Origin of the sequence: Commensalibacter sp. M0355 (assembly GCF_016101365.1) — a bacterium.
Taxonomy (GTDB): Bacteria; Pseudomonadota; Alphaproteobacteria; order Acetobacterales; family Acetobacteraceae; genus Commensalibacter; species Commensalibacter melissae.
Genome location: NZ_JACFQQ010000001.1, coordinates 576,714 through 807,399 on the forward strand (window position 1 = coordinate 576,714; position 230,686 = coordinate 807,399).

Here is a 230,686-nt window from a genome sequence, read left to right on the forward strand (position 1 = left end):
CCTCGGCAGGTGTTGGCGCATTATTGGCGCTTGATCTGTTCGGGGAAGAATTTACTATTATAACCATGATTGGCATTATCCTACTTATTGGGATTGTCAAAAAGAATGCCATTCTTTTGGTTGATTTCGCTATCAAGGCAGAAGAGTCAGAAAACATGGATACAAAATCAGCAATTTTACTAGCATGTAAATTACGTTTTCGTCCCATTCTCATGACTACCGTTGCAGCCGCATTTGGTGCAGTTCCTCTTATTCTTTCCAATGGATATGGTTGCGAGATCAGACGTCCACTTGGAATCGCGATTGTAGGGGGTTTAGTGGTCAGTCAGGCTCTGACCTTGTATACAACCCCAGTAATTTATATCTATATGGATCGATTACGACATAACCGTCTGTTAAAGAGACTATTTTTTCATGGGGGACAACAACGTGCATAATAGGGGCATCAACCTGTTCTCCTTACGATATGTGGGGATCACTTTCTTTTTTTTGCTAAGCGGCTGTATGGTTGGACCAAATTATCATCGCCCCGCTCCAGTCATTTCACAACGGTTCAAGGAATTGAAACCAGTTAACGGATGGCAGACAGCCAATCCCAGTGCCGCCGCCTTTCCTAAAGGTGAATGGTGGACTATCTATAATGATCCTGTTCTTAATCAGCTGGAAGAACAGGTTGATATTTCCAACCAGAATTTAAAACAGGCAGAAGCAAATTATCGTTATGCGCGTGCCTTGATTGACCAAACTAAGGCAGCTTTATACCCAACATTAAATCTTGGCACGAATTTTGACCGTCAAGGTAACGGAGGTGGTGCAAGAAGCATCGGTAATGGGGGCGGAAATATTAATTATTCATCCGGAATGACAAGAAATACTTATGCATTACAAACCTCTGCAAGCTGGGATCTCGATCTTTGGGGAAAAATACGACGTAACACGGAAAGCCAGGTAGCAGCTGCACAAGCCAGTGCCGCAGATCTTGCCAATGCAAGACTATCTTATCAAAGCCAGTTGGCCCAGACCTATTTTAACTTGCGATATCAAGATTCATTAATCGATTTATTGCAAAAAACCGTTAAAGCCTATGAGCAATCCTTAAAAGTAACCCAGGATCAACATAATGCCGGTGTTATTGAACCCACGGCGTTATTACAGGCACAAACACAGCTTGAGCAAACCAGGGCACAATTGACTGCTGCAGGTATTTCTCGATCCCAATACGAACATGCTATTGCCACTCTAATTGGAAAGCCCCCGGCAAATTTATCAATTCCTCACGGTATTTTAAATGACAACATACCTCAAATTCCAGTAGGTGTTCCATCCATTTTATTACAAAGAAGGCCTGATATAGCTTCAGCTGAACGCCATATGCAAGAAAAAAATGCCCAGATAGGAGCTGCTATTGCAGCATTTTTCCCCGATGTAACCTTATCAGCCAATTTATCTTATAGTGGTAATCCGGTGGGCAGCCTTGTTCAAGTTGCCAACCGCATCTGGTCTTTAGGGGCATCCGCTTCAGAAAACTTGTTTGATGGCGGGGTAAGAAGTTCAATGGTCAAACAGGCAGAGGCACAATATGATGCTTCTGTGGCTCAATATAGGCAAACCATTCTTGCAGCCTTGCAATCCGTTGAGGATCAAATATCTAACCTTAATATCCTGGCCGATCAAAAAATCCAGCAACAAGCAGCGGTTGAATACGCTGACAAAGCCCTTAAAGTAGCCCTGGCACAATATATGAGCGGCACTCACGATTATACCACTGTTGTAACTCAACAAGTCGCTTTATTAAATAACCAGCAAACAACTCTTGGAATACGGCAACAGCAAATGGTGGATACCGTCTTGTTGATCGAAAACCTTGGAGGTGGCTGGAAGGATGATCGATTGCCAAGCAAATCCTCTTTAACCTCCAATATACCTTTTATACCTCCTGTATTACAGCAAAACAAAAACTAGCTCTATTATACAAAAAATGAAATTATTTTAATAAATAATAATTTGTTAGTGATTTCATTTTTTCAGAAACAAGGTTTTTTAATTTTGAACAATATCCAAAATCTTAAAATATTTGATTTAAAATCAAACATGTAAAATATATTAAACTATCATAAAAAAAATTCACAAAATAAAATTGGTTTCTTATAAAAAGCCAATATTTAATACATTTTTAAATCAATGATATTTTAAGCTTAATACTGCGAACTCATTCCCTGTCTTTGTTTCATGTCCCTAAAAAATTACAAACAAATCAATTATTTTAACATATCACTAAAAATAATTTACAACTCAACATCTCAAGAAATTAATTATTAAGTAATTTTCTTCCAACCAAAAACGCAAGAATAAAAAATAAAAAAGCGAATAACAGTGCAATAAAAAATATAATCTTAGCAATACCTGCTGCTATAATTGCCACACTTGTAAAACCAAGAAGCCAAGCCAATAAAGCAATTAAAAGACAAATAAATGCAATTTTAAGCATATCCCGGCTCTCCTTTTCAATCTATCCCAAGATTCTTCCAAAAGCCTAACGCGTTAACATATATTTTTTTTACAACTTAATTATAATCCCAATTTTGTTCATTACAAACAAAAAAAGAGATAGAAACCTATCTCTTTTTAAAAATCAAAAGGGTATTTTAATATTATGCAGCTAACTCGTCTGAATCTTCATCAGTGGGCTTTGGTCCACTGTCAAGCCCTTTTGCATTTACATCACGTTCAATAAATTCGATAACTGCCATATCAGCAGCATCACCATAACGGACACCCGCTTTCAACACACGCAAATATCCACCTTGACGCGATTTGTAACGATCAGCGATAACAGAAAATAACTTAACAACAATAGTCTCGTCACGCAACATGGCATAAGCCTGTCTACGTGCATGCAAATCACCACGTTTTCCCAATGTCACAAGTTTCTCGACAACTGGACGTAATTCCTTAGCTTTTGGCAAAGTCGTTGTAATCTGTTCATGCTTAATTAATGCAACGGCCATATTTCTGAACATTGCAAGGCGATGCGATGAAGTCACACCCAATTTACGGCCGGATATACCGTGACGCATAATTTCAATCCTCTTCTATCATACTATGCTTAAAACAGCTCATCCAGCCGTTTAGCTAACTCTTCAATATTTTCTGGTGGCCAAGCAGGCACATTCATTCCCAATGACAATCCCATTGAAGAAAGAACTTCCTTGATTTCATTCAATGACTTGCGACCAAAATTAGGAGTGCGTAACATTTCTTGCTCTGTCCGCTGCACCAGATCGCCAATATACACAATGTTATCATTCTTGAGACAGTTGGCGCTACGAACTGACAATTCAAGCTCATCAACTTTGCGCAATAAATTACGATTGAATGGAAGCTCTTCCTTAGGCTCTTCCGTCACGACTGGTTTAGGCTCATCAAAATTGATAAAAAGCTGGAACTGATCTTGCAAAATACGCGCAGCCAAAGCTACGGCATTTTCAGGCGTTACAGAACCATCTGTTTCTAAAGTCAATAACAGCTTGTCATAATCTGTTACCTGACCAACACGGGTTGGCTCAACTTTATAGGAAACACGACGAACAGGTGAATATATCGCGTCAATTGGAATCATCCCAATCGGAGCATCCTCCTGACGGTTAGTAGAGGCAGGCACATAACCTTTACCCATTTCAACGGTAAATTCCATACCCAACTTTATTCCATCATCAAGTGTGCAAATCACAAGATCAGGATTCATGATTTCAATATCATGATCTGTCTGAATCTGTCCAGCTGTAACTTGGCCTGGACCTACCGCGGACAAAATCATCCGTTTTGGACCATCACTATGCATACGTATGGCCAGTTGCTTAACATTCAGGACAATATCCGTGACATCTTCCCGCACACCATTGACTGATGAGAATTCGTGAAGAACGCCATCAATACGAACAGCTGTAACAGCAGCCCCTTGAAGAGAAGATAAAAGTACTCGCCGAAGCGCATTACCGAGCGTCATGCCGAAGCCACGTTCAAGCGGCTCCGCCACCACGGTCGCCACATTTTGTGACGCCGAGCCCGGTTCGACTTCCAGCTTCTCCGGCTTAATAAGAGATTGCCAGTTTTTCTGGAGGACCAAGGTGGTGGCCTTTCAATTCAAATTATTACCAAAAAAGTAACAAAATCTTAACCTCGAAGTCAGCTTTTGTTACTTGAATATTATTTCCATTCATTATTGATTGAAAATAATATACGAACGATTAAACGCGACGACGTTTACGTGGACGACATCCGTTATGTGGCACTGGTGTGGTATCCCGGATTGAAGTAACCGTAAAACCTACCGCCTGCAAAGCACGCAATGCGCTTTCACGTCCAGATCCCGGTCCAGACACTTCAATTTCAAGAGTTTCCATACCATGTTCACGAGCTTTACGTCCTGCATCCTCAGCAGCAACCTGTGCTGCATAAGGTGTAGATTTGCGTGAACCTTTAAATCCCTGAGCACCCGCTGAAGACCATGAAATTGCATTTCCTTGAACATCAGAGATAGTGATCATCGTATTATTAAACGTAGACAAAACATGCGCTACGCCAGAAGTAATGTTTTTGCGTTCTTTTTTTCTGAGACGCGGTGTGGCGGGTTTCGCCATGGCTTTTATTATCCTGTCCGTTTAGTTATAAAAAATTAAAACAAACCAAGGGTTAACGTGTTACTTTTTTCTTACCAGCAATAGCAACCGCCTTACCCTTACGTGTACGAGCATTTGTGTGAGTTCTCTGACCTCTTACAGGCAAACCACGACGATGACGCAATCCACGGTAACATCCCAAGTCCATCAAACGCTTGATATTCATCGAAACTTCACGACGAAGATCACCCTCAACCTGATACTCGCTATCAATTAACTCACGGATTTTCAGAACCTCATCGTCTGAAAGTTCGTTCACCCTACGTTCGTCAGGAATTGACAATTTATTACAAATTTCCTGCGCTTTTGTCGGCCCAATGCCGTATATATAACGCAGACCAATGGTTACCCGCTTATTCGTCGGGATGTTTACGCCGGCAATACGCGCCACGCCCAATACTCCTTAATTAGCCTTAATAATTTAGGTCTATTCTTAACAGCTAGCCACTAAAAAAGCAACAGTTACGAGATCAATAACTGTTTCATTAATAACTAACGTGTTTGAAATACTTTTAAAAGCATCAATATAACTTTCATACTAACAGAGTCAATATAGTATGATAATTTTTTCACAAAAATATAAACTTACATTTTATTTTTTTTTAAAATTAAATCAATATCTTTTGTCACCTCATCCACATTTTTCATACCATCAATGGGATACAAGCATTTTTTTTCTTCATAATATGGCAATAAGGGAGCGGTCTGTTCACGATAGACCCTTAAACGTTCCAGAACGGTATCTTTATTATCATCAGCTCTTGAGACAAATTCCGTTGAACCGCAGGCATCACAGACTCCGTCTTTTTTTGGTTTTTTAAAAAGTTTATTATAACTGGCACCACATTTTGCACAACTAAACCGGTTGGAAATTCGCTCTGCAAGTATTTCCTCATCCACTTTTAATAATAATACAGCATCAAGTTTCAGATGTTCAGAGACAAACATTTTATCCAACGCTTTTGCTTGATCCACATTGCGAGGGAAACCATCAAGAATGAAACCGTTTTTACAATCATCCTTTTTAATTCTTTTTGCAATCATTTCAACCATCAGATCATCAGGAAACAATAACCCCTTATCCATAATATCCTTGGCTTTTTTCCCGATTTCTGACCCTGACCTCACCTCAGCCCTCAGCATATCTCCTGTGGAGATTTGCGCGATATGATATTTTTCTGACAAACGTTGAGCCTGCGTCCCTTTACCCGCCCCTGGTGGGCCCAAAAATATTAGCTTCACCGTTTTTTTCCTTTTCCAAACCTGGATTTGCGTAATAGACCCTGATATTGGTGCGCAACCAAATGGGATTGAACCTGCGTTACCGTATCTATTGTCACGGAAACTATGATTATCAAACTGGTTCCACCAAAATAGAAGGGAACATTGTAATGATTGATTAAAAATTGTGGCAATAAACAGACAACAACAAGATATAGCGCTCCAATTGTTGTTAACCGTGTCAGGATATTATCAAAATAGGTTGCTGTATTTGCACCTGGACGAATACCGGGAATAAATCCACCCTGTTTTCGTAAATTATCTGCCGTTTCTTTGGGATTAAAGGATACAGCCGCATAAAAATATGAGAAGAAAATAATCATGGCAGCATAAAAGACCATATATAAAATATGACCCTGACCGAATTCCTGTCCTAGATATGCCAACCATCCAGGTGTCGATTCATTTGATAGAAATCCAGCTATTGTAACAGGTATCAATAAAACTGAAGACGCAAAAATAGGCGGTATGACCCCAGCGGTATTAACTTTTAATGGCATATGTGTTGAATCACCACCATACATGCGTTGCCCAACCTGCCGTTTTGGATATTGTATGACAACTCTTCTTTGCGCCTGTTCCATAAAAACGATAAAGGCGATTGTAACCGCTGCCAATACAAGAAATGCAACAACAAAAAATGGAGACAAAGCGCCAGTGTAACCCAATTGAAATAAGCTTGCCAAAGCCGTTGGTAAATTGGCGACAATACCGGCAAAAATAATCAATGATATTCCATTACCTACCCCGCGTGCCGTGATTTGTTCCCCCAACCACATCAAAAACATTGTTCCCCCAACCAGCGTGATGACGCAGGTTAACAGAAAAAGCATCCCCGGATTGGTAACGGCAGAACCTGCGGGACTTTTCATACTTTCCAACCCAATGGCAATTCCATAAGCTTGGAATAAAGCAATGAAAACCGTCAGGTAACGTGTATATTGATTAAGCTTTTTACGCCCTTGCTCCCCTTCCTTTTTCAAGGCTTCAAGAGATGGCATCGCAGAGGACATCAACTGAATGATAATAGATGCACTAATATAGGGCATGATGTTCAGGGCAAAAATGGTCATACGACCCAAGGCGCCACCACTGAACATGTCAAACATACCAAGAATACCACCCTGGTGTTTAGCCAGCAATTGTGCCATTACCGTAGCATCCACTCCCGGAACCGGGATATAGGTACCTAAACGGTAAATAATTAACGCACCCAATGTAAACCAAATACGCTTTTTTAATTCAGTTGCTTTAGAAAACGCACTGACATTAATATTCGCCGCTAGTTGTTCGGCCATAGAGGCCATAATTTTTATCCTTTCAAAAAAAACAGCGTCACCGTAACAAAACGGGACGCTGTAATTTTACCTTAAAATTAGAATGTAACATAATGTTTTGATCTAAAAATTGATCAAACTTAAATTATATTACCTCTTCATTTCCTAGGCATCTGCAGAAACATCCCCAGATGACGATAAAAGTTTTAGAGAACCACCAGCTTTTTTAACCGCTTCAACAGCTGCCGCTGATGCTCTTGACACTTCCAAGTTGATGGCCTGATTTAGATTTCCATTAGCAAGCAAACAGACGCCAGAGTATTTTTTTCCCTTAAATAAACCGGCTTCACGCAATGCTTTTTCATCGATTAAAGATGATGCATTCAATTTGCCTTGCTCAATAGCGGATGAAAGGGTCCGAAGATTAATTTCCACATAATTTTTGCGAAAAATATTCTTGAACCCTCTTTTTGGCATACGACGGTAAAGTGGAAGCTGTCCACCTTCAAAGCCATTGATTGCCACACCTGAACGTGCCAACTGACCTTTCACGCCTTTACCTGATGTTTTGCCTTTACCAGAACCAATACCTCGTCCAAGACGTTTTTTACGGTATCTCGCTCCGGCATTATCACGAAGTTCATTTAAATTCATTTATCCCTCCACCTTAACGAGGTGGCGAATCTTATTGATCATTCCCTGGACAGCTGGTGTATTTTCCAACTCACGGGTTGCACCAACACGATTCAAGCCAAGACCAGTCAATGTTTGCTTTTGATCTTTCTTACGACCAATTGCAGATGCTATCTGAGTTACTTTTACCGTATTACTAGCCATTTACAGCCTCCGCATTTTGAGACGCATGACCAGAATCACGGCGACCAAGAATTTCAGACACCTTCTTTCCACGTCTTGCTGCAACAACTCTTGGACTTGCACATCTACGCAATGCATCAAAAGTTGCTTTTACCATATTATGTGGATTACGTGAACCTGTTGATTTCGCAACAACATCATTAATTCCAAGGCTTTCAAAAACCGCACGCATTGGACCGCCAGCAATAATACCAGTTCCCGAATCGGCAGATCTTAACACGACCTTACCGGCGCCATAAAAACCTTGCACATCATGATGCAATGTTCTGCCTTCTTTCATGGGAACACGTATCATTGATTTTTTAGCCTGCTCAGTTGCCTTGCGGATTGCTTCAGGCACCTCTCTGGCTTTACCGGCACCATATCCTACACGTCCACGCTGATCACCAACGACGACCAATGCAGCAAAGGCAAAGCGTCGACCACCTTTTACAACTTTAGCAACACGATTAATCGATACCAATTTGTCGATCAAATCTTCATTTTCACGTTCACGTCCACCGCGACCGCCTTCTTTCACTTCACGTGCCATTCGCGACTCCTCTTAGAACGAGAGCCCGCCCTCACGGGCAGCCTCAGCAAGCGCTTTTACACGCCCATGATAAATATAGGAGCCACGATCAAATACGACCTGTTCCAATCCTGCTGCTTTTGCACGCTCAGCAATCAACTTGCCTACGACACGAGCAGCATTAATATCAGCTCCAGTTTTAATTTGTCCTTTAGCCGCTGCATCCAAAGTTGAAGCAGCAACTAAAGTCTTACCAGCCATATCGTCAATAACTTGAGCATAAATATTTTTGCTTGAACGGAAAACCGAAAGACGTGGACGCCCGTTTCCTTTCTGACGAAGCTGATAACGCAACCGTCTGCGACGGCGCGTTTGTAATTCACGTTGCATACCCATTATTTTTTCTTGCCTTCTTTGCGACGTATAATCTCATCTTCATAACGAACACCTTTACCTTTATAAGGTTCAGGTTTTCTAAAATTACGTATATCCAGTGCGATTTGACCAACACGTTGTTTATCATTACCCTCAACAACAATTGCCGTTGGACGTGGCGTTGTAATTTTAATATCAGATGGAATTGGATAAACAACATCGTGTGAATAACCAAGATTCATAACAAGATTTGAACCTTGAACAGCGGCACGAAACCCAGTTCCCGTGATTTCCAGGGCCTTGGTATAACCTTCGGAAACACCCTTGACCATATTCGCAATTAATGCTCTGGTAGTGCCCCACATTGTTCTTGCGGCAACACCATCATCTTTTGGCTTAACAGTAACCTGATTATCTTCAATAACAGTTTCAATATGTTCAGATACAGGCAGAGACAATTCGCCTCTTTTACCTTTGACAACAATTTTACCGTCTTTCAGAGAAACTTGTACCCCTTGCGGAATCTGCACGGGATTTTTGCCTACACGTGACATTGATCCCTCCTCTTAGAATACACGACAGAGCACTTCACCACCAACATTGGCGGCACGTGCTTCAATATCAGATAAAACACCCTGAGGTGTTGACAAAATGGATACTCCAAGGCCGCCATAAACACGTGGCAATTCTTTAATTTTAGAATAAACGCGACGACCTGGTTTAGATACTCTCTGAATTTCTTTAATAACAGGAGCACCTTCAGAATACTTCAATTCAATGCGAAGCTGACTTATTCCCTTGCGAAGCTCTTCTTTTTTATATCCGCGAATATAACCTTCACGCTTTAATGCTTCCAAAACATTAACTCTCAAATTAGAAGCGGGAACCACACAAAATGAATGACGAGCTGATTGTGCATTACGTATACGGGTGAGCATATCACCCAATGGATCAGATAATGACATCTATATATCCCTTACCAGCTTGATTTAACCATACCAGGGATTTGCCCGGTAGATGCCAATTCACGCAATGCGATACGGCAAAGTTCAAATTTACGGTAATTCCCACGAGAGCGACCAGTTAGTTTACAACGCAAACGCACTCTTACTCGTGAACCATTACGAGGAAGTTTAGCCAATTTTAAAGATGCATCAAAACGATCTTCAACTGGTAAACTTCTATCCATTACAATATTTTTTAACGCAATGCGTTTTGCTTTATCACGTGCGGACATACGTGCACGCTTCGCATTACGATAAATGGCTGAAGTTTTTGCCATGTTTAATTTTACCCTCCGGAACCTGTCGACTATATCGACCGTTTTCCAAAAAAAACAAATTTGCAAGGTAATGTATCACCTTGCAGCGAAAGAACAATTTCCTATCCAATAAATGGAAGGGAAAATGCTTTTAACAAAGCCTTGGCTTCGTTATTGGTCTTGGCTGTTGTTACAAACACAATATCCATACCACGTACTTCGTCTACTTTATCGTAAACGATTTCAGGAAATACAATCTGTTCTTTCAAACCCATTGCAAAATTTCCACGACCATCAAATCCTTTGTTTGCTGGCAACCCTCTAAAATCACGAACACGTGGCAAAGCGATTGTAACCAAACGATCCAGAAATTCATACATACGGTTTTTACGTAATGTAACTTTACATCCAATGGGTAAACCAGCACGAATTTTAAATCCAGCAATCGCTTTCTTAGTAAGTGTTTTAACGGCTTTTTGACCGGCAATCAAGGTCATTTCTTCCGTGGCAGCATCCAGTTTCTTTTGATCGCCTGCCGCTTCTCCAACACCCATGTTTAAAACAATTTTTTCAAGACGCGGAATCTGCATTTCGTTTTTGTAATTGAATTGTTCACGTAACTTTTGACGCAATTCATTTTTGTAAAGCGTGTAAAGGCGTGCTTCAGAGCGAACTTGACTATTTTCTGACATATCCACCTCTCTTAACCTTCGATCACTTCACCGGTGGCTTTGGCAACACGAACCTTACGACCGTCTTCCAAAACTCTAAATCCAACACGAGTAGGTTTCCCTGATTTTGGATCTACCAATTTAAGATTTGACAAGTGAATAGCCTTTTCACGCTCAACAATGCCACCAGCATCACCCATACGGGTTGGTTTCTTATGATGTTTGGCAACCGCCACACCACGAACCACTGCCTTATTTTCAACAGGAGAAATTGACAGGACTTCACCATGCACACCTTTCTGAGGCCCTGTAATAACGATTACTTGATCGCCTTTTTTAATACGTGCAGCCATTATAAAACCTCCGGAGCTAAGGAGATAATTTTCATGAATTGACGTGCACGCAACTCCCTTACTACCGGGCCGAAAATACGTGTGCCAATTGGCTCGTTTTGTTTATTTATCAATACAGCAGCATTTTTATCAAAACGTATTGAGGTTCCATCAGGACGACGAACAGGATAGCTTGTTCTGACAATCACAGCTTGATGGACATCACCTTTTTTTACTTTGCCACGAGGAATAGCCTCTTTGACAGAAACGACGATCACGTCGCCGACCGAAGCGGTTTTCCGCTTTGAACCGCCCAGTACCTTAATGCACTGCACCTCTCTTGCACCTGAATTATCAGCCACAGTTAGGTTGGTCTCGGGATGGATCATAGTTAAGCCTCCCTTAAGCTTCTATGCTGGATACTTGCTCAGCCGCACCAAGAGGTGCACCGTTGCGAGAAATCACAGTCCATGTTTTCCTTTTTGAAATCGGAGGAGATTCAATGATACGAACCATATCTCCAATTTGACACTCATTTAATTCATCATGCGCCGCATATTTTTTCGAACGACGAATGAATTTTTTATAAAGCGGGTGCATAACGCGACGAACAACCAAAACAGAAACTGTTTTGTCCATTTTATCGCTTGTCACCCGACCGGTTAGAACGCGCCTTGGCATCGCCCATTAACTCCTCAGGACTTGCCGGCAGATGCGGCAGCACCTGCGGCGTTTTTGTTAACTTCAGTCATAATGGTCTTAATCCGTGCAATATCTCGACGGATTACCCCAATTCGACCCACACCCTCATTTTGACCAGTCGCACGTTGGAAACGTAAATTAAACTGTTCACGTCGCAAATCAATTAACAACGTCTTTAATTCGTCCACCGTTTTAGCGCGCAGATCAGCTGGCTTATTTGCCTTTGCCATTCTAGGCCTCTCCTATACGGGTTACAAATTTCGTTTTAATTGGCAGCTTCGCAGCACCGAGCGTTAACGCCTCTTTTGCAATTTCGGGACTTACACCTTCAATCTCAAATAGGATACGACCTGGTTTGATACGAGCAACCCAATATTCAGGAGACCCTTTTCCAGATCCCATACGAACTTCTGCTGGTTTACTAGAGACAGGAAGGTCTGGAAAAACTCTAATCCACACACGTCCCATACGTTTCATCGCACGTGTAATCGCACGACGAGACGCTTCAATTTGACGGGCTGTAATACGTTCTGGCTGCAGTGCTTTCAAACCATAGGTTCCAAAATTAAGCTCTGTCCCACCTTTAGCCATTCCGTGAATACGGCCTTTATGAGCTTTGCGGAATTTAGTCCGCCGCGGAGATAGCATTATTTAAAATCCTCATGCGTTGTAATAGCTTTATTAATAACTATTATGCTCCAATTAATCAATTACCTTTGTGGTGCCTGATCAGCAGCACGGCGATCCTGGGCCAATGGATCATGGGCCATGATTTCGCCCTTAAAGATCCAAACCTTTACACCACATTTCCCATAGGTTGTATGAGCTGCGGCAACACCATAATCAATATCTGCTCTTAAAGTATGCAAGGGAACACGTCCTTCACGATACCATTCGACGCGTGCAATTTCAGCACCGCCAAGACGACCACTGCAATTGATACGAATTCCCTGTGCACCTAAACGCATTGCTGACTGCACTGCTCTTTTCATCGCACGACGAAACGCCACACGTCTTTCCAGCTGCTGGGCAATATTTTCAGCAACAAGTGTCGCATCAATTTCTGGTTTACGTATTTCAACAATATTCAATGCAACCTCTGCACCAGCCATTGATGTTAATTCTTTACGCAAGCTATCAATATCCTGACCTTTTTTACCAATAACGATTCCGGGGCGCGCCGCATAAATCGTTACACGAGGCTTTTTAGCTGGTCGTTCAATAACAACCCTGGAAACACCCGCACCTGCAAGCTTCTTGCGCAAATGGTCACGAAGTTTGAAATCTTCAAATAATAATTTGGTATAATCATTATCTGCATACCAACGACTATCCCAAGTACGATTGATACCCAAACGCAACCCAATTGGATTAACTTTTTGACCCATATTATGCTGCCTTTCCTTCAGAAGAATCGTTTTCGTCACGCTCAGCAACGACAATCTTCAAATGACTAAAGAATTTCTGAATTTGCGCTGAACGTCCACGACCCCTAGCATGAAAACGACGCATAACCATCGCTTTACCTACCTCTGCCTTGCATACAATCAAACGGTCTACATCAAGTTGATGATTGTTTTCCGCATTTGCAATCGCGCTTTCCAGAATTGTTTTAACTTCTTTAGCAATTCTTCTTTTAGAAAAGGTTAATTTTGCCAAAGCAGTGGATGCAGGTTGATTACGAATCAATCCAGCAACAAGATTTAGTTTTCGTGGACTTACACGAATATTACGTCCAATTGCCTGAGCTTCGGTTTCAGCGAGTGCACGATCATGTTTTGGTTTACTCATATCCTAGCCCCGCTTTACTTTTTTGTCTGCTGCATGACCATTGAATGTACGGGTTGGAGAAAATTCACCGAATTTATGACCTACCATATTTTCACTGACCTGCACTGGTAAAAATTTATGGCCGTTGTAAACACCAAAAACCAAACCAACAAACTGCGGCAAAATGGTGGAACGGCGTGACCAAATTTTGATCACATCGTTACGACCTGAAGCGCGTGCGGTTTCAGCTTTCTTAAGTAAATACCCGTCTACAAACGGGCCTTTCCAGACGGATCTTGCCATCTCTATTTGCCCCTTTTATTTGCCTGTCTTACGGCGACGGATAATCAAGCTGTCCGTACGCTTATTGACTCTTGTTTTATAACCTTTAGTTGGTTTACCCCATGGTGTCACAGGATGACGACCACCAGAAGTACGACCTTCACCACCACCATGAGGATGGTCAACCGGGTTCATGACAACACCACGGTTGTGTGGACGACGGCCTAACCAACGGCTACGTCCCGCCTTACCAAAATGCTGGTTCATGTTATCTGGATTAGATACGGCACCAACTGTTGCCATACATTCACCACGTACCAAACGCAATTCATTCGACTGCAGTTTGATTTGTGCATATCCAGCATCCTTACCAACCAACTGAGCGTAAGTTCCAGCTGAACGAACCAGTTTTCCGCCGGCTCCTTCTTTTAATTCAATATTGTGAATAATGGTTCCTACAGGGATAGCTGCTAAAGGCATTGCATTTCCAGGTTTAACATCTACACGCTGACCTGCGATTACAACATCTCCAGCTTTTAATCTTTGAGGTGCCAGAATATAAGATAACTCACCGTCTTCATATTTGATCAACGCGATAAAAGCAGTTCGATTGGGATCATATTCTAACCGTTCAACAGTTGCAGGCATATCATATTTACGTCTTTTAAAATCGACATAACGGTATGACTGTTTATGCCCACCCCCAATAAAACGAGAGGTAATTCGACCATTATTATTACGTCCACCCGTCTTGTTCTTACCTTCGGTAAGCGTCTTGACAGGTTTACCTTTCCAAAGCTCTTTACGGTCAATTAGAACCGTGCCACGGAGACTTGGAGTAACTGGTTTAAAGTGCTTAAGTGCCATTAATTCCTACCTCACACTTATGACAACTTGGTTGTCAAATCAATTGACTGACCTTCAGCAAGTTGAACAAAAGCTTTTTTAACATCAGAACGACGCCCTAACCGACCTCGAAATCTTTTTGTCTTACCTTTTAAAATCAGCGTATTAACACCCAACACTTTCACACCGAACAAAGTTTCAATCGCAACTTTGATCTGAGGCTTAGTAGCGTTTGATGCAACTTTAAACGCAATTTGATTTTTTTCAGATAAAAAGGTTGCCTTTTCAGTAATCAAGGGTGCCCGAATAATGTTAAACATCGCTTCACGAGACATTTTTTCCGCCTTTTGGCGAATTGAAAGAATATTCGTCATACCAGGCGCTCCTTTAATCCATCAACTGCTGCGCGCGTAATAGCCAAAATGTCATGATTCAAAATGTCATAAACATTTGCACCAATTGTTGGAAGAATATCTACTGAAGCGATATTTCTTACTGCACGTCCAAAATTCTCATCAATATTTGCGTCAATAATTAAAGTTGAATTCCAGCCCAATACTTTTAATTTTGCAGCTAATTCAGATGTTTTTGCAGTATTATTGGCTTCGTCAATAACGACCAACTTACCTTCTGCCAATTTCTGTGATAAAGCAGAAATAAGACCAAGACGCCTTACTTTCTTTGGCAAATCATACCCATGATCACGCAATACTGGACCATGAACAATGCCACCGGTACGAAACTGCGGTCCACGTAACGAACCTTGACGCGCATTACCTGTACCTTTTTGCCGATAAGGTTTTTTTGTTGTTCCAGAAACTTCACCACGCCCCTTAATCTTATGATTGCCAGAACGACGTTTGGCAAGCTGCCAATGCACAACTCTTGCCATAATATCTTGACGGGGTTCAATTCCGAAAATTTCATCTGGAAGCGTAATATTGCCAACACTTCCATTATCGAAGGTTTTGATTTCTACATCCATAGTGTTCAACCTTCCTCAGCAACCATTGCCAATGCTGCCGGAAATGGTACATCAGCATGACGAGGCTTTTTGATCGCATCACGCAAGAGAACAAACCCGTTTTTCGCACCAGGCACTGCACCTTTAATCATGATCAAATTTTTCTCTACATCTACAGCAGCAACCTCAAGATTCTGCGTCGTTACACGCTCACTACCTAAATGGCCTGCCATCTTCTTATTTTTAAATGTTTTACCAGGGTCTTGCCTATTCCCTGTGGAACCATGCGAACGATGACTAATTGAAACACCATGAGTTGCTTCCAACCCCTTGAAATTCCAACGTTTCATTCCACCTGCAAATCCCTTACCTTTACTGGTCCCAGTTACGTCCACCTTTTGTCCTACAACAAAATGAGCGGCAGTCAATCTTGCCCCCGCCTCAACAACAGCGTCTTCCGTAACACGAAATTCTACAAGTTTTTGTTTTGGTTCAACTTTTACCCGTGCAAAATGACCACGATTAGGCTTGCTAACATTTTTTACCTTAGCTTTACCATACCCCAATTGAAGGGCTGTGTATCCATCACGTTCATTTGTACGAGCATCAACTACTTGTACTTCATCCAAGTACAATACAGTGACTGGCACATGAGTGCCGTCCTCTTTAAATAGTCGGGTCATTCCCAACTTTTTTGCGATCAATCCTGTACGCATCGTCTGGACCTTATAGCTTAATCTCGACATCAACGCCAGCGGCGAGGTCAAGTTTCATGAGAGCGTCCACGGTCTGCGGGTTGGGCTCAACAATATCTAACAAACGCCGGTGCGTTCTGATTTCGAACTGCTCACGACTCTTCTTATCAATATGGGGTGAGCGGTTAACTGTAAACCGCTCAATGTGCGTTGGCAACGGGATTGGTCCCCTTACCTGTGCCCCCGTACGCTTCGCTGTATTTACGATTTCACGAGTGCTATTATCCAACACACGATAATCGTAAGCTTTAAGGCGAATACGGATGTTTTGGCTTTCCATTTATTTCTGCCTACAAAAACGAATCCTTTTCGGATCCAAGAACAACAAGATTCCCAGCTGCAAAAACAGCTGGGAATCCAAACTAATTAGCCGAGACTATTCGGTAATTTTGGAAACTACACCAGCCCCAACAGTACGTCCACCTTCGCGAATAGCGAATCGCAGACCTTCATCCATGGCAATAGGAGCAATCAATTCAACATCCATCGCCGCATTATCACCAGGCATCACCATTTCCACACCTTCTGGAAGATGTACAACACCAGTTACGTCAGTTGTACGGAAATAGAATTGTGGACGGTAATTGGTGAAGAATGGAGTATGACGCCCACCTTCTTCTTTTGTAAGAATATAAGCTTCCGCCTTAAATTTGTTATGTGGCTTAATGGTTCCTGGTTTAGCCAGAACTTGACCACGTTCAACATCTTCACGTTTTGTTCCACGAAGAAGCGCACCGATATTGTCACCCGCTTCACCACGATCAAGCAACTTGCGGAACATTTCAACACCGGTAACTGTTGTTTTGGTTGTTGGATGAATACCAACAATTTCAACTTCTTCACCAACAGTGATTTCACCACGTTCCACACGTCCGGTGACAACCGTACCACGTCCAGAAATAGAGAAAACATCCTCTATTGGCATTAAGAATGGACGATCAATTGGACGTTCTGGCTGCGGGATATATTCATCAACAGCATTCATCAGGTCAAGAATACGGTTTTTACCCAATTCTGGATCACCATCTTCAAGAGCAACCAAAGCCGATCCTTTGATAATGGGAATATCATCTCCAGGAAATTCATACGAAGAAAGTAATTCACGAATTTCCATTTCAACAAGCTCAAGAAGTTCAGGGTCATCAACTTGATCACATTTATTCATGAATACAACCAATGCTGGAACACCAACCTGACGAGCCAAAAGAATATGTTCACGAGTCTGTGGCATAGGACCGTCAGCAGCTGAAACAACCAGGATAGCACCATCCATCTGTGCCGCACCTGTGATCATGTTTTTAACATAGTCAGCGTGACCAGGACAGTCAACATGAGCATAGTGACGTTTATCTGTTTCATACTCAACGTGTGCTGTTGAAATGGTAATACCACGGGCACGTTCTTCAGGCGCCTTATCGATCATGTCATAGGCAGTAAAATCCGCACCACCTTTTTCTGCCAAAACTTTTGTTATAGCAGCTGTTAATGTTGTTTTACCATGATCAACGTGACCAATAGTTCCAATGTTACAGTGCGGTTTATTCCGCTCAAATTTAGCCTTTGCCATTGTCTCTCTCCGTTAACTCGGTTTTTACCAAGAAATTCGGTTAAAATAAATTAAGTTCAAACTTATACTTACCAGCGATAATGACTGAATGCTTTATTTGCTTCAGCCATACGATGAGTATCCTCGCGCTTTTTAACAGCCGCTCCACGATTATTGATAGCGTCATGCAATTCGTTTGACAATCTTTCTTGCATAGTATTTTCGCCACGTTTGCGGGAAGCGTCAATTAACCAGCGAATTGCTAATGCCTGACGACGGTCAGCACGAACTTCTACAGGCACCTGGTACGTTGCACCACCTACACGGCGTGAACGAACTTCAACGGCTGGCTTAACATTATCCAAAGCTTCGTGAAACAGGTTTACAGGGTCCGCTGATTCACCGCCACGGGCACGTAGAGATTCCAATGCACCATAAACGATTTTTTCAGCAATAGATTTTTTACCATCATACATCAACGCATTCATGAAACGCGTGATGACCACATCACCAAACTTAGGATCGGGAAGTATCTCACGCTTTACTGCGCGGTGTCGGCGACTCATGCCTTTTAATTCCTCTTATTTTGGACGTTTAGCACCATACAAAGAACGACGTTGACGTCGCTTTGCAATTCCTTGTGTATCCAGAACACCACGTAAAATATGATAACGCACGCCTGGCAAATCCTTAACACGTCCACCACGTATTAAGACCACACTATGTTCTTGCAAGTTATGACCTTCACCAGGAATATAACTCACCACCTCATAACCGTTTGTCAGACGTACCTTTGCAACTTTACGCAATGCTGAGTTTGGCTTTTTAGGTGTTGTTGTATAAACACGAGTACATACCCCTCGTTTTTGCGGGCATCCCTGCAAAGCAGGAACCTTATTGCGCTTGGCAGCAGGTTCGCGGCCTTTAGCGATTAATTGGTTAATGGTCGGCATTCGCCTTTCCCGATCCTTACTATTTCTAGGTCAAGCAACGCAATATTGTTACTCGACGGTCATTACAACAATTAACATTTAATCAAATAAATGCCACTAAAGTTGGCATAAAAATAAAACCATATACCTTATAAACGATGTTTTATCTAATGTGCCATAAATTTATTCAACAGATAACGATGCTTTTTAACAAGACCCTTGTTAAATTGCAAGCTATTTTTAAAACAGCTTAAAATTGAACTAGGTATCCTTGTAAAAAAACATTTTATTTTTGCCAAAAGACAAAAATGACCCGTATTTTAACTTATCAAATGGGCATTTCTACCCATTTGATAAAACTGAAAACGAATAAAGTTATATACTTATACCTTATTCAGTGACCTGAGTCACGTCCTTTATTTTATTATTTTCTGATGTAACAGAAGAAAGTTCAACTTCCGCTTCATCATTCATCTTATTTACATCCAGAATTCGTTGTCTATCTCTTGAATAGGCCATGGCACGGAATCTGTTCATGACACTACCCGTTCCTGCAGGAACAAGACGTCCGACGATTACATTCTCCTTTAATCCCATCAAGGTATCAACCTTTCCCGCAGATGCTGCCTCTGTCAATACACGAGTTGTTTCCTGGAAGGAAGCCGCTGAAATAAAGGATTTGGTTTGTAACGCAGCTTTGGTGATACCCTGTAAAACTGGTGAACCCATTGCAGGACGCTCATTGGCGTTCATCCGTTTGATATTTTCTTGTTCAAATTCCAAGCGATCTACAGTTTCACCAATTAAATAAGTCGTATCACCTGGATCCGTCACCTCAATCTTCTGCAGCATTTGACGAACGATCACTTCAATATGTTTATCATTGATCTTCACGCCCTGAAGACGATAAACACTTTGAATTTCATCAATCAGATAATCTGATAAGGCTTCAATTCCAAGAACCTTTAAAATATCATGAGGAACACGAGGCCCATCAACAAGAGGATCGCCCTTACGGACAAAGTCACCTTCCTGTACAGAAATATGTTTTCCCTTAGGAATCAAATATTCTGTTTCTTCACCAGTATCCTCATTACGTACAACGATCCGACGTTTTGCCTTATAGTCTTTTCCGAATTCAACCACACCATCATTTTCAGCAATAATCGCATGATCTTTCGGACGACGTGCCTCGAAAAGTTCAGCCACCCGTGGAAGACCCCCGGTAATATCACGCGTCTTGGAACCTTCTCTTGGAATACGAGCCAAGACATCACCGGCATTAACCTGCGCCCCATTTTCCACAGAAAGCAGGGAATCTGGAGACAAGAAGTAACGTGCGTCGTTACCGTTCCCCAACTTCATGACTTCCCCATTTGAATCCTTTAACTGCAAGCGTGGTCTCAAATCACGAGATTTACTTGTTTGCTTATAGTCAACAACAACTTTTGAAGAAAGCCCCGTGACTTCATCCATCCGTTCAACCAGTGTAATACCTTCAATCAGATCCTGATACTCAATTGTACCTGATTTTTCAGTAATAATAGGTAGGGTATATGGATCCCATTCTGCCATTTTCTGATGACGCTTGACATTCGATCCATTTTTAGCAAGCAAACGTGCACCATAGGGAATACGATAATGAGCGCGTTCAATTCCATTATCATCCAACAGGATAATTTCACAGTTTCTGGACATGACAATGTCAAATCCCTGACTGTTTTGAACAACATTCAGATTTATAATCTTGACCTTGCCATCGCGGGAGGATTCAACCATAGATTGTTCTGCACCTTTTTGTGCTGCACCGCCAATATGAAATGTACGCATTGTCAACTGAGTCCCGGGCTCACCAATTGACTGAGCAGCAATAACACCGACAGCCTCTCCTATATTAACAGGAGTTCCGCGAGCAAGATCACGACCATAACAATGAGCGCATACGCCAACCTGACTGTCACAGGTTAGAACAGAACGAATCATCACACTTTCAACATTAGCCTTTTCGATCGCCTCAACCTCGGCCTCCTCCAGAAGCGTGTTACGAGGATAAAGAATTTTACCAGTTGCTGGATCCGTTACATCTGCTGCCAATGTACGTCCAAGAATACGTTCTGCTAGTGAAGAAATAACCTCACCACCATCCATTACCGCACGAACAACCAATCCGCGTTCTGTTCCACAATCTGGCTCAACAATAATGCAATCCTGAGCAACGTCAACCAGACGACGAGTAAGATATCCAGAGTTTGCGGTTTTCAGGGCCGTATCAGCCAATCCTTTACGTGCACCATGAGTCGATGTAAAATAATCAAGAACAGAAAGACCTTCCTTGAAATTGGCAATAATAGGTTGTTCAATAATTTCACCTGACGGTTTCGCCATCAGACCACGCATACCGGCCAACTGCTTCATCTGGGCTGGGGACCCACGAGCTCCAGAATGGCTCATCATCCAGACAGAATTGATGGGTTGGCCAGGCTCTACATGTGAAATCTTTTTCATCATCGCTGCCTGAACCTCATCCGTACAACGTGACCAGGCATCAACAACCTTGTTATAACGCTCTCCTGCTGTAATCAAACCGTCCTGATATTGCTGCTCAAACTCCTTAACCTCTTCGGTTGTCTTGGCGACCAGTTCCTTTTTCGCATCAGGAATGATCATATCATCCTTACCAAAGGAAATACCAGCTTTAGCAGCGTAAGAGAATCCTAGTCCCATCATACGATCCGCAAAAATCACACATTCCTTCTGACCACAATGACGATAGACAATATCGATAATATCTGAAATTGTCTTTTTCGTTAATTGTTGATTGATCAATGAAAAATTGATTGCTGGGTGTTTTGGAAGAATCTGTGAAATCAGCATTCTACCTGCGGTTGTCACTACCTTTTGATAAACTAGCTCACCATCCGCATTCTTTGTTTGAAAACGACAACGAATTTTATCGTGAAGCTTCAAGGTTCTGGATGACAATGCATGTTCAATCTCACCGATATTCGCAAAAAGAGGTGCACCCTTTTTAATAAGATGACCTTCAGAATCATATTCGGATTGATCTGGAGTTAATTTAAATTCAGGAATTTCCAGACTTAGATAATACAGCCCCAATACAATATCCTGAGATGGAACAATAATAGGCTTACCACTAGCAGGACTAAGAATATTATTTGTGGACATCATCAAAACACGTGCTTCGAGCTGCGCTTCCAAACTCAATGGCACATGAACCGCCATCTGATCACCGTCAAAATCTGCATTGAAGGCAGTACATACCAATGGATGCAACTGAATCGCTTTACCCTCAATCAAAACAGGCTCGAAAGCTTGAATACCCAAGCGGTGTAAAGTTGGTGCACGGTTAAGCATGACAGGATGTTCACGAATAACCTCTTCAATAATATCCCAAACTTCTGGACGTTCTTTCTCAACCATACGCTTAGCTGCCTTAATGGTCGTCGCATGCCCATATTTTTCAAGCTTGGAATATATAAATGGCTTGAACAATTCCAATGCCATTTTTTTAGGCAAACCGCATTGATGCAATTTCAATTCAGGACCAACCACAATCACTGAACGTCCAGAATAATCCACACGTTTACCAAGCAGGTTTTGACGGAAACGTCCCTGTTTTCCTTTAAGCATATCTGCCAAGGATTTTAATGGTCGTTTATTCGCCCCTGTAATTGCCCGTCCTCTACGTCCATTATCAAACAACGCATCAACAGATTCCTGCAACATACGTTTTTCATTACGAATGATAATATCCGGTGCACGCAATTCCATTAACCGTTTCAACCGATTATTACGGTTGATGACACGACGGTACAAATCATTGAGATCTGATGTGGCAAAACGGCCTCCGTCCAATGGGACAAGCGGTCTTAATTCAGGTGGAATAACTGGTACAACACTCATGATCATCCATTCAGGACGACAACCACTTTCTGCAAAAGCTTCCACAAGTTTTAAACGTTTTACAAGTTTCTTACGTTTGACTTCAGAGGTCGTTTCTTTTAATTCGGCGCGTAATTCGACTTTTTCAACATCACAATCGATATTGACCAGAATTTTCTTAATCGCTTCCGCACCAATCCCTATTTCAATACCTTCATGCCCATATTCTTCCATGGCATCAAGATATTGATCCTCAGTCAGCAGGCTAAATTGTTTTAATGGCGATGTCCCAGGTTCTAAAACAACATAATTTTCAAAATACAAAACCCTCTCAAGATCTTTCAAAGTCATATCGATCATTAATCCGATACGACTTGGGAGAGATTTCAAAAACCAAATATGTGCAACCGGGCTTGCAAGCTCAATATGCCCCATACGTTCACGACGCACTTTGGCAAGCGTAACTTCAACACCGCATTTTTCACATACTATGCCACGGAATTTCATCCGTTTATATTTACCACAAAGACATTCATAATCCTTGATCGGACCGAAAATGCGCGCACAAAACAATCCATCCCGTTCTGGTTTAAAAGTACGATAATTGATTGTCTCTGGCTTTTTCACTTCACCATAAGACCAAGACCGTATCTGTTCAGACGAGGCCAATTGAATTTTAATCTGATCAAACGTCATTGCTTGGCCAGTCTGACCAAGAATTTTCATAAGTTCATTCATTCGCCAAAAACCTTTTGGGGGGTTGAGGTATTCATAAACTGAATACCTCATTGATAATATTTAAAAAACCTAACAATCTACTTTATTCAGCACTTTGTTCAAGTTCAACATTTAAGCCAAGGGATTTTAATTCCTTCACTAGCACATTAAAGCTTTCAGGTATACCAGCCTCAAAATCGTCCTGATCTTTAACGATCGCTTCATAAACCTTAGTACGGCCTGAAACGTCATCTGATTTAACCGTAAGCATTTCCTGCAAGGTATAGGCAGCCCCATAAGCCTCCAAGGCCCATACCTCCATTTCCCCGAAACGCTGGCCACCAAATTGGGCTTTACCACCCAATGGTTGTTGCGTCACCAATGAGTAAGGACCAATAGAACGCGCATGGATTTTATCATCAACCAGGTGATGCAACTTAAGCATGTAAATATAACCAACCGTCACTTGGCGCTCAAAAGGATCTCCCGTACGTCCATCAATCAATGTACTTTGCGCCGAAGGATTAAGCCCCGCCTCTTTCAACATGTTTTCGATATCAGGAATGCTTGCTCCATCAAACACTGGAGTCATAATCGAGACACCCTTACGAAGATCATTACAGAAATTAAGCAGTTCAACCTCTGAAAGATTGGCTATTTTTTCATTAAACGTTTTTTCGCCATAAATCAATCTAAGGCGATCCAAAAGTTCCTGTTTCTTTTCACCAGTCTTCATATACTGATCAACAACTTGGCTGACTTGTCTACCCAGATTTGAACAGGCCCATCCCAAATGGGTTTCAAGGATCTGACCGACATTCATACGGGAAGGCACACCCAACGGATTCAACACGATATCAACAGAGGTTCCATCCTCAAGAAATGGCATGTCCTCAACTGGCACAACACGGGAAACAACACCCTTATTTCCATGACGACCGGCCATTTTATCCCCAGGCTGTAATTTTCTTTTAACGGCAATGAAAACCTTAACCATTTTCATAACACCAGGAGGAAGCTCGTCACCACGCTGGATCTTATCAACCTTGTTGTTGAAACGCGCCTGAATATTGGAAACCTCACGATCAAAGTCACGTTTAATCTGTTCAATATTAGCCATTACATCATCATCGGCAACAATGATATGACGCCATGTTCCACGGGGATGTTCGGCCAACACTTCTTCCGTTAAATCCGTTCCTGATCTAATTCCTTTGAATCCTGCCCCAGCTTTCTGATTGAGAAGATTCTCTTTCAACCTGTTATAGAACGCACGTTCTTGAATGGCTAACTCATCATCACGATCCTTGCTTAACCGTTCAATTTCAGCACGTTCAATAGCCATTGCACGTTCATCTTTATCAATACCACGACGAGAGAAAACACGAACGTCAACAACGGTCCCACTTGTTCCAGGCGGTAATTTCAATGATGTATCACGAACATCAGAAGCCTTTTCACCAAAAATAGAACGTAAAAGCTTTTCTTCAGGTGTCATCGGGCTTTCGCCCTTGGGGGTGATTTTACCCACCAAGATATCACCGGGATTTACTTCAGCACCAATATACACAATACCAGCTTCATCCAGATTACGCAGCGCTTCCTCCCCGACATTGGGGATATCCCGAGTTATTTCTTCTTGACCCAATTTTGTGTCACGTGCCATCACCTCAAATTCTTCAATATGAATAGAAGTAAACACATCATCCCGCGCAATACGTTCTGAAATCAGTATTGAATCTTCGAAATTGTAACCGTTCCATGGCATGAAGGCAACAAGAACGTTACGACCAAGCGCCAATTCACCAAGCTCTGTTGAAGGGCCATCAGCGATAATATCGCCAGCCTTAATATGATCACCAACATAAACCAATGGACGCTGATTGATACAAGTTGACTGGTTAGAACGCGTGTATTTCCGTAAACGGTAAATATCAACACCTTGCGTTGCACCATTTTCATCTGTTGCACGGACAACAATACGAGCTCCATCAATCTGATCGATAATACCACCACGACGAGCCACAATCGTTGCTCCAGAATCTCTTGCAACTGCAGCTTCCATTCCTGTTCCAACTAATGGCGCATCTGACCGAATTAATGGAACGGCTTGACGCTGCATGTTTGATCCCATCAAGGCACGGTTTGCATCATCGTTTTCAAGGAACGGAATCAGGGCGGCGGCAACAGAAACCAATTGCTTTGGTGAAACATCACAAGCAGTAACCTCTTCTGGTTTTACCAGTTGGAAATCGCCATTTTGTCTTACAGAAACAAGATCTCCTGTCAAATGTCCATGACTGTCCTGTTTGGCATCTGCCTGTGCGACGATAAGCTTTTCCTCTTCCATGGCGGAAAGATATTTCCACCCATCTTGCAACTGACCATCCTTGACCAAACGATAAGGTGTCTCAATAAACCCGTATTTGTTTACTTTTGCATACGTTGCCAAAGAATTGATCAAACCAATATTTGGACCTTCGGGCGTTTCAATCGGACAAATACGTCCATAATGTGTCGGATGAACGTCACGAACTTCAAATCCGGCACGTTCACGGGTCAGCCCGCCCGGTCCCAAAGCGGATAAACGACGTTTATGTGTAACTTCTGACAATGGGTTTGTTTGATCCATAAATTGCGATAACTGTGATGAACCAAAAAATTCACGAACGGCGGCAACAGCCGGTTTTGCATTAATAAGGTCATGCGGCATGACTGTATCAATATCAACAGAGCTCATTCTTTCACGAATGGCACGTTCCATTCTTAACAAACCAAGACGATATTGATTTTCCATCAATTCACCCACAGAACGTACACGACGATTTCCAAGATTATCGATATCATCGACACTTCCTTGTCCATCTTTTAATTCGCACATGATTTTGATCGTCCGCAAAATATCAATTTTACGAAGTGTACGAATAGTGTCATCCCCTTCCACACCAAGACGCATATTCATTTTTACACGTCCAACAGCAGAAAGATCATAACGATCAGCATCAAAGAATAACCCGTGGAACAACGCCTCTGCTGTTTCAGCCGTTGGAGGTTCACCAGGACGCATGACACGATAAATATCAACCAGCGCATCATCTCTGGACGTATTTTTATCAACAATCAATGTATTTCTAATCCAGGGACCGACATTATTGTCAATCGCCAGCGTCGGTATTTCTTTTAAACCAAGCTCTTCCAGCGTATCCAGTATAGCTTCGGTAATCTCTACACCAGCCTCGGCATAAATTTCACCGGTTTCTTCATTGACCAGATCATGAGCAAAATAACGTCCAAGCAAATCTTCCCGTTTAACAAGCACGTTTTTCGTTTTTTCAGCAATCTTGCGAATAAGCCTTGCAGTCAACTTGACATTTTCTTCAGCTACAATCTCACCAGTATCCGCATCAACCAAAGGGGACAGTAATTTTAAATTGCGAAAAGCATCCTGCTCAAAGGTGCGAGACCAACCATCAGCAACTTTTTTGAAAACTACTGTATTATAAAAATATGAAAGGATTTCATCATCATCCATTCCATGAACAAGAATGGAATCCACATCCCCACCCTCTTTAATTTTCGCCTCTCGCAAAGCAATCGAATTTTCACCCTCAAGAGCATACAAAAAGGTTGTGACAGGAATTTTTCTCTTTCGATCTATTCGGACGTAAATTAAATCTTTACTATCAAATTCAAAATCTAGCCAGGAACCACGATAAGGAATTATTCTTGCCGTAAACAAAAATTTGCCTGATGAATGGGTTTTCCCACCATCATGGTCAAAAAACACCCCTGGACTGCGATGCATTTGAGATACGATTACACGTTCAGTACCGTTAATAATAAAGGTACCATTTTCTGTCATCAAAGGCATATCGCCCATATAGACAGGTTGTTCCTTAATATCACGAATAGAACGAGACCCCGTATCTTCGTCAATATCCCAAACGATCAAACGAAGAACGACTTTTAATGGTGCCGCGTAAGTCAATCCCCGCTGAAGACATTCCTCAACATCATATTTAGGTTCTTCAAATTCATAATTTACAAATTCAAGACGACCATTACCTGCAAAATCGCTGATTGGAAAAATAGATCGAAAAACCTCTTCCAAACCAGTTAATGAACGATTTTCCGGCTTTACATCTCGTTGTAGAAAAGCCTCATAACTTGCCCGTTGCACATCAATTAAATTTGGCATCGGAGCAATTTCAGGAATCCGTCCAAAATTTTTACGAATGCGCTTGCGCCCAGTGAACGATTTGCTTACCGCGTTCATCGTGTATTGTGCCCTATCGCCTGCTTCCGGATAAATTTGTCACACAAACCATCTGGATAATTATAAACTCATGATCCCAATAAGGGATCACACTCTCATTAATCCCTAATATATAAAGGGAATACTATTTTACAATCGTTAAATATATTTCCTTTTAACGACCAAGCAGGCGGAAACCCCTACTCACGAGCTCCGCCTTACCTTATTTTAAAGTCTAACAGCAGAAAGAAAATTTTCTACCGTTTGCTTCATAGCCTTATTTAATTTCGACTGAAGCGCCTTGTTCTTCAAGGGTCTTTTTAATTTTTTCAGCTTCATCCTTACTTACGCCTTCTTTAAGCGTTTTAGGAGCCCCCTCAACCAAATCCTTAGCTTCTTTCAAACCCAGACCTGTGATGGTGCGCACTTCTTTAATAACATTGATCTTCTTATCACCAGATTTAGCAAGAATTACATCGAATTCAGTTTTTTCTTCAGCTGGAGCAGCACCACCAGCAGCTGGAGCAGCAGCAACAGCAACAGGAGCAGCAGCAGAAACACCCCATTTTTCTTCCAACATTTTAGAAAGCTCAGCAGCTTCTAATACGGTTAAAGCAGATAATTCATCAACAAGTTTAGCTAGATCAGCCATTTACATTCTTCCTATTCATATACTAATAAGTGATTTGAGATAAGTCCACTAATTATTCAGTAACTTTTTAAAGACTTAAATTTTATTAAGCTGCTTGCACATCACCTTTGTCCGCATAAGCACCAAAAACCCGTGCCAATTGACCAGCAGGAGCTTGTAATACACCAGCAATACGTGTGGCAGGTGTAGAAATAAGCCCAACCAGTTGTGCACGAAGCGCATCCAAGGATGGAAGCTCTGCAAGGGCCTTGACCTGATTCAAATCAAGTAATTGGCCACTTAACGCTCCACCAAGCACAACAAGTTTTTCATTGGTTTTGGCGAACTCGACGGCTACTTTCGCAACAGCAACTGGATCCTCTGCCCAAGCAAGAGCTGTAGGCCCAGTTAGCATTGGCGTAATGCCTTCGAATGGGGTACCTTTTGCGGCGAGGGTGACCAAGCGGTTTTTCCCAACTTTATAAGTTGCCCCAGCAGCACGCATACGACGACGCAAATCCGTAACATCAGCAACCGTTAATCCCGCATTGCGCGTAACAACGACCATTGAAGTGTTTGCGAAAACAGATGCCATGGAAGCAACAAAAGCTTGTTTTTCCGTGCGGTCCAAATCCCGTCTCCATTTTGATCAGTTAAATTTATAACTGTTCAGGTTACCATTTAGATCAATAAAATGAATTTTATTGATCCGGTTCGCCTGTCCTTAACGGAATCACTAGCATATAAATAATTTTTCAATCTATAATACCAGCCCCGTCTTCCATGCGCGGTTCTAAACCTTTAAAATTTTAAATTACGTACGGTCTTGGACAGGTTTGAGACATTTTAAAATGTCTCGACAATACTATCCCCTTATCAAAAAGGGATAATAAAACTTTTTTATTAACCAGCGTTAACGCTAGCAATATCCACTTCAATGCCAGGACCCATTGTTGAAGAAAGATAAATCTTTTTCATATAGGTACCTTTAACCCCTGTTGGGCGTGCTTTTTGCACAGTATCAACAAAAGTTCGAATATTTTCAAGAAGATTTTCAGCACTAAATGATGCCTTACCCACACCAGCATGAATGACACCGCCCTTTTCGGCACGGTATTCAACCTGACCTGATTTTGCAGCTGTTACAGCAGACTTAACATCCATTGTAACCGTTCCCAATTTGGGATTAGGCATCAAACCACGTGGACCAAGAATTTTGCCAAGACGCCCAACCAGCGCCATCATGTCAGGGGTTGCGATACAACGGTCAAAATCAACCTGACCCGCCTGCACTTTTTCCGCAAGATCTTCATCACCAACAATATCTGCGCCAGCCGCTTTAGCCTCTTCGGCTCTTTCACCCCGTGCAAAAACAGCAACACGCAAAGTTTTTCCTGTTCCATGTGGCAGTGACATTAAGCCTCGAACCATCTGATCCGCATAACGAGGATCAACACCTAGATTAATGGCAATTTCAACTGTTTCGTCAAATTTAGCCTTCGCATTATCACGAATCAATGCAACAGCATCTTTCAATGCGTAAAGCTTATTTCTTTCAATTGAAGCATAAGCTGCAGCAATACGTTTATTCTTTGCCATCTCTTAAGCCTCCTCAACCTTCAAGCCCATGGAACGTGCAGATCCTATCAACATACGAACGGCACCATCAACGTCATTCGCATTCATATCTTTCATCTTTTGCTCAGCGATTTCACGCAATTGGCTGATTTTTACTGTACCAACAGTTGCACCCTTACCAATAACGGAGGCACCTTTGGAAATTTTTGCAGCTTTCAACAAAAAATAAGTATTAGGGGGTGTTTTAGTGATGAAGCTAAATGTACGATCTGCATAAGCTGTGATCACGACAGGAATAGGCATTCCTGGTTCCAGGCTTTGTGTTGCAGCATTAAACTCTTTACAAAATTGCATAATATTTAAGCCGCGCTGACCTAGGGCAGGCCCAACAGGTGGGGATGGATTCGCCTTTCCAGCTGGAATTTGCAATTTAATGTAGCCAACAATCTTTTTGGCCATATCCGGGTCTCCTTAACATTAATCTACCCAGACCGCGGTTCACACGAAAACCTAAAGAAAAATTCTTTTTTCCTTGTTGCTAAAGTAATCTCCCGCGTTCCGATAAGAGTTGATATTTTTCTTATAGTTTACAAAATTTGTCAAGATTTTATTTAAAATCCAATAAAATATTATTCTTAAAGATTGAAAAAAAAAATTATTCTTTTAAAAATTACAATTAATCAATAATTAATATAATCTAAAGGTAATCAATTAATGAAACATCTCATGATTTTACGTTGCGGTACAAAATCCATTCACAAATCATGGATACACCTTATACAAAAAATAATGGACATCGCTTTTGTATATTATGATAATGCTGATTTTTCACAAGACAACCCTACTTACACATATAAAGTTGAAGGAACAAAATTAAGTGGGGTTCATGACTTCATCATTAATAACCCAGATATTATTAATCAATATGATTTCTTTTGGCTATTTGAAGACGATTTATATATTTCCTATCAATCAGCAAGAAAAATCGTTAATTTTATTAATAAATATCAACCTGTCTTATCTGCCCCATCTTTAACGTTAGAAAGTTTTTTTACTCACCCTATTACACTGCAACAACAAACATTACTCTTACGAGGAACAGATTTTATTGAATGCATGGCTCCCATAATGAGCAGAAAATTTTTGAAAAACACTTTAGCTCAACTAAAAGAATTCCCACTATGGGGTATTGAAAGATATTGGCAGCATCTATTATGGGAAATGCAAGAGATTGCTTTTATCTACGATCAATGGCCTATAATACATACCAGAGCCCTTGGAACAGGAAGTTTATATCAAACAGCAGAAAAATTGCACATTGATTTTTTGGCGGATGATTCTAAAGCACGCGACCTATATGGGGGAAAATTCAACCACTCCTTACCTACTATACTTTTTGGATTAACCAATCAAAGTGATCCTGAGTTTTTAATTGCTTCTCAATTAAAAAAACATATTAACTTCAATTACTATATATTCGAAGAAATCTTCGAAAACGTAGCGAATCCCATTCATAATGAGCTTCTCCATCAATCAAATCATCGTAATACTTTATTCTCACAATTTCTATCTTTTTCCACGGTTCAAAAGCTTTTATCTATTAGAAATTTTTCACCTGATGAAAGTAATATTATTGTTCGTGAGTGGGCTTATGGCAGTCAAACAGACAATGTTTGTTGGTGTAATAATATGCAATTTGACATGAAAGGCCGTGTTCATAATTATTATCATGAAAACGAATATTATTGGAAAATCATTAATGGAAATTTAAATTTAATTTCCAAAGACCAGAAAATATCCACTATATTTGATCATAAAGAAATAACTCCTGATAATAAGATAAAATTAATAGGAAAATTCAATGGCAATGAACATCAATTACATTATTTAGAAGAAAGACATTAATTTCTTATCTGATGAAATTAATATTGAATCTTTTTATTTTTTGTAGGTAGGTTTTTATCAAATCCTAGATGATTATACTGCAAAACTTTAAAAGATTCTAAATTTTTAATAGGCAAATTCTGTCTACCCCATCCTCCTCCCAATGCAATAATTAGTTTTACAGATGCCTGCATCAATTTTGTCTTGCTTCGGACTTCAGCCAATTGGGCGGCTAATGCGGCGTTCTGGGCTGTAACAACGTCTAGATAAGTGGTTAATCCTCCTGTATATAATGACATTGCCATTCCCTGTGTCCGTAAGGCCGCTTCAGAGGCCTCCTTATTTTGTTCTAATTCCAGCCGCATCTTTTGCGTTAAGGTAAGATTATCCTCAACCTCGCGAAACGCATTCAAAATAGTGGAGCGATATTGATCCCGTGTTTGTCGGTAGACTGACCAGCCCTTTTGTAAACTTGCCCGACGTAATCCCCCCTGAAACAAGGGTAAAGCCCCCTGAATTGCCGCAGACCACATGCTGTTGGCCATATTTGCCAAGCCAAATCCCTTGTCCTGAAAACCACTTGCCGCGTTAATCGTGATATCAGGATAAAATGCAGCTTTTGATATGCCTATATGGCGATTGGCAGCGGCCATCTGTCGCTCAGCACTGGCTATATCAGGTCGACGTTGTAATAGAGTTGAGGGAAATTCCACCGGTATATTCGGTATATAATCATTTAGATTTGTTTTTACCGATTTTATATGAAAATCTTCGGGAAATTGATTAACCAAAACAGCGATCGCATGTTCGGTCAAATCCCGTCTGGCCTGTATCTCTGTTTGTTGTGCCTTTGTAATTGCCAATTGATTTTCGGCACGTGAAACGTCTATCCCAGCCGAAATGGCACCTGCCTGACGCATACGCGTGATATCAACCGCAGCTTCATAATATTGTATGGATTGACTTAAAACCTCATTCTGAGCATCATACCCACGTAAAAGCATATAACTGCCTGCCAGATCCCCTTCCAGAGATAGTTTTGCAGATTCATAATCAGCAGCTTTCGCTTGAACCAGGTTTCTTTGCATCCTTATTTCATTTCTAATTTTACCCCATAAGTCTGCTTCCCATAAAACAGAAGCCTGATATTGAATATTTGTTTCTTCAATTGGAGCATGACTGGTTTTACTTCGGAATAACCGGTGATGGGATTGTTTATATCTTCCACCACCAGCTTCAAGATTTAATTGTGGGTACAAATTCGATCTAACCTCTCCAAGAACAGCGCGACTTTGCATATAGGTTTCTGCAGCCGCTTGCAAATCAGGATTATTTTTTTCCAGATCGCTTTCCAGTTGATTTAACACAGGATCATGGAATATCTCCCACCATGCACCTTTAGGAATCTGATCCTCAGGTTGTGCAATATGAAAAGGGGCTGTTCCATGCCAATTTTCAGGCAGAACATAATGAACAGGTTTGTAATGCGGGGCTAAATCACATCCATTCAGAAAAACAAGACATGCCATTAACAAATAACCATATGGTATATTGGCTTTATCTGCCTTCTTATTCCACATTGGATTCAGCCGCATTTTTCTTGAACGAATCATTATCATATTTTTTTGTTACAGATTCGCTATTTTGAAAATTATCGTTATATCCTGGTGTGCTATCTACAATTTTAACCTGTTGCCCATTTAATAACCCAGCTGATGGATTATTCACAATCCAATCCGTTTTTTTTATCCCTGCCAATACCTGAATTGATTTACCAAGATTATTTCCTAGTTTTACCTTCTGCATCCGAACCCGATGATCATTCCCGACAACGGCAACTTGCATACCCTCACTACGAAAAATTAAAGCCTGTTCTGGAATGATCAAAATATCTGGATCTGCTGGGGTTATAAAATGAACCTGTACAAAAGTTCCGGGCCATAATATATGGGAGGCGTTTTCAACGGTCAATTCAGTTGTCACTGTACGGCTGGCCATATTAAACGCCCTTGCAGATGTCAAAAAATCCGCCTGAAAGGTTTTTCCTGGATATTGAATTGTTGTCAATTCAGCCTTTAACCCTTTTTTCAGGATTGATGCATAATCCTGCGGCACATCTACAAAAATACGGAGTTTATGAATATCAGAAACCGTAAACAACTCGGTTGCCTTACCTTGACGGCTTAAATCTCCATTATTATTCACAAAATCCCCTACATCCGTTAATCGCGACGTAACAACGCCACTAAAGGGGGACCTGATTTTTTTGAATGCCTGTAAAGCCTCATACCGGGCCACTTCATGGCCCGCTGCATCCACTTCAGCCTTTTGAACTTTAGCATTGGCGACCTGAACATCAACTTCCTGCTGGGATACCGCTCTGGTTCCTGACAAGGCCCGCCAACGTTTTGCCGTAACTGCCGCCAATTGATAGCGTGTCTGGGCAACTTTCAAATTTGCTTTTGCAGCCTCATACTGCGCGTCCAGACCAGGAGTGTCAATTGTTGCCAGTAATTCACCCGCTTTTACAGTCGCGCCATAATCCTTGTACCAATGTTGGACATATCCTGATACCTGTGCATAGATTGGCGCCTGATACCACGCCGATACATCTCCAGGCAAAGTGAGACTTCTTATCGCTGGACCTTTTTGTGGCTGGATACATTGAACAATGGGAAATGAATCTTTCCTGGCCTGTTCTGTCAGTTTGACAACATCGTGCTGTCGCTCAACAATTCCAAAAATTGCGTAAATACAAGCGCAAATTCCAATCATTAAAAAAATAGCCTTGGTTTTTTTTGAAAAGTTGGACATCCACTATTCCTTTATCCGGCCATGACGGTTATAAACCAATGCAAACACACATGGAACAAACAACAAGGTTGCAAATGTAGCCAGAGTTAGCCCCCCCATAACGGCTTTGCCTAAAGGGGCATTTTGTGTGTTACTGAATGACATCGGTATCATGCCAATTATCATTGCCGAAGCCGTCATTAAAACAGGCCTGATACGACCATATCCGGCCTCAACTGCGGCTTTTACCGCATCTCCATGCTCAGCAAGCCGTTCCCGAGCGAAAGAAACAACAAGAATGGAATTAGCAGTGGCCGTTCCCATGCACATAATTGCCCCTGTCAACGCGGGAACAGACAATGCGTTATGACTGATAAACAAACTCCAAGAAATCCCTGCCAGGGCACCCGGCAATGCAGTGATGATAATAAATGGATCTAGCCAGGATTGAAAATTGACAACGATAATCAGATAGACAAACAATATAGATAATGCCAATCCCCCCAGTAATTGCATATAAGCATTATACATTGTTGTAGCCTGCCCCCGAATGGCTATTGTAGAGCCACGGGGTATTGTCGCCTTTTCCCTTTTGATAACTTTTTTGATATCCCTGCTGACAGCCCCCAGATCTCGCCCTTCATTACTGGCATAAATCTCAAATACGGGCATGATATTGTAATGGGATATTTCACCACCTGATCCTGTATGATCAATACGGCTCAAGGATCCCAAAATCTGCGACTTGATTTTCTTTTCCCCTCTTTCGGAACCATTGACAGGAATGGTTTCCAGATCATTCATATTCTGTAAATCAGATTGTGGGGTTTGAATATTCACCAAATGAGACACCCCTGTCTTGATATCCAGCCAATAAGTGGGTGCGACCTGTCCGCTTCCCGATAAGGTTGCAAGAGCATTATTTGCAATATCCGCCTCAGTTAATCCTGTACTAAGAGCAAAATCACGACGGGTATTAATCATCAGGGTTGGTGTAGAAACCGTTTGTTGAACCCTTACATCCGCAATACCAGGAATACGCTTTAATTTTGCGGCAATATGTTTTGCATACTCATAGTTACCTGCCAAGTTTCGCCCCACGATCTGCACATTGATCGGGGCAGGTAAACCAAAATTTAAAATTTTGGCGGTGATATCACCCGGCGTGAAGGCAAAGTCTGTTCCTGGAAATTTTTTTCTTAATCCATGTCTGAGAATCTGGCGATATGCTGCAACAGGAGATTCAGAATTCCTTAATGAGATTGTCATGTCACAATCCTGTGACCCTATTGTCGGAGTTGCAACATAAGCCTGGTTGATACTGCTAAAGGGCAAACCACAATTATTGACAATTTCATAAACTTGCCCAGGTAACAAATCACTGATTTCTGAATTGACTAGATAAGAAATTTTACCTGTTTCCTCAATTCTTGAACCCAGAGGAGCACGCATGTGTAAATCTAGTTCACCAGATTTAATTTCTGGAAAGAAATCCTGTCCGACAAAAAATAATAAACCTACAGACAAAAAAGAAAAACTTAAAAAAATTAGGATAAATTTTTTCTTAACAAAAAGAATTTTATGCAAAAAAATTCGATAGTATCTTCTGAATTTCTCAAATCCCTGATCAAAATCATGCTGGAATCGTGCGAAAAAAGTTTCTTTTTTTTTATTGACGCCATGATTTTCCACTTGTCCACGCAACAGATAATAAGCCATGGTGGGAACAAAAGTTCTGGATAAAATAAAGGATGCTATCATTGCAAAAATGATCGCTTCAGCCATGGGCATGAATAACCATCCTCCCACCCCGGTCAGTTGGAACAACGGAAACCAGACGACACAAATACAGAGCGTTGAAACAAAAGTTGGAATCACAATTTGATTGGCCGCATCCACAATTGCATCATACAAGGGTTTACCCATTTCAAGATGCGTGTCAATATTCTCAATCATGACGGTGGCATCATCCACCAAAATCCCGACAGCCAGGGCCAGACCTCCCAATGTCATGACATTGATTGTCTGATGCATTGCCTCTAGACCAATCAGGGCGGATAAAATCGCCAAGGGGATGGAGGTTGCTATAATCAGGGTTGATCGCCATGAACCCAGAAATAGAATTACCACAATACTGGTCAGAAATGCAGCCGTGACCATTTCCCTTACAACATCATGAACGGAATCCTTAACAAAAACTGAGGCATCTGATAGAATGCTAACATCAACCCCTGGTGGCAGTGTCTTTTGCACTTGTGGCAATAACCTTTTGATACCAGCCACTACCTGAAGGGTGGAAATATCCCCTGTTTTCATAACGACCATCAAAATTGCCTTGTGCCCCTTCACCAAGACAAGATTGGTTTGCGGCGGTCCACCTCGATGTACCCAGGCAACATCCCTTAAAAAAACCGTTGCATTGCCGACTTTTTTAATTGGAATATTGTTAAATTCGTCAACAGCTCTGGGACTGGCATTGGTTTGAACCATAAAATCAATGGAACCGACTTTCTGGTCACCAGCTGGCAAGACAATATTTTGCTTGCCAAGGGCATTACCTACATCCGTTGCCGTTAACCCGTAAGCCAGTAAGCGAGCCTGATTCAAATCAACTTGAACATAATTGGAAACACCTCCATAAGGTGAGGGTAATGCCGCCCCCGCAACAGAAATCAAGGCCGGTCGTATCAGATTAGATGCCATATCATAAAGCTGGGACCCGGTAATAGTTTTGGATGAGACCTTTAACATCATGACAGGGATGGATGAAGCACTGTATTTAATGACCAGGGGGGGCGTCGTACCTTTGGGCATCTGTTTTAAAACGGTTTGGGAAACCGAGGTAATTTGTGTCTGGGCCTCTGCAATATCAGTACCGGGTTGAAAAAAAATCTTCACAATTCCACGCCCATAGTAAGAATTGCTTTCAATATGCTCAATATTATCAACCGTGGATGTCAAGGCCCGTTCATAATAGTAAACAATCCGCCCCGACATATCCTCTGGCATCAAACCTGTATAATTCCAGACAACAGCTACCACTGGAATTTTAATATCAGGAAATATATCCGTTGGTGTCCGGAATATAGCCAACACCCCAAAAACAAGAATTAAAATAGCCAGAACAACAAATGTATATGGACGCTTTAATGCCGTAATTACAATTGCATTCACCTTATTAAGATCCCATCCGTCTTTCTTCAATTAACCATATGATTTGCTCGTTCCTTGATAAAATGCTGTTAAACTATTTTAAAACATACCCATCTCTCGTTAAAATAATCTTATCCATTCTGGTTATTCAGTTTCCTTTTCCCCAATTTTTTCCAGCGATTGAATAAGTTTTTGGGTTTTACGACGGGCATCAGTGACGGAAGTGGCCGTATTTTCTATATAACGGGTCAATTTTTCAAAAATCATGTCAATTTTTATCATTTCTTGTCTGGTCTTGCCCAATAAACTTGAAACAAATTCCGTTTTCTCACTCAATGCCAATGAAACATAACCGAGATGAATAGTCCGTAATAAAGGCGGCATTAAGGCGGGGGACATAATTAAAATATGATAAACTCTGCCGATTTCGTCGATAAGACCGGGAATTCGAGCGATTTCCGTATAAAGTCCATCAGTTGGAACATATAAAACAGCGAATTCAACCGTTTTTGGCGGTACAATATATTTTGAAGCGATCTTTTTCGCCTCCTGCTTGACACAACTTTCCAGAGCTTTACGGGCAGCCTGTTCCGCGCCACTATTTCCTTCTTCAATAGCTTGTATTAATCGTTCATAAGCTTCCGTTGGGAATTTAGAATCAATGGCCATTAAAGGTTTATGGGAACCTTGTGCAGGCATATGAACGGCGAATTCGACAATTTCCATGCTGTTATCCTTTAAACGCACATTCCGTTCATAAGTTCCAGTTGGTAAAATATCATCTAATATTGATTGTAGCTGCGCCTCACCCCAGCCGCCACGCGTCTTAACATTTGTAAACAATCGCTTTAAATCGCTCATCTGCGCTGTTACAGAGTTAACCTCACCCATCAATTTTTGAATCTCGGAAAACTGTTCAACCACACGCTGAAAAGATGACTGCATTTGAGTTTCAACAGCCTTGTTCAGTCTTTCCGTTACAGATTGGCGCAACTCTGTTAAATTCTGTGAACTTTGCTCTGTTAAAAGCTGCATCGCCCTTGCCTGATCCAACCGTAACGTGGATTGTTCCTTCATCAAACTTTCGTTCATGACATGCAATCGCTCAGCCAGTTGGTTTTGACCATTCTGTAAACGGTCGAACAATTCCTTCTCAATTTTATCAAGATGCTGCTGCTGACGGTCTTGATCCTGTATTCGTGCGGAAGATTCCTTCTCGATTAAAAATGTTATTCTTTTTAAAATATCCTCCTGCCGATCATTTTTTTTTATTGATTGTTTCAATAAAAAAACAGCAGCCAAACCAAAGCCAATCAATACAATAATGAAAATAAAAAAATATTCCGTATAATTACTTATCATTGATCTATCGTCTCAACTTCAATTGTCTATACAATTATTAAAATAGATTTCGTAAAAAGCCTGGAGTTAGCAACATTGAAGGATATGCCTCCATATGAGGGTCTTTGAATTTTCCGTTAATGACAAAGGGAACGGCAATAAACCCCCCCCCTTTTTCTGGAACAAATAATTTTCCCACCCCCGGGACATGACTGAATAGTTTATTCACCGCATAAATCGGCACTATTGTTCCCTGCAAATCCAAAACCGCTTTATCAAGATTGATATCGCCCTTCAAAGTCGCTCCAAGTTCATCATTGAAAACACGACCATTTTTTATTTTCAGAATCCCCTTATTCAAAAAGATATTTCCTTTGAGAGCATCAATATTCAACGCATCCGCCTTTTGCCTTTTGAACCAACCATAAACAGAAAGATTACTGATCCGTTTTAAGGCGGTGGGAACATGATCAACAACAAAAGGCTCGATTTGTATCTTGCCGGTAAACGGGGCCTCAGGATCATTGTCATCAAAATTACCACTCAGAACACAATGCCCTCCTGAAATTCTATTTGATATTCCAACAATATTCAATAAATTGCCAAGATTCTGAGCATCCAGATAAAATTGTCGATTTGAATCCTTGGGAAATAATGACGCAGTTACCAAAGTTGGTTGGCGCATTCCATAAGAAAGACGCATCAACCGTAATCCATTATATTCAATATAGGCTGTTACTTCGCCCAGATTCTTATTCTTATCATAAAAGATTTTCTTGGCCTGAAGGTTAAAGATCCAACGTCTTCCCTTAAGTCCTTTGTACTTTCCTGTAGCTGCAACAGGAATATTATAATTCTGTGATTTCTTGGAAACGGCATGTTTTTTCCTGGATGTTCCAAGATAATCCTGAATAAATGGGGAAAGATCCAATGTATCTGCCTTGACAGAAATACGTACATCACCTTTTAAAGGGTTATGAAACGCTTCATCCGTCATTGGAAAATTAATGGTCGCTTTTCCTTCTGACCGTCCAGTTTTAAAATATTGAATATTTAATTGGGTTGGAATTCTGTTTTCGATATTCATATTGGCATGCACCAACAAGTCACTTCCCTGAGCATGCAAGTCTTGAATACCGACCAGTTTGTTGTCATTCAATATTATCGTTCCCGAAGCCTTCGCGGGTTTTGCAATTAGCTTGTGCCAAATCGGGAGTTTCAATTCAGTTCTTGATAGATCCAAATTTAAATTGATTATCGCTTTTTTGTCGTAAAATTTTGAATAATTTAAATCTAGAAAGGCTTGGCCCCCTATATCCTTAGCCATATCAAAACCTGTTTGTTTCAAGGTCTCTGACGTAATGGTCAAGCCAACTTTTGCTTTTTCAACAAGCGACCCAAGATGTTGATGCGTAAAATTTTGTCTATACTCAATACGCACAGGAAAATAAGATAAAAGACCATACCCATGTAAATCAAGTTGACGGGCATTCACGTCCACCACTAAATTCCCCTGTCTCAAATCCTGTCCTAACGCTATATCTTTTAGATAGACATTTTTAATCTCATTATGTCCCTGAATATCAATCTGTTCGATTTTCACCTTTTTCTTGAGGGGGATTTCCAAATGTAAATGCGTAGACAAATCCCCGGAAGGATTTTTAAAAGGGACAGGATGACGAGATAGCAAATGCAATCGTTGTTCAGATAATAAAGTTAATAAATCTTGCAACTTACCTTTTATCAAAAGCGTTATAATACCCAAATCCCGATGATTGCTTAATCCTGTAATCCACATATTTCCAGAAGGTATATTCAACTTGCGTAATTTCGAGGTGGTTCCATTTCCTGACCTGACAATTTGATAACCTCCTCGATATTTAATCAATATCCGATCAGGATCTACAAATAACATTTGTGCATTCATTTTCTGTAAAGGTGGGATGGGCCTTAACCAGTGAACCTCCAAATCTGTTGCCTGAGCAATTCCACCCTCCAAGTGAACCAGTCTCAAATGATGCCATCCCTCATGCCCCATAAGCCTTGCATGAATTGAAAAATCTCGCGCTTGCCCTCTTGTAATATTGCCCGTAACCCATTCATTGGCTCCTTTGGCTATGTGACGAGGCCAATATTCTTTTAATGTTGAAAAGTCTAGCAACGGACTACCCGCGGAAAAATCTGCATCAACCACTTTTGGATTTAACAGTGAGGATAATTTCAACCAACCCTTGAAATGAAAAAAAGGCCCGCTTTTCGCATTTTCCAAATTTGACGGAGATCTCAATTGCAGACAAATGTCGGAAAAATCAATCTTTGCAGGATATTTGGCATCTTCACCAAAAAAAGCGCTTATACGAGCATTGAAAAAAGATGGGAAATATTCCATATTTCCAACCCTTACATTCCCCTGAGCAGAATTTATTTTAATATCTGCCATATAAGGTTGCATGAAAGCTTTATTCTGGATAGAAAAACCTATATTCGCCTCAGCTGAAATAGGCATATTAACAGATTGCAAATAACGCAATTCCGGTATCATTTCTGCAATATTGGCGGGATTGACCTGATCGATCTCCATATGCCATTGGAGCTTTCCCGTTTTTTGCAAATTAACAATATCTGATGAAGTTATGGACTGAACAGAGCTTTGACCTTTAATTTGAACCTTATGACCATTAATATCAAAATTGAAATAGACTTTTCCAATAATGGTCAATGTTTTGTCAGCATAAAAAGGATGCACATCAACATCAATCTGTCTTGATTGAATCAAATTATGATCAATGTCATCTTTAAAAGATAAAACGGTTTTCTCAATTTTGACATGATACAAACGATGAAAGTCGATATCCAGCCTGGATTGTCTCGACAAACCCAATCCTGACAAATCCAGATTAACATGATTGTCTTTATATCTTCTTAAATGTAATTGTGCACCTGACAACTTGATATACAAAGGAACAATTTTTTTATGTCGTAATGATGATGTATCCAGCGTTAATTTTGCAAAGTCCAAATGATCCCTTACCTGGTTATAGACATCCAGTAACTTTAATCCCTCCAGTTCGAAAGTGACTGGTGTATTAAAGCCTTTCTTTAGAACAGGCCATTTCATAACCAACTTGTCAAACGTCAGTCTTCCAGCAGGTTTATCCTTCTCCATACCTTCTATAACCGTTAAAGGAAGCCAATATCGGGCGATAAAGGTAAGGTTGGCAGGTGCGCTTAATATGAATAATATAAAAGCTGACACCATCACGACCAGCAATACAATTACCGAACAGCCTGCCAGTAAAAATTTACGCAACCAGTTTCGTCTGTGTTTTATTTTTGAATCTTTATGAAATTCTTGCTCTTTCTTTATGGGCATTTTCATCTTAATATTTGTAAACTGAAAAAAACCAAACAACAGAAATCATGTATCATGTCTCACAAAAACCTGTCTTCTATCCCTTGGTTTGATCAGAATTGGCCAAAAGCGGCGGATCAACGTTCAGCAGACCTTTTTTCAAATGCAGTTAAAGAAGCATGGGTTAAAAATAACAAGGATCCAGTATTAATTCAGCAACCCGGTATTGTCCGCCTTATCCATGCCATTGGTGGGAACAGCCCCTTTCTTGCTGATTTGATTATAAAAAACATTCATTTCTTTGAATACCTTATATTAAATGGACCTGATAAGGCCTGCAATAAAGCCTTTACTTGCCTACAAAATTCATCAATACAAGAATCCAGATCCAGTATCGCCAAAATATTACGGATTACCAAACAAAAAATTGCCATTGCCTGTGCAATTGCAGATATTGGAAATGTATGGACTTTAAAAAAAATAACCCATACGCTCAGTTATCTTGCAGAAATCACCCTTCATTTTGCAATCAATTATCTTTTATTACAAGCACATCAAAATAAAAAAATTACACTTTCCCACCCAGAAAATCCTCAGGAAAACTCAGGATTTATTGTTTTGGGAATGGGCAAACTTGGTGGTAGGGAACTTAATTACTCTTCTGATATTGACCTTATTATTCTTTATGATCCAGACAAATATCCGAATCATCCCGATCTTGCCACACTTTTTATCCGGATCACACGACAACTCGTATCCCTCATGGAGGATCGAGATGAAAATGGATATGTTTTTCGTGTTGATCTGAGATTACGGCCTGATCCCTCTTCTTCCCCACTCGCCGTTTCGTTACCCGCCGCCATTTCATATTATGAAAGCTTGGGACAAACCTGGGAACGAAGTGCCATGAGTAAGGCACGACCTGTCGCGGGAGATCTTGCAGGAGGACATTCTTTCCTGGAGGCTGTTCAACCCTTTATATGGCGCAGGCATCTGGATTTTGCTGTTGTCGAGGACATTTATGCCATGAAAAACAGGATTGATTGTCATAAAAATTCAGGCAAACCCAACCCGCCAATACTCTCTGAAAAAAAATTTGGACAAGATGCCCTGCACTGGTTAATCGGTCAAAATGTGAAGTTAGGCTATGGTGGTATTCGTGAAATCGAATTTTTACCCCAAACCTTGCAATTGATCTGGGGAGGACGTTTTCCAAAACTGCGTACACCCCAAACAATCAAAGCCATACAGCAATTGACCAGAAAAGAGTTAATTTCCGATGAATCCGCAACGATCCTAATTAAAACCTACTATTTCCTTCGTAAAATAGAACACCGCCTGCAAATGCAATCCGATCATCAGACCCATTCCCTTCCCAATACACAACAGGCATTTGATGCATTTTGCATTTTCATGGGATATGAATCAACAGACAAATTTGTTGAAGATTTATTCCCGCTTATGCAAAAGGTCCGACATATATTCGAGGGATTTTTTACGTCTCCGGATAATGAAGAAAATTTTATTCTTGATTTACCTAAAAATGAATTAATCAATTATCTGAATGAAAAAGGTTTCCCCGATGAAGCCGCATCTATTTTACAATCATGGAGCAATAGCGGCCCCCGTACTTTAAGAACCGCACGGGCCAGAATGATTCTAAAAAATATTTTACCTAATATTTTACAGGCTTTTGCAGAACAGAAAAACCCTCTTTTGATCCTACAGCGTTTTGACAGTTTGCTGGCACGACATCATGCGGGGATACAGCTTTTGTCCCTTTTCGAACGCAATCCCATTTTAATCGAAAAATTGGCGTCAATATTGGGTTCCTCACAATTCATGGCTGATTATATTACCAATAATCCTGCAGCACTTGATGCGTTAATTCATGTCGATATATTAAAAACAAAAACAAATCTGCTGCAAAAAACGATCCATGAGCATCTAAACAGCACCCAGTCTCTGGAAGAAATTCTGCCTATTCTTCATAACATTATTCAAAGCGAGGAATTCAGGCTTTCCGTTTCCTATATGGAAAACCGCCTTTCTCTAAATAAAAGTCAAATCCAGCGTACACGAATGGCAGATATCATTTTAAACGAACTTCTGGCAAGAGTAATCAAAGATCATGAACAAAAATATGGGATTATTCCGGATGGAGGCATATGCATCATTATCTTGGGGAAAGCCGGATCATGGGAAATGACGGTGGGTTCCGATCTTGATATGATGCTGGTCTATGACCATCCACCTGGAATTACTGCCAGTGTCGCAGAAACAGGATTGGCCAATAAAGCATTCCGTTCGTTAGCCATCAATCCTTATTATATACGATTAACACAAAGTTTTATCACTGCCTTGACCAATACAAGCTATACAGGTCCATTATATGAAATTGACATGCGTTTACGTCCATCTGGCAGCAAAGGGCCCGTTGCCGTATCCCTGAACTCATTCCAGCGATATCATGAAAAAGAAGCCTGGACATGGGAACGGATGGCTTTAACGCGGGCTAGGGTTATAGGTGGACCTAAAATCTTGCAGGACCGGATCAATAATGCCATTAACAAGGCCTTGGATTTTTCCCCCTCTGGCGTGACCAATAAAATCATTTTACAAGACGCCGTTCACATGCGCAAAAGGCTGGAAAATGATATGCCCCCCACCACACAATGGGATGTCAAATATCTTAAAGGTGGACTTATAGAAGTGGAATTTATTGCTCAAACTCTGCAATTAATCTCGCATAATAATAAAGCAAGACATCCTTGCACAAGAATAGCGTTCAGAAAATTGGCTCAAAATGGCTATCTTTCTATTGAAGAGGCAAGATATTTGATTCAAGCTGATTATTTCTGGCGAAATTTGCAAAGTCTTTTAAGATTATTCTTCGGTAAATATCCTCCCGAACATTTGGAAATGGATGCAACTCCAATCATTATTGAAATCATGACCGAAAAACTTCTGGGAAAGATTTTTCACACAAAAGATTCCTTTTCTCTGATTATGGAGAAAATACATCAAACCAGTGAACAGGTTCGTGATCTCTTTATAAAACTTCTTGGCCCTGTCACCTAATCACTATATTATTAACATGAAAAAAATATTCAATTTTCATTATATCCATCTAGAAAAGTAAGTTACATGACCCAACTAAACGAAGGTTCCCTGGCACCCAATTTTGATCTCCCCACCCAACTTGAAAGTTCAATTTCCCTGACTGCATTAAAAGGAAAAAAATTTGTTCTTTATTTTTATCCAAAAGCCAATACATCTGGATGCACGAAAGAGGCCTGTGCTTTTGAAGAAAACCTGACCGCATTCAAAAAGCTCGATATCCCTGTTATTGGTGTATCCCGTGATCCAGTTAAAAAACTGAAGGATTTTGCCCAAAAACACAACCTCACCTTTCCATTGGCATCCGACGAAAAAGGTGAAATGACAGAAGCCTATGGCGTTTGGGTAGAAAAATCAATGTATGGCCGAAAATACATGGGTATTGAACGATCGACCTTTTTAATAGATGAAAAGGGTAGAATCCTTAAAATCTGGCATAAAGTCAAAGTTACCAACCATGTAAACGAAATTTTGAAAACTCTCAATGCATCTGATCGATAATCTTCTGTGAACCTTACGGATGTGCCGGTGCCAACATCTTCAGATCAGAAGGTATTTTATACAAACCGGCATCTTGATGTGCGTAAACAACTTTTAAGGCCAAAACTAATGGAATGTTATTACGTACAACGCGTAACATAACTCCATCATTTGTATAACATACATCATTAATATTGCCCTCTGTATCTGCCACCTCCCATTCATTACAAAATTGTCCAGCAACCGTGGCCTCACCAACCTTGACATAATCTCCCTCCGCCCTTTTTCCCGCGCCCTGAATAGATGCACCCGGCGCGACAAGTTCGGTTTTTTTCTTTAACTGGGGGTTTAAAACGGTTAATCGCTGCGTGCGATAATCAGTTATCATGTATGTATCAATCCCCTGGGAATCAATTCTTTGTTTCCATTGTTCCACGGACCAGCGCATTCTCTGATGAAATGGAGGTAAACCAGGCATGGGACCAGCGATTGCATAAACCACATCAACATCCCTTTGAGGAGTAATAAAAGGATTTTGGCTGGCATCCACCTTATTCCCATTTTCCGATTTTTTAGCCTGGATAGGTGAAAGAGGCTGAGCGTTGGCATTGGGTGAAACCAAAGTGGGACTTTCCCCCTTTTGCTGGGGAAGTCTAACCTGCTGATATCCTACCGGAACTTGAAATGTGGAGGGAGACAAAGCATCAAATTGCACTGAAAGGGCTTCTGTTTTACCATCAATACCATCAATATCCATTCCTTCCTGCCGTAATAATATGCCTTCATCAGTTACACAAACATCAGAATGTCCTTTTGTTCCTTGAACTGACCAATGATGACACAAAATACCCAATATACGATCTGTTCCCTTTTTTCTGAAATGTAGACTTTCATCCAAAAAAAGACCACCCTTGCCCGATTTACTTGGAATCACCGTATAAACTCGCGACTTATTGGAAACAACCGTTGCCGTTTGCTTAGCTGAATCAATAAGGGTGAACCCAATATTGTTGGGACCATCAATTCGAAATAGAGTTCCATTTCCAGAAAAATATATCTTGCGTTTTTGGGCCAATGATGAATTTTCCGGCTGCACGGCATAAACAACCGTTACATCTCGTTTCGGCATAAATAAAGGATGCTTTTCTTGGGCATAAGCCGATAGGGCGACAAAAAAAGTGGTACCAATAAGAATTGATCCCGTATAACTCTTTTTTTTATAAAAAGAAGAGCATAGCGCCCTAAAATTATACAACATCACTTTATCCTTAATATATTGACTTTGCAAATACCGAATTATAAACGGAATCAATTCCGTTTCAATCCCCCTAAAACTAAACTTAATTGATATCTCGTTAACTAAAAATCTATAATGCCTTAATCTTGAATAAACTTTGCACGTCCAATTCTATTGTAATGACTAAATCATGATAACATGAACATGATCTGATCATGTCATTAAAAAAAATTATCGGAATTTATATGATTTTTACAAATATACTCAATTGTTTCCCGAGCTAACATTCCATGTTCACGTTCCAATCGACGTATAACAAAATGTAGTCTTGCCAAAGAACGATAATGATTTAAAAAGGCCATATTTAATGAGGCACCACATAATGCGCTAACAACAGGCATCATCTGCATACTCAGTTTTTGGGAAAGACTCAATCCATATTGGTAAGAAACGTCAGCCATGAGCAAAATCATCGGACGGCCACGCAACATTAATCTGGCTGAAAAAAAACCCAGCTGATTATCTTTATCTATACCCAAATTAGCAAAAGACCGTAATGCAAATACCTCTAGACAGGCGCGTTTAGTATCTTCATTTTGAAGGTTTTCCCCTTCCTCTTGCGCAACATGAGCAATTTCACGCATAAGGGCAAGGGTAGTCAGACTGATATCAGGCAACATACCACCCAATCCAGTGAACCCTCCAACTGCACCTGACGTAACAACCATGGCTTTCATTATTCGATCACGCCAGACAGCTTTTGATAAATCTGAATCCGTTTTCTCTGTTTTTCTGTTCAATCCTAAAATGGCAATTTCAAAAGCGCGCTGAATGGAAACATTGGTGAATTTCTCTATTTTTTTCTGTATCCTTGGTGAAAGACTCAGTCCTCTTTCACCTAATTTTATGGCTTGTCCTACAGCTCCTCCCATAATATCAGCCAATCGCAATAACACGCCGCGTCCTGCTTCCAGCTGTTCCAGCGCAACTGTAAGATCCTGAACCTCTTGGTCATTTAAAGAATAAGGAACAATCGTCTGATTATTTTCTGTATTCATTTGTCAATACCTATTCCAATGATGATAAATTGGTTATAATTTGATATCATTAACCATAATTCCTTTTAAGGGAAATAATATGACAAAAAAGTCATCTTTTTTAGAAAAGAAAAAGTTGCCAATTGATTACTTTTAAAAATAGATTATTTTTATATATGTAAGTAAGATTTAAAAATAATGGCATATAACAAAATGAAATCTGTTTCTCATTTTCGAACCGGTCTGATTTTAACCATTTGTTTATTGACAGGCATCATTCCTATGGTTGTTCAGGCTCAAATTTCTGGTGCAGTTTCAAATAATACGAAAAACCAGGATCCAAATCCATTACCTCCGCCCCCTTCAAGACCTGGCATGTCAGAATATAAACCTGTCAGCTATGATAATTCAATGACAACCACACAGTCAGATTCAATAACTTCTCAAAAAGGTGAGGGATTGCCAGGGTCCACTCCAAGCCAATCGCCTGTCAGACCCTATAACGGTCCTTCAGTCAATATTCCCGGGACAGGAATTCGGGCGTATTTTAACGCACCTGTACAACCTCCCTATAATGCAAGTGCATCCTATGATACATTTGCCGGGCAACCAGGAGGCAATCGCAGTGCAATTTTACAACAAAACAAAGTGCGCTAGCTAGTTAACCTGTTTCTGTTATTTTTTTTCTGGCTGACGTGGCCAACTGATCAACCCGTTCATTTTCAGGACATCCATTATGTCCTTTTACCCAATGCCATTGAATTTGATGCCTGGCAGCAGCACTTTCCAATCGCTGCCATAAATCAGTATTCGCAACCGGTTTTTTTCCCGCTGTTTTCCAACCGTTTTTTTTCCAGCCTTCAAACCATTCAGTAATTCCACGGCGGACATATTGACTATCCGTATACAAATCCACATGGCAAGAACGGGTCAATGTCTCCAAAGCCACAGCCGCGGCAGTCAGTTCCATACGATTATTTGTCGTTTCCATTTCCCCACCACTTAACTCACGTTCAATTCCCTTGAAGCGTAATAACACTCCCCATCCGCCAGGACCTGGATTGGGACTGCACCCTCCATCTGTCCAGATTTCAACAAAACCTTTTTGAAAATTGCTTCGATCAAAATTCATATGTTTCAACTTTGTTAAGTTGATGATATCTTAGCCTGTATAAATAAGGCTGCGGATCTTTAGGAGTAACCAAAGCTGTTGAAGGGGTATAAACCAGATCATGTAGGCGCGTCAGTAAAAAGCGCAATGCCGCCCCCATTTTAAAAATGGGTAACAACAATCTTTCTTTCTCAGTCAGAATACGAACAGACTGATAACCTGCGACCAAAGCCCTTGCCCGTTTGACAAGATACTCACCCGTTTCTTTAAAACACCATGCATTTAAAGCAATTGCAAGATCATAAGCAAGAAAATCAGTACAAGCAAAATAAAAATCTATAAATCCACTTAGATAATTATCTTGAAAAAAAACATTATCAGGAAATAAATCTGCATGTATCTGACCCACTGGCAAACCCTCTTGTCGAGTAGGCCAGGATTGAATGATTTTTCTTAGGACAGGATCGATTTCCCTTATTAAATCATCATGCCCGTGATTAACCGATTTTTCAAGTAACGCATTCCAGCTGTCCGGCCCCACATGATTTTTTTTATTCTGCTTGAATTCCAGACCAACCAGATGCATCCGAGCCATCGAGACGCCCAAGGCAAAACAGTGTTCCGGCAAAATTTCCGAAACTTCTTTTCCATCCAAAAAAGTAAAAATTGCTGCCGGACGTTCATTCAGCTCAATCAGGCATTCACCCTCTTTTGTTCTGACAGGTAAGGGGCAACGAATATGATGTTGCGCAAAAAACTGCATCAAATCCATATACCATGGAAGTTCTTCTCTTTTTATACGTTTTTCATAAAGGGTAAGAATATATTTCCCCTGGGTGGTATCAAGAAGAAAATTGCTATTCTCGACCCCCTGGGCAATACCCTTTAACCGAACAAGTTGACCGATAGGATAATTTTGAAGACAAGATGATACTTGTTGTTCAGAAACATTTGTATAAACAGCCATGTATTAACTCTATGTTTCTCTATTTTATCCTAGGGGAGCTGGCAGACTGAATGTAACATGTTCCTCTTTGACAATCCGTTCTTCGATATCGAGCGTAAAATGTTTGGACAAGGCTTCAAGTATTTCTTGCACAAGGGATTCAGGTGCAGAGGCTCCTGCCGTGATCCCCAATACATTCACGCCTTCCAGATCTTTCCAATCCATGTTTTCCAGTTTCGGTATCAAAATTGCCCGTGGCGCTCCCGAACGTTCAGCAACCTCACGCAACCGTTGTGAATTGGAAGAGTTTGGGGAACCGATCACGAACATCAAATCACACTCTGCCGCAATTCTTTTTACGGCTTCCTGTCTATTTGTAGTTGCATAACATATATCCTCACGCTTTGGCCCCTCGATCTTGGGAAATCGTTGCCTTAAAATGGCAACAATTTCTGCGGTATCATCCACAGAAAGCGTAGTTTGTGTTATAAATGCCAAACGATCTGGATTTTCAGGTTGTACAGTACGGGCTTCCTCTGCATCCTTAATAAGGGTTACCGCACCTGGTGGCAATTGCCCCATCGTTCCAACAACTTCGGGATGACCTGCATGACCAATCATCAAGATATGACGGCTTTCTTCACCGCCATTGGCAAAATGCCGTTCCGCCTCTCTGTGAACCTTGGAAACCAAGGGACATGTAGCATCAAGATATAACAGGTTACGTCTTTGGGCTTCTAGGGGCACAGTTTTAGGAACACCATGCGCTGAAAAAACCACATGTGCATCTGCTGGAACCTCATCCAGTTCCTCCACAAAAATAGCCCCCTTTTTTTCTAAATTTTCAACAACTGTCCGATTATGAACGATTTCGTGACGAACGTATACCGGTGCCCCGTACCGTCGCAAAGCTTCTTCTACAACACGAATAGCTCGATCAACCCCGGCACAAAACCCACGAGGGCCAGCCAATAATACTTTTAACGCACGAGTTTGATTTTCTGAATTCTTTAAATGTTGGTCAGACATAATTTTTCCAAGTTATTAAAAATCTATAAACTTTATATTTGGATTTTATCAGGTAAACAAGCTGTTATTAAACATCAGAACTTAAAATTAATTATAAAGAATATATTTCACATTAAAACAATTTGTTTTATGGTATATATTTTATTATTTATTAACAACCTCTTCTCTAATAAATGGCAGGAAAGCGATGATCCTTTCAAGTGTTTTGACAAAAAAGACGATAAAAACACCCCTCGCCTTTTTACCCTTCACATTTTTTCTGTGGGGATGTGCAGAAAAAGTAACATATGATTTTCCTCCTGCCTGTCCCAAAGTTAGTATTCTTCCTGCAGCATCAGATTATTTTGTTTTTGAAAATAATCAGGATAGTCTCCCTCATCTTATAACTAAAGCCAGCATCATAGAAATATCAGGCAATTGTACTGATGATCCAAAAAACGAAAAAAATAAAGAACGAAGAAAGAGAAATTTAAGCTATCAAGACTACATTGATACACAACTGAGTGTGACCCTTCAGATTCAGCGAGGACCAGCAGCCCAAACTCATTCTTTCAAAATCCCATATTTCATTGCAACCATTCATAATGGAAAAGTCGTTGATAAACAGGAAATGATTGCGGAAGTTAGTTTCCCCAATAATATTGATCAAGTAAAGCTTGAATCCAAAAAATTGATGTTCAAAGTTCCCGCCACAACTGCCCGTACCCCTGATGGATATGAACTTACTGTTGGCTTTCAACTATCTCCAAACCAGCTTGAATATAATCGTCACCATTTTGGATCTGTTCAATATAATTCCTATTAAACTATCCATTATAATTTGCTTAAAAAATCTAATTTAAGCAAATTAACAATTGTATGAAAAATCAGGGGATCATTGTACCTGTATCGATGTACCGTTCATGCCATGACAGGGCTTCCTTAAGCAAAATAGGAGTATGAGCCATATTATTTTTTAGGGCCATTTGATAATATTCCCTCAATAGAGGTCTAAAAGTGGGATGCGTACAATTTTCAATAACAAGTTTTGCTCTTTGACGCGGTGACAGTCCCCGTAAATCTGCCAATCCCTGCTCGGTTACAATAACCTGAACATCCTGATAAATATGATCCACATGAGACACCATCGGAACAATTGAGGAAATCTTTCCTCCTTTGGCCAAGGATGGAGTCATGAAAATCGATACATAGGCGTTTCTTGCATAATCCCCAGAACCACCAATTCCATTCATCATTCTTGAACCCATAATATGGGTGGAATTGACATTGCCGAAAATATCCGCTTCGATGGCGCCGTTCATGGAAATGCATCCTAACCGGCGAATAACACCAACATGATTACTGATTTCAGAAGGCCTTAAAATGATTTTGTCACGGAAAAAATCAGTGTTATCGTTAAAATACTCCGCTTTTTCAGGACTTAGAGAAAAGGATGTCGCCGAAGCAACCTTCATTTTCCCAGTTTCAAGCATATTCAACATACCGTCCTGAATCACCTCCGTAAATGCGGTCAGATTGTCAAAATCCCCTTCGCCCAAAGCCTCCATAACCGCATTGGCAACATTGCCAACCCCGGATTGTAACGGAAAAAGTTGAGGCGGCACTTTACCTCTTTTCACTTCATATCTGAAAAATTCCATTAAATGTCCAGCAATCAATTTTGCGTTTTCATCACTGGGACTAAAAGGGGCATTTCGATCTGGAGCGTTCGTTTCCACAACAGCCACCACTTTATTCAGATCAACAGTCATATATGGTTGACCTATACGATCACAAGGGGAGGACAATGGAATAATTTGATGTGGAAAAGAGGTTGAAACCTCCCATGCATCATGCATACCCTCCAGACCTGCACTTTGCCATTGATTGACTTCAAGGATAATTTTTTTTGCACTATTCAACCAAAGCTGATTGTTGGCCAGAGCCGAAGAGGCAACCAACCGACCATCTTCGCAAATACGTACGACCTCGATAATGGCGACATCCATTTCACCCAAAACACCTGTACGATATAAGGGGGCAACCTGTCCCAAATGCATATCAAGATAATCAGTATCCCCACTATTGATCCGTTTACGCATAATTGGATCAGTATTAAACGCGGAACGGTAAGAAACTCCGTTAACCTCCGCCAATGCACCGTCAAGTTCTGGTCCTGTTGACGCTCCAGTTATCAATTTGACTTTAAATTCCTTACCTAACGCATGAGCTTCCTTAATTCTATTAGCCAAAGCCTGAGGAACTGCCTTCGGATATCCTGACCCCGTAAATCCACTTGTACCTATCAAATCACCCGCATGAATAAATTGCGCGGCCTCTTCAGCCGAGCAGACTTTTCGTTTTAATCCCTGATGTTGAATACGATTATTTTGAGACATGACTAATCCTTTAAAATCTTAACTTAAATAAAACTATATATTTTTTTTTCTTTTAATTAAGATCATAAAGTTCAATTCTCCCAACAAAAAAAAGTGAGATATTCAATAAAAAAAACATTTTTGCAATATATAGATGCAAAATAAAAAACTTTATGGTTTATACTATAGCGATGTTTGCCACATTATCCACTCGTTTCAAAAATTTCAGAATTATCGGGGATGTCCATGGTGATATTAACGGTTTTCGACATGCTGTTGAAACAGATCACTTCATCATTCAACTGGGGGACTTGGTCGATTACGGACCGGATAGTGGTGCTGTAATGGCGTTAATGTTACAGGTTCAGGATGAAAAAAGAGGAATTTTCTTGATTGGCAATCATGACCGAAAACTGGGATTGTTTCTCAAGGGATTCAGGGTAAGAAAAGATAATATCCTGACCAGAACCCTTGATCAAATCAACCAACATCCTGATAAAAAACTAACCGATAAAATCTTGCAAGCTTTGGAAAAAGCTCCTGCCTGGTTAATTTTTAAGAATTTTATTTTTGTTCATGGCGGATTTCATACCAGAATGCTGGTTGAACCCCCGCCAGCCAATCCATTGACACCGATAAATGCCTTGTTATCCCGCACATTGTATGGGGAAACAACCAATAAAACCCTTGCAAATGGTTATCCGGTCCGCAGACTAAACTGGGTTAATCATATTCCATCAGGTTATACCCTATATTGCGGACATGATTGCAGATCCACGGACGGACGTCCCTGGATCCGCAAAGGATATGCCGGAGGGACAGCCGTTTTTATGGATACTGGAGCGGGTAAAGGCGGTCATTTATCGTGGATCGATATTCCAATTTAATTCAAATTAAAAATTATTATCCAAAATTTATGTAAAAAGGTAGATTGTATGATTAAACAACCACCACTTTCCCCAGAAAAAGCTAAACAAGAATTATTAAAGTTGCGCCAAAGCATTGATAATATTGATAATGCGTTAATTCATATTCTGGCTGAACGATTTTGTTTGACCCAAAAAGTGGGTGAATTGAAAGCAACTTATCAGTTACCCCCTTCTGATCCTCAAAGAGAATCTGAACAAATTGCACGATTGAGAGAAATGGCCAAATCCGCCCATCTGGATCCCAATTTCGCAGAAAAATTTCTTCATTTCATCATTACGGAAGTTATTCAACATCATAAAGCAATTGCCAAACAAAAAATTGATAAGAAAAATTAAATCATCTCTTATTTTTTATTTTTGGTTGTGCATGCAATTCTTTATATTAAGACTCAGCAAAACAATTTTAAATATAATTTATTTAAATGCCAAGCTCTCAGAGACGTGAAAAAACTTCTCTGTGTATTCTGGTATGGTGAAGATAGAGCATTTTTATGCATTAAATTTAAAGACATTGTTAAATCACAATAAGGTTGAATATAGTATGAAACAGTCAGACACGGAAGCTATGTCTTTCTCACCTCCTCAAGATGACGGAACCGTTACCATTACTTTTCAGGGGAAAACAGCTACATTACCAGTTCTATCAGGGGCAAGTGGAAATAGTGTCGTTGATATTCGCAGTTTGACCAAAGAATTGGGCTTATTTACCTTTGATCCTGGATTGGGCAGTACTGCCGCTTGTGAAAGCAAGATCACATTCATTGATGGTGAAAAAGGTATCCTTTTATATCGCGGGTATCCAATCGAACAGCTTGCTGCAAAATCAAGTTTCGCAGAGGTGGCATATCTTCTTTTGTACGGAGAACTTCCATCCAAAGAAGAGCACGAGGATTTTAAAGAACGGTTACTTAATCATTCTCTTCTTCATGAGCAAATTCGAAATTTCTTTAACGGCTATCGTCGCGATGCACATCCAATGGCCATGTTATGTGGAACAGTTGGTGGATTATCAGCTTTCTATCCCGAAGGCATTGACATATCTAACGAAGAAAGTCGTGATCTTTCCGCTGTTCGTCTGATTGCAAAAATGCCCACTCTTGCGGCATGGGCCTACAAATATTCCCGAGGGGAACCTTTTGTCTATCCAAGAGCGGATTATTCATATTCAGAAAATTTTATTAACATGCTGTTTGCCCGTGCGGATAGACCCTATAAGGTCAATCCAATCCTCAGCAATGCATTGGACCGTATTTTGATTTTACATGCTGATCATGAACAAAATGCCTCAACATCCACAGTACGATTGACAGGATCAACAGGATCACATCCGTTTGCCTGTGTTGCCGCAGGTATTGCCGCTCTTTGGGGACCCGCGCATGGTGGTGCAAATGAAGCGGTTTTACAAATGCTTGGAAAAATAGGCTCAAAAGAAAATATCCCTGATTTTATTGCAAAGGTGAAGGATAAAAATAGTAATGTCAGGTTAATGGGATTTGGGCATCGCGTTTACAAAAATTTCGATCCACGGGCAAAAATCATGCAACAGACCTGTTATGAAGTCCTTGAGGAATTGGGTATTAAACACGATCCATTACTGGAACTCGCTATTGAACTAGAAAAATATGCACTGAATGACGATTATTTCGTTCAACGTAAACTTTATCCAAATGTAGATTTCTACTCTGGAATCATTTTCAAGGCAATGGGAATACCCAAATCAATGTTTACCGCGTTTTTTGCTGTTGCACGCACCGTAGGATGGGTAAGTCAATGGAAAGAGGCCTTTAATGATCCATTACGAAGAATTTATCGTCCTCGTCAGCTATATACAGGTCATCAGCGTAGAGACTTAAATAAATAAACTAATTTAGATAAGAAAACTTTTCAGGTAAGGAAATTCAAATAACAATTTCCTTACTTGTTTTTTCCTCTAATTGCAATCGCATCCAGTGGTTTTGCCATTCTGTTTTTTATCATAAATATGATAGTCAATCCATTCAGACACGAGAAGACGAGCCTCATTTACTGAAGATTCCGGATGATAAATTTGATATAAAAGAACGCAGCTCTGAAAAATTTGCATTTCCCCTACACCAACAGCTTTTAACTCTTGATAGGCAGTAATAACCGATTTTTCACACCGACGATGAATGTGGTCTAATTGAATAGCCATACTTTTTCTACTTAATACCAACGATTTACTTTGATTTTGGTAGTATATCCCAAAATCAGTATCTATTGATAGAAATATATTATTAATTTAGTTTTTATCAATTTTTTTATAAAAAAATTTAATTACTGCACTTTTTTTCTAAAAAGTATATAAGAAAACCTTATTTACCTGCTTTCTCTACTTTACGAATAAGGCAATCACTCTATGTCACAAACTCATACTTCACTTTTTAATAAAAAACAACCACGTTCACCTCGTGTAACTGAATGGGATCGTGACGCCGCTCTTATTACCGCTCGGCTTCTTTTGGAAATCCAGGCTGTAAATTTTCGTCCTGATGATCCGTATCTACTTACCGCCGGTTGGAAATCCCCTGTTTATATTGATTGTCGTAAAATTATTTTTTATCCTCGTGCCCGGGCAAAGATTATTGAATTAGGGGTTGAAAAAATTTATCGTCACGTTGGATATGAATCTTTTGATGCCGTCGTGGGTGGTGAAACAGCTGGAATTCCATTTGCTGCATGGTTCGCAGACCGAATGATGACTCCAATGGCCTATGTCCGCAAAAAACCTAAAGGATTTGGTAAAAATGCACAGATCGAAGGGGATGTACCTGAAAATATGCGTACTCTTTTGGTGGAAGACTTAACTACAGATGGTATTTCCAAGGTTGGGTTTGCCAAAGCTTTACGCAAGGCTGGTGCAATTGTTGATCATGCTTTTGTTGTTTTCTTTTATGGAGTTTTTTCAAGCGCTTATCAGACACTAAACGATATTGGCATCAGTCTGCATTCCCTTTGCACTTGGTGGGATATTTTAGAAGTCAGTTCAGAATACCCAGCCTTTTCAAATGGAGATACCTCAGAAATCAGACGTTTCCTTGAAGATCCTTGCGCATGGTCTGCCAAGCATGGCGGAGTCAGCAATGAACAGGAGGCTCTAGCTTATAAACAATCCCGTTTATAATCTTTTATACCCTATGCCTTATCGTGTTTTAGCATTCGATTCTGGTATTGGAGGTTTAGGCATCGTTCAAAACCTCCAAACACAATTGAAAACAACTGATTTACAGGTTTCAATTGACTATCTTGCCGACAACCTTGTTTTCCCTTATGGTGAGCAAGAAGATAATTTTCTGGTTGAACGAATTATCAATCTTATCGGACAGGCGATTCAGTCAATTAAACCAAACCTTGTTATCATTGCCTGTAATACCGCCAGTACTATTGCACTCGACAGGCTGAGGAAAATATATCCTTTCATTCCATTTGTTGGCTGTGTTCCACCTGTTCGATGGGCCGCCCGCGTGAGTCAAAGCAAAATAATTGGATTATTGGCAACACGTGCAACCATTGCACGACCCTATTTATGTCATTTAAAAGAACAATTTGCCTCGGATTGCAAACTTATCGCTTATGGTTCTCCTGTACTTGCAAAACTGGCAGAGAATTATTTCCGGACAAAGTCTTGCGATATACATCTAATCCAGCAAGAACTTGATAATATGTTTAATCATCCATATTCTGATCAAATGGATGCAATATGTATAGGATGTACCCATTACAGCTTTATTCTTGATCTTTTACGTCAGAACACATCCCCATCCATTCAATGGCTGGATCCTGCAGCTGCTGTAGCCAAGCACACTATTGACATTTTACGGCAAGAGAAATTTTCACATACTGATAATAACGTAAATAACTGTTTTTATTCTACTGCACCATTAACTAAGGACAAACCTCTTTTAAGTCGGCTTGCCCTGATGAAATTTACACAAATCAAAACATTTATATTCCAATAAACCAATTTTAAAAATGTCTATGCACGGTGTAATTAGCAATATTTTTTAAGATAGTATGTAATTCACTCTCTGGAAAAACATCGAGCGCTGAACTGGCTTTATTTGCAAAAACCATAGCTTCTTTAAGGGTTTCTTCAATTACATTGTACTTTCGAATAAGGACTAGGGCCTGTTTTAAATCGCCTTTTTCCTGCTTGCCATCCTGTATTACCCGTTGCCAAAATTCCTTTTCCACTGAAGTGGACTTTTCATAGGCAATCAAAATTGGATAGGTTATTTTACCCTCACGAAAATCATCGCCAATCGTTTTACCCAATTCTTCCTGTTTCGCTGAATAATCCAATGCATCATCAACCAGCTGAAAAGCCATTCCCAAATTTGTACCAAAAGATTCCAACGCCAATTCATGCTGTCTTGATTGATTGGCTACAATAGCCCCAACTCGACAAGAAGCCGCAAATAATGCCGCAGTCTTTCCATGAATAACTTCAAAATAGCGTGATATTGAAGTTGACAAATCATTCTGTACGGTCATTTGCAAAATTTCACCTTCAGCAATGGTTGCCGAAGCCTTTGAAATGATTCGCATAACTTCTAAGGAACCATCTTCTGTCATGATCTGAAATGCACGGGAAAAAAGAAAATCTCCCACCAATACAGACGCTGAATTACCAAAAACAGCATTTGCACTTTCCGTCCCCCGTCGCAACATACTTTCATCAACCACATCATCATGCAACAGGGTCGCGGTATGAAGGAATTCAATACAGGCAGCCAACCGGACATGACGTGTAATGTGATCTGCAGAATCTTTTTCGTATCCACATAATCGTGCTGAGGCCAAGGTTAGTAAAGGTCTTAAACGCTTTCCTCCTGCCACAATTAGATGTGCTGCCAATTGTGAAACTAACGGTACGGAGCTTTGCATCCGATCCATAATGACATGATTACAAGCTTGCATGTCAACAGCTAAATAATCCACTAATGCTTGTAAAGGTTCTTCTTTCCCCATCAGAACAGGCATTTTACTTTCTACCTTCTGTCTCATTGGCATATGTTGATCCAACCGACCCTATATAAAACTTATAAAAATTTATTCAAGTTGTAAAAATAAAAACAGAATTGATCATTATCATTAACATTTCATTATCGGTTACGCTAGAATACATTTTATTTGTCTAACATATTTATTTGGTTAATGATTTATGCAGTCGCTTTCTTTTACGTCACCTTATATACACCATAAATCAAAAAATACATCCAATGGAACGTTATTAGAAGGAAAGATATTTTATAAACAATTCCAAAAAGGATACAGGACAGCCCTCGAGCCCATATTGATGGCAGCCAGTATTCCAGCCAAAAAAAAACAGATAATTATTGAGGGTGGATGTGGAGCAGGTGCAGGATTGATGTGTCTTGCCTATCGTATTCCCTTGATTACTGGAATAGGTTTTGAACAACATCCAGAGATGGTTGAACTGGCAAATGAAAATTTTCAACTTAATGCGATGTCCAATCTAAAGGCAATGCAGGTCACATTGCCGAAACTTCCAAAACGTCCTTTTACATTTTTACCTAATGGTCAGGAACATGTTGATCATGTCTTCGCCAACCCCCCCTGGCATCAACATAATAGCTGTCCTTCGCCAGACCCAGAAAAAAATCTGGCAAAAAAACTTCCCCGAGGCTTGCTTGCTGAATGGATTTATGCTTTAAGCCGTCCATTACGACAAGGAGGAACATTAACTCTGGCCCTTTCAGCCAGCCTGTATAGTGAAGCAAGTGCCCTTATGTATCAATATAAACTGGGATCGGTTATTCTATTTCCTTTATGGCCAAAACTAAACCGGCCACCCCGAATTATACTTTTACAAGGACGAATGGGATCGACCGGAGGGAGTCAGATTGCACCAGGCCTTATACTACATAATGACAATGGAGAATTTACCAATGAAACAAATCGAATCTTGCGCCAGGGGAAAAAACTAACCTTGTTATCTTGATATAAGCGTTTATATGGGATGAATCTAAGTCAAGAAGTTTATTTTCTATAAAACACTATATATCGATATTAAATTTATTTATATGACTATATATTGATAAAAGAGCATAATTAAATCATAAATCACCCAGGGAGTTAGAACTGTGGAAAAGCAAGATTCAAAACCAACACAAACACATAATCTGATGACGTATAACCCAGTTTACAAACCCTTTCATTATCCTTGGGCCTATGATGTATGGCTGACCCAACAGAGACTACATTGGTTACCTGAAGAGGTTCCATTGGCAGAAGATGTCAAGGACTGGCATAAAAAATTGACCGAACCCGAACGGAATTTGATCACCCAAATCTTTCGATTCTTTACGCAATCAGATGTCGAGGTAAATAATGCCTATATGAAATATTACAGCCAGGTATTCAAACCTATTGAGGTTCTTATGATGCTGTCAGCATTCTCAAATATCGAGACGATTCATATCGCGGCATATAGTTATCTTCTTGATACTATTGGTATGCCGGAAGTCGAATATTCTGCTTTCCTCAAATATAAGGAAATGAAAGATAAATACGACTACATGCAGAATTTTTCAATTGATAATCCACTCGAAATTGCCAAAACAATGGCGGTTTTCGGAGCATTCACTGAAGGATTACAATTATTCTCATCCTTTGCCATCCTTATGAACTTTCCACGTTTTAATAAACTAAAAGGAATGGGGCAGATTATTTCGTGGTCGGTAAGAGATGAAACATTACATTGCCTATCCATTATCAAGCTTTTCCGTACGTTCATTCAAGAAAATCCCCATTTGTGGACGGAAAAATTTCAACAAGAGCTGATCCATATATGTAAAACTATCGTTGAACATGAATTTGCCTTTATTGACCTAGCTTTCGAAATGGGTTCTGTCGAAGGACTAACCGCACAGGATGTCAAAAATTATATTTGTTTCATTGCCAATCGTCGCTTAACACAGTTAGGCCTGGATACAATTTACGATATTGATAAAAATCCGTTACCCTGGATGGATGAAATGCTCAATGCTGTTGAACATACCAATTTCTTTGAAAATCGTGCCACCGAATATAGCCGAGCCGCCACAGAAGGAACCTGGGAAGAAGCTTTTGAAAGCATGACAGTTTAGGAATTCCCTGTTATTCCTCAGGGTCAAATAGATATTAATCCTGAGGGAATAATATTAAGAATTAAAATTCTTCATATTTTGAGGGATCCTGTCCTTTTAAACGACCATCTGGTTTTGATAATGCATCAATTTTTTGCATATCTTCTGTCGTAATATCAAAATCAAATATGTCACGATTTTCCTTTTGCCTTTGATCTGATTTTGCTTTTGGAATGGGAACAACACCAAGCTGGACATGCCAGCGCAAAATTAGTTGTCCTACCGACTTATGATAATTTTTGGCAATTTCTTTCAGGATCGGGTGTGTCAACAGATCATTGGCACGGCCCAGTGGACTCCAAGCCTCTGTAACAATTCCCAATTTTTTATCATAGGCACGCTGTTTTGCCTGGGAGAAATATGGATGCAATTCCACTTGGTTAATACTTGGTGTCACCCCTGTTTCCTTAATAATACGATCAAGATGCTCAGGCAGGAAATTTGAAACACCTATGGATTTAATCATCCCTCTTTTTTTCGCCTCGACCAGAGCTTCCCAGGCTTCAAGATATTTTCCTGTTATCGGGTTGGGCCAATGAATCAAATATATATCATAATAATCAAGCTGTGCACGATATAAAGATTCCTCAATCGTTAACAATGCCTGATCATATTGATGACGACGTCCTGGTAATTTGGAAGTGATTCGCAACTGATCACGGGAAATTCCACATTGTCGGACCGCTTCACCAACAGCACCTTCATTTTCATAATTAAAAGCTGAATCCAACAAACGGTAACCATTATGAATGGCACTGATGATAGATTTTACCCCTTCCCTACCGTTAAGTTTGTAAGTGCCAAATCCAACAGCAGGAATATTCGTCCCATCATTTAATTTAATTTGAGGAATAGATGACATTCAATATGTGTCCTTTTTACAAAAAATATTAAAGACAAAATCAATATTTCGATTGATATCATAAATAGATGTCTGTTTAAAAAGCAATATCATCTTGTTTATAAATGAATATCACCTATATCGGCCAAAAATCTTCCTAAATCTTAAAATATTAAGGATATAGAAAGAATAAAATCCGTTTAGATCAGACTTTTGTTTGCCCAGTTAACAAAAAAGACCTTTTCTTCTAAAAAGGCCTTCAAACCAATATTATTGACAAGATAGACATTCTTCATAACTTGTCGAGGTATCAGCCTGTATCTGATCACCTCTATTTAAAATATCCTCTTTAACTGCCAAATTACTAACAGTATCTGCACGCTGGATAGAAAGAGAACGGCAATAATACAGAGATTTCATTCCTTTTTTCCATGCCTGATAATGCATCATATGTAAATCACGCTTGTGAACATTGGCTGGAACAAATAAATTAACTGATTGAGACTGACAGATAAAAGGTGAACGGTCAGCAGCATGTTCAATGATCCAACGTTGATCCAATTCAAATGCTGTTTTGTAAATATCCTTTTCATCCTGAGTCAGAAAATCAAGATGTTGAACACTCCCTTTGTTTAAAGTGATAGAAGACCAGACCGCATCAGTATCCTGGCCTTTTTCCTGCAATACCTTACGTAAATGCCTATTTCTTACGGTAAAGGAGCCTGATAAGGTTTTCTGCAAAAATACATTGGCCGTAATTGGTTCAATACCGGGACTTGCATTTCCCGCAATAATCGAAATGGAAGCCGTTGGCGCAATCGCAATCTTGTTTGAAAAGCGCTCATTAATGCCATAATCGGCGGCATCCGGACAAGGTCCACGCAAATTCGCCAGGGTAACGGATGCCTTGTCCGCTTCCTGACGTATATGCTGAAACATTTTCTTGTTCCATACTTTTGCCATAACGCTTTCAAACGGAATTTTATGAGCTTGAAGAAAAGAATGAAAACCCATTACACCCATACCAACGGAACGTTCACGTGCAGCAGCATATCTTGCACGTTCCATTTCGTCAGGAGCATGATCAATGAAATCCTGCAAAACATTATCAAGAAACAACATGACATCCTGGATAAATTGTGGGTTTCTTGACCATTGATCCCAATATTCAAGATTTAAAGAGGAAAGGCAACAAACAGCCGTCCGTTCCTTTCCTTTATGATCTATTCCTGTAGGTAACGTAATTTCAGCACAAAGATTAGAGGTTTTTACTTCCAGTCCAGCCAGTTTATGATGTTCAGGACGGGCATTATTCACCGTATCGGAAAAGACAATATAAGGCTCACCCTGTTCAATTCGTGTCGTCAGCAGCCTGATCCACAAAGAACGGGCAGAAATTTTCCTAATGACTGACTGATCTTTTGGGGAGACAAGCGCCCATTCCTCATTATTTTCAACTGCACGCATAAAAGCGTCAGAAATTAGAACACCATGATGTAGATTCAAGGCTTTACGATTGGGATCTCCACCCGTTGGTCTGCGTAATTCAATAAATTCCTCAATTTCAGGATGCCAGATAGGCAAATAAACAGCTGCTGAACCCCGTCTCAAAGATCCCTGACTAATTGCCAGGGTCAGGCTGTCCATCACCCTTATGAATGGAATGACACCTGAAGTTTTGCCATTCCGACTAACATTTTCACCAATAGAACGCAAATTTCCCCAATAGGATCCAATTCCCCCGCCACGAGAGGCAAGCCAAACATTTTCATTCCACAGTTCAACAATTCCCTTCAGGCTGTCTTCCGCTTCATTCAAAAAACAGGAAATAGGCAACCCTCTGGCCGTCCCACCATTTGACAGTACTGGAGTGGCCGGCATAAACCAATGCTGAGACATATAGTCATATAAACGCTGGGCATGTTCCGCATCATCCCCGTAATAGGAAGCCACCCTTGCAAACAGCTCCTGGTAGCTTTCACCCTCAATAAGATAACGGTCATCAAGCGTCGCTTTACCAAAATCTGTCAATAAAGCATCACGAGAATGATCTAATTTAACCTGATAACGCCCATACAACTGTATTTTTCCTGCCAAGGCATCTGTAAAAAGAGAAGCATTATCTGTTTTACCTTTTCCAGCATTGGCAACAGGCTTTTTTTCAAGCAGATCAACTGGGGTCACAACCATATCCTCGCAAAACAACAAACCTTTAAGGATTTTACATCCTTACTATACCATTATAAAATTTTAAATGTAATGATAAATTTCTATATATAGTATATTAAAAAAACATACATACCTATATGATGATATAAAATCAACATAACATTAAGCTTGACATGCAAGATTTTGATAAAAACAAAAACTTTAATTTTACAATCGAAAAAGATCAGAAATGATAACAATATGGTATAATATAGGTCAGACTTTATTGGTTTAACAATATATTTAATTTTAAAATTTTTTTTAAATATATTAGCCAGATACCTCTGTATATTTATCGAGTTTAAAAAATAGAATGGCTATACAATTATATTGTCACAAATTCCTTATATAAAAAAACAAGTCTGTAACTTGTCAATGCGTAACCTAAACAATAGATAGCACCCCAATCAAACCTATGAAATAATTGAGGTGACACTTTCTCAAGATATTGATTATCTTGCAATCTTATTCCCATTCAATTGTTCCGGGTGGTTTTGATGTAATATCATAAGTTACACGATTAATGCCTTTGACTTCATTAACAATCCGCCCCGCCACTCTGGTAAGGAATTCCATATCAAAAGAATAAACATCGGCAGTCATACCATCCACACTTGTAACAGCCCGCAATGCACAAGCCTGATCATATGTTCGGCCATCCCCCATAACGCCAACCGTACGAATAGGCAACAAAACAGCAAACGCTTGCCAAATTTTGTCATATAACCCAGCCTTGCGAATTTCATCCAAATACACGGCATCAACACGACGCAACAAATCAAGCCGTTCACGCGTTATGTCCCCTAAAATTCGTATGGCAAGACCTGGTCCTGGAAATGGATGACGACCAACAATATTTTCTGGAATACCCAATTCCCGACCCAAATCCCTGACTTCATCCTTGAAAAGTTCACGTAAAGGTTCGACAAGCTTCATATTCATCCGTTCAGGCAATCCGCCCACATTATGATGAGACTTAATAGTTACTGATTTTCCCGTGACACTGACGCTTTCAATAACATCCGGATAAAGGGTACCCTGAGCCAGAAAATCAGCCCCACCCAGTTTTTGCGCTTCCTGTTCAAATATCTCGATAAACAAACGGCCAATGGTTTTACGTTTAACCTCTGGATCGGTTACTCCAACCAATTCTTTCAGAAACAAGTCAGACGCATCTTTAGCAATCAAATGAATATTAAATTTCTCTTTGAATGTTTTAACAACCTCATCCGCTTCATTTTGACGCAGCATGCCGTGATCGACAAAAATACAGGTTAGCTGATCTCCAATAGCTTCATGAATCAATACAGCTGCCACTGCGGAATCAACCCCACCTGATAAACCGCAGATGACTTTTTTGTCACCAACCTTTTGACGAATACGTTCAATTTCCAAATTACGAAAACCGGCCATGGTCCAATTACCCTGACACCCGGCAATAGTATGCGTGAAATTCTTTAATAATGCGGCACCGTGAGGTGTATGAACAACTTCAGGATGAAACTGAACACCATAATAGTGACGATCCTCATCAGCAATCATGGCATAGGGTGCACCCTCACTAACCCCTACCACCTTGAATCCGGGTGGGATTTTTGTAACTCGATCACCATGACTCATCCATACTTGTTCACGGTTCCCCTTTGACCATACACCCTGACATAAGGCACTATCCTCAAGAATTTTAACATACGCACGGCCAAATTCACGGTGGTCACCAGATTCCACCTGTCCACCCAATTGATGACACATTGCCTGTTCACCATAACAAATTCCCAATACAGGAACCTTCAATGTAAAAACTTCATTCGGAATCCTTGGTGCATCCATTTGAGTGACACTGGAAGGGCCGCCAGATAAAATAATCCCTTTTGGTGCGAATGAACGAATCTTTTCATCATCACTCGTATAAGGCCATATTTCGCAATAAACGCCACTTTCTCTTATTCTGCGTGCAATCAACTGGGTTACCTGACTGCCAAAATCAAGAATAAGAATCTTTTCTTGATGTAAAGATTGTTCCAATTCGCTTACCTGAGTCATTTTTATCAATCACTTCCTCTTTCAGTAAAATACGTTTTCATATCACAAATAGATAAAAAAAATGTAAATTAAACAATTTATCTGAAAAAAAACTATTTCTCCTTTATATAGAAATAAATTCCTTTTCATATTTTTTCACTCTGGAGCATTCCGTGAACAAGTATCGCCTGAAATTAGTCCATCACAAAATACGGATTATCCCTATTTTTATATTAGTGTTGACTTCTGCCTGCAGTCATTTAGCCGAAGACCACCCCACAGGAATATGGTTAGGCAAAATGGAAACACAACAGGGAATTTGTCCACATGATCGTATGGCCGCCCTGAGAATCGATAAAAAGAAAATATTGTTTTCACCTGATAATGGAGCATTGGTCTTGACAGGTATCTATCACAAAAAGGAACATCCAAGGCATCTTGTCGCTATCCTCCACCGTACGGATATGGATCATAAACCCTACGATCTCATTTTTGAAGGGAAAGCCAAGGATAAAAATATAATTGGAACCTATGGAACTCCTGACTGCCGGGCGACAATTACCTTTTATCGTCCACATCATTACGGATTATCAAACGCTATTGCGCATTAAAATCACAAAAAGTTAAAAAAACACTTGCAGAGGGGAAAAAGATCGGTTAAAAGCCTAGGGCAAGACGCACCCGTAGCTCAACTGGATAGAGCACCAGACTACGAATCTGGGGGTTATGGGTTCGATTCCTGTCGGGTGCGCCACTTAAATTAGAGGTCAATTTCATACCTAGATTGAAAACCTGATTAAAAAGTTAAAATAAGCTTTATTAATATTATTTAACTACTCCTTTATACATATTAAATTATACTTTATTTATACGTTTTTTTTTGGTATAAAGATAAAAAAGTAATTTTTTTGATAGATTTCTAAATGCTTTCTAATACGTCTCTTCTTATTATAGAAGATCAGCCTGAGATATGCGATCTTATTAAGTTAAGCTTTGCCAATCGAATTCCAACAATTCAACTGGCACATTCTCTCGCTGAAGCTGCTGAACTAATCAAAGAAACTTCATTTACCCTCATGATTGTCGATGTTTATTTACCTGACGGAGATCCATATCCGCTGATTCTTAAAATGTTGCAAAAAAAATGCAGGGTACTTTTGATGAGTGGAAATTTTCAAATCAACCAGCGTATTAATGATTTACCATTTCCACGTATTGAAAAACCATTCAGGATAAAGAATTTAATTAAAAAAGTGGAAGAAACCGTTTCCAACCCTTTATCAGATGAATTGATAGAACTCGCTTCCTAATTGAAATTTTCATTAGGGCAGATAAACGATTTCATGCTCGTTAGCATTTGAATAATTTAACTCTACTTTATAGATATTATAGGTTTCCGCAATTCTCTGTTTGATTTTTCTTACGACAATTCCCTGTTTTTCTGAATTTAAAAAATAAACTGAAGGTGGCATATCTTTGCGACGCTGTGTACGAATTAAATAGCCATTTTTCCCATGGTAATCAGCTAAAGCAAAATATTTCCAGCGTCTATCAACCAGAATAATTGGATGATGCACCTCATAAAATGCCAATTCTGCAGCTATGCCATATTCATCGACAATTATTGGAACTGAATCAGGAATTTGACATGAAACCACTTTAGCTAATTCAGCCCACCCCCCCAATCGTTTTAACATGAGATCATATTTTGCCGGAATTGGAAAATATGCAAAAACCGATTGAATGTAAATCAAACCAACCATTATATTCCCGAGGATACAGGCTGACTTGATAAAACGATGAAAATAAATTGCCGTTATGACAGACAGGACCGGATATAATATTCCCATCCAGTTGGCCTGTACACGATCCCCAAAGGCATGCTGAACAAATACACAAACTGGAATAATAACCCATAACCACAATAAAAAATCATTCTCCGCTTTATTCTGCCAAACAATTTTTGTCAGTTTAATCATGGCCCAACAAAAACAAATAAAAAGGATGGGTGTGGCCAATCCGATCTGGCCGATCATTAATTCAGACAAAAACTGAACCGCACGACTGGGATGCCAATCCGCTGTTCTTCCACCCTGTTTTAAAAAACTGATCCATTGATGTCTTGAATTCCAAATAATCACGGGTAAGAAAATAAGTATCGTTAAAAACAGCCCTCCCCATAATTTCCAGGATTTTAAAGAAAATCGACCCAAAACTGTCAGAATGCACCAAACTCCTAATCCCGCAATCATTAACAACGCAGTATACTTGCTGAGCAATGCACATCCTGCAGCTATACCAATAACCAGCCACCATCCCAATTTTTGAGTGGCAATTAAACGTCCACATCCCCATATAAAAATACAAATAAAAAAAAGTAATGGAGTATCGGGGGTTATTGTTACACTACCGACGCTAATAGCGAGGGTTGTATTTAATATCACAACCGCAGTAATCGCATTTTTTTCTTTATCATGACTGGTATGACAAAAATCCAAAACACTAAAATATATAAAAACACTTCCTATCAAACCGGCAAAAGGGGCAAGAAAACGGACACCCAGAGCGGTTTTATTACCGATCCAGCATCCCAATTTTATCCACAACGCCACCATTGGTGGATGATCATAAAAACTGTAATCTAAATGATTTGACCATAACCAATAATATGCCTCATCTGGCGAAAGCGGGCTGGCGGCAGCAACCCATAAACGAATGAGTGTCACGATAGATAAACCAAACCAAAACCATAATAAACAAGGTTTTACCGTTAACTTTTTTACCCATTCAAAATCAGCTTTTACAGAAAACATACCAATAACCAAAATTCATAAGATCATCTGTTTTACATATTTTAAATTATAATTCGTTATCAAGAATGATTGGATGACACAGTATATAAATATTTTAATTTTCGTCAGTTTTTTTGATAAATTCCTCAAAGCAGCAAAATGGATTTATCAGATTGTCATCGTTAAATTTGAATTATCTAGGATATCTTTTTAATTTTTTTTGAAGCAGCATTACAATAAATTGCATCATTATTTTTAAACCAAGTTTACTTTGTCCTGAAAAACGTTTTCGAAACTGAAAGGGAATTTCGATAACACGTATTGTAGAAGGACAGGATAATATCAAATCAAGTAATATTTTAAAACCGGTTCCTGTTAATGTCGGCATAAGATTTAAAAACAGCTTTCTTTTCAATACAAAAAAACCGCTCATTGGATCCTTTAATGGAACAGGTAAAATTTTTTGTGATAATGCAATGCCACGATCCGATAAAAATCTCCTCCAGTAATTTGCCAATCCCTGATTACTGCCACCCGATACATGACGGCTGCCAACTGCAAAATCAAAATTTCTATGAATTACAGCCTCAAGCATATCTGGCAATCGTGTCTCATCATGCTGCATATCTCCATCAATTACCGCTATATAATCAGCAGAAGAGGATAAGACACCATCAATCACTGCAGACGACAAGCCTCTTTTGTTAACTCTAAGTATTCCACGTGCCCTTATATCTTGTCTGGCAAGTTTTCTAATCTCTTCAATTGTACCATCCGGAGAATTATCATCGACATAAATAGCCTCCCATCGCCACCCTACCAAAGCCGTTTCTAAAGCTCTAAAAAGAGGAAGGACATTATTTTTTTCATTATAACACGGAACAATAATACTAACTTCCGCGCCTATCGCTTTTTCTGAAGCGGATAAATATTTCATTTTTCAATAAAAGTTTACATTTGATCATCAAGCATTTATTTAGATATATCTGGATGATCGTATTCCAATGGAACGCCATGTCGATTAAAGCTGGTATGAATAACTTGTAATGTCTGAACCCTGGCAATGTGAGGATGCGTTATCAATTCATGCGTTATTCTATTTTCATCTTCAGTATTTCGCGCAATAAAACGAATTAAGAAATCAACGCCACCACGCACCATATGACATTCCCTTACCTCGGGAATATCCGCCATTTCCTTTTCAAATTCTTTTAATATTGCCTCTTTCTGGCTATCAAGACCAACCAGCACAAATACTGATAGGCACCATCCTACAGATTTCATATCGATATCCGCATGATAACTTTGAATAACCCCCATCGTTTCCAGACGTCTTACCCGCCTTAAGCAAGGGGGAGCAGAAATACCAACTCTTTGTGCCAATTCAATATTTGTTATTCGCCCATCTTTTTGAAGCTCATCTAAAATGAGCCAGTCAATTTTATCAAGATCCGCTGCCTGATTCATAAATCGATTATCCTACCAAAACTTTCACTTTGTATAATTTAACAATTTATTCTTTAAACAATAGTTTCTTATTATACTATAGATGACTTATATATAAAAAATCTTTGTAATAATAGGACGAATAATATGGGTGAGACATTTCTTACGGATTTATTAATTATTGGGGCAGGCCCAGCGGGATACACAGCGGCAATCTATGGAGCCAGAGCAAATCTAAGCCCAACTCTCCTAACTGGATTACAGCCCGGTGGTCAGTTGACCATTACCAATGAAATCGAGAATTTCCCTGGTTTTGCTGATCCCATACAAGGCCCCTGGTTGATGGAACAGATGGCTCAACAAGCCATAAATGTTGGCGCCAAGATTATCAATGACAGCGTAACAAGGTGCTCCCTTCAACAGAAACAAAAAGAAGATAATTATTTCATATTGCAAACCGATATGGGAAATACCTACAAAGCAAAAACCGTCATCATTGCTACAGGTGCCCAAGCCCGTTGGCTAGGTCTTGAGGCTGAAGAAAAACTACAGGGATTTGGTGTTTCCGCCTGTGCAACCTGTGATGGATTTTTTTATCGTGGTAAACAGGTTGCGGTAATTGGTGGAGGAAATACCGCTGTTGAAGAAGCTCTTTATTTAACCCATCATGCAGCTCATGTTTTCCTCATTCATCGTCGCAACAGTTTACGGGCGGAAAAAATCCAACAAACACGCCTCATGAAAAATCCAAAAGTTACGATTATCTGGAATAGCGTTGTAGAGGATATTTTGGCGGAAAGTAATCCTCCTTCTGTTACAGGACTTACATTAAAAAATACACTTACAAAAGAAATAAGCCAATTGCCTGTTGATGGTGTTTTTATAGCAATTGGCCACACACCAAATACAGAACTTTTCAAAAATCAAATTGATCTTGATGAGGAAGGCTATATACAAACAACACCGGGAACGACAAAAACATCTGTTCCTGGCATATTTGCCGCTGGAGATGTTCAAGACAAAATCTACCGTCAAGCGATCACCGCAGCGGGTTCAGGGTGCATGGCTGCACTTGAAGCTGAACGTTTCCTTTCCGCCTCAGAAGGATAAATATAGAAAAATAAAGGTCAAATATCTGGATTTTCTGAATAGTCGTATCGTATTCATACAATACGATGATACTGATCATCCAGTCTTACAATATCACTTTCATCAAGATAAGAACCAGATTGTACTTCAATGACAATTAGAGGTATGTCACCCGCATTTTTCAATCGGTGCACCATTCCCAGAGGAATGTAAACACTTTCGTTTTCATGCAGAAATATAACTTCATCTCCACGGGTTACCTCAGCAATACCGGAAACAATAACCCAATGTTCTGAACGATGATGATGTTTTTGCAGAGAAAGCTGCGCTCCAGTTTTTACAATAAGCTGTTTGACAAGAAACCGTTCTCCATGTGCCAACGTTTCATAATGCCCCCAGGGTCGATAACATTGGTTATGCCGAACAGCCTCCTGTTGTTTTACAGCATTCAATTTTTGAACAATTTTCTTAACATTTTGCGATTTGTTTCGATCAGAAATCAAAACGGCATCTTTTGTCACAATCACAACAACATTATCTATATCATTAACAGCCGCTACCATTTCTTCAGAACGAATATAGCTATTATGCGTGTTTTCTAAGAATACATTTCCTATAACCACATTCCCTGACCGATCCTTCTGGCTTACATTCCATAATCCATTCCAGCTTCCGATGTCTGACCAGACAAGATCGGCAGACACTACGACCATGGCTTTTGTTTTTTCGGCAATGGCATAATCAATTGAAAGATCAGGGACCTTTATGAAATCATCATATAATATACGCTCGAAATATAAATCTGACTGTCTATTGTCAACAGCCTTTTTAACCAAGGATAATAATGTTGGGGTATAATGTTTCATTTCCTGCAACATCGTTTGTGCAGAAAACATGAACATGCCCGAATTCCACAAATATCCTCCCGACTCAACCATTAGCTGAGCCTGTCGAATATCAGGTTTTTCAGTAAAATCCTTTACGGCATAAATATTCTTGATCTTATCAATAACTGAACCTTTCTCAATATATCCATATCCTGTTTCTAAACGTGTAGGTTGAATGCCGAAAGTTACAATTTTCCCGTTTTGTGCAAAAGCGGCTGCCTCTTCTACCAATTTCACCAGTTTTGGAACATCTTGAATATATGCGTCTGCCGCCATTACCCATAAAATTGTCTGAGCATCCAGTTCATTCGCCAATAAACTTGCAGTTGCTATGGCTGGTGCTGAATTTCGTCCAACTGGTTCCAAAACAATACGGGCATTTTCAACGCCAATTTCTCTCAATTGCTCTGCAATCAAGAAACGATGATCCTGATTGCAAATAACGATTGGCTCTAAAAAAATATCCCCTTTACCGCGTAAAACCGTGTCTTGAAACATGGATTTTTCAGTAATAAGGGGCCATAACTGTTTAGGGAAACTGGCACGAGACAGGGGCCATAACCGACTACCTGTGCCACCTGACAAAATAACAGGAACAATTTTCATTATGGATGTATCCTGCATTGCTGTTTCCTTATTATAATGTTTTAAAATTTTATTGCCGATTTATCCTTTCCCTTAATTCCTTCCCCGTTTTAAAAAAGGGAACATATTTTTCCTCCACAGTTACAGTTTCCCCTGTCCGAGGATTTCTTCCCGTACGGGCTTTACGATTTTTTACAAAAAAGGCACCAAAACCACGAAGCTCAACCCGATCACCCCTCGCCAGCGTTGTCTCTATTTCATCAAAAACTATTGAAACAATTTCCTCAATATATTTCAACATTAAATTAGGATGTTCAGATGCAATTTCTAATATTAGTTCAGATTTAGTCATTAACTCACTCAAATGTTATTATAGCTTATAATGATTCTTTTATGGGTGCCAAATCGCTAAAATACCACCAAAATTTTCATTTTTCTTATAAAAAATTTGATTGGCAATTGTTTTTAACGAAAAATTCATGATTGATTTGCCGTCAAGCCCAAACCAGTTTTTACTTTTATCTTTTTTTAATGTAACAACTTCAATGTCTGTTGGAAGATGATATGTTTTGATCATCCATTGTTTCGCATCCTCTTCATTACCAATCTGATCGACCAGTCCCAGTCTAACGGCTTGCTGACCACTATAAGGTCGCCCATCCCCCAATTCCTTGACACGGGCAATATCCATATGTCGCCCTTCAGCAACCATATTCGTAAACTGATCATAAAAATTGCCAATCAATCCCTGCAGCATTTTTTGACCGGCTGGAGACAAGGGTTTGACCATTGACGGCTGACCCTTTAAAGGACCTGAAACAAGCTGATCAAATGAAATACCGACCTTCTCTAACAGCCCAGAAAAATCAGGAGATTCCATAATGACGCCAATTGATCCGGTTAAAGTAGAATTAAATGCAAAAATACGTTTTGCAGGTACTGAAATCATATAGCCTGCTGAAGCTGCCACACCTCCCATTGAAACAACAACAGGTTTGGTTTTTGAGAATTTTACCAGCGCATCATGTAACTGTTCCCCGCCGGTAACCGCCCCACCAGGACTGTTTACATAAAGGATCATTCCCTTAACAGATTTATCCTTTAAAGCAGTATTGATCAGGGTTACCTGTTTGGAAACATCATTTCCAATAACACCCTCAATTTTCAATTTCACCAAATGCGCGTCATGATTACCAAGCCTCTTCGTTATTAATTTGGCAGAACCTGCCATTATCGATAAAACAAACAGACAGACAGCAAATAAACGCCATAAAACCAATTTGCGTTTCATCTTTTGCCGTTCCATTAATAAATCATTATCCACGTAAATTCATTCTCCACTTTTTAATAAAAGCATCAAATCTATCAATCTAAAATTTATAACGATCACAAAGCAAACAGTCAAAACATTATATAAAAATTACTTAATAGGGTTCTATTTTGTCTTAAGAGGCCTCTCTTCTCCCTCTCCTTACACTGCGAATATCACTGATGGTATTTTTACGACCAAGACCGATTTCTCGAGCCAGACTGGAACGACGTTCAGCATAGTTGGGGGCAACCATTGGATAATCAGGAGGCAAATTCCAACGTTCACGGTATTGTTCAGGAGTTAAACCATAGGCACTCTGAATATGCCGTTTCAACATTTTCAATTTTTTACCATCTTCGAGACAAATGATGTAATCCGGAAATACAGACCGTTTTACAGGAACAACAGGCTGTAATTTTTCTGCCTCATGACCATTTTTTTCAATTGAGGAAAGCGTTTGATATACCTGACGAATAAGTTCAGGCAATTGTTCGGCCTCCACTGAATTATTGGATATGTGTGATGACACAATCTTGGATGTCAATTGTAATAATGATATTTTCTTGTCTTCTAATTCCATTTTATTCACCAATAATTTTTTAAATTCTAAAATAAATAAAGTATATCAAATACTTCATGTTAAAATAATTTAATGTCGAATAATACTTAGCATTATTTTTTGAAAATTAAAGAAGATAATTAATAAAATAATGTATAAATGTTAATAGTAACTTACTTATGATCAATAATTATGATATTGCTGTACAATATATTGAATAACACTATTTGCAAAAACAATGAGTAACTTTGGAATTAAAAGAATTTTAATTTTATCTTTGATAACAATATTGTTATGCACAACAAATTGTAAAAATAATACACCTCATAATTCTACTGGTCCCTATATAGGAATCAATAATGGGGTTCAACCATAATAATAAAATCTATAATATTACGAATTATAAATATTTAACCACGATAGCAGGAAAATATCATTTTTGATATTCATTTATTTATTCAAACATGGCGGAGAAAGTGGGATTCGAACCCACGGTACAATAGAATTGCACAACGGTTTTCGAGACCGCCCCATTCGACCGCTCTGGCATCTCTCCACAAACAGAAACAACCATGATTTTTTATAAAACCAACGAATATATAATCTATTCCTTCAAAGAAAACCAGATAAAATATTCAAACTTAACGGAATTATGAAAAGAAATTTATTAAACAATTTGTATTTATTTAAATAGCTTATTGACTTTTTACTTTAAAAATCAATATAAACAAGACTTCACAATAAATATATTCCTGTTTTATGGGATATTGATAAAAAGAAACTAAGTTAGATTTTCTAACAAGAGTTTGAAAAATTAAAGGGTTTATTATGTTCGCAATCATCCGCACAGGTGGAAAACAATATCGCGTTACACCTAATATGGTTCTAAAAGTTGAAAAACTGGATACCGAGGCAGGTAATACAGTCACATTCACCGAAGTTTTAAGTGTCGGTAATGAAGGAAACTGCACAATCGGAACACCTGTTGTTGAAGGTGCCAGCGTTAAGGCAACAGTTGTTGCGCAAGATCGTCTTAAAAAAGTCATTATTTTCAAAAAACGTCGCCGTCAAAACAGCCGTCGTAAAAACGGACACCGTCAACCTGTAACAGTTTTACGAATCACTGAAATCAACGCTGCTTAGTTCTAGCCTAAACAGACCATATTGATATTTTTAGAATAGGAGAAAAAAATGGCCCATAAAAAAGCCGGAGGTTCATCCAGAAACGGACGCGATACCATTGGACGTCGTCTTGGCGTTAAGAAATTTGGTGGACAGCATGTTGTTGCTGGAAACATTATCGTTAGACAACGCGGTACAAAAATCAAACCAGGTCAAAATGTCGGTTTAGGTCGTGATCATACCATTTTTGCCCTTATTGATGGAAATGTACGATTTGAAAGCCGTTCAAAAGGTAATGTACATGTTTCTGTGGATGCAATCAGCAACGCTGCAGAATAGATCAAAATATACTTAAACAATTTTAAGTATTGACTATTATACGAAGGGTCGATTCAATAAGAATCGGCCCTTTTATTTTAAAGGTTTTAGAACATGAAATTTCTGGATCAAGCTAAGATCTATGTTAAATCAGGAAATGGAGGCGATGGTGCGGTCGCCTTTAGAAGAGAGAAATATATTGAATTTGGTGGTCCGGACGGAGGCGATGGCGGACGTGGTGGTGATATCATTTTTGAGGCAGTTGACAATTTAAATACTTTGATAGATTTTCGCTATACTCAACATTTCCGTGCCAAAAAAGGTCAAAATGGATCCGGAGCCAATAAAACTGGTGCAAATGCAGAAAATATCTGTATTAAAGTTCCCATAGGCACACAAATATTTGCCGAAGATAAGGAAACCTTGCTTGCAGACCTAAATCAAAAAGGGAAAAAGATAGTTCTTTGTCGGGGGGGAGATGGAGGATTTGGCAATACACGTTTTAAATCCAGCACAAACCGGGCACCCCGTCATGCTGATAAAGGTTGGCCTGGAGAAGAACGTTGGGTCTGGTTGCGATTAAAGCTTATTGCCGATGTAGGATTAGTCGGCTTACCCAACGCAGGAAAATCAACCTTTCTTTCTGTTGCATCTGCTGCCCGGCCAAAAATTGCCGATTATCCGTTTACAACCCTACATCCACAACTGGGAATGGTAAGATTGTCACCAACTGAGGAATTTGTCCTAACAGATATACCCGGTCTCATTGAGGGGGCCCATGAAGGCAATGGATTAGGTGATCGTTTCCTAGGACATGTTGAACGATGCAGTATGCTATTGCACCTTATCGATGCAACAGCTGATGATGTTGTCAACAACTGGAAAATTATTCGCAATGAATTGGAATCCTATCAAACGGAACTTGCCAATAAACGGGAAGTGATTGGACTTAATAAAACTGATCTGCTTACCCCTGAAGAAATTCTGCAAAAACAAAAAGAACTGGAACAAGCAAGTGGACATAAGGTTTTCCTTCTTTCAGGGGCTACTCATAATGGGGTGAAAGAAATTTTATTTTATTTACAGAACTACATAACAAAATATAAACAGGATATAATTTTAAAATCAAAACATTTCAGTCCTATATAATGAAAAATCTACATCTTAACCAAGCCCGCAGAATTGTTATAAAAATTGGCAGCGCCTTATTAATTGACGGGAAAAATGCTTGCGTTCGTCAATCATGGCTAGAAAGCCTGATAGAAGATATAATCCATTTACGTCAGCAAAATTGCCAGATTTTAATTGTATCTTCAGGTGCGATCGCTTTGGCACGTTACAAGTTAAAATTAAATCGATATAAGCTTCGCCTCGATGAAAAACAGGCTGCCGCCGCAATAGGTCAAATCAAACTGGCTCAGACCTGGCATGAGGCTTTCGCTGCCCATAAAATCACAACTGCACAAATTTTATTGACTCTGGATGATACGGAAACGCGGTTACAATATAGCAATGCCCGTTCAGCCATTGAAACACTTTTGAAATTAAACTGCATTCCCATCATTAACGAAAATGATACCGTTGCCACTTCCGAAATTCGTTTTGGAGATAATGACCGGTTGGCAGCAAGAGTTGCAGAAATGGTCAAAGCTGATCGGCTTATCCTTTTCTCGGATATTGACGGGTTATATACCGCAGATCCCAAAACCAATCCATCAGCCAAACATCTTGCCTCAATTCCTGAACTTACTCCACAAATTTACGCCATGGGAGGCAAGGCGCCAACTGGATATTCATCAGGTGGCATGGCAACAAAACTGGCAGCCGCAAAAATAGCCACAACTGCAGGATGTGCCATGGCAATCGCTTATGGAAAACTGCTTCATCCTCTCAAGGCTCTTCAAGAAGGAGCAAGATGTTCATGGTTTCTTCCCAATCGCAAACCCTATCCTGCCCGTAAACGCTGGATTGCTGGAAGCATCTCGACCAAAGGCACTATTTTTATTGATAATGGCGCGGAAAAAGCATTGAAAAACGGAAAATCTTTATTGCCTGCCGGTATTATCAAAGTTGAAGGCCATTTCCAACGGGGAGATATCATTAAAATTGCCAACAAGAATGGAAAAATTGTCGGAAATGGTATTTCTGCTTATGATTCTTCAGAAATCACTCAAATTATAGGTCTTCAAACTGATAAAATTAATTCCCAACTGGGATGGGACGGCCCCAATGAGGTTATCCATCATGATGATATGGTGATTATTCCCCCACTTACAGCGGCGGCCAGCGTAAAATAGGTTCTTTACGTTTTTTTAAATTAATAATCTCCTTTTTTTCATCATGAGAAGAGGGAGGGTCATATAATTCCCCCTCCCCATTTTCTACATAAATTTTCTGAGCCTGCTTATCAAAGTTATTTTCCGGTTTCTTAACCTCTACCTTACCAACATTCTCACCGGATTTATTCAGGGATGACCGCGATACATCACATGAATTCTGATTTGAAATATCAGAAGCTGCAAAACGCTTTTTCAAGGCAGGTAAGGGATAAACATAATTTTCAGGCTCATACAATTTTTTTTCTGAATTTTCTATTTTACCTGCTTTTTCTGTATCATCTCGATGATTGGCAACCACTTGTATTTTAGTTTCCGAACGAGGCCGCAAATCAGCCGTGCGCTTTAACAAGATACGTAATTGGGCCTGAATATCCTCCATTTGTTGACTTAAATAATTTAAACGTCCTTTTAGCCCAAAAACAGCAAAAGGCATAAACAAAAAACAAATTCCAAAAGTAACAGTCAATATTAAGATAACAAACTGCGCCCAAGAAGGGATCCACTCTGGAAAAGTTAAATTCATGATATTATTTCAACAATTTTATTAAATCTATATTCTACTACATACCCAATGCACGACGATAAACATCAAAAAGGGTTTCCTGTTCTTCCACTTCAGCAGGCTCCTGTTTACGTGCCCGAATTATCCTTCTGATTACAGGAACGTCAAATCCCGCCGATTTTGCCTCAGCATAAATATCTTTGATATCATTTGCCAACCCTTTTCGCTCCTCTTCCAAACGCTCGATACGTTCAACAATTGTCCGAAGACGATCAACGGCGATCCCTCCGACTTCGGGTTTATTATCAAATTCATTCATCCACTTTTCCTATTTTGATTTTTTTAAAATATATTTAAAGCTGTTTCTATTCATTACGTAACCCTGCATGCCAGGTCAATCGCCAATAGCCTCAGAATATGAAAATTTTAATCCTTTGAAAATTTAAAGAATATTTTTTCCTGTTTTGAAAACCATGTTACTATCAAAAAAAATATTACAGAGTAGATTTACAAAATATATACGATTCAAAATAATATTCAAAAATTAAACTTTATAGAATGTAGAGAGACCAAATTTATGGAACAGACACAAGCCTATGCGCCTTTTGATATTATCATTTTTGGGGCAACAGGCGACCTAACTGCAAGGAAATTATTACCCGCATTGTATTATCGTTATCTGGACAAACAAATTCCACCCCAAACTCGTATTATCGGTACAGCAAGATCACCTTTGACAGACGATGATTTTAAAAAACGCATTCGTGACGGATTGGTTGAATTTGTTCAAGAATCCTATCAAGACCCAGAAAATATTAGAAATTTTTTAAATCTTATTTCCTACGTCAGCTTAAATGGTGCAGAAGCTGATAGCAACTGGCCAGAACTGCAAGCGAAATTCGAACATAACAAGGCTAATGATATTCGCATTTTTTATTTCGCGACTGCACCAAGATTGTATGGTGATATTTGTGACAATCTTGCATTGAAAAAACTGATCACTCCGACAACCCGTATAATCCTTGAAAAACCCATTGGAACCTCGTTAAAAACTGCCGAAGAGATCAACCAGCGTGTTGGCAAGCATTTCCCTGAAAATAATATCTACCGTATTGATCATTATCTTGGCAAGGAAACTGTTCAGAATGTTATTGCCCTTCGTTTCGCCAATCCAGTTTTTGAACGGCTTTGGAATTCGGATGCCATTGACTACGTCCAGATCACCGCTGCTGAAACCGTAGGGGTGGGTAAACGGGGTGGATATTATGATGGAGCTGGCGCATTAAGGGATATGGTTCAGAACCATCTTTTACAGGTTTTATGTATGGTGGCCATGGATCCTCCCATTTCATTAAATGCCGATGACCTGAGAAATGAAAAGTTAAAAGTCCTTCGTTCTTTAAAACCCATGACGGAACAGGATATCAAGAATAATACTGTTCGCGGCCAATATACATCATGCATTTACAAAAATGAAAAAATACCCGGATATCTTGAGGATCTTGGTAAGGATCAAAGCAATACAGAAACTTTCATTACTTTAAAAGCCGAAATCAATACAGCCCGTTGGGGAGGTGTACCATTTTACCTGAGAACAGGAAAGAGGCTTGCAAAAAAGGTCAGTGAAATCATTATTCAGTTCAAACCCTCTGCCTGGAATCTTTTTGCCACGCCACCAAAAGCGAACCGCCTTGTGATTCGTATTCAACCAGACGAGGGTGTTTCATTATCCCTGCAAATCAAGGATCCACAAAAAACCTATACGAATTTACGCAGCACCTCAATCAATATCGAATTTCCTACAGCCTTTCATATCCGCTACCCCGATTCCTATGAAGGGCTTTTGATGGATGTCGTCAAAGGGGATCCCATTCTTTTCATCCGTCGTGATGAAGTCGAAGCTTCATGGCGCTGGATAGAACCCATTCTTGATGGTTGGGCAAAAAATCTAACCCCATTGACATATTATAAGGCTGGTAGCTGGGGACCACAAGAAGCTCTTGACCTATTAGATCGGGCAAATCATATTTGGCACGAAAATATGACAGAATAGTGATTGTTGATCACCATGATTTTATCAATTCAAGTCATGGTGGTTAAAAAACTGCATTTAAAGATAAAAAACTTAATCCATAAGATGGATAGATGTTAATGAATTTTTACTTATTAATAACTACCTAAAAATTATTTATAGAATGAATTCATGGTTTTTGTTTTTATCTTTTCCATTCTATTTTGATGATCTTTGCAACGACTTCATTTTGAATTAAATTAAAGTCTCAATATTGATTATCCAGTTTCATTTTTTAACTTAATTATATAATCCCATTATTTAATCAATCTGAAAAACTGATGACAAAATCCGATAGACCTGCATTTCCTCCATCAAGAAACTCTTTAAAAAAAAGGATAATACAACGCGTGATTGTTGCGCTACTCTTATCTGGCGGTATTATTTTTTGCCAAGAAATGGGTTGGTTGGATCAATTGACCGATCAGTTTGTAAGACAGAAAATCGACTGGTCTAATAATCAATCTGTAATAAAATATCTAAAACAGACCATCACAGATAAAAATCTAACAGAAATCCCTCTTAGATGCTTAATTCCCGTGATCAACAATGATGATGGATCAACAATTTTAAATGTTGAAATTCATGAAAAACACAATCAGGAATGTCTGAATACAAGAAAGAATTTTCCGACAATTTTTACCTTTCGTGTTAATAGGCGAAATGGTAATATACAAATTGATAAAAATACACCCAATCATTTTTATCCGCTTCATTAAATAATCATTATATCAACTTTCATAATGAATCAATCTTCCTCTCCCCCTACTGTACCACGTCGTAGTTTCCTAACCCTGCTTACCGCAAGTTCAGTAACGGTAGGAGGTGTGGTTTGCACATGGCCTTTTATAAACAGTTTAAACACTCAAAATACCACCATCACTCATAATTACACGGATGTTGATATTTCCTCGCTTAAAGAGGGTCAGCAAATTACCGTTATGTGGCAGGGACATGCTGTATTTATTCTTCATCGTCCAGCCAAAACACTTGCACTTTTACAAGACAAAGAACTTTTGATCCGTTTACGTGATCCAAGCAGTAAAGAGTTGCAACAACCTCCCTATACAAGAAACTGGCACCGATCAATTCAGCCAGAAATTGCGGTTTTGATTGGTGTATGCACGCATCTCGGATGTATTCCGAGCCTTAATTTGGGAAATTCACTTGGCGGATATTACAATTGTGCGTGTCATGGATCTAAATTTGATTTGGCGGGAAGAGTATATAACAATGTGCCAGCACCTTATAACCTTCCCGTTCCCCCATACAAAATTTTAAAACCCGGAATTCTTCGTATTGGTGAAAACCCTGAAGGGGAAAATTTTAGTTTCACATCCATAATGCAGCTTTAAAATCATTCACCTGTTGGATATTTTATAAAATCATCTTGCTTTTTGCACGAAATAGCGACATCTTAACACCATCAGATAGCCAGATGATCGCTATTTACATGATCTGCATCGTAAATAGAGGAAAGTCCGGGCTCCACGGAAAAACGGTGCCAGTTAACGACTGGCGAGGGCGACCTTAGGGAAAGTGCCGCAGAAAACAAACCGCTTGCCAATTTTTTATAAATGCAAGTAAGGGTGAAAAGGCGTGGTAAAAGCACACCGCATGACTGGCAACAGGAATGGCATGGTAAACCCCACCGGGAGCAAAACCTAATAGAGGTAACAGATTTACAGTTAAATCAGGGTTTTTCCGCCCTGTTACCTGGGTTGGTTGCATGAAATACGGTGCGAATCGTATTCAAGATGAATGATCGTCATTTATGTTTCATAAAAACAGAACCCGGCTTACACGCTATCTGATTTTAATTTTATCCATAAATTTCCATCAAGATGCAAAACTATAATTTTTACGGCATTTTAACGATACTTCATATACATCTCAATCATGATTTCATGAAATTTTATGAAATAAAAGTGATTTCCAACGTAATTATTTGACCTCCCATATTTACCCATGATATCCCAAAGGCTATAATGTAAAACAAAAGCAAAGATCAATATCAATTCAAATTATATCTGGGATAGCCTGTAATGAATTTGTTCCTTGGATCACATCAAAATCGACTGGATGCCAAAGGAAGAGTATCTATTCCAGCAAATTTCCGCTTAAATTTACGCAAAGAAAAAACCACCAAGGAAGAACTTTCCTTTATTCTTCGCCCCTCTCATACTTTACCCTGTATCGAAGGATGGCCATTTGCCATTTTCAACAAACTGACCGCCGTATTGGATGATGTCAACATTCTTTCAACGGAACATAATGACCTCGCAACCCTTATTTACGCCCAGGCCTGGCCTATTGAAGTTGACCGTGAGGGAAGGATTATCCTTCCTGACATTCTAAAACAACATGCCAACCTGACCAATAAGGTCACTTTTATGGGACTTGGGACAATTTTCCAAATTTGGGAACCTGTAGCCGCACAAAAACATTATGAATCCGTGCTTAAACGAACAAAAATGGTCATTCTGCCACACGCCGCCAAGGCTAAAACTGAGCAAGCGAACCAATAATCATGGCCGAAAATTATTCAGCAATTGATATCAATGGTCATTTCCCCGTCATGCTTAACGAAGTAATTGACCTTTTACAACCAAAATCCGAAGCGGTTTATATTGACGCAACCTTTGGTGGAGGTGGGTACAGCAAGGCCATTCTTTCCGCAGCCAATTGCAATGTATGGGGAATTGATCGTGATCCCGATGCCATCAGGCGAGGACAAAAAATTGTTGACGACTATCCCACGCTTCGTCTTTTACAGGGGGATTTTGCTCAACTTGAAACGCTTGCTCATGAAAATAACATCCAATCTCTGGATGGTATTGTTCTTGATCTGGGAGTTTCCTCTTTTCAGTTGGACGAGGCAGAAAGAGGTTTTTCATTCCGGTTTGATGGACCGCTGGATATGAGAATGAGTAAATCTGGAAAAACTGCGGCTGATCTTGTTAACCAATTGTCCGAAACCGAATTGGCAGATATTCTATGGTATTATGGTGAGGAACGTTTCTCACGTCGTATCGCTCGAGCCATAATTCAGGATAGACTTGAAAAACCTTTTGAAACAACACAACAACTGGCAAACCTGATTAAAAGAATTGTTCCGTCCAAAAAAAATGAGATTAATCCCGCAACTCGATCTTTTCAGGCGCTAAGAATTGCCGTCAATGATGAATTGACACAAATCAGGCAAGTCTTAACAAGTGCACTTTCCCTTCTTAAACCAGATGGAAAACTGATTGTTGTCTCATTTCATTCCCTGGAAGACCGTATTGTCAAAGAAATCATGAATCAGGCAACTGGCAATATTGCAGGTCCTTCAAGACATCATCCTCAATCCCTACATCAAAAATCCGAACTGATTAAGTTTGAAGCCCTAACCCATAAGCCTCTTCGCCCTTCAAAACATGAAGCCCTTTTAAATCCCCGTTCACGAAGTGCGAAATTACGAGCCATTAAACGTCTTGCAGGGCAGAAAACAAGGAGTATATCCTGATGATAATCCGTCCATTAACGTTATTTTGCTCAGTACTTGCCGGCCTATCTGGAATGATCCTGTACACTCAAAAACATAAAACCACCGTACTGGATCATCAAATCGCCAAGATTGTGCATGATACGGAACGGCTAAAAGCCCGGACGGCAATGTTACGGACAGAATGGACTTTACTTAATCAGCCTGACCGTTTAAAAACTCTGGCCAACAACTTTCTGCCAAAATTGCACCCTTTGGCTCCCACTCAATTTGTACAAATGTCATCCTTGCTCAATGTGCTTCCTCCCATTCAAAAGGAACAGATCGAGGATAAAACACGCAAACAGCTGCTCCTTGCGGTCGCTAATAATCATGGACAAACCTTGAATAACCCTGATGACAAGCCCGAACCTGCTATTGTTTCAAGTAATACGACCAGACAACATCATGACTCCCCAACAAAACGGAGCACTTCGGATGAAGAAAACCAATCTGCATCCTTCAATTCCCCTTCCAAAAAACCCGAAATCTACACTGCTAAAAAAACGAACAATACAATTGATTCCTCTGATGATATTTCAAATAAAAACATAAAAAAACCTCCTATCAGAACCAAACCTGTTCAAAATGTTAGGGATGATGAAGAAAATCTAGCAACCAAAGATTTCCCTGATATCCCACGAATTGATAAAAAAAATATCAAAACAACAGCCTTGATTAAAAAATCCGCTCATAAACCTGCAGTTCGACCTGCATTTTCAATTGCTGACAGTTCTGAGCCGATGTCAATTGTAAAAGAAAAGAATAACAATGGCACCATTGGTAAAAAGGAAATACACACCGTCGTAATAACCAGTGCAAAACCAAAACATGAGACGCCGGTAAAAATCGCCCAAAACAGCAAACAAAAACAGCATTATCATTCTGAATCAGCCTTTGGGGACGACGCTGATGATTCCCTACCCGCACCTGTTCCTTTTTCTCAATGAATTCTATAAAGTTAAAATAAATGATAAATTATGGAAAAGGTTCACAAAAGGGTCAACCTTATAGACAATCTTTTGAAAAAAGAAAAAAAAATCAAAAAAAAAAAATTAATACCTATCAAATAGATAAAACCAGACTTCGCTTATTTATCACAGCATGTGGCTTCTGCGTCATTTATGGTGCGGTTATGCTAAAATTAATTTTCGCAACCATCATAGCACCTTTGCCTCCTCAAAAACAGCAAATCGCTCCCCAGGTTCCCCCAATTCCAATTAGCGATCCAAAAGGAACCATTGCTGGAGATTTTTCGTTACCTCAAATCCACAGAGCCTCTATTATTGACAGAAATGGACAGATTTTGGCCATTTCTCTCCCCGTGGCACAGTTATATGCAAATCCTATCGAAATTATTGACCCTGACGATGTTGCTCAAAAACTGAAATCCATTCTCCCCAATCTAAATCTCGAAAAAACCACTCAAAGACTCTCGTCTAAAAAACAGTTTGTTTATATAGCTCGCGATATTTCTCCAAAACAGGAGATTGATATCAATAACCTTGGCATTCCAGGAATTTATTTTGAAAGTGGCGAACGCAGACATTATCCACTAGGACGATTGGCAGCCCATATTCTCGGCAGCGTGGATATTGATGATCACGGTATTGCAGGTATTGAGAAATATCTTGACCAGCGCTTGATGAATGATCATTCCTCTTTAAGATTATCCATTGATACTCATGTTCAAACCGCGGTACAGGAAGAAGTGGAGGCAGCGATGCAAACTTTTCAGGCAGAAGCTGCATGTGGTATTATCATGGATGTTCATACCGGGGAAATTCTGGCAATGGTGAGTTTACCCGATTATGATGCAAATTTTTTCAATAAAGCTCCCCCAAATCAAAGATTCAATCGCGCCACAAACGGGATGTACGAACCTGGATCAACCTTTAAGCTTCAAAACGCAGCTATGGCTTTGGAGGTTGGCGGTATACACATTTGGGACCGTTTTGCAACAGCACCAGTCAGGGTGGGTCGCTTTACCATTCACGACTTGAAAACAGATCATTTTGCTCCCTATCTTTCCTTACCTGAAGTATTGGCATATTCCTCAAACCCTGCATCTGCACACATCGCCCTTGATGTTGGGGGAGAAAAACAGCGTTCCTGGTTACAAAGAATGGGTTTTTTAGCACGCGTTCCAATTGAACTACCCGAAGCAGGTCGTCCTTTGGTGCCCTCTGCCAGAAATTGGGGAATATCCACCATCATGACTGTCGCCTTTGGTCACGGTATCGCACAATCCCCATTAGCCATTGTTCGTGGAACCGCGGCAACAGTGAATGACGGTTACCTGATCAGGCCCACTCTATTATCAAGACAGGATGAGACAATGCCTCCGGTAATTATTGATCCAACCTCATCTAGAACTGACATACCTGATGGAGAAAAAGTTATTTCCGATAAAAATTCCCTTATTCTAAGGAAAATACTTCGTTTAGATGTTACACAGGGAACGGGCAAAAACGCAGAGGTTCCGGGTTATTTTGTAGGAGGGAAAACTGGTACCAGTGAAAAAGTGGGAAAAGGTGGGGGTTATTTAAAACATGTCAATGTATCAGCCTTCACTGCTGTTTTTCCGATGAACAATCCCCGATATGCTGTCTATGTCATGCTGGATAGTCCAAAGCCAACCAAATTTACCCATGGCTGGACAACAGCCGGATGGAATGCGGCACCAACTGTATCCAAAATCATTGCACGTATTGGACCCATGCTTGGATTATTTCCAGATATAAAGAATGCCGGAAGGATAGATAATGAGTTATCCATTCCTCTACGTCCTGCAGTTCCTAGAGGAGTAAAAGCTCTCGGTCCAGGAAATGATCCGGGCGATCCTCGTCTTAATCGACAAACAAAATCCGCATTAAAAACAAAATCTAGACACAAAAATATATCACCCTCTTCCCCCTCAGAATAGTCAGTTCCGTTTTACCATGATTTCACTTGATACATTACGATCCTATATCAATATTCCCGATTATTTCCCCAATCATGAAATAAAGGGAATTGCACTGGACAGCCGGAAAGTGCAAAAAGATTTTCTTTTTGCCGCTTTGCCTGGAAATCAGCTTGATGGACAAGCATTTATTCAACAGGCCATTGAAAATGGAGCCAATACGATTCTCTTGACCAATGGGTCAAACATGGATTTGCCGAGTCAGTGCGTTCCCATTTACTGTGATAATCCCCGTCAAGTGATAGCAAAAATAACTTCCTTATTTTACCCGAAGTTACCCCATCATAAAATAGCGGTTACAGGTACAAATGGTAAAACAAGCACCGTCGATTTTGCCAGACAGTTATGGGAACTGGAAAATCTGAAATCCGCTTCAATTGGCACTTTGGGCGTTCTCAATAATGCTGGCTATCATTATACAGGACCGGTATTAACCACACCTGACACTATTATTTTACATGAAATTATGCAAAATCTTTCCAAAAAACATGTAACACATGTTGCCATGGAAGCATCTTCACATGGATTGGCTCAATACCGGCTTGACAATATTGAATTAGAAGCAGCAGCTTTTACAAATCTAACCCGGGATCATCTGGATTACCATCACAGTTTTGAAGCATATTTTCAGGCAAAACAAAGATTATTTACAGATATATTACCATCAAATGCCATTGCCGCATTGAACAGTGATATGAATGCATCCGTTCTTGAAACATTATTAAATATAATAAAAAAAAGAAAACAACAATTGAGACTGGTTGGCATCAAAGGAAATTTTTTGCGTCTAAATCATGTTAAACCCTTACCCCATGGTCAGAAAATAACATATAAAACAGCTTCAGGAAACCGTGTTACAACAACCCTTTCTTTACTTGGCCGTTACCAGATAGATAATATTCTACTTTCTATGGCACTTATCGCAAAAGATTCTGAACATCTTGAATCCCTTGTTCCTCTACTTCCCAAACTAAAAGGCGTGAAAGGACGCATGGAACAGGCTGCCATCTTACCAAATGGGGCAACTGTTTATGTTGACTATGCCCATACACCTGATGCATTGACCCATCTTTTACAATCTTTGCGTCCACATGTTCATCATGAGTTATATATTATATTTGGGGCAGGTGGAAACCGTGACAAAGGCAAACGCCCTCTGATGGCTCTTGAGGCAGGGAAATATGCAGACCATGTCATTATTACGGATGATAATCCCCGTCATGAAAATCCCGCACTGATCCGTAATGAAATTAAAAAAGGTTTTCCACGGGCCGTTGAAATCGCTGGCAGAGAAGAGGCCATTGCACAAACAGTTAAAAAACTTCAACCTGGCGATATTTTAGTTATTGCTGGTAAGGGGCATGAACAAGGCCAGATTATCGGGAATATTATCCATCCTTTTGATGATGTAAAAATAGTACAGAAATATATGAGATATTTATGACATTCCTTTGGAACGAAACTGATCTTATCCAGGCCACTGGAGGTACCTTATCCATTCATCAGGCCATACATGGAACGGGTGTCTCCATTGACACCAGAACCTTGCGACCCGGGGATATCTTTATTGCCATTAAAGGTGAAAATAGCGATGGTCACGACTATATTCAACAGGCTCTTGCCAATGGAGCATCTTGTGTCATTGTCACGCATATTCCTTCCCAATTCAACAGTCAATTACCCTTTTTAATTGTCTCGGATACTTTACATGCCCTTACAAAAATGGGGATTTATGCCAGACAGCGTTTTCATGGAAAAGCCATAGCGATCACTGGAAGTGTCGGTAAAACCACAACAAAGGAAATGCTTAAAAACGCTTTGCAGCCTTTTGGAAAAATTCATGCTGCCGAAGGTTCATATAACAACCATCTGGGCGTTCCTCTCACTTTGGCAAGACTTCCCTCTGATGCCGACTATTGTATCAGTGAAATTGGCATGAACCACAGTGGCGAAATAGCCCCCCTTGCTGCCATGGTTAAACCTGACATAGCAATTATTACTACGGTATCATCCTCCCATCTTGGATTGATGAAAACCATGGATGCAATTGCCGAGGAAAAAAGCCAGATTATCACCGCTCTGTCAAAAAACGGCATCCTTATTCTGCCTGAAACAGTTTATGATTTCACTTTATTTGAAAAACGAGCAATGCAATATCATGTTCATCTTTACAGAACAGGTTTATCAGAAAAGGCTGATTTTCAAATCCAGTCCATAAATCTTGGTGCAGATTATTCAATCTTCAAATTTAAAACAGTTAATGAAATCTTTTCCGTCTCTCTTGCGTCTCCCGGGCAACATCTCATTCATGATGCCTCCCTTGTACTCAGTGCAGTATGCTCCTTGAAACTCGATTTGCAACAGGCAATTACCGCCCTGCATCAATTTACAGCTGGGTCAGGACGAGGAGAAATCTTACCTTTGATAGATAAAACAGGAATTCTTCTAGATGAAAGCTATAATGCATCAACCCTTTCAATTCAGGCCGCATTAAAAACCCTGACATTATTGAGTCCCAAACGACGTATCGCAGTTTTAGGGGATATATTCGAACTGGATGAATATAGCGAAAAGGAGCATCTCTCCTTGATTCCCAGTATTATACAAAATTCTGATCTTGTTTTTACTTGCGGCTCCTCAATGAAAATTGTATTTGATCAACTTCCCCGACCTATACAAGGGAAATGGTGTAAAAATGCAGAACAGTTAATCCCTTTCATTCATCAGCAATTGCAAGATCGAGACACTGTTCTGGTGAAAGGAAGTCATGGAATGCATATGGAAAAAATTGTTAGGGCGTTAACTCAAAAAATGAATCAAAGGAAAAATTAATGCTATATGATCTGATTATGCATCATGGGCTGGCCTATGCCTTCTTACTTAATCTTTTTCGTTATATAACATTTCGTGCTGTTGCCGCCTGTTTCACGGCTTTTTTCCTTAGCATTTGGTTGGGTCCCTATATAATAGCCAAACTTCACCAGATTCAGCGTGAAGGTCAGCCCATTCGTGCCCTTGGCCCGGAACGGCATTTGAAAGAAAAAGCAGGAACTCCTACTATGGGAGGAATTTTAATTTTATCCACTTTATTAATTTCAACGCTTTTATGGGCTGACCTGACCAACGGATTTATCTGGATCGTACTATTTGTCACCTTTGGATTTGGCCTGATAGGTTTTTTTGATGATTATAAAAAACTGGCAAAACATAACAGTGATGGATTAAGTAAACGCACACGTTTGGGCGGGGAATTTTTAATCTCACTGGTTGCAACTTATTTTTTACAACAACTGACCCCTTCAGGAATGGCCAATGATCTAGCGCTTCCTTTTCTTAAAAATGTCCTTATTCCATTAGGCTATTTTTTCCCTCTTTTTGGGATGATTGTCATAAGTGGTTTTGGTAATGCGGTTAATTTCACGGATGGACTTGACGGGCTTGCCATTGTTCCAGTTGTTATCTCCTTTTTTGTTTTTGCGCTGATTGCCTATATTGTCGGAAATAGTGTTTTTGCCGATTATCTACAATTGCATTTTATTCCTAAAACTGGGGAATTGGCCATATTCTGTGCTGCTGTCATAGGGGCAGGACTAGGATTTTTATGGTTTAACGCCCCTCCGGCTTCTGTTTTTATGGGGGACACAGGCTCTCTTTCATTGGGTGGCGCCATTGGATCTGTTGCCGTTGCCGTAAAACATGAGCTGGTCTTGTGTATCGTCGGCGGTTTATTTGTAATTGAAACGCTATCCGTCATTATTCAAGTCGCATGGTATAAAAAAACTAAAACAAGAATCTTTCTCATGGCACCTTTACATCACCATTTTGAAAAAAAAGGATGGGCCGAATCAAAAATTGTCATTCGTTTCTGGATTATTTCCATTATTTTAGGCATTATTGGTTTAGCAACATTGAAACTGCGTTAAAATGGATTTCTCAAAAGATTTATTCAAAAATAATCATTACGCCATTTTAGGGTTAGGTAAAAATGGCATTGCCGCTTCCCAACGTCTCTTGCAAATGGGTGCAACAATACAGGTCTGGGATGATCAACCCAAAGCTCGCCAGCAAATCCCTGAAAAGTTAAAGCCCCATCTTGCACCTTTTAAAAACCTGGAAAATTTCAATGCCTTAATTTTATCTCCTGGTATTCCGCATTTTTTACCAAAACCCCATCCTGTTGCAGAAATTGCTCGGATGAATGCAATTCCTATTTTTTCAGATGCAGAGATTTTATATCAAGCTATCAAAAAATCAGGGTCCCGAGCACGTTTCGTGGCTATAACTGGAACAAATGGTAAATCAACGACCACAGTTTTACTAAACCATATTCTAACAGAAGCTAAAATACCATCTGTAGCAGGAGGTAATCTGGGACCGGCATCCCTATCTCTTCCATATTTGGAGGACGATGGTGTTTACATTCTTGAAATGTCCTCCTATATGCTTGAGCGCTTATCCAGTTTCAAAGCAGATATTGCATGCTTGTTAAATATTACGCCAGATCATATTGAACGGCATGGAGACATGAAAGGATATGTTCAAGCCAAATATCATATTTTTGATCATCAAAATCAACAGGATATGGCAGTTATTGGAATTGAGGATGATTACTGTAAATCTATTGCGAAACGGCTTGTCCAAAATGATATTCCCGTTAAAAAAATATCTGGGAAAAAAGATATCAATGCCGATTTTTGGGTTGATCAGCATCTTCTGCAAGACAAGAAAGGCATTATTGCCGATTTAAATCAAGCAAGGCTTCTTCCAGGGCAACACAATGCACAGAATGCTGCGGCTGCAACGGCAATGGCCCTCGCTTTGGGCGTTGCACGGCAACAGATAGCGGAAAGTCTTAATTCTTTTAATGGACTTGCCCATCGACAGCGACCTGTCGCGACCATTGATTCAGTGACTTTTATCAATGATAGTAAAGCCACCAATGCAGATGCGACCTCGAAGGCACTTACCTGCTATAATAAAATCGTATGGATTGCTGGTGGATTGGCCAAGACTAAAGGAATAGACGATCTTGCACCCTATTTTTCTAAAATAAAATTCGCTTTATTGATTGGTAAAGATGCACCACTGCTAGCAAAAACCCTGGACAGATATCATGTCCATTACCAGATTGTTCACACACTTGATCAAGCAGTCCCTCTCGCTTTTGCATTTGCCAAACAACATCATATTCGTACTGTAATGCTCTCTCCTGCCTGTGCCAGCTTTGACCAGTTTGATAGCTTTGAGGAAAGAGGGAATGTGTTTATTCAACTTGTCAATCAACTAGAAACATCATTCCGTCAAACCCTAAACGATTAGGAAATTTATCATGTCCAATGTTTCCCGTCTCGATAATTCATTACTGGCACGATGGTGGCGAAATATCGATCATTGGATGTTGGGAAGTGTCGGTTTGTTGATCGGGTTTGGCTATATTTTAATGCTGGCCGCTAGCCCGGCCGTTGCACAGAGAATTGGAGCATCACGAGACATGTTTATCTTTAAACAGATCATGTTCCTGAGCATTGCAGCCCTGATTATCATGGTTACCTCAATGCTGTCTGTGGAGGGGATAAAAAGACTTGGAATTATTGGAAGTTTTATCGCCATACTGGCAACCGCCTATACCCTTGTTCATGGTATGGAAATCAAGGGGGCCCGTAGATGGATTGCCTTACCAATGATGTCTGTCCAGCCTTCTGAATTTTTAAAACCCTGCTTTGCGGTTTTAACGGCTTGGTTTTTAACTCGATGGAACAAACGATTTTATATTCCTAATCTTCTCATAACTTTTATTTTTTATGGTGTTATCCTTTTCCTTTTAAAATCTCAACCCGATATCGGCATGCTTGTCGTAATTACCGCTGTTTTGCTAACCCAGCTTTTCGTAAATGGTCTCAACCTGTTTTGGGTATTTTCTGCTTTTGGGGCCATGATTGCCGCTTTTATCGGTGCCTATACCGTTTTTCCACATGTACGTTCTCGTGTTGAACGCTTTCTTCATCCCAATGTTGGTGATCATTATCAGATTGACACCGCTCTGCGTGCGTTTGGAAATGGTGGAATGATGGGACGTGGACCGGGTGAAGGACGCGTGAAAGATCTCTTGCCCGATGCACATGCTGATTTTGTGTTTGCTGTTGCGGGTGAAGAATACGGAATGATTGTTTGCATGATTATTATTTTAATATTCTGTTTCATTGTTGTACGTTCTTTGTTAAAAATGATCAAGGAAGACAATCCTTTCATCATTTTGGCAACAACAGGCATCATTACCGGTTTTGGATTACAAGCTTTTATCAACATGGCCTCTACCCTTCACCTTATTCCAACAAAAGGCATGACCTTACCTTTCATCTCATACGGTGGTTCATCCGCCATGTCTGTTGCATTGGCCATTGGTATGGTGCTTGCTTTGACAAGACACAGGATAGAGGCCCCCAAATTTTCAAAAAATGGTTTCCAGCCATTCAGTAAGAGAAATTTAGTTCAATGAACAAACCTGCTATAGCCATTGCCGCAGGGGGAACAGGCGGTCATTTCTTCCCAGCCAAATCCCTTGCCCTACAGCTCACCAGACGAGATTATCCTGTGGTTTTTATGACGGATAAAAGGATTGAAGATCGAGAATTGGCTTCATGGCATGACATTCGTCAATTCGTTATTGATAGTGCAGGCATCAACAAAAAAACAATAATGAAAAAAATAGGTAATACCTTTTCCTTGATGAAGGGGATTATCGAGGCAAGAAAGATCCTGGTTCAGAATCACGTTTCTGCAATTGTCGGGTTTGGTGGATATCCTTCCATTCCGCCTCTTTTTGCCACACGATTATTGTCCAAAAAAAATAGACCTATCATCATTCTTCATGAAGGTAACGCAATTATTGGCAAGGCCAATGCCTTTCTTGCACCTTTCGCCACCAAAATAGCGACATCTTTTCCTGTCACGAAAGGGCTTTCCAATTCTGATAAAATAGTAGTGACCGGTCTTCCCGTGCGACCTGATATCACCTCCCTTTATCCATCCGTTTATGAACCTCCTAAAGAAACAATTCATCTATTAATCTGGGGAGGATCTTTAGGAGCAAGAATTTTTGGTGAAATTGTTCCTTACGCTTTGGGAAATCTCTCTCTATCCTTACGTAAAAAACTGCGCATCACGCAACAGTTACGTCAAGAAGATATTGAAACAATAACCCGATATTATCAGAAAAACGAAATAAAAGCAAAGCTATCACCTTTTTTAACGAACATTGGAGATCTTTTGCAAAAAGCCCACCTAGTAATTGGCCGATCAGGAGGATCATCCACGGCAGAACTTGCCCTGACTAACCGTCCGGCTATTTTAGTTCCCTATCCCCATGCCGCCAACAAAGAACAGTATTATAATGCCCAAATTCTTGAGAAAGAAGGAGCGGCATGGTTGATTAATCAACCTGATTTTACTGTTGCAAACCTAACGCAATTAATTAATGATTTGTTCAGCCATCCAGAAAAATTGCAAAAAGCTGCCTTATCCCATAAAACTGCCTATCCCAATGCGGCAAAAAATCTGGCTGATTTAATAGAGCGATCTGTTGCAAATCTATCATCCTAACTTCATTTAACAAGAGCATTTTCATGAGATCCCTTCCTCTTTCAATTGGTATCATTCATTTTGTCGGTATTGGTGGTATTGGCATGTCCGGTATTGCTGAAACTCTACATTATCTAGGCTATCATATTCAGGGTTCTGATATTGCGGAAAACGCTAATGTGGAAAGACTGCGTAAATTAGGCATTCCGATCAAAATTGGTCATAGGGCGGAAAACCTTGGAAAAGCTCAAGTTGTTGTTGTCTCTTCTGCCATTAATAAAGACAATCCAGAGGTTATAGAAGCCAGGGCTCATTTTATACCTGTTGTACAAAGAGCGGAAATGCTTGCGGAACTTATGCGGTTACGCTGGTCAATTGCTGTGGGCGGAACTCATGGAAAAACAACAACTACAAGCCTTATCGCAACATTGCTCGAATATGCCAAACTTGATCCAACAGTTATCAATGGCGGAATAATTGAAGCATACGGTACCAACACAAGAATGGGATCTGGAGACTGGATGGTTGTTGAGGCAGATGAAAGTGATGGCTCCTTTCTTCGCCTCCCCGTTGTTATAGCAGTTGTTACCAACATGGATCCAGAACATATGGATCATTGGGGAACAGTCGAGGCCATGGAAGATGCCTATCAGCAATTTGTTTCCCATATCCCCTTTTACGGTTTTGCTGTCTTATGTATTGATCATCCCAGCGTCCAAAAAATGTTACCCCGACTTTCAGACCGTCGTCTCATTACTTATGGCTTTTCCCCACAAGCTGATGTGCGGGCGGAAAAGGTTATTATGGATAAGTTAGGAACAACATTTAACGTTGTCTTTACAGATCGGCAAAAACAGATCAATCGACATCTTGGTCCGTTCCGTATTCCAATGCTCGGGCAGCATAATGTACAAAATGCCCTTGCCGCTATTGCCGTAGCCTTGGAAATGGATATCAGTGAAGACAACATTCGTTCCGCCTTTGCCGGTTTCAAGGGAGTGCAACGTCGTTTTACTCGTGTCGGGGAAGTCAACAAAATTACCATTATTGACGATTACGGACATCATCCCGTCGAAATTGCAGCGGTTTTGAAAGCTGCCAGACAGGCAACCACTCATAATGTCATTGCAGTCATTCAACCACACCGTTATTCAAGATTACAAAATTTATTTCCCGAATTCTGCTCCTGCATGAATGATGCTAGCACTGTCATTGTTGCTGATGTCTATCCAGCAGGAGAAACTCCTATTCCAGGTATCAATAAAGAAGCGCTTGTTGAAGGGTTACGAGCGCATGGACATCAATCTGTCGTTGCATTGCCCCAACATGATCAATTGGCAGAAATGATTAATGCAATTGCCGAACCTGGAGATTTCGTTATCTGTTTGGGAGCAGGTTCCATTACAAATTGGGCCCATGCTTTGCCCGAACAATTAAAAGCCTTACAAAAAAAATGAAATAAAGGATAAAATTAATGTCTACGGGGCTTTTCACCAAAGAAGCAATTTCCGATTTATTACCCGAACTGAGGGGACGCGTAACCTACAATGCCCCGTTGAAAAACAGAAGCTGGTTTCGTGTAGGAGGTAATGCCGAAATCCTTATCAACCCCGCAGACACGGAAGATCTTGCCTATATTCTTAAAACAATGCCCTTGGAGTGGCCTTATTTTACCATAGGGGCCACCTCTAATCTTCTTATTCGTGACGGTGGGCTTCAAGGAATAAGTTTTCAATTGCGCAAGGGATTTCATGAAATTATTCCCGACCGTGAAGGACTTGTTGCAGGTGCAGCTTGTTTGGATATGACAATCGCGGAATATGCCGCCCAGCTTGGTTTAACAGGTATGGAATTCTTGAGTGGTATTCCCGGTAGTATTGGAGGGGCAGTCAAAATGAATGCAGGAGCCCATGGTTCCGATATTGCAACAATTATGGACTGGGCAGAAATACTTACTCGAAACGGAGATTTATTCCGTCTTTCCTCATCTGACCTAAAATTAAGCTATCGTCATTCTGTTTTACCACCCGATGGTATTGTCACTCGTGTAAGATTGCGGGGTAAACCCGGCAACAAAGATACAATACACAAAACAATGGACGAAATAAAAGCTCAACGCGAAAATTCACAACCAATTCATTCAAGAACAGGTGGTTCCACTTTTCGCAACCCCTCACCGAATATTTCCTCTTACAAGGCCTGGGAACTTATCGATATGGTTAAAGGCAGAGGACTTACCATGGGAGGGGCGAAAGTCAGTGAAAAACATTGTAATTTCTTAATCAATACAGGGGAAGCGACAGCTGGCGATCTTGAAAATTTAGGCGAGGAATTAAGAAAACGGGTTTTCAACGATTTTGGTATTGAACTTGAATGGGAAATAAAACGTATCGGAATACCTTATGCTCAAAGGGAAAATAAGTATGTCAGCTAAACGAGTAACCGTTCTGCGGGGAGGATTATCATCTGAACGAGAAGTCAGTTTGGCCAGTGGTGAGAATATAATCGAGGCATTGAATACGGCAGGCTATGAAGTAACGGATTTAATCGCTAACGATAATTTAAATGAAATTGTCAATTCACTGACCAAAAACCGTCCCGATGTTGTTTTTAATGCTCTGCATGGAAACTTTGGCGAAGATGGAGCCATTCAGGGTGTTTTGGAATGGTTGAATATACCCTACACCCATGGAAATATATGTTCCTCAGCAATCGCGATGAATAAAAAGATTACCCGTATTTTACTTCATGAAGCCGGTCTTCCGGTGGCTAAAGGTAAATCTGTTCCTATCACGCTGTTGGATTCAGGGGATCCCTTTCCTGTTCCATATGTGGTAAAACCCATTCAAGAAGGATCATCTGTAGGTGTTCATATCATCCAATCAAACGATGCCAGTATCCGACAGAAACAACGTGAAAAAATCATAAAGGAATGGATCTTTGGTCAAGAGGCCCTGATTGAACAATTTATTCCAGGAAAAGAACTAACAGTCTGCGTGCTTGATGACAAAGCTCTTACCGTAACCGATATATCATCTGGAACACATATTTTTTACGATTATAACGCAAAATATCAAGCTGGACAATCAACCCATACTGTCCCCGCGGTTATACATCCGCAAGCTTTTCAGACAGCGTTAGACTATGCGCAAAAAGCTCATAAGATTCTAGGATGTGATTCTGTTTCCCGCACTGATTTTCGGTACGATAATCACAATGAAACACAAGACCAACCTGGTGATTTGTATATTCTGGAAGTAAATACACAACCCGGCATGACCAAAACTTCTCTGCTGCCAGAACAAGCCGCCTTTTGTGGGATAACCTATCCCGAACTATGTTCACATCTTGTGGAAAAAGCAAAATGTCGTACTTAAAAAGGCGACCTAATCATCAGGATGATCGTCCCTCAAAACAAAAAATAGCCTATCGCCGTTTGAAGCGAATGCTTCGTCCCTTTTTCTTTCTTCTTATCATCCTTGGGCTTTTTATCGGGGGTGGATGGGCCATTTATAAGTTCGCATCGGAACAGGAATTTTCACTTTTCAGAACAAAAACAGCCAAACTTGTTCCGATGAAACTGGCTCATATCATTATTGATGGCTGTAAACTGACCACTGAATATGAAATAAAACAGGCCCTTAATATCAATATTGGTGATCCGATCCTTAATTTTTCCATCAAAGATGCCCAGAAACGCCTAAATGGCCTAACTTTTGTCAATTATGCCGTTATCAAACGTCAATTACCAGATACTTTAATTGTCCACATTATTGAACGCAGTCCCTTTGCCGTTTGGCAAAACCAAGGAAAATTCAAACTTATTGATAAAAAAGGAAACATTGTCAACGATCAGGGAATGAATGGAAAAGATGGACAGGCTTTTTTAAAACTTCCCTTGGTTGTCGGTATTGGTGCAAATACAGCAGCTTCCGATTTAATCGACATTTTATCCGTTTATCCAGATATCAAAAATCGTATGGTGGCAGCCGTAAGAATCGGGAATAGACGCTGGAACCTAAATTTGAAGAATGGTACAATCATTTTACTTCCCGAAAATCAGGAAATTGCTGCCATTCAACGACTGATTCAATATGAAAAACAGTTCCAGTTACTGGATCGTCCCCTGAAACATATTGATTTGCGTCTTCCCGACCGCTTAATCATACTAAAAGATAAAGAACCGACACCACCCAATCCTGAAAATGATAATCCGGAACCCTCTAATGACAATGACGAAAAAACACCTTGATCAAATCTTTTCTGGTATAATGTGATTCTTGAGGAAATGGTTAAGTGCATGAAACAACTGAATTATAAAACAAGTCAAGGAAATTCCCCCAATCATGCAAAGCAGACCATCGCTATTGCCCGATCCAGGCAATTAGTAAAGAGTAATATATTTCCCCCTGACGACTTACCCGCGCAAAAACAATTTTTACCCGGTGTTTTCGGTGTATTGGATATTGGCAGTACAAAAATCACCTGTCTAATTGGACAGGGTAAATCCAACGGAAAACTAAAAGTTCTGGGATATGGATGGAGACGCTCTCATGGCGTAAAACAAGGTGGTATCATTAATCTTAAAAGTGCTGAACGTGCAATCCGTTCAGCCGTTGGACAGGCAGAAGAGGCAGCCGAGCGTCGGTTAAACAAAATTTATGTAAATCTTTCTGGCGGTAAACCTGACAGCCAGCTTTACAATATCGAATGGCCAATTGGCGGAAGAGAAATCACCAATCATGACATATATCGACTGGTTAACGAAGGAATTTTGAGAGCCCAAGTTGAAGGTCGTGAAATTATTCATGCCTTGCCTCTAAGTTTTAATGTTGATGAGACCGCTGGGGTTGAAGATCCCAGAGGACATCAATGTGAAATACTGAGTACAACATTACATATCATCAGCACTTCCGCCACATCCCTTAAAAATCTGGCAACCGTCTTAATGCGTTCTGAATTGGAAATTGAAAGCATCATATCCACCCCTCTAGCTGCTGGACTGGCAGTAATGGCACCAGACGAAAGGGATTTGGGCGCCACTATTGTGGATATGGGTGGCGGAACAACCTCTATTGGCATTTTCGGCGACAATCAACTTCTCTACACTTCACAAATTCCGATTGGTGGATCCCATATTACCAGGGATATAGCAGGTATTCTTTCAACCTCAATTGATACAGCGGAATGGCTTAAAACTAAATATGGCAGTGCTGAATATTCCTATAACGACGAATATCAGCAATTGCCCATTCAAATGATCGGTGACGATGATTACGAAATCATGACAAAAGTTCCGCTATCAAGAGTTATTTCTATTATCAGGCCACGGATAGAAGAAACACTTGAATTGATTCGAGACCGCCTGGATAATTCAAATATTGGCAAAGCAGCAAATGGCAGGGTTGTATTAACGGGAGGAGGTTCTTTACTTGAAGGACTCGGTCCTTTAGCAGCCCGTATCCTGAACCGTCAAATCCGCTTGGGAAAACCCAACAATATTATAGGATTACCCAATGATAGTACAACCTCGGCTGCCTTTTCTACTGCTGCCGGTTTACTCTGCTGGGCGGCTGGCGAGGGAAGAACCCTTGCGGATCTCGATTTCTCGAATAAAAAAAACAATGGTTTCCTTAAAAAAATAATTGAGTTTATAAGGATACACATATAAATATTTTCTTTGTATAATAGTAACTTTCCATTGTAACCTTACACATAGTTTACGAAATATCGGTTCGAGGACATTCATGACACTCAATTTAACGATTCCACAGCCCGCTTATGAAGATTTCACCCCTCGTATTACTGTTATTGGTGTTGGTGGAGGGGGAACCAACGCTGTGGATAACATGATTTTATTGCATTTGAAAGGCGTAGAATTTGTTGTTGCCAATACCGATGCGCAACAATTGATGAACAGTCATGCTGATAATCGTATTCAATTAGGTCCCCATCTAACCCAAGGGCTGGGAGCTGGTGCAAAACCGGATATTGGTCGCGCAGCTGCAGAGGAAGCCGCTGATGAAATAGCCCGGCATCTTGACAATATTCACATGGTTTTTATCACTGCTGGGATGGGTGGTGGAACAGGAACCGGTGCCGCACCAGTCATTGCAAGAATGGCACGTGAACGTGGAATTCTGACCGTCGGAGTTGTCACTAAACCCTTTACCTTTGAAGGAATTCGCAGGGCTCGATTGGCGGAAGCCGGTATTGCCGAACTTCAACAATTTGTTGATACGCTGATCGTAATCCCAAACCAAAACCTCTTCCGTACAGCAACTGAAAATACAACATGGAAAGATGCTTTCAAAATGGCAGATGAAGTGTTGTATATGGGGGTTAAAGGGGTGACAGATCTTATGATGTCGCCTGGACTTGTCAATCTTGATTTTGCCGATATCAGAACAGTCATGGCTGAAATGGGTAAGGCTATGATGGGAACAGGAGAGGTGGAAGGTGAAAATCGGGCTATCCGTGCAGCAGAGGAAGCCATTTCCAATCCATTGCTTGAAGATACGTCTATGGCTGGGGCAAAAGGATTGTTGATTAACATTACGGGCGGTGATGATCTGACTCTGTTTGAAGTCGATCAGGCAGCCAACCGTATTCGTGAAGAAGTTGCCGAAGATGCCAATATTATTTTTGGGTCCGCCATTGATGAGAACCTGACAGGAAAAATTCGTGTATCAGTGGTAGCAACCGGCATAGACAGCCCGGTGCAATATGAAAAGCAATCTCAAACTGTACAACAAGAGCAGCAGATATCTTCAAACGATACCGTACAATCAAAAGATTCAGATAACGCACAAACAGATATACCTTCTGAAAATAATCAGACACAGTTTGATACAGAAAAAAAATCGGATGAATCTTCTTTAAATGTATCATCTGAGACCAAAGCATCATTTGATCAATCGAAAGAAAAGAATCAAACAAATTTTTCTGATGATCCAATCCCTCCCTCCCCTGATTCTGTCCCAGAACGTGTGTCAAAAACATCACCACGTTCAGGTTTATTTTCAGATTCACGTCATCAAGAACCCGAAACTAACACTGCTCCCTCACGCAGTCTTTTTGGTATTGTTACCGGTGCCTTACGAGGAAGAAGCAATAATGGTTCACCTTCCTATCATCAAAAAAAGAATGAACCCTCTGTCTCCAATAGTGAGGATTCCAACAAAAATGACCAGAAAAGTCAATCTTCAACTGAAGAGGCAAGCCTAGATATACCAGCTTTTCTTCGTAGAAAATCAAGATAATATTATTTATTAGAGGCTTCAAAACTTTTGAAGCCTCTAATAAAATATTAAATGCGTAACACTATGCAATAATCTTTGACTAGTATTCCCTTACTAAAAATTATAATGAAATTCATGTGAGTTATTAAATCTTGGTAATTATTTAGAGGAGAAAACTATGAATTATCCGCAGGTTCTACCCGCTTCAAAAAAGGTAAACATCGCATATAATTCATTGCTATCTTCCAAATTTACAAATGATATAAACTTATCCTTGCAATATACCCTTGCCTCTCCTGTTAATTTCTCAGGAATGGGATTGCACACAGGCAAGTTGGTTCATGTAAAATTGATTCCAGCCCCAGTAGGAACAGGAATTGTATTTTTTAGAACAGATCTTGATGACACACCAATTCCAGCCCATTATAATAACGTTATTGATACAAGTCTTAGCACGGTTATTGCTTCTCCGAATAACTCAAATATCAGAATAGGAACGGTCGAACATATTATGTCTGCGCTGGCAGGCTATCAAATTAACAATCTTTTTATCGAATGCAATGGGCCTGAAATGCCCGTTTTGGATGGATCTGCCGCCAAATTCACCACGCTTCTACATAAGGCTGGCCGACAATCTCTTTATGCAGACAAACCCGCCATACAAATTATGAAACCTGTTCGGGTAGAGTATAACGACGCTTTTGCTGAATTTCATCCATCATCCGAAAATCAACTATCATTGTCATTAACGATTGATTTTCCAAATTCTCTAATTGGAAAACAAACCTTTGACATGGACCTAACCCCCCAGAATTTTCAAAGAGAAATAGCCTTCTGTAGAACATTCACCTTTAAAAAAGAAATAGATACACTTCATAAAATGGGTTTGGCAAAAGGGGGTAGTCTACAAAATGCCATTGTTGTTGATGACGGAAAAATTCTAAATCCGGAAGGATTATATTGTCCAAATGAATTTGTCAAACATAAAATGCTTGATGCCATAGGCGATTTATCTTTAGCAGGCCACCGACTGTATGGAAAATTTATTGGATATAAATCAGGACATAAACTAAACAATATGTTACTTCACGCCTTGATGAAACAAACAGATGCATGGCGCTTTCAATTTTCCCATAAATTATCAGGCAGGGTTTACCATAATTCCCAGGTCATTTCTCTAGACAGATATCCTCTCAGACAAGAAACATAAAAACCTCACCTGCAAAACAAAATTTAATTTTACTAAATTAAAATCTTCCTCTTTCTTTCTTCCATGTTATAAAAGAAACATTATTTTTATTTTGTGCCATTTTATAGAATAGAAAGTCGTTAAAACTGTGGATACAGTGAATCAAAAACGTTATTTTTATCCAATACGACATTTTTTCCCATTATTACTTGCGACGAGTCTTGTTGCATGTGGTGGCGGTCATAAAGATCAAAAGAAGTTGAATGATAATTCAGCAGCAACATATCAGGAAAATACTCCTGAACAACTGTACAACAACGGTATAGATGGCATCAAGATTAGGAAATACAAATTAGCCACTAAACAATTCGAGTTATTACAGGAGAATTTCCCTTATTCAGGCTATACCCCTAATGCCCAACTAATGGAAGGATATGCTTATTATCTGCAAAATAAGTATCCAGAAGCGGTAAAACAATTGGAAACCTATTTACAGCTTCATCCAAATAGCCCAGATGCACCCTATGCCTTTTATCTTCGCGCCTTATGTTATTACGAACGCATTTCAGATGTCACAAGAGATCAGCAAGGCACAATGGAAGCGCTTAGTGCCTTGAATGATGTAGTAAGCCGTTTCCCCGGAACCTCCTATGCCCGTGATGCACAGCTCAAGATTGACTTATGCCGTGACCATCTCGCCGGTAAAGAAATGCTCATCGGACGCTTTTATGAACAGCAAAAAAACTATGAAGCCGCTGTTACCCGTTATCAACGGGTTATTTTAGACTATCAAACGACCAACCATGTAGCAGAAGCATTACATCGTCTCGTTGAAGTCTCCTTAAAATTGGGACTTACAGATCAAGCCCGTAAGACAGCATCTGTATTGGGATATAACTATCCCAACAGTCACTGGTATCGCTATACATATAATGATTTAAGAAAATATCACCTTGTTTCAGAACAAACAGCCAAACCAACCAGTAAAAAACCTGGATTCTTCAAACGAATGTGGTATTCACTCACTTCTATTTTTTAATAAAACATCCCTGTTTTATATACTGAAGCCCCAATGTTAATACAACTCTCTATACGTAATGTTGTTTTAATTGAAAAGCTGGATTTAACCTTCGATCATGGACTTACGGTTTTTACTGGAGAAACAGGGGCAGGCAAATCTATTTTACTAGATAGCCTTGCCTTAACATTAGGTGAAAGAGCAAGCTCTTCCTTGATCAGGACTGGATCAAATCAGGCTTCGGTCACAGCTTGTTTTGAAATCGAAAAAACGCATCCTGTCTATCAGCAATTACAATTACAAGGTTATGAAATTCCGGAAATAACCGATCAGCCATTGGTCATTCGTCGTACTATTTCACAGGATGGCCGTTCACGCGCCTATGTTAATGATCAGCTTATCAGTCTTAATTTTTTACGAGAAATTGGTCAACTACTTATCGAAATACAGGGACAGCACTCGCAGATTGGTCTAATGGATATGCGAAATCATCTTTCTCTTCTCGATAATTTTGGCACTCCACTAAACTTATTGAATGAAACTCGCAAAACCTATTATCAATGGACTGAAACAACAGCAAAACTTGCCGCTCTTAAAAAAAATCTTGAAAAAACATTACATGAAGAAAAATGGTTACGAGAATCAGTTGAGGAATTAAAAAATCTTTCTCCACAAGCTGAAGAGGAACAAGAGCTTGTTCATAAAAGACGATCATTACAACAAAATGAAAGACATCTGGAATTACTGGTTTCTGCTCTTAATCAGCTTGCTCCCCAGGACCGTAAAAATAACCAGCCTTCCCAAGTCTTGCTAAATGCAAGTAAAACTCTTCAACGTCTCTTATCCAATTCTGAAAACACTTCATTTTCCGAATCTAATAAATCCATTCAAGCAGCATTGGAAGCGATCACTCAAGCAGAAGAATCTTTAGCGGAAGCGGAAACAACACTTTCACAGCTTGTAAACACGATTGAAATTGATCCTCAACAAATTGATGAAATAGAGGAACGATTATTCTCCCTACGCGGCGCAAGCCGGAAATATGGCGTGACTATTGATGAATTGTCCCATCTGCTTCAAGAATTTGAAATAAAACTCAATCAACTAGATATTGGAACAACACAAATCAAGACCCTCGAAATAGAAGTTAATCAATACCGCCAAAAATTTGAGGAAGCCGCCGAAGCACTATCACAACATAGACAGAAAATTGCCAAAAAGTTGGAACAAGCTGTTACTGCCGAATTAAAACCCTTAAAACTGGAACGCGCAAAATTCCTCGTATCTTTGAAGCCACTTAACAGAGACGCATGGAATCAAAACGGTAAGGAACAAATTGAGTTTTTGATTGCAGCCAATCCCGGTGTCCCTCCTGCCCCTTTGAACAAGTCCGCTTCCGGCGGAGAACTTTCCAGACTTTTATTGGCTTTAAAAGTTGTTTTAAGCCAAAAGTCTACCTTATCAGCGCTGATTTTTGATGAAATTGATTCCGGTGTTGGCGGGGCGACCGCTTCGGCAATCGGTGAAAAATTACATCATGTCGCTCAAACTATGCAGGTATTTGCAGTCACACACAGCCCTCAAGTTGCTGCCAGTGGAGATACGCAATTTCAAATTAGCAAATTAATTAAAAATGGCATAACCTATACCACAACAAAATGTCTAAATTCAAACGAGCGTAAAGAGGAAATCGCCCGTATGCTTGCTGGGAACCAGATTACTGACGCTGCCCGTTCCGCCGCAGATAGCTTACTAAATAAATAATAAAAAAAATTAAGTACTCAAAATTATGCAAAAATTTCAAACTGATTTTCACCAGATTTCCATATCTGAACTATCTTCCGAACAGGCTCAAAAAGAATTGTCACAACTTGCCAATTTATTAAAATCATTGGATCACGCATATTACAATCAAGACGAACCTTTGGTGGAAGATGCTACCTACGATAAATTGCGCCAAAGATATAACAAGATCGAACTCCTTTTCCCACAATTCAGACAAAAAGACAGTATTAGCCAAAAGGTTGGAATCAAACCGACGGGAGGATTACAGAAATGTAAACATCTAATACCCATGCTTTCCCTTGATAATGTATTTGATATTAGAGAATTTGAAGATTTTATAAAACGAATCCAGCGTTATCTTGATCTCAAACCAGATGAACTTGATAATCTTCATTTTGTTGCAGAACCAAAAATTGATGGATTATCCATTAACCTTACCTATAAACATGGTAAACTAATCCAAGCCAGCACACGTGGTGATGGAACAACGGGAGAGGATGTTACCGAAAATGTCAAAACATTGCGGAACCTACCCTTGACACTTCCAGAAAATTATCCAGACACAATTGAAATTCGGGGAGAGGTTTACATCTCCAAGCAAGATTTTTTCAATTTAAATAGAGAACAGGAAAAAAATAACAAACGTCTTTTTGCCAATCCAAGAAATGCCGCAGCCGGCTCTCTCAGACAACTTGACCCTGAAATTACACGCTCAAGACCCCTTTCCCTATTTGTGTATGCACAGGGTTATTCAGATAAATCAATCGCGGATACACATGAACATTTTTTAGAACGCTTACAGCAATGGGGCTTCACCGTTAATCCCTTATTCAAGGTTGTTAAAAATGCCCGGGAAGCGGAAGAATTTCAACAGTCCATTATCCATCAGCGTTCCGGATTGCCTTACGATATTGATGGAGTGGTTTATAAAATCAATTCTATCACCTTACAAAACCGATTGGGATTTATCGGACGATCCCCACGCTGGGCAACTGCATGGAAATTCCCGGCGGAACAGGCAATAACCCGCATAAAAAAAATCGAGATTCAGGTTGGACGTACAGGCGCTTTAACGCCTGTAGCCCTCCTTGAACCCGTAAATGTTGGTGGCGTTATCGTAACAAGAGCCACGCTCCATAATGAAGATGAAATAATCCGTAAGGATATCAGGGAACATGACCAGGTCATTATACAACGTGCCGGTGATGTAATTCCCCAAATTTTGCGAGTTGATATATCCTGCAATTCTCAAAATCGTGCAGCGCCTTTTATATTTCCCACACATTGCCCTGTTTGTGGAGCTATTGCCGAAAAACCAAAAAACGAAGCTGTAAGTCGTTGCACAGGTGGATTGTCCTGTAAAGCCCAGATTGAGGAACGATTAATTCATTTTTGCTCTAAGGATGCTTTCAATATCGAAGGTATGGGGGAAAAAACCGTTCTCGATTTTTTCCGTATGGATTTAATCAAGCAACCTGCGGACATCTTTCGTTTATATCAACATCAACAAACCATACTAAGACTTGAAGGCTGGGGAGAGCTTTCTTTAAAAAACCTTTTAACCGCCATTGACCAGCATAGAAGGATTTCACTGGACCATTTCATTTATTCCCTTGGAATTCGAAGGATAGGGCTTACAACAGCCAAAATTCTGGCCAGATACTATACATCATATACCAACTGGAAGGAACAAATGCTGGCCGCCCGACAAACTGGCTCTGAAGAAAGATTGATATTGGGTTCCATTGAGGGAATTGGTCCTGCAATCGCGGATGAAATTGTTGCGTTCTTTACCGAAAAGCATAATTTGACAACCCTGCAGGATCTTGAAAAGGAACTGACCATTCAGGCTATGCAGTATCAGCAAACGGGAAAACTTGCCGGTAAAACAATTGTTTTTACAGGAACCCTATCTTCCATGACACGTTCCGAAGCTAAAAATATTGCTGAACGGCTTGGGGCAAAAGTTACAATTTCCGTCTCACAAAAAACCGATTTCGTGATCGAGGGTACAGATGGTGGCAGTAAAGCACGAAAAGCAAAAGAACTTGGTTTGCAATGTCTCGATGAACAAGAATGGAATGAATTGATTGGATCTGAAAAAACATAATGGTCAAACAAGGTTTATTTCAAATATCTTGGTAAAATATTCTCTTCAATATGATTTAAAATAAACCTTCCGGAAGCTTCGAAACTTTCCTCACTGTAATGCTGTTGCATATATTGACGTGCATTCGCAGCATAATACTGTGTTTTGCTTGGATTATGATAATATTCCAGAATTTGTCTAGCTAAAAGTTCTGGAGAATTTTTATCAATTAATGTTCCTATTGAATTATTCCTGAAAGCACTCCGCATCTCCCCAACATTTGTTGAAATAACCGGAATACCGACAGCCAAAGCTTCATGAACGGCAATACATAAGCCTTCATAAACAGAAGTTTGCAAATATAAATGAAGTTTTGATAAAAAATTCATGACATCATCTGAAAAACCTATCAATTCGACATTATCCACTTTTAATAAATGAATAAGGTTTTTCAAATGCCGTTCCTCCTTTCCCGATCCAGCAATGGATAATTTTATCCGTTTTCCAACCTCGGGATAATGATGGTTGATGTAAGCCATCGCCCTGATCATTAAGGGAAAATTTTTTACGGTATGTAAACGCCCAACTGAACCAATATGAAATATTCCTTTGCCATTCCATACTGAACCCATAGGTAGATTGTGTGGAATTTTAAATAAAGACCAGATTTTTATACGATCTTCAGGAACTTTCATTTTCGATTTCAAAAAATTGGCAACTCCTGTTGAGTCAGCAATCCAAAGCCGACTTAATCGCTGCATCAGAATTGTTTTGATTAATCTCAAAGAATAGCTGTTTGCACTATGTTTCCAACTGACAACCGGAATCCGGTTCCATAACCCCACCAATTGGCCGTCCACCGTCGCACGTGTCAATGACGTCCATATAACATCGGGAGGGGAACGTTTTACAATTTGGTTGAAATGAAAAGTGGATTTATATCTATTTTCATTATTTCCTGATAATAAACGGTAAGAAATATTACTTTTTTTAAATAAATCAACAGTTTCCATATTTCTCGGTATACAGCCGAACAATTCAACGGAATGCCCCAGTTTCTTGAATAAATTTATCAGATCAGGAATTACGAATTCAGCCCCACCCCCATCAAAACTGCTAACAATATAATATATCTTCATATAGATAACCGAAACAATAATTACAAAACATACTGATCTTACCAACCTTTTACAGAAGATTACGTTATTTGCCAATATCAATATAAAATATTAACAAATAAATAAATAATTATTAATTATCCTTAATAAAAACATAAAACAGGCAAGTAATAATCCAATAATATATTTAAAACTCAAATAGTTACTTTTGAATTATTGATTGTATGATACAATTATTGGGTCAAGAAAATAACAATTGGCTTATGAAACAAAAATAAAATAAGGAGCTACAAATGAGTAAAAAGGTTTTTACTACAGCTGAAGGTATTCCTGTTCCCGATAACCAGAATTCCAGAACCTCTGGACCTCGTGGTCCAATTCTATTGGATGATTTTCATCTGGTTGAGAAACTTGCTCATTTTAACCGTGAAGTTATACCCGAACGGCGTGTTCATGCCAAAGGGGCGGCCGCTCACGGAAAATTTGTAGTTACCCAAGATATAACCAGATATAGCTGTGCCAAAATATTTAGCGAAATAGGTAAAGAAACCCCGATGTTTGCACGCTTCTCACAAGTTGCAGGCGAAAGGGGATCAGCCGATACGGTAAGGGATCCACGCGGTTTTGCCTTGAAATTCTACACTGAAGATGGAAACTGGGATCTTGTCGGAAACAACACTCCCGTGTTTTTTATTCGTGACCCCCTGAAATTCCCCGATTTCATCCGTACCCAGAAAAGGGATCCTCAATCCAATCTAAAAGATCCCAATTTTCAATGGGACTTTTGGTCTTTATCTCCCGAGGCCCTGCATCAGGTCATGATCCTTTTCTCTGACCGGGGTATTCCCGCCAGCTATCGATGCATGCATGGTTATGGAAGCCACACTTTCAGTCTAATCAATAAGGATAATGTCCGCACTTGGGTAAAATGGCATTTCAGAACAGAACAGGGTGTTAAAAATCTTGATCCTAAAAAAGCTGGAGATTTAGCCGGTTCCAATCCGGATTACCTTGCCGAGGATTTATTCAATGCAATCAAGGAGGGCCATTTCCCAAGATGGAAAGCCTATATACAGGTTATGTCGATTGAACAGGCAAAGAATCACAAGGATAATCCTTTCGACGTTACCAAAGTTTGGTCACAAAAAGAATTCCCATTGCATGAAGTTGGATATTTTGAATTGGATCGTAATCCAGGAAATTATTTTGCCGAGGTAGAACAGGCGGCTTTTTCCCCTGGCAACGTTGTTCCCGGCATAGGCGTTTCCCCGGACAAAATGTTGCAAGGACGTATATTTGCCTATGCTGATGCCGCACGGTACCGGGTTGGAACAAATCATCAGCTGCTGCCCATCAATGCTGCAAAAAGCCCTGTAAACAATTACCAAAGAGATGGATATATGCGTTTTGATGATAATGGAGGCGGAATGACAAACTATGAACCAAACAGCGATCCAGATGCACCAAAACAAACGAACACTCCTGAAAACTATTTCCCGGATTATACATCCGGTGAAGGGGGAAGGTACGACAACCGCGTTGACCAGGACTATTACAGTTATCCAAGGGCCTTGTTTCATTTGATGAAACCAGAACAAAAAAGTCTGTTGATCAATAATTTTGTTGAATCCTTACAAATGGTTCGAAAGGATATTCAAAAACGCGTGTTGGAACACTTCCAGAAAATTGACCCGGAACTGGAACAAAAAGTAGCGACGGGTCTAAAATGACAAAATAATTATCCGATTTTTCAAATATAGAAATTAATATTTGGTTTTTTAAAGTAATCCCTTGATTAAAACCCATAATCGGGGGATTATAATTTTGTAAAATTTACAAACATACTTAATAAAAAGAGCGCGACTCTTCCCCTTATTTACTTAGAGTAAAGACTTTAATTTTATTAAATTACTCTTATATATCTCTAAGAAACTATAATGGTGATAAAGGATATACAATATTATGAGTACTACATTCTTTCTTCCACCTGTAAATATTATTGGTAAAAACGCCTTACAAGACGCTATTTCCCACATTCAGGGACATGGTCTCAAGCATGGCCTTATCGTTACAGATTCATTTCTAAGCAAAAACGGAGTAGTCAAAAAAATTGCTGATATGCTTGATCAGCAAGGAATTAAAACAAATGTTTTTGATGGCACCCATCCCAATCCAACCGTAAAAAATGTTAATGACGGATTAAAAATACTCAAAGAAAATAATTGTGATTTCGTTATTTCCCTTGGGGGTGGTTCTCCGCATGATTGTGCCAAAGGGATTGCCCTGCTTGCCACCAATGGTGGTGAAATCAAAAATTATGAGGGAATTGACAAATCCAACAAACCTCAACTTCCATTAATCGCAATCAACACAACGGCTGGAACAGCCAGTGAAATAACCCGTTTTTGCATTATCACGGATGAAACACGCCATGTTAAAATGGCTATCATTACACCTCATGTAACACCTATTTTGTCTGTCAATGATCCCGCTTTAATGGCGGGCATGCCTCCCGGACTGACTGCTGCGACAGGTATGGATGCTCTGACTCATGCAGTTGAGGCCTATGTTTCCACTGCCGCCACACCCATCACAGATGCATGTGCCTTGAAGGCCGTAACCCTAATCGAAGAAAATCTGCGCAATGCAGTTAAAAATGGCCAGGACATGCAAGCCCGTGAAAATATGGCCTATGCAGAACTGCTCGCAGGAATGGCATTCAATAACGCATCCTTGGGATATGTCCACGCAATGGCACATCAGCTTGGCGGTTTTTATGGTTTGCCACATGGGGTTTGTAATGCAGTACTGTTGCCTCATGTTCAGGAATACAACCTCCCCAAATGTGCCACTCGTTTAAAAGATATTGCAAAGGCAATGAATATTGATGTCAGTAGCATGAATGATGAGGAAGGCGCCAAAGCCTGTATCGCGGCTATCCGCAGCCTCTCAAAAGATATTAACATTCCTGCCAATCTGACAGAACTCAAGGTTCAGGAAAAAGATATTCCCACCTTGACTGCCAATGCGCTTAAGGATGCTTGCGCCTTGACCAATCCCCGTCAGGGAAATGCTGAAGAAGTTGCGGCAATCTTTAAATCAGCAATGTAATTAATAAATTCATAACTTAAAAAAACAGGATATGGATAACCATATCCTGTTTTTTTATCATCTATCTAATGTAAATTACTGAAAGATATTTAAAAGTCTATACGACTTTTGAATCCGAGAAAGGCTGCATTAGGAATATTTTTTTGTGCATTTGGATGAATCTCGTATTGAAAATCAGGTTGAAACATAACTCCATCATAAATATGAATTAAATAAGTAAGCTCTACCGTTGTTTCTGCTGATTGTATTCCAGATGCTCCTGAAACAATATCCCCGATGGGAAAACCTGACATTATGTTATATCGTTGCGCCTTGCGTGCTTCCCGACTCATAATTTGATGAACAAATAGAACACCTATTCCATCCATAGGCCGTGATTGCCAAAATCCGGTATTGATAATGGCCGCCAGAAATTGATTTTGTCTTTGAAATGTTTTTGGATTACTGTGAACAAAACCAAGATATCCTATCAACCCGTCCAAATCACCCGGTCCATTTCGCTGAATCATCTGATCCAGTAAAACCCATTCCTCATCCCGTCCCCGTTTCCATTTCTGTTCTATTCCATTAGCCGAAGTGATATGCCCCCCGTAAATGGAACGGCCCCAAACAGGATAAGGTGACGTATCATAGGCAAATCCAATTTTATAATGTCCCGTTAATTCATGCTTTCCCCATTTTGGTTGATAGATCATTTCTATAGGAAATTCCCCACCGGCATCTTCACCTGTTCTAACCACAGCGGCCCAGCCTGCCCGATGGCCGGCCCTATTGCTATAAGCCGCCCGACTTACCTGATACATGCCTACACGTATAAAATATTGAGGAGTGGCCTGAAACAGAATATTAATTCCCCATTCTGAATCCGGCCATGCTGAAAAACCTGCCGCCTGTCCACTTAAGGGTTTTGGATTACCGCAAATTCCATTATTCATGAAATAACACTGAATGGGGCTGGTTGCAAAGCTTGCCCCGACATCCATCCTTCCAAAGGACATGATCATGCGATCTTCCAAAAGATGTTTATCCAGATACAGATTTACTAGTTTTGCAACAACATTCCCACCAGCACCATATAATTCCTGCACCTGTGTTATATTTTCCCCAAGCCCTGCACTCAGATTGCTTCCATAACGACCAATGACTGTCATATGTCCAACCAGACCATTCGTGATCCAGTTATCCCCAATCAATACTTCCCAATCAATATCTATATTTGCATCTACTGCACCTGTATTGGTTGATTTCTTTTGATGATATCCTGAAATATTTCCTGCAAATTCATTTTGGTTGTCAAAATTGATATTAATGCCCCGGTTATACAACCATGAATGCAATCCCCACCAATTTCCAAGCAAATGTTCCGGTTGGGGCAAATAGGGATTTGTTCTCTCTTTCTGCATTCTTTGGATATCAATACGGTTACTTTCTGCACGACTGACAGCTGTTCTCCATCCACCACTACTACCAGCCGGAATCATGTGCCAATCCGTTAACTCATCATCATATTTTCGATTTTTTTCCAAAGAATCTGTTTGTGAATTTTGAGCATGAACAATTAAATTATTATTTTCTAATTGTATAACAATAACAATTAAAGAAAAACATAATAATTTAAATATTTTTGATAATAAAATATCTTTATTACATATTTCTTTCATGTTTTCCCATAATTTATTTATTTTTTTATTACATTTAACAATAAATAAATATTATTTATCAATATAAAATACTTGATATGTATTTTAATTTTAAATCAATGTATTTTATTTACAGCTAGTTTAATATTAATTCTTGTTTTTTTCACATTTTATATTTAGAATTTAATAATAAATATTTTAAATTTATGAATTCTAACGATAAATTTTCACTATAAGTCAAATATCATAACTAAATATGTCAAACAGAATATGTCTTTTTGCCTCTTATAATTCAACGGATGAACTTCTTCCCGACACAAAACATTTTTTAAGGCAACTTTATTTATGCGGATGGAAAACACATTTAGCCCTTTCCGGGAAAGAAAAAATTTCAGAGGATATACACGATTTTTGCCAAAAACATTCAATAACACCCCATTCTCGTCCTAATCAGGGACTGGATTTTGGAGCATGGCAAGATTTAATAATAAAAAAAGTCACCGATCATGCTGATTATATCCTACTAACTAATGACAGCATTTTTGGCCCCATATATCCCCTGCAGCCTGTTTTTAAAAAAATGTTTACCAAAAACTTGGATATATGGGGGATGGTTGATAGTTTTGAAATGAACTGGCATTTCCAATCATGGTTTCTGTGTTTTAACCATACCACATTTTTTAATCCAGCAATTCAAGACTTGTTTATGCAACCATTCAAACAAATGGACAGACAGGCCATTATCCAGCAAGCTGAATTAAAGCTGGGACGCATTCTGCAATCAATTCCGGAAATTAAATGCAAGGCAGCCTGGTCACCAACAAAAACAAGACTTTTTAGAAATAAAAAAAACGTCAATCCCATGCACCTGGATTGGTATACTATCCTGCATTCTGATAACGTCCCTTTTATTAAAAAAGAACTCATCCGTGATAATCACTTTGGAATTTTCTGGCTAAACTATTACCGTACACTTCTGAAAAACAATCAATTTTTCAAATTAAACTATATTGACACCTATTTAAACAACCATACTAACCGACCGATGATCCCCCATACCGTATGGTGGAAACGGCTGAAATATCTTGCCATAACTTATGATACAAAACTTGCCTGGACATATTTCATAAAACAGGGTGTTTCTTGTTCTCCGCCACTTTAACACTGTTATAGATTTCAAATAATTCATCAGCCTGTTGTTCATAAGTCATAATATGATCCTTATATGGATTAAGATAGGCATCCAAAAAGGATGGTTGTTCCAGAAATCCTTCAATAACCTTTTTTAATTCTTCCGAACCATCATATAATGAAATATAGGTACCATTTATACCGTCCATAACATCCTCTGACTGGCCACCAGGATGGGTACACACAACCCAAACATCTCGTAGCAAAGCTTCCCTGACTGTCAGCCCATAGCTTTCTTTCCATTGGGAAGGAAAAAGCAATATATCTATTTCATTAAAGAAATCATCTTTTGAATTTTCATCATAGGGTGGAATAATGATAACCTTATCCTGCCCCTTCCAGGAATCTATATCAAATGATGAATATCCAAGATTGTTTTTGCTATCTACAATCGTCAATTTCCAGTTTTCATGTTTTAATGATGTAAATACGTCAAAAATGAGATTATAGCCTTTTATTATCTCATTTCCGGCAACGAAACCAAACTTCAAGACAGAACCCGCCATACGCTTTTTACGCAATTTTCTTGGACGGGAAACTCCGTTACGATTTACTATAATTTTATCGGGATCAACATCATTCACTATATAAAGCTGACGATGTGTTTCACTTGGACTTAATAACAACGAGGCTCCTTCGAGTGATTTTTTCATCATTTTCATTCGTTCTCTTAAATAGAAAACCTGGGGTTCACATGCCTGACAAATATTCAGGTCTATTTTTTCCTGAAAACAATATTTATGATTATTTTTGACCATAAATGTACGGTCACAAAGCCACCACGTGTCATGAAGAGTAATAATATAAGGAATATCTTTCAGTTGACATGAAGCAATCAAATGCAGTCCAAGATTTTGAATTGCATGAAAATGTACAATATCTGGTTGAACAGCCTGTAAAACCATTTCAAATGGATCCACAATTTCTGTATTATTGAATTCTTCAGATGGATATGATTGCGGTGAAATCCCTACTGAATAGACCAAGGATCCATTATCACAATAACGCCTTAATCCTTTATGTTGTGAAAAAGGTCGGGAGGTAAAAATTGCTATTTCAGTATTCTCTTTTTTTTGTATCCGACGGGACATTTCCTCTGCAACCATGGTGGCACCACCGTAAGAATATGGTGCATAATAAAGATTAACCACCAAAATCTTTAATTTATCCCTGACTTGTTTATTCGGTATTCCAAAAATAGGTTCAACCTGTTTTTTTAAAATTGTATCGGGAGAATAATCCTTTAAGACATCATAATAAGCCTGTCGTCCTAAACGTTGACGTAACTGGGAGTTCCCTGCCAGTAAACATATTTTTTCCTTCCATTCAGATGTCGAATTAGCAATAAAGCCATTTTCACCATCCCGAATTATTTCTTTGAAATTTTTTCGGGGAGAACAAACAGAGACAATACCTAAAATGGATGCCTCTAAAAATTTAATATTGCTTTTGGCATCATTAAAGGCAATATCTTCCAACGGTGCTATAGCTATATCAGCATGCGCCAATAATTTCATGTATTGATCATAGGACCGAAAAGAAAAATAACAGACCTGATTTTTGAAATCCCCAAATTGATTTGGTAATTCAAGTTCCCCTATTATCCACAATCTTAATTTTTTTTCATGAATAAGTGCCGAAATAATTCCATCGGCCGCAATCAGAAAATCAGCATTATGAGTTTTAGTCCCTGATCCATAAAGAACAATTATTTCATCTTTTTTCTTAAGATCACCATCTATTTCCAATTTACGTGGATAAAGGTCTGAAGCAATTCGTAAAGTATTTTGATCCAAGGCATTTTCTATAACCTTAACTTCATGAACTCCAACCTGTCGTATATTTTGTGCCAAAGCGGATGTAGAAGCAATTGCATAATCACAAGCCAATAACGCTTTACGGAATAATCCTGATCCAAAAAGTAATAAATCCAACTCCTCTTTGGGTAAATACTTCATAAACCCGCATTGTAAATATAATTTTTTGTCAAATATTAAATCATCAACTTCCCACCAGGTTTTTAAACCCAATCGTTTAGCCTCAGAAATCTGATCCAAAACATTTTGAAAAGCAGGAACCCTATAAAAAATCACTTCTTTACAAATTTGTAAGACTGATAAAACCTCACTTTGATTTCTCCAGTCAACAATTCTGCATTGCCATCCCAGTTTTTCAAAATATTCCTTTTTTTGCTGTACGCGATATTTATAGCATTGTGGTAACGTGACTTCCGCTACAATTAAAATTAGATGTGATTGATTAAACTGTTGGTTCTCAAAAAATTTGTAATGAAAAATAAAATTATTTTTTTCATTTATTATAAATTGTCTACAATTAATTTTTTTAAAAATTTTTTCAAATATATTTACACAACGATCAATTCCAAAATAAACGATCTTTATAAACTTTTTTACTGGAATAATATTTTCTAGCCGATCTATGACTTTCCTATAATATTCTATACGAGCATGTAAATTTGAAATACGATTTTTATAATGCTGTAATTGAGCAATTTGTAAATTCAATATCCTGAAGGTTAAATGATATTCATCAATAAGCCGGTTTTTTTTTTTAATTTCAGCCTTTAGATATTCAATATCATTTTCTTTTTTATACATAAATTACAACTGGCTAGTGAAAATAATGATCATTATAACAGAAAAGCTTACTATTTATAAAATAGCAAGCTTTTCGAAAAAACCAAATATAGATCTAGTCTTTTATTTTTTTACTGGATCATTGATATAAGTAAACTGTGTCCCTTTAAGATCCTTAACCGAAACACCTTGCAGAATCAATTGATGGTTACCAAGGTCAAGAACAGCATTTCCTTTATCATCCTGATGCGCATTCTGAAGAATACGATCAACATCACTTCTATTAAATCCGTAGTTGAGGAATTCAACCATATTATTTTTGGATTTGGAGAAGTCAGTAATTAATGTCTTACCACCCTGATCCGTATCTTTAGTAAAGATAAACAAGTTATTACCTTCACCACCGGTCAATGTATTTGAGCCAACACCACCAACCAAAGTATCATTACCAGCACCACCAACACCGAGTAGCTGTGTTGTAGCACCCTTGGTTGAATCAGAGTAAATCAAGAGATTCGAAGAAGATGTCGAACCATCCAATGTCTGGTTTCCACCACCACCAGCGACAAGTAGAACTGGATTGTTTGGATCATTAACATCTTTTGCTGTCAGGTGGAAGTTTAATCCATCCGCACCAAATATTTGAGTTTGTGTAGTTATATTCTGCCCACCAGTTAGGGTAACATTCGTATTGCCTGTACCATTGAAGAACTTGAAACTACCATTGATATTGAATGTATTGTTAACACCATGAATTACATCAAAATTATCCGTAGAAGCTGTAATCGTGTTATTTTGACCACCCAAAAATTCGTTGCGGTTATGATTGTTATTATGGCCATCATTAGAAGCGGCATTAAATGTAACATTGCCCGCGTTACCACCAATAACGGTACTGCCACCCCCAACAGTGATAACGTTATTGCTACTTACATCATTGATAAGACTGTTGTCACCAATATTGATCAATGAATGACCGCCACGAATGGTAATTGAGTTAAAACCACCATTAGGCGCGGTAATTGTATCCTGTCCGTCCGAAGTAACCTGGTTATTACCTGTTCCCAAGGTTATCTTATTCTTGCCGGCACCCGCATTTATGACATTATTTCCTGAACCGGAGGCAATGGTATCATCTCCGTCACCGGTTGCTATTTGCCATCTACCCCCCTCTTGATCGTTACCGATAAAATTGATTGGATGATCCTTGGAGCCGCCAGCAAATTGCCCACTTTCCTTGCCCGCCTTATAAGTGACTTGAGCATCAATCCCCGCCAATACACGAACGTACTGATTGGCGCTCATTGCCGAATTTACCGTTACAGGTTCATTTAGGAAACTGAAGTTACTTGCATCAAATTTATCATTGGCATCAAGTTTCTGTCCGTCCTTGATTAGCGTACCAACGGTAATGAAATTAACGCCATCCTTAACGTTATAAACACCTCCGTTCCTGATAACGCCGTCAAATAAAAGATTTGATCGTGATGCTAATGGAGAAATATCATCCCCATTATAAAAATTAGCAACATCAATATCTCTGTCAGTTTTATAATAATGACTTACAATATCATCTCTAATTTGATTAGCCAGTGCTAAGGCCTGAGAACCATCTACAGTCACAGCTATAGAAGAATCTGAACCACCTGGAACCGTTATAATTGCCATCTCTACTTTACTCTAAAATATCCAAATTATTATAATTTATCAAAATTAATTCTACTTTGTTAAAAAAGTAAAATATTACTTAAAAATTGTCAAATTTATTTTTTACTTGCAACATTGTATGTTGTAACAAAACACTAATGTTAAATCAAACTTAAAAACAAATCGTTTATTCAATTTTATGATAGGATTATGACCTTAAAATCATACTTTGTATACTTCATATATACAATATTATTATAACATAATTCATATAGTTAATCAATTCCAGGCTTATATATCATGATAAAAAATCAACCTTTACAAGAAAAAGAGACGAGTTCTTTAAAAGATCTCTTAAAAAACGATAATGAGAATCTGTTTTTTCATACTCCTTTTCTAAAAAATGAAATTCATCACCATTATTCTGTTCTCGTATGGTTGATAACAAACCTAAAACCAAAAAAAATTGCAATATTTGATAATGATATTAAAAGAATCCTTCATAAAAATATATGCGAAATTATTGATAGTTTTGAACTATCCAGTCAATGTTTCAGTGAAAAACAAAAGAAAGAAAGCCCCTATTCATATCCGAACACCTTGCTACCCATCAAACCTGATATTTCCGATTACGATTGTATTTTCATCAACAGTCTGAACCAATCCCTTAAAAAAGCACCCATTATAAATTCGCTGTATGAAAAACTTCCTGAAAATACCACGATTGTTATAGATAATATCTTTAGCGATCATTCAATTGCCAAGGAAAACTCCTCGATCATTACAGCATGGCAGACGCAATATCCCCATTTTGATTTTTATCATTATTCTGGACTGACCATTCTCTACACTGGTACAGCGGTTCCTGTTTCGTTAAAAAATCTCTTTGACCTCAGTAACTCTCCTATTCTGGCACAACGATTCCAAAAAAAATGTGCTTTTTTTGACCAATATTGGTCGATGTATAACTCATTGGATAAAAAAAACGAAGCATCAACGCCATCTCTATTTCTGGAATCAAAAATTGAACAAAATTTATTGGGCAGAAAACTTCAATATTCTGAAAAGGAAATTGCAAATCAAACCCAAAAAATCAGGGAAAAAAACAAGATATTAAAAGATTTAACCAATCAGGTTGCCAAAAATGGATGTAATAAAAAATTAATATCTATTAAAAATTTATATCCAAAAAGTATATCTGAAATAATCTATGGACAATTAAAAAGAAAAACTCCTGTATTCGTCAAAAAATATATCAAAAACAAAATAAAAATGGATATAGATGCTCCTAATTTTATAAATATAATTAAAAGAAAATTTTATAAGGAAAATAACATTATCGGAAATTCCTTTTCAGGTTCTAACTCTTTACATTCAATGGATAGCCTGAATTACTTTGCCAGGCCTGATTACAATTCCTATAATCCCATAAGAAAAATTCTTTTTGTTGCTGGAGAACCCGATACACCGGGTGTAATTTATCGTTGTTATCGTAATGCCAAAGCTTGCATTATGGCCGGCCATGAAGCTAAGGTTTCAAACGCGGCTGATGTTAGCGTTAACGATATACAATGGGCTGATATCATCATTTTATGGCGTGTTGAGTTTAGCGGTCACATTGATGGAATTCTGAAACTAAGCAAGGAATATAATAAATTAACCGCCTTTGATGTCGACGATATTGTCTTTAAACCCCATTTTGCCCATATTGAGATCATAGATGGTATACGTACCATTGGTACAACCGAGGCAAAAACGGCCCATACATTTCACAACATGCGTCAAACCCTCATGCGTTCAGACTTTGCGATTGCAACTACAAAAGAAATGCGTGAACATATGGCGCAGGAACTTATTCCTAGACATGCCGGCCCATTAGTATATACCCTACCCAATATTTTTGATGATGAATGCGTAAAATTATCACGATTTGCCGCCCGTATTGTTCAAGCAACAAAAAATGATGATTACATCCGGATTGGCTATGCAAGCGGCACCCGAACACATCAGCGTGATTTTGCCCTTGTCATACCTGCACTCATTTCAATTTTTCAACAACGTTCCAATGTACGCCTTGTTTTATTCAGGGAACCCGTAAACCACCGTCCCATTTTGCATATGAATGAATTTCCGGAACTGAAAAATTATGAAAATTTCATCGAGTGGCGCGATACCGTACCTTTAGAAAAACTTCCCCAAGAGTTGGCAAGATTTGATATCTCAATTGCCCCATTGGAAATTGACAATGTTTTCTGCAATGCAAAAAGTGAACTTAAATATTTTGAAGCTGCATTGGCAAATGTCTGTTCAATCGTTTCACCAACCCAACCCTTGAAACGATGCATTCAACACGGTGTTACTGGATATCTGGCATCTACCGCGAAAGAATGGGAAGAATATTTACTATCGCTTATTGACAATAAAACACTTAGAAAAGAAATGGCGCAAAATGCATATCATGCCGTTTTATGGAATTTCAGTTTGCAACGTCAATCCAAACTTTGCGATACAATGCTTTTAAGTTTGATTAATGAAAAAGGCGCAGCACAGGCAGCGGAAACTATTATTTCACGCAAAAACTATAACCTTCGCAATTTGCCCGTCATTCCACACAGCAACATTCTTTTTGAACATGATAACTTGCGGGAATCTGAGGTAACGGTTGTCATTACTTCCTATAACTATCAGCAATATATACTGGAGGCACTGGAGTCCGTTTTTATTCAGACATTAAAGGATATTGATTTGATTATTGTTGATGATGGTTCGTCTGACGAATCAATCACCCTAATTCTTGAATGGTCAAAAAATCACAAGCATCGATTCAATCGATTGCAAATCCATCAATCAGTAAATAATGTCGGTTTGGGAGGCGCACGAAACATTGGTATTGCAGCCAGTGAAACACTGTATTCCATGCAATTGGATGCAGATAACCGTTTAATGCCTGACACATGCGAAAAATTATTGCAGGCCATACAGAATACGAATATTGGTTATGCCTATCCAGAAATACAGCATTTTGGCGCAGGAGAGGCCATTGGAGGACACGTTCCCTTTAATCCCCTACGCCTCACCGTTGGAAACTATATTGACGCAATGGTTCTTCTTGCCAAATGGGCCTGGGCTGCAGCTGGTGGATTTTATGTAAAACGGGATGCAATGGGGTGGGAGGATTTTGATATGTGGTGCTCCCTTGCTGAAATGGGTATCAGCGGAAAACAGATAACCAATACTATTGCTGAATATAGGGCACATTTTGCATCAATGACCAATGTACTCACTGAACAAAATACCCACAAACCCAAGGTTGTTTCTCATCTTGAAAATAGACATCCTTGGCTTGACCTGGTTTATCCCGAAATTTCACCCTGGAATCAAAAACAATAATTTCTTAAACTCATTTAATATTATTAATAAATATTTAGCAAATACATTAAATTACTTATAATATTTTAATATAAAATCACTAAAATAAAATATTACATTTTAGTGATTTTAAAACAACAAATAAAAAAAATAAAATTATTGAATAGATAAGATTTTTATTTACGCTAATATTGTTTTTAATAAATAACTATTAAGGAGCGTAATAATGGATTATCAAAATAATAATATAAATAAAAAAAGAATATGCTGGGGAAGTATTATTGCTGGTATTTTTACAGTTATGGCAGTATTTTTTCTTCTTTTTATTTTGGGAAGCAGCCTGGGTGTTTCAATGCTGTCCCCTAAATCCGATGATATTATTAATGGTGCAGGAACAACAGTTTTAATCTGGACTGTGGTTTCAATTATCCTCAGCCTTGCATGTGGCGCTTTTGTGACTGGACGCTTGGCTGGCGTAAATGGCCTCATTCATGGGTTTCTTGTTTGGGCCACCTCGCTTATTTTATCCATTATTATTGGATGCATGATTTTAAGTTCCATCCTTACCATGATCGGGGGAACAATCGGAACAGTGACCTCATCTACAGGTTCCCTATTAAGCGGCATTGGTTCTGCATCCCAAAATGGTATTTCAGGAATTTTTGATCTTAGCAAAAACACTCTGAAAAATTTTGATTTCAAATCAAATGCGAATAATCAACAACTTAATCAAAATGTGATAGAGGCTTTGAAAAAAAGTGATATTCCAGCTTTACATCCAGACTATCTATCCTCACAATTTAAGGAAGTTAAAAAAGAAGCCAAAAATGCTATCAAGGAAATTAGCATCAACCCAAATAATTCCGACAAGATTCTTTCTGATTTAATAAGCCACCTCAAAACCCGTACCGAAAACATCTATCAGTCCATTGATCGTAATGATGTAGAAAAAGCTATTGCCAATAATACTAATTTAACCCCTAAAGAGGCAGAACGTTCGGTTGACAATATTATTGCCATGCATAACCAGGCAGTACAAGAAGCAAACAATAAATTGAATGATTTGCAAAACAATCTTCAGGAAGCAAAAGAACAATTAAACACATGGAAAGAACAGGCTAAAGAAAAAGCGGATATGACTGTCAAAGCCATCGCACGTCTTTCATTCTGGTCTTTTATCGCCTTGCTAGTTGGTGCATTGGTTAGTACCGCTTGTGGATTATTGGGGCAAAGAACCGTTTGCAGAAAACTAGAAAATCAAACTGCTGATAATGAGCATCATAATTATAATCACTAAATAACAATATCGCTTATCTTAAAAAATAACCAAAAAACTAGTATTTCCAAAAATACTAGTTTTTTTACTTTTTAAACCTTTTGAACAAAATCAATCGAAAGGAACATTTTCAAGTTCTCTTAACCATATATTCGCATTTCCATCTGAAGGGGCACGCCAATCTCCCCGTGGAGAAAGACTTCCTCCTGCGAGAATCTTGGGACCATTTGGCATGGCTGATCGTTTGAATTGGCTAAAAGCAAAAAACCGTTTAATGAATATTTCCAGCCAATGCCTAATTTCACATAAATTATAATCGATTTTTTTTGTATCAGGATAACCTGCAGGCCAGCTCCCCTTGCATGAATTTGACCATATATGATAGGCCAAAAAAGCAATTTTTGAAGGTTTTAGACCATATCTTAGAAAATAATATAAATTAAAATCTTGCAATGCGTATGGTCCAATTATCGATTCAGTACTTTGAATGGATTTTGCATCTTTTGCAGGAATGAGTTCTGGCGAGATTTCAGTATTCAAGATTTCCTGCAAAACCCTGCCAGTTTCCTCTGAAAAAAATCTGGATTGAACAACCCATCGTATCAAATGTTGAATTAATGTTTTGGGTAACCCAGCATTGACATGATAATGGGACATTTGATCCCCTACGCCATAAGTACACCATCCCAGCGCCAGTTCTGATAGATCCCCGGTCCCAACAACAATACCATTATGCAGATTGGCCAGACGAAACAGATAATCTGTTCTTAATCCCGCCTGGACATTTTCAAAGGTGATATCGTATACAGGCTTATTTTCTGCATAAGGATGTCCTATATCTTTTAACATTTGTCTGGCTGTATCAGAAATATCCAAGCATTCCCAATGAATACCAAGGCTTTTCATCAATGATTCGGCATTATTTTTCGTCTCTTTGCCTGTTCCGAATGCCGGCATTGTATACCCATAAATAGACTGTCGATCCATTTCGAGATCGTCAGCAGCCTGTACAGCAACCAGCAAAGCCTGTGTCGAATCAAGTCCTCCAGAAACACCAATGATCATTCGCTGGGCTTTGCTGGCTTGAATGCGTTGTTTCAATGCTGAAACCTGAATCATGTAGGCTTCATAACAGTCCTGTTCCAACCGATGGACTTCCGAAGGGACAAAGGGAAAACGTTCCAAGGGACGTTGAAGCCCTATGGTGTCATTTGAAGGTTGCAATTTGAATGCAATCAAACGATAAGGTGAGTGTTTTGCATAGTACTGATGAAATGTTCCGCGTTGCAACCGTTCCTGACGTATCAAATCAAGATCAATATCTGCATATAGAAAATTATCGCCTTTTGGAAAACGTTCTGTTTGCGCCAGAAGTTCACCATTTTCAAAAATTGACAATTGTCCGTCCCAGGCAAGATCGGTTGTAGATTCACCATTTCCTGCAGCAGTATATAGATAAGCGCAAATTCCACGTGAGGATTGCGTTTGACACAACAAAGAACGCTGATCCGCTTTACCTACAGTTATGTTACTTGCCGAAAGATTGGCAATCACGGTGGCACCAGCCATACAGGCATAACTACTTGGGGGAATTGGTACCCACAAATCTTCGCAAATCTCCGTCCCTATAAGCAAATCGGGATAATCCTCTGCTTTAAAAAGCAGATCAACACCAAAAGGAACGTTCTGTTTGTTAAAAACTATGGACTCATTGACAATCAATTGCCCATCAACAAATTGTCTGGCCTCATAAAATTCCCGGTAACCAGGTAAATAGGATTTGGGAACAATTCCCAGAATCTTACCTTTATGAATAACAACCGCACAATTATACAAAGCACCCTTAAAAACAACAGGAGCTCCAAATATGAGAACAGGCATAAGGGATTGGCTTGCATCACATATCAGTTCAATAGTTTCCTTAACAGCATTTGACAGGCTGTCCTGTAACCTGAGATCCTCAATTGAATATCCCGTCAGAGACAATTCAGGAAAAACACAAAGTGCAACGCATTCCCGATGGGCCTTTAAAGCCAGTTGAATTATTTTCTCGCTGTTCGAATAAGGATCTGCCAAACAGACTGTAAAATTGCATAATCCCACCCGGGCAAGGTTATGTTCATACAACGAGTAAAAATTTTTCAAGAAGAATCTCACATACTAAATATAATTTAAGGATCTAGAAATATATTCTACGATTATGTCTTTCTTCAACCAACCGCCAAATCAATATAGCAAATAAAAAGAGGGAATATAATCCGTTTACCATTGTCAAAGAAACTGGCAGCCAAGAAAAAGGATAAGAGGCGACATCACAGGGTTTGCCTGGACGATCCGGCATAGCGCCAAGCCGATCGGCAAGATTGTCCGTTGCGACAAGATTGGCGCTACACTCAGGTAACGGACTTGCCCACCATCCCTGTTCCACCCCAATATGTAAACAGGAAATGCCAATACTCATTAACAAAACCATAAATCCAACCCATAAAATCAAGGTCAAATATCGTGTTGGAATAAAAATACCCAAAATACCCAAAATAATCAGAAAACGATATGGCCATCTTTCCAATAAACACAAAGCACAAGGAACCATATGCAAAACATGCTGTAAAAACCACGCTGCACCAATAGCAAATGCGCCTGCCAATATAAAGAAAATTGCGGTAATCGTTTTCATATAATATTTATTATAATTGGTCACGACTGATACCTAGACTGGTTTACACATGAATGATGAATGGTTAAATATGAAATAGACTTTATAAAAAAGCGAGTTTACCATATTTTTTTTAATGTTGCGATTGCAAAGACTTCTCTAACGAATTTTCAATTGATTCTGAAGATTGCTCAACAGGGTGCTGTATATTTTTTTCATCTTTTTTTTGAACCTTTTGGGAATCATTCATTGAATTACCCGCACAACCAACAACACTTATATTATATAGAGGATGCTCAAAAACAGCTATTCCAGGTTCAGATAAAAACATCCATGAGGCAAAATGAATAGATGTTAATTTTGTGTCTGTTACTTGAAGAAATGCGGCACTATCAAAAGGTGTTGAGGGAGGACGTATTACACAATTAAGAGCCTCGATTGTCAGGGTCTGGTATCGCACTGATTGTCCAACCGGTATATTTAAAATTTCAGTATGGGCTTCAAGTTTATTCAAAATTCGAACAACAGCTTCGGATTGTCTTATCCACTGTTCAGCAACATTGGGATTTTGTTTTGCTGATTTACTGGTTTCAGCCAAACTGTTTGAAATATTACCTATTCCCAGTATGACAACAGCTAAACAGCAAAAATATTTTTTCATTTTACCGGACTCCGTAATTGATCAACCATATCTTTTAGAAAATCCCGCATGAATTCCTCATCCACTCCAATCAGCAATGCGTCCTCAAATACATCCTGCATATATTGTGTTAACTCGGTTTTGTTTTCTTCCAGAATTTTTAATTTTTCTTTGCAGGTTACAGGTTTTCCATCAGATTGAGGCCAGTTTAATGAAGATGTTTGAACTTCTGCTTTCATCTTAACCAACCCTTAAATTCTTAAACTAGTCAATGTAATTCATTATTATGGAATTGATCAGCAGAATTGTCCGCCTTTTTCTTTTCATTCTTACTCATATTATCTGTAACAGAGAAAATAAATTTGCTTAAAAGCTGTTGCAAACTGATAGCCCCTTGGGTATGGGTCAGAAACTGACCAGGTTTAAGAACCGTTTCATCACCACCTGGAGAAAGATCAATATATTTTCCACCTAGCAGACTATCACTTGTAATAATTGCCGCCGTATCAACTGGTAATTTTACATCTGGCCGAACCGTAAAAGTTACAACCGCATTAAATCTTTTTGGGTCAACTTTTTCCTGAATAACTTGACCTACACTCACCCCTGCCAATTTTACGTCTGAACCGACTTCCAGCCCGTCAATCTGGCTAAACGATGCGCATAACGGATACCCTCCAATATTTTTCTGCCCATGTCCAATAATGGCCATGATAACAGCAACAACAAAAATAACCAACACTATCAAACCTGTGACAAGTTCAATTATTTGCTGTGTTTTTTGAGAGGGCATCAATACCATGAACTATCTTTTCAACTAAGCCTCAGGAACCCAGCTTTCATAATCACCCGTAGCCTTGGCTCGTTGACCACCGGCATAATCGCTCCCTTGTGGATGATAAGCCTTGGCTGTTCCGGTTAAATTGGAATGATAGGGAATTTGCCAGGGATGACGCTTTGATACCGGAACTGGTGCATCCGCCTCATAATGTAGCCAGACCCACCACTCTGGAGGAACTGCGGAGGGATCATCACCTTTTTTATAAATAACCCACCGCTCACGACGACGTTCACCTCCGCCAAGACGGTTTAGTTTGCGAGATTCATAATAGGAACGTCCATCAGAATCTTTCCCGACCAAACGTCCTTTTAAAAGTGTGTGTAAACGCGTTCCAAGTGTTGTCATAATATAATTCAAACAAAATAATTATGTAGTATCTTTATCAAATAACTTCTAACAACCATATACCTTTTTTCCATAAAAATCACAAAAAAAATTAAATTGGATTCTAATTAAAGCGAATAATCAAAAGATTACATCCTAAGATAAATAAAAAGTTGAAAACAAACTAAACCGGAATTTTATCCACAATATCCACTGAATACAGATACCTGTATAACTTTTTACCTATTTATTCAGCTTATCGACATTCCAAAAAAAATGTAAACTTGATTATTATGAACACAAGACATATTTGGAATGGCGTCAGGATGCGTAATCTGCAAGCCGCGATTGATCCCGACGCATCTCTTTATTCAGTAACCATGCCCGCTCGATGGGAGGATCAAACTGCAACAGCGATCCTACAGTTATGCTCATCCTATCAACTGGAATCCTCCTCTGTTAAAACAGATCAAATCACTGCCAACTGGTTACTGCCTCTTTGTGATCATGCGGCAAATGCAGGGATCAAAAATTGGACAGTTTCTGACTGGGAAACAATTCTGCTAAACCAACAGGCCTGTCCCAATCAACGTATTTGGCAAAATGACAACAGTCAAAAACCTGCCTTTACCATAAATTTGGCTGCCTTTGCGTCAACTGAAACAGGATTTGACGCTCATTCTTATCGGAAAGTTCTGCAAATTGTTATCGATAGTATCCGTATTCTCTATAAGCAACAGTTCAATTTCATTAACAGTGAACTTCCCTTTCCAGATTTGCAGATTTCCCCAAAGCAAAAGCCTGTAGATTCTGAAAATGCAGAATCATATCACAATATTGCCGGGACAATTTATCTTACCAATTTAGATGCCTGTCTTGCACAACTCGGTCTGGAATATGACAGTATCCAAGGACGGGATGTGGCTTGTTGCCTTACCTGTTTTGCAACCTTACTCTCAACTGCAGGTTGTGGATCTGATTATCTTCCCTTGTCACCAGACTGGAATGCATTACCAGAATTAACTACCCTTGCCAAAGAAATATGGAGTCTTGCCTCTGAGGAAAAAACTTTGCCTCTGCCCAGGATAGAAACCAGTTTCTCAATTCCCGGACCTGAAGATCTATTTCTAGGATCAGAAGCATGTGGACTGGCCCCCATATTTTCCCCTGTTACCGAAGACGGACATCTGGCAATAAGTACTATTGCGCGAATGGCAAAACAAAAACTAACTCCTGAAAGTGCACTGGCTGCAACCCTATCGGGAAATTTGATACTTCAACCCCCTTCTCATCAGGCGCATTGCGCAATGCATCAGGCATTGATCGGTTTTACAACTTCAATGCCCCCCCGTCCCCATCCAATGGAATATCCCCTCGCTTCAAAAACCATATTACCCCGGGGAATTCGAGAACCTCTTCCACCACGTCACAAAGGAATTACACAAAAAGCGAGTATTGCTGGACGTGGATTGTTTTTGCGTACAGGTGAATACGAAGATGGCAAGCTTGGTGAGATATCGATTACGCCTTTAAAAGAAAATGCCATGGTTAAAGGTTTGTTAGACAGCCTTGGCCAGGCTGTCAGTATTGGTTTGCAATATGGGGTTCCTTTAAAGGAATTCGTTTCCGCATTTGCCTATAGCCGCTTCGGCATTGCCGGAACCGTTGAAGGGGATCCAGGAGCGATTTACGCGACCTCGTTTCTGGATTATAGCTTCCGGCTATTATCAGATGTTTATTTAAACCAGCCTTTACCTGACGCACCTAATAATTTACAGTCTGATGAGGAAAAACTCCCCATGCTGCCTTTGGATCTACCAGAGGAAGAAATGAATCAATCTCACTCTTCCCCACGGAAACATTCAAAATTCAAACTTGTAAGCTGAGAAAGGATCAAGACATGTCATCTATTGAGGAACGCATTGCCAAACTTGGAATTCAACTTCCTACCCCGACAGCCCCTGTTGCAAATTATCTTCCTGCAATCAAAACCAATAATTCCCTGATTATTTCTGGTCAACTTCCTTTTATAGACGGGAAACTTTTTGCAACCGGGAAATTGGGCACGACCATTGACCTTAAAACTGGGCAACAAGCAGCCCGCTATTGCATGATCAATATTTTGGCACAGGCCAAGGCCGCTATTGGACAGTTAAATGAAATCAGCAAATTAATCCGTCTGGGAGGGTTCATTGCCAGTATACCGGAATTTACCCAGCAGGCTGTTGTCATGAATGGAGCATCAGATCTAGCTGTAGAAATTTTTGGAGACAAAGGACGACATGCACGTTCTGCCTTTGGTGTAGCATGTTTACCAATGGATGCCTGTGTTGAGGTTGAAGCTTGGTTTGAATTGAAATAAATCTATTCTGCCAGTTGATCTATACGAGTATAATAGTTGATTATACTCTGTATATATATCTGGTGTGCATTTAAATATATTATTCAGAGTTTCTTGCAAGTATCATGTTTCTGTTTTATTCTCATCAAACAGGATTGTACCTACATTTAAAATGCAATCAGCATACCGATTTACGGTTATTATCTAACTAAATATCAAAATAACTTTTTATATCTCGACATACAATTGTTTTAGATCTACAACTTGCTGAGAGATTACCTTTTTAATATCGAAACAATTCATTATTCATTTTATCAGGTGCATCTAAATTTGTAAAAAATCTATATACCCTGCCATTTGCAAGAATAACTATACGAGCTTCCGTTACTGAAAAATACCGTGAATTTGTGAGGCCTGTATTTATATTAAGATCATCGCCAATGTTTTACATACAATTAAAATTTGATTTTTTTCATCTTTTAAGACCGCAAAATCCATCTTTTCGTCCATTTTAATACCGTATCTACAATTATATTCCTGCATAACCCCAAGATGACTGAATACGTCATGCTCCAGAATCATCTGGGCAAAGGGAAGGATAAAAACGTTTTTAGCGAGTTTTTCTGTCTGCGTTAATAAACCCTGCCACTTAATTTTATTCACATTCCATTTTTAATTTTCTCCATTTAGATCATTTGAATGCAACATTTAATAATCATAAACTATTAAATTTATCAATTTCTATACAACAAATTGATAAATGAAGAAAATTAACAACTATAACTAGCTATCTCACAAATCATCAGTGCCGATAGCCATATCATCCATCGAGCCTTCACCAATAATACCAGAATGCTCACGAATACGTTGCTCAATAACCTGACTTATCTCCAGATGCTCTCGCAAGAACTGCTTTACATTTTCCCGTCCCTGACCAATACGCTGACTGTCATAAGAAAACCATGAACCCGCTTTTTCAATAATCCCTGCTTTTACACCCAGATCTATCAATTCTCCCATCTTACTAATTCCTTCTCCATACATAATGTCAAATTCAACCTGCTTGAAAGGAGGAGCCATTTTATTTTTAACCACCTTAATCCGCGTCTGGTTTCCTGTGATTTCGTCCTTTTCCTTCACCTGACCGATACGACGAATATCCATACGTACAGAAGAATAGAACTTCAATGCATTTCCGCCTGTAGTTGTTTCTGGCGATCCAAACATAACACCAATCTTTTGACGAATTTGATTGAGGAAAATCAGACAGGTATTGGAACGAGAAACAGATCCAGTCAATTTTCTTAAGGCCTGGCTCATCAAACGGGCATGTAATCCAACATGATTGTCACCCATATCCCCTTCCAACTCTGCACGGGGAACCAATGCCGCCACACTGTCCACTACCAAGACATCAATAGCGCCAGAACGAACCAAAGTATCCGCAATTTCCAATGCCTGTTCCCCAGCATCAGGTTGAGAGATGAGCAAATTATCAATATCAACGCCGAGTTTACGCGCATAAATGGGATCAAGAGCGTGTTCGGCATCCAAAAATGCACATGTACCACCCTTTTTTTGAGCCTCGGCTATAATATGCAACGCCATTGTTGTTTTCCCGGAACTTTCTGGACCATAGATTTCAACTATACGTCCACGAGGGACACCACCAATTCCTAAAGCAATATCCAGACCAATCGAGCCTGTTGAAATTGCTTCCACTTGAACGACAGACTGCTCTCCCATCTTCATGATTGAACCTTTACCAAAGGCACGTTCAATCTGAGACAAAGCTCCTTCTAATGCTTTATTCTTGTCCATTATTTTTAGAATTTCCTTATAAATAAATAACGTGGGGACCGTAAATTCTCAGATTAACCCCAGTTAAACATTTATTGCTGCTTTTGAAGATTTTAAAAGATAAAAATACAATATTTACATTTACAATATTGGTATTTTTATCAAAATATCAATGATCCATAACAGCAATAATTATCTTAACGACTAATTGCCAATCCCATACCATTTGGATCTGTATAAGCATGACATTGCCTGTCATTTCCTGGCAACCCATCAGAACAATAAACGGCATTTACCCGTCCTTTTGAGCCGCTCGAATTCGGTAATGAAACACCCTTTTCCCGTTTATTTCCTTGTTTGTTCAAAAAAGAATTCATGGTCACGGCAGCCTCTTGCGCCGCATCATTCTGTCCAGAGGCAGAAACTCCTGCAATAAAACGCTGTTTATACGTTGAAATCGATCCTGTTAACAAAGGTGGCGGCAGCTGACGAGGAGACGCAGCCATAACTATACCGGTTGTTCCAGAAATACGTCCTGTACCAAATAAATTATTCATGGTTAAAGCACAAGAAACGGCTCCCCCATCACGATCAACAACTACAAAAGAAGTAGATGCAGGCAATGCTGGCAAACTGCCGCTGCCCGCCTTCCCATTATCAAGCCAGTCTTGAGCTTTTTTTGTCATTCCTTCAATGGATGACTTCAAATAAGTAGAACTATTTTCTGCACGCCATTTTGCAACTGTACCCTGGGCAACATCATCCCTATTTTGTCCATTATGCATCGCCATTGCCATACCCAGACCTCCATCTGCAGGAGGAGATAAAAAATATGTAATATTTTGTCCTTGTGTCAAAGACAAAGCTGAGGTTTGAACAGGCAGGGCATTTCTAAAGTCCTCGTTATACAACCCCCCTCCCGCAATCTGGGATCCCAAGGCATAACTTCTTGCAAGAGAACCAATGTAAAGATCTGCAATACCTGCACTAATCAATCGGTCATAAATAATCTTTAAACGAGGCTGATATAGAATATCCCCAGCCTTAAGAGGAAGTCCATTTGCATTTGTAAATGCTTTCTGCATGGCAGAATCTTCAAATAAGGGCTGCTGAACAGCTGCCAGATCACTCGCCAACGTGTCAGAAACGGGAGCACCATTTCCTGCCAAATTACCAACCAACCGTAAAATATCATTAATATCTGACTTGCCGTAACTTGCCTGTAATAAATATAATCCTCTTGCCATCATTGGAATCGCAGCTGGACGATCACTATTACTGGAAGGTTTTCTTCCTGCCTGAGGAAGGAAAATAATTGACTGTGCCGGCTGTCCGGAATGATACGCCAGACATGCTCCACCTCCTCCCAGCGAGGCACGGGAAGGCAAAGTTACTGTCAATGCCATACCTAGGGCCGTAGCTGCATCAGCCGCATTTCCCCCACGAATCAGGATATCCCGCGCCAACATGGCGGCTTGTGGTTCATCTGCAGCAACGCTCCCAACATATCCTGTTACACGATGATTCAAATTTGCAGATTTTGATAGTTTTTTCTCGTGATGATCCCCACCACATGCCGTTATTGAAAATGCCAAGGCCAAACCACAAACAGCCTTCTTAAACAAAACTATCTTTTGCCTTGATCCGTCCCTGAATTTTTGAGTAAATTTTGTTGTCTTTGCCTCAACACGACCTTTTGAAATTTGATAACGTTTTGACACGTGGCAGCGCTCCACTTAAAAAATCAATAATACCATAATAGGGTTCGAAAGTTATATTTAACTCAAATTATCAAGCCATACTCTATCGAGATTCATTTTATATCACAACAATTACAATTCTGTATAATATTATCCATCCATATGATAAAATCCCAATTTTACCAATCGGAAAACGCTTTATGAAAAAATTATCCTTTCGTCCTTTGATGACAGGTTCATTACTCTCCTGTCTTATCTCTTTCCCTGTCATTGGTCATAGTGAAGATCCAGCAGCAACTTTCTCATCCCAACAACGTAAAGAAATCATTTCCATTGTCAGACAGGCTCTAAAAGATGATCCAACCCTATTAGAAACTGGAATTCAAACCCTGATGAAAAAGAAAGAGCAACAACGCGCTTCACTTTCTACCCAGACAATAAAAGAGAAAAAAGGATTACTGTTACGTCAGCTACCCACTGACGGACTGATGGGCGATCCAAACGCAGCTACAACCATTACTGAATTTTACGATCCAAATTGTGGATACTGTAAAAAAATGCTACCTATTTTAATCGATCTGGTCAAAAAACATAAGGATGTCAAGGTAATCTTAAAAGTCATTCCCATCCTTTCTGAAAACAGCAAATTGCAGTCTCAGGCCATAATTGCGGCAACTAGACAAAACAATTATGTTGCAATGATGCGCTCCTTGATGACCAGTCAGGAAGATATCAACCTTAATACTATCAAATCTATTGCACAGAAACTTAAACTGAACGCCGATCAATTGGTAATCGATATGAAAGCGGATTCCGTCACCAACGCTTTAAACGGCAACCTTCAATTAACTCATGATCTTGGTATTGAAGGTACTCCAGCCTTGATCATTAATGGTGAACATATCATTCAAGGTGCAATAAGCTATGACAATCTTGAACAAGTTATTGATAAACTTAATAAATAATATCATAGCTAAACTAAAGGCGACCCGCAAATCGCCTTTAAAATTCATTTTTTAGGTAACAAAGCTTTCAAGGCATCTACCATATCATCCATCATTTTATCCGTATGATAAGGATTGGGGGTCAATCGCAATCGTTCCGTTCCTTTGGGCACGGTTGGATAATTTATTGGTGGTGCATAAATTTTGTATTCATCCAATAAACGTTGACTTATTTTTTTGCATAACTCAGCCTCTCCAATAATTACGGGTACAATCTGGCTTTTTGTCTCGATAAAAGGAATATTGGCCTGTCTCAATTTTTCCTGAAACGTATGAATACGTTCAAACAATTTTTCACGACGCCAATTCTGCTGACGAACCAAACGAACACTTTTTAATGCCGCTGCCACAACAGATGGAGGTAGGGAAGTTGTAAATATAAATCCAGCCGCAGCCAATCGTAAATATTCAATAATTTCACGTTTCGCCGTTACATATCCCCCATGTACACCAAAGCCCTTTGCAAGGGTTCCTTCAATGATATCAACCTGATTCGCTACACCATCCCTTTGAGAAACACCTCCACCCTCTTTTCCATATAAACCGACAGCATGTACCTCATCTAAATAAGTTAAGGCATTATATTTGTGTGCCAATGCACAGATGGACCCAATATCCGCAATATCGCCATCCATAGAATAGACACTTTCGAAAGCAATCAGTTTGGCAACATTTTTTGGAGCATTTGCAAGTTTATATTCAAGATCCTGCAAATCATTATGTTTGAAAACCACACAATCAGCATTTTTAGCTCCTTTTATACCAGCAATCATAGAATTATGATTTTGCTGATCGGAAAAAGTCATCCAGTTCCCGGACATACTCGTTAGAATAGTTTGCAAACTCGCCTGGTTTGATACATAACCTGATACAAATAACAAGCCCGCCTCTTTACCATGCAAGTCTGCAAGTTCAGCCTCGAGCGCTTCATGCAAGGGATGGGTTCCGGCAATATTTCTTGTCCCACCTGCACCTGCACCATATTTTTGAATAGCCATAATGGCGGCATTCATGACTTCAGGTTCAATTCCCATACCCAGATAATCATTGGCTGACCAGGCTATAATCGGGGTTTCCTCTTTTGCATTAATCTTTCTATCATAAACAGGATAATGCATTGACTGACGACTTAATGGGGTAAAACGCCGATACCGTCCCTGTTTCTCTATATCTCCAAGCGCCTCTTTGCAATAGGCATAAAAAGGATGTGAAGATATTATGGGTTCTGACACAATTTATTCTCCTATTTTAAATCCCTTGGGATTTAAATGATTCAACATGACAAAACATTGTCTGAATAACCAATCCATTACGTCCTCATATAGAACATATTAAAAATTATCCAATAACCTTATTGTATAGTAACTTGAACAACATTTTTCTTGACTCCACCATCTGCCTTGGCATTCATTTGAATTTGCTCCGCCTTGGCACCCGCTCGGATTATTTCATTTGCAATTGCCCTGCCTTCTTGCGCTGCAATATTAGTCATTTGCTCCTGCTGCATTACAGGATCAGATGAAATTGGGGTGACTGAAGTAATAACAAACAAGGCATCCGCTTTTCTTAACAACGCATCCTTTACCAAATTTGTCAAAGGTTTTTCCCATTGATCCTGGGGCGTTCCCTCTACAATTTCGATCGGTGGTGCGGGCGGAGGCGGAGGAGGTGGAGGAGGCGGGGGAATATAAGGAGCAGGCCTACGTCCTGCACTCGGATTAAAAGTCCTTTGATCAACCAGCTTACAAGAACTTAATAAAAAAAAACCACTTAATAACAAGGAAACATAACGCAAATGACTGATCATAAAATTGACTTAAAGTGCAAAGTTGGAAAAGAACGCTAACAATCTCAATTAAACCTTAATAATTGATTTTACAATATAAAGAAATCCTTTACCCTTATATTTCTATTATTCAATAATCGAATTTATTCAATTACCCGAAATAAACCGTAAACTAAGACTGCTATTGACATGAAAGTTTCATTAAAAAAATTTGATCCTACACTTGATTCATATAAAAGATTGATAATCCTGTGCAATCACAACCTCATTTAGCATATTATTAAAAAAGCTAACAAAAGATCAAATTTGTGGTAAATTATTAAGATTAATATTCACGTTATCAAAAAAACGTGATTAAATAGAGTTAAAGACGAAGAAAAGTTTTTATATTAATTTTCACAAGACGATTCGCCTTGGAAAATCTTTTTAACCTTAAAGGGAGATTTAACTATCATGGCTATTAAACTTGCAATTAACGGTTTTGGACGTATTGGTCGCTTGGTACTACGCAGCATCATTGAAACCGAACGCACTGATGCGGAAGTCGTATTGATTAACGACCTTGGCAGCCCAGAGGCCAATGCTCACCTTCTCCGTTATGATACGGTTCACGGTCGTCTTCCTGCAGATGTTAAAGTCGATAATAATACAATGACCATTACAACACATAATGGACGTAAAATTGGCCCAATCAAAATTACAGCCGAAGCAGATCCAACAAAACTTCCATTACAAGGTGTTGATGTTGCAATGGAATGCACAGGACGTTTCACAAGCAAGGAGGCCGCAAGTGCATTGCTTCAGGCTGGTGCCCGTAAGGTTCTTGTTTCCGCCCCCGCAAAAAATGTTGATGCAACCATTGTTTACGGTGTTAACCACAAAATTATCAATGGCAACATGACTGTCATTTCCAATGCATCATGTACCACAAACTGTCTTGCTCCTATCGCAAAGGTTCTTCAGGATACAGTCGGAATTGAACGGGGCAGCATGTTGACCATCCACTCTTACACAGGTGATCAACGCACGGTTGACACATTACATAAAGATCTCCATCGTGCCCGTGCCGCTGCACAAAACATCATTCCGACAACAACTGGTGCCGCAAAAGCCGTTGCATTGGTTATTCCCGAATTAAAAGGAAAACTGGATGGAATTGCCATTCGCGTTCCAACCCCTAATGTTTCTTATGTTGCTTTGGACTTTGTTCCCACCAAAACACCCGCTTCTGTTGAAGAGTTAAATGCCTATTTCAAAAAAGCGGCCGAGGGTGAGCTAAAGGGTATTCTTGGCTATAATGATGAACCGCTCGTAAGTTCCGATTTCAACCATTGCTTTAACTCCTCAACCTTTGATGCAACACAAACCGGATTTATTGACAATGGTAAATTGATCCGTGTTGCTGGCTGGTATGATAATGAATGGGGTTTCTCAACCCGTATGACTGATACAGCTGTTGCCCTTGGGAATGCAAAATAATGGTTGAACAGAAAACTTTCAAAACCCTTGATGATCTTGATTGCAAAGGTAAGAAAGTTCTCTTGCGCGGGGATCTGAATGTCCCCATGCATGATGGCAGAATTACCGATACAACGCGTCTGGATCGTTTGGTCCCCACCATCAAGGAACTGGTTAAAAAAGGTGCAAAGGTTATTCTGTGCAGCCATTTTGCCCGTCCAAAAGGCAAGGTGGTTCCAGAAATGTCTTTAAAACCAGTCGGTGAAGCTTTATCAAATATCTTAAAACAGCCTGTGGCTTTTGCTAATAATTGTATTGGTCCTGATGCCCAGAAAGCTGTCACGTCAATGAAAGACGGTGATATTCTCTTACTTGAAAACACCCGCTTTCATGCTGGTGAAGAAAAGAATGATCCAACGCTTTCTAGAGAGCTTGCTTCTTTGGCAGACGTTTATGTTGATGATGCTTTTTCAGCCTCCCATCGTGCCCATGCATCAACCGAGGGTGTTACCAAATTCCTGCCTTCATTTGCAGGTCGTCTAATGGAGGCTGAATTAAATGCATTGAATGCCGCCCTGGAACATCCTGACCGTCCAGTTGGTGCCATTATCGGCGGATCAAAGATTTCCACAAAGCTTGATTTGCTTTCCAATATGATCAATAAGGTTGATGTATTGATTATTGGTGGGGCTATGGCCAATACCTTTCTTGCCGCTCAAGGCGTCAAGACTGGTAAATCCCTGCAGGAAACCGACATGCATGAAACAGCTCGTGACATCATGGAAAAGGCAAAGGAACAAAATTGTAAAATTCTATTACCTGTAGATGTTGTTGTGGCCGCTGAATTAAAAAATAATCCAGCGACACAAACTGTTGATGTCCATGCCGTTCCCGATAACCAAATGATTTTGGATGTTGGGCCAAAAACGGTGAAATTACTGAACAAGTATCTAGCTGAGCTCAAGACCTTGGTATGGAACGGGCCTTTAGGGGCTTTTGAATTCACACCTTTTGATAAGGCAACCAATGAAGTGGCTCAAGAAGCTGCCAAATTAACCAAATCTGGCAAGCTTAAAAGTATTGCTGGCGGCGGTGATACGGTTTCTGCCTTAAAACATGCTGGCGTTATCAATGAAATGTCTTATGTTTCAACCGCTGGTGGCGCATTTCTTGAATGGCTGGAAGGTAAAGCTCTTCCAGGTATTGTTGCCCTAACAACATTAGCTCAAGAAACAATGCCTTTATAGGTTTTTTAAAAAAACTTTTGAAACAAAAAAGGCTGATTTTTCAGTCTTTTTTGATTTCCTACTGAAATTATGACAATCATATTCCCGATGAATTATTTAATGATAATTTTTTAATATCAATAGTTGTTTCATATTTGATAGGCCAGTCTCTAACGTTCTTTGCATACTCTTTAAATGCCGATCTTAATAAATATGTCATTTTTTAATCATCTTACCACTTTCATATTTTTCATAAGTATAGGTTTTATAACTATCAACATCTGTTAAACCTCTATGAAAATTATGCCATTTTAACATAACAAAAATATTTTGTTTTCCATGAATTGGAAAAAATGAAAATATAAATAATCCTAAAATAATTTTCGCGATCTTGTTAACTGAAATCTTTTTACTTAAATCTATTGACTAGCCTTGGTTAACCTTAAATAATCTGCCAAACGATTAAATGCATTCAATCTTGCCTGATAACCATTTTGGCCTCCATTAACTTTACGTGTTACGGCCTTGACTGTAGCATCTGCTGAAATTGCAAGATCATGAACATTTGCAATATCAAACCAGTAAACAAATGCTGTCTCCACAGCATATTCATAATGATTTCTATCTGCAATCAAATCAGGATTGTTTAATAAATTATTAATATCATCGGGAAATTCTTGATGATGATAATCCTGCATTCTTCTATACAGATTTTTGCCTGTTATTTGAAGAAACCCCCTGCCTCTATATCTATATCCATCGCCACTTGCTTCATCACCATTCCCCATACGATCAGCATATACATAGTTACCTAATGCTTGTGGATGATGAGCATAATGAGAAGTTTGTGTCCACAATTTATCTCTTCGGACTCTTATTTTTTTGCATAATTTTTTTTTACACATCCGTAATGCTTGGTAACCAAATTTATCGCGCATTGCACTTACACGGTAATTTAAATTTTCCGCTATTGGTTGAAGTCCACTTTCAGCAGATATCTGAGATAGGAAATAAGCAATTTCCCGCTTATCTGTCATATTAAAATGATTGGCATTTCTATTAAGGTAAGGCAATGCTGTAGCGTTAACTCCATTCTTTCCTTTACCTGATGGATTTACAGCATCCAGCATACCAATCGTTATAATTTGAGGATAAACTGCATTTTTTGTTGCCTCACTTGCGGAGCCCTTTTGCTTTTCTCCTTCTTTTTGCCAGGGTTGAATAGATGACAGTTTCCTTTCAGCATGATTTATTACAAGCGAGGTTGAAGAATCTTGGGTCAGCAAACCCGTAAAATTATTCAAGTATATTGAAGTTTTTTTACCGGGTGTTATAACACCATCAGGATGTGTATAAAATTTACTCTGAAACTCAATGATTGCCTTTTTTGTAAGCGGACCACATATTCCATCAACATCAATATATGATGCCCCATGCCGTTTGAGTAACGACTGTACAATTATAACATCTTGACGGTTATTTACAGCATTACGCCCAACCGAATGACGAATGTTACGCATTTTAATTACTCATTGAATCCATTGACATTCATAATGATTTCTTTGGCGCTGCCTTCACAAACTCCAAATTCTGGATGATATTCAAAATAAACATCAACCGAGCAAACATCCTCATATTGATCTTCCGCATTGACAAATGAACTTTCTATGGTTACTTCATCGCTATAAAGAGGAAAAAATGGCGCTTTATATTGCTCAAACTGATCACTTGCCCAGGAATCATTAAATCTGACTATAAACGACTTGGCCATTTGCAGTGCTGGAACATATTCGTTTCCGACGAACATCAGGGTCATTGTAATCTGCGATCTTGACCTGAAAATCTTATGACGCCCCCGATAATAGCTTTCATTACTTGAAAGACGGTTTTCATCAACGATATTCATGAGTATATAGGGTGCTTTGGGGGTTGAAACTCGGTTGCCGCGACCTTGTATAATCGTTAATTCAGTTCCTTTAATAGGGATAGCCTTTTTTATGAATTTTCCTACCAAATTATACATTTCTTTATAACTTAAAGTGTATAACTCTGGAAATTCTCCATCTTTGGGAGCAACAACCATGACTTTGACATGTTTATTATCCTTTTTACTCATAGAATTAATGCTTTCTTAAATTTTTTGTTTTGGAAATTAATTGGAATATTGATGCTATTGTCTTGGCATCTATTGAAAAAATTCTATTGATAAAAAACAAAAAAACGACCTACTATCAAGGTCGCTTCATCAAACTATAATAATACTAACTTACTAAAATAATCTCAAAATCTGACAGAAAATTCAATAATGTTTGACTGTTTGTATCAATTTTTTTAGATATATTTAAGTGGCTTTTACAAATATAAACTATAAATTCACAATTTTGTTTTCAAACATTATAGAGCCATCAACGATATCCCTATAAAACCATTTATTATAGCAATAATCAAAATAATAGCTCAGTTATCAACATTAACTTCTGTAGTGGAAAGTTGAACTGTATCTCCCACCAATCCCTTGGCGAATTCTTCTGCAGAAAAATCGCGAAGATCTTCCGCCTTTTCACCAACTCCTACTGCATGGATTGGCAACTTAAATTTTTCAGCCAAGGCAATGACAATACCTCCTCGTGCCGTACCATCCAATTTGGTAATGATTAATCCACTAACATCAACCATCTCCTTAAAGATACGAACCTGTTCAATTGCATTTTGACCTGTTGTGGCATCCAAAACCAATAAAACAGAATGCGGCGCCGTTTCATCAAATTTACGCATGACACGAATGATTTTGGCAAGCTCCTCCATCAGAGCACTTTTATTATGCAAACGACCTGCCGTATCAATCAACAGCAAATCTGTTTTCTCATTTTTTGCACGTTTCAGGGCTTCAAAAGCTAGACCCGCCGCATCTGCCTGCGGTTTTCCTGAAATAACCGATACACCAACCCGATCACCCCACACTTGCAATTGTTCCACTGCTGCCGCACGAAAAGTATCCCCGGCAACCATCATCACCTTAAGCCCCTGATCAGTAAAAAACTGTCCCATTTTTCCAATCGTTGTCGTTTTTCCTGTCCCGTTTACGCCAACCATCAAAACAACATGGGGTTTCAAATCAGGATTGGGCTGAAATGGTACGGCAACTGGTTTTAAAATCTTGGAAATTTCTTCTGCAAGGGCCTGTTTTATTTCCTGATCCGTAACTTCCGAACCGAACCGGGTCTTACGAAAAGATTCAATAACATTTTCCGCTACTTCTGGCCCGAAATCAGCAGAAATTAGAATATCCTCCAATTGTTCAAGTGATTCATCATCCAATCGTCGTTTTGTAAAAACAGATGTTAAGTTATTTCCCAATTTTTGCGTTGAACGGGAAAGCCCCTGTTTAAGACGAGAAAAAAAACCAAGCGCCATTTATATTCTTTCTACTATTATACCATCAGAATTACCCGAAATTACACGGGCTGAAATAATTTCACCGGGGGTTGCCTCCTTACCTGTTAAGGTTGCTGCGGAAAATTGTTCACTGTGACCACGATCAACCGTTTCCATCAAGATGGAAACTGTTTTATTAACAAAACATTCATGATATGAACTGGCTATTTCCGCACCCAAATTTCGCAACCGGGCCGCACGCTCTTTCCTTACGGAAACTGCAACGGCTGGCATATGGGCCGCAGGTGTGCCCTTTCTTTCACTATAGGGAAAAACATGAAGATAGGGAATGGCAACTGTCTTTAGAAAATCGTATGTCTCCTGAAAATACAATTCATCCTCCGTCGGAAAACCTGCAATAATGTCGGCACTTAGTCCTATATCAGGGCGTATTGAACGAAGTTGTTCAATCAATGATCCAACATCTTTGGTTTGATGACGTCTCTTCATCCGTTTTAATATCATGTCGGAACCTGCCTGAAGCGACAAATGAAGATGGGGCATAAAACGAGATTCACTGGCCATTAAATCCCACAAAACCGGATCCATACCAATTGGATCAATTGATGATAATCTTAACCTTTTTAATTCCGGAACATCTTTTAGAATAGCCTTACACAGATCCCCCAACCTTCCTTTATGTTTCAGATCCCTTCCCCATGAAGCGATATCAACTCCTGTAAGAACAATCTCATTGTATTGCTGTTGGGTCAAAGCTTTTACCTGATCAACCACTCCCTTAACAGAAACAGACCGGGAAGGTCCCCGCCCAAAAGGAATAACGCAAAAAGTACAACGATGATCGCATCCCTGCTGAATTTGAACAAAAGCCCTAGTCCGACCGGTAAAATCAGTTACAATCCGTCCCACGGTATTTTTCACCGTCATGATATCGGAGACCTGATTTCCTTGAGATAAAGCTGCCTCTGTCCAATTTTCCCCCTTTAACTTGTCTTCATTTCCCAATATTTGCTTCACACCCGGTAATGACGACCATTGTTCAGGATTGATTTGTGCGGCACAACCCGTGACGATAATACGTTTTTCGCGATCTTTTCGGTGTAGCCGACGAATTGCCTGTTTTGCCTGCCGTTCTGCCTCAGCTGTCACGGCACAGGTATTGACAATAACGACATTGTCAAGTTGCTCGGCATGCTGGCTCATTACCTCACTTTCATAACGGTTAAGCCTGCATCCAAAGGTAATGATCTGCGGTTTTTCCTTTTGGGTCTTTGACGTCATAAAGGGTAATGATCCAAATTAAATTGCCCGGTAAAAGAAAAATGAACAGGACCTGTCATCAATACATCATTAGAGGCTTCATCCCATTCAACAATCAAATTCCCACCATCCATTCTTACCTCGCAATAACGATCAGCCAAACCTCGCCGAACCGCATTCACAACAGAAGCACATGCACCGGAACCACAAGCCAGTGTTAACCCTGCCCCGCGTTCCCAAACACGAACCCGCATGTTTTGACGATCAAGCATCTGTACAAACCCTATATTTGCCCCTTCCGGAAACAAGGGGTCTTTTTCCAGAACCTGACCGCAAAATACAGGATCGACCGTAGATAAATCCTCAACGAAAAATGTTACATGGGGATTCCCCATAGAAACCGCTGCCGGTTCCCCGGATAATGGCAAATATAAACTATCAACATCACGTTGTAGTGGAATATCACGCCAATTCATTTTTGGCTGTCCCATATTTACTTTTACTGTAAAAGCATCAATGACCTCGGTTGGCAGTAACCCAGCGCTGGTTTGTAAGGTAAAATTCTTACGTTGAAATTTATCATGCAACCATGCCGTGACACAGCGTGAACCGTTTCCACAGGCACCTGCCTCATCTCCGCCAGGATTGAAAAAACGAACATAAACATCGGCTTTTTTATCTTTTGGAGCAGATAATATAATCAACTGGTCACAGCCAATCCCATAACGACGATCACATAGTTCGGCAATACGATTATTATTTAGCTGAATTCTGTTGACAGAATTATCGATAATGACAAAATCATTACCGATACCATGCATTTTACTAAAAGAAATATCCATTATTATTCTAACGTAACTATTGGTACTTAACTTGACTTAATTTATCAATGTAACACAAAAAACGCCAATTTTTTATGCCCATGACCGAATTAAACGATTTCCATCCCCATTCTTTTGATATTGCTGGTACAGAAAATGATCTTGAATATTATACGCATCATAAACCTGTACCTCTTATCGACCAAGGGGGATATAAAACTATTGAAGCCTTATATCATACTCTCATACAAAAAGGCGATACCATCCTCGACCTAATGTGTGGATCAAACAGTCATATTCCCGCGAATGTTCCATACCAAGATTTAATCGGTATTGATATCGATAACAATGCCTTACAACAAAATCATCAATTAACAAAAAAAATTCTTCAGGACATTAACCAAAATTTATCCCTTCCTTTACAAGATAACAGTGTCGATTATATTTGCCTGTGCTCAGTCATTGAATATTTGCGAAATCCTTTCGCTATTCTTGAGGAATGCTATCGGATATTAAAACCCCGAGGCAGAATAATCTTTTCTTTTTCCCCCCGATATTTAGCGATCCGCACTATTGCCTTATGGCAGGCACTTGATAACGGGGAGCGCCAGCGCTTTATCAAAATTCTTCTGAAACGATCAGGATTCAACAATTTCGATCAGGGAGAAGTTCACCCACCCGATAATCAGCCTCTCTGGAAAAGCAGCATATATAGTGTTGTTGCCAGTAAAATTTAATTTATGCTAATCATATTGGAATAAATCTGTAATGTGTCAACCTGCTTGTTATCTTCCCCATGGGGGCGGTCCGTGTTTTTTTATGGATGATCCTTATAATATATGGACCAATATGGGTGATTTTCTACATAAATTCCCTAAAACATTACCTAAAAAACCAGATGCCATCGTTGTCATTGCGGCTCATTGGGAAAGCGATCCGATCAAAATCCACCATCATCCAAATCCATCCTTGTATTATGATTATTATGACTTTCCCGAACATACTTATCAATTACAATATCCAGCATCAGGATATCCGCTTCTTGCCGAACAAATCCATACCCTTTTAACAGAACAGCATATTCAAAGTGAATTTGAAGAAAAAAGAGGATGGGATCATAGTGTTTTTATTCCCTTAAAAGTCATGTTTCCTGATGCCGATATTCCAATTGTGGAAATATCGCTACATAATAACCTTGATCCGGCATACCATTTTAATATCGGTCGGGCCCTTTATCCGCTACGCAATAAAAATATTTTAATTATGGGAAGTGGGATGAGCTATCATAACCTGCCCTTTTTATTTTCTGGTCAAGACACTAGAGAGGCATATGCTTTTGATAACTGGTTAACCGATGTCATTTCCCTTCCCGCTTGTAATGATCGTGATAGATTATTGATTGAATGGGAAAAAACCGCCGGCGCACATTCGGCTCATCCACGTACAGAACATCTTCTACCCTTGATGGCGGTTTCTGGCGCAGCAAGACAAGATCATGGAAAATGTATATTTAAAGATATAATTTTACATAAACCAATTTCTGCTTACCAATTTGGTTGATTATTATCAAAACAGAAAATATTCCCTTAATCATGCTTTAGTTTTTAACATATTCTACAGTATTAAATAATACTGACATTAATTTTCTTTTTTTATAAAAATTGTTTCATGATAATACAAAATAAATCCTTAAATATTTATTTTTAAGTTTGAAAAAATTTGTATTTAGAATATTTTATAAATATTGTAGATATGTTTTAACCTAATAAATATTGATAAACCGCTTTATGATATTATATCAACCTTGAATGTATCTGATAATATCCCCATTTCACTCATTCTGTTTTTACAATTTCCCACAAAACCTTCATTTATTTAACAAAATCCACTTTGTTATATAGTTGATTTTTTGTTTAGATTTATAACCTACGTTTCGGATTCCTATATGCCATTTACTCAAATTCATTCCTCCCTTGCAAAAGCTATAGAAAATAAAGGCTATACAGCCTTGACTGCTGTTCAACAGGCTGTTCTTGAACAACAAAATAATGAACAAGATTTACTTGTATCAGCTCAAACCGGTTCAGGTAAAACCGTGGCTTATGGAATTGCCATGGCAACAACATTACTTGCTAATAAAAATCAGTTTGCTGCTGCAAAATTACCGCTAGCCCTGATTATCGCTCCCACTCGCGAATTAGCGTTACAAGTTCACCAAGAATTATCCTGGCTATATACAAATACCAAGGCCAAGATTGTAACCTGTATTGGCGGAATGAATGTTCGTAAAGAAGCTTATGCACTGGAAAAAGGCTGTCATATCGTTGTGGGAACACCCGGACGACTTTGTGATCACGTACGGCATAATCATCTTGATCTATCTGGCCTGGACACAATTGTTCTTGATGAGGCAGATGAAATGTTGGACTTGGGTTTTCGTGATGAACTGGAGGAATTATTATCCGCATGTCCATCAAATCATAGAACCCTGCTTTTTTCTGCAACCATTGACAAAGATATTGAAAACCTGGCCCGACGATATCAGAAAAAAGCATTGAGAATTAATACAGTTCCCACCAATCAGCATAGAGACATTGAATATCACGCTTCTTTGATTCACCCAAAGGAGGTTGATAACGCCGTTATTAATTATTTACGTTTTATTGACAGCCCCACAGCAATGGTTTTCTGTGCCACCCGAGAACTCGTTCGTCATATGCAATCAACTTTGATTGAACGGGGCTTTTCATGTGTTGCCCTTTCTGGCGATCTTGGACAGGAAGAACGAAATCATGCCATTAAAAGTCTTCGTTCTGGTCAAATACGAGTCTGTGTTGCCACTGATGTCGCTGCCCGTGGTTTGGATCTGCCCACTCTGGATCTTGTCATTCATGCTAGCCTTCCAACCAATTCCGCCACCTTATTGCATCGTTCAGGAAGGACTGGACGTGCCGGAAGAAAAGGTCGGTGCGTGTTAATTGTTCCTTCAAATCAACGCAATCGTGCCGAACGCCTATTGGCTCACGCTAAAGTAACAGCAAGTTGGGAAAACCCGCCTGATATGATGGCCATCCGTGAAAAGGATAACCAACGTCTTCTTTCCAATCCTGTACTTTTAAGCAGCAAGGATATTATGGAAGAAGATCAACCTTTGATTCAGCAGTTGATTGAACAGTTCAATCTTAATGAACTTGCGAATGCTGTCATTTCATTTTATCGTTCAATTATTCCTAATCCCGAGGAAATTACAAACATATCCCTGCAGAAACAGCGCTCCGCCCCTTACAATAAGGAAAATAGAAGACAAAAATCATCAGAAAAATATGCATTTACAAACGGGGTCTGGTATGAAATTCCAGTTGGTCGAAATGAAAAAGCAGATCCTAAATGGCTTATTCCAACCATTTGCAAATCTGGTAATATCCAGAAAAAAGATATTGGAAATATTCGTATTTTTGATAACGCCACAAAATTCGAGATTTCTTCGGAAAAAAAAGATATTTTTAACAAAAATATTGCAAATGACAAATCCGTAAACATTTATCAAACGTCAGCCCCGTCTATTGGGGAAGGTGATAAAAAACCGGATTACAGGCGCAAAAGAAAAAATGGGTCGGATTTAAAAAAAACAAGAACCAGAAAGAAAACCGATTTTAAATACAAAGATAAATCGGGTCCATCATCTTCATCAAGAAAACGCAAAAAATAAATAAAGGGGCTTATGCCCCTTTACCAAATTCGTGTCACAAATTAAAAATTTAATTTGAAAATGGATGTGTCAAATCATGTATATCCTGTTTTGTATTATTTTTTAAATCTTTCCATTCCTGACGTCTTTGTTCCTGACGATATTTCATTTCTCTTCTGGGTTCATTCAGACGATCCTTGAAATCCTGCTTTTGTTGATTCCAACGTTCTCTCTGATCCCTTTGATAATCCCTATAACGGTCCATACGTTCCTGTGCTTCTCTTTTGGGTCCATTCAGACGATCCTTGAAATCCTGTCTTTGTTGATCCCAGCGTGCTCTCTGATCCCTTTGATAATCCCTATAACGGTCCATACGTTCCTGTGCTTCTCTTTTGGGCCCATTCAGACGATCCTTGAAATCCTGTCTTTGTTGATCCCAGCGTGCTCTCTGATCCCTTTGATAATCCCTATAACGATCCATACGTTCCTGGTTTTGCTGCATACGATCGCGAATTGCCTGATTATGCTGTGTAACACGGTTATGAAAATTATCTTCCTTTTGTTGCAAATTCTGTATTACATCCTGAGCATGAACCTGATAGACCAAATTCCCCATCATAAATACACTTAAAAAACTTGCAGAGATAATTAAACGTTTTGACAACATTTTCTTTCCTTCTTTATGAATCTAATCATCTTAAATCAAAACAAAATTCGGGCTATATTAAGGCATTAATGTAACAATAAATATCATAAACAGATCCTGAACTGAATGAAACGAAAGGATGAAAAATTATTAAATGCCATCAAACTGATCCATGGCCGATGTTACATGTTTATTGTCATTTCACGAAATTGACAATAAAACCGCTTCCAACCTTTGCCAATCTGCTTGCCTGTATAACAATCCAAAACGCAACCAATTGGGATTATAATCAAATTTGCGTACCCAAATCCCATGAGAAGCCAAATGTTTCCATATATCATTCGCAGACCGATGATAAAATAAGCGAAATAAAAGCGTCCCACCCACAAGATTAAAGGAATGACTTTGCAAAAAAGCATCCAGACGTTTTTGTTGAATTCTCAATTTTTTTTCAGTTTCAATTTTCCACAAACCATCTTGTAAGGCCTCAGCAGCTATATGCAAGGCGGGTCCATTTACAGGCCATAAACCAAGCATATATCGTATTCTTTGAACAATTTCAGGTGAAGCTAGCAAAAATCCAACCCTTAACCCAGCCAAACCAAAAGTCTTTCCAAAAGATCGCAATACCAACAATCCCGGTGAAGGTAATAAATAAGCCATACTCTGCCCTGAAAAATCCATATAAGCTTCATCAAGGATAAGATGATTACCGGATGCACTCCATTTTTTTATCAGGGACTCTAACCTGGCCATATCAATTTTTCGACCATCTGGATTATTTGGATTACAAATAACCCCCACTACATTTTTTTGGAGGCAAAGCGTCTCAAAATCTTCAAAATTAACGACCCGTGTTACTTTTACCCCAGCCTGCCACCAAGATGAAATATACTCTTCATAGGTTGGATATAAAACATAAACCTCTTTTGCATTAAGCACAGTCGGCATTAACGATATCAAGATTTGGGTACCAGGCGCAAGCGCAACACAAGATTTATTCTTGCAACCATAATAGTCTGCAGCAATCTGCCGCAAATTTTCTTCATGAGAATAAAAGGGCAATTTTTCATATAAAGATATATCTAGAGAGGAAAATGGATAGCTGTAAGGGTTAATTCCCGTTGATAAATCCAGCCATGATCCCGTAATCTCCGGAAAAAGCTTTTTCGCTTGGTCAAGATTCCCCCCATGTTGAATATTCATATATTTATCTATATCCACTTTATTTAATTTATAGTTAAAACCATCTAAATTATGAAAATATCAATAAATCCACATGGCAGATTATGACAATTTAAATGATAAAGATTTTAAACATATTTTACAGAAAACGTAATATTGAAATCATGATTATTGCGCTCATGATTGACATGATATGGGGCGATCCAGAGAAAATTTATAAAAAAATTCCGCATCCGATATGTTATGTTGGAAAATTAATTGACTTTCTAGAACTTAAGCTCAATAAAAAAAATAAAAATGCAAATATTCAAAAAAGAAATGGTTTCATCACTTTATTTTTTAACTTTCTAGTCCCGGGATTAATAGCCCATCTTTTCCAAAAATTTGTATTTGCCTTTTTTCGTCCGTCTTTAGCAACTTTTTTATCAGGGATTTTTGGCAGTATTTTCATTGCACATCGCTCACTTTACGAACATGTTCACGCAGTTAGGGAAAAAATTGATCAAAATGATCTGGCAGGTGCTCGTATTGCGTTGAGTCACATTGTTGGAAGAAAAACAGATAATCTCAATATGTCGGAAATCTGTTGTGCAACCATTGAAAGTTTGGCTGAAAATTTTTCGGATGGTGTAATCTCTCCTGTTTTTTGGGGATATATTGGGGGATTACCCGGGCTACTTGTTTTTAAATCAATTAATACTGCAGATAGCATGATCGGGCATTTAACAGAGCAATATCGGAATTTCGGCTACGCTTCAGCCAAAATGGATGATTACATGAACCTTGTTCCAGCACGACTATCCGCCTTTCTGATTTTACTTACAAATCCTAAAAAATTATTCCATAATCTAAAACCCGTTTGTAAAGATGCGCGAAAACACAATTCACCCAACGCTGGATGGCCAGAAGCAGCCATGGCTTACACTCTTAATATTCAGTTATTATGTCCACGCCACTATAAAGACCATATTGTTGAATCCCCACGAATAGGTCGAGAACGTAGTCAATTATATTCCGAGGATATTTGTAAGGCTTGTAAAATTTATTATTATGCAAGTTTTATAAAATTAATTGTTTTAATAGCATTATACAAAATAATGACGTATTTTAAATAAATAATAAAGGATTTTATATTGCTAAATTATAATTACATATGATATAAATGCTCAGGTTTTTTAGAAAAAATAATTATATTAATATTTTATATTTATTAAATCGATAAAACCCTACTTGCAGAGATTATTATAATCTCTCAAACCACCTAGCTACTTAACTTTATACTTAACCTTCTCAAAATATTTGAGGAGGTTCTTTTTATATGATAATAGTTATAACAACGAAATTAAATTGTCAACTAAAATATTATCATTTATGAAATTCGCCCAATTATTCATCACCGAATCAAGCTGTTGTTCATACAACATTCCATCTCCTGATGAACCGAAATATGACAATAAATAATCCCTTACTTCATCACAATGAAAAATTCCGTGAAGATAGGTTCCAATCACTTGCCCATTGTCAGAAATGGCTCCCTCAGCCCGAGAATCATCCAAATAGGCAAAAGGCTTGTAGGTGCCATGATGTTTTGTCTGCCCTACATGCATTTCATAGCCTTCGCAGTCAATATCTTTTAAAGCCAAATGACCTGTAACCGCCTCTAATTTTTTTTCTGAGGACAGAATCGTGTCACTTTTAAAAAAACCCAGCCCCTTTATCCGATCATTACTCGATTCTTCAATGCCTAAAGGATCGAGAATCTGTTGTCCTAACATTTGATAGCCGCCACAAATTCCAAAAACATATCCCCCTCTCCTGACATGCGCCTTTATATCGATATCCCAACCAGTTTGATATAAAGCATTCAAATCTGAAATAGTATTTTTCGATCCAGGAATAATTATCACTTTGGTAAAAGCCGGAACAACTGATCCCGGAGAAATAAATTCAAGCAGAATATGCGGCTCATTTTTCAGAGGATCAAAATCATCAAAATTTGCAATATTTGGCAACAATAAAACAGAAATATGCAACTTACCATATTGATATGATGACTTATTTGCTTTTAAGTCTGCAGCATCCTCAGCAGGAAATTTTCTCAATTCATCAAAAAAAGGCAACAAACCACAATTTTCCCACCCTGTTTTATGGCTTATCCATTCCATTGTTTCCGTAAATAGGGAGGGATCCCCACGCATTTTGTTTACGATAAACCCTTTAACCAATTTTAAATCATTTGGCGATAAAATTTTATGCGTTCCAATCAAGCTGGCAATGACACCACCGCGATCAATATCACCAATTAATATAACAGGTGCTTTCACAGCCTGAGCAAACCCCATATTGGCAATATCATTTTTCCGTAAATTTATTTCAGAGGCGGATCCAGCCCCCTCGATTAATATGATATCTGCTTTCCGTTTTAATAAATTAAAGCTTTCAATAACATAATCCAATAATTGCGGCTTTATTTCCTGATATTCCCTTGCCGATGCCTGCCCCCATATTTTGCCCTGAACAATAATCTGTGACCCTTGAACATTATGCGGCTTTAGCAAAACCGGATTCATATGGACAACAGGATCAACCCTACAAGCAAAAGCTTGCAAAGCCTGTGCCCGTCCAATCTCACCGCCGTCTATCGTTACCGCCGCATTGTTCGACATATTCTGTGGTTTAAAAGGTAAGACATTATATCCTTTATTTGTCAGGGCCCTTGCAATTCCAGCAACCAGAACAGATTTTCCCACGCTTGAACCTGTTCCCTGAAACATCAGGATTTTAGCCATTAGTACTCTATCCCTTTTTGTGCCTTGATACCCGCATTGAATGGATGTTTGATTAATTTCATTTCTGTAACCATATCTGCTACATCAATAAGCTTTTGGGGAGCATTGCGACCTGTTATAACAACATGCTGCATTTTGGGGCGCTGTTGTAAATCCCTTATAATCTGGTCAGGGTCAAGATAATTGTAACGTAGAGCTATATTCAATTCATCCAAGACAACCAACGATATATCTTCACGGTTCAAATAGTCCAACGCCAACGACCAGGCCGCCTGACAGGATTCAATATCCTTTTGTTTATCTTGGGTGTTCCAAGTAAAACCTTTACCTAAAGTATGCCATTCAAGCAAATCAGGAAAAAATTCAACCATTCTTTGCTCACCCGTTTTCCACTCAGGTGCTTTGATAAATTGAATAACAACACTTTTAAATCCGTAACTCAAATGACGAAACAAAAGACCGAAAGCAGCCGTTGACTTGCCTTTTCCCGTTCCAGTATGCACCATCAACAGCCCTTTTTCTTCTGTCTTGGAGGCAACAATGGTTTTTTGCAATTGTTGCCTTTTTTGCATTTTTCGTTTGTGATGAAGCGCATCATCATTCATATCAATTTTCCTGTTTCAACTAAATTTTAATATTCAGGGGACTTCCGGCAACAACCATCGTAAATTTATGAGCAATGGCTGCCATTTTCTGATGTAAAATTCCCGCTTCGTTAATAAATTTTCTCGCTAACGCATTATCTGGAACAACACCCTGTCCAACCTCATTACTGACAATTATGATATTTCCATGAAATGTTGTTAATGCGGAAAGAAATTTATCAGTCTCCTCTTTTATATTTCGGTTATCCATTAATAGATTGGTCAACCATAAGGTTAGGCAATCGACCAGAATTGAATGAACATTATTGTTATTTATAATATCTGCAAGATTGATGGATTCCTCTATGGTTTGCCATCCCTGTCCTCTTCTTTTCTGATGAACGGCAATTTTTTCCTGCATTTCATGATCCATGCAACGCGCCGTTGCAAGATAAATCCACGGTGACGGATAAAGCATAACCTGATTTTCGGCAAATCTGCTTTTCCCCGATTTCGCCCCACCCAATACAAAATGAATCATGATTCCATTACTTTTTATAAATATACCTTTCTTCTAAAAAGATATACCATATTCGTGCACATATCACCTGCTTAAAACCCTTGTAAAAAGGAAAAACTATGAAACCTCAAATTCTCCAATTAGTACCTGTCTGCAAAAAATTCCAGGAAAAAATCAATACTCGCTTCACCAATCATATTAGCCTTAATAAATTACCTGATTCTCCTGAAATTCTCAAAAAAATCGAGGCTGTAATTACAAATGGTGTTGTTGGTGCTCCATCAGATATGCTGGATCAACTTCCCAATCTAAAACTCGTGACGGTCCATGGTGTGGGATATGACAATGTTGACTTGCAGAAATTAAAAGAACGTCAAATCAAACTAAGTATTGCTACAAATGCACCAACTCAGGACGTGGCCGACATGGCAATCGCATTATTATTGGATGTATCCCGTCAAATAACCCTGCGTGACCAATATATACGCAAAAATGAATGGGAAAAAGGAAACTATCCTTATCAAGGAAGTTCCATTTCAAATAAGAAAATAGGAATCATGGGAATGGGTCATATTGGTCAGGCCATTGCCCAACGTTTACATGCATTTGATAATGAAATTGCCTACACAGCAAGACATCAGCGTCCTGGAGTAAAATGGAAATATATTCCCTCCTTGATCGAATTGGCCAAGATATCAGATATCCTAATAATTGCCGCCAGCGGCGGTCCCTCATCAAGACACGCTGTTAATCGCGAAATACTTGAGGCACTTGGTGAAAGAGGGTTCGTCATTAATATCGGGCGCGGCAGTATCATTGATGAAAATGCATTGATAGACTGCCTGAAAAACAAAAAAATAGCTGGAGCCGGACTGGATGTTTTTGAACATGAACCTCATGTTCCAGAAACCTTACGTTTGTTAAAAAATGTTATCATGACCCCTCATTCAGCAGGCTCGACTTATGAAACCTCAAAACGTATCGGCGCAAAAATCCTAAATTCCCTGGAATGTTTTTTTAAAGGTGAAAACCTCCCTGATGAAGTGCATTTTTAAAAATCAATTTTTCAAAAATTGAAGAAATACAAAAACATGTAACTCAACTCTATCTAATGTTCACTCTTTCCTGACCCTGTTCTTTAGTGGATCAGGAAAGATATCCCTCTTCCCATAATTGTTTTCAAGTTAGCATTTAGGTTTGACTAGGCATTTTCTACAAACAAATATTTTTTTCAACACCTCCATACCTTTTCACCCAACTTCTCTTGGACACATCCATCCACTCAATCACCAATTCCACCTCTGTTCGATTATTTTCGATTAACCGGGCATTCGGTTCATCCGTTTGTTCAACCCAGGTCTTTGCCTCTTTAGGCGTACGACCGAAATAGCAATGCCGATTGATTAAACGCTGCTGCCGTTCCTGTTGAGGTGCCATAACAAACCATTTCTCGTCAAACAGTTCAGCCAGATTTTGCCAGTCCCCTTGTGTCAAACATAAATAATTACCCTCGGTAATGATCAACTCTGTTTCAGGAAAAACGGGAATGGAACCGGCAATTGCCTCTTCAATGGTTCGATCAAATTCCGGGGCATAAATGACTTCATCATGCTTTTGATTTCTCAGTCTCTGAAGTAAGGCAAGATAGCCTTTCACATCAAATGTATCCGGTGTCCCTTTACGTTCTTTACGACCCAATCTTTCCAATTCTTTATTTGCCAAATGAAAACCGTCCATCGGAACAAGAACCGAGCAGTCTGGTAAGGCTTGCTGCAAAATACGGGCAACCGTTGACTTTCCTGATCCTGGAGCACCTGCGATGGCCAAAATTTTACGCATTCCCTCTGCACAAAGCGCCTTTGCCCTTTCTATATAAGAAACAGGCAAGATTAAGTCTTCCAATGGTGTCTCACTTTTATACTGCATTTCAACCTATTCTATCAAAACAAGGAATCTCATAATATTCAATAATATATCGTGACGTTGTATTTCAACAAACGTCTCTTGCCTTGGTTTTGTAAAAATCGTAAATTCAATCTTTCACAACAATTTATGTAATTTCCGATTAAAGGTTTTTTATGCAACCCTCTCGCATCCCGGCAACCATTATTTCAGGTTTTCTTGGTTCAGGAAAAACAACCCTATTGCGTTCAATCATGAAAAAAAACGTCAATAAGCGAATAGCCATTATAGTTAACGAATTCGGCTCTCTGGGTATTGATGGTGAGATCCTAAAAAAATGTGCTGTTCCAGGATGTGAGGAGGAAAATATTGTTGAACTGGCAAATGGATGTATCTGCTGCACAGTTGCGGATGAATTTCTGCCAACAATGGAGTCATTATTAAACCGTCCGTCTCCACCTCAACACATCATTATAGAGACATCCGGGCTGGCATTACCAAAACCTTTAATCAAGGCGTTTAACTGGCCTGATATCAAAACCAAAATGACTGTTGATGGTGTGGTTACTGTTGTGGATTCCCCCGCTGTTATTGCTGGACGTTTCGCGGATGACCCAGAAAAAATCGCTCAACAACGTCAGGCTGATCCATCACTCGATCATGACAATCCCCTGCAGGAAGTTTTTGAAGATCAGCTTAATTCCGCAGATCTTGTCCTTCTCAATAAGGTGGATCTCATCACCTCAGAACAACTTGGGTATCTAACTGATGAAATTAAAAAACAAATTCCAAAAGCCGTGAAAATTCTGCCTCTTTCACACGGAAAAATCGAGCCAGAAGTGATCCTGGGTATTCACGCCGGGGCTGAAAATGATTTACAGACACGTCCCTCTCATCATGATGGTGTGGATGAAGATCATGAACATGATGACTTTACAAGTTTTGTTGTCAATATTCCTCCAGTCTCGAGTCCAAAAGCCTTGGAAAATAAACTCCTTCAACTCACAAACCTGCACGATATACTACGCATTAAGGGTTATATCCAGGTTATCGATAAACCGATGCGCCTTGAAATACACGGGGTCGGTGAACGCTTTAGTTATCATTTTGACCGTCCATGGTATCAAGATGAACAACCTCAAGGACGATTAATCATCATTGGACAGAAAAGCATCAATCAAAAGGCCATTCAGGCAGCCTTGGAAACACAAATTTAATAATGCATATCCTGGTTCGAGAAATTACAAGTCTGGATGAACAGGCACCGGCTGAAGATTTGCAACATGAACCAGCCGATATTGTCTTTCTGTCCTTTTCCGATAATGACCTGAATGTGATGGCGAATTGCATAGCGCAGCAACCTGAAAATTCTCCATCAATACAGCTAGTTTCTCTTAACCGTCTTCGTCATCCAATGTCTGTCGACCTCTATCTGGATCAGACAATCAGCAAGTCCAAATTCATAATTTTAAGATTATTAGGAGGAATTGAGGCATGGCGCTATGGTACGGAAGAAATCCACAACTTATGTCAGTCCTATCACATTCCCCTAGCCATTATTTCTGGTGAAAATTATGAAAATCCCCATCTTGATAATCTTTCCACTATTCCCAGCAACCTGTTAAATCAATTCAAGGAGCTGTTCCTAGCTGGTGGAAAAGAAAATTACAGTCACATCCTAAATCTTGCCGCCCATCATCTTGACCATAAAATAGGGCAATCAATTACCCCACACATTTTACCGATGGTTGGGGAATATCCCTTACCTTATCCATTTCATGCCCATCAAAATCTAGCGGTAATATTGTTTTACCGCTCTCATTTGCTGGCCAACAATATCAAACCTATTCTTTCCCTCGCACAATCCTTATTCAGAAAAGGCATAAATATCAAGGCTGTTTATCTAACCTCTCTAAAAGACCCAGAAATTTCCCATTGGATTGGACAATATCTCTACCAAAATCACCCAACAATAATTTTAAACGCCACATATTTTTCTATACAGCAAGATTATAATCATTCCCTTTTTAGAACATTTAATGTGCCAGTCCTGCAAATTCTTCAGCCTAGTAACAGTAAACATTTATGGAAAAAAAGTTTTCGTGGCCTATCCCAAACCGATCTTGCCATCCAGGTTGTTTTACCTGAACTTGACGGTAAAATCTCGACAACTGCCATAGGATTTAAAAAAGAGAAAAATAACCAAACACGGTATGAACCTTATCAAAAAGGAATAGATCTCGTTACAAACCGTGTTAACGGATGGGTTAATTTAAGAAAAAAAAACAATCATGACAAGAAAATTGCTATTATCCTTTCAAATTACCCGGGTGTCAGCGGACAAGAAGGGCATGCCGTCGGTTTGGACAGCTTTGCCAGTCTTGAACATATTTTACAATGGTTGAAAAAGAATGGATATCAAACAGGATCCGTAATTCCCGACTGTAAAAATTTAATCCAGATTTTATGTCAGTCAGGTACCAGGGCCACTTTATCCCTGACTGATTATAAACAATATTTTTCCACACTTTCGACGACATTCAGAGAAAGAGTTTTGGCATACTGGCCAGAATTTGAAAAAGATGAAACGCTGCAAAAAGAAAATTTTACCATACGATATATTCAATTAGGCCATATCATCTGCGCGATCCAGCCTGAAAGAGCTGATTCAAAAAATCATAAAAACACTTATCATGATCCAGATATTCCACCATGCCATGGTTATATCGCTTTCTATTTATGGTTACGCCATCATGAATCCATTGATGCCATCATTCATCTGGGAACACATGGTACACTGGAATGGCTACCAAGCAAGGCAACCGCAATTTCCGATCATTGTTCCCCTGCTGTGTTGCTAGGGGGCTTACCCGTCATCTATCCCTTTATTGTTAACAATCCAGGTGAGGCAGCCTGCGCAAAAAGACGTCTCGGTGCTGTTACCATCGGACACTTAACGCCTCCTGTCAATAAGACAATCCTTAGCGGCGATGCCGCAGAACTAGAACGGTTAATCGATGATTATGCTGAAGCTGATGGTTTGGACCATCGACGCAGCAAACTTCTTCTCGGGACTATTCTGGATAAAGCAGAATCCTGCGGTTTATTGGCTGAAACAGGCATCAACCGCAAGGAAAGCGGAGATGAGGTCGCCCTGAACCATCTGGATGCCTATTTATGTGATGTCAAGGATTTGCAAATACGGGAAGGGTTACATATTTTTGGTAAACCTCCAATTCAATTCCAGCATCTTCTAGAAACAATAAAACATTATGCCCCCGATAAAATATCAGAGATTGAATCAAATCTTTACCAATGTGCCGAGCATGAAAAACAATCTCTCCTAAACGCTTTGAATGGAGAATTTATTCAGCCTGGCCCTGCTGGGGCACCCACAAGAGGAAAACTGGATGTTCTCCCAACCGGACGTAATCTGTATACGGTTGATCCACGTGGTATTCCCACTCGTACTGCCTATCTTCTGGCAGAAAAGATGGCAGGACAGCTTTTGCTGAAATTTATACAGGAAAATGGTGATCACCTGCGACATATTGTTATTGATTTATGGGGAAGCACCAATCTTAGAACAGGCGGTGAGGACCTGGCTCTGGCTTATATTCTCATGGGGGTTAAACCCATCTGGGATACAAGTTCAAATCGTGTTACTTCAATTGAAATCATCCCATTGGCAAAGTTGAACCGACCGCGCGTCGACGTAACACTCCGCATTTCAGGGTTTTTCCGTGATGCGTTTGAAGATCAGATCACATTGTTTGATCAAACGGTTAAAACCCTTGCCCAACGTGCCGAAGATAAAGATTGGAATTACTTGGCATATCTTTTTCAAAATACCCCTTTCGGAAGCCATCATTCCCGGCTTAACCGTATTTATGGTACAGCCCAACGTACATATGGAACGGGCATAGAATACGCCTTGAATACTGGAAATTGGCGGGAACAAGCGGAACTTGGCGAAAGATGGCTGGAAAATTCAGCTTATAGTTATGGAAACGGACAAGATGGCATTTACGATAAACAAGGGCTTTCAGAACGTTTAAAAACAACACAGGCTTTTTTTCACAGTCAAGACCATGCCGAAATTGATCTTCTGGATAGCGCTGATTACGCTGCCCATGAAGGTGGTTTTGCGGCAGCTGCAAAACTCTTTGACAATACACCCAACTTATATCACGGTGACACTTCAAAAGCAGAAAATCCAAAAATCCGTTTATTGGTTGAGGAAGTCAACCGTATAGTGCGTGGACGTGTTGCCAATCCCATGTGGATAAAGGCAATGATGAATCACTCCTATCGTGGAGCCGCGGAAATAGCCCGTTCTGTCGATGCACTTTTCAGTTTTTCAGCAACGCTTTCCCATTGTTTTGATCAACAGTTTGAACTCGTCTTTGCAGCAACGCTTGGAAATGATACTGTTAACCGATTTTTACAAAATTCCAATCCAGCGGCGAAAAAATCCATTCAAAATCGCTTCAATGAATCCCTTAAACGTGGCTTGTGGCATCCAAAATCAAACAGCGTTTTCATGAAGCTGGAAGAAAGCGATGAATAATATACGTCGGGGATGGTGTCCATCGCTTTATCATCCTATGGAGACAGGAGATGGATGGTTATGTCGAGTTAAGCCTCCTTTTGCAAAATTAACCAGTCGACAGGCACGTTTTATTGCAAGATCAGCATCTGATTTGGGAAATGGCTTTATTAATTTATCGCAAAAGGCCAATCTGCAACTACGGGGGTTTACCCGGGAACATATCCAACAATTCATACCTTTAGCCAAAAATGAGAATCTATGCAGTCCCGATGCATTGGAAGAAGATAAACGCAATATTCTTATTTCACCCTTGGCCGGTATCGACCCTTCTTGCCACCAAGATACCATACGTTATGCCCAGTGTATACAACATGAAATCATTGAAAATGAGACCGTAAAATTTCTGACTGGCAAATTTAGTTTCGTTATTGACGGGGGCGGGTTATTCCCCTTAACCCGTCATCATGCCGATATTAATCTACGTATCCATCATGACCAATGGATTTTGCAATTAGGTCATGCGAAACAGGTAATACCCTGTAACTTGGATAATTGTGCCAAACTGCTTAAACAGATTTTGCAATTTTGCAATAAACACAATTATTTCCGCCTGCTTCATCAAGACTATGCTGATCAATTTATAAGGGAAAATTCATGTTCCAAACAATCCTATACCTATCCAACTTCAATTGAAAAACTTTCGATTGGTCAATTTCCACATGGTTATCATCTCGGCATTCCCTTTGGATTGTTCCATAGTCAAGATTTAAGTCTACTGGCAGACATCTCTGATCAATATGGAAATTCCACCCTGCAGCTCACCCCCGATCGGACAATTATCCTGCCCTATTGTTCAAACGCAGCTCATACCCATTTGAAATCATTTATTACCGATAAACATGATCCTCGTTTAAATATCATCTTATGTCCAGGTAAGCCCTATTGTCTTCAGGGAATGCAACCCGTGATGAAAGATGTTAAAAAACTTATGCGCTTCTGGCATTCCAAACTACAGACACTGCATATATCTGGCTGTGCAAAAGGATGCGCATCTCCCCTGAAAAATCCTTTAACCCTGTGTGCAACCCCCAAGGGATATAATTTTATTTTACACGGCAGGGCAAATGATGAAAGCCTTTACAAAAATCTAGACTTGGAAGAAATCAGCGCTAAACTCATTACATATTCTGAAATGAAATAGGAAAAACATTCATGCCTCTTTATGACTATATCCATGATGGCAAGATTATTTATCAAAATTCCTTCGCAACCATTCGCAAAGAAGCTGACCTATCTAATTTTACAGAAGATGAAGCCAGAATTGCCGTCAGGGTTATCCATGCATGTGGACGGATCGAAATAACAAAAAATATCGTATTCAGTCCCGATTTTATTGAAAAAAGTGAACAGGCCCTGTTCATGGGTTCCATGATTTTTTGTGATTCAGAAATGGTTGCGCATGGAATTACTCGACGTAGACTGCCCGCCAATAATAAAATTATTTGCACCCTGAACCATCCCGATACAGTCAAGATTGCACAAGATATAAAAAACACGCGTTCCGCTGCTGCCATCCATTTATGGGGGGACACCCTGAAACAGGCGGTTGTGGTCATTGGTAATGCACCAACAGCCTTGTTTCATTTGATCAATTTATTAGACCAGAAGAAAATCCCCCAGCCTGCAGCAATTATCGGCGTCCCTGTAGGTTTTGTGGGTGCGGCTGAATCAAAACTGGCATTGCAAGAATGGGGAAAAATTCCATATATGGTCATAACAGGCAGACAGGGTGGAAGCGCCATGGGTGTTGCCGCATTGAACGCTTTGGCCCAAAAACAGGAAATATAAAATGAAAGGCACATTATTTATATTGGGTATGGGACCGGGCGATCCTGAATTGGTGACAAAAAAAGCCGGACGCATTCTAAATTCCCTTTCTTTTATCGCTTATTTTTGTAAAAAAGGTGAAATGGGTCATGCACGTCAAATTGCCACACCATTCCTTATCCATGAATTAACAGAATTACGTTTTGAATACCCCTTGACTACAGAAATCCCTCATTATGCTCCTGAATATAAAGAAACGTTAGAAACATTTTATGATCACTGTGCCTCTAAGATTCAAAAAAAACTCGATGAAGGACAAGATATAGGATTGTTATGTGAAGGCGATCCATTATTGTATGGATCTGCAATTTATATATTGGAAAGATTACAAGAACAATATACCATAGAGACCATTCCAGGCGTTATGGCAATGAATGGTTGCTGGAGCCGATTACATTTACCGATTGTTCGCAATGATCAAACCTTAACCATTTTGTCCGCGACTTTACCCCTCGACAAACTTTTGGTAAAATTGAACCAGTGTGAATCCATCGTCATCATGAAAATTGGCCGCAATCTTGCAAAGGTTAAAGCCGCTTTAAAGCAGACCCATTTGCTTGAACAAGCAACCTATATTGAACGTGGCACCCAAAACCAGGAACGTATCTTGCCATTATCACAAATGCAGGATGAAAAAGCGCCCTATTTTTCACTGATCCTTATCGCCGGTAAGGAGAATTGAGATGACGGGACATCTATACATCATAGGCCTTGGTCCTGGAGATCCTGATTTACTGACGATTGAAGCATCAAAAATTTTGCCAACCTTAACAGACCTGATTGGCTATGGCCCTTACCTTGATCGCATCCCTGATAGACCATCTTTACGAAAACATAAATCAGATAATCGCGAAGAACTTGATCGTGCCGAACATGCGTTAACACTTGCCGGAAAAGGCTATAAGGTTGGGGTTGTCTCTTCAGGAGATGCCGGCGTTTTTGCCATGGCCAGTGCCATTTTTGAAACCATTGATCATGGAAAACCAATATGGAAAGAGATTGAAATAACTGTCTTACCAGGAATTTCCGCCATGTTTGCGGCGGCTGCAAGACTAGGAGCGCCTTTAGGTCATGATTTTTGCGCCATTTCCCTTTCCGATAACCTGAAACCTTGGAAACTTATTCTGCACCGTTTAAGGCTTGCGGCTCAGGCTGATTTTGTCATAGCCCTTTATAATGCCGTTTCCAAAGCGAGACCATGGCAACTTGATAAAGCTTTTGAATTATTGAAGGAAATTTTACCTCCCTATATTCCAGTGGCTTTTTGTCAGGCAATTTCCCGAAAAAACGAACATATTCACCTAACCACCCTGGGCGATGCCAAAGGCTCCATGGGAAATATGCAAACCCTGGTCTTGATTGGTAACCGTTATAGTCAATTAATTCCCCAGTCACGGGAAAATATACGTCCCTGGTTCTACACATCTCGTTCGATTATAACCGAATTTATCCCTGAAGACGACTCATCAACCATTGATAAGCCTTATCCATAGTTGAAACAGAAGGAAGTTGGGGCATAACAGGTCTTTGAATCATGATCACAGGAATTGACAATTTCCTTGCCGCATCAATTTTTGCATAAACAGTCTGACCACCGGAGTTTTTCGTAACAATACGTTCAATATGGTATTGTTTTAAAAAATCATATTCGCTTTGCACATCAAAAGGTCCTCTGGCAGTAATGACCTCGGCATGACTTGGCAAAACCGTATCATCAGGCTTATCAACACTTCTTATCCAATAATGATGCTGGATAATATTCTCTTTAAATAATAATATATCTTTACGACCGATAGTTAAAAATACCCTTAACGTTCTATGACCCAAAACCTTTACAGCTTCAGGAATTGAATTTACCTCATACCAATGATCACCATCCCGCTTCTGCCATGCCGGACGTTGCAAATTCAAAAAGGGAATTCTGCAAATCTTCGCTGCCTTCCATGCATTATTAGTCATCTGTAGGGCAAAAGGATGTGTTGCATCAATCAGGAAATCTATTTGATTATTCTTTAACCACATTATCAATCCGGTGACACCACCAAACCCACCCACACGTGATATCACATTTCTGGGTAATACAGGATTTTTTGTCACACCCGCTAGAGAAAAAATAACTTCTATGGAATCATTATTTTGCAGACAGTGTACTAATTGGGAAGCCTCACTTGTGCCACCTAAAAGCAAAATCTTTTTTCTTTTTTGTCCCACTAAAGATACCTATAAAAATTTGTCATTACATAAATAGATTACATGATTTTTTCAATTACCCCAGCTATAATTCATTTCCGTTACCTGATAGAATTAATAAGTGATTTTTGTAAATAATATGGCTTACCCTTTTCTTAGCATTATTGGTATTGGCGAAGATGGTATCAACTCCCTTTCCGATCAGGCTCGTAGATGTCTAAAAAACGCATCTTACGTTTTCGGTGGTAAGCGTCATTTGAAACTGGCAAACACCCTTATTCAAGGTCAAACAGAAATATGGTCGTCGCCCATTCAAGAATCCATAAACAAAATCAATAACCTTAAACCTGAATCAGTTGCAATTCTTGCGTCAGGTGACCCGTTCTGGTATGGGATTGGTCCTTTAGCCGTACAATCCTTGGCTATCAATGATTGGCAAAGTTTTCCCACCCTTTCATCCTATAGCCTTGCCTGCAACCGGTTAGGTTGGTCAGGACAAACCATTGAGACAATCTCCTTATGTGGTCGTGCATTGGAAACCTTGCGCCCAGCCTTAATACCAGGTCGTAGAACACTTATTTTATCCGAAAATGAATCAACACCTCATAACGTCAAGGCATATCTGGAAAAATGGCAAATCCCATATAAATTATTTTATATTCTTGAAGCACTTGGTGGACCGCGGGAACGGATACGTTCTTTTTTATTAAAAGAATCCCTGCCCGGAACAATTGACCCTTTAAACATGATTGCCCTTGAATTAGACCGGTTTGAAGGGCTTCCCTATTGCCATGGACGAAAAGATTCCTATTTTCGACATGATGGTCAATTAACAAAGCAATATATCCGCACGGCAACTTTATCAGCATTGCAACCTTTTCCTGGCGCTTTGTTATGGGATATTGGCACGGGATCCGGTTCCATTGCCATCGAATGGATGTTAACCCATCCCGGCTGTAAAGCCATTGCCATTGAATCACGTCATGATCGGGCTGTAAGAGCAAGGGAAAACGCATATAGTCTGGGTGTCCCATCCCTGAAAATCATTGAAGGCAAGGCCCCTGAAGTTTTAGATAAACTGCCACGTCCTGATGCCGTTTTTATCGGAGGTGGATTAACAGCACCTGATCTTTTAAAAACTGTATGGAGAAACCTTCATCCTTATGGACGGCTGGTTATTAATTCCGTAACGACCGAAAGCGATCAAATCCTTTTTCAGACTCAACAACAATTGGGCGGAACAATCAGCCGCCTTCAAATCCAGCATTATGAATCTTTAGGGAATTACCATGGTTTCAGACCCGACCGCACCATTACCCAATATTGCGTCACGCGCCTCCCCTGACACTTTATTAATTGGTCTAGGCAGTCAAAAAAAAACAAATGCCAAACATATATATTGTACACTGCAAGAAATTAAACGAAACTATCGGGCCTCTATTTATTTAATTGCTGCGCCTGCTTTTAAACAAAAAGATAGCACTTATCTAATCCTGCAACATCATTATAAACTACCCATTCAATTCATTGCATTGGACACGCTCAAAAATCTTCAGTCCCAATGTCAATCTTATTCAAACAGAATTTATGAACTAACCGGTTTTGGTGCTGTTTCAGAAGCCTGTCTTTTAGCCATTATGCACAAAAAAGATCATTTACTGATACGAAAGATGATTTATAAAGGAATTACCTTATCTTTAGCCTATAAAGGATCCTCAACACCATGACCGTCCATTTTATCGGGGCAGGCCCAGGGGCTGCTGACCTTATAACATTACGTGGGAAAAAGCTTTTGGAACAATGTCCAGTATGTCTTTACGCCGGATCTATTATTCCTAAAGATATTCTGAAATTTTGCTCTTTTGATACACAATTAATTGATTCGGCCCCACTAAATTTGAATCAGATTGAAGCTGAATTTGTAAAAGCAACTCAAGCGGGAAAAGATGTTGCCCGTTTACATTCAGGGGATCTCTCTGTTTATAGTGCTGTTGCCGAACAAATCCGCCGACTTGAAAAACACGCCATTCCCTATACACTTACACCCGGTGTACCCGCTTTTGCAGCCGCTGCTGCAATCATAAAAAAAGAATTGACTATTCCAACAATAGCACAATCCATTGTTTTAACACGCATTTCTGGACGTGCATCAATAATGCCAGAAAAAGAAAAATTAGAAACCTATGCACAAACTGGCACTACACTGATTATTCATCTCGCCATTCATCGTATTGAAGAAATTGTTCAGCGTTTGGTTCCTTTTTATGGAGAAAATTGTCCAATCGTCATCGCTGCGCATGTAAGCTGGCCAAATGAAAAAATTATACAGGGAACATTGGCCACTATTTTAAAAAAAATAAACGCCAATCCAATCCAACGTACTGCGTTAATTATGGTTGGTCCTGCTATGGGTAGTAAAAACCATATGGAAAGTGCCCTATATAATGTTAACTATCAACGTCGTTTTAAAAATCAATAATATTTATTCTATTCAATAAATATTAAAACATTTTTCGATCATTTTTCAGTCCTTTGATTTTTATCACGTGTAATTATAAAAAAACAATTCATACAGAATGAAACCATTTTTTAAAACATATCTCTTACCATTGCCAACATTAATTCCAGTTATTGTGAACAGTAAATGCATTAAAAAAAATTTTAAAATACAAACCTATTTTCATACAAAAGTAATTTGTGACAAGAAATTGCAAGATTTAACCCAGCAATCTGGATTCATATTACCCCTGAAATCGTATTCAGGAACTAAAAAAATTCATAATATTAAAATATTTAATGTTATCTCAAACTAACAACATATTTCGTTGAATCACATTCCCATACAATACTTTACGAAAAATTGAGTTAAACACCTTCGATCCTAAAACACTTAATCAAAATGCATAACATAAACAAGACACGACTAATAACCTTAACACATGTCAAAATTATTTTAATTCATTATTAAAGATTATTAAATTTAATTTCTTAATTTTTAAAAAATTACAAAATTAATATTAAAACGGTTCTATCTCTCCTAAATAAAGATACAGATTTCCTTCAAAAAAAAGAATACCTTAATGATGGCAATTATATTTGGCAAATTTATGATAAAAACCATTTATATGGGGTTAAAAGAATTAATAGAAATATTTGTGATCCTGTCAGGAAGTTTATTTCTAATTTGTAATTAGATTACAATCTATCATTAAATCAACAGTGAATTTGTTTATGATCATTAATTATTTTTTTTGATATAACTTTTATTTAATATCAATTAAGGTTAATGTATCGAAATATAAATCTTCATATATGTTCAAAATATTAAATTTTCATAAGATTTCTACATCAGTTTAACAATTAAAGACATTAAAAATAATGATGCAAAAAATATGGTTTCCTTCTAAAGTTTTTGACTTAGGAAAAGAAAATACAATTGATACACTTCATATCAAAAACTTTAATAACAATGATATCAGTATACCTTTATTTTCAATATTCTTATCTAACAATAACCAGGATTGGGTATGTTATTATACACAACCCAGTCATCATTGGGATAATCCAACCGAATTTGATATTCATTTAAGTAAAAAGATTCAAGCACAGTATATTAAATTTCAATTAAATTCTAAAGGCAATTTAGATAAATTGGAAATAACACTGGACAATAACCACATCGACAATAATGAAGAAATAATAAATATCTCCTCTTTTATAGAAAAAACAAAAAAAGAGGCAGCTAATAGCAGGATAGTTATTAGTACATTATTCAATGAATCTGATGATTATTTAATGTTATATATTAATAACTTTCTTTTTTTTACACCAGAAAATGTTATTTTAATATTAAATTTTCCACATAATAGACCCATTCCTAAGGCTGCTTTAACAATTAGTAACCGTATTATCATCATTAATGGAGGGTTTAAAAGACACAAATGGGGAAATACTCTATTATTAGGACATCTTGAAACGTTGGATTACGCAAAAAATAATCTTGTTTTTGACTACTTTTGTACAATGGCTTCAAATAGTCTTTTTGTAAGGCACCTTACAATATCCTCCATACTAAATCAATTGAATCAAAAAGCTTTAACTCCAATTGCCTCACAAAGATCTTACGATTATGATGTTGATCTTGACGCTGAAATCACTACTAATCATGGAACTTGGATGTGGCATCACTATAAATCTCTTCCCCAATTAAAAGAACATATCATTAATGAAATCGGACTTACCCGTATTTCAGCAACCCAAATCGAGGGATTATTTGCCCATAAAAAGGATTGGTTTTTAATTCTTGAAAAAGTTGAAGAGATAAAAAACTTGGCACCTTTTTTATCCTCTCATTTTTTCGTTGCACTTGAAGAAGTCATTCCTATTTCCATTTTCAACCAGTTCGGCTCTGGATATTATACTCATATCTGTTTTATGTTATGGACAAAACCTAACTATTTAATAGAAATCAAGGAAATTTTATCTATAGGATCACAATTACCAGATCATATTTCATCCATTAAATGGTTTCCGAGAGATTGTTATGCATCAACAACCTTGGCTGTTTGTACATCATGGGGAAGACAATTAATTGGACTAGAAAAAAAAGAAAGATTGCCTAACAAATTACAAGCTTCAATCATCCTTAATGATTTTTTGCAAGCCATTAAATCCAGAATACAGACATTGCCACTGACTGAAAAATGGAAACCGGATAAAAAAAAATTGGCTTTAGATTTTCACTGGAATTATAATAATTATCCAGTGGAACGACAAAGATTTTATTTAGATATAGGTCAGCCCTTCACAGATTCAGAAGATCCAGAAACAGGACCTGCACACTTATTTTTTGAAAATACAAATCACCTTGTTGATTTATCCCTTTTTCTCATCGAGAAAAAAAATACCTGTAATATTTTACGCTATTTTTGTCTCTCCTTTGATGCCCAGAAAAAAACTTTGGTTTCTAATATTTCCGAATTGGAGGGATATTTGTATTTATCATCACAGCAAAAGAATAAATCAATAAAAATCTCAATCGATAAAAATAAGATGAATAACTATCATCATTATCAAAAATTATTTGAACGTTTTGTAGAACATACAAATATTGAAGGGCCTCATAATTATTTTGTAAGAAATTGGGATTTAAAGGAAGAAAATGAAAATAAAATAGATTACTATTTTCTTAATTGCCAATGTATTGGCACCCCAATTATTTCAAACAATTTAATTGAAGTTGAAATGTCAATTTTTTAACATTTATATATAATTTTATACATATTAATAATGAATTGAATATTTATATGAAACGTTTGGTTTTCGACCTTGATGATACCTTAACTATTAATACTTCGGGTGTTTCTTATGCTGACAAACTCCCGAATCTACCAGTTATTCAAAAATTAAGGGAATACAAGAAACAAGGATTTGAAATTATTATTCAAACAGCCAGAAATATGTATACTTATAACGGTGATATTGGAAAGATTAATGCCAATACTTTACCAATTATCATTGAATGGTTAAAAAAACATGAAATTCCATATGATGAAATTTATGTAGGAAAACCATGGTGTGGAAAAGAGGGATTTTATATTGATGATCGTGCCATACGACCGTCTGAATTCATTTCAATGTCTTTTGATGAAATTACAAAATTAATTGAAACAAAAAAATGACTTCATCTTGCGTAAATATTATCACTTCTGCTGCATATGTGAATCAAGAACTGGCAGCCGAATTTGGTTTAATTCCCCCTTCCTTTCTACCTTTGGGAACGGGAAGATTATTTGAAATACAGGTTAAAAATTTTAGAAAAAACTTAATTGAAAATTCACTAATCTACCTGACTTTGCCTGATAGCTTTATTGTTACTCCCTATGATCAACATGCTTTAAAAGAAAAAGGTGTAGTAATCGTTTCTGTCCCGGATGACATGTCTCTAGGAAATTCCCTAGTATATACGATTAATGTCATCAATGCATACAATTCGAACATACGTATTTTACACGGTGATACAATTCTTGATGATATTCCTCAAGAAATGGATATTATTGCAAGTTATCCTGATGGTGACGATTATTCTTGGGCAGTTATCAATCAAGCTGATGATAAATATATTAAAAATCTTGAAACCATCAAATCAACCAAAGATGAAAATAATTACCGTCCAGTAGCTTGTGGCTATTTTTCTTTCTCAAAGGGGAATGAACTGATCAAGTCCTTATGTCAAGCACGTGGAAATTTTATTGAGGGAATAAACTTATATAACAAACATCAGCCCTTAAAAATAAAAGCTATTAAAAACTGGTATGACTTTGGACATATTCAGACTTATTTTCAATCAAGACGTTTGGTTACAACTGCAAGGGCCTTTAATTCACTCCAAATTACCTCAAATACAGTTAAAAAAATTTCTTCTGATTCTTTTAAGATGCTTGCTGAAGCAGAGTGGTTGGAATCAACTCCACCAAATCTAAAACCCTTCACCGCTCGTCTTTTCGAATACGGACAAGATAATGACAAAACATTCTATTCCACTGAATATCAATACACACCAACGCTAGCTGAATTATTCGTATTTTCAGATATTGGAAAAGCTACATGGAACAAAATTCTGGCCTCTTGTACTGATTTCCTGAATTTATGCGCAAAACAAAAAGGTAAAAAAAAGCGGGACGATTACACTGCACATTTAGTAGGTAACAAAACCTTTGAACGTTTGAAACTCTTTTCAAATCAAACAGGTTTTAATATCATGCATGACCTCGTTTTCAATGGTAATAAATATCCATCATTATTAACTATTGCAAATAATTTGTCAGATTTTATTACAAAAAATCCTGAAGAATTATGTACAATCATGCATGGCGATTTTTGTTTCAGTAACATTTTATATAATTCACGCAATCGTCGTATTACAGTGATTGATCCAAGAGGATATGTATTTCCCCATATAAAGGAAAATTATGGTGATTTACGTTATGATATGGCCAAGCTATCCCATTCAATTAACGGGTTATATGACTTTATCATAACAGGACGCTATAATCTTATTAACAATAATCAATACGATTTCGAACTAACATTTGATTTATCATCTTCCCATAAATGGCTACAGACATATTTTAATAAAATAAATATTGCAAATATTACGGTTTCAAGCAAAGAAATCCAAGCTATGACCATAGCATTATTTTTATCGATGTTACCTTTACATGCTGATCGCCCTGATCGACAAAAAGCATTTATTGCAAATGCCTTACGTTTATATTCGATATTTGAAAGAAGAGATTAATGATAGTTATTCCAATGGCGGGACTGTCCAGCCGTTTTTCAAAAGCTGGATATACGCAACCTAAATACATGTTGCCTTTAAATGGAAAAACAGTTTTTGCCCATTCAGTTGAAAGTTTCAAAGCATATTTCCAAGATACTCCATTTCTGTTCATTGCCCGTTCAATTATGAATACGGAAAATTTTATACAAACTGAAATTGACAAGCTTAGTATCAAAAAAGCAAATATAGTCATTCTAGATCATCCTACCGCTGGACAGGCAGAAACTGTAGAATATGGAATTCACAAAGCCGGTCTTGAAAATAACATGGCGCTGACAATATTCAATATTGATACCTTTAGAAGGGATTTTCATTTTCCCAAACAAGAATGGTTTAAACGTTCTGACGGATATCTAGAAGTATTTAAGGGTGATGGTGAAAACTGGTCTTACGTGGAACCAGATTCTGAAAGTCAAGAGCCTATCGCTCTAAGAACCGCAGAAAAAAAACCAATATCCGATTTATGTTGTAACGGTCTTTATCACTTCAAGAAATCTGGAGATTTCCTATATGCTCTTCAACAAGAAAGAAAAACGCCTTCTACATCCGAATTATATATAGCGCCCTTATATAATTATTTAATTCAAAATAATAAAAAAATTCACTATAAACTTGTTAATAAAGATTGCATAACATTCTGTGGGATTCCCGCGGAATATGAAGCTTTATGCAAAAACTCTTAGCTTTGATATAAAACTGGACTATGTCCAGTTAACCAATCATCTCTTGAATTGATAAACCTTTCTCCAAAATTTTTCTGTCATGATTTTTGGAACCACTTGTCTATATTCTCTTTTTAATTTTTTGAATCTAACAACAAATTGAATCATCAATTTCAAACCTAAAAACAATTCGGAAAAAAATTTTTTTTTATTATATATCGCTACATAACCTTTATTATATTCACTTGAATAATATAATATATTCCTCTCTAAAAATATTTCATATGGAAAATGTTTTATTTCCTTTTTACTCAGAATAAGTCTGTCTCTAATAAAAAAATCAGGAAGAAAAAAACCATTGAAGGTCATAATAATAATGATTTTTTTCAATATGGGAAAACGAACTTGCCTGATACTTGGTTTTAGTTGATCTATATCAACATCATCCATTTTCTCTTCCGACAATACATTCGAAATGGCAGGATATATATCTGTTAAGGATAAATAGCGTGTCCAGAATTCTGGACCTCGCATAACATGTTGCAAAGCAATGCTAGTAGCTCGGGCAGAAGCATAACGATAGGTTAAAATGGAAATAAATATCCAACGTATATAACGCCAGACATAAATCCATAAAGAACAATCTGAATATATCAAAGCCAAAGCAAAATTGGCCCTTACGCTTAAATATCGGGGTAAGGGGCCATCCTTGTAACGGAAATCCTCTCCAAAAACACATATGCCATTCACAGTAATGATATTGAAATGATTCATTAATCCGAAAAGCATATCATCTCCCTTAACAAAAAAAGGAAATGGAAAATAATTTACATCTTCAATCTTAAAGGCAAAATGCCACCAGGCACCATATTCAATTTTCTTTTTATCTAAATCAGTCGCTATAATAGTTTCAAATTTCGATATATCAAGACCACAATATAGCTGTATCAAGCTTAAGGGCTTATACTGGGCACCCTTCTCATGAATGATTGTCGATTCTTTTTCATATAACATGGTTCCAGCTATTCCCAATCGCTCCACGACTGAATATTGCAATAATCTGAAAGTCTTGATTATAGATTCAATTTCACAACTGGCATCATCATCCATAAAAAGACAATGTGTATAATGACGATCTTTCAAATACAGTAATCCGCGTGTAAATCCCCCGGATCCTCCATAATTGAGATTAGAAATAACAATCGCCTCCCCTGCCTCTTCTGAAGAAACATCTCGAGAATTATCTACAATAATAAGATCAATGTTGTTTTTAAAAGATTCATTAGATAAAAGCTGCGTTTCTATCCGCCGAATGGCAGGGATCAGATATTTTTTACGATTATAGTGCGTAATAACTATTCCTAATTTTATATAGTTAACAGGATCTGTTTTGGTGCAAAAAGAACCACCCTGTATGAAACATTCGCCCTTTGTATCTATTGTAAAATGAAGAATGCCTTGTTTTTTCAATAAAAATGAGCAATCAATGCAAAAACAATTTTGATCTTTATTTAAATAAACTTGTTTTTCAATAACACGCTTTGATGAAGAAGGCTGGTAATTTTTGTCTGTCAACCAGAACCTCAATACAAATTCACCTTTTCCCTGTAACTGAAAATGAAGATCTTTGAGTTGGCAATATTTACGCCATGTATTTAAGGAAAAATAATTGAAATATGTTCCAAAAGAAATTCTGCTATTTTTTTCAAGAATAATTCCATCATTTTCCGATAACGGTTGTATACCGCCTTTTTGAATATCAAAATATAATTTTTCTGAAATATCTGATAAATGATTATTAAAAAGCAGATTTTGAAGAACATGCATATAATATCGGACCCGCTTTCATCTAATGATTGATCTAAACACTTACCTTATTTTAGCAATATTTTCTAATAAAATATGATAATCTAATAATTAATCAGAAATCCAATATTTGATATTATTAATACATTATGCAAATGCCCTCCCAAGACAATTACCCTTACGATCAATCATCAGAATTTCGATTTTAAAAATCACGGGATCAAGTGTTTCTTTTACAACTGCCAATGCCTTTTCTGCAATAAAATCAGCTAGGGGCAACCGTTTTACATGACAGTTCCTGAAAACCTCCAGGGCAGTATTAGCCAGCCTGACCTTCTCAACAAAACTATCCTCCCCCCCCAATTCCGCAACCCATTCTGCCAATTGTGCAAAATCTACCTGTGAACGACCAGAATGAAGATCCAGATGACCTTGTGCCAATTTTGTAAATTTGGCAACGCCTCCTGCCAAGGTTAGCCATTGAACTGGATGTGTTTTTAGATATTTCAGAACTCCTCCAACAAAATCACCCATTTCAATAAAGGCTGATTCGGGCAGTGTATAGATTTTTTTGGCCGTTTCTTCAGATACATTCCCGACAGAGGCAATCAGATGCGTCAAATTTGCAGCCCGTGCCACATCTATCCCGCGATGAATGCTCGCGATCCATGCTGCGCAAGAAAACGGTACAACAATGCCTGTTGTTCCTAAAATCGATAATCCACCCATAATACCCAATTTTGGATTCATCGTTTTTTTTGCAAGCTCCTCTCCATTAACAACGCTTATTTCTACCTCTACATCAGGGGAAGGAAATACCTCGTTCAATGCATACCGGATCATTTGACGAGGTACTGGATTGATTGCAGGCTGACCAACAGGCAATTGTAATCCTGGTTTAGTAATTGTCCCCACACCTTTTCCTGCCTTGAAAACAATTCCACGATCAATGGACAAGATTGTTATTCTTACACGGATTTCCGCTCCGTGGGTAACATCAGGATCATCCCCCGCATCTTTGATAACCGAGGCAATTGCACAGTGCCGATCCAGAATTTTGTGGTTAAAAATCATAAATGAAACTCTTTTCCCCTGTGGAAGAGTAATTGTAACACGATCCGAAAAAAAACCACGTTTTAAAGCCAAATAAGCCGCTTTTGCAGCTGCTGTCGCACAAGCCCCCGTTGTCCAACCATATTTTAATTTTTTGACATGTTCCAATATTCCTCCTTTTCACGAAATAGTAATTTTTTTAATTTAATTCTAAATCAGGGAAAATTGATCTATGATTGCTATTCTTCAAATGGCTTGTATTTTACAGGTTATTTCAATCATCAATAAACTTTTTTTCATTCAAGTTCAAATATTTATATGAACAATCAACCGCATTCTATCAAAGCATTTATGATCGCCGCTCCCAAATCGGCAAGTGGAAAAACAACCATCACCCTAGGATTATTAACTGCTTTACGCCGTAAAAACATACATGTTCGTGCGGCAAAATCAGGACCAGATTATATCGATCCCGCCTTTCACGCCATCGCAACGCAAGACACATCCTTTAATTTAGATAGCTGGGCCATGCCTTTTCCTTTACTTGACCATTTATTTAATGCCTCAACAAAAAGTGCAGAATTATTCATCATTGAATCCTCAATGGGGTTTTTGGACGGCATCGAAAATGAAGAAGGCAAAAGAGGATGTGGAGCCGATCTGGCAATACGCTACAACATTCCAATCATATTGGTTCTGGATATTACTGGTCAGGCGCAATCGGCCGCTGCTATTGCCTATGGTTTCGCCAATATAAACCCGAAATTCAAGATTCTCGGTGTAATTTTAAATAATGTGGCATCCCCCCGTCATTATCAAAATACCAAAGCTGCCTTTGACCGGATTAATATTCCGATATTGGGCAGTGTTCCCCGTAATTCAAAACTTTATTTACCGACAAGGCATCTGGGATTAATTCAAGCCGAAGAACATGAGGATCTGGATAATCACCTTGATTTTCTGGCTGATTTTATTGAAGAAAATATAGATCTGGATAAATTATTGTCATATATTCCTCAGCTTTCCATCCCATCAGACAATTCAATTATTGCCCTACCACCCCTTGGTCAAAGAATAGCAATCGCAAGAGATCTCGCTTTCAGTTTCATTTATCCCCATATTCTTGATGGATGGCATCGACAGGGAGCATCCATCCATTTTTTTTCTCCACTGCAAGATGAGGCACCATCAGAAAAATGTGATAGTTGCTTGCTACCAGGAGGATATCCAGAGCTATATGCGGAAAAAATTGCCAATGCCAATCAGTTTTTACAGGGTTTACAAAACTTTGCCCAAACTAAAACTGTGCATGGTGAATGCGGGGGATATATGGTTATGGGGAAAAGCCTCATTGACAAAAACGGGCAAGCACATAGAATGAGTGGGCTGCTCAGCCATAGCTGCAGTTATGCAAAACCTAAAATTCATTTAGGATATCGTATAGCGAGGTTACCTAACCAAAACGGGGATCTTACAATATATGGCCATGAATTTCATTACGCAACCCTTTCAGATCCAGGATCTGACCAGCCATATGCCTTACTGAGCGATGGAACAGACAATTATCTTGGTCCGGAAGGTGGAAGACGTAATAAAGTTACAGGCTGTTTTTTCCATAGTATTGCATTAAAATCATGAAACACTTTAAGTCTATTACCGAATTAAGAAAATTGTGCCTTGTACTGCCCGAAAAGGATAAAAAAGCTGAACAGGCCACTTTTACCCGCCAGAATAACCTTTTAAAACCTCCTGGCAGTTTAGGAGAACTTGAAAATCTGGTTGCATGGCTAGCATCCTGGCAAAAAAAAGAAATGCCCAGCCTCGATAAGGTATGCATCATGATTTTTGCTGGAAACCATGGCATTACCGACGAAAGTGTCACACCCTACAATGCTGTCGTTACGGAATTGATGGTCACCCAGATCGAACAGGGACATGCAGCCATTAACCAGCTGGCAAAAACTGCGGGAGCAGAACTGCGTATTATCCCTCTAAATCATTTTGAGAAAACCAAAAACTTCTGTCATGAAGCGGCCATGTCAGAACATGATTTCCTTAAGGCGGTCGAGACGGGATATAATGCCGTAACACCCAATATCAATCTGCTTTGTTTAGGGGAAGTTGGAATTGGCAATACAACAATAGCTGCCGCTTTGAGTGCCGCCCTGTTTGGTGGAAATGGTGCCCAATGGGTCAGCAAAGGCACAAGTCAATCGCCTGAATATATCCAGAACAAACAACGTGTTGTTGATGAGGCTCTAGCCAAACATCAGGATATTCTCGATGACCCACTTGAAATTTGCCGCCACTTTGGTGGATACGAAGAAGCGGCTTTGTTGGGGGCCACTTTGGCTGCTCGTTATCTCAATATTCCGGTATTATTAGATGGTTTTGTTTGCACCAGCGCTGTAGCAGCATTGCAAAAGCTAAACCCGTCAGGTCTTGATCATGCAAAAATCAGCCATCTTTCTGCAGAAAAAGGGCATTTGTTATTGGCCGGAAACCTGAACCAATATCCTTTGATAGCCTTTAATATGCGATTGGGAGAAGGCAGCGGATGCGCAATAACCATTCCAATTCTTCAAGGTGCCCTAGCCTGTTATAGAGGTATGTCCACCTATGACGAGGCCGGATTACCGTATCCTAAATGATTTTTCTTTTCATAAGGAAAGTCATAACTGATTTCTTCAGTAGTCTTTCCTTTTTTTCACGATTGCCAATTCATTATATTTATAATGATTTTCATTTCTTTTCATTTGCCAGATCCATATGGATTTGGCCATTTATTTCCGCTTTTATCGGTGGGCTTGAAGGATGTTTTATTTATACCCTTTCTTTCACCACTCTATCTTCGTCAATTATCGCCTTTTCAGCATTAGGATTTCATCTATTGCTAACCGGTTGTTTACACGAGGATGGATTGGCAGATTGTGCAGATGGATTTGGTGGCGGACATAGTATTAATCAAAAATTGACCATTATGAAAGATAGCCGTTTAGGCACATACGGGGTTCTAACATTATTTATTATACTCGGAATACAGATCACCTCCTTGATTTCTTTAATGACACTTCATCAGAAAATTATTCCGCTTTTAACAGCCATTGCGATTTTATCCAGATCATCCATGTTGATCCCCGTTTTTATCCTTTCCCCTGTTCAATCAAAAAGTATGGCCAGTCAGCTTGATCATATTCCATTTATTTCCAGTTTCATTCATTTCACCGTAACGATAAGCATATGTCTCTATTTCTTAAACTGGAAATTTACAATCTTGTATCTTTTGGTTTCCTTTATAACCGGTTTTTTATCCAGCTTGATTATCAACAACCATATTAAAGGATATAACGGGGATTGCCTGGGCGCTGTTCAGGTATTATCCACAACCGCTTTACTCGTTACAAGCAATTTGTTGTTTATCTAAATAATGTTTTGAAAAAGTAAATAATTCAATTCGACCAAAATCTGGTAATGGACCTAACAGTTCAATTGATTTTTCTAACGCAATCTGCCTTAAAAGCCGTAAAGGGCCACCATGTGAGACAATCAAAATATTTTGACCCTTTTTTTTAATTTCATGCCAAATTTCAATAACCCTAGCAAGAAGTAACCGACCTGTTTCCCCTTCCGGAATCTGCCAATCCCAAGGATTTTCTGCCCAGGCATCAATGAATTCCTTGGGGATTTCATCCCATTTTTTTCCTTCCCATAAACCGAAATTCAATTCGATCAAGCGCCTATCTTCCTGATATGGGATCTGATATTGCAATGCAATGGCACGAGCCAACTTGAGACAACGTGACAAAGGGGAGGTATAAATCTGATCGATTGCAAACCCTTCTGGAATCGAAACATATTGTTCCCATCCATTTCGTAAAGGTATATCTGAATGCCCGTAACACATGCCAGCAGGAACCTGAACAGGTGGATGACGCATTAAACCAATCTGGAAATGATCATTTATGCTCATAATAATGAATCAACCTGTCCTTTCATTCATCAAAATCATTAAGATCCTGTTGAAAATTTTTTTTCTGTTCTTCTCTGCTCCAACGCCCCAATATCACATCCCATAACGCACAGATTATGGAATACATTACCAGTAAAACAATACAGGTTGATAAGAAAATAATTGCTGCCGCCATATTCTTTTCCTTTCTTACCAACCTGCCATCAGAAAATTTAATAAAAAAATTAATGTATTCTATTCTTTAAACTATAATCCAGATTGTCATAAAATCCGACCGTTTGTAAACTATACGTTTTTTTTACATGAAATAGAATTCTTAATTTTCAAACCACATTGTTATTATGGTAAATTTTCCTTAATATATGGCGGGAGACAAAAAGATGCCATATGAACATCTGGAGACCAGTACCGTGTCAATCCTTCAAGTTTTGCCACCTTTGCTCGTTGCTTAATTATATCAACTGTTTGATTGGTTTGATTTTCTTTTTTTCCTGCAATCCCTAGCGTCATAAATCCACCCACATAGGTTGGAACCGCAGCGACATAAGCCGATACATATGAAAAGAATTTTTTACGACGCAAACTGGTTTCCCGCAATTCCTCGGCTTGCATAAACGGAACACCACATTGATTCACAATCAGGCCGTCTCCAGTTAAAATTCTGGCTGCATTTCGATAAAATTCATCCGTAAATAAAACTTCACCAACACCAATTGGATCAGTGCTATCCACAATTATAACATCAAAACTTTCCTTTGGCGCATCGGCAACATACTGGATACCATCCCCAATAACCACTTCCGCACGTGGATCATTCCAGCAATCTTTTGAAATTTCAGGCAGAAATTCCTTGGACAGAGCGACAACATCCCCATCAATCTCCACCATAACCGCCTTTTCAACTGTTTGATGCTGTAAAACCCGACGTAAAACCCCACCATCTCCAGCACCAATAATCAGAACACGCTTTGCATTGCCATGTGTCAACAAGGGAACATGAACAAGCATTTCCTGATATACAAATTCATCTTTTTCAGTAATCTGGGTCACGCCATCCAGGAATAAAACCTTGCCATATTCTTCATTTTCAATAATGCGTATATCCTGAAATAAAGATTTTTTATGCACGATTTCCCTATCAGCACGGAAGCTCTGTTTCCAGGCCGGATACAACGTTTCATCAACCCATTTAAAAGACATTAAATTCTGCTTTCACCTTTTATTGAATGACAAAAAAAACTGGACAATATTCTTTTGTCCAGTATTTGTTACTGCTATAGAAATATCGTTTTTCTATAAATTTTCTTTCCCACGCCTCTGTTCGTCCAGTACAATTCTTTCAGGTTTAAAGAAATGTTGTAAAACAGGAATGGCAAGATACGGATCACAAGAACCACACATGAAAATGTCCAGAGCAGCAAAATTCCGTTCTGGCCAGGTATGAATGGAAATATGGCTTTCCGCCAAAACAACAACACCAGAAACCCCACCATTCGGTGAAAAATGATGAAAATGACTGTGTAATATCGTGGCCCCAGCTACAACAGCAGCTTCACACAAGATGCGATCAATCTCTTCTGGATTATCCAGATTGGTTGCATCCCACAAATCAACAAGAAGATGCGTTCCTGCAAAACGCATACCATCTTTAACAATAAAATAATCTTTACGATCTTCCATATTTTCTGAAAAATCAATTGAAACCTGGTTATTTCTCGGAGTTTCCGAGACCATCCCCAGTTGAGCAAGTCCGTTCATCACGTACCCCTAAACCAGTAGACGGCCTGTTGGGCAATATGCCCCCTTGGGCCAAAGAATAAAGTGAAACTAGAACATACATAAACTTCAATCAGAAACGAACCCTGTTCTAGTAATCAAACAGAATTTGTCCTAATCAATAATATATCATATATTCCGCGAAATAACGACCACCGTTATATTTAGGTTAGTATATGACCCCTTCACTGACGAATCTCAAGTTTTTTTTTATATTTTTTCAAAAAAATATTTTTTTTACATTTTTAGACTCAAAATCTTGTTTTTATTAATTTACCCACTATTTTTTAAAATTTATTTTTTTTACTTGGCGAAATAGTTACTCGCTATTATAAAGCTCTAATAAAAGTAATTTAGGCTACTTTATTATTCCATATCTATAGCAGGTGCATAATGAATACGTTACCGCTTGATAAAAACTATCGCCCTTCTGAAGATGAGGAATTCATGAATCCTCGTCAGCTTGCATATTTTAAAAAGAAATTGGAAGATTGGCGGGATTCTCTTTTGCAAAATTCAACTGAGGCCCTTAATCATCTCTCAGAAGACAAAAATGTTGATATTGATCTCAATGACCGGGCCAGTTCTGAAACAGACCGCGCAATTGAGCTGCGTACTCATGACCGGGCCAGAAAACTGCTTGCAAAAATCAATAACGCACTTCAGAAAATTGAAGATGGTTCTTATGGCTATTGTGAGGTAACAGGAGAACCCATCAGTTTGAAGCGGCTAGAGGCCCGCCCCATCGCCACTCTTTCCATTGAAGCTCAAGAACAGCATGAGAGAAAGGAACGCGTTTATCGGGATGACCAACCAATTGAATAAACCATGACTTATTTTCCATTTCAATTAAATGAATGGAAAATAAATTTCATATATTATCCAATAATCGTACACTTCCCAGTTTTACCGCTGCAATAAGACGTGCATTATCATTCCACTTGGTTATTTTCTGTAGAGAATTTCCATCAACCGCACAAAAATAATCCACTTTAAACTCTTTTTTTTCCAATGCCTCTATTGCGTTTGATAAAATAAGTGAAATATTACCTCCACTTTTTAACTTTAGATAAGCCTCTTGTAATATTTTATACAAAAACGGTGCTCGCGAACGCTCTTCACTCGTAAGAAAACGATTCCTGGATGATTTTGCAAGACCATCTTTTTCACGCACGATTGGCACATTCACCAAAGTAACAGGTAAAAGCAAATCCTTTACCATTCTATGAATCACCTGAATTTGTTGCCAATCCTTTTCCCCAAAGCAGGCAAATTTAGGTCTGACTAAAGAAAACAATCGATAAATAACGGTTGCAACGCCTGAAAAATGACCTTTACGCAATGCACCTTCCCATTGTAAAGCTGGTCCACCTATCTCAATACGCGTGTCAAAACCTCTTGGATAGATATCCTCGACTTTTGGAAACCACACTATATCGACCTGATTTTGTTCAAGCAAATGAACATCCTCTTTTTCAAGTTTAGGATATCGAAGAAAATCCTCTTTCTGATCAAATTGTAAAGGATTGACAAAAACACTTACAATGCAATGTTTGGCTATTTTCTTGGCTTTCTTTACCAAAGCAAGATGACCTTCATGTAAAGCTCCCATCGTTGGAACAAAGGATACATCAATCATGTCCAAATGCCCTCTCTCCCTTAAAAACTCGTTCAAATCATGGGTAATAATCATATCTTCCCCTATTTCCCTGGTATATTTATGTAATACGTTTTTTAATAATAATTTTAAAATTCATGACAGTTTAGTCAGGATACCAACGATTCCTTTCCTTATCGTAAAATGAAGATGTTTTAAAGCCACAGTTTGTTTTGAATAACATTATTTACGAAAGAAAAATCATTTCAAAAAGACTAATTATCAGAGATAATATATTCATTTCTTAATCTTTTTAACATTCAAGATGATTTATTAAAATGATCCGTAAAATTATCTCGGTTTTTTTCCTTACGTTTCTTGTCGCCTGTGGTGGACCACCAAATAACCCCCGTATAACACCAACTCAACAAACAGCATCATCGCAAAAACCGGTCGGATATTATTATAATGACCGTGTTCCAGATTTTGCAGTTAGAAATTATGAACCTTTTTCCCGCCAGGAAGTAGTAGCGTTAACCTTACGCGAATGGCGCGTATTTAACCAACCCATTGCCGATGAAGATCCCCTTCAGCGTCCTGAACCAACAAGTCCGGATGTAAAGGCTGAACGTTCATCCGGTTTATGGCAACGGGTGGGTGAATATTGGTGGATCGGTATGGATCCCGGCATGAAAGAAGGAAGTTATACTGGAAAACATAATAGTAATGGAACCGTTTTCAACTTTATCAACGATGGAAATTATGCCTGGTCCGCGGCTTTTATCTCTTATATCATGAGAATTGCAGGTGCAAATGACCGTTTCCCCTATTCACCCAATCATTCAACCTATATCAATGCAGCCGCTTCTGGAACATCTCCTGTCTTAAGGGGGCATGATCCAGCCACTTATGCACCAAAACTGGGTGACATGATTTGTACCGCCAGAGGTAAAAGCCGGAACACTATCCGTTTTAATACACTTCCCACAACATACGGATTTCCTGCACATTGCGGTATTGTCGTTATGACAAACCAGAACATGCAACCTTTTGGCAAAGAAATCAGTATTATTGGCGGCAACGTAAATGATTCCGTTGCATTGACCCATGTACCTGTTGACACTCAGGGCATGATATCCAATGCAAATGGAGCAAGCTATGACTATCGTTATCCCTGGTGTATTGTCATTGAAATCGTATATGATGCAGAGGCAAGCCCTTCTACAAATATGTGAAAATTATTTAAGATTTTTTCGTGAAAGGTAAATTATCTACTAGCCAACCAGCAATTGTCCCCCTTACTCCATTGACATTTGCTGGCCCTTCAAAACCTTCTTTTATATTATAAACATTTTTATAGCCTTCATCTTTTGCCAAGATTGCAGCGATTCGACTTCGTCCTCCCATAAGACATAGGAATAATAAAGGCCGATCTAATTGCGTTACAATTTTTTTCAACTCCCGTATAAAATTCACATTTCTATTTCCCATCCTGTCTTGTAGGCTAATCTTGATAACTTCCTTACCTAGAGATGATAACTCTGGATAGCCGACCTGTTCCCACTCTTCCGGCGTTCTGACATCAATTAACAGAGCCTGCCCATCCTTTTTTAACAAATCCCAAGCCTCTTTAGGCTTTATTTCTGGTATCATGATAATCTATCCTTTACTTTAATTTAATTGATTTTCACTATAAAATGGTTTCCAAAAGAAAAAACATCATTACTCAAAGTTTTGTTAATAAATAATATTTGCCTTTAATCACGTTAATCTATATCTGACCAGATTTTAACTTTTCTTGTTTTTGATATCTTATGGAACAAACTATACATCTTTTAATAATTGATGATGATCACGAAATTGTAGATCTGCTCTCTCAATTCTTGCAAAAACATCATTTCAAGGTTTCCTATGCATATAATGGGGAGCAAGTGCGCCAAGTTTGGAAAAACAATCATTTTGACCTTGTGATTCTCGACCTTATGCTACCTCAGGAAAGTGGTTTCGAGATAGCCCATTGGTTAAGAAAAAAAGCTGATATTCCTATCATTATGTTAACCGCTATGGGAGACGAAGCAGATCGGATTATCGGACTAGAACTAGGTGCCGACGATTATATGGCAAAACCTTTCAACCCAAGAGAATTACTGGCCCGTATCCATGCCGTTTTACATCGTTCACAACGTAAACAATTCGTTCACGACCCCTACATACAGAAAATCATCCAGTTTGGAGGCTGGAAGGTCAATTTACTTCACAGACAGCTACTGAATCCTCAAAATGTTGAGGTTTCCCTGACATGCAAGGAATATGACCTGTTAATTGCTTTAATCGAACATGCCCCAGAAATTGTTACCCGGGAAACTTTATCCGAAATTCTATATGGGCATCAGCTTCCTTCCACCGATCGTACAATTGACGTTACATTAAGCCGATTGCGTCGAAAACTACAAGATGACAGCCGCCAGCCAAAAATAATTAAAACCGTTCACCGAGGAGGCTATTTGTTGGCCCTACCCATTCACTATGTCACAACATAAACCAAGAAAGTGGCATTTATGGCCCTATTCTCTAGCAGCTCGTACAGCCTTGATCTTAATCATTGGGATGGGTTTGATCGAGGCATGTGGCTTGTTAATCAATACTTTGGATCGGCTAGATTTCAATCGCCTCACCCAAGAACAGGAAGCTGTAAATCGCGCAACAGCTATTTATCGTGATATTTCGGAAGTCGATAGCAAGGATCGGTCCGATGAGATTAATGATCTAGATCCAATACATGGATTTACCATTTTTCTTTCAAACGAACCCAATCTTAAAAATGTCAATCTCCCTTCCCCTAAATTGGAACAAACTGTTTCCCACCTTCTTACAACAATCTTGTTCCCACCCGAATTACGTCCAACCAAAATTATTGCCACCTCTGATCCAGACAAACATAAAAATGCAATCGCATTTCAGTTACCAGATGATAAACAATGGTTAAACATCATATATGAATTAACCACACCAAACCCTTTCAAATCAGCAACGTTTCCGATCAGCTTTTTTATCATGGCAACAGCAACAAGCCTGCTTACTTTGTGGAGTGTTCGACGATTAATTGCCCCTGTCAGTACATTAGCCGCAGCAGCGGGAAGGCTGGGACAAGATGTCAATGCCACTCCTCTTGTTGAATCTGGACCAGAAGAAGTTGCCCAAGCCGCACGGGCATTTAACGATATGGCACGGCGTATAAATCGTTTTGTAAATGATCGTACACAACTTCTTTTGGCAATTGGTCATGATCTGCGCACACCGATTACACGATTGAAATTAAGATCTGAATTTATCAATGATAAACATTTACAAAAAAAATTTATCTCAGATCTTGATGAACTTGAAAAAATGATTGATGCGACCCTGGCATTCGGACGTGACAATACGCATCATGAACCTGTTATCAATCTTGATTTAACAAGCCTGATTGAAACCCTTATCCATGAATTACAGGAAACCCATCCGGATAAAATTGATCAAATCCGTCTTCACCATCCCTTATCCAATTATACAATCAAGGCTCGTCCGATCAACCTAAAAAGAGCCCTACAAAACCTAATGAATAATGCGCTTAATTATGGAGGGAATGTTACTGTATCGCTAACCTCAAAACCTCCCTTCCCATCACTTTATAACCAGAAAGACAAACATATCTTCATATTGATCGAAGATGATGGACCCGGATTGGAACAGGAAAATCTTGAATATGTTTTTGAACCCTTTGTCCGTATGGAAACAAGCCGCAACCGTTCTACAGGAGGGACTGGGCTGGGACTTTCAATCGCAAGAAATATTATTCGCGGACAAGGTGGAGATATTACTTTACATAATCGTATTCCTCATGGATTATGTGCAGTCGTTATGCTTATAGAATAACTTTCCCGAAACGAATTTCGTTACATTAACCTCAATCTATACAAATATAAAACATTTATTTATTTTATGCTCAAACATCTTTATGCACGCGCCTTACAACTCGCCGCAAGTCAGTACGCGATATTCTGGCTTATGCTAACCGCGTTTTCCGAGGCAAGCTTTTTCCCAATACCGCCGGATATTCTCCTTTGTCCAATGATTCTCGCTAAACGATGCAAAGCATGGCTATATGCAACAGTTACAACTTTAAGTAGTGTTGTCGGAGGGTTATTGGGATGGATAATAGGTGCTTTTTTACTTCATTATCTTGCAATGCCCATCATTCATTTCTATCACGCAGAACAGCAACTCATCAATTTGCAGGATAAATTCAATACATATGGCATATGGATTATTCTAATTAAAGGATTAACACCGATCCCCTATAAATTCATCACCATTACTGCCGGTGCGGCACATTTTGCCCTGATACCCTTCCTGCTCGCAAGTTTAATTACCCGAGGCTCCCGTTTTTTCCTGGAAGCTGTTCTACTTTATTTTTTTGGGTCATCTATTCAGGATTTTATTGAAAAGCGATTAATATGGGTAACCAGTTTTATCTGCTTATTGCTTATATCGGGTATCATCGCTTTTAAATATATCTAACTATAACATTTATTTCTTGATTTTCAGACCTTTTTGTAATGCCTTGACATATTCCTTAACTTGTTGGTCAGATAAAACAAACCCAAGTGGACCAAACCCTGGATGTTGAAAAGCAAGCAAAGTTTCTGCTTTTTCAATATTCTTCTGAATTGCCCATTTGGTTTGATATGCAGGTTTGATCTGCGCCCCGGTTATTTCAGCTATTTTTTGACCTTCTGCCATCATCCATCGAACAGATCCCAAAGCTTGGATAAGATTGTCCAGTTCCAGCTGATTTAATTCTAATTGACCGGTTACGCCACTATCAGGTGAAAAAGTTAAAATTGTTTTTTTACGGTCTTCCGTAATCCGTATATTCACATCAATAGCCATTTGTAACCCTCTTTATCCCTCTAAAATATTTTATATCTATAAAATTTAAATTAATGAATAGCTTTCCCCCCCCATATCCACCAAGAATATTTTGAGGATAAAATCTCCGCCGCTTTTTGTGCTTGCTCAACCGTTTCAAATAATCCAAAACAAGTTGCACCCGATCCACTCATTCGTGCCAAGCGACAGTGGGGTAACATCCTAATTTCTTCCAAAACTTTTTCAATTTTAGAATTTAGTAAAATAGCAGGCTCCTGTAAATTATTATCATAGGTCGTTATATCATGAATAAATGAATTAACATTATCGAAACTATTTTTCAAATTAACTTTGTCAAAAAAAGAAGATTGACGCTTCTTAAACACTTCCGCCGTTGACACCCCTTCTCCATGATTCACTAAAATCATGCCAAAAGAGGGAATTTCTATATCCCTTGAAATGACTTCACCAATTCCCTGCATGCGTTGTGTGACCGGATTAAGACAAACGGGAACATCTGCCCCCAATTGTAATGCAATCTTCTGTAATAAATCATTGTCAATTACAAGATTCCAATAACGCATCAATAACCGTAAAGTAGCCGCTGCATCTGAAGATCCACCACCAATTCCTGAAGCGACAGGAAGATTTTTAATCAGTTGGATTTTAACAGGCTTTAAAGGTTGTTTTGTACATGCTGCAAGTTTATAGGCTGCTTTAACAATCAGGTTATCATCCTGATTTTCCTGAGATAACTGCGATACAAATTGCCCCGTTATTTCAAGCTCGACAAGTCTGTCCTCTTTACTACCTGAAACTGGAAACAGGATCAATTCATCCCCTACATCAGGAAAAACAACCAGACTATCCAGAATATGATATCCATCAGGACGTTTGTCCGTCACATGCAAAAAAAGGTTTATTTTGGCGTACGCTTTTTCTATAAACATTGAATCTTTTTTCAAATAGTGAAATTACCTAGTGGTGAGAGGACAAGAATTTATTTTTTTTGGCTTTTTGTAATGCATTCAATATTAAATTTCTATTTTCAGGATTTGGATTGCAAGTCAAGGCTACATTCCATTGATTAATCGCCTCTTGATAGCGTCCAACCTTCCAATAGGCAACCCCTAGATGGTAATTTAATTCAGGATCCTGTGGAATGGTCTCGGCAGCCAGCTCCAACTGTTGTATGGCTAAAGCTGTTTGATTATTCAAAACCATAATCCAGCCTAAACTATCACGGATTGCCCCTTCATCCGGTGCAATATCAATGGCTTTCTGTAGCATTATCTGGGCTTTCTGCAAGTTTTTATGTCTTAGTGCCCATGAATAACCCAGATAATTCAATAAAATTGGCTCATTTGGTGCCAATTTTAATGCCATTTGTAGATCCTGTTCAGCTTTTAGCCATTGTTTTTGTTTTTCATAAGCAACCCCTCTTATGAAAAACATTGTCCAATCATATTTAGTTTTGTTTTTCTTTAACTGAATGACTTTACTGTAGATTTGAATGGTTTTTGGATAATTTTTCTGATCAAAATAAATATCACCCAACGTTTGCCATAAACTAATTTCTTGTGGGTAATCCTTTAACAATTCTTCCAAGGATTTTTCCGCCCGAGAATAATGTTTTAATAATGCATCATAACGGGCAAGTTGTAACTGTATATTGGTCTTTAACGAATCATCCGGATTAATGGGAAATAAGATTTTACGGGCCTGTTCAGCGTGTTTTTGTTCCGCAAGAATGCCCGATAACATAATTTTGGCTTCAGAAAGATTTGGATTGAGCTGTAAAGCAAACCGTAAAAATATCTGTTCAGTATGAAGGGCAACCTTATACGAAATTTTAGCCTCCCTGTCATTTTCATCAACAGTCTGATTGGCCAAATCCTGCTGAATCAGGGAGGCCATTGCCAAGTAAACCTGAGCAACCGCCCCTTGAGCATCATGCACTGGAAATTGAGAAAGATTGCGACGTAAATTATTTTTTGAAATGGATAAAAAAGGCAAAATATCAGTCAAATTATCGACCATTGCCTCCGCTTTTCCAGCTCGATGATGCTGATAAAGCCAATTTCCATAAGCTCGCATTAACAGCAAATCCGCCCCGGGAAAAACCCGGTAGGCTTTTTCAAATAAAATGCCAGCTTTTTTATCATGATGTGATAAAGTTTCCGCAACGCCATAATGAATTAGAAAAACTCCACTAATAGGCGTATTAATTCCTTTTTCAAACAGAGCATTTGCCTGATCAATCTGACCAGCACCATATAGGCACCATGCTTGCAACAATAAAAACGTCATCTGACCCAATGGATCACTAGGAGGAGAAGTAAAATATTTTAATGCCTCTTTCCAGTTTCCCTTAACAATTGCATCATTTCTTAATACCAGAGCGGAAATTGGATCTTTATCTTCTTGTTTTGCCAAATTTACTGCGGCTGGATTGCCGGCGATCACACTATAGTAAAATGCCCTTTCACGTGCATCCGTGTTTTTTAGATCATGATTAAACACATTATTATAAAATTTTGCAGCGGTCACATTATCATCGGTCTGCGCCGCATAATAGGCAGACAGATAATCCCCGTACCCGCCCCTTTGATGCACCAAGGGAATAACAGGCTCTGGATCCTTTACAATTACGGACGCTTTAGATGTCGAGCTCATCCCAGCAATTAGAGAAAAAGATAAAAGCATGGTGCGTAGAAAGCGTGGGCATTGCATAATCACTATCTTCTCAATAAACTGAAATCTTAGTATATAAGGTTTCGTTAACCATCATTATATTCATCGTAATCTAAAATGTATGACCATTTATCATTGTTACAGCTATATTCTGAATGGGGTATAGATGAAAATTTAACTTCAGTAAGTATCAACCATTTAGAAAATAGAAAACCTATTCCTACTCTTCCTTTACCTAAAAAACAATCTGTTTCAACGAAAATTATAACAAAAACAAATCGACACTCCGCTTTTCAAACCAATAGTTTACAAGAAATAAACCAGGCTATCTTAAAGTTCAAAGACTGTTCGCTTAAAAACACAGCCATGAATACAATACTTTCTGTTGGAGATCCAAAATCCCATATTTATATTATCGGGGATGTTCCCGATGCCGATGAAGATCGTAGCGGAAGGGTTTTCGCAGATACGGGAAATTTCTGGCTTGAACAGATGCTTGATAACATCGATATTTCTCTTGATGCTTGTTTTCGTATTCCGCTTGTTCCATGGCGCCCCCCAGGTGGACGACAAATATCAACGAATGAATTAGAACTTTGCCTACCTTTTTTATATAAATTACTAATCCTGTATCAACCCAGATATATCCTGACAATTGGACAATTACCTGCTAAGACCTTACTAAAAACCCCGGTCAATTTTAACCAGCTAAAAAATCAATGGCATTCATTCACATACTCTGGAATTCCTAACCCCATCCAACTTTTTCCATTACACCATCTTTCCCAAATTAACATTAATGCCAAGATCCGCCAGGTAACCTGGAAAAATCTTCTTTACATTCGTGCCACCATAGATAAAAACACTTGATTGAAACATTATATATATTTCAGCGATAATATTTAATTACCTAAAATAAATAACTCTTGAATTACATGACACTCTTTCCTAATTAATATGTATTATGCAAGGGACAAACATTCTTTCCCCTTTGGCTGTCCGGGCTTTATTGGCAAGCGCAGCCTTGTTTGCAGGCGTATCAACTGTATCTATACGGGCAACTACGCCAAAACAGTTAGATCAGCGTGAAGAAACAATCATTACACAAGCTAGAAATATTATTCGAAATGGTAATGGTCGTGTCAGCTTTCCTCGTCCGTTAAATTCAATGGATGAACAGCGTATTCGCTATATATTTGATCTACAACGCAAAGGGGATTTCACAACGGCTCAATCTGAAACAATTCAGATTTCAGACAATTTGTTGCTCGGCGATATTCTTGCCGAGCGTTACCTAAACCCACATTTTTTACCAAATACAGGACAATTAAAGTTATGGCTGAAAAATTTTGCATCTTATCCTGATTCACCTGATATTCAAAAACGTCTGAACAATCTTGGCGCTATTAAAGTATCAATTCCCGTCAATCAGAATCTACCTATTGATAACAACAATAATGTCATGGCTTATTTGCAAAGCCTTGATCATCTTAATTTCGAAACCAATTCCTTCAAAAGAAATCCTTTGTTGGATCAAACTGTTCGTGAACGCAGCGCATCAGGTTGGCAGGGAGCGAAAAGTGCCTTGCAGCTTATTCAACAGACACGCGGAATGAATAATCTATATGCCGCACAATTACAGGCAGAAATAGCTCAACAGCTCTTTGCAATGAATTATTCAGATCATGCCTATCAACTGGCTAAAAATGCGTTTAAATCATCCAATTACCGCGTTGGTTTGGCTGGATATGTCGCTGGATTAATTGCCTGGAAAAATAATGATATTGATCAATCCTTGAAATTTTTTGCACAGGCTTCAAAGGCAGATATTATCACTACCAATATTAGAGCAGGTACTTATTTTTGGGCTGCACGTTCATGTCTAAGAAAGGAAAATAAACAGGAATATATTATCTGGTTGCGCAGATCGGCTTCGTTTGTGCATACCTTTTATGGTATTTTGGCCAACCAGATTCTAAAAGAAAACGATCATGATACTTCAACAGAGAAGACTGATTTTCATCCTTTACTAAATTTCCTTAAATTTTCTTCTACAACACTTTCTCAAGTGGATATCAACACTATTGAAGCCACTGCTGAGGGAAAAAGGTTTTTTGCCTTACTACAAGTGGACGAAAAAAAACGGGCTGAGATTATTTTAAAACAGATATGGATAAAAAATAGAAAGAATCTTGCCCTTTTGCATTCCATTCAATTGATTGCAAAAACCATAGGCGCAAACGATTTATCTAAACAGCTTGTTGAGATAATTGCACAAAATGAAAATCTTCTCGACCACAATAAAAGCTTACCCTTACCCAATTTACATCCAAGGAATGGCTACAAAATTAATCCGGCCCTTATCTATGCGTTGATCCGTTTAGAATCAAATTTCAATAGCAAGGCTGTTTCGAATACAGGGGCACGTGGCCTAATGCAAATCATGCCTATGACAGCAAAATATATTGCAAAACAAAAAAATAACGTATCGATTCATCGTTTGGATGAACTGCAAAATTCCGCTTTAAATTTGGAAATCGGTCAATTATACCTTATCCATTTATCAGGACTTTATAACAAGAAAAGCTATGATATGCTTCCAAAAGGGGGAAGCCTTATTCATATGCTGGCCAGTTATAATGCCGGACCTGTAATAACATCAAAATGGTTGAATTCAGCTGAGAATAATCAAGATCCATTATTGTTCATGGAAACAATTCCCATCAAGGAAACAAAAAACTATTTGCATAAAGCACTGACTTTTCTTTGGATCTATTCTGATAAGCTTGATTTACCTTCTCCTTCCTTAAAGGCTTTGGCTCAAAACAAATGGCCTAAATTTACAAATGAAGTAAAATTGGCCCAAGCCATTACATTACATTAAAAAAAAGCCCTTTTCTTAAAAAAAGAAAAGGGCTTTTTAAATACCTACTAGTTTTTTGCCACAGGTTGTCGGCTTGCCTTTACACGAGTAACCCGACGATTTTCCATCTCCAAAACCTCAAAAAGCCAACCTGAAAAAACAACCTTGTCACCTGTAACCGGGACTCTTCGTAAAAGTGCCAAAATCAATCCGGCGACCGTATGATAACTTCCTTCCGCAGGTAAATCTCCTAAATCCAGCTGATCCCTGACTTCATCGACCTGGGTCGTCCCTTCCAGTAAATATTCATTATTTATCCCTGACTCAAGACGGGGGGCATCCAGAGACTGATTGATTTCACCTACAATTATTTTAAAAATATCCGAAACCGTTACAATTCCCTCAAATGAGCCATATTCGTCAAGAACCAGTAATATTCCTAATAAATCACCCCTCAATCGTTCCAGAGCGTCCAAGGCAGACATACTATCCGGAACAACAAGAGGACGCTGTAAACAGGCATTAATTGACAAGCTGTTTTTATGTAAAAGCTGGCTGAATAAATCATTAACCAAAACCACACCAACAGGATTATCAATTCCATTTTCACAAACAACCAATCGTGTATGTGAAATATTGTACAAAGCCTGTTTCAATTTGTCCCCTGAAATAGAACGATCAATCCATATAATTTCATTCCTTGGACGCATAACAGCCCTGACAGGTCGGTCAGCCAGTCGTAGCAAACGTTCAATCATATCCCGTTCTTCAACTTCCAGCACACCAACCTTGGCACCCTCGGCAATGTAGGCCCTTAATTCCTCTTCTGTTACAGAGACAGAAACTTTATTATGTCTTCTTAATAATTTCAAAACGCATTCAGAGGATTTACTGAGGACCCAAACTGCAGGAGAGGCAATTTTTGATATAATTATAAATAGCCAGGACAGGCGGACAGCAATGACCTCAGGCTCTAGTAACGCCAACTGCTTTGGAACCAGTTCCCCAAAAATTAGCATAAAAAAAGTAATAACCAAAACAACGATAAGAATCGACAAGTCATCTGCCCAGATTTTGATTAACGAAAATTGTTCAAGCCAATGCCTTAGACAATTTTCAATACGGGATCCGCCAAAGGCTCCCTCAAATATTGAAACAAGCGTAATACCAACCTGAATAGTGGGTAAAAAACTTTGTGGTTTATCAATTAATCGTAAAGCCCTTTCAACACCCTTCACCCCTTGATGTTGCATCGCAACCAGCCGGGCTTTTCGGCTTGATATTAAAGCAAGTTCGCCCATAGCGAAAATACCATTCAAAAAAATCAAGCATAAAATAACAATAATTGAAACAAGCATTTACTTAAATCCAATAAATGTAATCATAATAAAAAACAGAAATTACAAAAATAATCTAACAAAATTGTTACTAATAAAAAATAATAAATCTGTTATACTTATTTTTACTTTGAGTATGATTTAACATTTTTATTTTTATTTCTGTAATAAATTTGTTCCTTACACAACTATTAAAAAAGGCAAGCTTGAAAAACTAAGCTTGCCTTTCCTTTTATTCCACAAAAGATACCAATGTATAATCAGGCTTCCTGAACGGCCACCTTTTTAACACGACGAACTGCTGTCCGTTTTTTAACAGAATCCTTAGGCAGTTTCTTCATTAATTCCGCCACCTGTTCATTATAATCGTATTTTGCCTGTCTCTGTTGTGACAAATCTATTTCGGGTGCCATTACACCTTCGACCTTGGGTCCCGTTAAAGCAACCTGAGCAATATGCCATGGACGTTTGATCGCATCCTTAACAGCGGTAGCTTCATATCCGGAATGAACCATGCAATTGGCGCATTTTTCGTAATTGCCCGTACCGTACTGATCCCATTGAGTTTCATTCATCAATGCTTCAAACGTCGGTGCATAGCCTTCTCCCAACAGATAGCATGGACGTTGCCATCCAAAAACTGTTCTTAAAGGCTTACCCCAAGGAGTACAGTGATATTGCTCATTTCCAGCCAGAAAATTCAGGAATAATGGAGATTGCGTGAAACGCCATTTATGTCCCTTTCCCAATCTGAAAATTTCACGAAATAATTTTTTGGTATTTTGACGGTTCAGGAAATGTTCTTGATCTGGCGCCCTTTCATAGGCATAGCCAGGAGCAGTCATAATACCATCAACCCCCAACTCCATAACACTGTCAAAAAATGCCGCTACACGGTATGGATCGGCATTATCAAACAGGGTGCAGTTGATTGAAACCCTGAACCCTTTAGACTTGGCAAGTTTTATTGCTGAAACGGCACGATCGTAAACACCCTGCTGACAGACAGAAGCGTCATGCATGGACTTGTCACCATCCAAATGAATATCCCATGAAAAGAATGGAGATGGTTTATAATCGTCAATCTTTTTTTCAAGCAACAATCCATTGGTACACAGATATACATACCGTTTACGAGCGATCAATCCCTCAATAATCTGTGGCATTTCCTTATGCAACAAGGGTTCACCCCCTGCAACTGCCACGACAGGGGCACCACATTCAGCATCAGCATCCAAACATTCCTGCACACTCAATCGCTGATTCAATATCTCAGCAGGATAATCAATCTTTCCGCAACCAGAACAGGCCAAGTTACAACGTAATAAAGGCTCCAACATCAAAACGAGTGGATATTTTTCACGTCTTTTTAGATGTTGTTTAACAACGTAGCTACCGACTCGTACTGCCTGCATCAGAGGAACAGCCATTTATCTAAGCTCCCAAACCGGTTTAACCGATATTAACATATAATAAATGCGTCATTCATAAGATAAATGACCCTTAACAACAAGAAAAAAATATTATTAGTAAAGAACGTACTTTACGACAAAAACATTTTATTTTAAATTTCAAAAGCCTTGCCGTCTCTCTTTTTCCTTCTTTAAAGTAACAATTTACTTTATAGATGTGTTCCTCAAGCAACAAATTTAATATCTCGTTTGAAAAAAAAGATAAAATCAGCCATAAAAGCTTAATAAAAAAGTGTAATATATTGTTCGCTTTTTATCCTTTTTTATTCATGAAAGATGATAGATTTTACATAACGTGTATTTGAATATCATCTAAACTCGAGTATAAGCTAAAAAACTTAACATTATATATTAAGCTATTATGTAACAGTTACGGACGAAATATAACATGGATGAACAAACCGAAACGCCTAAGAACAAAGAAAATCTTATGGAAAATGAATCGGCTAATCATTTAAAATCCATTCCTACTTATGGACGTTTCCCTTTATTAGACCGCGTTCATACCCCAACAGATCTCAAAAACCTTTCCATTGAACAGCTAGAACAGTTAGCCAAGGAATTACGTGCCGAAACAATAGATGTCGTTTCCACAACAGGTGGACATTTAGGGGCCTCTTTGGGTGTGGTTGAACTTACTGTTGCATTACATGCTGTTTTTGATACACCAAATGACTCACTAATATGGGATGTTGGTCATCAGGCTTATCCCCACAAAATATTAACTGGTCGTCGTGAATTTATTCGTACATTACGTCAACCTGGAGGATTATCAGGCTTTACAAAACGTTCAGAAAGTATATACGACCCTTTCGGAGCCGCCCATTCCTCAACCTCGATCTCGGCAGGATTGGGTATAGCTGTTGCAAACCATTTTAAGGCCAAAAAAGATCCAGCATATGATGAACGCAGTGTCATAGCGGTAATCGGTGACGGATCCATTTCAGCTGGTATGGCCTATGAGGCCATGAATAATGCTGCAGTTGCTGGGCCAGGTGCAGAACGATTAATTGTCATCCTGAACGATAATGAAATGTCCATTGCCCCACCTGTCGGTTCAATGTCCGTTTATCTATCGCAGCTTCTCTCGTCACGTCATTTCTTGGGGCTAAGAGATCTTGCCGCCAGAGTTGCCAGCAAATTACCCGAGAGTCTTGAAAAAAAGGCAAAACGGGCCGAAGAATATGCCCGTGCTTTAATGACGGGCGGGACATTGTTTGAGGAACTAGGTTTCTATTATGTGGGGCCAATTGATGGACATAATTTACAACAACTGGTTCCTGTCTTAAGAAATCTGCGCGATGCCGAACATATCGGTCCAGTACTTTTACATGTCGTAACCCAAAAGGGACATGGATATAAACCAGCTGAATCTTCAGGCGATAAATATCATGCTGTTTCCAAATTCAATGTCATAACAGGAAAACAGAATAAAGGACCGCCCGGACCACCATCGTATACCTCGGTTTTCAGTAATGAACTACTGAAATGCGCTGAAAAAGATGACAAAATTATTGCCATAACCGCTGCGATGCCATCTGGTACAGGATTAGACAAATTTGAACAGAAATTTCCTGAACGTTATTTTGACGTCGGCATTGCTGAACAACATGCGGTTACATTTGCCGCAGGTCTGGCAACTGAGGGATTAAGACCTTTCTGTGCTATATATTCCTCTTTTCTGCAACGTGCTTATGATCAAGTCATGCATGACGTTGTCCTGCAGAATTTACCTGTTCGTTTCGCCATTGATCGCGCTGGACTGGTTGGGGCTGATGGGGCAACCCACGCTGGTACCTTTGATATTGCATATTTGGGGTGTCTACCCAATATTGTTATCATGGCCCCCAGCAATGAAGTTGAATTAGCTCATATGACAGCAACCGCCGCAGCTTTTGATGAAGGTCCAATCGCCTTCAGATATCCGCGTGGCCCTGGTATTGGTCTTTCTTTACCGGCAGAAAGTCAAATTCTTCCAATTGGTAAAGGAAAAATCATTCAGGAAATGGGAGAGCAGACCGGTGATGAAAGGGGGGGAATTGCCATCTTGTCTTTCGGAGCTCGTTTGGCAGAATGTTTAAAAGCTGCCGAAACCCTTAAACAATATGGATTGCCCCCTACAATTGTCGACGCTCGTTTTGCTAAGCCTCTTGACAAAGGATTAATTGATCAGCTGACTAGAAACCATAAGGTTCTTATCACTATTGAGGAGGGATCAACAGGCGGATTTGGAGCATTTGTCATGCAACATCTTGCCCAGAACGGTCTTTTAGATCATGTAAGGTTCAGGCCAATGGTTCTACCTGATTATTTCATTAACCATAATACCCAAACCGCGCAATATATTGAGGCAGGTTTAGATGCTCCATCTATTGTCAAAACCGCTTTAAAAGCTTTAGATGTACCTTTGGAAATTTAAATATAAAAAGTTTAGGTAGATTCAACTATGAAATTTCATCGTTATATCCTGTTATGCAGTGTTACAGCCTTTATAGGCTTTAATTCTCCAATCGCAATTCATGCAAATGATACTGCCACCCGTCCTGTTTCTGTAACCGGATCTGATACAGAAAATTCCATTAAAACACCTGTTGTCAATCTGTATCGCATCCTAAGCCAACTTCAACAGTCCAAGCAAACCCCTGCTGAAAAAGGCATGACCGCCCTTAGAAAAGTTTTAAATGATTCCTATGATTTCTCTTCAATTTTAAGCAGTACGGTTGGCTATCGTTACGATTCATATTCCGAAGCTGAAAAAGAGCAGCTTTTGCAAGCTTTCACTAATTATACAGTTGCACGGTATTATTCCAGTTTTGCCAAAGAAAAAGGTACGGGATTTAAAATTTTACCAAATGTTAAAAATGCAACGACAAACGATGATAAAATTATTAAAACCAGGGTTGGGGACGCAAGTGATATGGGATCAGCAACAGAAATCAACTATCTGTTGCGTAAAACCCCACAAGGATGGAAAATTGTCGATGTGTTGCTGAATGGTCATATCAGTCAAATCGCCATTCAACATGGTGACTTTAGTTCGACCCTAGCAAAAGGTGGCAGTCAAGGATTGATTGAAATGTTAAACAAGAAAACACAATCCTTCATGTCAAAAAACAACTCCTAATCTAACAGTCTATATGTTTTGGTCCTTACAAACGAAAATTAAATTAACACGAATTTTATCCATTTGTACATTACTGGGGTGCATTCAATCTGGAATCAGCTGTCTGCTTATCTATTTCTTTAAAAAAAAAATCAAAAAACAAAAAAAATATACACCCCCCTCTTCCCTTCCCCCAGTAACAATCTTAAAGCCTTTGGCTAATACAGAACCCCTCCTTTATGAGGCTTTACAAAGTTTCTGCGAACAGGATTATCCAGATTTTCAATTAATTTTTGGCGTTCAAGATAGAAAAGACCCTGCAATTGAAATTGTTCATCATCTACAGAATCAATATCCCAATCGCGATATTAAACTGGTTATCAATCCAGAGATTCACGGGGTAAACCGCAAAGTATCAAATTTAATAAACATGTTTGCCTACGCAATCCATGACTGTCTGCTTATTTCAGATTCCGATATTCACACACCGCATCAGAATTATTTAAGAGAAACCATTCCCTTATTGGATAATGACAATATTGGACTGATAACCTCTTTATATAGTGGATTACCTTATGAATCCTCTATTGTCCAAATGCTGGCCAGTGCTCATATCAATTATAACTTTATGCCGGGCGTGATACTTTCACGCTATCTGGGCCGTCAGGATTGTTTTGGTGCCTGTGTTGCAATCAAACGGTCCATACTTATGAAAATTGGCGGATTAAAAGCTCTGTTACCCTATATTGCAGACGATGCAAAACTTGGAGAGCTTATCAGAAAACAAAATTTAGAGGTTGTTCTTTCACCTTCCATCGTTAAGACAACTGTTTCTGAAAATACTTTTCAAGCTTTATATAAACATGAGTTGCGCTGGAATCGTACCGTTTTTACGGTGGAACCCCTTGGTTTTACATGCTCTTTCATCCAGCTTCCCCTATTCTGGATTTCTCTTGCTGTTTTACTAAACCCTCTGAAAAAAAAATCATGGATTAATTTTTTAAGCTGCTGGATTTTTCAATCTATTTGTTGTTTAGTAATCAATAAAAAGATTAAACTTGACCTTAAGTTAATTCCTTTCCTGTTACCCTTAAGGGACTGGATCTCGGCTTCTATTATGATGAGAAGTATTTTCAAAGAAGATATTGAATGGCGTGGACAAAAAATGACTTTTAAAAAAAACCAAGGTTCCAATAGTTAAACGATAGTGATAGATAATTGAACCAATTAAGTATTTTTAAACAACCATAATAAAATAGAAAAAATCAAAGGATTAGTTCCATCATGATGAAGACTCTGTTTCTACAACCTCCCTCCTTTGAAGGTTTTGATGGAGGTGCAGGTTCCCGCTACCAAGCCAAGCGCGAAATTAAATCATTCTGGTATCCAACTTGGTTGGCCCAACCGGCAGCCCTTATCCCGAACAGTCGCCTGATTGATGCGCCCCCTGCAAGAATGACGATGGAACCCATTCTTGCTGATGTGAAAAACCGTGATCTGGTGATCATGCATACTTCTACCCCATCCTTTTCATCGGATGTCAAGGTTGCAAAAATGCTCAAGGATGCAAATCCTTCCCTCAAAATTGGCATGGTCGGTGCAAAGGTTGCTGTTCAACCCCAGGAAAGTCTCGAAAAAAGCGATGTTATTGATTTTGTAGCCCGGAATGAATTTGACTTTACATTGAAAGAAGTCGCAGAAGGTCGCGATTTCAAAGATATTGACGGCATATCCTGGCGGGATGCAAATGGCAAAATTGTTCATAATAAAAACAGGGCAATAATTGAAAATATGGATTCCTTGCCTTTTGTTACCGAGGTTTACAAAAGGGATCTTCATATTGAAGATTATTTCATTGGATATTTAAAACATCCATATCTTTCCCTATATACTGGCCGTGGATGCAAATCACGCTGCACGTTCTGCCTGTGGCCACAAACAGTAGGTGGACATCGTTATCGTACACGAAGTCCAGAACATGTCGCGGCAGAAATTCGTTTGGCTCAACAATATTTTCCACAAGTTAAAGAATTTTTCTTTGATGATGATACATTTACAGATGATCTTCCTCGTGCGGAGGCAATCGCTCGTGAATTGGGAAAATTAGGGGTGACCTGGTCCTGTAACGCCAAGGCGAATGTTCCCCGTAGCACCTTGAAAGTGTTAAAGGATAATGGGTTGCGCCTATTGCTGGTTGGTTATGAAAGCGGAAATCAGCAAATCCTGCATAACATTAAAAAGGGAATGCGAATCGAGGTTGCACGTGAATTCACAAAAAACTGTCATGAACTTGGAATTAAAATCCACGGCACCTTTATTCTTGGTTTACCAGGAGAGACCAAGGAAACAATCCAGGAAACAATCAAATTCGCCACTGAAATCAACCCTCATACTTTACAGGTTTCCCTAGCCGCTCCATATCCAGGAACATTTCTGCATCAGCAGGCACTTGAAAATGGATGGCTGGATGAAAATAATGCGGAATTGATTGATGAACATGGCGTTCAGATCGCCCCTTTGCATTATCCTCATTTATCTCATACGGAAATTTTTGATAGCGTTGAAACATTTTATAAGAAATTTTACTTTCGCGCTCCCAAAATAGCATCTATTGTAGGAGAGATGATCACCAGCCCACAAATGATGAAACGTCGCTTACGTGAAGGCGTCGAATTTTTCCAATTTCTACGAGATCGCCATACATCATAATAAACGATAAAGAAATTTTGTGACAAGAAAAATTCTTATTTCAGCAGATGATTTCGGTTTATCTGTCGAGGTCAATGAGGCAATTGAAATTGCACATCGGCAAGGAGTCCTGAGTACCGCGAATCTTATGATTGCAGGCGATGCAGCTGAGGATGCAATCATAAGAGCCAAAAGAATGCCAAATTTGCAGGTTGGATTGCATGTTGTTGTCATTGAGGGAAAATCGATTTTGCCAAAAAGTGAAATTCCACTTCTTGTCGATGAAAATCGTCTTTTCCCCTCACAACAACTTAAAATGGGAATCAACTACTTTTTCAATCAACACATCCGTAGACAACTGGAAAAGGAAATCAGGGCTCAATTTGAAACCTTTAGAAAAACAGGACTGGCTCTTGATCATATCGATGTGCATAAACATATGCATCTTCACCCAACCATTGCTCAGCTTATTATAAAAATCAGTCATGATTATCGGTTGCAACGAATAAGACTTCCTAAAGAACCCGTTAAGATTCTCAGATCCATTGATCAGACAACCAATCTAAATAATACAAATAACTTGCTGGTTTATTATTGGTGCAAACTTCTTGAAGAACAGATCAAAAAAGCCGGAATGAAATATTTTGATTGGTGCTTTGGCTTATCCTGGTGTGGGCATATGACATTTGACCGTATCCAGAAATTAATCCCGTCCCTACCACAAGGTAATTCTGAATTGTTTTTCCATCCTGCAACCACAAAAACGGGATTATATAATCAACTTATGCCTCAATATGAACCTGAAAAGGAGCTGGAGACCCTCTGTCACCCAGACTTCCCCAAGCTGCTTCAGGAACATGGCATTCATCCAATTACTTGGAAAAACATTTAAAATATCTCAACGGATAGCTGTTTCAATCCAGCCTTTCAATTTTTCTTTTGGTAAGGCTCCTACCTTGGTTGATAAAGGCTGTCCATCTTTGAACAAGATAAGGGTTGGAATTCCCCTAACTCCATAATTTGTTGGCACCTCAGGGTTTTCCTCGACATTAACCTTGGCAACAACTAATTTACCCTGCATTTCTTTTGCTAATTCTTCCAAAACTGGAGAAATCATTTTGCAAGGTCCGCACCATTCCGCCCAAAAATCAACCAGGACGATTTGATCGGATTTCAATACATCCTGTTCAAAACTTTGATCTGTTACTTTTTTAGTAAATTCGCTCATTTCTACCTCACAACTTTTAAAATAATCTTCATATCTACTAAATAGATGACTGTCCTTGATGTCAAATATTATTAAGATTGTCTATATCTGTGCCGGCAAATATTTTTCAAGTAAAGCAATGGGCAATTTCATTATTTTTAGAGCATCTGTCCAAATCAGTAACGGTTCAATTTGATGATATGGATAAATTTCCTTTAATAAGATCCAATAAGATGCCATCTGCCTTAAATAAATTTTGGATACCATCTCAACAGTATCCGGCACTTTTTGACCGGATTTAAAATCACATAGTAAAATTTTATCCGATAAAATACGCATACGATCAATCTGACCCGTAATGACAAGATCATTGACAATACCTGTTACAGGTTGTTCAACCAAACTATCAGAATCAAACAATTTTTGTAATTCTGGATTATTAATCAACTGGATAACTTGATGAACAATTTTATCCAATTCCTGACCGGATAGTTTAACATTTTCTCGCTTGAACCATTGATATGCCAAGTCATAACGCTTTTCACAAGGGTAATTTGGCAAATATTGTAATAAGGCATGAATGACTCGACCACGATAAAAAGGATCTTTTTTCTTTCTTGTTTTAACCGGTGATATTTTAGAAGGAACCTCACCAAATATTATCCCGTCTGGTCGACTTGGAATATAATGGGGTAATATGACATTTTCATCAGGTAACGCAACAGCCTTTCCTTTTTGTTGCAACCATTTGGGTAAAATTATTGATTTGCTGGATTGATTTCCAAAATCATCCGGTGAACAATTCGTATTGTATGAAAGGGAATTACTTTTATTTTCTATAAAATGATGTGTTCCTTCCCAAATTTCTTGGAAAAAACAGGCCTGCAAATCAGGCAACTGCTTCATCGCCTTTTCACAATAATCATACCAAGTGTTTTCAGTTTTTTTATTTTTGGATTTTTGCCAGCCACAAACCAATAACCATTCACTTGCACGCGTTAAAGCAACATAAAGCAGACGATTGCTTTCTTCGGTATCCAATTGCAATTTAAATGACCTATATTCTTTACTTTCCCTAATATCGCAATTTTTATTTGGAACATATAAAGGGATTTTAATATTCTTTTCCGCATCCTCTTTCCAAACCAGAACCTGATCAGATTGAAATCCACCCTGTTTAGATGCGGGATTCACGGTATCAGGTAAAATGACTAAACGCCCCTGCAGTCCTTTCGCACCATGTACCGTCATAACCCTAACCATATCAAGGTCTGCTTCCGCCTCGTTTTTTATGGTACGTTCGGATTGCTTCAACCAATATAAAAAACCCTGTAAAGATGGGATATGATTATCTTCATATTGCATTGCCTGGAAAAGTAATTCATCAATCGCCTCAAGTGCCTCTTCCCCCAAACGGGCGAGAAATCTTTCCCGTCCACGATGTTCCCCCAAAATCTCAACCAACAAGGCATAGGGCGTAACATAATCCACTCTGGAAAACAATTTTGAGAGCATTAACCACGCCTCCTGCCAGTCTTTCCTTTCCAAATGCCGAATAAACAAGGCATTCCACAAAGTCTGGCCTTTTATTCTTGATCCGGCAAGCTCCATAAGACTTTCTTCATCCAATCCCCCCAAAGGTGATTTTAAGACACATGCCAAGGTCAAATCATCCTGCGGCAATAAAAGCACCTCACAAAGTACCAATAGATCCTGTACGGCTATTTGATCAAGCAATTGTGTTTTAACCAGATTGACCAATGGAATATTTTTCATTTTCAGAGCCCGGATCAAGGCCCGTGAAAAATCAGATCGTTTCCGGATTAAAATAAGAATATCACCTGCCCTGATGGGACGCCCACCATAAGGTGGTACCCTGCCGATCTGTCCCTTAATCCAATCGGCAAGACATTCAGCCAAAATCATGTCAGGTGTTAAATAATACTGATTTTTCCTCAATGGTTTCCATAAGGTTTCCAAATCCTCCTTTTCCATATCATCCATCATCGCTAATGGCCATATATCAACCCGCCCGGGAGCAGATATCTTAGCCGAACGATGCAGGCGAAACTGATCCATTGATAAATTATCCCAGACGCCTGTTAATCCATTTTCAGGCGAAAAAACCTGATCTACGAAATCAAGAATAATCTGACTGGAACGAAAGGAAACCCGTAATTGGGGATCCGCCCATAATTCACCTGCCTCTTTTACCTTTTTTGATATTTTTTCACGAAAATTAAAAAATTCCTGTGGCTTTGCCCCCTGAAAAGAATAGATGGATTGTTTGTAATCTCCAACGGCAAAAATCGTTCTGGAATGATACGAAACAGGATCCTTACCCAATCCCGCAAAAAATTCAGACGAAATATTATCTGCAATCCGCCATTGTTCAGCCGAATTATCCTGTACTTCATCCAACAAAATATGTTCCAAACCGCCATCGAGCTTGAACAAAACCCAAGCGGCACCAGGATTATCAAGCAAATCCAAAGTGTAATTAATCAAATCACTGTAATGCAAAACCCCTTGGGCACGTTTAATATCTTGATAATGTTGCCAAATTAATGAAAAGACATTCAAAAGAGCCCCTGTATATTCATAAATGTCATAGCGATTGATTGTTTCAGCAATCTGATACATATAGTCAGCCTGTTCATTCAACAAAACTGCAATCGCGTTATTTTCCCCCTTATTGACAGTAAAATTTTTAACTTGACCATTTTTTTTAAGCAAGGTCTCCTGCATTATATCCCATTGGACAATTCGTTGATCGCTCGAAAGATCAAACCATCGAATACAGGATTCTATTGCCGCTCTAGATTTTTTATTTTTAATATCCCGATTCAGTTCCAGACATTTTCTAATGTCCTTTTCTGCTGGCCAGATTTCACATACACGAACTAAATAATCCTGTTTATTGGAAAAATCCAGCTTTAAACATGACCGTAAATAAGCGGAAAATTGTCGCTGTTGAATCAAACGTAAAACTGGCTGTAAATATTGCTGATTTTGTTGTAGTTCCTGTAAAAGCTCCAAAAAATGATTATTATTGATTAATGGGCTTAATACCTGAATATCATGATCAGCAATTTCATCAATTTTTTCGTTAAAAGCCCTTTTGAAGGTTAATAAATTATCACCCTCCTCAATAACCCTGAACTGAGGAATAATTCTGGCCTCCAAAGGGAAACGCTGCAGGATAGATTGACAAAATGCATGATTGGTTTCAATCCGCATACCCCCTGGTAAATCCAAAATTTCTGCAAACAATGCCCGAGCCGCTTTGCGCATCTTATCGCACGGCTTGATTTGTAAATCGAGCAAAGCCCTATCCAGTTCTTGATTCGTATAGCCAACCCATTCACTTAATTTTTTTTGCAACCGAATTGCCATTTCGGCAGCCGCGGATTTGGAATAGGTTAAACATTGGATCCGCTGCGGTTGTATACCGGGATGAATTTTACCCTTTTTATCAGTCCAGGGCATCATTAACCGTAATAAACGATCAACAAGAAGTTTTGTCTTACCGCTTCCTGCAGATGCGGATACAAAAACTGAATAATGCGGATTAGAGGCATCTCTTTGTTGCCTGTTCGCTTCTTCAACAGGATCTGAAAAAGAAAACTGCCGCTGCATCATGATCCCCCAGTTCCCAGTCCCCATTCAAGAAAACGAGCCAAATGCTTATAATCTCCAAAAACAGGCAGGGTTTGTACATATTCTTTTATTAAATGAGGACGTGGACGGGATAAATAAGGCTGTTCCTGGTCACAATAGGCAATAATCAGCTTTTGAAGAACTTGCCAGTATCTTTCGCTTAAATTTGTGGCATCCTCTTCTTTTTGAATATTATCTATATGGATTTCCTTACCTTCCTCTATTCCCCCCTTTAACTCCCAATATGTAAATTTAGAAATTTCATGTTCAGCCAGACTTTTATCAAACCCGCCATAATAAGCCATTGCCGCTTCCAAGGGTAACTGCGGAAACAATCCGTTCTTCACATTTATACACGCAGGGGTAACACCTGTTTTGTAATCATATATTTCTACAGTTCCATCCGTGTTTAGCTGTATTCGATCCGCAATACCCCGTAAGGTGAAGTCAATTCCTGCGGTCAACTGAAAATAATGATGGCCTTCTTTTTCAAGATAAAACTGAGGAAGCATTCGACTATTACGACGTGACTTTTCCTGCTGGTAAACCCAATGGGCAATTTTTAATAACCGTGCATGCCACCATTTTTTATAAGAAATTAAGATATCCTGACGTTTATCCAGTACATCCAAAAGAGTCTGCTCTATTCCGCTTAGCGTCCATTGTTTGCTATAATTTTCATAAACATTCTTTAACCCTTCATGAACTATCAACCCAAAAATACTGGTTGATCGATCTTCCTCCAAACCAACAATTTTTCTTAAATTAAGTATTTTTTTCGCATAAATCTCATAAGGATCCTTTATCCATCGCTCAACATCAGTTATGGAAATGGATTTTGGACGCAACGCCGGCAAAGGTTTCGGAGAAGGACATTCCATTGGGGTTGGAGATCCATCTGGTTGATCAAGATATTTTGTCCACAACAAAGCCGGATGCTGCTGAATCACACTCTTACGCCCCTTCAACCACGCCTTAAGACGGACAATCCAACGTGATTGCACAACTGGCGCATTTTCCTGTCTTAACGGTGAAGACAATATTACTTCTGGTATCGAACAACACAAAGCCATAAAAGCATAGGCTGTACGACCTATTTCAATATCCGGCAGTCCCATCCCCATTTTTTCACGCATCGGGCGGCTTAGCCAAGAACCAGAATCAATGGAGGGTGGCCATACCCCTTCGGATAATCCCCCTAAAATTACCATATCAACATTCTGCAACCGTGCTTCAAGCAATCCCCAGATATATACCCTTGGATGAAGCTGTCTAACTTCTCTCCCTTGTAGGGCACGGCGCGTGTGAACAATTAATCCTTGAAACGATGCCCTGAAAATGCTGGCAAATTCAGATAAAGTAACCACCTTTATATATTCAGTTTCAACAATAAGATCTCTCAAATGCTCGGCAAGTGCATTTCCTTCTTCAGCTTTCCATAGAATATCCTCTCCATTCTGTTCTTGATTAGAGGCAAGCTGTTCCGCAGCTCTTGCCAAATACGTCACCCATTCGCCAACCGTATATTTTGTAGTTTTTCCCAACAGAGTTTGCACATTCTGTTTCAATCGATCCAGCAAGCTGACCAATTCAGATGAGTTGGAAAAAAAATATGCGATATCGGTTCTTAGGGTATCCTTATCCAACAGCTTAATTTCTTCGATTTTCCGCTTCAATGCTGCTTGAATGACTGATAAACCAGAGGCTGCAAATTGTCTTAGAATAAAGATCTCCAGCAAACGGCTATAATCACGGCATAAACTGGCAGGCAATCCACAACAAGCAAATGGATGTTTAAGTAAGGATAATAAAGATAAAGGGGTAAAATCCTCGACACAAGCTTGCAAAATCAAATTTAAAAAGACTGTGCCGGCCGTTTTATAAAGTGGTTCACCAGCACTATCATCCGCGATAACCCCCCACCGTCCCAGTTCCAGAGAAACACGCATTGCCAAATTACGATCAGGTGTAACAAGTGCAATTCTTTTCTGTGGAATTTCCAGGGCATCTCGAATCATTAACGCAATGGCTATTGCCTCTTGCTGCTGATTGAGCGGTTCAATTAAAAAACATTGATCCAAATGTACAGGACGCCGGTTTATTAACCAGCTTTCCAAACGGTCAGCAGGTAATAAAATTTGCTGAAATGCTGATATACGCTCCTTACAAATTGGTTGAACACATGTATGATCCCAGTATTGAAAATCAGAACGCTTAATACCTAATGCCGAAAACATTTTGACAAGTTCGGCGTAGGGATGCGTGACAGGCAAAGCATTCCAGCTTTCCTCTGACAAATCCTCCTGTAACCCGGAAACAATCAAACGTCCGCGTGGCAATTGAACAACCGTGGACAGAAATTCAACAATAACGGGCCTTGCATCTGCAAATCCGACCACCCAAACTGGATCCTGGCATCCAGAATTCCGCCAACTTTTAGCCTGGGCTTTTAAAAGAGCTATTACCCTTTCTACGGGATTCATCAATTGATTATCCTGTAACCATTGAGGCCATATCTCGGTTATAATTGATAGAAATTTTAGAATATTTTGCCAGTGCTGTGCATATTCATCCTCAACCGCTTTTGATAAAGCCGTCTTTAAATCACATCCAATCCATTCCGCCTCATCCATTAAATCAGCCAGGGATTTAGCCAAGTTCCAAGCTTCACCAGCCTGAATTTGATTACCAAGCTTATGATTCATTTGTATAATTAACGATGTCAGAATTGATAATCTTTTTACAGGATGAACTGCGGGAAAAAGTGTCAGTTCCTCTTTGCTATTAAAAGATAATCCTGCCTCATCTATAGTGCCAATGGAAATAATTTTGGGTAAAAGCAGCGGTTTCCCTTTATTAACTTTAATAAAACTATTAATTAACGCTTTTACGGTCCTCTGATTGGGAACAATAACCATTCCACGCGGGTAACCCCCTTGAGAATGCATTTCCTCCATCCATTTTTGAGCAATCGTATCCAAAAATACTGCATTAAAGGGGATCGTGATATATTTAGACATTTTCAAATAATCATGAAGGTCATTTTATTATTCAAGCAAGTTTAGCCGTTCATCCCAGCCTGAAAGGACAACACGACGCCCGGAATCAGAATGTAGGGAAAAATCAATATGCAAAGCCCCGTCAGGAACAAAATCCTGCAAACGCTCTGGCCATTCGACCAAGACAACACCCTCCATCGCATCATCCCAATCCAACTCGATTAAATCCTGTTCATTTTCCAACCGCCACAAATCATAGTGATATAAATGAAATTTTGGGCTTTCATAATGTTGTACCAAGGTAAAAGAAGGACTAGGAACTTCCATTTCAGAATCTTCACAAATAGATCGCAAGAATGACCGAACAAAAGCAGTTTTACCAATACCCAAAGGACCTGATAATAAAATGGCGTCACCTGTCTGTATTAAACGGGAAATTTTTACAGCCAAATCATTTGTTGCTTGCAAATTTGGTAAATCATACATTTTTATAATCATGATTACATAAAACTTAACTGGTAATAAAACGATTTAATAATAACTTACAGAAAGTTAACATTTCTAGATTACAGATATGTCTTGATAATAAATATATTCAATAAAATTCATTTTATAACAATTTTTTTTCAAACTATTATTTTATGCTTATTTTAATATGTAAACTCTTTGCAATCATCCTTATAATTCTATTTTTTTCTTATATTAAAGGTCAATATAATGATTGGAACCTCTATCACGACTGATATTGCCATAATTGGTACGGGTCCGGCCGGCTTATTTGCCGCTTTTGAATGCAGTATGCTAAAAATGAAGTCTATCTTGATTGACACACTGGATACAGTGGGGGGACAGTGTTCAGCCCTATATCCAGAAAAACCAATTTATGATATTCCCGCCCATCCAAGTATTACCGCACAATCTCTTATTGATTCTCTAGAAAAACAAATTGAACCTTTTGATATTCCACGCCTTTTATCAAACAAGGTTGTAGAAATGGAAGGTCAGAAAGGAAATTTCACTTTAAAAACCGATAAAAACAATATCATTCATGCCAAAGGCATAATCATTGCCATTGGTGCAGGGTCTTTCGGTCCGAATCGTCCACCGTTGGAAAATATAGAAGCTTATGAACAGACCAAAACCGTTCATTATTACATCCGAAAAAGTGATTTATTTATAGACAAAAATATTGTCATTGCCGGTGGTGGGGATTCAGCGGTTGACTGGGCACTGGCCTTAAAAGATAAGGCCAAATCCATCACCTTGATTCATAGAAGAGACCGTTTCCGGGCTTCACCGGAAAGTCTTGCACGTCTTGAAACGGCAATTTCAGAAAAAAAAATCAATAAACTTGTCCCCTACCAGCTTCATAAGCTGCATGGAAAACAAGGCTTTCTAGAATCAGTTGATGTTATTTCACTAGACAAACAGATTAGATCTCTTCCAGCCGATCATTTACTGGCCTTTTTTGGCCTGACCACTGATCTTGGCCCTTTACAATCCTGGGATATTGACATTATTCAAGGGAGAATTCCGGTAACTCAATCGACCTGTGAAACAAGTCTGGAAGGAACATTTGCCATCGGAGATATCGCTTTTTATCCAGGAAAATTAAAACTTATATTACAAGGATTCAGCGAGGCCTCTATGGCTGCTTATGCGTTATATAATATTGTTAATCCAGAAACACCACTGCATTTTGAACACTCAACAACACACGGAATTCCAGTAAAACCATAGATCCCAGTTTCCAAGGTCTTTATAATGATGCAACCCTATATTTCCATAAACCCTGATCTTTTTACCAAAAATGCGGGGGCAACTTTATCTATTGATTTAAGTGCGATTATAAAAAATTATGATTTGCTAAATAACAAAACAAAAATGGCACGATGTGGGGCTGTCGTCAAGGCAAATGCTTATGGACTGGGAATGTTACCGGTGGCAAGGGCATTACAAAAAACAGAATGCAAGAATTTTTTTGTTGCTTATCTAGATGAAGGAATTGCACTTAGATCAATATTGGGAAATGAATACGCAATCTATGTCCTGAACGGTTTTTATCCATATGATGCCAAAACATTTATCAATTATAACCTGATCCCAGTTCTAAATGACCTGAAACAGGTAAAGTTATGGGTACAAATATGTAAAGATGCCAATTTTAATTATCCTGCCGCCTTGCAATTTGATACAGGCATGTCTCGTTTCGGTATTGACATAAATGATTTAAGAATCATCCAGGATGAATCTATATCACCTTTCATTCCTACCCTGACCATCAGCCATCTAGCCTGTGCCGATAATCCAAATCATTCATTAAATCTTATTCAATTGCAACGGTTTAAGGCTTTTATCCATCACTTTCCTTCCGTACCGGCCAGTTTATCCGCTTCAAGTGGTATTTTTCTAGGTGAAAATTGGCATTTCGATCTAACACGTCCAGGAGCAGCATTATATGGGATCAACCCTGTTCCTGGACACAAGAATCCCATGTATCCTGTTGTGACATTACGAAGTAAAATCTTACAATTAAGGGAAATTCCCAAAGGGGCCACTGTCGGTTATGGTGCAACGTTCACAGCAGACAAAGCGTTAAAACTAGCTATCGTTTCAACGGGCTATGCAGATGGTTTTTTTCGATCGCTCAGCAACAAAATCTGCGTCAAACATATTGATCATCCTGACATTCCCTTACCCGTAATTGGGCGAATTTCGATGGATTGTTTATGTATCAATATATCACCCCTTGCCAACAAAAAAGTTATGATTGACGATGAAATAGAAATTATTGGCCTCAACTGTCCAATTGAAACAATAGCCAACGCAGCAAATACAATTGGTTACGAAATTCTTACCGCCTTGGGAAACCGTTATCGGCGTATTTACAATTAAATAAAAAAGACAGGGTGGTACAATACAACCCTGTCTTGAACAACTAATTAAACGGAATAATTAGTTAGCAGCTGGAGCTGCTGCGTCTGTTGCTGGAGCTTCAGAAGCTGCCGCTTTTTTAGCATGGTGCGCTTTTTTACCATGATGCGCTTTTTTACCGTGATGCGCTCTTTTACCATGATGAGTAGTTGGAGCTGCTGCGTCTGTTGCTGGAGCTTCAGAAGCTGCCGCTGCTGGAGCAGATGCTGGTGCTTGAGCCGCTGGTGCAACAGCGGCAGGAGCAGGAGATGCTGGTGCAGCTTCTTGAGCGAAAGCTGGAGCTGCAAAACCTAATACAGCTGCTGTTGATAGAGCGAAAGAAAGACGACGAGCTAATAATTTCATTTTATTCCCAATCAAAATTATCAATTAAAATCGTATCGAAAATCTATATCCGATATGTGAAAAAGTTAGCATAACCTGATGGGTTTGTCTTACATTATAATTGCATTATTTTTGCTATTTTTTACAATTATGCCTTAATTTGGTCTTATTTCATTTCTTAAAAGAAAACAGAAAATCAGCAATCCTTGCAATCGTGTTAATTATAAAATGACCTGTTTTAAAATCAAGTTACAGATTGTTACATACAGGATCATATCCTATTATAATCCTGTATAAATTTATGTATAATCAGCTTTCAGCTCTTTGTCTGACGTGACGTTTCCGCTCATGTGGATCAAGATATAATTTGCGAAGACGAATGGCTGACGGTGTAACTTCCACCAATTCATCATCCTCAATATAAGCAATAGCCTGTTCCAATGACATTTTTCTTGCCGGAGTCAATAAAAGTGCCTCATCTTTACCCGCAGCACGCATATTGGTTAATTTTTTTTCTTTGATTGGATTAACATCCAGATCATTTTCACGAGAATGTTCACCAATAATCATTCCGACATAAACCTTGTCAGAAGGTTCTACAAACAAAACCCCTCGATCCTGTAAAGAGAAAAGGGAATATTGAACGGCAACACCATTTTCGGCAGAAATCAACGAACCATTACGACGCCCAGCAATGGGTCCAGCCCAGGGACCATAACCTGAAAAAAGCCGGTTCATGATCCCGGTTCCCCGTGTATCCGTCAAGAACTCGCTATGATATCCAATCAAACCCCGGGAAGGAATTGAGAAAGTCAATCTCACTTTTCCGCCACCAGATGGATTCATATCCTGCATTATACCTTTTCGGAGGGACATTTTTTCAACAACAACCCCAGAATAAGGTTCATCAACATCAATAAGAACCTCTTCATAGGGTTCTTCTTTCTCACTTGTTTCCTCGTTAATGCGGGTTAGAACTTTTGGACGGCCAATAGTCAGTTCAAATCCTTCCCGACGCATCGTTTCAATCAAAACACCGAGCTGTAGCTCTCCACGTCCAGCCACTTCAAAAGCATCATTTTCAGCACTATCCGTAACACGAATAGCAACATTACCCTCAACCTCGCGATACAGGCGTTCACGGATTTGACGAGAGGTCACCTTTTTTCCTTCACGTCCACCCAAAGGACCGTCATTAATGCGAAAGGTCATAGATAGGGTTGGAGGATCAATCGGGGTAGCATGTAAGGGTTCCGTTATTTCTGGAGAAGCAATGGTTTCTGAAACCGTTGTATTGGATAAACCTGCCACAGCCACGATATCACCAGCCTGGACCTCCTCAACAGGAACACGTTCCAGACCTCTGAAGGCTAGCAATTTTGTTAGACGGCCTGTCTCAATAATTTTACCATCATGTTGCAAAACACGAACAGGCATATTTACCCTTGCTGTTCCCTGTTCTACCCGTCCGGTTAATATACGTCCAAGAAAATTGTCATATTCAAGGATAGAAGCAACCATTGCAAAAGGCGCATCAAGGTTAACCGTTGGTGCAGGAACATGTTTGACGATAAGATCAAACAGCGCACTTAAATCCTCTTTATGGTTTTCAATTGTATAATCAGCCCATCCCTGACGCCCTGACGCATAAAGCATTGGAAAATCCAGCTGCTCATCATTGGCACCCATCGCTGCAAACAGGTCAAAAATTTCATTATGCACTTCATCCGCACGAGAATCTGAACGGTCAACCTTGTTCACCACAACAATGGGGCGCAAACCACGATTCAAAGCTTTTCCAACTACGAATTTAGTTTGTGGCAAAGCTCCCTCGGCTGCATCAACCAAGACAACCGCCCCATCAACCATTGATAAGATACGTTCAACCTCCCCCCCAAAATCCGCATGACCTGGGGTGTCAATAATATTAATTCTTACATTATTCCATACAACAGAGGTACATTTGGCAAGAATCGTAATCCCTCGTTCACGTTCCAAATCATTACTATCCATTGCACGTTCAACCACATGCTGATTTTCACGAAAAGTTCCGGACTGCTGTAATAACTGATCAACCAACGTTGTCTTGCCATGGTCAACATGTGCAATGATGGCAATATTTCGGATCTCCATGATGTTTTTCATTCTCCAACAATACAAAATATGTATGTTTCGCATTATCTACAAAACATACATATTATTCTTCTTCTCAATAGTTACGTAAATTAATAACAAAAGTTATTTTTATCAAAAAAGCCAAAAAATTAGAAATTCATGACTTCTTTCAATTCCGGTAATGGTCTGGCACCCACATGGGAAATAACTTCCGCAGCCACAACACTTCCCAGACGACCACATTCGGCATAAGTCCTGTCAGTAGTCCAGCCAGCCAAAAATCCAGCGACATAAGCATCACCTGCCCCTGTCGTATCCACAACAACCGTTGGAACACTGGCAACCTCTATCCGCTCTGAATTGGCAAGAATAACACTGCCCTTCTCACCACAGGTTATAACAGCGATTGGAATATCCTGCGAAGCATTTTGAATGGCTTTTTCCAAATCTTCCGTTTCGTATAGTGCACAAATTTCAAATTGGTTTGCGAAAACCATATCCACGTGATTTGATACAAAATCCTTAAACTGTACCAGATGTCGCTTTACACAAAAAGGATCAGACAAACTCAACGCGATTTTCCTTCCTGCTTTGTGCGAAATATCTGCAGCCTGATAGAATGCCTTTTGTGCAAGTTCACCATCAAATAAATATCCCTCCAATAAAGTTATTTTGGCATGACTTATGACATCTTCATCAACATCATCTGGTGTAAATTGAGTGCAAGCCCCCAAATAAGTATTCATGGTTCTTTGTCCATCGGGCGTTACAAAAATAATTGACCGAGCTGTATATAGATTTGGATGCAGGGATGATTTTAAAGGGGTCGATGGAAAATAAACACCACCCTGCTGAATATCTTCTGCAAAGCGTTTTCCGACGGTGTCATCCGCAACTTTTCCCAAATAAGCCGTTTTTGCCCCCATCAGGGCCGCAACAAAACAGGTATTTGCCACTGATCCCCCACTCATTTGTTTTTCCGGCTTTATCAGGCTTTTCAAGGCCTTGACCCGTTTTGCATCAATCAAACTCATACTTCCGGGTATCATTTCCTGTTTTTCGAGAAAATCATCATTAACTCGTGTCAATATATCAACAATGGCATTCCCTATTCCTGCAATATCAAATTCAACATCATCCTCTTTCTTCCGACCAAGTAAATTTTTAAAACCACGCATAAAAAACTATTTCCTTTCCATATAATTATAAAAATTATATTCACTAATCTTAAATGATGTTATTTCTTTTTCTTGCCAGCATACTTAAAAAGTAATTAATATATTTAAAACATTTACTAATTTTTCAAAAATCTTCAATCTGTTTTGACTAAATGTCATTTTTCCCTAGCAGGTCTGTTATACTTTGCTTTACAAACTATACAAGAAGCCATTATTAAACAACAAAAATAACCCGTAACCCAACGTTACCCGATTTTACTTTGTTCTTTAAACGAAAGTCTTATCTTACAATGAATAATCTAACCCCTATTCTTGAAAAAAAACTTATTAACCGAAATACGCTTTTAAACAATACAGAACATACATATTCAAATGACGCATCCCTAAATCGCAGGGCTCTTGTCGTTGGTCAGGGTATACACATACAAGGTACGTTTAATGACGTTGAAACACTCATAGTTGAAGGAACGATTGAAACCTCTTCAATCAAGTTGAAAAAACTTGTCATTCAGCAATCTGGAGTTTTCCGTGGAACTGTTGAATCCCAGGATATTGAAATAACCGGTATACTGGAAGGCAATATTACCGCTCAAGGAAATCTTACAGTCACTGCAAGTGGCAAGCTCCTTGGCAAGGCGAAATGCCGACGCCTTAAAGTTGAAGATGGTGGACAAGTCACCGGACAGGTTGAAATGATTACCACGGACAAACTGAAACAAACGTCAGCTGTCGATTATAGCAACGATAAAGAGGAAGTGGTGACAGAAGAAGTTAAATCTTCAGCAACTTAGTCGAAATAATAAACAAATATTTATGTAACCATATCTTCTCTCATCAAAATTCAATTTTATGAGAAAAGATAGATTTATTAGGCAACGTTATTCTTACGATCTTTCAATTTTACATAGGCGATCTGAACATGTTCCAAACAATAGGGTTTACCCGGAACGATCGGCGCCTTGCAAAAATGAAAGTCTTTTTCGCCTGGATCACCTATCGGCCAACAGCATTCTGAATTTGATTTTCGATAAGAAGGCAGCTCTTTTGGTGATATAAATTCAAGCTTTTTAGGTTTTTTAGTCCTAACCTCAAGCTTCTCTTTAACTGATTCGTCTTTGACAGCATTAATCTCTTTTGATTCTATAACAGTCTGTGTAACGGTTTTATTTTTTTTAGACTCATCCTTTTTTGATATAGCATTTTTTTGAGATTTTGTTTCACCCACTTTATCTTTTGTTACACTCGCCTTGCGAATCGGGGAAGGTCTTCCCTCAAGTCCCAATCGATGCGCTTTACCAACAACAGCGTTTTTCGTTACATTAAGCTGTCTGCCAATTTCCGCTGTTGAAAGACCTTGTGCCCATAATTCCCGTAGGCGGGCAACGATTTCATCAGTCCATTCCATACATTTTCACCTTAATTACATCACTTTATAAATAACAAATAATTTTTTAAAAACAAAATTCAAACTTTTACAAATTTTAATGTTTTATCTTGAACGGATATCATAAGTTTCCCTTCACATAGATCAATGGCATCTTTTCCAAAAACCTCATGACGCCAACCTGTAAATATTTCCAAATCTCGATAACCCAGAGCTATTTTTTCAATATCCTTACTACTGGCAACCAGCTTAGGGGCCACTTTATAAATTTCACATTTGGCCAATAACATTACCTTTAACAACGAAACCAGAGCTTCTGATGGTTTTTCTACAGGATTTTTATAGATAAAAGGGGTTGGCAATGATTCAGAATCAATCTCTTTCGTTTTTTTTATAATTTCTAAGACAGATTGACCATCTTGGCCGTTGGCAAAATCTCTATTAATACCTCTTATTTTTTCCAAGGTTTTTACAGTATCGGGTAAAGCCACGGCAATAGCAATAAGACTTTCATCCCTAATGAAATGATGCCTTGGGATATTCACCTTTTGAGCTTTCTCTTCACGCCATTGTATTAAATAAGATAAACAGGCCAATGATCGACCATTACGAATTTTTGCCCCTAATTTTTTACAGATTTTTTCAATAGGAGGTAAATAAAAATCTGGATTGGACAAAAGTTCCATTTCAGAAGCAACCCAACTTAAGCGATTATCCAATCGTAATTTTTCATATAAAATTGGAAAAGCACTCCACAGATAGGTTACATCTGCAACTGCATAATCCTGTTGTGCTTTTGTTAAGGGACGTATTGACCAGTCACTAAACCGATAGGATTTATCAACCTTATGGTTCAGTAACGATTCAATCAATGAATCATAACCGATTTGATTTCCAAACCCTGCAACCATTGCAGCAATCTGCGTATCAAATATCGATACAGGCAAAAAGCCAAATAAATGCAAAAAAATTTCCAAATCCTGCTGAGCGGCGTGAAAAACCTTAACAATCTTTGGTTCAAGCAATAGAGGGGTTAATAAGGATAAATCAATTGTCTTGGAAAGAGCATCAACCAAATAAACCTGATGACTACCTGCAATTTGAATTAAACATAATTCCGGCCAATAAGTCGATTCTCTTACAAACTCAGTGTCCATTGTTACATAGTTTTCTACCAACAATGAATCAACCATTTGTCTCAGAGAATGACTGTCTGATATTAATTGAGGAGCAGGAAATTCCTTAAATGATTTCATAAACAATTAAATTAGTTACACTGAAAATCGTTATAAATAATATGATTTTCAAGGTAATTTAAATTTCCTCCAATTTCCTATTTCTGTGTTTTTACAAGATAACTCTGCATGATTATAAGCACGATTTATAAAATAATTTGACATTAATCTCAAAGTATCAATAGACAAAAAAGATTAATTTAACAAAATTGTATCCATTAACAATTCCAAAAACACTCGTTGATAAGAGACCTGATCCAGTACGCTTCCCCTATATTGGCAAATGCTTTTGTTTCAGTCAGATTTTTTATTTTCCATTTTTGATACGATCAAACCATTTTCAATAATAGGAATCATTTCCCTGAACATATAATAAAAAACAATCAAATTCCTGATAGACAAAAATATTATCCAGACTTGCATAACAATCAATTTCAACATCAATATATTTGCAAACAAAACATGTCTGATTGCATTACTGGATGAATACAGCAACCCTGAAATAAATTAGCAAATTGAAAAAGATAATATTGCTTTATAAAATCATAAGATTGATCAAAATCAAAAAAAGTAACCACGTAATCGTTATTGCATTTTGTTTATTTTTTAAACAGATTCCCCCACGTCGGTTTGCAAATGATAATCGCGACAAAAAATATAATCTTTTTTCCCACAGGCAATTTTGATCTGCCTGAACGCCATTCTGATCATCAACTATATTAAAATATTGGGCTTTCAAATATTTTGGCAATTCCGACATTGGCGTGTAACAATATTTTAAATTTTGCCGCCTGTTTTTCTTCCTCTGTAAACATCTTGTTTTTTCAATCCTATTGTAATACCAACGTCACTAAATCCTGTTTCCGTTTTCATATAATATGATTAAAGTAAATCCAATATAAACTTAATCGATATTATGAATTCAAAAATGTTATATTCAACCTTACAGTAAAAGGTAAAACAATGAATGATACCAAAGAACTTAAAAACTACCTGACCCAGCTTGGGGCAAACACCTCTTTACCTCAATCTCCATCCGAAGCAAAACTTGAAAAAGTGCCTGCCCCTTATCCGGAATATGATTATACTATTCGTTTTACCGCACCAGAATTCACATCATTATGCCCAATTACCGGACAGCCAGATTTTGCTCATCTTGTAATCGACTATATTCCAGATAAATGGATTGTCGAAAGCAAATCACTAAAATTATATTTGGCAAGTTTTAGAAACCATGGAGCTTTTCATGAAGCTTGTACAGTTGAAATCGCAACCACACTGACAAAATTACTTGACCCAATATGGTTACGAATTGGTGGATATTGGTATCCAAGAGGGGGAATGCCTATAGATGTTTTTTGGCAAACCAGCACACCTCCCGAAAATGTATGGATCCCTTCACAAGATGTTCCTGCCTATCGTGGCAGATAATATCTTTCATTACTAAAGGGTTTGGTTATGTTTACCTGAAACAGCCAAATCAATAATAGCATTGGCTCCCTGCATTCTGTCAATCAACTCACGTTGCTTATCAGTATCATTGGTACCTGAAACCCTATTATACTCTTCCTGCAATTTTGCCAAACGCTTGATCCCCTCCTCTTCAGAAAGTTCATTCAATTTTCTGACTTGTTTGGCAAGAACAGTACAACAACTTTCTTGCATTTCGGCAAACCCGTCTTCAACAAACAGACGATGGATAACCTTATTGTCCTGATAAAGATCAATCACTCCAGCACGAAGAAGAAAAATCATTGGGACATGACCTTCCATTGCGGCAATATCCCCCTCTAAAGCAGGTAAAACAGCCATATCCACTGCCTGAGAAAGAACAACTTTCTCGGGACTAATAATTTCAAGTTTGATTGACATTATTATATTCCTTTATGGCTTTTAACCGTTTATTTTTCTTCTTGTTTCATTTTTTCGGCTTTTGCAACTGCCTCTTCAATAGTGCCTACCATATAAAAAGCAGCTTCTGGCAAATCATCATGTTTTCCATCGACAATTTCCTTAAAGGAACGAACTGTATCCTTTACCGCCACCAATTTACCAGGCATTCCGGTAAAGATTTCAGCAACATGAAAAGGCTGAGACAGGAAACGTTGAATACGTCGTGCCCGTGCAACAATCTTTTTGTCTTCTTCGGAAAGCTCATCCATACCAAGAATTGCAATAATATCCTGTAAAGATTTATAGTTTTGCAGAATTTCCTGTACCCGTCGCGCAACCTCATAGTGTTCTTCACCAACGATACGGGGATCCAAGGAACGTGAAGTTGAATCCAGAGGATCTACAGCAGGATAAATACCCAATTCAGCAATTGAGCGGTTTAAAACTGTTGTCGCATCCAAGTGAGCAAATGTTGTTGCTGGCGCGGGATCCGTCAAGTCATCCGCAGGCACGTAGATAGCCTGAACAGAAGTGATAGAACCTTTTTGCGTAGAGGTAATGCGTTCTTGCAATGCACCCATTTCAGTTGCCAATGTCGGTTGATACCCCACGGCGGAAGGAATACGACCCAGCAGGGCAGACACTTCAGAACCAGCCTGGGTAAAACGGAAAATATTATCAACAAAGAATAATACGTCCTGTCCAGCTTCATCACGGAAATATTCTGCAACCGTCAGACCGGATAACGCCACACGCGCACGGGCTCCGGGGGGCTCATTCATCTGGCCATAAACAAGAGCAACTTTTGAGCCGTCAGTTTTACCCTCATTAATCTTGATAACACCCGCATCAATCATTTCATGATACAGGTCATTTCCTTCACGGGTTCGTTCACCAACGCCAGCAAAAACTGAAACACCACCGTGACCCATCGCAATATTATTGATCAATTCCTGAATCAAAACGGTTTTACCAACACCGGCACCCCCGAACAGACCAATTTTACCACCCCGTAAATAAGGGCAAAGAAGGTCAACAACCTTGATACCGGTTTGCAGGATTTCAGTTGTTACACCCTGTTCCTCGAATGAAGGGGCCTGGCGATGGATTGGCATCCGCTTGGCAGAATGAACAGGACCCATTTCATCAATCGGTTCACCAATAACATTCAAAATACGACCCAGTGTTTCAGGCCCGACAGGAACGGAAATCTGGCTACCCGTATTAATCACTTCCATTCCACGAACCATACCATCTGTTGAATCCATGGCGATACAGCGCACCTGGTTATCACCGATTTCCTGTGCAACTTCCAATACAAGCGTACGATCCCCGACCTTACATGTTAACGCATTTAAAATATAAGGAAGCCCCCCTGTAAACTGCACATCAACAACAGCACCCTTGATTTCTGTAACTTTTCCCACAGAATTACTTTTAGATGCCTGATTTTCTTGATTCCCCGCTTCTGAATCACCCATTGTTGCATTACTTTCATTAATTGCTGTATCCGACATAATAAGGTCAGCTCCTAGCAGTATAGTATAATTTATAATAACAATCAGGCAGCATTCGCACCCGATATAACTTCAGTAAGTTCATTAGTAATATTGGCCTGACGCGTCCGATTATAATATAAACTCAACTTATCAATAGCCTTTCCGGCATTGCGTGTCGCACTGTCCATTGCAGTCATTCGAGCACCCTGTTCACCAGCATTTGTTTCAAGCATTGCCGCAAAAATCTGAACTCTCAAATTTTCCGGAAGCAAACGATGCAATACATCTTCCGCCTCAGGCTCAAACAGATAATCTGCCTGATCTCGCAATCCTGAACTGTTTTTTTGCTCAGCACCGTCTTTACGATCCGTATCCTTTACGGCAAGCTCCAATGGAATAAGCTGCAACTCCATTGGTGTTTGAACCATCACATTTTTAAATTTATTGTAAATGACAGTACAAACATCAAATCGCTGTTTTTCTAATAAAGACTCGATATAGGCAGCGATCTGGTCTGCGGACTGATATTCAACGTTACCCAAACGATAATCGACATGTTCAGGTCCGATGATAAGATTGGGGAACTCACTACGGCAATATACATACGTTTTCAAACCAACAGGAAAAATCTTAACAGTCTTTCCCTGTTCTTGTAGACGTTTGACCATATTGCGTAATGTACGATTTATATTACTGTTAAATCCACCTGCCAAACCCCGATCACTGCTCATTGGAACAATAAGATGAACCTTGTCTTTACCAGTACCTGTTAACAATGCAGGCAAACCAGGACGACCATCCAAAGACTGCTTCAAACTAACCAGAATACGCTGCATCGCCATAGCGAAAGGCTGAGCCTGACGAGAACGTCGCTCAGCACGATGCATTTTGGCTGCCGCAACCATTTTCATAGCACTCGTTATTTTTTTGGTCGATTTGACACTATTTATACGAGCACGCAATTCTTTTAAAGAAGCCATTCACAAAGTTCCCTAAGCCTGTTTGAATTGTGCAACAAAATTTTTCAGGAATGCTGCCAATTTTTCTTCCAATTCCTTAGTGATCTGGCGTGCATCACGAATTCCATTAAGAATTTCGATACCGGTAGAACGCATGGATTCAATATATTGATGCTCAAATTCCTGAATCTTGTTTACTGGAATTTCATCAGTGTAACCACGGGTACCCGCATATAAAACAACGACTTCTTCTTCCATGGTATAGGGAGAATTTTGGGGCTGTTTTAACAATTCTGTTAATCTTGAGCCACGTTCAAGCAACTTACGGGTCGATGCATCAAGATCGGAAGCAAATTGAGAAAACGCTTCCATTTCACGATATTGGGCAAGCTCCAGCTTAATACTGCCGGCAACCTGTTTCATTGCTTTGCTTTGTGCCGCTGATCCAACACGGGAAACTGAAGTCCCCACATTAACCGCAGGACGAATACCACGATAAAATAATTCTGTTTCCAAGAAAACCTGACCATCCGTAATGGAAATAACGTTGGTAGGAATATATGCAGAAACATCACCAGCCTGTGTTTCAATAACAGGCAAGGCAGTTAATGAACCTGCACCACGTTCATCGGACATTTTTGCAGAACGTTCCAAGAGACGAGAATGCAAATAGAATACATCGCCAGGATAAGCCTCACGTCCAGGAGGACGACGCAATAAAAGGGACATTTGACGATAAGCTACGGCCTGTTTTGACAGATCATCATAACTAATCAATGCATGCATACCATTGTCACGAAAATATTCACCCATTGCCGTGGCGGCATAAGGTGCAATATATTGCATTGGCGCAGCATCTGAAGCGGTTGCGGCCACCACAATGCAGTAATCCATTACACCCTGTTCCTCCAACGTGCGAACAACCTGTGCAACAGTGGAGCGTTTTTGACCGATAGCCACATATATACAATAAAGAGTCTGCTTAGGATCCTTTAAAGCATTCATGGTTTTTTGGGCAATCATCGTATCAACCAAGATTGTTGATTTGCCAGTTTGACGGTCACCGATGATTAATTCACGCTGTCCACGCCCGATTGGAACCAGAGCATCAATAGCCTTGATCCCGGTCAACATTGATTCACATACGGATTGACGCGGAATAATTCCGGGAGCCTTAACATCTGCCAAACGACGTTCGACATCTTTCAAGGGCCCCTTTCCATCAATCGGATTTCCCAATCCGTCAACAACACGACCCAACAATCCCTTACCAACAGGCACATCCACAACCCGATTTGTACGAGTAACGTTGTCCCCTTCACGAACTTGACTGTCGTCACCAAAAATAACAACACCAACATGGTCGATTGACAGATTTAAAACCATCCCGGTCAAATTGCTGTTGACAAAAGAAACCAATTCCCCCGCCATAACGTTTTGCAGGCCATAAACCAATGCAATACCGTCACCAACAGACAGAACAATTCCTGTTTCCTCAATGTCAGATTCTTTATCAAAGGACGCAATTTGTTTTTTAAGGATGTCCGAAATTTCTGCGGGACGGATTTCCATCACGCGGCTCCCTTCATAACATTGTATAGGCGATTAAGACGTGATTGAAGACTAGCATCATAGAGCTTTGACCCAATACGTACGATAATTCCACCTAGTATCTTTGAATCAATACGCTCTTGAATATCTACTTTATTGTACCCTGCTTGGGAAAAACGATCCTTTAATTGGGCACGTTGCATATCCGTTAAAGGAGAAGCTGTAATGACTTCAGCAGCAGTAATGCCACGACGAAGATTAACCAAAGCAAAAAATGCCATTAAAAAAGATTTTAAATCAGCAAGCCTTCGATTATTTGCAACCACACCTACAAAATTCTGCAAAATCTGACTGAATCCACAATGATTCATCAACTCAGCCATTATTGCTTTGCTTTGTACAGTATCCAAAGAAGGGTTATTTAAAACATTTCTCAATGTTTCATTTTCAGAAATAATTTTTAACAAACCCTCGGCCTCTGCAATCACCTCATTTAAAGCATGCTGTTCTTCAGCAAATTCATATAACGCGGTAGCATATCGCCCCTCAAGATTATTTGCCGTAAAGGCGGAAGCTGCAAGCGCAGCATGTGTTGCATCGGTATTCACTTCGCTTGTTCTCTCATCGTTCACTAAAATGCAATTGAAACTTTACCCGCTTCATTTTACCTCTTCAGCAAAGGTTTTACAGTCCAAAATGATATTATTAAAAGCCTATATTTTAAAGTAAATCAATAATAAAAACAAAAATATTTTTCAAAAATAAATTTGTCTCAAGTCATACAGAATGATTGTTATACCGACAATCATTCAAACGATCAATTCGATTTAATATAATTTTTAGTAAAAAATATTTTTATTTAAGGAAAAATAACAATTATTGGATATCAATATTGGTGCGTCGACAAAGATATAAGTAAATCACTTTCTTACCCATTATTGGCAGTCTATGCAATGCCGACGAATAAAAGCCTGTTCCGATAGACATTATTGTCTCAGCCAGTTTGGACACAGGGCAGCACGATAAAATTACAGCTGATCTTGACCCGCTCAATCCCGACTGATCGGATAATGCATCCAAATTGGCAGAACATGCGCGTTTCGATAAATACTCCGATAAGCTTTTCATAGGGCCTGAACGGGATAAGAGAAACAAATCGTAATGCGGGAACATTCTACCTAAACACTGCCGCAATCTTTAATCGTCACAGGCACTAGATGGCGATTACTGCTAAAAAAAATAGTTATCAGCTATTATTAAACCTCTGTATTTAACACGCCATACTACGAGAATATAAGATAATACTCAAATTGCTATTCGGTTTTATCTGCTATCACGATAATCACCGTGTCATCATAACCAGTGTGAAAATAATAAGTCCGATAATACAAATCTGGCTATATTTATAATAAAAACATTTTCTATGCTATATTATTTTCCATATATTCATATGTTGGCATTAAAAATCCCCGCACAATTAATTAAGCCCGTTGAATTTTTATCTAATGAACTAAATAAAAATGACAACTACCAAACGGTCAGGATCAAATTTTTCATCATCTGGATAAAACCACGTCCTTCTTCACCTATTCATTCACTTTCATCAAGTTTAACGTTGTTAAGAACACCTCACAATTGTTCACTATATTCGAGTCAACTGTATATAAATCATGATGCTCAACACTTGATGTGCCAAGGTCATCTCACCACAGATTGAAATCTGCTTTATTGCTCTAAAACTTGATTTTACGGATTATTATTAGCACATGTACCAGTATATCTCGGCGAAAAAGGCGCCAACTCACTGTTAGGAAATGAACAATTAAATCAGCTGCTGCATCAGAAAACATCACACGCCAGTCTGTCTCACACCTCGATATTAATTAATTACGCCATCTCAATTCTTCTTCAGCTGGTATAGACCAATTAATTTTGCATATCCATAGCCTTTGCCTTTTATCCGAACTAATTGTCATTAATCCCTGCAACCGAAAAGAAACTATCGTAAGACGAAATTCAGAAAAGAATTTAGTTATTTATCTAATACGACACCTCAAAAAATGTTATTAGAAATGCTTATGCGCAAAGCGCATCTAATGCTGCAATCAAAGGATCAGGTTCGCAAACCGCCTGGAACGTATGATATTGAACCTCCAAAAAAATTCTAGCATCGTATCCAGCTATTTTCTGACTATGAATAATATTAATTTTTATAGCTCTGATTCCATATCATTATTGCAATATACAATATAATACCAAAAATAAATATGCAGAATGGATTCATTTTCAGTTCAAATTAAACTCATTTGAGCATAAGTTTTTAACGCTGATTTTATTTTGAATGCCCAGATAATGAGCATGACAGTAAAATAGATATAATCAATTATCGTCTCAGTATCACTCACAGCCAGCTTATGTCTATCAACAACCATCCAGAAGCCGGTAACAATTGTCAGTCGCAGAGAAAAATCTTCGAAAATGATTCATTTTACATTTCCCAACCAATTTTAGATGTGAGCATATCATGAGGCGGTTGAACGCAGCTAAATTCAGTGAAATTCTGGAAATTCGAAAGTGGAGCGGGCGAAGGGAATCGAACCCTCCTCGGTAGCTTGGAAGGCTACTGCATTACCACTATGCTACGCCCGCTTGATAATGCTCGATTGAGTCTGAAAAAACTTTTAATGATTTTTCTTCCCAAATCAAGCTTTTTTTTATCATTTTTATAAAAAATAATTTTTATTCATTTTTTACTTGACTTTCTGTCCATTCCATTGCTTTTTCTTGTATCAATAGATATGATGGTTCTGATCCATTCATATCAAATTTTTTGCAGGGGTGTAGCTCAATTGGCTAGAGTGCCGGTCTCCAAAACCGGAGGTTGCGGGTTCGAGACCCTCCACCCCTGCCAAATTAAATATGAATGACAAACATTCATTTTGTTTTCAACCCATCCTGATATATTATAATAATTTAACATAGTATTTTAGGATCATTTTATGTAGGGAAGGTATTTCGTGCCGGTCAATCCCACGAAATTTCTAAATGAGGTTCGTGCTGAAGCCAAAAAGGTAACTTGGCCTTCACGTCGTACAACATTAATCACAACCGCCGCTGTTCTGGCAATGGCTGCGGGTGCTTCTGCATTCTTTTTCATCGTGGACCAGGCTATCGGCTTTGGAATACGGATTTTATTTGGCCTAGGAGGGTAAACCAGTTATGGCAAAACGGTGGTACGTCATTCATGTCTATTCTGGTTTTGAAAAAAAGGTTGTTCAACAGATTAAAGAACAGATTGAACAAAAAGGTTTAACTGACCAAGTGGAAGAAATCCTTGTCCCTTCAGAAGAAGTCATAGAGGTTAAACGTGGCCAGAAAGTCCAAACAGAACGTAAATTCTTCCCCGGTTATGTTCTGGTCAAAATGGAGATGACTGATGAGGCATGGCATTTAATCAAGGATACCCCCAAGGTTACAGGTTTTCTTGGAAACAGAATGCATCCATCCCCAATTTCCAATGCAGAGGCCGAATATATCATTAATCAAGCCAAAGAAGGTGCAAATAGTCCGCGTCCTTCTGTAGACTTTGAGGTTGGCGAGCAAATTCGTGTTTCCGACGGGCCATTCACTTCATTTAATGGTGTTATTGAAGAAATAGATACTGAAAAAGGTCGACTAAAAGTCAGTGTTTCCATTTTTGGACGTTCTACACCTGTTGATCTGGAATATAATCAGGTGGAAAAACTTTAGTCCCTTAAATACT

General features: G+C 39.0%; 210 protein-coding genes, 4 tRNA genes and 1 other RNA gene (1 of these 215 running past the window's edge). 96 read left to right on the forward strand and 119 right to left on the reverse strand.

The features are described from left to right. Together H3T44_RS02740 and H3T44_RS02745 are read left to right on the forward strand one after the other, a co-directional pair. Nucleotides 1-437 carry the final stretch of an efflux RND transporter permease subunit gene (locus H3T44_RS02740; RefSeq protein WP_198195924.1) on the forward strand. 2,833 nt of this gene lie to the left of the window's left edge, so the window shows 437 of its 3,270 coding nt (coding positions 2,834-3,270); the start codon falls outside the window, past its left edge; it ends in the stop codon at nucleotides 435-437. Then, nucleotides 415-1,962, forward strand: a complete 1,548-nt coding sequence (locus H3T44_RS02745) for an efflux transporter outer membrane subunit (protein WP_198195926.1) — start codon at nucleotides 415-417, stop codon at nucleotides 1,960-1,962. Before H3T44_RS02740 ends, H3T44_RS02745 begins: the two co-directional genes overlap by 23 nt. A gap of 346 nt (nucleotides 1,963-2,308) precedes the next feature. Here the strand turns inward: H3T44_RS02745 and H3T44_RS02750 are convergent, their stop codons facing one another. The 37 genes from H3T44_RS02750 to rplK all read right to left on the reverse strand — a co-directional run bounded on the left by H3T44_RS02750 (nucleotide 2,309) and on the right by rplK (nucleotide 30,603). Beyond that, entirely contained in the window at nucleotides 2,309-2,488 is a 180-nt protein-coding gene (locus H3T44_RS02750) for a DUF1328 domain-containing protein (RefSeq protein WP_110438380.1), read from the reverse strand. Nucleotides 2,489-2,651: 163 nt separating this feature from the next. After that, a complete protein-coding gene (gene rplQ / locus H3T44_RS02755; protein ID WP_198195928.1) occupies nucleotides 2,652-3,077 on the reverse strand; it encodes a 50S ribosomal protein L17 in 426 nt (141 codons plus the stop codon). Between the two features lie 29 nt (nucleotides 3,078-3,106). Further along, the gene (locus H3T44_RS02760; protein ID WP_110438382.1) at nucleotides 3,107-4,126 is read right to left on the reverse strand and encodes a DNA-directed RNA polymerase subunit alpha; all 1,020 of its coding nucleotides are present in this window, start codon (nucleotides 4,124-4,126) and stop codon (nucleotides 3,107-3,109) included. 121 nt (nucleotides 4,127-4,247) lie between these two features. Then, nucleotides 4,248-4,640 (reverse strand): 30S ribosomal protein S11, encoded by a 393-nt coding sequence (rpsK, locus tag H3T44_RS02765; protein ID WP_110438383.1) that lies wholly within the window; start codon nucleotides 4,638-4,640, stop codon nucleotides 4,248-4,250. Between the two features lie 52 nt (nucleotides 4,641-4,692). Further along, nucleotides 4,693-5,070, reverse strand: a complete 378-nt coding sequence (rpsM, locus tag H3T44_RS02770) for a 30S ribosomal protein S13 (RefSeq protein ID WP_198192683.1) — start codon at nucleotides 5,068-5,070, stop codon at nucleotides 4,693-4,695. Nucleotides 5,071-5,264: 194 nt separating this feature from the next. Beyond that, complete coding sequence (locus H3T44_RS02775; protein WP_198195930.1) at nucleotides 5,265-5,921, reverse strand: adenylate kinase; 657 nt, start codon at nucleotides 5,919-5,921, stop codon at nucleotides 5,265-5,267. Next, nucleotides 5,918-7,267 carry a preprotein translocase subunit SecY gene (secY, locus tag H3T44_RS02780; protein ID WP_198195932.1) on the reverse strand — a complete coding sequence of 450 codons (1,350 nt, stop codon included), beginning with the start codon at nucleotides 7,265-7,267 and terminating at the stop codon, nucleotides 5,918-5,920. Before secY ends, H3T44_RS02775 begins: the two co-directional genes overlap by 4 nt. A 135-nt stretch (nucleotides 7,268-7,402) precedes the next feature. Then, a complete protein-coding gene (gene rplO / locus H3T44_RS02785; protein WP_110438387.1) occupies nucleotides 7,403-7,891 on the reverse strand; it encodes a 50S ribosomal protein L15 in 489 nt (162 codons plus the stop codon). Further along, entirely contained in the window at nucleotides 7,892-8,074 is a 183-nt protein-coding gene (gene rpmD / locus H3T44_RS02790) for a 50S ribosomal protein L30 (protein ID WP_122123900.1), read from the reverse strand. Then, the gene (gene rpsE, locus H3T44_RS02795; protein ID WP_110438389.1) at nucleotides 8,067-8,645 is read right to left on the reverse strand and encodes a 30S ribosomal protein S5; all 579 of its coding nucleotides are present in this window, start codon (nucleotides 8,643-8,645) and stop codon (nucleotides 8,067-8,069) included. The genes rpmD and rpsE overlap by 8 nt, the downstream gene beginning before the upstream one ends. Before the next feature lie 12 nt (nucleotides 8,646-8,657). Further along, nucleotides 8,658-9,020, reverse strand: coding sequence for a 50S ribosomal protein L18 (gene rplR / locus H3T44_RS02800; protein ID WP_122123901.1), 363 nt, complete (start codon nucleotides 9,018-9,020; stop codon nucleotides 8,658-8,660). Next, nucleotides 9,020-9,553 (reverse strand): 50S ribosomal protein L6, encoded by a 534-nt coding sequence (gene rplF / locus H3T44_RS02805; RefSeq protein ID WP_110438391.1) that lies wholly within the window; start codon nucleotides 9,551-9,553, stop codon nucleotides 9,020-9,022. Before rplF ends, rplR begins: the two co-directional genes overlap by 1 nt. A gap of 12 nt (nucleotides 9,554-9,565) precedes the next feature. Next, nucleotides 9,566-9,964, reverse strand: coding sequence for a 30S ribosomal protein S8 (gene rpsH / locus H3T44_RS02810; RefSeq protein WP_110438392.1), 399 nt, complete (start codon nucleotides 9,962-9,964; stop codon nucleotides 9,566-9,568). A gap of 11 nt (nucleotides 9,965-9,975) precedes the next feature. Further along, nucleotides 9,976-10,281 carry a 30S ribosomal protein S14 gene (rpsN, locus tag H3T44_RS02815; protein ID WP_110438393.1) on the reverse strand — a complete coding sequence of 102 codons (306 nt, stop codon included), beginning with the start codon at nucleotides 10,279-10,281 and terminating at the stop codon, nucleotides 9,976-9,978. A 101-nt stretch (nucleotides 10,282-10,382) separates the two neighbouring features. Beyond that, a complete protein-coding gene (rplE, locus tag H3T44_RS02820) occupies nucleotides 10,383-10,952 on the reverse strand; it encodes a 50S ribosomal protein L5 (RefSeq protein ID WP_110438394.1) in 570 nt (189 codons plus the stop codon). An 11-nt stretch (nucleotides 10,953-10,963) separates the two neighbouring features. Beyond that, the gene (gene rplX, locus H3T44_RS02825) at nucleotides 10,964-11,284 is read right to left on the reverse strand and encodes a 50S ribosomal protein L24 (RefSeq protein WP_198184551.1); all 321 of its coding nucleotides are present in this window, start codon (nucleotides 11,282-11,284) and stop codon (nucleotides 10,964-10,966) included. Then, on the reverse strand, nucleotides 11,284-11,652 hold the full coding sequence (gene rplN / locus H3T44_RS02830; RefSeq protein ID WP_110438396.1) for a 50S ribosomal protein L14: 369 nt from the start codon (nucleotides 11,650-11,652) through the stop codon (nucleotides 11,284-11,286). Before rplN ends, rplX begins: the two co-directional genes overlap by 1 nt. A 13-nt stretch (nucleotides 11,653-11,665) precedes the next feature. Beyond that, the gene (gene rpsQ / locus H3T44_RS02835) at nucleotides 11,666-11,944 is read right to left on the reverse strand and encodes a 30S ribosomal protein S17 (RefSeq protein WP_110438397.1); all 279 of its coding nucleotides are present in this window, start codon (nucleotides 11,942-11,944) and stop codon (nucleotides 11,666-11,668) included. A 14-nt stretch (nucleotides 11,945-11,958) separates the two neighbouring features. Then, the gene (gene rpmC, locus H3T44_RS02840; RefSeq protein WP_110438398.1) at nucleotides 11,959-12,195 is read right to left on the reverse strand and encodes a 50S ribosomal protein L29; all 237 of its coding nucleotides are present in this window, start codon (nucleotides 12,193-12,195) and stop codon (nucleotides 11,959-11,961) included. A gap of 1 nt (nucleotide 12,196) precedes the next feature. Next, nucleotides 12,197-12,613 carry a 50S ribosomal protein L16 gene (gene rplP / locus H3T44_RS02845; protein WP_110438399.1) on the reverse strand — a complete coding sequence of 139 codons (417 nt, stop codon included), beginning with the start codon at nucleotides 12,611-12,613 and terminating at the stop codon, nucleotides 12,197-12,199. 62 nt (nucleotides 12,614-12,675) lie between these two features. After that, the gene (gene rpsC / locus H3T44_RS02850) at nucleotides 12,676-13,353 is read right to left on the reverse strand and encodes a 30S ribosomal protein S3 (RefSeq protein ID WP_110438400.1); all 678 of its coding nucleotides are present in this window, start codon (nucleotides 13,351-13,353) and stop codon (nucleotides 12,676-12,678) included. Between the two features lies 1 nt (nucleotide 13,354). Then, nucleotides 13,355-13,756, reverse strand: a complete 402-nt coding sequence (gene rplV / locus H3T44_RS02855; RefSeq protein ID WP_198195934.1) for a 50S ribosomal protein L22 — start codon at nucleotides 13,754-13,756, stop codon at nucleotides 13,355-13,357. 3 nt (nucleotides 13,757-13,759) lie between these two features. Then, the gene (gene rpsS, locus H3T44_RS02860; RefSeq protein ID WP_110438402.1) at nucleotides 13,760-14,038 is read right to left on the reverse strand and encodes a 30S ribosomal protein S19; all 279 of its coding nucleotides are present in this window, start codon (nucleotides 14,036-14,038) and stop codon (nucleotides 13,760-13,762) included. Between the two features lie 15 nt (nucleotides 14,039-14,053). Next, entirely contained in the window at nucleotides 14,054-14,884 is an 831-nt protein-coding gene (gene rplB / locus H3T44_RS02865) for a 50S ribosomal protein L2 (protein ID WP_110438403.1), read from the reverse strand. A 17-nt stretch (nucleotides 14,885-14,901) separates the two neighbouring features. After that, nucleotides 14,902-15,198, reverse strand: a complete 297-nt coding sequence (locus tag H3T44_RS02870) for a 50S ribosomal protein L23 (protein WP_196424276.1) — start codon at nucleotides 15,196-15,198, stop codon at nucleotides 14,902-14,904. A 35-nt stretch (nucleotides 15,199-15,233) separates the two neighbouring features. After that, nucleotides 15,234-15,848, reverse strand: a complete 615-nt coding sequence (gene rplD, locus H3T44_RS02875; protein ID WP_198195936.1) for a 50S ribosomal protein L4 — start codon at nucleotides 15,846-15,848, stop codon at nucleotides 15,234-15,236. 5 nt (nucleotides 15,849-15,853) lie between these two features. Continuing rightward, complete coding sequence (gene rplC / locus H3T44_RS02880) at nucleotides 15,854-16,543, reverse strand: 50S ribosomal protein L3 (protein WP_198195937.1); 690 nt, start codon at nucleotides 16,541-16,543, stop codon at nucleotides 15,854-15,856. Between the two features lie 10 nt (nucleotides 16,544-16,553). Further along, complete coding sequence (gene rpsJ, locus H3T44_RS02885; protein ID WP_110438407.1) at nucleotides 16,554-16,862, reverse strand: 30S ribosomal protein S10; 309 nt, start codon at nucleotides 16,860-16,862, stop codon at nucleotides 16,554-16,556. 96 nt (nucleotides 16,863-16,958) lie between these two features. Then, nucleotides 16,959-18,149 carry an elongation factor Tu gene (gene tuf, locus H3T44_RS02890; protein WP_110438408.1) on the reverse strand — a complete coding sequence of 397 codons (1,191 nt, stop codon included), beginning with the start codon at nucleotides 18,147-18,149 and terminating at the stop codon, nucleotides 16,959-16,961. A gap of 68 nt (nucleotides 18,150-18,217) precedes the next feature. Then, nucleotides 18,218-18,694: a 30S ribosomal protein S7 gene (rpsG, locus tag H3T44_RS02895; protein WP_122123905.1), complete on the reverse strand. Its 477-nt coding sequence runs from the start codon at nucleotides 18,692-18,694 to the stop codon at nucleotides 18,218-18,220. A gap of 15 nt (nucleotides 18,695-18,709) precedes the next feature. After that, the gene (gene rpsL, locus H3T44_RS02900; RefSeq protein WP_003621118.1) at nucleotides 18,710-19,081 is read right to left on the reverse strand and encodes a 30S ribosomal protein S12; all 372 of its coding nucleotides are present in this window, start codon (nucleotides 19,079-19,081) and stop codon (nucleotides 18,710-18,712) included. A gap of 369 nt (nucleotides 19,082-19,450) precedes the next feature. Next, entirely contained in the window at nucleotides 19,451-23,701 is a 4,251-nt protein-coding gene (gene rpoC / locus H3T44_RS02905; protein WP_232342097.1) for a DNA-directed RNA polymerase subunit beta', read from the reverse strand. 82 nt (nucleotides 23,702-23,783) lie between these two features. After that, nucleotides 23,784-27,956 (reverse strand): DNA-directed RNA polymerase subunit beta, encoded by a 4,173-nt coding sequence (rpoB, locus tag H3T44_RS02910; RefSeq protein ID WP_198195938.1) that lies wholly within the window; start codon nucleotides 27,954-27,956, stop codon nucleotides 23,784-23,786. A 256-nt stretch (nucleotides 27,957-28,212) separates the two neighbouring features. Then, on the reverse strand, nucleotides 28,213-28,587 hold the full coding sequence (gene rplL / locus H3T44_RS02915; protein WP_122123908.1) for a 50S ribosomal protein L7/L12: 375 nt from the start codon (nucleotides 28,585-28,587) through the stop codon (nucleotides 28,213-28,215). Nucleotides 28,588-28,672: 85 nt separating this feature from the next. Further along, the gene (gene rplJ / locus H3T44_RS02920) at nucleotides 28,673-29,197 is read right to left on the reverse strand and encodes a 50S ribosomal protein L10 (RefSeq protein WP_110438413.1); all 525 of its coding nucleotides are present in this window, start codon (nucleotides 29,195-29,197) and stop codon (nucleotides 28,673-28,675) included. Nucleotides 29,198-29,469: 272 nt separating this feature from the next. Then, nucleotides 29,470-30,165, reverse strand: a complete 696-nt coding sequence (rplA, locus tag H3T44_RS02925; RefSeq protein ID WP_198195939.1) for a 50S ribosomal protein L1 — start codon at nucleotides 30,163-30,165, stop codon at nucleotides 29,470-29,472. A 3-nt stretch (nucleotides 30,166-30,168) separates the two neighbouring features. Next, nucleotides 30,169-30,603 carry a 50S ribosomal protein L11 gene (gene rplK / locus H3T44_RS02930; protein WP_110438415.1) on the reverse strand — a complete coding sequence of 145 codons (435 nt, stop codon included), beginning with the start codon at nucleotides 30,601-30,603 and terminating at the stop codon, nucleotides 30,169-30,171. A 255-nt stretch (nucleotides 30,604-30,858) separates the two neighbouring features. Here rplK and H3T44_RS02935 point away from each other — a divergent pair, with 255 nt between their 5' ends. Further along, a complete protein-coding gene (locus H3T44_RS02935; RefSeq protein ID WP_155565793.1) occupies nucleotides 30,859-32,049 on the forward strand; it encodes a hypothetical protein in 1,191 nt (396 codons plus the stop codon). Between the two features lie 17 nt (nucleotides 32,050-32,066). Here H3T44_RS02935 and H3T44_RS02940 read toward each other — a convergent pair whose 3' ends face one another. The 5 genes from H3T44_RS02940 to H3T44_RS02960 form a co-directional block, all read right to left on the reverse strand. Beyond that, a complete protein-coding gene (locus H3T44_RS02940) occupies nucleotides 32,067-33,623 on the reverse strand; it encodes an efflux transporter outer membrane subunit (protein WP_232347485.1) in 1,557 nt (518 codons plus the stop codon). Beyond that, the gene (locus H3T44_RS02945) at nucleotides 33,598-34,842 is read right to left on the reverse strand and encodes an efflux RND transporter periplasmic adaptor subunit (RefSeq protein ID WP_198195940.1); all 1,245 of its coding nucleotides are present in this window, start codon (nucleotides 34,840-34,842) and stop codon (nucleotides 33,598-33,600) included. Before H3T44_RS02945 ends, H3T44_RS02940 begins: the two co-directional genes overlap by 26 nt. A 3-nt stretch (nucleotides 34,843-34,845) precedes the next feature. Continuing rightward, the gene (locus H3T44_RS02950) at nucleotides 34,846-37,995 is read right to left on the reverse strand and encodes an efflux RND transporter permease subunit (RefSeq protein ID WP_198195941.1); all 3,150 of its coding nucleotides are present in this window, start codon (nucleotides 37,993-37,995) and stop codon (nucleotides 34,846-34,848) included. Between the two features lie 123 nt (nucleotides 37,996-38,118). After that, nucleotides 38,119-39,336, reverse strand: coding sequence for a DNA recombination protein RmuC (locus H3T44_RS02955; RefSeq protein WP_198195942.1), 1,218 nt, complete (start codon nucleotides 39,334-39,336; stop codon nucleotides 38,119-38,121). A gap of 37 nt (nucleotides 39,337-39,373) precedes the next feature. Further along, nucleotides 39,374-42,688 carry an AsmA-like C-terminal region-containing protein gene (locus H3T44_RS02960; RefSeq protein ID WP_198195944.1) on the reverse strand — a complete coding sequence of 1,105 codons (3,315 nt, stop codon included), beginning with the start codon at nucleotides 42,686-42,688 and terminating at the stop codon, nucleotides 39,374-39,376. A 54-nt stretch (nucleotides 42,689-42,742) separates the two neighbouring features. Here H3T44_RS02960 and H3T44_RS02965 point away from each other — a divergent pair, with 54 nt between their 5' ends. Together H3T44_RS02965 and bcp are read left to right on the forward strand one after the other, a co-directional pair. Next, the gene (locus tag H3T44_RS02965) at nucleotides 42,743-45,748 is read left to right on the forward strand and encodes a bifunctional [glutamine synthetase] adenylyltransferase/[glutamine synthetase]-adenylyl-L-tyrosine phosphorylase (protein WP_198195946.1); all 3,006 of its coding nucleotides are present in this window, start codon (nucleotides 42,743-42,745) and stop codon (nucleotides 45,746-45,748) included. 66 nt (nucleotides 45,749-45,814) lie between these two features. Continuing rightward, entirely contained in the window at nucleotides 45,815-46,288 is a 474-nt protein-coding gene (gene bcp, locus H3T44_RS02970) for a thioredoxin-dependent thiol peroxidase (RefSeq protein ID WP_110438423.1), read from the forward strand. Between the two features lie 13 nt (nucleotides 46,289-46,301). Here the strand turns inward: bcp and H3T44_RS02975 are convergent, their stop codons facing one another. Beyond that, a complete protein-coding gene (locus H3T44_RS02975) occupies nucleotides 46,302-47,525 on the reverse strand; it encodes a DUF4412 domain-containing protein (protein ID WP_198195947.1) in 1,224 nt (407 codons plus the stop codon). 200 nt (nucleotides 47,526-47,725) lie between these two features. Continuing rightward, the gene (locus H3T44_RS02980) at nucleotides 47,726-48,562 is read right to left on the reverse strand and encodes an EcsC family protein (RefSeq protein ID WP_110438425.1); all 837 of its coding nucleotides are present in this window, start codon (nucleotides 48,560-48,562) and stop codon (nucleotides 47,726-47,728) included. 192 nt (nucleotides 48,563-48,754) lie between these two features. On the opposite strand from H3T44_RS02980, the gene H3T44_RS02985 reads away from it, so the two are divergent. Beyond that, nucleotides 48,755-49,198, forward strand: a complete 444-nt coding sequence (locus H3T44_RS02985; RefSeq protein WP_146206652.1) for a hypothetical protein — start codon at nucleotides 48,755-48,757, stop codon at nucleotides 49,196-49,198. 4 nt (nucleotides 49,199-49,202) lie between these two features. On the opposite strand, the gene rnhA is transcribed toward H3T44_RS02985, so the two are convergent. Genes rnhA through ispH form a run of 3 tightly spaced genes read right to left on the reverse strand, consistent with a single transcriptional unit; the run spans nucleotide 49,203 to nucleotide 51,627 of the window. Continuing rightward, nucleotides 49,203-49,673 carry a ribonuclease HI gene (gene rnhA / locus H3T44_RS02990; RefSeq protein ID WP_110438427.1) on the reverse strand — a complete coding sequence of 157 codons (471 nt, stop codon included), beginning with the start codon at nucleotides 49,671-49,673 and terminating at the stop codon, nucleotides 49,203-49,205. After that, nucleotides 49,663-50,619 (reverse strand): homoserine kinase, encoded by a 957-nt coding sequence (locus H3T44_RS02995; RefSeq protein ID WP_110438428.1) that lies wholly within the window; start codon nucleotides 50,617-50,619, stop codon nucleotides 49,663-49,665. Before H3T44_RS02995 ends, rnhA begins: the two co-directional genes overlap by 11 nt. 24 nt (nucleotides 50,620-50,643) lie before the next feature. Beyond that, nucleotides 50,644-51,627, reverse strand: coding sequence for a 4-hydroxy-3-methylbut-2-enyl diphosphate reductase (ispH, locus tag H3T44_RS03000; RefSeq protein WP_110438429.1), 984 nt, complete (start codon nucleotides 51,625-51,627; stop codon nucleotides 50,644-50,646). A 187-nt stretch (nucleotides 51,628-51,814) separates the two neighbouring features. Here ispH and H3T44_RS03005 point away from each other — a divergent pair, with 187 nt between their 5' ends. Then, nucleotides 51,815-52,432 (forward strand): hypothetical protein, encoded by a 618-nt coding sequence (locus H3T44_RS03005; RefSeq protein ID WP_110438430.1) that lies wholly within the window; start codon nucleotides 51,815-51,817, stop codon nucleotides 52,430-52,432. A gap of 61 nt (nucleotides 52,433-52,493) precedes the next feature. Here H3T44_RS03005 and H3T44_RS03010 read toward each other — a convergent pair whose 3' ends face one another. Next, nucleotides 52,494-54,005, reverse strand: coding sequence for an acetyl-CoA hydrolase/transferase family protein (locus tag H3T44_RS03010; RefSeq protein ID WP_110438431.1), 1,512 nt, complete (start codon nucleotides 54,003-54,005; stop codon nucleotides 52,494-52,496). 152 nt (nucleotides 54,006-54,157) lie between these two features. Between H3T44_RS03010 and H3T44_RS03015 the strand changes: the two genes are divergently transcribed. The 3 genes from H3T44_RS03015 to gltA all read left to right on the forward strand — a co-directional run bounded on the left by H3T44_RS03015 (nucleotide 54,158) and on the right by gltA (nucleotide 56,774). Continuing rightward, a complete protein-coding gene (locus H3T44_RS03015; RefSeq protein ID WP_196424162.1) occupies nucleotides 54,158-54,871 on the forward strand; it encodes a metallophosphoesterase in 714 nt (237 codons plus the stop codon). A gap of 48 nt (nucleotides 54,872-54,919) precedes the next feature. Next, nucleotides 54,920-55,249 (forward strand): chorismate mutase, encoded by a 330-nt coding sequence (locus H3T44_RS03020; RefSeq protein ID WP_155567206.1) that lies wholly within the window; start codon nucleotides 54,920-54,922, stop codon nucleotides 55,247-55,249. 205 nt (nucleotides 55,250-55,454) lie between these two features. Then, nucleotides 55,455-56,774 carry a citrate synthase gene (gene gltA / locus H3T44_RS03025; protein ID WP_230873447.1) on the forward strand — a complete coding sequence of 440 codons (1,320 nt, stop codon included), beginning with the start codon at nucleotides 55,455-55,457 and terminating at the stop codon, nucleotides 56,772-56,774. Between the two features lie 69 nt (nucleotides 56,775-56,843). Here gltA and H3T44_RS03030 read toward each other — a convergent pair whose 3' ends face one another. Further along, the gene (locus H3T44_RS03030; protein WP_110438434.1) at nucleotides 56,844-57,086 is read right to left on the reverse strand and encodes a hypothetical protein; all 243 of its coding nucleotides are present in this window, start codon (nucleotides 57,084-57,086) and stop codon (nucleotides 56,844-56,846) included. Nucleotides 57,087-57,290: 204 nt separating this feature from the next. Here H3T44_RS03030 and H3T44_RS03035 point away from each other — a divergent pair, with 204 nt between their 5' ends. Continuing rightward, a complete protein-coding gene (locus H3T44_RS03035; RefSeq protein WP_110438435.1) occupies nucleotides 57,291-58,055 on the forward strand; it encodes an orotate phosphoribosyltransferase in 765 nt (254 codons plus the stop codon). Nucleotides 58,056-58,068: 13 nt separating this feature from the next. Then, nucleotides 58,069-58,890 (forward strand): glutamate racemase, encoded by an 822-nt coding sequence (murI, locus tag H3T44_RS03040; RefSeq protein WP_198195949.1) that lies wholly within the window; start codon nucleotides 58,069-58,071, stop codon nucleotides 58,888-58,890. Nucleotides 58,891-58,897: 7 nt separating this feature from the next. Here murI and H3T44_RS03045 read toward each other — a convergent pair whose 3' ends face one another. Then, nucleotides 58,898-59,938 carry a polyprenyl synthetase family protein gene (locus H3T44_RS03045; protein ID WP_232347487.1) on the reverse strand — a complete coding sequence of 347 codons (1,041 nt, stop codon included), beginning with the start codon at nucleotides 59,936-59,938 and terminating at the stop codon, nucleotides 58,898-58,900. Nucleotides 59,939-60,095: 157 nt separating this feature from the next. Between H3T44_RS03045 and H3T44_RS03050 the strand changes: the two genes are divergently transcribed. Continuing rightward, nucleotides 60,096-60,896: a tRNA1(Val) (adenine(37)-N6)-methyltransferase gene (locus H3T44_RS03050; RefSeq protein WP_122123931.1), complete on the forward strand. Its 801-nt coding sequence runs from the start codon at nucleotides 60,096-60,098 to the stop codon at nucleotides 60,894-60,896. Between the two features lie 184 nt (nucleotides 60,897-61,080). Continuing rightward, nucleotides 61,081-62,043 carry a ribonucleotide-diphosphate reductase subunit beta gene (locus tag H3T44_RS03055; RefSeq protein WP_110438623.1) on the forward strand — a complete coding sequence of 321 codons (963 nt, stop codon included), beginning with the start codon at nucleotides 61,081-61,083 and terminating at the stop codon, nucleotides 62,041-62,043. Between the two features lie 61 nt (nucleotides 62,044-62,104). Here H3T44_RS03055 and H3T44_RS03060 read toward each other — a convergent pair whose 3' ends face one another. From H3T44_RS03060 to guaA, 3 genes are all read right to left on the reverse strand, one after another. Beyond that, nucleotides 62,105-62,944, reverse strand: coding sequence for an aldo/keto reductase (locus tag H3T44_RS03060; RefSeq protein WP_198195951.1), 840 nt, complete (start codon nucleotides 62,942-62,944; stop codon nucleotides 62,105-62,107). Between the two features lie 249 nt (nucleotides 62,945-63,193). Then, nucleotides 63,194-65,113, reverse strand: a complete 1,920-nt coding sequence (locus tag H3T44_RS03065; protein ID WP_198195953.1) for a ribonucleoside-diphosphate reductase subunit alpha — start codon at nucleotides 65,111-65,113, stop codon at nucleotides 63,194-63,196. Nucleotides 65,114-65,596: 483 nt separating this feature from the next. After that, nucleotides 65,597-67,174 (reverse strand): glutamine-hydrolyzing GMP synthase, encoded by a 1,578-nt coding sequence (guaA, locus tag H3T44_RS03070; protein ID WP_198195955.1) that lies wholly within the window; start codon nucleotides 67,172-67,174, stop codon nucleotides 65,597-65,599. Nucleotides 67,175-67,326: 152 nt separating this feature from the next. Between guaA and H3T44_RS03075 the strand changes: the two genes are divergently transcribed. The 3 genes from H3T44_RS03075 to H3T44_RS03085 all read left to right on the forward strand — a co-directional run bounded on the left by H3T44_RS03075 (nucleotide 67,327) and on the right by H3T44_RS03085 (nucleotide 68,463). Next, the gene (locus H3T44_RS03075; protein ID WP_198195957.1) at nucleotides 67,327-67,764 is read left to right on the forward strand and encodes a hypothetical protein; all 438 of its coding nucleotides are present in this window, start codon (nucleotides 67,327-67,329) and stop codon (nucleotides 67,762-67,764) included. A gap of 66 nt (nucleotides 67,765-67,830) precedes the next feature. Beyond that, a tRNA-Arg gene (locus H3T44_RS03080) sits at nucleotides 67,831-67,907 on the forward strand. 169 nt (nucleotides 67,908-68,076) lie between these two features. Next, complete coding sequence (locus H3T44_RS03085) at nucleotides 68,077-68,463, forward strand: response regulator (RefSeq protein WP_110438442.1); 387 nt, start codon at nucleotides 68,077-68,079, stop codon at nucleotides 68,461-68,463. A 12-nt stretch (nucleotides 68,464-68,475) separates the two neighbouring features. On the opposite strand, the gene H3T44_RS03090 is transcribed toward H3T44_RS03085, so the two are convergent. From H3T44_RS03090 to H3T44_RS03100, 3 genes are all read right to left on the reverse strand, one after another. Beyond that, nucleotides 68,476-69,966, reverse strand: a complete 1,491-nt coding sequence (locus H3T44_RS03090) for a glycosyltransferase family 39 protein (protein WP_198195959.1) — start codon at nucleotides 69,964-69,966, stop codon at nucleotides 68,476-68,478. A 172-nt stretch (nucleotides 69,967-70,138) separates the two neighbouring features. Next, entirely contained in the window at nucleotides 70,139-70,882 is a 744-nt protein-coding gene (locus H3T44_RS03095; protein ID WP_110438444.1) for a polyprenol monophosphomannose synthase, read from the reverse strand. A gap of 35 nt (nucleotides 70,883-70,917) precedes the next feature. Continuing rightward, nucleotides 70,918-71,412 carry an Lrp/AsnC family transcriptional regulator gene (locus H3T44_RS03100; RefSeq protein WP_110438445.1) on the reverse strand — a complete coding sequence of 165 codons (495 nt, stop codon included), beginning with the start codon at nucleotides 71,410-71,412 and terminating at the stop codon, nucleotides 70,918-70,920. A gap of 126 nt (nucleotides 71,413-71,538) precedes the next feature. Here H3T44_RS03100 and trxB point away from each other — a divergent pair, with 126 nt between their 5' ends. Continuing rightward, on the forward strand, nucleotides 71,539-72,501 hold the full coding sequence (trxB, locus tag H3T44_RS03105) for a thioredoxin-disulfide reductase (protein WP_198195961.1): 963 nt from the start codon (nucleotides 71,539-71,541) through the stop codon (nucleotides 72,499-72,501). Nucleotides 72,502-72,554: 53 nt separating this feature from the next. Here the strand turns inward: trxB and H3T44_RS03110 are convergent, their stop codons facing one another. From H3T44_RS03110 to H3T44_RS03130, 5 genes are all read right to left on the reverse strand, one after another. Next, nucleotides 72,555-73,991, reverse strand: a complete 1,437-nt coding sequence (locus H3T44_RS03110; protein WP_198195963.1) for a mannose-1-phosphate guanylyltransferase/mannose-6-phosphate isomerase — start codon at nucleotides 73,989-73,991, stop codon at nucleotides 72,555-72,557. 31 nt (nucleotides 73,992-74,022) lie between these two features. Then, nucleotides 74,023-74,304 carry an integration host factor subunit beta gene (locus tag H3T44_RS03115; RefSeq protein ID WP_198184529.1) on the reverse strand — a complete coding sequence of 94 codons (282 nt, stop codon included), beginning with the start codon at nucleotides 74,302-74,304 and terminating at the stop codon, nucleotides 74,023-74,025. A gap of 39 nt (nucleotides 74,305-74,343) precedes the next feature. After that, complete coding sequence (gene sppA / locus H3T44_RS03120) at nucleotides 74,344-75,276, reverse strand: signal peptide peptidase SppA (protein WP_370552718.1); 933 nt, start codon at nucleotides 75,274-75,276, stop codon at nucleotides 74,344-74,346. Between the two features lie 121 nt (nucleotides 75,277-75,397). Continuing rightward, nucleotides 75,398-75,844 carry a MucR family transcriptional regulator gene (locus H3T44_RS03125; RefSeq protein ID WP_155565820.1) on the reverse strand — a complete coding sequence of 149 codons (447 nt, stop codon included), beginning with the start codon at nucleotides 75,842-75,844 and terminating at the stop codon, nucleotides 75,398-75,400. Nucleotides 75,845-76,288: 444 nt separating this feature from the next. Continuing rightward, nucleotides 76,289-76,379 (reverse strand) — tRNA-Ser (locus tag H3T44_RS03130). Nucleotides 76,380-76,651: 272 nt separating this feature from the next. Between H3T44_RS03130 and rplU the strand changes: the two genes are divergently transcribed. The 4 genes from rplU (at nucleotide 76,652) to proB (ending at nucleotide 79,560) form a co-directional block, all read left to right on the forward strand. Next, complete coding sequence (rplU, locus tag H3T44_RS03135; RefSeq protein WP_110438450.1) at nucleotides 76,652-76,966, forward strand: 50S ribosomal protein L21; 315 nt, start codon at nucleotides 76,652-76,654, stop codon at nucleotides 76,964-76,966. A 48-nt stretch (nucleotides 76,967-77,014) separates the two neighbouring features. Next, on the forward strand, nucleotides 77,015-77,284 hold the full coding sequence (gene rpmA / locus H3T44_RS03140; RefSeq protein ID WP_110438451.1) for a 50S ribosomal protein L27: 270 nt from the start codon (nucleotides 77,015-77,017) through the stop codon (nucleotides 77,282-77,284). 93 nt (nucleotides 77,285-77,377) lie between these two features. Further along, a complete protein-coding gene (obgE, locus tag H3T44_RS03145; protein ID WP_110438452.1) occupies nucleotides 77,378-78,412 on the forward strand; it encodes a GTPase ObgE in 1,035 nt (344 codons plus the stop codon). After that, a complete protein-coding gene (gene proB / locus H3T44_RS03150) occupies nucleotides 78,412-79,560 on the forward strand; it encodes a glutamate 5-kinase (protein ID WP_122123944.1) in 1,149 nt (382 codons plus the stop codon). Before obgE ends, proB begins: the two co-directional genes overlap by 1 nt. Here the strand turns inward: proB and H3T44_RS03155 are convergent. Further along, nucleotides 79,535-80,125 carry a hypothetical protein gene (locus tag H3T44_RS03155; RefSeq protein WP_198184527.1) on the reverse strand — a complete coding sequence of 197 codons (591 nt, stop codon included), beginning with the start codon at nucleotides 80,123-80,125 and terminating at the stop codon, nucleotides 79,535-79,537. The two genes, proB and H3T44_RS03155, sit on opposite strands and share 26 nt — an antisense overlap. Nucleotides 80,126-80,162: 37 nt before the next feature. Further along, nucleotides 80,163-80,423 carry a DUF2312 domain-containing protein gene (locus tag H3T44_RS03160; protein WP_110438455.1) on the reverse strand — a complete coding sequence of 87 codons (261 nt, stop codon included), beginning with the start codon at nucleotides 80,421-80,423 and terminating at the stop codon, nucleotides 80,163-80,165. Between the two features lie 258 nt (nucleotides 80,424-80,681). On the opposite strand from H3T44_RS03160, the gene zwf reads away from it, so the two are divergent. From zwf to ligA, 24 genes are all read left to right on the forward strand, one after another. Further along, nucleotides 80,682-82,157 carry a glucose-6-phosphate dehydrogenase gene (gene zwf / locus H3T44_RS03165; protein ID WP_198195965.1) on the forward strand — a complete coding sequence of 492 codons (1,476 nt, stop codon included), beginning with the start codon at nucleotides 80,682-80,684 and terminating at the stop codon, nucleotides 82,155-82,157. Between the two features lie 299 nt (nucleotides 82,158-82,456). Next, complete coding sequence (locus tag H3T44_RS03170; RefSeq protein ID WP_198184525.1) at nucleotides 82,457-82,894, forward strand: hypothetical protein; 438 nt, start codon at nucleotides 82,457-82,459, stop codon at nucleotides 82,892-82,894. A gap of 24 nt (nucleotides 82,895-82,918) precedes the next feature. Beyond that, on the forward strand, nucleotides 82,919-83,530 hold the full coding sequence (gene petA, locus H3T44_RS03175; RefSeq protein ID WP_110438458.1) for a ubiquinol-cytochrome c reductase iron-sulfur subunit: 612 nt from the start codon (nucleotides 82,919-82,921) through the stop codon (nucleotides 83,528-83,530). 71 nt (nucleotides 83,531-83,601) lie between these two features. Further along, nucleotides 83,602-83,993, forward strand: an RNA gene (rnpB, locus tag H3T44_RS03180) — RNase P RNA component class A. A gap of 227 nt (nucleotides 83,994-84,220) precedes the next feature. Next, nucleotides 84,221-84,703 carry a division/cell wall cluster transcriptional repressor MraZ gene (mraZ, locus tag H3T44_RS03185; RefSeq protein ID WP_110438459.1) on the forward strand — a complete coding sequence of 161 codons (483 nt, stop codon included), beginning with the start codon at nucleotides 84,221-84,223 and terminating at the stop codon, nucleotides 84,701-84,703. 2 nt (nucleotides 84,704-84,705) lie between these two features. Further along, nucleotides 84,706-85,683, forward strand: a complete 978-nt coding sequence (rsmH, locus tag H3T44_RS03190; protein WP_198195967.1) for a 16S rRNA (cytosine(1402)-N(4))-methyltransferase RsmH — start codon at nucleotides 84,706-84,708, stop codon at nucleotides 85,681-85,683. After that, on the forward strand, nucleotides 85,683-86,651 hold the full coding sequence (locus tag H3T44_RS03195; protein WP_198195969.1) for a hypothetical protein: 969 nt from the start codon (nucleotides 85,683-85,685) through the stop codon (nucleotides 86,649-86,651). The genes rsmH and H3T44_RS03195 overlap by 1 nt, the downstream gene beginning before the upstream one ends. 20 nt (nucleotides 86,652-86,671) lie before the next feature. Continuing rightward, nucleotides 86,672-88,627, forward strand: coding sequence for a penicillin-binding protein 2 (locus H3T44_RS03200; RefSeq protein WP_198195971.1), 1,956 nt, complete (start codon nucleotides 86,672-86,674; stop codon nucleotides 88,625-88,627). Nucleotides 88,628-88,643: 16 nt separating this feature from the next. Next, nucleotides 88,644-90,110: a UDP-N-acetylmuramoyl-L-alanyl-D-glutamate--2,6-diaminopimelate ligase gene (locus H3T44_RS03205; RefSeq protein ID WP_198195973.1), complete on the forward strand. Its 1,467-nt coding sequence runs from the start codon at nucleotides 88,644-88,646 to the stop codon at nucleotides 90,108-90,110. Next, on the forward strand, nucleotides 90,107-91,498 hold the full coding sequence (gene murF, locus H3T44_RS03210) for a UDP-N-acetylmuramoyl-tripeptide--D-alanyl-D-alanine ligase (RefSeq protein ID WP_198195975.1): 1,392 nt from the start codon (nucleotides 90,107-90,109) through the stop codon (nucleotides 91,496-91,498). Before H3T44_RS03205 ends, murF begins: the two co-directional genes overlap by 4 nt. Beyond that, complete coding sequence (mraY, locus tag H3T44_RS03215) at nucleotides 91,498-92,589, forward strand: phospho-N-acetylmuramoyl-pentapeptide-transferase (RefSeq protein ID WP_110438465.1); 1,092 nt, start codon at nucleotides 91,498-91,500, stop codon at nucleotides 92,587-92,589. Before murF ends, mraY begins: the two co-directional genes overlap by 1 nt. Before the next feature lies 1 nt (nucleotide 92,590). Continuing rightward, nucleotides 92,591-93,985: a UDP-N-acetylmuramoyl-L-alanine--D-glutamate ligase gene (murD, locus tag H3T44_RS03220; protein ID WP_198195977.1), complete on the forward strand. Its 1,395-nt coding sequence runs from the start codon at nucleotides 92,591-92,593 to the stop codon at nucleotides 93,983-93,985. Between the two features lie 10 nt (nucleotides 93,986-93,995). Further along, nucleotides 93,996-95,162: an FtsW/RodA/SpoVE family cell cycle protein gene (locus H3T44_RS03225; RefSeq protein ID WP_155565831.1), complete on the forward strand. Its 1,167-nt coding sequence runs from the start codon at nucleotides 93,996-93,998 to the stop codon at nucleotides 95,160-95,162. Beyond that, on the forward strand, nucleotides 95,159-96,265 hold the full coding sequence (murG, locus tag H3T44_RS03230; protein ID WP_198195979.1) for an undecaprenyldiphospho-muramoylpentapeptide beta-N-acetylglucosaminyltransferase: 1,107 nt from the start codon (nucleotides 95,159-95,161) through the stop codon (nucleotides 96,263-96,265). Before H3T44_RS03225 ends, murG begins: the two co-directional genes overlap by 4 nt. Nucleotides 96,266-96,288: 23 nt before the next feature. Beyond that, nucleotides 96,289-97,701: a UDP-N-acetylmuramate--L-alanine ligase gene (murC, locus tag H3T44_RS03235; protein WP_198195981.1), complete on the forward strand. Its 1,413-nt coding sequence runs from the start codon at nucleotides 96,289-96,291 to the stop codon at nucleotides 97,699-97,701. Nucleotides 97,702-97,718: 17 nt separating this feature from the next. Further along, nucleotides 97,719-98,678: a UDP-N-acetylmuramate dehydrogenase gene (gene murB, locus H3T44_RS03240; RefSeq protein ID WP_198195983.1), complete on the forward strand. Its 960-nt coding sequence runs from the start codon at nucleotides 97,719-97,721 to the stop codon at nucleotides 98,676-98,678. Beyond that, the gene (locus H3T44_RS03245) at nucleotides 98,668-99,621 is read left to right on the forward strand and encodes a D-alanine--D-alanine ligase (RefSeq protein WP_155567231.1); all 954 of its coding nucleotides are present in this window, start codon (nucleotides 98,668-98,670) and stop codon (nucleotides 99,619-99,621) included. The genes murB and H3T44_RS03245 overlap by 11 nt, the downstream gene beginning before the upstream one ends. Next, nucleotides 99,609-100,496, forward strand: a complete 888-nt coding sequence (locus H3T44_RS03250; RefSeq protein WP_198195985.1) for a cell division protein FtsQ/DivIB — start codon at nucleotides 99,609-99,611, stop codon at nucleotides 100,494-100,496. Before H3T44_RS03245 ends, H3T44_RS03250 begins: the two co-directional genes overlap by 13 nt. A gap of 48 nt (nucleotides 100,497-100,544) precedes the next feature. After that, nucleotides 100,545-101,915, forward strand: coding sequence for a cell division protein FtsA (ftsA, locus tag H3T44_RS03255; RefSeq protein WP_196424164.1), 1,371 nt, complete (start codon nucleotides 100,545-100,547; stop codon nucleotides 101,913-101,915). A 76-nt stretch (nucleotides 101,916-101,991) separates the two neighbouring features. Continuing rightward, nucleotides 101,992-103,506, forward strand: a complete 1,515-nt coding sequence (gene ftsZ, locus H3T44_RS03260) for a cell division protein FtsZ (protein WP_198195987.1) — start codon at nucleotides 101,992-101,994, stop codon at nucleotides 103,504-103,506. A gap of 157 nt (nucleotides 103,507-103,663) precedes the next feature. Beyond that, nucleotides 103,664-104,695, forward strand: coding sequence for a UDP-3-O-acyl-N-acetylglucosamine deacetylase (lpxC, locus tag H3T44_RS03265; protein WP_198195989.1), 1,032 nt, complete (start codon nucleotides 103,664-103,666; stop codon nucleotides 104,693-104,695). A 136-nt stretch (nucleotides 104,696-104,831) separates the two neighbouring features. After that, nucleotides 104,832-105,713 carry an outer membrane protein assembly factor BamD gene (locus H3T44_RS03270; RefSeq protein WP_231504017.1) on the forward strand — a complete coding sequence of 294 codons (882 nt, stop codon included), beginning with the start codon at nucleotides 104,832-104,834 and terminating at the stop codon, nucleotides 105,711-105,713. Nucleotides 105,714-105,746: 33 nt separating this feature from the next. Further along, a complete protein-coding gene (gene recN, locus H3T44_RS03275; protein WP_198195991.1) occupies nucleotides 105,747-107,456 on the forward strand; it encodes a DNA repair protein RecN in 1,710 nt (569 codons plus the stop codon). A 25-nt stretch (nucleotides 107,457-107,481) separates the two neighbouring features. After that, a complete protein-coding gene (gene ligA / locus H3T44_RS03280; protein ID WP_198195993.1) occupies nucleotides 107,482-109,587 on the forward strand; it encodes an NAD-dependent DNA ligase LigA in 2,106 nt (701 codons plus the stop codon). A 14-nt stretch (nucleotides 109,588-109,601) separates the two neighbouring features. On the opposite strand, the gene H3T44_RS03285 is transcribed toward ligA, so the two are convergent. After that, the gene (locus tag H3T44_RS03285) at nucleotides 109,602-110,705 is read right to left on the reverse strand and encodes a glycosyltransferase family 4 protein (RefSeq protein ID WP_198195995.1); all 1,104 of its coding nucleotides are present in this window, start codon (nucleotides 110,703-110,705) and stop codon (nucleotides 109,602-109,604) included. 272 nt (nucleotides 110,706-110,977) lie between these two features. Between H3T44_RS03285 and H3T44_RS03290 the strand changes: the two genes are divergently transcribed. Together H3T44_RS03290 and yiaY are read left to right on the forward strand one after the other, a co-directional pair. Beyond that, nucleotides 110,978-112,414 (forward strand): catalase, encoded by a 1,437-nt coding sequence (locus H3T44_RS03290; protein ID WP_198195996.1) that lies wholly within the window; start codon nucleotides 110,978-110,980, stop codon nucleotides 112,412-112,414. A 232-nt stretch (nucleotides 112,415-112,646) separates the two neighbouring features. After that, nucleotides 112,647-113,795: an L-threonine dehydrogenase gene (gene yiaY, locus H3T44_RS03295; RefSeq protein WP_232347488.1), complete on the forward strand. Its 1,149-nt coding sequence runs from the start codon at nucleotides 112,647-112,649 to the stop codon at nucleotides 113,793-113,795. Nucleotides 113,796-113,884: 89 nt separating this feature from the next. On the opposite strand, the gene H3T44_RS03300 is transcribed toward yiaY, so the two are convergent. Further along, nucleotides 113,885-115,456 (reverse strand): carbohydrate porin, encoded by a 1,572-nt coding sequence (locus H3T44_RS03300; RefSeq protein WP_199276109.1) that lies wholly within the window; start codon nucleotides 115,454-115,456, stop codon nucleotides 113,885-113,887. Between the two features lie 235 nt (nucleotides 115,457-115,691). On the opposite strand from H3T44_RS03300, the gene H3T44_RS03305 reads away from it, so the two are divergent. Further along, a complete protein-coding gene (locus H3T44_RS03305; protein ID WP_198196000.1) occupies nucleotides 115,692-116,597 on the forward strand; it encodes a rhamnan synthesis F family protein in 906 nt (301 codons plus the stop codon). On the opposite strand, the gene H3T44_RS03310 is transcribed toward H3T44_RS03305, so the two are convergent. Then, a complete protein-coding gene (locus H3T44_RS03310) occupies nucleotides 116,560-119,244 on the reverse strand; it encodes a glycosyltransferase (RefSeq protein ID WP_198196002.1) in 2,685 nt (894 codons plus the stop codon). The genes H3T44_RS03305 and H3T44_RS03310 overlap by 38 nt on opposite strands. A 102-nt stretch (nucleotides 119,245-119,346) precedes the next feature. Then, nucleotides 119,347-120,891 carry a hypothetical protein gene (locus H3T44_RS03315; protein ID WP_198196003.1) on the reverse strand — a complete coding sequence of 515 codons (1,545 nt, stop codon included), beginning with the start codon at nucleotides 120,889-120,891 and terminating at the stop codon, nucleotides 119,347-119,349. Between the two features lie 279 nt (nucleotides 120,892-121,170). On the opposite strand from H3T44_RS03315, the gene H3T44_RS03320 reads away from it, so the two are divergent. Both H3T44_RS03320 and H3T44_RS03325 read left to right on the forward strand, forming a co-directional pair. Further along, nucleotides 121,171-124,260, forward strand: a complete 3,090-nt coding sequence (locus H3T44_RS03320; RefSeq protein ID WP_198196004.1) for a glycosyltransferase — start codon at nucleotides 121,171-121,173, stop codon at nucleotides 124,258-124,260. A 205-nt stretch (nucleotides 124,261-124,465) separates the two neighbouring features. Further along, a complete protein-coding gene (locus tag H3T44_RS03325; protein ID WP_155567245.1) occupies nucleotides 124,466-125,536 on the forward strand; it encodes a TIGR04086 family membrane protein in 1,071 nt (356 codons plus the stop codon). Nucleotides 125,537-125,626: 90 nt separating this feature from the next. Here H3T44_RS03325 and H3T44_RS03330 read toward each other — a convergent pair whose 3' ends face one another. The 6 genes from H3T44_RS03330 to H3T44_RS03355 form a co-directional block, all read right to left on the reverse strand. Next, on the reverse strand, nucleotides 125,627-127,660 hold the full coding sequence (locus H3T44_RS03330; RefSeq protein WP_198196005.1) for an NAD(+) synthase: 2,034 nt from the start codon (nucleotides 127,658-127,660) through the stop codon (nucleotides 125,627-125,629). A gap of 34 nt (nucleotides 127,661-127,694) precedes the next feature. Next, complete coding sequence (locus H3T44_RS03335; protein WP_347400691.1) at nucleotides 127,695-128,216, reverse strand: disulfide bond formation protein B; 522 nt, start codon at nucleotides 128,214-128,216, stop codon at nucleotides 127,695-127,697. An 88-nt stretch (nucleotides 128,217-128,304) separates the two neighbouring features. After that, nucleotides 128,305-128,832: a DUF2155 domain-containing protein gene (locus tag H3T44_RS03340; RefSeq protein WP_155565850.1), complete on the reverse strand. Its 528-nt coding sequence runs from the start codon at nucleotides 128,830-128,832 to the stop codon at nucleotides 128,305-128,307. Continuing rightward, nucleotides 128,829-129,050 carry a hypothetical protein gene (locus H3T44_RS03345; RefSeq protein WP_155565851.1) on the reverse strand — a complete coding sequence of 74 codons (222 nt, stop codon included), beginning with the start codon at nucleotides 129,048-129,050 and terminating at the stop codon, nucleotides 128,829-128,831. Before H3T44_RS03345 ends, H3T44_RS03340 begins: the two co-directional genes overlap by 4 nt. A 29-nt stretch (nucleotides 129,051-129,079) precedes the next feature. Then, entirely contained in the window at nucleotides 129,080-129,604 is a 525-nt protein-coding gene (gene mlaD, locus H3T44_RS03350; protein ID WP_232347489.1) for an outer membrane lipid asymmetry maintenance protein MlaD, read from the reverse strand. A gap of 24 nt (nucleotides 129,605-129,628) precedes the next feature. After that, nucleotides 129,629-129,997, reverse strand: a complete 369-nt coding sequence (locus tag H3T44_RS03355) for an NADH-ubiquinone oxidoreductase subunit NDUFA12 family protein (RefSeq protein ID WP_155565853.1) — start codon at nucleotides 129,995-129,997, stop codon at nucleotides 129,629-129,631. A 305-nt stretch (nucleotides 129,998-130,302) separates the two neighbouring features. Between H3T44_RS03355 and H3T44_RS03360 the strand changes: the two genes are divergently transcribed. Then, complete coding sequence (locus tag H3T44_RS03360) at nucleotides 130,303-131,862, forward strand: vitamin B12-dependent ribonucleotide reductase (protein ID WP_155567248.1); 1,560 nt, start codon at nucleotides 130,303-130,305, stop codon at nucleotides 131,860-131,862. 14 nt (nucleotides 131,863-131,876) lie between these two features. Beyond that, on the forward strand, nucleotides 131,877-132,338 hold the full coding sequence (locus H3T44_RS03365) for a RidA family protein (RefSeq protein WP_198196007.1): 462 nt from the start codon (nucleotides 131,877-131,879) through the stop codon (nucleotides 132,336-132,338). A gap of 399 nt (nucleotides 132,339-132,737) precedes the next feature. On the opposite strand, the gene H3T44_RS03370 is transcribed toward H3T44_RS03365, so the two are convergent. The 3 genes from H3T44_RS03370 to H3T44_RS03380 form a co-directional block, all read right to left on the reverse strand. Then, nucleotides 132,738-132,980 carry a hypothetical protein gene (locus tag H3T44_RS03370; protein ID WP_198196008.1) on the reverse strand — a complete coding sequence of 81 codons (243 nt, stop codon included), beginning with the start codon at nucleotides 132,978-132,980 and terminating at the stop codon, nucleotides 132,738-132,740. A gap of 129 nt (nucleotides 132,981-133,109) precedes the next feature. Continuing rightward, a complete protein-coding gene (gene recA, locus H3T44_RS03375) occupies nucleotides 133,110-134,138 on the reverse strand; it encodes a recombinase RecA (RefSeq protein ID WP_198196010.1) in 1,029 nt (342 codons plus the stop codon). A 176-nt stretch (nucleotides 134,139-134,314) separates the two neighbouring features. Beyond that, nucleotides 134,315-135,838, reverse strand: coding sequence for a gamma-glutamyltransferase (locus H3T44_RS03380; RefSeq protein ID WP_370552719.1), 1,524 nt, complete (start codon nucleotides 135,836-135,838; stop codon nucleotides 134,315-134,317). A gap of 179 nt (nucleotides 135,839-136,017) precedes the next feature. Here H3T44_RS03380 and H3T44_RS03385 point away from each other — a divergent pair, with 179 nt between their 5' ends. Continuing rightward, nucleotides 136,018-136,782: a DsbA family protein gene (locus H3T44_RS03385; RefSeq protein WP_122123982.1), complete on the forward strand. Its 765-nt coding sequence runs from the start codon at nucleotides 136,018-136,020 to the stop codon at nucleotides 136,780-136,782. Nucleotides 136,783-136,826: 44 nt separating this feature from the next. On the opposite strand, the gene hemA is transcribed toward H3T44_RS03385, so the two are convergent. Together hemA and H3T44_RS03395 are read right to left on the reverse strand one after the other, a co-directional pair. After that, nucleotides 136,827-138,053 carry a 5-aminolevulinate synthase gene (gene hemA / locus H3T44_RS03390; protein WP_370552720.1) on the reverse strand — a complete coding sequence of 409 codons (1,227 nt, stop codon included), beginning with the start codon at nucleotides 138,051-138,053 and terminating at the stop codon, nucleotides 136,827-136,829. 119 nt (nucleotides 138,054-138,172) lie between these two features. Continuing rightward, a complete protein-coding gene (locus tag H3T44_RS03395; RefSeq protein ID WP_198196012.1) occupies nucleotides 138,173-138,628 on the reverse strand; it encodes a hypothetical protein in 456 nt (151 codons plus the stop codon). 432 nt (nucleotides 138,629-139,060) lie between these two features. Here H3T44_RS03395 and gap point away from each other — a divergent pair, with 432 nt between their 5' ends. Both gap and H3T44_RS03405 read left to right on the forward strand, forming a co-directional pair. Next, nucleotides 139,061-140,086 carry a type I glyceraldehyde-3-phosphate dehydrogenase gene (gene gap / locus H3T44_RS03400; RefSeq protein ID WP_198196013.1) on the forward strand — a complete coding sequence of 342 codons (1,026 nt, stop codon included), beginning with the start codon at nucleotides 139,061-139,063 and terminating at the stop codon, nucleotides 140,084-140,086. Then, entirely contained in the window at nucleotides 140,086-141,312 is a 1,227-nt protein-coding gene (locus tag H3T44_RS03405) for a phosphoglycerate kinase (protein WP_198196015.1), read from the forward strand. The genes gap and H3T44_RS03405 overlap by 1 nt, the downstream gene beginning before the upstream one ends. 398 nt (nucleotides 141,313-141,710) lie before the next feature. On the opposite strand, the gene H3T44_RS03410 is transcribed toward H3T44_RS03405, so the two are convergent. The 5 genes from H3T44_RS03410 to dapF form a co-directional block, all read right to left on the reverse strand. Then, entirely contained in the window at nucleotides 141,711-142,811 is a 1,101-nt protein-coding gene (locus H3T44_RS03410; RefSeq protein ID WP_198196016.1) for a peptidoglycan-binding protein, read from the reverse strand. Between the two features lie 5 nt (nucleotides 142,812-142,816). After that, nucleotides 142,817-143,407 carry an LIC_12616 family protein gene (locus H3T44_RS03415; protein WP_110438504.1) on the reverse strand — a complete coding sequence of 197 codons (591 nt, stop codon included), beginning with the start codon at nucleotides 143,405-143,407 and terminating at the stop codon, nucleotides 142,817-142,819. 341 nt (nucleotides 143,408-143,748) lie between these two features. Continuing rightward, nucleotides 143,749-144,705, reverse strand: a complete 957-nt coding sequence (gene ftsY / locus H3T44_RS03420) for a signal recognition particle-docking protein FtsY (RefSeq protein WP_198194958.1) — start codon at nucleotides 144,703-144,705, stop codon at nucleotides 143,749-143,751. Then, nucleotides 144,706-145,968, reverse strand: coding sequence for a tRNA (N(6)-L-threonylcarbamoyladenosine(37)-C(2))-methylthiotransferase MtaB (gene mtaB / locus H3T44_RS03425; RefSeq protein ID WP_198196018.1), 1,263 nt, complete (start codon nucleotides 145,966-145,968; stop codon nucleotides 144,706-144,708). Further along, the gene (dapF, locus tag H3T44_RS03430) at nucleotides 145,965-146,789 is read right to left on the reverse strand and encodes a diaminopimelate epimerase (RefSeq protein WP_110438507.1); all 825 of its coding nucleotides are present in this window, start codon (nucleotides 146,787-146,789) and stop codon (nucleotides 145,965-145,967) included. The genes mtaB and dapF overlap by 4 nt, the downstream gene beginning before the upstream one ends. Before the next feature lie 80 nt (nucleotides 146,790-146,869). Between dapF and H3T44_RS03435 the strand changes: the two genes are divergently transcribed. The 3 genes from H3T44_RS03435 (at nucleotide 146,870) to H3T44_RS03445 (ending at nucleotide 150,477) form a co-directional block, all read left to right on the forward strand. Continuing rightward, nucleotides 146,870-147,505: a class I SAM-dependent methyltransferase gene (locus tag H3T44_RS03435; protein ID WP_155568435.1), complete on the forward strand. Its 636-nt coding sequence runs from the start codon at nucleotides 146,870-146,872 to the stop codon at nucleotides 147,503-147,505. A 31-nt stretch (nucleotides 147,506-147,536) separates the two neighbouring features. After that, on the forward strand, nucleotides 147,537-148,328 hold the full coding sequence (locus H3T44_RS03440; RefSeq protein ID WP_198196020.1) for a class III extradiol ring-cleavage dioxygenase: 792 nt from the start codon (nucleotides 147,537-147,539) through the stop codon (nucleotides 148,326-148,328). A 385-nt stretch (nucleotides 148,329-148,713) separates the two neighbouring features. Further along, nucleotides 148,714-150,477 (forward strand): DEAD/DEAH box helicase, encoded by a 1,764-nt coding sequence (locus H3T44_RS03445; RefSeq protein WP_198184488.1) that lies wholly within the window; start codon nucleotides 148,714-148,716, stop codon nucleotides 150,475-150,477. Between the two features lie 49 nt (nucleotides 150,478-150,526). On the opposite strand, the gene H3T44_RS03450 is transcribed toward H3T44_RS03445, so the two are convergent. Both H3T44_RS03450 and cobD read right to left on the reverse strand, forming a co-directional pair. After that, entirely contained in the window at nucleotides 150,527-151,123 is a 597-nt protein-coding gene (locus tag H3T44_RS03450) for a hypothetical protein (protein WP_198196022.1), read from the reverse strand. Nucleotides 151,124-151,303: 180 nt separating this feature from the next. After that, nucleotides 151,304-152,308, reverse strand: a complete 1,005-nt coding sequence (gene cobD, locus H3T44_RS03455; RefSeq protein WP_198196024.1) for a threonine-phosphate decarboxylase CobD — start codon at nucleotides 152,306-152,308, stop codon at nucleotides 151,304-151,306. A 95-nt stretch (nucleotides 152,309-152,403) separates the two neighbouring features. On the opposite strand from cobD, the gene cbiB reads away from it, so the two are divergent. Beyond that, nucleotides 152,404-153,402, forward strand: a complete 999-nt coding sequence (gene cbiB, locus H3T44_RS03460; protein ID WP_198196026.1) for an adenosylcobinamide-phosphate synthase CbiB — start codon at nucleotides 152,404-152,406, stop codon at nucleotides 153,400-153,402. 213 nt (nucleotides 153,403-153,615) lie between these two features. On the opposite strand, the gene H3T44_RS03465 is transcribed toward cbiB, so the two are convergent. The 3 genes from H3T44_RS03465 to cobU are packed head-to-tail and all read right to left on the reverse strand — an operon-like array spanning nucleotide 153,616 to nucleotide 156,201. Continuing rightward, nucleotides 153,616-155,061, reverse strand: coding sequence for a cobyric acid synthase (locus tag H3T44_RS03465; protein WP_198196134.1), 1,446 nt, complete (start codon nucleotides 155,059-155,061; stop codon nucleotides 153,616-153,618). A gap of 14 nt (nucleotides 155,062-155,075) precedes the next feature. Next, nucleotides 155,076-155,681, reverse strand: coding sequence for a cob(I)yrinic acid a,c-diamide adenosyltransferase (cobO, locus tag H3T44_RS03470; protein WP_198196027.1), 606 nt, complete (start codon nucleotides 155,679-155,681; stop codon nucleotides 155,076-155,078). A gap of 19 nt (nucleotides 155,682-155,700) precedes the next feature. Then, nucleotides 155,701-156,201, reverse strand: coding sequence for a bifunctional adenosylcobinamide kinase/adenosylcobinamide-phosphate guanylyltransferase (gene cobU / locus H3T44_RS03475; protein ID WP_198196030.1), 501 nt, complete (start codon nucleotides 156,199-156,201; stop codon nucleotides 155,701-155,703). A gap of 98 nt (nucleotides 156,202-156,299) precedes the next feature. On the opposite strand from cobU, the gene H3T44_RS03480 reads away from it, so the two are divergent. After that, on the forward strand, nucleotides 156,300-157,235 hold the full coding sequence (locus H3T44_RS03480; RefSeq protein ID WP_198196031.1) for a 2-hydroxyacid dehydrogenase: 936 nt from the start codon (nucleotides 156,300-156,302) through the stop codon (nucleotides 157,233-157,235). A gap of 157 nt (nucleotides 157,236-157,392) precedes the next feature. On the opposite strand, the gene H3T44_RS03485 is transcribed toward H3T44_RS03480, so the two are convergent. Beyond that, nucleotides 157,393-158,106 carry a nucleoside/nucleotide kinase family protein gene (locus tag H3T44_RS03485; RefSeq protein WP_198196032.1) on the reverse strand — a complete coding sequence of 238 codons (714 nt, stop codon included), beginning with the start codon at nucleotides 158,104-158,106 and terminating at the stop codon, nucleotides 157,393-157,395. Between the two features lie 152 nt (nucleotides 158,107-158,258). Between H3T44_RS03485 and cobW the strand changes: the two genes are divergently transcribed. Genes cobW through cobJ form a run of 6 tightly spaced genes read left to right on the forward strand, consistent with a single transcriptional unit; the run spans nucleotide 158,259 to nucleotide 166,014 of the window. Continuing rightward, nucleotides 158,259-159,299, forward strand: coding sequence for a cobalamin biosynthesis protein CobW (gene cobW / locus H3T44_RS03490; RefSeq protein WP_198196033.1), 1,041 nt, complete (start codon nucleotides 158,259-158,261; stop codon nucleotides 159,297-159,299). A 2-nt stretch (nucleotides 159,300-159,301) separates the two neighbouring features. Next, nucleotides 159,302-162,652 (forward strand): cobaltochelatase subunit CobN, encoded by a 3,351-nt coding sequence (gene cobN / locus H3T44_RS03495; RefSeq protein ID WP_198196034.1) that lies wholly within the window; start codon nucleotides 159,302-159,304, stop codon nucleotides 162,650-162,652. Continuing rightward, a complete protein-coding gene (locus H3T44_RS03500; protein ID WP_198196035.1) occupies nucleotides 162,645-163,835 on the forward strand; it encodes a hypothetical protein in 1,191 nt (396 codons plus the stop codon). Before cobN ends, H3T44_RS03500 begins: the two co-directional genes overlap by 8 nt. Before the next feature lie 11 nt (nucleotides 163,836-163,846). Further along, nucleotides 163,847-164,482 carry a precorrin-8X methylmutase gene (locus H3T44_RS03505; RefSeq protein ID WP_155569578.1) on the forward strand — a complete coding sequence of 212 codons (636 nt, stop codon included), beginning with the start codon at nucleotides 163,847-163,849 and terminating at the stop codon, nucleotides 164,480-164,482. A gap of 1 nt (nucleotide 164,483) precedes the next feature. Beyond that, nucleotides 164,484-165,203 carry a precorrin-2 C(20)-methyltransferase gene (gene cobI, locus H3T44_RS03510; protein ID WP_198184479.1) on the forward strand — a complete coding sequence of 240 codons (720 nt, stop codon included), beginning with the start codon at nucleotides 164,484-164,486 and terminating at the stop codon, nucleotides 165,201-165,203. A 1-nt stretch (nucleotide 165,204) separates the two neighbouring features. Then, nucleotides 165,205-166,014, forward strand: coding sequence for a precorrin-3B C(17)-methyltransferase (cobJ, locus tag H3T44_RS03515; RefSeq protein WP_198196036.1), 810 nt, complete (start codon nucleotides 165,205-165,207; stop codon nucleotides 166,012-166,014). On the opposite strand, the gene H3T44_RS03520 is transcribed toward cobJ, so the two are convergent. After that, on the reverse strand, nucleotides 165,968-166,732 hold the full coding sequence (locus H3T44_RS03520; protein WP_198196037.1) for a cobalt-precorrin-6A reductase: 765 nt from the start codon (nucleotides 166,730-166,732) through the stop codon (nucleotides 165,968-165,970). The genes cobJ and H3T44_RS03520 overlap by 47 nt on opposite strands. A 100-nt stretch (nucleotides 166,733-166,832) precedes the next feature. On the opposite strand from H3T44_RS03520, the gene cbiE reads away from it, so the two are divergent. The 7 genes from cbiE to H3T44_RS03555 all read left to right on the forward strand — a co-directional run bounded on the left by cbiE (nucleotide 166,833) and on the right by H3T44_RS03555 (nucleotide 174,736). Further along, the gene (cbiE, locus tag H3T44_RS03525; protein ID WP_198196039.1) at nucleotides 166,833-168,056 is read left to right on the forward strand and encodes a precorrin-6y C5,15-methyltransferase (decarboxylating) subunit CbiE; all 1,224 of its coding nucleotides are present in this window, start codon (nucleotides 166,833-166,835) and stop codon (nucleotides 168,054-168,056) included. Then, entirely contained in the window at nucleotides 168,001-168,438 is a 438-nt protein-coding gene (locus H3T44_RS03530; protein WP_122124006.1) for a cobalamin biosynthesis protein, read from the forward strand. Before cbiE ends, H3T44_RS03530 begins: the two co-directional genes overlap by 56 nt. Next, nucleotides 168,435-169,190 (forward strand): precorrin-4 C(11)-methyltransferase, encoded by a 756-nt coding sequence (gene cobM / locus H3T44_RS03535; RefSeq protein WP_198196041.1) that lies wholly within the window; start codon nucleotides 168,435-168,437, stop codon nucleotides 169,188-169,190. Before H3T44_RS03530 ends, cobM begins: the two co-directional genes overlap by 4 nt. Nucleotides 169,191-170,089: 899 nt before the next feature. Next, on the forward strand, nucleotides 170,090-171,970 hold the full coding sequence (locus tag H3T44_RS03540) for a discoidin domain-containing protein (RefSeq protein WP_198196043.1): 1,881 nt from the start codon (nucleotides 170,090-170,092) through the stop codon (nucleotides 171,968-171,970). A 47-nt stretch (nucleotides 171,971-172,017) separates the two neighbouring features. Beyond that, nucleotides 172,018-172,392: an HAD-IIIC family phosphatase gene (locus H3T44_RS03545; RefSeq protein WP_122124011.1), complete on the forward strand. Its 375-nt coding sequence runs from the start codon at nucleotides 172,018-172,020 to the stop codon at nucleotides 172,390-172,392. Further along, entirely contained in the window at nucleotides 172,389-174,011 is a 1,623-nt protein-coding gene (locus H3T44_RS03550; protein ID WP_198196045.1) for a capsular biosynthesis protein, read from the forward strand. Before H3T44_RS03545 ends, H3T44_RS03550 begins: the two co-directional genes overlap by 4 nt. Next, nucleotides 174,011-174,736 carry a glycosyltransferase family 2 protein gene (locus H3T44_RS03555; protein WP_198196047.1) on the forward strand — a complete coding sequence of 242 codons (726 nt, stop codon included), beginning with the start codon at nucleotides 174,011-174,013 and terminating at the stop codon, nucleotides 174,734-174,736. Before H3T44_RS03550 ends, H3T44_RS03555 begins: the two co-directional genes overlap by 1 nt. A gap of 36 nt (nucleotides 174,737-174,772) precedes the next feature. On the opposite strand, the gene H3T44_RS03560 is transcribed toward H3T44_RS03555, so the two are convergent. Next, nucleotides 174,773-176,542 carry a glycosyltransferase family 2 protein gene (locus H3T44_RS03560; protein ID WP_198196049.1) on the reverse strand — a complete coding sequence of 590 codons (1,770 nt, stop codon included), beginning with the start codon at nucleotides 176,540-176,542 and terminating at the stop codon, nucleotides 174,773-174,775. Nucleotides 176,543-176,668: 126 nt separating this feature from the next. Then, nucleotides 176,669-177,745: a cobalt-precorrin-5B (C(1))-methyltransferase gene (locus H3T44_RS03565; RefSeq protein ID WP_198196135.1), complete on the reverse strand. Its 1,077-nt coding sequence runs from the start codon at nucleotides 177,743-177,745 to the stop codon at nucleotides 176,669-176,671. A gap of 147 nt (nucleotides 177,746-177,892) precedes the next feature. On the opposite strand from H3T44_RS03565, the gene H3T44_RS03570 reads away from it, so the two are divergent. The 3 genes from H3T44_RS03570 to H3T44_RS03580 are packed head-to-tail and all read left to right on the forward strand — an operon-like array spanning nucleotide 177,893 to nucleotide 180,998. After that, a complete protein-coding gene (locus H3T44_RS03570) occupies nucleotides 177,893-179,212 on the forward strand; it encodes a cobyrinate a,c-diamide synthase (protein ID WP_232347492.1) in 1,320 nt (439 codons plus the stop codon). Next, a complete protein-coding gene (locus tag H3T44_RS03575; RefSeq protein ID WP_155565895.1) occupies nucleotides 179,209-180,225 on the forward strand; it encodes a nicotinate-nucleotide--dimethylbenzimidazole phosphoribosyltransferase in 1,017 nt (338 codons plus the stop codon). The genes H3T44_RS03570 and H3T44_RS03575 overlap by 4 nt, the downstream gene beginning before the upstream one ends. Beyond that, complete coding sequence (locus H3T44_RS03580) at nucleotides 180,222-180,998, forward strand: adenosylcobinamide-GDP ribazoletransferase (protein WP_198196051.1); 777 nt, start codon at nucleotides 180,222-180,224, stop codon at nucleotides 180,996-180,998. The genes H3T44_RS03575 and H3T44_RS03580 overlap by 4 nt, the downstream gene beginning before the upstream one ends. On the opposite strand, the gene H3T44_RS03585 is transcribed toward H3T44_RS03580, so the two are convergent. The 4 genes from H3T44_RS03585 to speD all read right to left on the reverse strand — a co-directional run bounded on the left by H3T44_RS03585 (nucleotide 180,966) and on the right by speD (nucleotide 183,302). Beyond that, nucleotides 180,966-181,544, reverse strand: coding sequence for a histidine phosphatase family protein (locus H3T44_RS03585; RefSeq protein WP_155565897.1), 579 nt, complete (start codon nucleotides 181,542-181,544; stop codon nucleotides 180,966-180,968). The genes H3T44_RS03580 and H3T44_RS03585 overlap by 33 nt on opposite strands. Nucleotides 181,545-181,566: 22 nt before the next feature. Then, nucleotides 181,567-181,719: a hypothetical protein gene (locus tag H3T44_RS03590; RefSeq protein ID WP_155565898.1), complete on the reverse strand. Its 153-nt coding sequence runs from the start codon at nucleotides 181,717-181,719 to the stop codon at nucleotides 181,567-181,569. A gap of 164 nt (nucleotides 181,720-181,883) precedes the next feature. Further along, complete coding sequence (gene speE, locus H3T44_RS03595; protein WP_198196053.1) at nucleotides 181,884-182,744, reverse strand: polyamine aminopropyltransferase; 861 nt, start codon at nucleotides 182,742-182,744, stop codon at nucleotides 181,884-181,886. Between the two features lie 93 nt (nucleotides 182,745-182,837). Further along, the gene (speD, locus tag H3T44_RS03600; RefSeq protein ID WP_110438541.1) at nucleotides 182,838-183,302 is read right to left on the reverse strand and encodes an adenosylmethionine decarboxylase; all 465 of its coding nucleotides are present in this window, start codon (nucleotides 183,300-183,302) and stop codon (nucleotides 182,838-182,840) included. A gap of 411 nt (nucleotides 183,303-183,713) precedes the next feature. Here speD and dksA point away from each other — a divergent pair, with 411 nt between their 5' ends. After that, complete coding sequence (dksA, locus tag H3T44_RS03605; protein ID WP_198196055.1) at nucleotides 183,714-184,145, forward strand: RNA polymerase-binding protein DksA; 432 nt, start codon at nucleotides 183,714-183,716, stop codon at nucleotides 184,143-184,145. A gap of 46 nt (nucleotides 184,146-184,191) precedes the next feature. On the opposite strand, the gene panC is transcribed toward dksA, so the two are convergent. Further along, nucleotides 184,192-185,013 carry a pantoate--beta-alanine ligase gene (panC, locus tag H3T44_RS03610; protein WP_198196056.1) on the reverse strand — a complete coding sequence of 274 codons (822 nt, stop codon included), beginning with the start codon at nucleotides 185,011-185,013 and terminating at the stop codon, nucleotides 184,192-184,194. A 242-nt stretch (nucleotides 185,014-185,255) separates the two neighbouring features. Between panC and H3T44_RS03615 the strand changes: the two genes are divergently transcribed. Next, the gene (locus H3T44_RS03615) at nucleotides 185,256-186,152 is read left to right on the forward strand and encodes a DUF2272 domain-containing protein (RefSeq protein WP_155568467.1); all 897 of its coding nucleotides are present in this window, start codon (nucleotides 185,256-185,258) and stop codon (nucleotides 186,150-186,152) included. A 7-nt stretch (nucleotides 186,153-186,159) separates the two neighbouring features. Here H3T44_RS03615 and H3T44_RS03620 read toward each other — a convergent pair whose 3' ends face one another. Beyond that, nucleotides 186,160-186,570, reverse strand: coding sequence for a rhodanese-like domain-containing protein (locus H3T44_RS03620; protein ID WP_198184469.1), 411 nt, complete (start codon nucleotides 186,568-186,570; stop codon nucleotides 186,160-186,162). A gap of 161 nt (nucleotides 186,571-186,731) precedes the next feature. Between H3T44_RS03620 and H3T44_RS03625 the strand changes: the two genes are divergently transcribed. The 3 genes from H3T44_RS03625 (at nucleotide 186,732) to H3T44_RS03635 (ending at nucleotide 189,477) form a co-directional block, all read left to right on the forward strand. Further along, nucleotides 186,732-187,457, forward strand: a complete 726-nt coding sequence (locus H3T44_RS03625) for a response regulator (RefSeq protein ID WP_198196057.1) — start codon at nucleotides 186,732-186,734, stop codon at nucleotides 187,455-187,457. After that, nucleotides 187,444-188,832 carry an ATP-binding protein gene (locus H3T44_RS03630; protein ID WP_198196058.1) on the forward strand — a complete coding sequence of 463 codons (1,389 nt, stop codon included), beginning with the start codon at nucleotides 187,444-187,446 and terminating at the stop codon, nucleotides 188,830-188,832. Before H3T44_RS03625 ends, H3T44_RS03630 begins: the two co-directional genes overlap by 14 nt. Before the next feature lie 66 nt (nucleotides 188,833-188,898). After that, complete coding sequence (locus tag H3T44_RS03635; protein WP_198196059.1) at nucleotides 188,899-189,477, forward strand: YqaA family protein; 579 nt, start codon at nucleotides 188,899-188,901, stop codon at nucleotides 189,475-189,477. Between the two features lie 9 nt (nucleotides 189,478-189,486). On the opposite strand, the gene H3T44_RS03640 is transcribed toward H3T44_RS03635, so the two are convergent. From H3T44_RS03640 to H3T44_RS03650, 3 genes are read right to left on the reverse strand one after another with little or no spacing between them, the layout of a single operon-like run. Further along, on the reverse strand, nucleotides 189,487-189,849 hold the full coding sequence (locus H3T44_RS03640) for a hypothetical protein (RefSeq protein ID WP_110438549.1): 363 nt from the start codon (nucleotides 189,847-189,849) through the stop codon (nucleotides 189,487-189,489). Between the two features lie 50 nt (nucleotides 189,850-189,899). Further along, nucleotides 189,900-190,778: a 4-(cytidine 5'-diphospho)-2-C-methyl-D-erythritol kinase gene (locus H3T44_RS03645; protein WP_198184465.1), complete on the reverse strand. Its 879-nt coding sequence runs from the start codon at nucleotides 190,776-190,778 to the stop codon at nucleotides 189,900-189,902. A gap of 28 nt (nucleotides 190,779-190,806) precedes the next feature. After that, the gene (locus tag H3T44_RS03650; RefSeq protein ID WP_199276110.1) at nucleotides 190,807-192,561 is read right to left on the reverse strand and encodes a lipopolysaccharide assembly protein LapB; all 1,755 of its coding nucleotides are present in this window, start codon (nucleotides 192,559-192,561) and stop codon (nucleotides 190,807-190,809) included. A gap of 78 nt (nucleotides 192,562-192,639) precedes the next feature. On the opposite strand from H3T44_RS03650, the gene H3T44_RS03655 reads away from it, so the two are divergent. Then, nucleotides 192,640-193,392, forward strand: coding sequence for a uracil-DNA glycosylase (locus H3T44_RS03655; protein ID WP_122124028.1), 753 nt, complete (start codon nucleotides 192,640-192,642; stop codon nucleotides 193,390-193,392). A 94-nt stretch (nucleotides 193,393-193,486) separates the two neighbouring features. Then, nucleotides 193,487-195,406, forward strand: coding sequence for a lytic transglycosylase domain-containing protein (locus H3T44_RS03660; RefSeq protein ID WP_198196063.1), 1,920 nt, complete (start codon nucleotides 193,487-193,489; stop codon nucleotides 195,404-195,406). Nucleotides 195,407-195,453: 47 nt separating this feature from the next. On the opposite strand, the gene H3T44_RS03665 is transcribed toward H3T44_RS03660, so the two are convergent. Beyond that, nucleotides 195,454-196,743, reverse strand: coding sequence for a hemolysin family protein (locus tag H3T44_RS03665; RefSeq protein ID WP_198196065.1), 1,290 nt, complete (start codon nucleotides 196,741-196,743; stop codon nucleotides 195,454-195,456). A 239-nt stretch (nucleotides 196,744-196,982) separates the two neighbouring features. Further along, on the reverse strand, nucleotides 196,983-198,152 hold the full coding sequence (gene hpnH, locus H3T44_RS03670) for an adenosyl-hopene transferase HpnH (RefSeq protein WP_155565910.1): 1,170 nt from the start codon (nucleotides 198,150-198,152) through the stop codon (nucleotides 196,983-196,985). 472 nt (nucleotides 198,153-198,624) lie between these two features. Between hpnH and dxs the strand changes: the two genes are divergently transcribed. The 5 genes from dxs (at nucleotide 198,625) to hpnK (ending at nucleotide 204,877) form a co-directional block, all read left to right on the forward strand. After that, nucleotides 198,625-200,613 (forward strand): 1-deoxy-D-xylulose-5-phosphate synthase, encoded by a 1,989-nt coding sequence (dxs, locus tag H3T44_RS03675; protein WP_232347509.1) that lies wholly within the window; start codon nucleotides 198,625-198,627, stop codon nucleotides 200,611-200,613. 27 nt (nucleotides 200,614-200,640) lie between these two features. After that, complete coding sequence (locus tag H3T44_RS03680) at nucleotides 200,641-201,318, forward strand: ABC transporter substrate-binding protein (protein WP_155567291.1); 678 nt, start codon at nucleotides 200,641-200,643, stop codon at nucleotides 201,316-201,318. 13 nt (nucleotides 201,319-201,331) lie between these two features. Beyond that, nucleotides 201,332-202,498: a bacteriohopanetetrol glucosamine biosynthesis glycosyltransferase HpnI gene (hpnI, locus tag H3T44_RS03685; RefSeq protein ID WP_198196067.1), complete on the forward strand. Its 1,167-nt coding sequence runs from the start codon at nucleotides 201,332-201,334 to the stop codon at nucleotides 202,496-202,498. Between the two features lie 83 nt (nucleotides 202,499-202,581). Beyond that, entirely contained in the window at nucleotides 202,582-204,006 is a 1,425-nt protein-coding gene (hpnJ, locus tag H3T44_RS03690) for a hopanoid biosynthesis associated radical SAM protein HpnJ (protein ID WP_110438558.1), read from the forward strand. A 19-nt stretch (nucleotides 204,007-204,025) separates the two neighbouring features. After that, a complete protein-coding gene (hpnK, locus tag H3T44_RS03695) occupies nucleotides 204,026-204,877 on the forward strand; it encodes a hopanoid biosynthesis-associated protein HpnK (protein WP_198184457.1) in 852 nt (283 codons plus the stop codon). Nucleotides 204,878-204,883: 6 nt separating this feature from the next. On the opposite strand, the gene trxA is transcribed toward hpnK, so the two are convergent. From trxA to tsaE, 4 genes are all read right to left on the reverse strand, one after another. Next, nucleotides 204,884-205,213: a thioredoxin TrxA gene (gene trxA, locus H3T44_RS03700; protein WP_155580846.1), complete on the reverse strand. Its 330-nt coding sequence runs from the start codon at nucleotides 205,211-205,213 to the stop codon at nucleotides 204,884-204,886. An 81-nt stretch (nucleotides 205,214-205,294) separates the two neighbouring features. Further along, the gene (gene addA, locus H3T44_RS03705) at nucleotides 205,295-208,858 is read right to left on the reverse strand and encodes a double-strand break repair helicase AddA (RefSeq protein WP_198196068.1); all 3,564 of its coding nucleotides are present in this window, start codon (nucleotides 208,856-208,858) and stop codon (nucleotides 205,295-205,297) included. After that, entirely contained in the window at nucleotides 208,831-211,872 is a 3,042-nt protein-coding gene (gene addB, locus H3T44_RS03710) for a double-strand break repair protein AddB (protein WP_198196069.1), read from the reverse strand. Before addB ends, addA begins: the two co-directional genes overlap by 28 nt. 27 nt (nucleotides 211,873-211,899) lie before the next feature. Further along, a complete protein-coding gene (tsaE, locus tag H3T44_RS03715; RefSeq protein WP_232347493.1) occupies nucleotides 211,900-212,337 on the reverse strand; it encodes a tRNA (adenosine(37)-N6)-threonylcarbamoyltransferase complex ATPase subunit type 1 TsaE in 438 nt (145 codons plus the stop codon). 231 nt (nucleotides 212,338-212,568) lie between these two features. On the opposite strand from tsaE, the gene H3T44_RS03720 reads away from it, so the two are divergent. Together H3T44_RS03720 and alr are read left to right on the forward strand one after the other, a co-directional pair. Further along, entirely contained in the window at nucleotides 212,569-213,591 is a 1,023-nt protein-coding gene (locus H3T44_RS03720) for an NAD(P)/FAD-dependent oxidoreductase (protein ID WP_198196070.1), read from the forward strand. A 24-nt stretch (nucleotides 213,592-213,615) separates the two neighbouring features. Then, nucleotides 213,616-214,746 (forward strand): alanine racemase, encoded by a 1,131-nt coding sequence (alr, locus tag H3T44_RS03725; RefSeq protein WP_198196071.1) that lies wholly within the window; start codon nucleotides 213,616-213,618, stop codon nucleotides 214,744-214,746. Nucleotides 214,747-214,806: 60 nt separating this feature from the next. Here the strand turns inward: alr and H3T44_RS03730 are convergent, their stop codons facing one another. The 3 genes from H3T44_RS03730 to H3T44_RS03740 form a co-directional block, all read right to left on the reverse strand. After that, complete coding sequence (locus H3T44_RS03730; protein ID WP_198196072.1) at nucleotides 214,807-215,130, reverse strand: hypothetical protein; 324 nt, start codon at nucleotides 215,128-215,130, stop codon at nucleotides 214,807-214,809. Between the two features lie 288 nt (nucleotides 215,131-215,418). Further along, entirely contained in the window at nucleotides 215,419-217,242 is a 1,824-nt protein-coding gene (gene typA, locus H3T44_RS03735; protein ID WP_122124041.1) for a translational GTPase TypA, read from the reverse strand. 131 nt (nucleotides 217,243-217,373) lie between these two features. Next, nucleotides 217,374-218,402: an adenosine kinase gene (locus H3T44_RS03740; protein WP_122124042.1), complete on the reverse strand. Its 1,029-nt coding sequence runs from the start codon at nucleotides 218,400-218,402 to the stop codon at nucleotides 217,374-217,376. Nucleotides 218,403-218,692: 290 nt separating this feature from the next. Between H3T44_RS03740 and H3T44_RS03745 the strand changes: the two genes are divergently transcribed. Next, nucleotides 218,693-219,193 (forward strand): polymer-forming cytoskeletal protein, encoded by a 501-nt coding sequence (locus H3T44_RS03745; RefSeq protein ID WP_155567300.1) that lies wholly within the window; start codon nucleotides 218,693-218,695, stop codon nucleotides 219,191-219,193. A 77-nt stretch (nucleotides 219,194-219,270) separates the two neighbouring features. On the opposite strand, the gene H3T44_RS03750 is transcribed toward H3T44_RS03745, so the two are convergent. Together H3T44_RS03750 and rnd are read right to left on the reverse strand one after the other, a co-directional pair. Continuing rightward, a complete protein-coding gene (locus tag H3T44_RS03750) occupies nucleotides 219,271-219,807 on the reverse strand; it encodes a GcrA family cell cycle regulator (RefSeq protein WP_110438570.1) in 537 nt (178 codons plus the stop codon). 59 nt (nucleotides 219,808-219,866) lie between these two features. After that, nucleotides 219,867-221,042: a ribonuclease D gene (gene rnd, locus H3T44_RS03755; RefSeq protein ID WP_198196073.1), complete on the reverse strand. Its 1,176-nt coding sequence runs from the start codon at nucleotides 221,040-221,042 to the stop codon at nucleotides 219,867-219,869. Between the two features lie 942 nt (nucleotides 221,043-221,984). Between rnd and queF the strand changes: the two genes are divergently transcribed. Next, complete coding sequence (gene queF, locus H3T44_RS03760; protein WP_110438573.1) at nucleotides 221,985-222,452, forward strand: preQ(1) synthase; 468 nt, start codon at nucleotides 221,985-221,987, stop codon at nucleotides 222,450-222,452. A 12-nt stretch (nucleotides 222,453-222,464) separates the two neighbouring features. Here queF and atpC read toward each other — a convergent pair whose 3' ends face one another. The 7 genes from atpC to H3T44_RS03795 form a co-directional block, all read right to left on the reverse strand. Further along, a complete protein-coding gene (atpC, locus tag H3T44_RS03765) occupies nucleotides 222,465-222,893 on the reverse strand; it encodes an ATP synthase F1 subunit epsilon (protein ID WP_155565924.1) in 429 nt (142 codons plus the stop codon). A 29-nt stretch (nucleotides 222,894-222,922) separates the two neighbouring features. After that, nucleotides 222,923-224,395, reverse strand: a complete 1,473-nt coding sequence (gene atpD, locus H3T44_RS03770; RefSeq protein WP_198196137.1) for a F0F1 ATP synthase subunit beta — start codon at nucleotides 224,393-224,395, stop codon at nucleotides 222,923-222,925. Between the two features lie 80 nt (nucleotides 224,396-224,475). Further along, complete coding sequence (locus H3T44_RS03775) at nucleotides 224,476-225,393, reverse strand: F0F1 ATP synthase subunit gamma (protein WP_198196075.1); 918 nt, start codon at nucleotides 225,391-225,393, stop codon at nucleotides 224,476-224,478. A 12-nt stretch (nucleotides 225,394-225,405) separates the two neighbouring features. Then, nucleotides 225,406-226,944 (reverse strand): F0F1 ATP synthase subunit alpha, encoded by a 1,539-nt coding sequence (atpA, locus tag H3T44_RS03780; protein ID WP_122124049.1) that lies wholly within the window; start codon nucleotides 226,942-226,944, stop codon nucleotides 225,406-225,408. Continuing rightward, nucleotides 226,944-227,531 (reverse strand): ATP synthase F1 subunit delta, encoded by a 588-nt coding sequence (gene atpH / locus H3T44_RS03785; RefSeq protein ID WP_198196077.1) that lies wholly within the window; start codon nucleotides 227,529-227,531, stop codon nucleotides 226,944-226,946. The genes atpA and atpH overlap by 1 nt, the downstream gene beginning before the upstream one ends. A 268-nt stretch (nucleotides 227,532-227,799) precedes the next feature. Continuing rightward, nucleotides 227,800-228,051 (reverse strand): hypothetical protein, encoded by a 252-nt coding sequence (locus tag H3T44_RS03790; RefSeq protein WP_198196079.1) that lies wholly within the window; start codon nucleotides 228,049-228,051, stop codon nucleotides 227,800-227,802. Between the two features lie 1,447 nt (nucleotides 228,052-229,498). Further along, nucleotides 229,499-229,572: transfer RNA gene (locus H3T44_RS03795), tRNA-Gly, on the reverse strand. Between the two features lie 185 nt (nucleotides 229,573-229,757). Here H3T44_RS03795 and H3T44_RS03800 point away from each other — a divergent pair. The 3 genes from H3T44_RS03800 (at nucleotide 229,758) to nusG (ending at nucleotide 230,673) form a co-directional block, all read left to right on the forward strand. Continuing rightward, nucleotides 229,758-229,834, forward strand: a tRNA-Trp gene (locus H3T44_RS03800). Between the two features lie 106 nt (nucleotides 229,835-229,940). Next, a complete protein-coding gene (secE, locus tag H3T44_RS03805) occupies nucleotides 229,941-230,135 on the forward strand; it encodes a preprotein translocase subunit SecE (RefSeq protein WP_198184449.1) in 195 nt (64 codons plus the stop codon). Between the two features lie 7 nt (nucleotides 230,136-230,142). Beyond that, complete coding sequence (gene nusG / locus H3T44_RS03810; protein WP_110438580.1) at nucleotides 230,143-230,673, forward strand: transcription termination/antitermination protein NusG; 531 nt, start codon at nucleotides 230,143-230,145, stop codon at nucleotides 230,671-230,673. Nucleotides 230,674-230,686: the final 13 nt, after the last annotated feature.

Bases quoted from the DNA above. Each gene is read 5' to 3' on its own strand.
- H3T44_RS02745 (WP_198195926.1), top strand. From the start codon at position 415: ATGGGGGACAACAACGTGCATAATAGGGGCATCAACCTGTTCTCCTTA.
- H3T44_RS02750 (WP_110438380.1), bottom strand. From the start codon at position 2,488: ATGCTTAAAATTGCATTTATTTGTCTTTTAATTGCTTTATTGGCTTGG.
- rplQ (WP_198195928.1), bottom strand. From the start codon at position 3,077: ATGCGTCACGGTATATCCGGCCGTAAATTGGGTGTGACTTCATCGCAT.
- rpsK (WP_110438383.1), bottom strand. From the start codon at position 4,640: ATGGCGAAACCCGCCACACCGCGTCTCAGAAAAAAAGAACGCAAAAAC.
- secY (WP_198195932.1), bottom strand. From the start codon at position 7,267: ATGGCCTCTATGGCCGAACAACTAGCGGCGAATATTAATGTCAGTGCG.
- rplO (WP_110438387.1), bottom strand. From the start codon at position 7,891: ATGAATTTAAATGAACTTCGTGATAATGCCGGAGCGAGATACCGTAAA.
- rpmD (WP_122123900.1), bottom strand. From the start codon at position 8,074: ATGGCTAGTAATACGGTAAAAGTAACTCAGATAGCATCTGCAATTGGT.
- rpsE (WP_110438389.1), bottom strand. From the start codon at position 8,645: ATGGCACGTGAAGTGAAAGAAGGCGGTCGCGGTGGACGTGAACGTGAA.
- rplR (WP_122123901.1), bottom strand. From the start codon at position 9,020: ATGGGTATGCAACGTGAATTACAAACGCGCCGTCGCAGACGGTTGCGT.
- rplF (WP_110438391.1), bottom strand. From the start codon at position 9,553: ATGTCACGTGTAGGCAAAAATCCCGTGCAGATTCCGCAAGGGGTACAA.
- rpsH (WP_110438392.1), bottom strand. From the start codon at position 9,964: ATGTCATTATCTGATCCATTGGGTGATATGCTCACCCGTATACGTAAT.
- rpsN (WP_110438393.1), bottom strand. From the start codon at position 10,281: ATGGCAAAAACTTCAGCCATTTATCGTAATGCGAAGCGTGCACGTATG.
- rplE (WP_110438394.1), bottom strand. From the start codon at position 10,952: ATGTCAGAAAATAGTCAAGTTCGCTCTGAAGCACGCCTTTACACGCTT.
- rplX (WP_198184551.1), bottom strand. From the start codon at position 11,284: ATGGCTGCACGTATTAAAAAAGGCGATCAAGTAATCGTTATTACAGGG.
- rplN (WP_110438396.1), bottom strand. From the start codon at position 11,652: ATGATCCATCCCGAGACCAACCTAACTGTGGCTGATAATTCAGGTGCA.
- rpsQ (WP_110438397.1), bottom strand. From the start codon at position 11,944: ATGCCAAGGCGCGTTCTAACCGGTCGGGTGACAAGCGATAAAATGGAC.
- rpmC (WP_110438398.1), bottom strand. From the start codon at position 12,195: ATGGCAAAGGCAAATAAGCCAGCTGATCTGCGCGCTAAAACGGTGGAC.
- rplP (WP_110438399.1), bottom strand. From the start codon at position 12,613: ATGCTATCTCCGCGGCGGACTAAATTCCGCAAAGCTCATAAAGGCCGT.
- rpsC (WP_110438400.1), bottom strand. From the start codon at position 13,353: ATGGGTCAAAAAGTTAATCCAATTGGGTTGCGTTTGGGTATCAATCGT.
- rplV (WP_198195934.1), bottom strand. From the start codon at position 13,756: ATGAGTAAACCAAAACATGATCGTGCACTCGCTGAAACCGAAGCTCAG.
- rpsS (WP_110438402.1), bottom strand. From the start codon at position 14,038: ATGGCAAGATCCGTCTGGAAAGGCCCGTTTGTAGACGGGTATTTACTT.
- rplB (WP_110438403.1), bottom strand. From the start codon at position 14,884: ATGGCACTTAAGCACTTTAAACCAGTTACTCCAAGTCTCCGTGGCACG.
- H3T44_RS02870 (WP_196424276.1), bottom strand. From the start codon at position 15,198: ATGTCTCGTGAAGCGATGTTTAACATTATTCGGGCACCCTTGATTACT.
- rplD (WP_198195936.1), bottom strand. From the start codon at position 15,848: ATGGATGTAGAAATCAAAACCTTCGATAATGGAAGTGTTGGCAATATT.
- rplC (WP_198195937.1), bottom strand. From the start codon at position 16,543: ATGCGTACAGGATTGATCGCAAAAAAGTTGGGAATGACCCGACTATTT.
- rpsJ (WP_110438407.1), bottom strand. From the start codon at position 16,862: ATGGAAAGCCAAAACATCCGTATTCGCCTTAAAGCTTACGATTATCGT.
- tuf (WP_110438408.1), bottom strand. From the start codon at position 18,149: ATGGCAAAGGCTAAATTTGAGCGGAATAAACCGCACTGTAACATTGGA.
- rpsG (WP_122123905.1), bottom strand. From the start codon at position 18,694: ATGAGTCGCCGACACCGCGCAGTAAAGCGTGAGATACTTCCCGATCCT.
- rpsL (WP_003621118.1), bottom strand. From the start codon at position 19,081: ATGCCGACCATTAACCAATTAATCGCTAAAGGCCGCGAACCTGCTGCC.
- rpoC (WP_232342097.1), bottom strand. From the start codon at position 23,701: ATGAATGAACTTATGAAAATTCTTGGTCAGACTGGCCAAGCAATGACG.
- rpoB (WP_198195938.1), bottom strand. From the start codon at position 27,956: ATGAACGCGGTAAGCAAATCGTTCACTGGGCGCAAGCGCATTCGTAAA.
- rplL (WP_122123908.1), bottom strand. From the start codon at position 28,587: ATGGCTGATCTAGCTAAACTTGTTGATGAATTATCTGCTTTAACCGTA.
- rplA (WP_198195939.1), bottom strand. From the start codon at position 30,165: ATGGCAAAGAATAAACGTATTGCTGCAGCTTATGCTTCAATTGAAAGA.
- rplK (WP_110438415.1), bottom strand. From the start codon at position 30,603: ATGGCCAAAAAGATTGTTGGCTACATTAAATTGCAAATTCCAGCTGGA.
- H3T44_RS02935 (WP_155565793.1), top strand. From the start codon at position 30,859: ATGAAACATCTCATGATTTTACGTTGCGGTACAAAATCCATTCACAAA.
- H3T44_RS02940 (WP_232347485.1), bottom strand. From the start codon at position 33,623: ATGCGGCTGAATCCAATGTGGAATAAGAAGGCAGATAAAGCCAATATA.
- H3T44_RS02945 (WP_198195940.1), bottom strand. From the start codon at position 34,842: ATGTCCAACTTTTCAAAAAAAACCAAGGCTATTTTTTTAATGATTGGA.
- H3T44_RS02955 (WP_198195942.1), bottom strand. From the start codon at position 39,336: ATGATAAGTAATTATACGGAATATTTTTTTATTTTCATTATTGTATTG.
- H3T44_RS02960 (WP_198195944.1), bottom strand. From the start codon at position 42,688: ATGCCCATAAAGAAAGAGCAAGAATTTCATAAAGATTCAAAAATAAAA.
- H3T44_RS02965 (WP_198195946.1), top strand. From the start codon at position 42,743: ATGTCTCACAAAAACCTGTCTTCTATCCCTTGGTTTGATCAGAATTGG.
- bcp (WP_110438423.1), top strand. From the start codon at position 45,815: ATGACCCAACTAAACGAAGGTTCCCTGGCACCCAATTTTGATCTCCCC.
- H3T44_RS02975 (WP_198195947.1), bottom strand. From the start codon at position 47,525: ATGTTGTATAATTTTAGGGCGCTATGCTCTTCTTTTTATAAAAAAAAG.
- H3T44_RS02980 (WP_110438425.1), bottom strand. From the start codon at position 48,562: ATGAATACAGAAAATAATCAGACGATTGTTCCTTATTCTTTAAATGAC.
- H3T44_RS02985 (WP_146206652.1), top strand. From the start codon at position 48,755: ATGAAATCTGTTTCTCATTTTCGAACCGGTCTGATTTTAACCATTTGT.
- rnhA (WP_110438427.1), bottom strand. From the start codon at position 49,673: ATGAATTTTGATCGAAGCAATTTTCAAAAAGGTTTTGTTGAAATCTGG.
- H3T44_RS02995 (WP_110438428.1), bottom strand. From the start codon at position 50,619: ATGGCTGTTTATACAAATGTTTCTGAACAACAAGTATCATCTTGTCTT.
- ispH (WP_110438429.1), bottom strand. From the start codon at position 51,627: ATGTCTGACCAACATTTAAAGAATTCAGAAAATCAAACTCGTGCGTTA.
- H3T44_RS03005 (WP_110438430.1), top strand. From the start codon at position 51,815: ATGATCCTTTCAAGTGTTTTGACAAAAAAGACGATAAAAACACCCCTC.
- H3T44_RS03010 (WP_110438431.1), bottom strand. From the start codon at position 54,005: ATGTCTCAAAATAATCGTATTCAACATCAGGGATTAAAACGAAAAGTC.
- H3T44_RS03015 (WP_196424162.1), top strand. From the start codon at position 54,158: ATGGTTTATACTATAGCGATGTTTGCCACATTATCCACTCGTTTCAAA.
- H3T44_RS03020 (WP_155567206.1), top strand. From the start codon at position 54,920: ATGATTAAACAACCACCACTTTCCCCAGAAAAAGCTAAACAAGAATTA.
- gltA (WP_230873447.1), top strand. From the start codon at position 55,455: ATGAAACAGTCAGACACGGAAGCTATGTCTTTCTCACCTCCTCAAGAT.
- H3T44_RS03030 (WP_110438434.1), bottom strand. From the start codon at position 57,086: ATGGCTATTCAATTAGACCACATTCATCGTCGGTGTGAAAAATCGGTT.
- H3T44_RS03035 (WP_110438435.1), top strand. From the start codon at position 57,291: ATGTCACAAACTCATACTTCACTTTTTAATAAAAAACAACCACGTTCA.
- murI (WP_198195949.1), top strand. From the start codon at position 58,069: ATGCCTTATCGTGTTTTAGCATTCGATTCTGGTATTGGAGGTTTAGGC.
- H3T44_RS03045 (WP_232347487.1), bottom strand. From the start codon at position 59,938: ATGAGACAGAAGGTAGAAAGTAAAATGCCTGTTCTGATGGGGAAAGAA.
- H3T44_RS03050 (WP_122123931.1), top strand. From the start codon at position 60,096: ATGCAGTCGCTTTCTTTTACGTCACCTTATATACACCATAAATCAAAA.
- H3T44_RS03055 (WP_110438623.1), top strand. From the start codon at position 61,081: ATGACGTATAACCCAGTTTACAAACCCTTTCATTATCCTTGGGCCTAT.
- H3T44_RS03060 (WP_198195951.1), bottom strand. From the start codon at position 62,944: ATGTCATCTATTCCTCAAATTAAATTAAATGATGGGACGAATATTCCT.
- H3T44_RS03065 (WP_198195953.1), bottom strand. From the start codon at position 65,113: ATGGTTGTGACCCCAGTTGATCTGCTTGAAAAAAAGCCTGTTGCCAAT.
- guaA (WP_198195955.1), bottom strand. From the start codon at position 67,174: ATGACTCAGGTAAGCGAATTGGAACAATCTTTACATCAAGAAAAGATT.
- H3T44_RS03085 (WP_110438442.1), top strand. From the start codon at position 68,077: ATGCTTTCTAATACGTCTCTTCTTATTATAGAAGATCAGCCTGAGATA.
- H3T44_RS03090 (WP_198195959.1), bottom strand. From the start codon at position 69,966: ATGTTTTCTGTAAAAGCTGATTTTGAATGGGTAAAAAAGTTAACGGTA.
- H3T44_RS03095 (WP_110438444.1), bottom strand. From the start codon at position 70,882: ATGAAATATTTATCCGCTTCAGAAAAAGCGATAGGCGCGGAAGTTAGT.
- H3T44_RS03100 (WP_110438445.1), bottom strand. From the start codon at position 71,412: ATGAATCAGGCAGCGGATCTTGATAAAATTGACTGGCTCATTTTAGAT.
- trxB (WP_198195961.1), top strand. From the start codon at position 71,539: ATGGGTGAGACATTTCTTACGGATTTATTAATTATTGGGGCAGGCCCA.
- H3T44_RS03110 (WP_198195963.1), bottom strand. From the start codon at position 73,991: ATGCAGGATACATCCATAATGAAAATTGTTCCTGTTATTTTGTCAGGT.
- H3T44_RS03115 (WP_198184529.1), bottom strand. From the start codon at position 74,304: ATGACTAAATCTGAACTAATATTAGAAATTGCATCTGAACATCCTAAT.
- H3T44_RS03125 (WP_155565820.1), bottom strand. From the start codon at position 75,844: ATGGAATTAGAAGACAAGAAAATATCATTATTACAATTGACATCCAAG.
- rplU (WP_110438450.1), top strand. From the start codon at position 76,652: ATGTTCGCAATCATCCGCACAGGTGGAAAACAATATCGCGTTACACCT.
- rpmA (WP_110438451.1), top strand. From the start codon at position 77,015: ATGGCCCATAAAAAAGCCGGAGGTTCATCCAGAAACGGACGCGATACC.
- obgE (WP_110438452.1), top strand. From the start codon at position 77,378: ATGAAATTTCTGGATCAAGCTAAGATCTATGTTAAATCAGGAAATGGA.
- proB (WP_122123944.1), top strand. From the start codon at position 78,412: ATGAAAAATCTACATCTTAACCAAGCCCGCAGAATTGTTATAAAAATT.
- H3T44_RS03155 (WP_198184527.1), bottom strand. From the start codon at position 80,125: ATGAATTTAACTTTTCCAGAGTGGATCCCTTCTTGGGCGCAGTTTGTT.
- H3T44_RS03160 (WP_110438455.1), bottom strand. From the start codon at position 80,423: ATGAATGAATTTGATAATAAACCCGAAGTCGGAGGGATCGCCGTTGAT.
- zwf (WP_198195965.1), top strand. From the start codon at position 80,682: ATGGAACAGACACAAGCCTATGCGCCTTTTGATATTATCATTTTTGGG.
- H3T44_RS03170 (WP_198184525.1), top strand. From the start codon at position 82,457: ATGACAAAATCCGATAGACCTGCATTTCCTCCATCAAGAAACTCTTTA.
- petA (WP_110438458.1), top strand. From the start codon at position 82,919: ATGAATCAATCTTCCTCTCCCCCTACTGTACCACGTCGTAGTTTCCTA.
- mraZ (WP_110438459.1), top strand. From the start codon at position 84,221: ATGAATTTGTTCCTTGGATCACATCAAAATCGACTGGATGCCAAAGGA.
- rsmH (WP_198195967.1), top strand. From the start codon at position 84,706: ATGGCCGAAAATTATTCAGCAATTGATATCAATGGTCATTTCCCCGTC.
- H3T44_RS03195 (WP_198195969.1), top strand. From the start codon at position 85,683: ATGATAATCCGTCCATTAACGTTATTTTGCTCAGTACTTGCCGGCCTA.
- H3T44_RS03200 (WP_198195971.1), top strand. From the start codon at position 86,672: ATGATAAATTATGGAAAAGGTTCACAAAAGGGTCAACCTTATAGACAA.
- H3T44_RS03205 (WP_198195973.1), top strand. From the start codon at position 88,644: ATGATTTCACTTGATACATTACGATCCTATATCAATATTCCCGATTAT.
- murF (WP_198195975.1), top strand. From the start codon at position 90,107: ATGACATTCCTTTGGAACGAAACTGATCTTATCCAGGCCACTGGAGGT.
- mraY (WP_110438465.1), top strand. From the start codon at position 91,498: ATGCTATATGATCTGATTATGCATCATGGGCTGGCCTATGCCTTCTTA.
- murD (WP_198195977.1), top strand. From the start codon at position 92,591: ATGGATTTCTCAAAAGATTTATTCAAAAATAATCATTACGCCATTTTA.
- H3T44_RS03225 (WP_155565831.1), top strand. From the start codon at position 93,996: ATGTCCAATGTTTCCCGTCTCGATAATTCATTACTGGCACGATGGTGG.
- murG (WP_198195979.1), top strand. From the start codon at position 95,159: ATGAACAAACCTGCTATAGCCATTGCCGCAGGGGGAACAGGCGGTCAT.
- murC (WP_198195981.1), top strand. From the start codon at position 96,289: ATGAGATCCCTTCCTCTTTCAATTGGTATCATTCATTTTGTCGGTATT.
- murB (WP_198195983.1), top strand. From the start codon at position 97,719: ATGTCTACGGGGCTTTTCACCAAAGAAGCAATTTCCGATTTATTACCC.
- H3T44_RS03245 (WP_155567231.1), top strand. From the start codon at position 98,668: ATGTCAGCTAAACGAGTAACCGTTCTGCGGGGAGGATTATCATCTGAA.
- H3T44_RS03250 (WP_198195985.1), top strand. From the start codon at position 99,609: ATGTCGTACTTAAAAAGGCGACCTAATCATCAGGATGATCGTCCCTCA.
- ftsA (WP_196424164.1), top strand. From the start codon at position 100,545: ATGAAACAACTGAATTATAAAACAAGTCAAGGAAATTCCCCCAATCAT.
- ftsZ (WP_198195987.1), top strand. From the start codon at position 101,992: ATGACACTCAATTTAACGATTCCACAGCCCGCTTATGAAGATTTCACC.
- lpxC (WP_198195989.1), top strand. From the start codon at position 103,664: ATGAATTATCCGCAGGTTCTACCCGCTTCAAAAAAGGTAAACATCGCA.
- recN (WP_198195991.1), top strand. From the start codon at position 105,747: ATGTTAATACAACTCTCTATACGTAATGTTGTTTTAATTGAAAAGCTG.
- ligA (WP_198195993.1), top strand. From the start codon at position 107,482: ATGCAAAAATTTCAAACTGATTTTCACCAGATTTCCATATCTGAACTA.
- H3T44_RS03285 (WP_198195995.1), bottom strand. From the start codon at position 110,705: ATGAAGATATATTATATTGTTAGCAGTTTTGATGGGGGTGGGGCTGAA.
- H3T44_RS03290 (WP_198195996.1), top strand. From the start codon at position 110,978: ATGAGTAAAAAGGTTTTTACTACAGCTGAAGGTATTCCTGTTCCCGAT.
- yiaY (WP_232347488.1), top strand. From the start codon at position 112,647: ATGAGTACTACATTCTTTCTTCCACCTGTAAATATTATTGGTAAAAAC.
- H3T44_RS03300 (WP_199276109.1), bottom strand. From the start codon at position 115,456: ATGAAAGAAATATGTAATAAAGATATTTTATTATCAAAAATATTTAAA.
- H3T44_RS03305 (WP_198196000.1), top strand. From the start codon at position 115,692: ATGTCAAACAGAATATGTCTTTTTGCCTCTTATAATTCAACGGATGAA.
- H3T44_RS03310 (WP_198196002.1), bottom strand. From the start codon at position 119,244: ATGTATAAAAAAGAAAATGATATTGAATATCTAAAGGCTGAAATTAAA.
- H3T44_RS03315 (WP_198196003.1), bottom strand. From the start codon at position 120,891: ATGGCAATTATAACGGTTCCAGGTGGTTCAGATTCTTCTATAGCTGTG.
- H3T44_RS03320 (WP_198196004.1), top strand. From the start codon at position 121,171: ATGATAAAAAATCAACCTTTACAAGAAAAAGAGACGAGTTCTTTAAAA.
- H3T44_RS03325 (WP_155567245.1), top strand. From the start codon at position 124,466: ATGGATTATCAAAATAATAATATAAATAAAAAAAGAATATGCTGGGGA.
- H3T44_RS03340 (WP_155565850.1), bottom strand. From the start codon at position 128,832: ATGAAAAAATATTTTTGCTGTTTAGCTGTTGTCATACTGGGAATAGGT.
- H3T44_RS03345 (WP_155565851.1), bottom strand. From the start codon at position 129,050: ATGAAAGCAGAAGTTCAAACATCTTCATTAAACTGGCCTCAATCTGAT.
- mlaD (WP_232347489.1), bottom strand. From the start codon at position 129,604: ATGCCCTCTCAAAAAACACAGCAAATAATTGAACTTGTCACAGGTTTG.
- H3T44_RS03355 (WP_155565853.1), bottom strand. From the start codon at position 129,997: ATGACAACACTTGGAACGCGTTTACACACACTTTTAAAAGGACGTTTG.
- H3T44_RS03360 (WP_155567248.1), top strand. From the start codon at position 130,303: ATGCGTAATCTGCAAGCCGCGATTGATCCCGACGCATCTCTTTATTCA.
- H3T44_RS03365 (WP_198196007.1), top strand. From the start codon at position 131,877: ATGTCATCTATTGAGGAACGCATTGCCAAACTTGGAATTCAACTTCCT.
- recA (WP_198196010.1), bottom strand. From the start codon at position 134,138: ATGGACAAGAATAAAGCATTAGAAGGAGCTTTGTCTCAGATTGAACGT.
- H3T44_RS03385 (WP_122123982.1), top strand. From the start codon at position 136,018: ATGAAAAAATTATCCTTTCGTCCTTTGATGACAGGTTCATTACTCTCC.
- H3T44_RS03395 (WP_198196012.1), bottom strand. From the start codon at position 138,628: ATGATCAGTCATTTGCGTTATGTTTCCTTGTTATTAAGTGGTTTTTTT.
- gap (WP_198196013.1), top strand. From the start codon at position 139,061: ATGGCTATTAAACTTGCAATTAACGGTTTTGGACGTATTGGTCGCTTG.
- H3T44_RS03405 (WP_198196015.1), top strand. From the start codon at position 140,086: ATGGTTGAACAGAAAACTTTCAAAACCCTTGATGATCTTGATTGCAAA.
- H3T44_RS03410 (WP_198196016.1), bottom strand. From the start codon at position 142,811: ATGCGTAACATTCGTCATTCGGTTGGGCGTAATGCTGTAAATAACCGT.
- H3T44_RS03415 (WP_110438504.1), bottom strand. From the start codon at position 143,407: ATGAGTAAAAAGGATAATAAACATGTCAAAGTCATGGTTGTTGCTCCC.
- ftsY (WP_198194958.1), bottom strand. From the start codon at position 144,705: ATGGCGCTTGGTTTTTTTTCTCGTCTTAAACAGGGGCTTTCCCGTTCA.
- mtaB (WP_198196018.1), bottom strand. From the start codon at position 145,968: ATGACGTCAAAGACCCAAAAGGAAAAACCGCAGATCATTACCTTTGGA.
- dapF (WP_110438507.1), bottom strand. From the start codon at position 146,789: ATGGATATTTCTTTTAGTAAAATGCATGGTATCGGTAATGATTTTGTC.
- H3T44_RS03435 (WP_155568435.1), top strand. From the start codon at position 146,870: ATGACCGAATTAAACGATTTCCATCCCCATTCTTTTGATATTGCTGGT.
- H3T44_RS03440 (WP_198196020.1), top strand. From the start codon at position 147,537: ATGTGTCAACCTGCTTGTTATCTTCCCCATGGGGGCGGTCCGTGTTTT.
- H3T44_RS03445 (WP_198184488.1), top strand. From the start codon at position 148,714: ATGCCATTTACTCAAATTCATTCCTCCCTTGCAAAAGCTATAGAAAAT.
- H3T44_RS03450 (WP_198196022.1), bottom strand. From the start codon at position 151,123: ATGTTGTCAAAACGTTTAATTATCTCTGCAAGTTTTTTAAGTGTATTT.
- cobD (WP_198196024.1), bottom strand. From the start codon at position 152,308: ATGAATATTCAACATGGGGGGAATCTTGACCAAGCGAAAAAGCTTTTT.
- cbiB (WP_198196026.1), top strand. From the start codon at position 152,404: ATGATAAAGATTTTAAACATATTTTACAGAAAACGTAATATTGAAATC.
- H3T44_RS03465 (WP_198196134.1), bottom strand. From the start codon at position 155,061: ATGTTTCAGGGAACAGGTTCAAGCGTGGGAAAATCTGTTCTGGTTGCT.
- cobO (WP_198196027.1), bottom strand. From the start codon at position 155,681: ATGAATGATGATGCGCTTCATCACAAACGAAAAATGCAAAAAAGGCAA.
- cobU (WP_198196030.1), bottom strand. From the start codon at position 156,201: ATGATTCATTTTGTATTGGGTGGGGCGAAATCGGGGAAAAGCAGATTT.
- H3T44_RS03480 (WP_198196031.1), top strand. From the start codon at position 156,300: ATGAAACCTCAAATTCTCCAATTAGTACCTGTCTGCAAAAAATTCCAG.
- H3T44_RS03485 (WP_198196032.1), bottom strand. From the start codon at position 158,106: ATGCAGTATAAAAGTGAGACACCATTGGAAGACTTAATCTTGCCTGTT.
- cobW (WP_198196033.1), top strand. From the start codon at position 158,259: ATGCAACCCTCTCGCATCCCGGCAACCATTATTTCAGGTTTTCTTGGT.
- cobN (WP_198196034.1), top strand. From the start codon at position 159,302: ATGCATATCCTGGTTCGAGAAATTACAAGTCTGGATGAACAGGCACCG.
- H3T44_RS03500 (WP_198196035.1), top strand. From the start codon at position 162,645: ATGAATAATATACGTCGGGGATGGTGTCCATCGCTTTATCATCCTATG.
- H3T44_RS03505 (WP_155569578.1), top strand. From the start codon at position 163,847: ATGCCTCTTTATGACTATATCCATGATGGCAAGATTATTTATCAAAAT.
- cobI (WP_198184479.1), top strand. From the start codon at position 164,484: ATGAAAGGCACATTATTTATATTGGGTATGGGACCGGGCGATCCTGAA.
- cobJ (WP_198196036.1), top strand. From the start codon at position 165,205: ATGACGGGACATCTATACATCATAGGCCTTGGTCCTGGAGATCCTGAT.
- H3T44_RS03530 (WP_122124006.1), top strand. From the start codon at position 168,001: ATGGTTTCAGACCCGACCGCACCATTACCCAATATTGCGTCACGCGCC.
- cobM (WP_198196041.1), top strand. From the start codon at position 168,435: ATGACCGTCCATTTTATCGGGGCAGGCCCAGGGGCTGCTGACCTTATA.
- H3T44_RS03540 (WP_198196043.1), top strand. From the start codon at position 170,090: ATGATGCAAAAAATATGGTTTCCTTCTAAAGTTTTTGACTTAGGAAAA.
- H3T44_RS03545 (WP_122124011.1), top strand. From the start codon at position 172,018: ATGAAACGTTTGGTTTTCGACCTTGATGATACCTTAACTATTAATACT.
- H3T44_RS03550 (WP_198196045.1), top strand. From the start codon at position 172,389: ATGACTTCATCTTGCGTAAATATTATCACTTCTGCTGCATATGTGAAT.
- H3T44_RS03555 (WP_198196047.1), top strand. From the start codon at position 174,011: ATGATAGTTATTCCAATGGCGGGACTGTCCAGCCGTTTTTCAAAAGCT.
- H3T44_RS03560 (WP_198196049.1), bottom strand. From the start codon at position 176,542: ATGCATGTTCTTCAAAATCTGCTTTTTAATAATCATTTATCAGATATT.
- H3T44_RS03570 (WP_232347492.1), top strand. From the start codon at position 177,893: ATGAACAATCAACCGCATTCTATCAAAGCATTTATGATCGCCGCTCCC.
- H3T44_RS03575 (WP_155565895.1), top strand. From the start codon at position 179,209: ATGAAACACTTTAAGTCTATTACCGAATTAAGAAAATTGTGCCTTGTA.
- H3T44_RS03580 (WP_198196051.1), top strand. From the start codon at position 180,222: ATGATTTTTCTTTTCATAAGGAAAGTCATAACTGATTTCTTCAGTAGT.
- H3T44_RS03585 (WP_155565897.1), bottom strand. From the start codon at position 181,544: ATGAGCATAAATGATCATTTCCAGATTGGTTTAATGCGTCATCCACCT.
- H3T44_RS03590 (WP_155565898.1), bottom strand. From the start codon at position 181,719: ATGGCGGCAGCAATTATTTTCTTATCAACCTGTATTGTTTTACTGGTA.
- speE (WP_198196053.1), bottom strand. From the start codon at position 182,744: ATGTCTTTTAAATGGGTTGATGAAACGTTGTATCCGGCCTGGAAACAG.
- speD (WP_110438541.1), bottom strand. From the start codon at position 183,302: ATGAACGGACTTGCTCAACTGGGGATGGTCTCGGAAACTCCGAGAAAT.
- dksA (WP_198196055.1), top strand. From the start codon at position 183,714: ATGAATACGTTACCGCTTGATAAAAACTATCGCCCTTCTGAAGATGAG.
- panC (WP_198196056.1), bottom strand. From the start codon at position 185,013: ATGATTATTACCCATGATTTGAACGAGTTTTTAAGGGAGAGAGGGCAT.
- H3T44_RS03615 (WP_155568467.1), top strand. From the start codon at position 185,256: ATGATCCGTAAAATTATCTCGGTTTTTTTCCTTACGTTTCTTGTCGCC.
- H3T44_RS03620 (WP_198184469.1), bottom strand. From the start codon at position 186,570: ATGATACCAGAAATAAAGCCTAAAGAGGCTTGGGATTTGTTAAAAAAG.
- H3T44_RS03625 (WP_198196057.1), top strand. From the start codon at position 186,732: ATGGAACAAACTATACATCTTTTAATAATTGATGATGATCACGAAATT.
- H3T44_RS03630 (WP_198196058.1), top strand. From the start codon at position 187,444: ATGTCACAACATAAACCAAGAAAGTGGCATTTATGGCCCTATTCTCTA.
- H3T44_RS03635 (WP_198196059.1), top strand. From the start codon at position 188,899: ATGCTCAAACATCTTTATGCACGCGCCTTACAACTCGCCGCAAGTCAG.
- H3T44_RS03640 (WP_110438549.1), bottom strand. From the start codon at position 189,849: ATGGCTATTGATGTGAATATACGGATTACGGAAGACCGTAAAAAAACA.
- H3T44_RS03645 (WP_198184465.1), bottom strand. From the start codon at position 190,778: ATGTTTATAGAAAAAGCGTACGCCAAAATAAACCTTTTTTTGCATGTG.
- H3T44_RS03650 (WP_199276110.1), bottom strand. From the start codon at position 192,561: ATGCAATGCCCACGCTTTCTACGCACCATGCTTTTATCTTTTTCTCTA.
- H3T44_RS03655 (WP_122124028.1), top strand. From the start codon at position 192,640: ATGTATGACCATTTATCATTGTTACAGCTATATTCTGAATGGGGTATA.
- H3T44_RS03660 (WP_198196063.1), top strand. From the start codon at position 193,487: ATGCAAGGGACAAACATTCTTTCCCCTTTGGCTGTCCGGGCTTTATTG.
- H3T44_RS03665 (WP_198196065.1), bottom strand. From the start codon at position 196,743: ATGCTTGTTTCAATTATTGTTATTTTATGCTTGATTTTTTTGAATGGT.
- hpnH (WP_155565910.1), bottom strand. From the start codon at position 198,152: ATGGCTGTTCCTCTGATGCAGGCAGTACGAGTCGGTAGCTACGTTGTT.
- dxs (WP_232347509.1), top strand. From the start codon at position 198,625: ATGGAAAATGAATCGGCTAATCATTTAAAATCCATTCCTACTTATGGA.
- H3T44_RS03680 (WP_155567291.1), top strand. From the start codon at position 200,641: ATGAAATTTCATCGTTATATCCTGTTATGCAGTGTTACAGCCTTTATA.
- hpnI (WP_198196067.1), top strand. From the start codon at position 201,332: ATGTTTTGGTCCTTACAAACGAAAATTAAATTAACACGAATTTTATCC.
- hpnJ (WP_110438558.1), top strand. From the start codon at position 202,582: ATGATGAAGACTCTGTTTCTACAACCTCCCTCCTTTGAAGGTTTTGAT.
- trxA (WP_155580846.1), bottom strand. From the start codon at position 205,213: ATGAGCGAATTTACTAAAAAAGTAACAGATCAAAGTTTTGAACAGGAT.
- addA (WP_198196068.1), bottom strand. From the start codon at position 208,858: ATGGGGACTGGGAACTGGGGGATCATGATGCAGCGGCAGTTTTCTTTT.
- addB (WP_198196069.1), bottom strand. From the start codon at position 211,872: ATGTCTAAATATATCACGATCCCCTTTAATGCAGTATTTTTGGATACG.
- tsaE (WP_232347493.1), bottom strand. From the start codon at position 212,337: ATGTATGATTTACCAAATTTGCAAGCAACAAATGATTTGGCTGTAAAA.
- H3T44_RS03720 (WP_198196070.1), top strand. From the start codon at position 212,569: ATGATTGGAACCTCTATCACGACTGATATTGCCATAATTGGTACGGGT.
- alr (WP_198196071.1), top strand. From the start codon at position 213,616: ATGATGCAACCCTATATTTCCATAAACCCTGATCTTTTTACCAAAAAT.
- H3T44_RS03730 (WP_198196072.1), bottom strand. From the start codon at position 215,130: ATGAAATTATTAGCTCGTCGTCTTTCTTTCGCTCTATCAACAGCAGCT.
- typA (WP_122124041.1), bottom strand. From the start codon at position 217,242: ATGGAGATCCGAAATATTGCCATCATTGCACATGTTGACCATGGCAAG.
- H3T44_RS03740 (WP_122124042.1), bottom strand. From the start codon at position 218,402: ATGCGTGGTTTTAAAAATTTACTTGGTCGGAAGAAAGAGGATGATGTT.
- H3T44_RS03745 (WP_155567300.1), top strand. From the start codon at position 218,693: ATGAATAATCTAACCCCTATTCTTGAAAAAAAACTTATTAACCGAAAT.
- H3T44_RS03750 (WP_110438570.1), bottom strand. From the start codon at position 219,807: ATGGAATGGACTGATGAAATCGTTGCCCGCCTACGGGAATTATGGGCA.
- rnd (WP_198196073.1), bottom strand. From the start codon at position 221,042: ATGAAATCATTTAAGGAATTTCCTGCTCCTCAATTAATATCAGACAGT.
- queF (WP_110438573.1), top strand. From the start codon at position 221,985: ATGAATGATACCAAAGAACTTAAAAACTACCTGACCCAGCTTGGGGCA.
- atpC (WP_155565924.1), bottom strand. From the start codon at position 222,893: ATGTCAATCAAACTTGAAATTATTAGTCCCGAGAAAGTTGTTCTTTCT.
- atpD (WP_198196137.1), bottom strand. From the start codon at position 224,395: ATGGGTGATTCAGAAGCGGGGAATCAAGAAAATCAGGCATCTAAAAGT.
- H3T44_RS03775 (WP_198196075.1), bottom strand. From the start codon at position 225,393: ATGGCTTCTTTAAAAGAATTGCGTGCTCGTATAAATAGTGTCAAATCG.
- atpA (WP_122124049.1), bottom strand. From the start codon at position 226,944: ATGGAAATCCGTCCCGCAGAAATTTCGGACATCCTTAAAAAACAAATT.
- H3T44_RS03790 (WP_198196079.1), bottom strand. From the start codon at position 228,051: ATGAAAAGCTTATCGGAGTATTTATCGAAACGCGCATGTTCTGCCAAT.
- nusG (WP_110438580.1), top strand. From the start codon at position 230,143: ATGGCAAAACGGTGGTACGTCATTCATGTCTATTCTGGTTTTGAAAAA.